The organism is Mesorhizobium sp. BH1-1-4 (genome assembly GCF_020165665.1).
Lineage (GTDB): Bacteria > Pseudomonadota > Alphaproteobacteria > Rhizobiales > Rhizobiaceae > Mesorhizobium.
On the sequence record NZ_JAIUIN010000001.1, the window covers coordinates 1 to 228,825 of the forward strand.

The following is a 228,825-nucleotide window of genomic DNA, read 5'->3' on the forward strand; positions in this document are numbered from 1 at the left end:
CTCCCCTACTCCCCTACTCCCCTACTAACCGACCTTGACCGGAATCCGCGCCTCGATCCGGCTGAAGGCGAAAACCAGAATGCCGGTGATCGCCATATAGATCAACGCCAAGAGCAGCAGGGGCTCGTAGGTGAGGTAGGTGTCCTGCCGCACCTTGGACGAGACCGCGAAGATGTCGATCACGCTGATGGTCGCCACCAGCGGCGTCGATTTCAGCTGCAGCACGGTTTCGCCGGTCAGCGTCGGCAGCGCCCGGAAGAAGGCCTGCGGCAGCCAGATGCGCCGGAAGATCTTCCAGCGGCTCATGCCGAAGGCGCGGGCGGCTTCCAGCTGCCCCTTGGGCACGCCGGCGAAGGCGCCGCGCATCACCTCGCCCTCGTAGCCGGCGAAAGACAGGGTCAGCGCCAGCACGCCATACGGCCAGGCCTGCCTGAGATAGGGCCACATCCAGGATTCGCGGATCCATGGATATTGCGGAAACAGCGAGCCCAGCCCGTAATAGAGCAGCCATAGTTGCAGAAGCAGCGGCGTGCCGCGAATGATGGTGCAGAAGACTTTCGCCGGTGCGGCGACCCAGATCGAGCCGGCCGCCTGCGCCAGCCCGACCGGCACGGCGATCGCGAAGCCGAGCGCGCAGGTGACGGCCAGGATCCACAGGGCACGCCAAATGCCCATCAGCCCCATTTCCCAATATTGCGGCAGCCAGTCCCAGCGCATGAAGAAGGCGGCAGACGCCACCAGGCCCAGCGCGATCAGCATCAGCACGATGCGATGCGGCTGCAGCCACAGCGATGCACGCGCCACCGTGTCGATGATGGCTGTTTCGCTGGCCATCAGCGTGCCTCCTTGAGCGAAGGCATGCCGCGCCGCGCCCATTTCTCGGCGCGGCCGAGCAGGAAGTTCGAAACCAGCGTCACGCAGAGATAGAGCACGCCGGCGGCGAGGAAGAAAACCAGATAGGCCTTGGTGACGCCCGCCGCCTGTCGTGTCGCCAGCGTCAGTTCGAAGAAACCGACGACGGCCAGCAGCGCGGTGTCCTTGGTGGCGATCAGCCACAGATTGGCGAGGCCCGGAATGGCGAAAGGCAGCATCGCCGGCAGTGTGATGCGCCGCAGTAGAAGACCGGGAGACATGCCGAAGGCGCGGGCGGCTTCGATCTGGCCCTGCGGAATGGCGAGGATCGCGCCGCGGATGACTTCCGTCGAATAGGCGCCCTGGACGAAGCCGAGCACGGCGATGCCGGCCACCAGCCCGCTTATGTCGACACGCTGGTAACCCATCGCGGTCAGCACCTGGTTTATCAGGTCGGTGCCGGCATAATAGAGCAGCAGGATCAGCACCAGTTCCGGCACGGCGCGCACCACGGTGGTGTAGACCGCGAACAGGTCGCGCACCACGGGTCCGCCGTAAAGCTTGCCATACGCGCCCCATGTTCCAATCAGCAGGCCGACGATGGTGGCGCCGACGGCGATCTCGAGCGAGTGCAGGAGCCCGACCAGGAGCGTCCCGCCCCAACCGACGGGCGCGGGCGAGAGAAGTTCGATGATGCCGGCCGCCGAGGCCGGAAGAAAGGATTCGATCAGCGTCGCCCCCGGATTGCTGGCTCGGTCCGCCGGTCCCTCACGGCCGGCGGCAAGCATGCGTGGACAGGCCGGCCGAAGAACAGGGCGTCAACGCCCTGTCCTCCAGCCATGCGAGGGTCGTCAGTTCGACTGCGTGGCGCCGCCGTAAATGTCGAAATCGAAGTATTTCTTCGAGATCTCGTCATATTTGCCGTTGGCGCGGATCGCCTTGATGCCGGCGTTGATCTTCTCTTTCAGATCGGTGTCTTCCTTGCGCACGCCGGCGCCGACGCCCGGTCCGAGCACCTCGTCGTCAGGGGCCACCATGCCCTTGAGATCGCAGCAGGCCTTGCCCTGGTCGGTCTTGAGGAACTCCTTGAGCGCGATGGAATCGGCCTGCACCGCGTCGAGGCGGCCGGCGGCAAGGTCGTTGTTGGCTTCGTCCTGCGTCTGGTATTCCTTGATCTCGGATGCGGTCGGGCCGAAGTGCTTCTTGGCGTAGACGGCATGCACCGTCGACACCTGGACGCCGAGGACCTTGCCCTTGAGATCATCGGGCGTGGCGCCGAACTTCTGGTCCTTGGGGCCGATGATCGCGGTCGGCGTGTTGTAGTACTTGTCGGAGAAGTCGATGGTCTTCTTGCGTTCGTCGGTGATCGACATGGACGAGACGATGAGGTCGATCTTCTTGGTGGTCAGCGCCGGGATGATGCCGTCCCAGGCGACAGGGGTGATGACGCAGTCGAGCTTCTCCTCGGCGCACACGGCGTCGATGAATTCGATCTCCCATCCGACCCATTTGCCCGAAGCGTCGGGCGAGGTGAAGGGCGCGTAGGGTTCGGCGGCGACGCCGATCTTGACCGGATCGGCGTTGGCCACGCCCATGGCGGCGACGCCGAGCAGCAGTGCCGCGGCGAATGTCTTCAGAACAGTCTTCATTTTCAGAACTCCCAGTTTGTTGTTGGTTCCCGGTTTTCTTCCGTCCCGGCTTGTTCCCTAGCCGATGTTGCGGATGAACTGTTTGAGCCTTTCGGACTTGGGCGCGCCGAAGATCTGCTCCGGCGGGCCTTCCTCCTCGACCAGCCCGTTGTAGAGGTAGACGACGTGGGTCGCGACCTCGCGGGCAAATTTCATTTCGTGGGTGACCAGCACCATGGTGCGGCCTTCGCGCGCCAGGTCGCCGATCACCTTCAGCACTTCCCCGACCAGTTCGGGATCGAGCGCCGAGGTCGGTTCGTCGAACAGCATGACGCGCGGATTGATGGCGAGCGCGCGGGCGATCGCGGCGCGCTGCTGCTGGCCGCCAGAGAGATAGGCCGGATAGACATCGCGCTTCTCGGCGAGCCCGACGCGCGCCAGCAGCTTTTCGGCCTGGGCGATAGCTTCGTCGCGCTTCACGCCCAGCACGTGCACGGGAACCTCGATGACGTTTTCGATCAGCGTCATATGGCTCCACAGATTGAAGTTCTGGAACACCATGCCGAGCTTGGAGCGGATTCGTTCGATCTGCCTGCGGTCGGCCGGAATGGTGTGGCCGTGGCTGTCCGCCTTGAGCTTGATCTCCTCGCCATTGACCCGGATGATGCCGCTGGTCGGGTTTTCCAGGCAGTTGATGCAGCGCAGCAGCGTCGATTTGCCGGAGCCCGAGCCGCCGATGATGGCGATGACCTCGCCGTCGCGCGCCGACAACGACACGCCCTTCAGCACATGCAGCTGACCGAATTTCTTGTGCAGGTTCTCGACATGGATGGCTTCTGCGGCGCCGTCCCGCGCCTCGCCGGATGGGACTTTGGCAGCTGCCACAGCGCTCACCAAATGACCTCCACATGACCGCCGGCGGTTCGTCGAACGTCTATCCGGCTAATCAACATACGCTGTACTGCCCCGCTCCAGACCTCAAGCATGGACCCAACAGAGCGAGCCCGTCAATCCCGCTCATTACGGCACTTGCGGGCTTGTTGTGCAAGTGTATAAATAGCCTCCCATGAAATTTTTTCGGTTTTTTTCAGCTAAAAAAGGGCATCGATGAGCGCTTTCGGGTCACAGTCCATGGCAGCGCCGCTGCGGCGCGTGCTGATGCGGTCGGCGGCCAACGCCATGCGCGGCGCCGACAGGGCTCAATGGCATTATGGCCCTGGGTTCGATCCGGCGAAAGCGGCCTCCCAGCACGCGGCCCTTGCTGAACTGGTGGCGGCTTCCGGCGCGGAAATCGAATGGATCGAGGACAAGGCCGACGGACTTTCGGATTCTGTGTTCACCCACGACCCCTCGTTGATGACCGACCGCGGCGCGCTGATCCTGTCCATGGGCAAGCCGTTGCGCGCCAGGGAGCCCTCGTTGCATGAGGAAACATATAAAAGACTGGGCATCCCGATCCTTGGCCGCGTCGAGGCCCCCGGCCAGGTCGAGGGCGGGGATTGCGTATGGATCGATGGCCGCACGCTGGCGATCGGGCGGGGCGTCCGCTCCAACCAGGAAGGCATCCAGCAGGTTTCCAACCTGCTGACGCCGCTGGGCATTTCCGTCTACGGCTTTGATCTGCCGCTGTGGCAGGGCGAAGAAGCGTGCCTGCATCTGATGTCGGTGATCAGCCCGCTGGCCGACGACCTCGCCCTGGTCTATTCGCCGCTCTTGCCGGCCCCGTTTTACCAGACGCTGAAGGCGCGCGGCATCCGGTTGGTCGAAGGCGACGCCGAGGAGTTCGCCGCGTCCAACGGCCTCAGCCTGAACGTACTGCCGACCAGCCCGCTCGAGGTCATTGCCGTTGCGGGCTTTCCCAAGACCAGGGCCGCGATGGAAGCTGCCGGCTGCACGGTTGAAATCTTCGAGGCGGATGCGCTCTGCATCGCCTGCGAAGGCGGGCCGACATGCCTGACGCGGCCGATCCTGCGCCGATGAATGCGCGCCGCAAGTTCCGTCGCGAGGGCGAGGGGCGGCGGCGGCAGGACCTGATTGAGGCTACTCTCGACAGCGTGGCGGAATATGGCCTGCAGGGCGCTAGCCTGCGCACCATCGCATTGCGTGCCGGTGTCACCGCCGGGCTGATCCGGCACTATTTTCCTAGCAAGGAAGAATTGCTGCAGGAAGCCTATATGGCGCTGGTCGGCCGCATGACCGAGCAGGCAAAAGCGGCATTGGTCATGGATGATGCCTCGCCGCGCCAACGCCTCGCGGCTTTCGTCACCGCCAATCTCAACGCGCCGATCATCGACGCCCGGGTGTTTTCGCTCTGGGCAACCTTCATCGGCCGCGCCAGTGCCGACCCTGCCTTGGCCCGTGCCCACCGCGACGGCTACCTTGGCTTTCGCAACGAGGTGGAAGCAGTCGTGGCCGAAGTGCTCGCCGCCGAACGGCACCAGCCGGACGCGAGCGAGCTGCGCCACCATGCCATCGCGATCAACGCGATCATCGACGGGCTCTGGATCGAAGGCTGCCTGGCCGGCGAGATGTTCTCGCCCGGCGAATTGGCGGCGATTGGCATCAAGGCTGTCGAAGCCGAGCTCGGCCTCGTGCCGCTGAAGCATGATGCCGAAAAATAGGAAGGGGAGAAACCAATGACCACCATCGGGGAAGCGTTGATTTCGCTGCTCGAAGCCCATGGCGTCGACACTGTGTTCGGCATTCCGGGCGTTCACACGGTCGAGCTCTATCGCGGCCTGGCGCGCTCGAAGATCCGCCATGTTACGCCGCGGCATGAACAGGGCGCCGGCTTCATGGCCGATGGTTATGCGCGCGCCAGCGGCAGACCGGGCGTCGCCTTCGTTATCACCGGGCCGGGGCTGACCAACACCATCACAGCCATGGGCCAGGCGCGCGCCGATTCGGTGCCGATGCTGGTAATCTCCGGCGTCAATGCCACCGACACGCTCGGCAAGGGGCTCGGCTTCCTGCATGAGCTTCCCGACCAGCATGGCATGATGGAGAAGGTGGCGCTGTCGTCGCAGCGCGTGACCGAGGCCAGCGAATTGCCGGGTGCGCTGGCGCGGGCTTTCGCGTTGTTTTCGTCCGCGCGTCCAGGACCGGTGCACATCGAAATTCCGACCGACGTCATGGTCAAGCCAGCCGACGGTCTTGCGGCCGCGCTGAGCAATGCCGCCCCGCCCGCACCGGATGCCAGGGCAATTACCGACGCGGCAAAGCTAATCAAGCTAGCGCGCCGACCTTTGATCCTTGCCGGCGGCGGCGCCAGGAAAGCCGAATCCCCGCTGCGGCGCCTTGCCGAAAGGCTGGGCGCACCGGTTGTCCAAACCACCAACGCACGCGGCCTCATGCATGGTCATCCGCTCTGTGTGCCGGCGAGTCCCAGCCTGAAGGCGGTTCGCGCGCTGATGGCCGAGGCCGACCTTGTTATCGCCGCCGGCACGGAATTCGGCCCGACCGACTATGATGGCTACGGCGATGGCGGTTTCGTGCTGCCTTCGAACCTGATCCGCATCGACATCGGTGCCGACCAGCTTGCGCGGCGCCCGGTGACGGTAGCCATCCAGGCCGATTGCGCCGAGGCGATCGAGGCCCTGCTTGCGGCGATCGGGCCAGCCCACGGCGCCGTCGAAGACGGTCATGGCCGGGCCGCGGCCGGGCGAAAGGCCGCCTTTGCCGAGCTGAGCCCGGCCTATGCGGCGCAGGTGCATGCCGTGGAAATGATCCGTGATACCTTGCCTGGTGCCATCATCGTCGGCGACTCGACCCAGCCTATCTACGCCGCCAATCTCTATTACGACCATGACCGGCCGGGCGGCTGGTTCAATGCCGCGACCGGGTTCGGCGCGCTGGGGTACGGCCCGCCGGCGGCGATCGGCGCCGCCCTTGCCATGCCGGGCACGCCGGTCGTCTGTGTCACCGGCGATGGCGGGTTGCAGTTCACGCTGCCGGAACTGGGCGTGGCGCTCGATTCCGATGCGCCGGTCATCTTCGTCGTCTGGAACAACAGGGGCTATCGCGAGATCGAAACCTCGATGCTAGACGTCGGCGTTGAACCTGTCGGCGTGTCGCCGGCGCCGCCGGATTTCTGCAAGCTCGCCGAAGCCTATGGCATATCAGCCGAAAGGCTGGCCGACATCGATGCCTTGCCACGGGCGTTGAAACAAGCCCGGGCGACGGGACTGCCGCGCATCATCGAAATCACGGTCGTTTGAATCATTTAGGTCGGCCTTGGTTCCTCAAGCGGAAGCGACCATTCGCCGGCTTATTCTTGCAAGGCGCGAGCCGCGTCTACGCGGCTTTGCTATTCGACGGCGTCATGACGCATGCAAAGACGTGACGGCTGCCATGTCGAGATATCAGTTGAGTGATCGCTCAAAAGGGGCGACGCTTCGCGTCGGCGCGGCAACCAACGACAAAAATCATAAAAATGACAGGAGCGGTCCAGGATGACGGAAACACTTGAAGGCAGGCATATCGTTGTGACCGGCGGCACCGGCGCGCTCGGTGGGGCGGTGGTCGGCAGGCTGCTGGAGCAGGGCGCGATCTGCCACGTGCCGAACGCGCACGCCGCGGCGCCTCAGCACTTTCCCTTCACCACGCATGACAATGTGAAGCTGGCGCACAATGTCGACCTGTCGGACTCCGCCAAGGTCGAAGCGTTCTACAGCCAGGTTCCTGGCTTGTGGGGATCGATCCATCTGGCCGGCGGCTTTGCCATGGCGCCGGTGGAAAAGATCGAATCGGCATCCTTTGCCGAGATGATGGACACCAACGCCCGCACCACCTTCTTGTGCAGCCGCGCCGCTATCCGTTCGATGCTGGCGTCGGACACATCAGGCCGCATCGTCAATGTCACGGCACGCGCCGGGCTCGACCCCAGGCGCGGCGCCGGCATGGTCGCCTACACCGCCAGCAAGGCGGCGGTGGCGGCGATGACGGTAGCGATGGCCGAAGAGCTCAAGGCGAGTGGCATCCTGGTCAATGCCGTGGCTCCGTCGACGCTCGACACGCCGGCGAACCGCGCCGACATGCCGGATGCCGATTTCACCAAATGGGTCAGCCTTGAAGCCGCGGCCGAGGCAATCGCATATCTCGCCTCGCCGGCCAACCAGGCGATGAGCGGAACGCTGGTGCCGCTCTACGGCCGGGCTTGAGCGGCGGGCGTCGAAGTCGGGCACGCCGCGTCCGATCCATCGGCGTTGCGATAGCTGTAGATTCGCAGCGACGATGAAGCGTCCGTGGGGCACTCCCGCAACCATGTCGGCGGCCGGCCTTCAATCAGCCCCGCCGTGAATGGATAGGCGGCTTCCAGCCCCGGCAATGGCGGGCCTCGCCAGGCGCAAATCGCGACATGCGTTGCCTTGGAGGCATCGAGTATCGCGCGTGGGTCGGCGGTCGCCGGATCCAGAAAGCGATAGCTGCGCTCGATTCCCTTGGCTGACGGGTGATTGGGGATCGTCACCACCTTGGGCCCTTCGGCGAGCGCCACGAAACGCGCGCCGATCAGCGGGGGAGAAAGAACGACGGCGCCAGACGGCCAGTTCTGCTTCGGTTCAAAACGGCTCGAAAAGCAGCTATCGGCGAACTCGGCGGCGGGAACCACCGCTTCGGACGGCTTTACCGACAGGTGATACAGCAGCATCGCCCCGGACAAAACGAGACCGGGCAGGATCAATGCGTATCTGTTCGATGCCGCCGGCACCGGAGATTTCAAATAGCGACCCAACCTCGTATTCGGCAGGAGGCTCGCCAGCGCGAAAATGAGGCCGATGCCTGAGAAGATCGGAAGGTAGGGGTAGTAGCGGACATAACCGATCGCAAGTGCGAGCGAGAGCAGCGAAAACAGCGCCAAAATGACGATGGGCCGGCTTCGACCTTGCGGCTTGGCGCAGATGACGGCTGGCGCAAGCGCGCCGATAAACAGCAGCGCCATGCTGAAAAAATCTGTCGACAGGACGACATCAGGGCGCCGGAACAGGCTCAACTCCTGAAGAATCCTGTTGATCATGTTGTCACGAACATAGGCATCGAGCGGGGCATAGGGGCTGGCCAGGCATTGCGGGTACAACTTCGCGAGCGCCACCGCGCTGGCCGCCGCGAACGCCAGCAGAATGGCGGTGCGCATCGGCCATCCTCCACGCCGGCCCGCAAGCAAGGGCACGATGGCGAATGAGAGCCCGGCCGCGGCCAGTGCCGTCACATGCGGCGTCGAATAGGTGTCGCATCTGACCGCGTCATAGGCGGAGGGGGGCACGATTGCCGCGAACAGGCCGATTGCGCCGGCGGTCAAGGCCAATCCGAAACCGGCGATCCTGTTTTCACCGCCCTCGCGGTCGAAGATCCAGTCAAAGGCATAGACCGCCATCACCAGGGCATAGAACGGCGCGAACTCGCTGCTGATGGCGATTGCCAGTGCCGTCAGCACCCCGTTGACGAAGGCGGAGAGGCGGCTCCGCGACAGCATCAACACCAGGGCCGCCAGCAGAAGCAGGATTTGCAGATTGTGGTAGTCGATCCGCCCGGGGGCGAATTCGAAAAAAGTGCGCGCGGCAAACATCAAAGCCAACGGGAATGCAACGGCCGGATAGGCAAAGCCGATAGCGGTCATCAGCCGGTTGTAGAAATAAAGCGCGGGTGCGAGCAGCAGCAGCGGGACGGCGAAGCATGCCAGCATCAAAGCCGGCTCTGAGCCGGCAAATGGGGCGAACAGGCGCGAGAAGGACGCGTAGGGCAGGTCGACGATCCACGGCCAATGTGAGACATAGGGTTCGGGCTGGACGATACCGGGCAGCGTCCGGTCGAAGATGTTGCCCGTTTCAAGCAAGGTACGGATTTCGTGCAGCTTGAGGAGATCGTCGGCGTCATTGTTGAGCCGGAAGCCCAGGGACCACAGAGCGGTCATCAGGATCGCCATTCCGAAAAAGCAGAACAGCACCGGCGAGCTGGTATAAAGGCCTGGCAACCACGAAGGTCGCGCAGCGGCGTTGGCGTCGCCATTGCTCATGGAAGTATTCCGTTGGACCGCCAGCAAATACGCGAGGAAGTTTATGTTCCCGTAAAGAAAAAGACCCGCCGGATCGCTCCGGCGGGTCTTTTTTGTAAGGCGGCACGCGAGGCGTGCCGCCGATGGCTGGCGCCTTAGCTGCCCTGCTTCTTCAGCGCGGCACCCAGGATGTCGCCCAGCGAAGCGCCGGAGTCGGTCGAGCCGTACTGTGCGACCGCTTCCTTCTCTTCGGCGATTTCCAGCGCCTTGATCGAGACCTGCAGCTTGCGGGTCTTCTTGTCGAAGGCGATGACACGGGCGTCGACCTTCTGGCCGACGGTGAAGCGCTCGGGGCGCTGCTCGTCGCGGTCACGGCTGAGGTCCGAACGCTTGATGAAGGTCTCGATGCCGCTGTCGACCAGCCGCACTTCCAGACCGCCATCCTTGACGCCGATGACTTCGCAGGTGACGACCGCGTTCTTGCGCAGTTCGCCTGACGTCGCCGCCTCGCCGACCGTATCCTTGGCCAGCTGCTTGATGCCGAGCGAGATGCGCTCCTTGTCGATGTCGACGTCGAGCACCTGCGCCTTGACCATGTCGCCGCGATTGTACTCTTCGATGACCTGCTCGCCCGGACGGGTCCAGTCGAGGTCGGAGAGGTGGACCATGCCGTCCACGTCGCCTTCGAGGCCGATGAACAGGCCGAACTCGGTCTTGTTCTTGACCTCGCCCTCGACCTGGCTGCCGACCGGATGGCTCGAGGCGAAAGCCTGCCACGGATTCTCCAGCGTCTGCTTGAGGCCGAGCGAGATGCGGCGCTTGGCCGGATCGACCTCGAGCACCACCACGTCGACTTCCTGCGTCGTCGACAGGATCTTGCCGGGGTGCACGTTCTTCTTCGTCCACGACATTTCCGAAACGTGGATGAGGCCTTCGATGCCCGGCTCCAGCTCGACGAACGCGCCGTAGTCGGTGATGTTGGTGACGGTACCCTTGATCTTCTTGCCGATCGGGAACTTGGTGCCGATCTCGGACCACGGATCGCTCTCGAGCTGCTTCATGCCGAGCGAGATACGGTGGGTTTCCTGGTTGATGCGGATGATCTGCACCTTGACCGTCTGGCCGATGTTGAGGATTTCGGTCGGATGGTTGACGCGGCGCCATGCCATGTCGGTGACGTGCAGCAGGCCGTCGATGCCGCCGAGGTCGACGAACGCACCGTAGTCGGTGATGTTCTTGACGACGCCTTCGACCACCTGGCCTTCTTCGAGGTTCTGCACGATTTCCGAACGCTGTTCGGCGCGGCTCTCCTCGAGCACGGTGCGGCGCGACACCACGATGTTGCCGCGGCGGCGATCCATCTTGAGGATCTCGAAGGGCTGCGGGTTGTGCATCAGCGGGGAAACGTCGCGGATCGGGCGGATATCGACCTGGCTGCGCGGCAGGAAGGCCACGGCGCCGTCGAGGTCGACGGTGAAGCCGCCCTTGACCTGGTTGAAGATGACGCCCTCGACGCGCTCACCCTTGGTGAACTTCTCTTCGAGACGGACCCAGCTCTCTTCGCGGCGAGCCTTCTCGCGCGACAGCATGGCTTCGCCCAGCGCGTTCTCGATGCGCTCGACATAGACTTCGACGGTGTCACCGACCTTGAGGGTGGTGTCCTTGCCCTTGACGCCGAATTCCTTCAGCGGCACGCGGCCTTCGACCTTGAGGCCGACGTCGATGATGGCCATGTCCTTTTCGATCGCGGTGATCGTGCCCTTGACGACCTGGCCTTCGCCGGAGTGGCCGGCGGTGAATGATTCTTCGAGCAGGCTCGCGAAATCATCGCGAGTGGGATTTGCAGCTGACATTGTTTCTCCTGGAGTGCCCCGCGTTTCGAGCGGGACGGGCGCCGTGGGTTAGCGTTGCGTTGGCCTGCCGGCGTTCCGGGCTAAAAAGCCCTGGGCCGCTTTTCGAGCGGCAATTCCGGCGCATGAAGAATGCTGGCAGGCTGGTTCGTGCCCGATATGGGTATTTTCTTCGCTTCCGACAATCGGAAGCATCATGAAAACCCGGATCAGGCCTTGCTTCTCTTGGCCAGCACGTCGTCGATGACAGCCATGGCCGCGAGAAACGCGGCTTCTATAGCCATTTCGCTGGTATCAAGCAAGTGCGCGTCGGCGGCCGGCTTCAGCGGCGAGTCGGTACGGCCCATGTCGCGCTCGTCGCGGCGCACGATATCGGCGAGGATTTCGGCGAAATTGGCCGTGCCGCCGATGCTCTCGATCTCGGCCAGCCGGCGCTTCGCGCGCACTTCGGCGCTGGCCGTCACATAGAGTTTTATGTCGGCGTCGGGGCAAACGACAGTGCCGATGTCGCGCCCGTCAAGCACCGCGCCCGGCGGTGCCTTGGCGAAGTCGCGCTGCTTATCGACCAGGATGCGCCGCACGGTGGGGAAAACTGCGACCTTCGAGGCAGCCTCGCCGACCGCATGCGCCGACAGCACCGCGCGGTCGAGCTTGGCCAGGTCGACCTGGCGGGCGGCGGTTTCGGCGGCCGAGACGTTGTCGAGCGGCAGGCCGAGCCGCAGCAGTGCATGCGCAACCGCGCGGTAGGTGAGGCCAGTGTCGAGGAGGTTCAGGCGATAGTGATCGGCCAGTCGCCGGGCAAGGGTGCCTTTGCCAGCGCCGGCGGGGCCGTCGATGGCGATGGTGAAGACGTGGGTCATTGGCGGGCCGTCGATCCCAACGCGTTCGTCATCCCAGGGCGGAGCAGGAGCGAAGCTCCGTCAAGGAGACCCTGGGATCCATGCCGTGTCGTCAGCCGAAGGATGCGGCGGAGCAGAATATTGAACCGTTGCGGAGCGTTTGTGTCACGGCATGGATCCTGGGGTCTGCGCCGCGTCGCTCCGCTCCTTGCTTCGCCCCAGGATGACGAAGGGAGGGATGTAGGCGTCCAATCTCCGAGGTTTGCGATTGCCATCCGTCACTCGATCTCCGCGCCCAGCCCCTTCATCAGCCCCATGAACTCAGGAAAGCTCGTCGCGATCATATTGGCGTCGTCGATGGTGACCGGCTTTTCCGTCGCCAGCCCCATCACCAGAAAGCTCATGGCGATGCGGTGGTCGAGATGGGTCTGCACGGTCGTATCCAGGCCGTTGGGATGGCCGCCCAACCCCTTGCCGCCGGGCTTGCCGCGCACGGCGAGTGAAGCTTCGCCCTCGGTGCAGTCGACGCCGTTGAGCTTCAGTCCGTTGGCCACCGCCGACAGCCGGTCGGATTCCTTCACCCGCAGCTCTTCCAGTCCCTGCATCAGCGTCTCGCCCTCGGCGAAACTCGCGGCAACCGCCAGCACCGGATATTCGTCGATCATCGACGGCGCCCGCTCCGGCGGGACGGTAACGCCTTTCAGCTCGGAGTAACGCACGCGCAGGTCGGCGACATCCTCGCCGCCGGCATTGCGCGGGTTCAAAATGTCGATCTGGCCGCCCATCTCCTGCAGCGTCAGAAGCAGCCCGGTGCGGGTCGGGTTCATCAACACGTTCTCGATCACGATGTCGGAACCCGGCACGATCAGCGCTGCCACCAGCGGGAAGCCGGCCGAGGATGGGTCGCCGGGCACGGCGATCGTCTGGCCGGTCAGCTTGCCCTGGCCTTCGATGAAGATATGGCGCACGCCGCGCTCGTCGGTCTCGACCGACAGATTGGCGCCGAATCCCTTGAGCATCTTTTCTGTGTGGTCGCGCGTCATCACCGGTTCGATGACGGTGGTGATTCCAGGCGTGTTGAGACCGGCCAGCAGCACCGCCGACTTCACCTGCGCCGAAGCCATCGGCACGCGATAGGTGATCGGAGCGGCGTGCTTGGGACCATGCAGCGTGATCGGCATGCGGTCGCCGGGCGTCGCCTTCAGCACCTGCACGCCCATCTGGCGCAAGGGTTCGAGCACCCGGCCCATCGGCCGGCCGGACAGCGAGGCGTCGCCGATAAAGGTCGTCTCCATGTCGTAGGTGCCAACCAGGCCCATGGTCAGCCGCGAGCCGGTGCCGGCATTGCCGAAGTCGAGCGGGCCTTCCGGCTGCAGCAGGGCGCCGTTCCCGGTGCCGCGGATCACCCATTCGGCGCCGTGCTTCTCTATATGCGCGCCCATCGCCTTCATCGCCGCGCCCGTGCGCATCACGTCCTCGCCCTCGAGCAGGCCGGTGATGCGTGTTTCGCCGGAGGCAAGCCCGCCGAACATGAAGGAGCGGTGCGAGATCGACTTGTCGCCCGGCACCCGTGCCGTGCCGGAAAGGGCGGATGATTTGCGGGCGGTGGCCGGCTTGGCAGCGGCGGCGTGAGACATGGAATTTCCCTGGACGGAATGCCGGCGCGCCGGCGCTTTTTCATTTGTTGCGGCGGTCTCGTATCACGGCGGGGCGAAATGGTCATCCCCATGCTCGTCACTTGGCGCGAGGCCTTTCAATGCATGGTTTTGTGACGCCGGCTTTTGGCTTTGACAGAGCCGCAAACAGTGGTTAAGGGGACCACTCTTTTATTGACGAGGCTTGCCGTGGCAAAAACCGAACTTGGCACAAAGCGTGTCGACCCTGAAACGGGTCGAAAATTCTACGACCTGAACAAGGACCCGATCGTCTCGCCCTATACCGGCAAGACCTATCCGCGTTCCTATTTCGAGGATGGCAAGGTCGCCGCCCTCGAGGAGGACGAGGAAGTGGCCGAGAAGGAAGTGGATAGCGAGGAAGAAGAGGGCGCCGAAGTCGTTTCGCTCGAAGAGGCCGATGACGAGGCCAAGGGCGGCGACGATATTCCCGATCTGGGCGACGACGAGGACGATGTCGATCTTGGCGACGACGAGGATGACACGTTCCTCGCCGACGAAGAAGAAGAAGACGACGACGTTTCCGACATGATCGGCGTCGGCGACGACGACGACGAGGTCTGACAAGGCCGCGAAAAGCGGGCATTTGCCCGCTTTCGCAACATCGGAATAAAAAGCCGGTATTCAGGCTTGATATCTGGGAAGGGCGGGGTTAGAAGCCGCCTGCACTAACGGCGCGGTCTTCCAACCCGCGCCGATCTCTCGCCGGAAACGGCGCCGGCTGACTGCCGGAAGTGGGGCCATAGCTCAGTTGGGAGAGCGCTTGAATGGCATTCAAGAGGTCGTCGGTTCGATTCCGATTGGCTCCACCAAGTCCTCTAGAGTTTCAGCTTTTTGTCAGTGCATGCTGACTGGTCCGTCTCCGCCTCGGCGGGGTGGCACAGGTCAATGCGACACGGCGGTCGGATTACACTCGCTCTTGCTGGGTTGGTTCTGGCGAACGGCGTCGGTGACGCGCCCGTAGATCATTGCTCGACAATGCTGAGAAGACCTGTCACATCACCACTCGGCGAAGGAGCCGTCCTTGTGGCGCCAGATCGGGTTGTGCCAATTGTGGCCTTCCCTGGCCCGCTCCTTGACATACTCCTCGTTGATCTCGACGCCGAGGCCCGGGCCGTCGGGGATGGCGACATAGCCATCCTCGTAGCGGAAGACATCCTTGTTGGCGGCGTAGTCGAGCAAATCGTTGGCGGCGTTGTAGTGAATGCCCAGACTCTGTTCCTGGATGAAACAGTTGTAGCTCACGGCATCGAGTTGCAGGCAGGCGGCGAGCGCGATCGGCCCCAGCGGGCAGTGCGGCGCCACCGCCACGTCATAAGCCTCCGCCATCGCCGCGATCTTGCGGCACTCGGTGATGCCGCCGGCATGCGACAGATCGGGTTGGATGATGTCGACGACGCCTTCCTCGAACACGGATTTGAAGTCCCAGCGGCTGTAGAGCCGCTCTCCCAGCGCGATCGGCGTCGAGCCAAGAGCGGCGATCTCCTTCAGTGCCTCGCGGTTTTCGCTGAGCACCGGCTCCTCGATGAACATCAGCCGGTAGGGCTCCAATTCCCTGACGAGGATGCGGGCCATCGGCCGGTGGACGCGGCCATGGAAATCGACGGCGATGCCGATATTGGGCCCGACCGCCTCGCGCACCATCGCGACGCGCTCGATGGCCGCATCGATTCTGTCGTGGCTGTCGACGATCTGCAGTTCCTCCGTGCCATTCATCTTGAGCGCCAGGAAACCGCGCGAGACCACTTCCTTTGCGCCCGCCGCCACCTCCGCCGGCCGGTCGCCGCCGATCCAGGAATAGACCTTGATGGTGTCGCGCAGCCTGCCGCCGAGCAGTTCATGCACGGGCACGCCAAGCGCCTTGCCCTTGATGTCCCACAGCGCCTGGTCGATGCCGGCGATGGCGCTCATCAGGATCGGCCCGCCACGGTAGAAGCCGCCGCGATGCATCACCGTCCAGTGATCCTCGATCAGGCGAGGATCCTTGCCGATGAGATAGTCGCCAAGCTCCTTGACCGCCGCTTCGACGGTCAACGCGCGACCCTCGACCACCGGCTCGCCCCAGCCGGTGACGCCGGCGTCGGTCTCGATCTTCAGGAACAGCCAGCGTGGCGGAACGATGTAGGTGGTGAGCGAGATGATTTTCATGCGCGGTCTCAGTTGTTCTTGAGTTTCTTGGCGCTGACGAGGTCGCGCGCCGCGAGGTCGAGGATCCGGTTGGCGGCACCGCGCGCCGCCTCGGCATCGCGCATGCGCAGTGCCTCGACCACTTCGCGGTGCGCCGCCACGGCTTCCATGCGGCGGTCGAGCGAGATGGTCGCCGTCGCTTCCAGCGAGAATTTCAGCCCCGTGTCGATCAGATTGCCGATCTGGCGAAAGATCGGATTGTGGCTCGCGGCATAGACGATCTGGTGGAAGGCAATGTCGCTGCGCGAGAAAGCGGCGAGGTCCTCGCCGGCATTGGCCATGCCACGCCACGCGGCTTCCAGGTCGGCGATCTCCTGCAGTGTCGCGCGCGTGGCGGCGAGCTCCGCGACCAGCGGCTCGATCGCCCGGCGTGTCTCCAGTATGGCATCGAACAGCTTGTCGTCCAATGCGTGCGGCGCATGCCAGGCCAGCACCTGCGGGTCGATGATGTTCCAGTCGTCCTCGTTGCACACGACGGTACCGACGCGCGGGCGCGACAGCACCAGCCCCTTGGCGGCGAGAACCTTCAAGGCCTCGCGAATGACGGTGCGGCTGACGCCATACTCGATGCCGAGTTCGTTTTCGGTGGGCAGGGAGGAGCCGGCCGGATAGCGTCCGGAAAAGATGTCGGAGGCCATGGCCTTCGTCACATCGGGCATGACGCGCGGGCGGCGCGTGTCGGCGGAAGCCTTCTTAGACTTAGACGTTTCGGTCACCTCAGCCCCTCCTCCAAGGCGGCGAACCCACTGATTTCGCACAGCCGGCCCGGCCTTACCGGATGCGGATGATTTGCGCCAGCGATCCTTGGTCAGAGCATGTAGCTCAATTATCATACCAGATCAATTGACGAGTATGATAAAAGCGAATACAGACTCCGGCATCCGGGCCGAGCGTCCGGCCTATCGCTGGGAGGTAATCATGCGACTTTTGAAGACCGCGCTCGTCGCGGGCGCGCTTGCCGTGCTGTCCGTCACGACCATCGCTGCATATGCTCAGGACACCAAGATCGGCTTCATCGTCAAACAACCCGAGGAGCCATGGTTCCAGGACGAATGGAAGTTCGCCGACCAGGCCGCCAAGGAAAAGGGTTTTACCCTGGTCAAGATCGGTGCCGAGGACGGTGAGAAGCTGATGTCGGCGATCGACAATCTCGGCGCCCAGGGCGCGCAGGGCTTCATCGTCTGCACCCCGGACGTGAAGCTCGGCCCCGGCATTGTTGCCAAGGCAGCCGCCAACAACCTCAAGCTGATGACCGTCGACGACCGTCTGGTCGGCGCCGACGGCAAGGCGCTGGAAGACGTTCCGCATATGGGCATCTCGGCCACCAAGATCGGTGAGGCTGTCGGCCAGGCGATCGTCGACGAGATGAAGGCACGCGGCTGGAAGGCCGACGAAGTCGGCGCGATCCGCGTTTCCTATGACCAGTTGCCGACCGCCGTCGACCGTGTCGAAGGCGCCATCTCGGTGCTGAAGGCCAACGGCTTCAAGGCCGAGAACATTTTCGACGCTCCCCAGGCCAAGACCGACACCGAAGCGGCCCTCAATGCCGCGACCGTGGTGCTCAACGCCCATGCCGACATCAAGAAATGGGTGTCCTTCGGCCTCAATGACGAAGCGGTGCTCGGCGCCGTGCGCGCATCCGAAAGCGTCGGCATTCCTGCTGACGGCATGATCGGCGTCGGCATCGGCGGCGCGGATTCGGCGATCAACGAATTCAAGAAGCCGACCGCCACCGGCTTTGTCGGCACGGTGATCATCTCGCCGAAGCGCCATGGCTACGAGACGGCGCTCAACATGTTTGACTGGGTCGCCAACAACAAGGAGCCGGAGAAGCTGATCCTGACCTCCGGCGCGCTGGCCAAGCGCGACGACTACCAGAAGGTCCGCCAGGGCCTCGGCATCGAATAACCCTCCCTGTACAAACAGGCGGCGGCTCATGCCGCCGTCTGTTTGCCGTGGCATAAGAAGGATCGACGCCCGTGTCCTTTCTCGACTTCTCGCGCATCACCAAGACCTATCCGGGCGTCAAGGCGCTGTCGGATGTCTCGTTCGGCGTCGACAAGGGCGCCGTGCATGGCCTGATGGGCGAGAATGGGGCCGGTAAATCCACCCTCATAAAAATCCTGTCCGGCGATCAGCATGCCGACGAGGGCGAGATCCGCATCGACGGCAAGGTCCAGGCCTATGCCTCTACAAGGGATGCCTTCGACAATGGTGTCATCGTCATCCATCAGGAATTGCAGCTCGTGCCGGAACTCACCGTCGCCGAAAACTTGAGCCTCGGCCGCTTTCCCGCCAGCGCCGGCGTCATCGCGCGCGGCAAGATGCTGGAGGATGTCGGCGCCAAGCTGAAATCGGCCGGCATCGAGATCGATATCAGCCGCAAGGTCAAGACGCTGTCCATCGGCGAACGCCAGATGGTCGAGATCGCCAAGGCGATCATGCTCGATGCGCGTGTCATCGCGCTGGACGAGCCGACCTCTTCGCTGTCTTCTCGCGAGAGTGAAATCCTGTTTGCCCTGATCGATCGCCTGCGCGGCGAGGGCAAGGTCATCATCTATGTCTCGCATCGGCTCGACGAGGTGTTCCGTCTCTGCGATAGCCTGACCGTGCTGCGCGACGGCAAGCTCGCGGCGCACCACGCATCACTGAAAGGCGTCACCCGCGACCAGGTCGTCGCCGAAATGGTCGGCCGCGAAATCTCCGACATCTGGGGTTTTCGGCCACGCAAGGCCGGCGATGTCAGGCTGAAGGTCGAAGCGATCTCCGGAGAAAAACTGAAGGCGCCGGCCAGCTTCGAGGCCCGCGCTGGCGAAATCGTCGGCTTCTTCGGCCTCATCGGCGCAGGCCGCTCGGAACTGATGCGGCTGGTCTTCGGCGCCGACCCGCGCTGGAGCGGCACCATCATTGTCGATGGCAAGGCGATCCATGCCGCTGACCCGCATGGCGCGATCCGCGCCGGCATCGTGCTGTGTTCGGAAGACCGCAAGCATGACGGCATCATCCAGGGCCGTTCGATCGAGGAGAACATCAACATCTCCTCGCGGCGCCATCACGCGCGCTTCGGCATCCTGAACCGCGCCAGCGAGATCGCCACGGCCGAAACCTTCATCAAGAAGCTCAAGGTGCGCACGCCATCGCGCAGGCAGGACATCATCAACCTTTCCGGCGGCAACCAGCAGAAGGTCATCCTTGGCCGCTGGCTGTCGGAGCAGGGCGTGCGGGTTCTGATCGTCGACGAGCCGACACGCGGCATCGACGTCGGCGCCAAATCGGAAATCTACGAACTGCTCTACCAACTGGCCGAGGACGGCATGGCGATCATCGTCGTCTCGTCCGAACTGCCTGAGGTGATGGGTATTTGCGACCGCATCCTGGTGATGTGCGGCGGGCGCGTCAGCGCTGAACTTTCCCGCGACCAGTTCGACGAGAAGGCGATCCTGGCCGCGGCACTTCCCGACACCAAAACCCCCGACGCCATCGCATCCTGAGGACCTGACATGACCGATCAGCTGAAGAAGATCCTGCTCGGCGAACAGGGCCTCGTCGTCATTTTCGTCGTTGCCTTCGCGCTGGTCTCGCTGCTGGTTCCCAATTTCCTCACAGACCGCAACATGCTTGGCCTGCTCCAGTCGGTGGTCACCGTCGGCATCGTTGCCTGCACCATGATGTTCTGTCTCGCGGCGCGCGACTTCGACCTGTCGGTCGGCTCCATCGTTGCCTTCGCCGGCATGGTCGCGGTGATGGCGTCGAACTACACAGGTTCGATCCTGCTCGGGCTGCTGGCGGCGATCGCCTGCGGTGCCTTTGTCGGCTTCATCAACGGTGTCGTCATCGCCAAATTCCGCATCAACGCGCTGATCACGACGCTGGCGACCATGCAGATCGTGCGTGGCCTTGCGCTGATCGCGTCCGATGGCCGCGCCGTCGGCATCAACAGCCCGGATTTCTATCAGCTTGCGCTGTCCAAGCTGCTTGGCATCCCAACGCCTGTCTGGGTGCTGGCACTTCTGTTCTGCATCTTCGGCTTCGTGCTCAACCGCACCGTCTTTGGCAAGAACACGCTGGCCATTGGCGGCAATCCTGAAGCCTCGCGCCTTGCCGGCGTCAACGTCGACAGAACCCGCATCTGGATCTTCGCCCTGCAAGGCGTCGTCTGCGGTATCGCCGGCATCCTGCTGGCGTCACGCATCACCTCCGGACAGCCCAACGCGGCGGTCGGGCTCGAACTCTCGGTCATCTCGGCCTGCGTGCTCGGCGGCGTCTCGCTTGCCGGCGGCCGCGCCACCATGTCGGGCGTCATCGTCGGCGTGCTGATCATGGGCATTGCCGAAAACGCCATGAACCTGCTCAACATCCCGGCCTTTTACCAGTATATCGTGCGCGGCGTGATCCTGCTGCTCGCCGTGCTGCTCGACAATCTGCGTTCGTCGGCCCTGGGTCGGCGTTGATCCGTCTTCCAGGGGAGTGACAGCGATGGCTGAGCGCCTGTCCGGCAAACGCATCTTCCTGACGGGCGCCGCGCAGGGCATCGGTCTTGCCATCGCCGAGGCCTGTCTAGCCGAGGGTGCGAAATTGTTCCTCGTCGACCAGGACGGTACGTTGCTGGACAAGACCATCGCGGGCCTCGCGGCACCCGAGGGGCATGTCGGGCATGTGACAGCCGACATCAGGGACGAGGCCGCGATAAAAGCAGCCGTTGCCCGCGCGAACGCCGAGATAGGTCCGGTCAACGCATTGATCAACAATGCCGGAATGAATGTCTTCTCGACGCCGCTCGAGGCCACCGAAGAAGATTGGAACCGCAATTTCGACGTCAACGTCAAGGGCGCCTGGAATTGCAGCAAGGCGGTGCTGCCGGGCATGCTCGCGAATGGCGGCGGGGCGATCCTCAACATCGCCTCGACCCATGGCTTCACCGTCATTCCGCACACTTTTCCCTATCCCGTGGCCAAGCACGCCCTGCTTGGGCTGACCAAGTCGCTGGCGCTCGAATATGCCGGGCAGGGCGTGCGCGTGAACGCGCTGGCGCCCGGCTATGTCGAGACGCGGAAGGCCGTCGACTACTGGAACAGTTTTCCTGATCCGGCGGCAGCGCGCGCCAGCACCATGGCACTGCATCCCGGCGGTCGCATTGCCTCGGTGCGCGAGATCGCCCTTGCCGCCGTGTTCATGATTTCCGACGAGTGCCCGTTCATGAACGCGGCGACCCTCGTCATCGATGGCGGGCTGAGCCAGCTTCAGCATCCCGCCTGAATGCGGGAAAGACCATGACCAAGAGACGATCGCAGCATTGGTTCGGCGGCCAAGGCAAGGATGCCTTCATCCATCGCAGCTGGATGAAGAACAACGGCCTGCCCGACGATGCTTTCGACGGCCGCCCGGTGATCGGCATCTGCAACACATTCTCCGAATTCACCCCGTGTCATGTACATTTTCGCGGCCTGGTCGAGCACATCAAGGCCGGCGTGCTGGAGGCCGGCGGCCTGCCTCTGGAATTCCCCGTGTTCTCCTGCGGCGAATCCAATCTGCGGCCGACGGCGATGCTGTTCCGCAACCTCGCCTCGATGGATGTCGAGGAGGCGATCCGCGGTAATCCGATGGATGGCGTCGTGCTGATGGCCGGATGCGACAAGACCACGCCGTCGCTGGTCATGGGGGCCGCCTCCTGCGACCTGCCGTCGATCGTCATCTCCGGCGGGCCGATGCTCAATGGCCGCTTCCAGGGGCGCGCCATCGGGTCCGGCACCGATGTGTGGAAATTCTCCGAGGACGTGCGCGCCGGCATAATGAGCGAGCAGGATTTCGCCCATGCCGAGAGCGCCATGTCGCGCTCGCCTGGGCACTGCACGACCATGGGCACGGCTTCGACCATGGCCTCGATGGTCGAGGCGCTTGGGCTGGCGTTGCCCGGCAACGCCGCCTACCCCGCCGTCGACGCGCGCCGCAATCGCATCGCCCGCATGACCGGGCGGCGTATCGTCGAGATGGTCACTGACGATCTGCGCCCGTCGGCCATCCTGACCAGGCAGGCCTTCGCCAACGCCATCCGCGTCAACGGCGCCATAGGTGGCTCGACCAATGCGGTCGTGCATCTGCTGGCGATTGCCGGCCGCGTCGGCACCAAACTTGGCCTCGATGATTGGGATGCCTTCGGCCGCGACGTGCCGACCATCCTCGACCTGATGCCGTCAGGTCGTTTCCTGATGGAGGATTTCTGCTACGCCGGCGGCATTCCGGCTGTCATGAAAGAGATCGCCGACATGCTCGATCTCGACGCGTTGACGGTCACCGGCAAGAGCGTACGCGACAACATCGCCGACGCTCGGAATGACAATCCCGAGGTCATCCGTCCGCGCGACAGGGCGCTGACGCCGCATGGCGGCATCGGGGTGCTGCGCGGCAATCTGGCACCCGATGGCGCCATCATCAAACCGTCGGCCGCCTCACCATCGCTGATGAAGCATCGTGGCCGCGCCGTCGTCTTCGAAGACATCGACGACTACAAGGCGCGCATCGACGATCCCGCGCTCGACATCGACGAGACCTCGATCATGGTGCTCAGGAATTGCGGCCCGAAAGGCTATCCGGGCATGGCCGAGGTCGGCAACATGGCGCTGCCGCAAAAGCTCCTGAGAAAGGGCGTCCGCGACATGATCCGCATTTCCGACGCCCGCATGTCCGGCACCGCCTTCGGCACGGTCGTGCTGCATGCCGCGCCCGAAGCCGCCGTCGGTGGTCCGCTGGCGCTGGTCAGGAGCGGCGACATGATCGAACTCGATGTCGAGGCGCGGAAGCTGCATCTCGACGTGTCGGAACAGGAGCTGGCGCGGCGGCGTCAATCCTGGCTGCCGCCCGAGCCGGCGATGCGCGGCGGTTATCAGGGCCTCTATGTCGACCATGTCCTGCAGGCCGACCGTGGCGCCGATCTCGACTTTCTAGTCGGCAACCGTGGCCACGCCATTCCGCGCGAAAGCCATTGAGGGTGCGTGGGATGCCAAAATTCCAAGCCGATGATTTCCACGGCATTCACGCCATCCTCTACGCCCTGTTCGACACCCAGGAAAAACTCGACCGCGCGGCGATGCGCAGGCAGGTCGATATCTGCCTGGCGAGCGGCGTGCATGGCATGGCGGCGCTTGGCCTCGCGACAGAAGTTGCCAAGCTGACTGAAGCCGAGCGCCGCACAATCATGGACTGGACGGCGCAGGATACCGCCGGCAAGGTGCCGCTCGCCTTCACCATCTTCGGGTCATCGGTTGCCGAACAGGTCGCGCAAATACGGCACGCGGAAAGCGTCGGCGCCGATTGGGTGATCCTGCAGCCGCCGCCAGTTGGATCCTATGGAGCGCCCGAATACATCCGCTTTTTCGGCCGCGTCGCCGAGGCGACGGACCTGCCGGTGGCGATCCAGAATGCGCCGGCCTTTTTCGGCCGTGGCCTGACATCGGATGAGATTCGCGAACTGGTCACGCTCCACCCCAACATAAGGCTGATCAAGGGCGAAGGCCCGGTCACCGACATTGCCGGCCTGATCGAGCGCACCGAAGGCCGAATCCCCATCTTCAACGGGCGTGGCGGGCTGGAATTGATCGACAATTTCCGCATCGGCTGTCGCGGCATGATCCTGGCGCCGGATTGCATCGACCACGCCGTACGCGCCTATCAGGCGTTCCGCGCCGAAGACGAAGCAATGGCCGAGGCGGCGTACGAAAGAATGCTGCCGGCGGCTGTCTTCGTCATGCAAGGCATCGAGAACCTGATCTGCTACGGCAAGCGGCTGTTCGGCGCCCGCGCCGGTATCCAGATCCACGATCGTGCACCAGCGATGCGGCCAAACGAGAGCGGGTTGGCAATGGTGCAGCACTTCGCCGCCAGCCTTGGCCGGCTGCCCGCCTGAACAGCGTCAGTAGGTCGTTCGCCCGCCGGAGAGATCGAAGGTGGAAGCAGTTGTGAAACTGTTCTCCTTCGAGACCAGCCAGGCGACCATGGCGGCGGCCTCGTCGACCTCCAGCAGGCGGCCGCGTGGGATACGCGAGCGCATGTATTCTATGTGCTCGGCCGTCAATTGTTCGAGGATGCGCGTCTGCGCCGTGGCTGGCGAGATGCAGTTGACCGCGATGTCGTATTGCGCCAGCTCCTTGCCGAGCGATTTGGTCATGCCGATGACGGCGGCCTTCGAGGCTGAGTAGGCGGCGGCGTTGGGGTTGCCCTCCTTGCCGGCGACCGAGGCGATGTTGACGATGCGCCCGTAATTGCGCTCCTTCATCCCCGGCACCACGGCGCGGTTGACGTAGAAGGTGCCGTTGACGTTGACGTCGATGATTTTCTTCCACACATCGACATCGTAGGTGTCGAGCGGGGCGGTGGGGCCGGCAATGCCCGCCGAATTGACGAGGATGGAGATCGTGTTCGCGATCTCCTCCGTCCTGGCACGCGCGGCGTCCACAGAATCCCAGTCGGCTATGTCCACGACCAGCGTCGTGGCCGCCTTGCCGAGTTCCCGCTTGGCCGTATCGAGGCGCGCCTCGTCGAGGTCCCACAAGGTGACCGTCGCACCCGAGGCGACAAAACGCTTCGCCATCGCGAAGCCGAGGCCTTGCGCGCCTCCGGTAACCACGGCGTGTTGGCCGTCGAGATCGATCCTGTTCATGCCGGGGGTTCTTTCCGTCTGAGATATGGGAGGGGTGCGTGTTGAAAGCGGGCGGTGCTGCTACATCGTCGCGCCGAGGCTCCAGGGCACGAATTCGTTGTCGCCATAGCCGAGCGCTTCCGATTTTGTGCGTCCGCCCGATGCCACGCGCAGGATCTCGGCGAAGATCTCCTCGCCCTTGTCCGCCAGCGTCACGCCGTCGAGGATGTCGCCGCAATTGATGTCCATGTCGTCGCGCATCTGCTCGAAGACGAAGGAGTTGGAGGCGAGCTTGATCGAGGGGGTCGGCTTGCAGCCGAAGGCCGAACCGCGCCCGGTGGTGAAGCACAATATGTTGGCGCCGCCGGCCACCTGTCCGGTCGCCGAGACCGGGTCGTAGCCGGGCGTGTCCATGAAGACGAGGCCGCGCTCGTTGATTGGCTCGGCATATTCCAGCACCGCGCGCAGATTGGTCGTCCCGCCCTTGGCAGAGGCGCCCAGCGACTTCTCCAGGATGGTCGTCAGCCCGCCGAGCTTGTTGCCGGGGGATGGGTTGTTGTTCATCTCCATCTCGTGCCTGGCGGTATAGTCCTCCCACCAGCGAATGCGCTCGATCAGCTTTTCGCCGACGGCCCGGCTTTCGGCGCGACGCGTCAAGAGATGTTCCGCGCCGTAAATTTCGGGTGTTTCCGAAAGGACGGCTGTCCCTCCTTGCGAGACCAGCAGGTCCACCGCCGCCCCGAGCGCGGGATTGGCGCTGATGCCGGAATAACCGTCCGAGCCGCCGCATTGCAGCGCCAGCACCAACTCGGAAGCCGGCTGCGGCGTCCTTTCTGCTGCATTGACGACCGGCAGCATCTCGACGATGGCCTTCACCCCGGCATCGACCGTCTTGCGCGTGCCGCCGGTCTCCTGGATGGTCATCGTGCGGAAAATGGTGCTTTCCTCGATGTTGTAGGATTGCATCCAGCGCGGGATCTGGAAGGCTTCGCAGCCGAGCCCGACCATCAGCACGCCGCCGACATTGGGATTGGTGGCAAAACCCCACTGCGTGCGCTTCAGGAGATCGTAGGCCGGGCCCTTGGTGTCGATGCCGCATCCGGTGCCGTGCACGAGCGAGATGACGCCGTCGACATTGGGATAGTCGCGCAGCATGCCTGAGCGGTTGACCTCTTCCACGATGAAGCGGGCGACGCTGGCCGAGCAGTTCACCGACGTCAGGACGGCGATGAAATTGCGCGTGCCGACTTTGCCGTTCGGCCTGCGGTAGCCCATGAAGGTCGCCCGTTCGGCATCGGGAAGGACCGGCGTTTCCCTGGCGTCTGTGCCATGCCCGTAGTCGCGCTCGAAATCGCGCAGGTAGACATTGTGCTCGTGCACCCAGTCTCCGGCCGCGATCGGCCCACGCGCGAAGCCGATGGTCTGGCCATACTTCACGATCGGTTCATCCGCCCCGATGTCGAGCATGGCCATCTTGTGGCCGCGCGGGATGCGGGCCCTGGCGGCCACGTCGCCGGCCCTTTCGCCGGCCGCCAACGGATCGACAGCAAGCAGGATGTTGTCGGCGTGCGATAGCTTGATGAAGCGCGTCATTACCCCAACTCTGAAAAGCTCTGCCTGGAGGAGGAATCGAGAGCTGAAAGACAATAAGAATACTAATATAATAGACAGCGGCTGGTCAAGCCGTGGCGCTGCCCGCCGCTTCAGCCGAGAAGGTCGGCGGCGACTTCGAGCGTGTTGCGGAAGGAGGTTTCGAGATGGTGCTCCATCGCCTGTGCGGCGCCCTCGGCATCGTGTCGTTTCAGAGCGTCGAGAATGGCTTCGTGCTGCTCGATCGTCTGTTCGCCATAGCCGGGCTTCGGAATGGCGAGGTAGCGGCCGCGGTCCATCTGCGCCTTCGAGATGTCGACGGCCCGCCAGATCATCGGCAGGCCGCAGATTTCGGCGATGGTGCGATGGAAGACATCGTCGAGCTGGATCGCGGTGGCATATCGGCCGCGCGATATGGCAAGCCGATGCGCCGCCATATTGTCCTCCAGCAGTTCTGCCGATGCCGGTGTGAGCTTGACGGCCGCGCGCCGCGCGCTCTCCATCTCCAGCGCCCGGCGGATGACATAGGCCTCCTCGAGGTCGGCGCGGCTGATCGGCGCGACATAGGTGCCGGTCTGTGCCAGGATTTTCACCAGGCCTTCGTCGCTGATGCGCTTGACCGCTTCGCGCACCGGAGTACGCGAAACGCCGAGCGCCTCGGCGATCGCCACCTCGTTGATCACTTCCCCCGGCTTCATCTGTCCCACGACGATCAGGTTGCGGATCTTCTGATAGATCTGATCGCGCAGCGGCAGAGCCCGATTGAGGGTCGAAGGGTCCAGGTCCATGGCAAATCCGTAGCTCGTTCACTGGAAATGATCAGATTATATTAGAATGTAAATCGGAATGCACTCGACGCGAGGGGTGACGTCCGTCGAGAACGGAGTGGTCGCATAAGTTCATGAAATCCAGCTTGTCAGAACTGTTATATTAGTGCAATAGTCGATCTGCCAATCGGAATTTGACCGGCAAAATGAGGTCCTGAACCAAGCCGCATGCCACGAGGCGAGCGTTCCGGGCCACCGTTGGTTCGCGTTTCAATGAGGAAGAATACTAAAATAACAATGCTGCCCAATGCCGAGACAACGGGCCGTCCTGCCAGGGAGGAACCTAGCCAGACATGACTGCCGCCGCCGATTGCGCCTTGGACATGAGAGGCATCAGCAAGATCTTTCCGGGCGTGAAGGCCCTGTCCAACGTCAACTTCGCCGTCAGGTTCGGCACCGTGCACGCGGTCGTGGGCGAGAACGGCGCCGGCAAATCGACGCTGATGAAGGTGCTCAACGGTTCCTATGCACCGACCAGCGGCACCATCAAGGTCGGCGGCGCCGAGGTGCGCATGCGACGTCCCGCCGATGCACAGGCGCTCGGCATCCGCATGGTGCACCAGGAAATCAACCTGGTTCCGGACCTGACTGTGGCGGAGAACGTCTATCTCGGCCGCATGCCCGGCAAATGGAGCTGGCTGCGCAAGGGCGAGATGGTCAGGAAGGCCGCCGCCGTCCTTGCCGAACTGGGCGCCGCCATCAATCCGCGCGAGCGGCTCGGCAATCTGTCGATCAGCCAGCAGCAGCTCGTGGAAATCGCCAAGGCCTATGCGGCGCAGCCCCGGATCATCGTCCTCGACGAGCCGACATCGAGCCTCAGCGAGCATGAAACGGCGGCGTTGTTTCGCATCCTGCGCAAGATGCGCGATGACGGCATCGCCATCATTTACATCAGCCATCGGCTGAAGGAAGTTCTCGAGATCGCCGACGAGGTGACCGTGCTGCGCGACGGCTCCATGATCGAGACTCGTCCGATCGAAGGCATTACCGCCGCCCAGATGATCAGGTTGATGGTCGGCCGCGAGGTCTCGAATGTCTTCCCCAAAAGCCCGGCAGCGATCGGAAAGTCGGTGTTGCGCGTCGAACGCATCGGCGACGGCACGCGCTTCCGCGATGTCAGCTTCGATGTGCGGGCCGGTGAAATACTGGGCTTGACCGGCCTCGTCGGCGCCGGCCGCACCGAGGTGGCGCGCGCCATCTTCGGCCTGTCGCGGCTGGTCGAGGGCACGGTCAGCGTCAACGGACGCAAGGTCTCGATCAACTCTCCGTCGCAGGCGCTCAAGGCGGGGATCGCCTATGTTCCCGAAGACCGCAAGGGCGACGGTATCGTGCCCGGCATGTCGATCCGGGAAAACATCAGCCTGCCCATCCTGCGTCGCCTCAGCCGTTTCGGGCGCATCAAGCGCGGCGCCGACCGGGCACTGGCGGCGGACTATGTGAAGCAGTTTTCCATTTCGCCGCCCGACGGCGAGCGGCGCATCAACCTCCTGTCCGGCGGCAACCAGCAGAAGGCGGTGATCGCCAAATGGCTTGCCGCCAAGCCGTCGGCGCTGATCCTCGACGAGCCGACGCGCGGCGTCGATGTCGGCGCCAAGGCCGAAATCCACAACATCATCGGCCAGCTCGTCGCTGGCGGCATGGCGGTGGTGATGATCTCCTCGGAACTGCCGGAAATCCTGGGTGTCTGCGACCGTGTCGTGGTCATGCGCGACGGACATGCCTGCGAGCCGCTGGAGCGCGCCGAACTCAGCGAAGAGCGCATCATGGCTCTGGCGACCGGCGAGGAAATCGCGTGACCGACGCGGCCATGGAGATCAGCGGCGTCACCCCCGACCGTTTTACGCGCGGCAGCAGGCTTGTCGACACCCTGTCGAAAGCGGGACTCGCTTTCGCCATCCTGGCCGTGATGCTCTACGGCTCACTTGTCAGCCCGGCTTTCTTCACCTCAGGCAATTTGCTCAATGTCCTGACCTCGATGTCCATCGTCGGCATCGTCGTCGTCGGCATGACCTTTGTGCTGGTGGTGGGCGGCCTGGCCGACCTGTCGGTACCGGCCACCATTGCCTGCGGCGCCATCCTGTCACTCGGGCTGCAGCCGATGATCGGGCCGCTGCCGGCCTTCGTCCTGGCGGTGGGCCTCGCCGGCCTGATCGGCCTGCTCAACGGCGTGCTGGTCGGCTATGTCGGCATCAACCCCATTATCGCCACGCTCGGCATCGGCACCATCGGACTGGGCATCGTGCAGGCCGCCGTCGGTGGCGTCATCGTCTATGGCAGCAATCCGGCCTCCGCCGAATTCGCCAAGGGCCGCCTGTTCGGCATCCCGGTCGTGGTGCTGATCTTCCTGCTCATTGCCCTCATCGGCCATTTCGTCCTGTCGCGCTCCTTCTGGGGCAGATGGACGCTCGCCACCGGCGGCAATTACGCCGCCGCCGAGGCAAGCGCGGTGCCGGTGCAGGCCGTCAAGGCCGGCGCCTTCGTCATCACGGCGCTCGCCTCCGGCATTTCAGGCGGCCTGCTCGGCCTGACTTTGCAGAGCGCACGGCCGCTCATCGGCGCCGGCTATGAATTCAGCGCCATCACCGCGGTGGTGGTGGGCGGCGTGTCGATCATCGGCGGCTTTGGCTCCGTGCCGCGGGCGATCGCCGGCCTGATCTTCGTGCAGCTTCTGACCAACGTCATGGTGCTCGGCGGCGTGCGCACGCCGATCCAGGGTTTTGTCCTCGGCATCCTGATTGTCGGGGCCGTCGGCATGGATGCGGCATTGCGCAAGCGAGGGGTGGCGTGATGCGGTTTCTGGCGCTTGCCTCGCGGCACAGGGTCGTGATCATCCTCGGCCTGACCCTCATCATTTCCGCACTGGTGGTTCCAGGCTATTTCTCCGCATCGACCCTTGGCCTCGGCCTCGACCGCGCGGCGACGATCGGCCTGATCGCCATCGGCCTGACCGTGCTTTTGATCGCGGGCCAGATCGATCTTTCAGGCGGCGCCGTGTTTGCCCTGGCCGGCATCGTATCCGTCATCCTGCAGCGCGAGATCGGCATCCTGCCCGCCGCGATCGTCGGCATCCTGGTCGGCATGCTGGCAGGCGCCATCAACGGCGCGCTGGTCGTCGGGCTGAAGGTGAATTCCCTCGTCCTGACATTGGCGACGATGCTGATCTTCCGTTCGCTGGCGCACTGGATCACCAACAGCCAGCCGGTTTCGGGCGCCGACATCATGCTGTCGCTGGCGCTGGCCAAGATCTATCTCGATGTCTTCACCATCCGCAGCGCGCTGTTCATCATCCTGATCGTGCTGTTGCATGTCTGGCTGACACGCACCATCCCAGGCCGCAACGTCTTTGCCGTCGGCTCCAATCCGGCGGCCGCCAAGGAGAGCGGCATCGCCTCGGACCGCATCGCCTTTCTCGGCTTTGTCTTTGCCGGCACGCTTGCCGGCCTGGCCGGGGTTCTCCAGAGCCTCGTCACCAACACCGGTTCGCCCGTCTTCGGCTCGGAACTGACGGTCGCCGTCATTGCCGCGGTCGTCGTCGGCGGAACCCGCCTCGAAGGCGGCAGGGGATCCGCGCTCGGCACGCTAGGCGGCGTGCTGACCATCGGCTCGCTGACCATCGCGATGGAGTTCCAGTCCGTTCCCGCATACGTCCAGCAGGTCGTATCGGGGCTCATCCTGATCCTGCTCGTCGTGCTCGATCGGGCCGTTACTACCAAGGGGAGGGCTCCGGGCACGCGCCCCGCGCTCATCAGCGACAATCCAATCACTCAAGGAGGAAACACATGATTGGGAGGAAAAGCATGATTGGGAGGAAACACATGATTGGCAAGAGAAGAATGCTGCAGATCGCCGCCGTGGCGTTGCTGGCGTCGACAGGCTGGGCCAGTGCCAAGACGGTCTGCTACGTGACGGCGGCGGATTCGCATGCCTATGCGACGCCGGCCAACAAGGCGCTCGAGGCCCGTGCCAAGGAACTCGGCGTCGATATCCTCAGCCTCAGCCAGGATTTCGATGTCCAGAAGGGCACCGAGCAGCTCAACACCTGCGTGGCGCGCAAGGTCGACGGCATCATCCTGTGGCCGCTCGACCCGCAGGCCTACATTCCGGGCCTGGCACGCGCGCAGCAGGCCAATATCCCGGCCATCCTCATCAATTCGCCGATGAGCGACGACGCCAAGCCGTTCATCAAGTCCTTCACCGGACCTGACGTCTACGAGGAAGGCAAGCTGGCGGCGGATTCGCTGAGCAAGGCGCTTGGCGGCAAGGGCTCCGTCGTCATAATCGCCGGCCAGGCCGGCAACGGCACGACGATCGGCCGCGTCACCGGCTTCACCGACCGCCTCAAGGAAACCAACGCCGACATCAAGGTGCTCGATACCGTCAACGCCGACTTCGACCAGCAGAAGGCGCTGGTCGTGAGCCGCGACCTGATCACCCGCTTCGGTGATCAGATATCAGGCGTCTACGCCAATGACGACACCATGGCGCGGGGCTTCATCGATGCCTGGAAGGAGGCCAACCCGTCCAAGGCGGCGCCGCCGATCGTCGGCATCAACGGCCAGAAGGACGCGTTCGAATCGATCCGCACCAACGAGATGTATTCGACCATCGTCCAATCGCCGGTCGAGGACGGCCGCCTGGCGATAAACACCATGGCCGAGATCATCGACGGCAAGGAGGTCAAGGACCGGCTGCCGATCCCGCTGACCGTCGTCACCAAGGACAACGTCAACGCGGTCGAGCCGGCGTTCTGACGTGGCAAAAGGTCGGCCCGGCATGACGGGCCGACCCTGCCGTCGAGGAAGAATTTTCCAGTTTGGGTGGCATGTTTGGAATAACCTAACTCTACAGAATTTATAGAATAAGCAATCTGCATCGGAGATCTGTTTCCGGACCGGACTCCGCCATGCCCAACCTTCTACGCCTGCCTGAAATCGCACCGGACATAGCCGGTCACCGCCGCCTGACAGCGGGAGCCGGGTCATGAGCAGCGATATCCCTGACCGGATCAAGGTTCTCTGGTTCCTGCCGACGCATGGCGACAGCCGCTATCTCGGCACGACGGAAGGCGGCCGGGCCGTCGATCTGCCTTATCTGACACAGGTCGCAAAGGCCGCCGACACGTTGGGCTATTACGGCGTGCTGCTGCCGACCGGCCGGGCCTGCGAGGATTCGTGGGTGATTGCCTCGGCACTGGCGCCGCTGACCGAGCGCCTGCGCTTCCTCGTCGCCGTGCGGCCCGGCCTGCAGTCCCCAACGCTTGCCGCGCGCATGACCGCCACACTCGACCGCATCTCCAACGGCCGCCTGCTGATCAACGTCGTCACCGGCGGCGATCCGCTGGAGAACAAGGGCGACGGCATTTTTCTCTCGCATGCCGAGCGCTATGAGGTGACGCAGGAATTCCTCCAGATCTACAAGCGTGTGCTGAGCGGCGAAGCGGTCGAGCACCATGGCAAGCATTTCCGCATCGAGGACGGTCGCCTGCTGTTCCCGCCCGTGCAGACGCCCTATCCGCCGCTCTATTTCGGTGGCTCGTCGGACGCCGGATCGCAAGTGGCGGCGCAGGAAATCGATAAATACCTGACCTGGGGCGAACCGCCCGCCGACGTCGAACGCAAGCTCGACGCCGTGCGCGAATTGGCCGAGAAGGCCGGCCGCAAGCTTTCCTTCGGCATCCGCCTGCATATCATCGCCCGCGAGACGACCGAACAGGCCTGGGCCGCCGCCGACGGCCTGATCAGCCGGCTCGACGACGCGACCATCGCTTCGGCCCAAAAAGTCTTTGCCCGTATGGATTCGGTCGGCCAGGCGCGCATGAGCGCTCTGCATGGCGGAAGCCGCGACAAGCTCGAGATCGCGCCCAATCTGTGGGCCGGCGTTGGCCTGGTCCGCGGCGGCGCTGGTACCGCACTGGTCGGCGACCCGGACACGGTCGCCGAGCGCATCGACGAATACCGGCGGCTCGGCATCGACACCTTCATCCTGTCCGGCTACCCGCATCTGGAGGAAGCCTATCGCTTCGGCGAACTGGTGCTGCCGAGACTGCCGACCGATCATCCGGTCAAGTCGGCCAGCTCGTCGGTCAACACCGGACCGTTCGGCGAGACCATCGCCGGCGACCACCGGCCCAAATCACTGGGGCCGAAGTCGCTCGCCAGCGCCTCGTGAACGCGCTGCCCCCGGCCCGCCGATTGCGCGTCGCCATCATCGGCGGCGGTTTTTCCGGTGCCGCAGTGGCCTGGCACCTTGCGCGGGCAAATCGGCCGGAGGGCCTGACGATCTCGGTCATCGAGCCGCGCCCCGCGCTCGGCGGCGGTCTTGCCTATTCCAGCGAAGAGCCGTCGCACCGGGTCAACGTCCCGGCCATCAGAATGAGCATGGCTCCCGAAGACCCGCAGCATTTTGCGCGCTGGTTGGCCGGCAGTGGTGAAATCGAACGGGACCCGGATGCCCTGTGGAAAAACGGCGATGTGTTTCCACGCCGGCGCGTGTTCGGCCGCTATGTCGCCGCCCACCTTGCACCTTGGCTCGACTCCGGCGCTGTCCGCCATGTCGAAGCTCAGGCCACGCGGGTAATACGAGAGACCGATGGCGCGGGCTGGACCGTGCAGACCTCGGCCGGACCTGTCGCGGCCGACATCGTCGTGCTCGCCGCGACGCATCCTCTGCCGGCGATTCCATCTCCACTTGCCTCCCTGGTTGAAGCACCCGGCTTCATCGCCGATCCCTACGCTCCGTCGGCACTTGCCGGGATCGAGCCGGAGGCGTCTGTCTTGATCGTCGGCTCCGGGCTGACATCGGCCGACATGGTGGCGGAGCTTGACCGACGTGGCCATCGCGGCCGTATCCTGGTCCTGTCCCGCCGCGGGCTGCGCTCGCGCGGCCATCCGGATATCAGGGGCGAGCCCTTCGGTGACTTTGCGTCAGTGCCGGCCACGACGGCGCTTGCGCTGCTGAAGACCATTCGTGCGACGCTCGCGGTGGCGCGGGATGCCGGTGTCAACTGGCAGTCGGTCTTCGACCAGCTGCGCCTGCAGGGACCGGTGCTGTGGGCGGCCCTTTCTCCGCCGGAGCGGGCAAGGCTGGTCCGCCAGTTACGCGTATTCTGGGACGTGCATCGCTTCAGGATCGCACCGCAGGTAGCCGCCGTGCTCGACCGCCGCCAGACGGACGGCACGTTCGACACCATCGCCGCCAGGCTTGTCGCGTCGAACGACGAGGGCGAGAGCCTCGCGGTCAGCTTCCAACGGCGCGGACAGGCGCGGATCGAAACGGCACGCTTCGACGCTGTCATCAACACGACGGGTCCAGCCCATGGGCAGGCCCTCCAGTCCAATCCGGCTTTGCAGTCGCTGGCCGAAGCCGGGCTGATCAAGGTCGATGCCTACGGGCTGGGTATCGAGACCAGTTTGGAAAGCCGCGCCGTTGGCCGGGACGGCAGGGCTGCTGCCGGGCTCTTCGTTGCCGGCCCTCTGGCGCGCGGCACATTCGGCGAATTGATGGGCCTGCCCGAAGTCGCCCGTCACGCCGAGTCGGTCGCCGCTGAAGTCGCCAAGCTGCTCGATGCGGTTCCCTTGGACAAGGCAACCAACGTCAACCCCGCATCGCACTGACAACCGAAAGCCGGTGCGGCTGTAAAAAATTGGAATTTCCGTCCTGCAAGCGGCCTAAAAACGGAAAAACCACCTTTGTATATAAATTCCATAAACATGATATATATGGGCCACATCCGGTCGAGGCCGGGTCAATCAACGGCCTGAATGGGAGACAGTTCATGGCACATGCAGGAACCGACGCGGTCAAATTCGCCTATTGGGTGCCCAATGTTTCGGGCGGCCTGGTGATTTCCAACATCGAGCAGCGCACCAACCATTCGGCCGAGTACAACCGCAAGCTTGCCCAGATCGCCGAAAAGGCCGGCTTCGACTACGCGCTGAGCCAGATCCGTTTCACCGCCGGCTACGGTGCCGACGAGCAGCATGAATCGGTGGCGTTCAGCCACGACCTGCTGGCGGCGACCACGACGCTGAAGGTGATCGCGGCGATCCTGCCCGGTCCGTGGAATCCGGCGCTGGCGGCCAAGCAGCTCGCCACCATCAGCTACCTCACCAATGGCCGCGTCGCGGTCAATCTCGTCTCCGGCTGGTTCCGTGGCGAGTTCCATGCCATCGGCGAGCACTGGCTCGATCATGACGAGCGCTATCGCCGTTCGGAGGAATTCATCCGCGCGCTGCGCGGAATATGGACTGAAGACAGCTTCACCTTCCGTGGTGATTTCTATCGCTTCAACGAATACTCGCTGAAGCCGAAGCCGCCGCAGCCGCTGCCCGAAATCTTCCAGGGCGGCTCCTCGCGCGCCGCGCGCGACATGGCATCGCGGGTCTCCGACTGGTACTTCACCAATGGCAACACACCGGTCGAGATCGCCAAGCAGGTAGACGACATCAGGGGCAAGGCCAAGGCCAACAGCCATTCCGTCAAGGTCGGCGTCAACGCCTTCGCCATCGTGCGTGAGACCGAGGAAGAGGCCAAGGCGGTGCTTGCCGAAATCATCACCAAGGCCAATCCTGAAGCGGTCAACGCTTTCGGCCACGAGGTCAAGAATGCCGGCAAGTCCTCGCCGGAAGGCGAGGGCAATTGGGCGAAATCCTCCTTCGACGACCTCGTCCAGTACAATGACGGCTTTCGGTCGAACCTCATCGGCACGCCGAAACAGGTGGCCGAACGCATCGTCGGCCTGAAGCGCGCCGGCGCCGATCTCATCCTGCTCGGCTTCCTGCACTTCCAGGAAGAGGTCGAGTATTTCGGCAAGCATGTCATCCCGCTCGTTCGCGAGCTGGAAAACGCCGAGCAGGCGGCGTCGCTGGCCGCCGAATAACCATCTGCCCCAAGGCTGGTCGGGTTGCCCGGCCAGCACAGGTTTTCAAGCGCGCTCGATCTTTTCGGGCGGCATCGAGAATTCGTGCGCCTGCGGGCGAAATCGAGGACGATTGGAATGCCGTTGCCCAGCTATGCCATAGGAGCGATGGAAGCCTCGGTCTACGCGCCGGAAGTCTTTGCGCGCGGCCTGCCCTCCGTGCTCCAGCCTGCACACTTGTCCGAAGGCGACGCTGGGGCGGCCGGATCTACCGCCATTGCAACTGCTCCGCTGCTGTCGCTTCACGGCATCGGCCTGGCATTCGGCGGTGTCGTCGCGCTGGCCGACATCGACCTGTCGGTCCGGTCAGGCGAGATTCGTGCCATCATCGGGCCAAACGGTGCCGGCAAGAGCTCCCTGATCAACGTCATCAGCGGCGTCTACCGCCCTGACCGCGGCCAGGTCCGGCTCGCCGGCGTCGGCTATACCCAGGTGCCGACGCAGCGGCTGGCGCATCTCGGCGTCGCCCGGACCTTCCAGAACCTTGCCTTGTTCAAGGGCCTCAGCGTCCTCGACAATGTCGCCTCCGGCCTCGCCTACAAGGTCCGTTCCAACTTCGCCGGCCAGGTGCTCGGCATTGGCCGATCGCGCGGCGAACGATACGACTTCTTGAGCCGCACCGACCAGATCCTCGAATTCCTCGACCTCACCGCCGTTCGCGGTCGTCTTGCCGGCACGCTGCCCTATGGACTGCAGAAGCGGGTCGAACTCGCCCGCGCGCTGGTCGCGGAGCCGCGCCTGCTACTGCTCGACGAACCGATGGCCGGCATGACATCAGGTGAGAAAAGCGAAATGGCTGATTTCGTGCGCGCCGCGCGCGACCGTTTTTCCACTACCGTCGTGCTGATCGAGCATGATGTCGGCGTCGTCATGGGCCTGTCCGACCGCATCGCTGTCCTCGACTACGGCCGCAAGATCGCCGACGGCACGCCTGACGAGGTCCGCAACGACCAGCGTGTCATCGACGCCTATCTCGGCGTCGCCTCCGACAATGAGGCCCTCTCCCGTGATGAAGGAAGGGCGGGCATATGATCGCCGACTTCGACTACCAGTTCTTCATCGAGGTGCTCGTCGGCGGGCTACTGTCCGGGGTCATGTATTCGCTTGTCGCGATAGGCTTCGTGCTGATCTACAAAACCTCGGGCGTGCTGAATTTCGCGCAAGGCGCGATGCTGCTGTTCGCCGCGCTCACCTTCGTCAGCCTCGTCGAACGCGGCGTGCCGTTCGCGCTGGCGCTGGCGGCCACCTTCGCCATCATGGTGGTCATCGGCATCGTCATCGAGCGCACGGTGCTCAGGCCGCTCACCAACAAGCCGCCGATTACCCTGTTCATGGCGACGCTCGGCCTCTCCTACATCATCGAGGGCGCTGCCCAATTGATCTGGGGCACGCAGGTCCACGGCCTCGACCTCGGCATCGAGGACGTGCCGCTGGAAGTCGGCGGCGTGCTGATCAGCCAGTTCGACATCTTTGCCGCCGTGGTTGCCGCCGGCATGGTTCTCCTTCTGTCGCTCTTCTTCCGCTACACCCGCATCGGCCTCGCCTTCCGCGCCGTCGCCGACGACCAGTTCGCAGCACTTGCGGTCGGCCTCAGGCTGCCATTGATCTGGGCGACCGTCTGGGCGGCGGCTGGTCTTGTCGCGCTGGTCGCGGGGCTGCTCTGGGGCGCCCGCCTCGGTGTGCAGTTCTCGCTGTCCCTGGTGGTGCTCAAGGCGCTGCCGGTGCTGGTGCTGGGCGGCTTCGACTCCATCCTTGGCGCCATTGTCGGCGGGCTTCTGATCGGCGCCAGCGAGAAGCTCGCCGAGGTCTATATCGGCGACTATTTCGGCGGCGGCATCGAGAGCTGGTTCGCCTATGTCGTAGCGCTGGTCTTCCTCTTGATCCGTCCCTCCGGCCTGTTCGGCCAGAAGCTCGTGGAAAGGGTCTGAGCCATGGCCGCCGTTACAGCCGACTTCTCCACCGCATCGGTGCTGCCGAAATGGATCGCGCCCGTGCTGCTGCTCGCCGTCGCCTATGGCGTCGTGCCGCTCATCGGATCGAGTTACCTGTTCGAGGCCATCCTGCTGCCCTTCCTGGCGCTCGGGCTCGCCGGTGTCGGCCTCAACATCCTCACCGGCTATGCCGGCCAGGTCTCGCTGGGCAGCGCCGCCTTTATGGCCGCCGGTGCCTTCGCCGCCTATAATTTCAACCTGCGGGTCGAAAGCCTGCCGCTGATCGGCAGCATCCTTCTGGCCGGGATCGTCGCCGCCGCGATCGGCACCGTCTTCGGCCTGCCGAGCCTGCGGCTGAAGGGTTTCTATCTCGCGGTTTCGACGCTAGCCGCGCAGTTCTTCGTGCAGTGGGCGCTGACCAAGTTCAGCTGGTTCTCCAACAACTCGGCGTCTGGCGTCATAGACGCACCAAAATTGTCGATCGGTGGCCTTGCGCTGGACGGCGCCGTCGGCCGCTATCTCTTCGCGCTGACCATCGTCAGCATCCTTACCTTCCTCGCCTACCGGCTAGTGTCCTCGCAGACCGGCCGCAACTTCATCGCCATCCGCGACAATGAAACCGCGGCCCGCATCATTGGCATCCCGGTGCTGAAGACCAAGCTGCTTGCCTTCGCCATCTCTTCCTTCATCATCGGCGTCGCCGGCGTCATCTGGGCCTTCGCCTATCTCAGGACAGTCGAGCCTGACGGGTTCGACCTCGACCGCTCGTTCCAGATCCTGTTCATCATCATCATCGGCGGCCTCGCTTCTATCCGTGGTGCCTTCTTTGGCGCCGCCCTGATCGTCGTGTTCCCGCTTGGCTTATCGCGCCTTAGTGGCTTCCTGCTTGGCGATGTCTTTGACTCGGGCGTGCTCGACATGAGCCAGCGCATCGTGCTGGGCGCTCTCATCATCCTGTTTCTGATCCTGGAACCCGATGGGCTGGTGGCGCTGTGGGACAGGGCCCGAAGACGGCTCCTGTTCGCCTGGCAATCGACCTGAGCCGCCGCATTCACGTCTGAAAATGAACCAGAGGCCGAACCCAAGACGGCCCATACCGGGAGTACCCTAGCCATGACGTTCCTCAGCACCATCAAGGCGGCGGCTTTGTCCGCGGCGATGATCGTGTCGGTGGCCTTGCCATCAGCCCACGCCGACGAACAGTATTTTCCGCTGCAGAGCTATCGCGTCGGGCCCTATGCGGCCGGCGGCACCGGCTTCTTCGGCGGCTTCATCGACTATCTCAACCTCATCAACATCCGCGACGGCGGCGTCAACGGCGTTAAGCTGACCTGGGACGAGTGCGAGACCCAGTACGAGGTCGAGCGCGGCGTCGAATGCTATGAGCGCCAGAAGAGCCATGCTGGTGCCGCCGCCTGGAACCCGCTCTCGGTCGGCATCGCCTACGCCATGATCGACCGCATCACCGCCGACAAGGTGCCGCTGATCACGGTCAACCATGGCCGCACCGATTCCACCGACGGGCGCGTCTTCCCCTATGTCTTCCCGCTGCTGCTCAACCCCTACAGCGAGACTTCCGGCATCGTGAACTACATCGCCTCCAAGGAAGGCGGCATCGACAAGCTCAAGGGCAAGAAGATCGTCGTGCTCTATCACGGTTCGCCCTACGGCAAGGAAACCATCCCGATCTATGAATTGCTGGCGCAGAAATACGGCTTCACCGTGCAGCAGATCGAGGTGCCGCATCCCGGCAACGAACAGCAGTCGCAGTGGCTGACCATCCGCCGCGCCAAGCCTGATTTCGTCGTCCTGCGCGGCTGGGGCGTGATGAACCCGGTGGCGCTGAAGACGGCCGTCAAGGTCGGCTATCCTGTCGACCACATCGTCGGCAATGTCTGGTCGAACTCGGAAGAAGACGTCATCCCGGCCGGTGACGCCGCCAAGGGCTACACCGCCATCACCACGCAGGCTTCCGGCAACAGCTACCCGGTGGTGCAGGAGATCGTGAAGACGGTCTACGGCGCGGGCAAGGGCAACCTCGAAGACAAGTCGCGCATCGGCTCGGTCTACCACAATCTCGGCATCGTCAACGGCATCCTGAATGTCGAGGCGATCCGCGTCGCGCAGGAGAAATTCGGCCATCGCACGCTGACCGGCGACGAAGTCCGCTGGGGCTTCGAACACCTCAAGCTCGACCCGGCCAAGGTCGAGGCGCTCGGGGCCAAGGACCTGTTCCACTCGATCAATGTCAGCTGGGACAACCACGAGGGCGAGGGCTACGTGACCTTCCAGCAGTGGGACGGCAAGAAGTGGAATGTCGTCTCCGACTGGATCGCGCCGGACTGGGCGCTGCTGCGGCCGATCATCGAGAAGTCGGCGGAGGCCTATGCCAAGGAGAAGGGCATCAAGCTGCGCACCGCCGATGACGCCAACGCAGCGACCACCAACTGATCATCAGGTCGGGCGCTGTGGATGCCTTCCGCGGCGCCCGGACTGTTCGGTTCCGACAAGTACGGAAAACAGCTCATGCCGAACGACGACATCATCCTGGCCGTGGACGCCGTTCATGCCACCTATATCAACGCCATCACGGCGCTGCATGGCGTCAGCTTCGAGATCAGGCGGGGCGGGATCCTGGCGCTGCTCGGCGCCAATGGCGCCGGCAAGACCACCACAATGAAAGCCGTCTCCAACCTGCTGCCGGCCGAGCGCGGCCAGATCAACGCCGGCACCATCCGCTATGATGGCTCGGATGTCGCGCGCCGCAAGCCCGGCGATCTGGTGCGCGCCGGCCTGGTGCCGGTGCTGGAAGGCCGTCACTGCTTCAAGAGCCTCACCGTCGAGGAAAACCTGGTCGCCGGTGGCATCGGCCGCAGCGGTCGCCGCGCCGAGATCAACGCGGACCTCGAACGGGTTTATTCCTATTTTCCGCGCCTCAGGGAAAAGCGTTGGACATTGTCCGGCCTCACCTCCGGTGGCGAGCAGCAGATGACTGCCATCGGCCGCGCGCTGATGTCGCGGCCGCGCCTCCTGGTTCTCGACGAGCCCTCGATGGGGCTTGCCCCGCTCATCGTGCAGGACATTTTTCAGACGCTGAAAAAACTCAACCGCGAGACCGGCCTGTCGATCCTGGTCGCCGAGCAGAACGCGGCGGTGGCGCTTCGCTATGCCGACCACGCCACTGTGCTCGAAAACGGCGTCTCGGTCCTCTCCGGCACAGCCGCCGATCTTCGCCAGCGCGAGGATATCAGGGCGCTCTATCTCGGCCAGCAGCCGTCGCCCGCCGCCAAGCCATCGCATCTCCATGCCGTTGCCTGAACCGAAATTTGAAGGAGCAGTGAAATGACCGTCTCGACCGTCAAGACCGACCATGCTTCCGCCGCCGTCCCGCCTGCCGCAAGGCCATCGGCGCCGGCGCATATCATCAAGAACGATGCCGAAGCGATCGCCGTCGCCCATGCGCTTGCCGCCGAATTCGTCAAGGAATCGTCCAAGCGCGACCGCGAGCGCATCTGGCCGGTTGCCGAGCTCGATGCCTTTTCACAGAGCGGCCTGTGGTCGATCAACGTGCCCAAGGCATTCGGCGGGCCGGAAGTTTCCTATGCGACGCTGGCCAAGGTGATCGAGATCATCTCCGCGGCCGATTCCTCGATCGGCCAGGTCGCGCAGAACCATCTCGGCGTCGTCGCCGCCATCCGCACCGTCTCCGACATCGAGCAGCAGAGGCTGCTGTTTGCCGAAGCGCTGAAGGGCACCCGGTTCGGCAACGCCTTTTCCGAATTCGGCTCCAAGCGCGCCGCCGATTTCGAGACCCGCTTCACCGACGCCGGCGACCATGTCGTCGTCAACGGCCGCAAATTCTATTCCTCAGGCGCGCTGCTCGCCCATCTGGTGCCGATCGTCGCGCTCGATGACGAGGGGCGAGCCTGGTACGCCATTGCCGACCGTGGCGCGCCGGGCCTGACCGTCATCGACGACTGGTCGAGCTTCGGCCAGCGCACCACGCTGTCGGGCACCGTGATCATCGACAACGTCAAGGTGCCGAAGACCCATCTGGTGCCCGGCTACAAGGGCTATGACCGACCGACCGCGGACGGCGCCATCTTCCAGATCATCCAGGTGGCGGTGGACACCGGCATTGCCCAGGCCGCGATCGACGAGACGGTTCACTTCGTCAGGACGAAGAGCCGCGCCTGGATCGACAGCGGCGTCGACAATGCCTGGGACGATCCCTACACCATCCAGGCGGTCGGCGACCTGACGCTGCGCCTTCACGCGGCGCGGGCGCTGCTCGAAAAGGCCGGCCATGCCATCGACCGCGCGGTCGCCGAGCCGACCGCCGAGACCGTCGCGCACGCCCAGATCGTCACCGCGGAAGCAAAAATCCTGTCGACCGAGGTCGCCATCGCCGCGACGAACAAGCTGTTCGAACTGGCCGGCACGCGCTCGACATTGGCCGAGCACAATCTCGACCGCCATTGGCGCAACGCCCGCACACACACGCTGCACGATCCGGTGCGCTGGAAATATTCGATCCTCGGCAAATATTTCCTCAACGGCGAAAATCCGCCGCTGCACGCCTGGAGCTGATTTGTCCAACGGCGGTCGGCGCCGCCGCCGATCCAGTCGCTGAGTGCTTCCCCGCCGCCCGCTATCCCTTTCGGGATGCCGGCGGCGGGGAAGCTTACCTGCAATTTACGACCATCGGTTACACCGGTTCCTGTCTGATTCGCCCGGGACAGGAACGTCATGAGCAAAGCCCTCACATCCTTCGCACTCGTCGCCGTGCTGACCGGCTTGCTCATGGCGTTGAGCCTGGCGGTGGCAAGGCACGGCTATCCCTATGGCGCGATCGGTGTAAGGCGCCTGGACGGCATTGCCGATGCCGCGACCTTCATCCCGCTGGCGGCGGTCTATTTCTTCAGCGCGATGCTGATGATGATCCTGCCGATCAGGGCCGCCAGCATCGTGCTCACCCATGCCGCCGATGCGATCTTCTGGACGGTGATCGTGCTGTTCGCGACCATTGTCGGCGGCCTTCTGGCAAGATGGGCCTTCGGCCAGAGCGGAGTTTTGGGAGCGCTGCTCAACTGGCGCTTCTTGTTTGCCGTGGCCATCATCGGCTGCCATTTCGTCATGAACGAGCTGCGCCGCAACGTGCTGCTGCGCAGCCTGTTCTTCGTGGTTTTCGCCGCCGCGACGCTCGCCTGCCTGTTCTGGTCGTTCACGCTCTGAGCGTGATCATCGCCAGCTAATCGTCGGCGGCAATATGGCCGGCGGCCTGCTCCATCCATGTCCAGAGATAGGCTGCAAGGCCGCGATCGACATGGATGCGCAGTTTGCTTTCATGGCGATAGACGATGGCGCTGATGCCGGCGAAGGACAGTGCGGCGCTCGCGCTTGACTGCCTGGGATCGAGCGTCGTTCCGCGCGCAATGAACGCGTCGAGCGCCGCGCCTTCGGCCTCGAACACCTGCAGCCCGGCGCTGATCGCCGTCACCGCGAAGCCTTCCGCGTACCAACCGGCGGCAATGGCGAGCGGCGCGTTCGACACGACGAGCAGCCGGTCGCGCGCCAGCCGCGCGGCATAGCGGTCACCCTGAGCCGCGCCAAAGGCACCCACGCCAGTTCCGTCCATGCCGGACAGGCGCGCCCAGGCGTCGAGGTCGCCACTGACCAGCAGCTGGTCGAGCCCGAGGACAGCGCTCATCACGAAGCCGGGTGCATTGATGGTCGCCGACTGCCAGTCGGGCGCGGCAGACCATTTTTCCGCGAGATCACGCATTGAGCCGGTCTCCCGCCGGGTCGTAGGCGCAAGGGGCGGCGATCGTCGCCGACCTGTGCTTGCCGAGATGTTGGACTTCGATCGTTTCGCCGTGCCGCGCCGCACCCCGTTCGATCAGGCCAAGCGCGATCGGCTGGCCAAGGGTGGGGCTCTGGTAGCTGGAGGTGACAAAGCCCTGGCTGTGCAGCCTGCCATCGCGCCGCTTGATACCATGCGCGCCGGTTGGCAGCGGCGCTTCGCCTTGCGGCACCGTCAGGCCGACAAGCTGCAGCCGGTCGCCGCGCGACGCCTCCTCGGTGAACAGCGAACGGCGGCCGACATATTCGGTCTGGCGTTTGGCGCGAGGCCCTTCGCTGCCGAGATCGTGCGGCAGCGTGGTGCCGTCAGTGTCCTTGCCGATGACGATGAACCCTTTCTCCGCACGCAGGATCATCAGTGCTTCCAGCCCGATGAGAACGGCATCGAACTTGAGGCCAGCCTGGCGCAGATGCGCCCATAGCGGCTCGGCGCGATCGGCGCGGATCGAAATCTCGTAACTCCTGTCGCCGGTGAAGCTGACGCGGGCGATGCGGACCTCGTCGCCGGCATAGACGCCGCGGCCGATCGCCATATGCGGCAGGCTGGAATCGTCGAGCGAAAGCCCAAGTCCCACGGTTTCGAGCAGCTTGCGGGCGTTCGGCCCGGACACGGTCAGCGTCGCCATCTCCGATGTGGCGTTATGGATGTAGATGGCTTTACGCCCGAACCGGTCCTGGCGCCATTCCTCCAGCCGGGCATGCACGGCGGCGACATGCGAGGACGAGCACGAAACGACGAAGCGATGCTCGTCCAGCCGCACCAGCACGCCGTCATCGAAGACCACGCCGTTCTCCGATAGCATGAAGCCGTAGCGGCAGCGGCCCGGCTTCAGCGTCGACATGCTGTTGTAATAGAGGAAATCGACGAATTCGGCCGCCTTCGGCCCGATCACCTCGATCTTGCCGAGCGTCGAACCGTCGAACAGCGCGACAGACTGGCGCGCGCGCAACGCCTCGTCCTGGATGGCGCGGTCCGCATCGGCGCCACGACCGCCATAATGAGCAGGCCGCAGCCAGCCGCCATATTCCTGGAACACGGCGCCGCTGGCGCGGTGCACATTCTCCAGCGGCAGCCGCCGCACCGGCGCTATCAACTCGCCAACGCGCGCGCCGGCAACGCTCGCCAACGGCACCGGCGTGAAGGGCGGGCGATAGGTGGTGGTACCGACCTCCGGCACCGTGCGGCCAGTGATGCCGGCCATCAGCGCCAGGCCAGGCAGATTGGAGGTCTTGCCCTGGTCGGTCGCCATGCCGAGCGTGGTGTAGCGCTTCAGGTGCTCGACCGAGACGAAGTTTTCGCGGGCCGCCAGTTCCACGTCCTTCACCGTGACGTCGTTCTGGAAGTCGATCCAGACGCGCCCTTTTGAGCCTGGCACCGGCCAGGCGGCTACGATGCCAGCTGCTGCCTCCGGTCCGGTGCTGCGCGGCGCAGCTGCCACCTGTTGGCCGGGTGCGGCAACGGCTTTCTCTGAGCTGGCGAACACGTCGGACAGGGAGACCGCGCCGGCGGCGGCGCCTGCCACCGAAATGCCCTCGACCTGGTCGCCCGGCAGGAAGGCGGCGCGCGCCTCGCTCCAGGCGAGCTTGCCCCTGGCCTGGCCGAAGAGATGGATGGTCGGCGTCCAGCCGCCGGAGACCAGCACGCAATCGGCATCGAGCCTGGTGCCGTCGTCCAGCGTCACGCCCTCGACGCGCAGCTTGCCGGCGGCGGAGGCCAGCGCACGCCCTTTGATCGTCCGCACCTTGGCGTCTGGCGTGTCGTCGCGCCTGATGTCGACAAGTGTGACCTCGGCGCCCGCGTCGGCGACCGCCTCCGCCACTTCATAGGCGCTGTCATTGTTGGTGGCGACGACGATGCGGCGGCCGGCCAGCACCGCATGCCGCGTGAGATAGGCGAGCGCCGCATCAGCCGACAGGATGCCGGGAAGATCATTGTTGGCGAAAGGCAGCGGCCGCTCGATGGCGCCGGTGGCCAGCACGATCCGGCGTGGCCTGACCCGCCACAGCCTATCGGGCCGGCCATCGAAATGACGCTGGTTCAGCCCGACCAGATTATGGTCGTAGATGCCGAAGGCGGTGGTCGAAGGCAGGATCAGATGGCCGCCGCCGGCAAGCGCCGCAAGCGTCTCCTCGATCCACACGGCAGCCGGCCTGCCGTCGATCTCGCTGGCCCGGTGGCCGAGCGACCCGCCCGGCTTCCGCTGGTCGTCGACCAGCGTGACGGAGAGACCCGCGCCGGCCGCAAGCCTTGCCGCCGCCAGTCCGGCAGGCCCGGCGCCCACCACCAGCACGTCGCAATGATGATTGATCTGGTCTGATGTGCCTTGCGAGGTCCAGTCCGTGTCTACCCTGCCCAGTCCGGCCATGGCACGGATGCGCGGCTCGAACATGTGCCAGTCCGGCCACATGAAGGTCTTGTAGTAGAAGGCCGCCGGAATGAACCGCGAGAAGCGGTCTAGGAAGGCGTTGCGGTCGCTCAATGCATTGGGCGTCGCGTTGACGCTTTTCGCCACCAGCCCCTCGCGTGCCGGCTCCGTCGTGGCGCGTGTGTTCGGTGACGCTCCGCCGATATCGACGAGCGCGTTGGGCTCCTCGACGCCGGCACCCCAGATGCCGCGCGGCCGGTGGTATTTGAAGCTGCGGCCGACGACCGCGACATCGCCGGCGAGCAGTGCCGAGGCAATGGTGTCGCCGGCAAAGCCGTCCACGCTTGTGCCGTCGAAGCTGAAGCGCAGCGGGCGCGAGCGGTCGATGGCGCTGCCGCCCGTGGAGAGACGCGATGCGGTCATGCCGCGTGCTCCTCGCCCAGCGCGGACGAGGACAGCACCTCGTGCGTGAGCGTGTCGCGCTCCATGACGAAGAACTCGCCGCAGTTCATATGCACCCAGATTTCGCGCGCCGCGCCTTTCGGATTGGAGCGCAGGTAGAGATATCCGGCCCAGCGATCGATCGGCACATCGCCGCCATCCGGCCTGGCATTGCCGGCATCGCCGCCATAATGGAATTCGGTTTCGTCGCGCGGGCCGCAGAACGGGCAAGGAAAGAGCTGCATGACGGCTAGTCCTAGTCTTTGTGCATGTCAGTGCGCGATGCCGGAGCCGGCCGCTTCGTCGATCAGCCGGCCACTGGCGAAACGATCGAGGTCAAAGGGCCGGCTGATGTCGTTGTGCTTGCCGCTCGCCAGCAGGTTCGCCAGCAATGTGCCGCCGGCGGGGATAGCCTTAAACCCGCCGGTACCCCAGCCGCAATTGAGGAACAGATTGGGCAGCGGCGATTCCCCGATGATCGGCGAGGAATCCGGCACGACGTCGACAATGCCCGCCCATTGCCGCATCAGCTTCAATTGGCCGAAGATCGGGAACATTTCCAACAGGCCTGATATGACGGTCGCCAGCGTCGGCAAATTGCCGCGCTGTGCGTAGGAAGGGATGCGGTCGAGCCCGCCGCCGATGACGATCTCGCCCTTGTCCGACTGGCTGACATAGACGCCGGCGCCGGGCGACAGGACCACCGTGTCGAGGACCGGCTTGACCGGCTCGGACACGCAGGCCTGCAGCGCGTAGGAATTGATCGGCAGCCGGAAGCCGGCCTTTGCAGCCAGCACCGAGGAATGCCCGGCGATAGCCATGCCGATGCGCTCGGCACGGATCGCGCCACGCGTCGTCTGGACGCCGCGGCAGCGGCCACCCTCGATGATGAAATCGGTGATCTCGCAATTCTGGATGATGTCGACGCCGAGTTGGCTCGCCGCCCGCGCATAACCCCAGGCAACGGCGTCATGGCGCGCGGTGCCGGCGCGGCCCTGCCAGATGCCGCCGAACACCGGGAAACGCGCATCCGGGGAGAAATTGTAGATCGGCGCCACCCGGCGCACATCCTCGGGCGAAAACAGCTCCGCATCGATGCCGTTGATCTGCATGGCGTTGACGGTGCGCGCGCCGATCTCCATCTCGGCGGTCGAGTGGCACAGATTGACCATGCCGCGCTGCGACAGCATGACATTGTAGTTCAGGTCCTTCGACAGGCCCTCGTAGAGCCGGTGCGCCAGACCGTAGAGTTCGACGCTTTCGGGATAATAATAGTTGGAGCGCACCACGGTGGTGTTGCGGCCGGTGTTGCCGCCGCCGATCCATCCCTTCTCCAGAACCGCCACCCGGGCGATGCCGTGATTCCTGGCCAGATAATAGGCCGTCGCCAGCCCATGACCGCCGCCGCCGATGATGATGGCGTCGTAGGATGCTTTCGGCTCGGGCGAGCGCCAGGCTTGCTTCCAGCCGGTCTGGCCGGTGAGGCCCTCCTTGAACAGCGACAAAGCGGAATAGATTCGGGTCATGGCGCGCGCGAAAGGCCTGGTTGGTCAGGGGTAGCGTAATGGCAATGTACACATATGTCTAGTTGTCGCGCGGGGCCGCGGCTGCCCTCCCTAACGGTTGCGCGAAATCGTTTCCTCGACATAGCGCGAAAAGTCCTCGACATCCCCAGCCGAAGGCTCCTGACCGGTGAAGCTGCGCAGATACGCGGCGACATGCGGCAGGCGGCTGCTCATCGGCTCGTCGAGTTCGAGCGAGTAATAGCCGATCTGCATGAAATAGAGCACGCGGGCGCGCACGAACGCGTCTTCCTCCTCATAGCCATGGCGCATGAACATGCCGCGGATGGCATTGACGCGTTCTTCGTCGGCCTCGTCGAGCGCGCGCCGGATGGCGGGGGAGCGGCGAGCCCAGGCCCGGATCGCGAAATCAAGCCGGGGATCGAACAGCCTTTCGTCCACCCAGCACTCGAAAATGCTCATCACCCCGCGTATGACCGTCGCGGAGGGGCGCTCGGCGCGTTCGACGATGAAGCGGGTATTGGTCTGCCGCCAGTGGTCCAGCAACTGGTCGAGCAGGTCTTGGCGGCTCTTGAAATACCAGTAGAAGCTCGAGCGCGACACGTCGAGCTGCTGGCCAAGCGTCAGCACACGGACGCGTTCGACGCCGTCCGAAATCAGCGTTTCAAGCGCGAGCTTCAGCCAGTCTTCGCGCGTGGCCTTGATATTGCCGGTGGCGCCGGCGCGCTGGGGTGTCGTGTCGGTGACTGCCATTGCACGACGCATGACACGCTGTCCCGGGCAAATCAAGGCCATGTACATATGTGTACATGGAGCCATGCAACCGAACTGGACGATATCGGTTGAACTGAGCCGGATCAGCAGTCGATGTGTCACGATACCGGTCGTCATCCTCCGCGTGGAAGCGGGGGAGGATTTTGTCGCGGCGAGCGAGCCCAGACTTTGCTTCCCCGCAAGGCATTTGTCTGGCAAATACCAATCCGACCGAATGCCGCCGCGCGGCCAAGCAGCAAGAAAGAGACCGACATGACCCTGTTTCGAAAGAACCTCATCGATGGCGAATGGACCGGGGATGCCGGCTCCCGCAACATCAACCCTTCCGATACGGGCGACGTTGTCGGCGAGTACGCCTCGGCCGATGTGGAGCAAACCAGGCAGGCGATCGCCGCGGCCAAGGCAGCGTTCCCCGCATGGTCCCGTTCGGGGCCGCTGGCGCGCCATGCGGTGCTGAAGAAGGCCTCGGACGAGATCCTGGCGCGCAAGGACGAGATTGGCCGCAATCTGGCGCGCGAGGAAGGCAAGACTCTGGCCGAAGGTATTGGCGAGACCATTCGCGCCGCGCAGATCTTCGACTTTTTCGCCGGTGAGACCTTGCGCCTCTCGGGCGAGGTCGTGCCGAGCGTGCGGCCGGGCGTCGGCGTCGAGATGACCCGCGAAGCGGTTGGCGTGGTCGGCATCATCACGCCGTGGAATTTCCCGATCGCCATCCCCGCCTGGAAGATCGCTCCGGCGTTGGCCCATGGCAACACCGTCGTCTTCAAGCCGGCCGAGCTCGTTCCCGAAAGCGCCTGGTCCATCGTCGACATCCTGCATCGCGCCGGCCTGCCCAAGGGCGTGCTCAACCTCGTCATGGGCAAGGGCTCGGTGGTCGGCCAGGCAATGCTCGACAGCCCCGAGGTCAACGCCATCTCCTTCACCGGCTCGGTCGGCACCGGCAAGCGCGTCGCCGCAGCAAGTGTGGAGCACATGCGCAAGTTCCAGCTCGAAATGGGCGGCAAGAATCCGCTGGTCGTGCTCGACGATGCCGATCTCGCTGTCGCTGTCGATTGCGCGCTGAACGGCGCCTTCTTCTCGACCGGCCAGCGCTGCACGGCCTCGTCGCGTTTGATCGTCACCAGCGGCATCCACGACCGTTTCGTCGGCGCGCTCAAGGAACGCATGGATAAGCTGGTGATCGGCGACGCGCTCGACGCACAGACCCAGATCGGGCCCGTGGTCGACGCGACCCAGCTCAAGCAGGACGAAGACTATATTGCCATCGGTGTCCGCGAAGGCGCCACGCTCGCCTTCGGCGGCGAACGGCTCGACTGCAAGGCGCCGGGTTTCTATCTGAAGCCGGCGCTGCTGACCGAGGCCACCAACGACATGCGCAGTTCGCGCGAGGAGATTTTCGGGCCCGTCGCCAGCGTCATCCGCGTCAAGGACTTTGACGAGGCGCTTGCCGTCGCCAACGATACGCCGTTCGGCCTGACGTCGGGCATCTGCACCACGAGCCTCAAGCACGCCACGCATTTCAAGCGCAACTCCGAAGCCGGCATGGTGATGGTCAATTTGCCGACGGCGGGCGTCGACTTCCACGTTCCCTTTGGCGGCCGCAAGGGGTCGAGCTATGGTCCGCGCGAACAGGGCCGCTATGCCATGGAATTCTACACCACGGTAAAGACCGCCTATACGTTCGCGGGATGACCAGGCGCCGGCTGACGGGCCGGCGAACTGTCACCTCTCCGAAATCGACCGGTGCAAATGATGACATTGCAGGATCTGACCTGGCTCAACCCGCCACCGCATCACGCCATCGACGGTGATGTCGTGCGCGTGCGCACCGGCAAGGAGACCGATTTCTGGCGCGAGACCTTCTACGGGTTCTGGCGCGACAACGGTCATTTCCTGTATCGGCCGGTCGAGGGCGATTTCACCGCCGAGGCCACCGTCAAGGGCGACTACAAGGTGCTTTACGATCAGGCCGGGCTGATGGTGCGGCTGAGCGAAACCCACTGGATCAAGGCCGGTATCGAATACACCGACGGCCTTGCCTATGTCTCCGTCGTCGTCACCAACGACACCTCGGACTGGTCGCTGGTGGCCATAGCGGCCGGCCCGGATGGCGTCAGCATCCGCCTGACCCGCCACGGCGAGGCGATCCGCGTCCAGTATCTCGACGCTTCCGATGGTCGTTGGAAGCCGGTGCGGCTCGCCTATTTCCCGGTCTCGAAGGCGGTCGATGTGGGCATGATGTGCTGTTCGCCGCAGCGTGAGGGTTTCGAGGTCGCATTCACCGGCTTTTCCGTCGGTCCGCCGATCGCGCGCGACCTGCACGACTGAGGCCATGAGCCCGTATGGCCTGTGCGAACAGGCCCGCAGGACGTTGCGACCCTGACGGCGTCTGGGCTAAGCGTTGTCCATGGGCATGTCGCGTTGGCGGGCAACACTGAAAAAAACCGTCCGTTCCAGGGCGCTGCGGTTTCTCAGCGTCCCGTCGGTGCTTTGGTCGCAAGGGATCGGGCGGTTCTGCGATTTCGCCGGGCCCGGCTGGTATCGCTGGGCGCCCACCGAATCCACGCAAAGCGAGGCTTTTTTCCGCGACCACTACAGCGGCGCGCATGGCATCGTCTGGGTGCGCTTGAGCACCTTGGCCAGGATCCCCAGAAATTGCGATCTCGATACATTCGCCAGGGTAGCCTTGCCGACCATCAAGGCTCCTTTCGTCCTGATCACGACCGACGGTGATTCCTCGGTGCCTTCGGATCTGGCCAGGGACACTGTCGAGCGGCTTCTCGCCAACCCCTATCTGGTCTCCTGGTACAGCCAGAATTGCGATGGCGGTCATCCCAGGATCAAGCCGTTCCCGATCGGGCTGGATCTCCACACGCCACGTTCCCTGGCGACGCCTGCCGGGTTGGTGCGACAGCTGAAAACACTACGCGGCCGGCAGGGGAACGCGGATCGGCGTCCGGCCAGGATATTCTGCGACTTCAGCATCAGCAATGGCTCCAGCCAGCGTCGGGAGTTGCTCGATGCCCTGGACGGATGCCCGCATGTCGACTTCTTGAAGAAACGCGTGTCGCAGCGCGCGATATGGGAGCTGTATTCGCAATACCCGCTTGTGCTGTCGACCGTCGGAAACGGCCTCGACTGCCACCGGACATGGGAGCTGCTTTATCTCGGCTGCATCGTGGTGACCAAGACCTCGCCGCTCGATCCGCTCTACGAAGGCCTGCCCGTCATCATCGTCGAGGATTGGCGCGAGGTGCGGGATCCCAATGCACCGGAACGCTGGATCAGACAGGCCGCGCATTTGACGGATCGCAATTACGTGTGGGAGCGTCTGCGCCCGCAAACCTATCTGAAACCTCTGCGCGAGGAGCTTCGGCAGGCAGCCGCCTCACCACGGGACGTGTAGAATTTCCAGCTTGGGCAAGCCGACAGGCTGGATGCCGAGGTCGTTGGCAAGAAGGCCAAAGGCTTCCGTCTCGATCAGATCGCGGTAGGGGATTTCGGGAAAGTGAAGGCCGCCTCGATGCAGGGCGGCATCGACCAGGAGCATGGTTCCGCCCACCGCATCGAGGCCGATCATGTCGAGATGCCTGACATCGCTCAGATGATACCGGCTTGGCGTTTGCACAGGTGGCTGGTGAAGGCCGCCGCGTATCTCGCGGTAATAGCGATAGTCCTTGGTCTGCCGTCTGATGACAAAGCTGTTGAGGTCGAAACTGGCGCCACCGGCGATCTTCACACAGTTGGGCACCGCGATGCGATGCCCCGTGGCGATCAGGCGGTTCAGCGCATCACCGGGAAAGCGCCAGACGTCGATGTCGATCCACAGTGCCCAGTCGTCGTCCCTGTCCAGCCCGTGATCGATCAGGTAGTTGCGAACCTTGGCGATCGCGCCGCGCCTGACGCGCTGCATCCTGGGCTTCGCCCGTTTTGCCCTGTCGAGGCGGGTGCCGACCTGTCTCTGCAAGAGGACGATGTCACGATATTTGCCGGCCAACCCTGCGGTTGCGGCCTGCAGTCGCTCCCAGCTTCCGTCGAGGCTGTCGCCTTCGCAGAAGACCAGCTTGATCCTGTCCTTGGGGTAGTCGAGTCCGTCCAGCGCATCGAGGAACGGCTGGATGAGGTCGGCGGCATCGCGAAGCGGCACCAGGACGGCGACGTTTCGGCCCGACGGTGGCGGCGCTGACAGCACCGCCCTGTCGACGCCGGCTTTCGCCTCCGCTTCATCCAGATACGTGCCGCGCGACAAGTGATATCGGAGCCGGTAGGCCCAGTTGCGAAGCCTGGTGCCCCATTTTGGCGGCGGTTCCGGGGTCCACCATGTGCCGGCCCAGTGATGGATCGAAAGCGACGCCGTGTCGTCGCCGGCGTCGCGCTCCGTGGTCCCGGCCGACGTCACCGGCACGAACAGGCCGGAAGGATGAATGGCGAAGGCCGTCTGATCGCCATAACTGCGTTGCGCCGAGGTGAGCAGGCAAGGGCCGGTCGCGTCGAGCACGTCCTTGGCGGCGGCGAGCCCGGGCATCATCGACAGGAGATGGATCCAGAAGGGATGACGGGGCGGGCTTCCTATCGTTCCATTGAACAGGAGGTAGGGCAGGCCCCGGAAATCCGCCTGGACGGCCGCATGCGAAGCCGGCTCCTTGCACATCACGACCCGGGTCTCGTTCATGATCGCGTCGAAGGGCGCGACGCATTCGCAGTCTATGTCGGCATAGACCCCGCCAAAGTGATGTAAAAGCATGTAGCGAGCCGCATCCGACCGCTGCACGCCATTGGTGTAACCACAGAACATCGGCAAGAAATCGGGATGGTGCTCGGCGACGAATTCGAGCAGCATCCGGTCGCTCCAGAACATGACCGTCCAGTGTGGATTGTGCCGTTTCCAGCTCTCGGCATACGCCTGGAAGCGTACGGGAACGCTGTCGGTCTTCCATGTCTGGTGCAGGATCGGCGGGATCATTGGCGGCTCATGGGGTGACGGGAGATGGCTGGTCGTCATTGCCGTCATTGTCCAGTGCAAGCCCGGCGCGGACGGCATCGCGGATCGCTTGCGGGCCAAACCTTGCCCATACGGCCTGATGCGCACGCAGGCGCTGCCGTATCCGGCGCTCGGCGTCGAGACAAAGGTCGACGGCCATGTCGGCCAGTCTCTCGTCGCTGGCCGACAGCAGCACCTGGTCATTCTCGATCAGGCCCAGGCCCTCGGCCGCGAGCGGTGTCGCGATCACCGGCACTCCCCAGGCCATCGCCTCCAGAATCTTGATGCGCGTGCCCCCGCCCGCCCGGAGCGGGATGATGCTGAGATGCGCGCCGCACAGGAGCGGCGCCACGCTTTCGGGATTCTCGACGAGTTCCACATCGGGCAACCCAGCCAGGGCCTGCACGGCCGGGTTCGGACCGCGTCCGGCGAGAACGAGTTTCGCGCCGGGCAAAGCCTGGCCGATACGGGGCAATATGGCCCGGGCCAATCGCCCGGCGGCATCGACATTCGGAGGATAGCCGAGATGGCCGATGAAAAGAATCACCGGAAAGCCGCTGTCGGTCGGCGGTTCCGCGGGCAGCACGGCGGGAATGGCCTCGACGTTGGGAATCCCATTGGGAACGACGTCGATTGGCATCTTCCGTCCGGCAAGCGCCATCAACCTCTCGCGGTCCTCGTTCGAGCAGACCCAGACTCTGTCGACAAGGGCGAGCGCCTTTCGTTCGAGATGCCTGATGCCGGGCGCGGATACGACGGTGGACAGGCGCGATGCGGTCGTGACCGCGCGTTTCATCTGCGCGGACAGGTCGGACTCGACATTGTGCATGTCGAGGATGAGCTGCCTGGCCAGCGGTCGCAAGGGCCGCAGCAGCTTGAACAGGCCGATGCTCTCGACCACGACGGTGTCCGGGCGGAATTCTAGGATCAGTGCTTCCAGCCGCGCCAGGGCCGCGCGCGAAATGCGATGCTCCGCCCTCATGCGCCACCATCCGATCGAGGCCGTCCGCGGCTCACCCTCGATTGACAGCGCCTCGGCGCGGATCCGTGGATCGGGCGCGGCCGCCGCGATCGCCTTGGGCAGCACCGAGGCCAGACAGACCGGTCCGAACGCGGCCGCCGCCACGGCGTTGCGATAATTGCGAAGATCCGCGCCGGAGGTCGGCGGAAACGCCGGCTCGTGGGACACGATCAGCACGCGTCGCCCGGTGCCGCGCGCCGGCATGTCGACACCGGCCCGCGTGCTCAAAGCGGACACCCGACGCTTCGCGCCAGGAGAGACGGCGCAAGCTCTGTGGCAGACGACATTCACGAGGCCCCCGAAGCCGCAGAAATCAGCCTCGACTTGTTCAGCCGAACCGGGCTTTCGTCAAGCACTGGATCGCATTCCAACGCGGGTCCGGCCCGAACCGGACGCAAGGCTTATCGTCTGGACCACGCCAGCCAGTGCGCCGCCAGGCGCCTGCGCAACGAGGTGAGGCGTGTCCGCCTGTAGGCGTCGCCCGCCATCTTGATGCCTTGCGCCTGTGTCGGGAAGGGATGGATGACGTCGGCCAACGCATGCAGTCCCATGCCCGATCTGATGGCCAGCGTCACCGCGTTGATCATCTCCCCGGCATGGCTGGCGACGACCGTCGCTCCAAGGATGCGGTCGGACCCTTCCCTGACATGGACCTTGACGAACCCTTCCTCCTCGCCATCCATCACGGCGCGGGCGACATCGTGCATCAGCACCGTATAGGTCTTGACCGGAATGCCGTTGCGCCGCGCCTCCAGGGGATAGAGGCCGACATGGGCGATCTCCGGATCGGTATAGGTGCACCAGGGAACGACGAGTTCGCTGAGCCTTTCGCGGCCGCGAAACAGGGCATTGCGCACAACAATGCGCGCCGTTGCCTCGGCGGTATGGGTGAACTTGTATTCGAGGCAGACGTCGCCCGCCGCGTAGACATGAGGGTTGGTGGTCCGCAGAAAATCGTCGACCTGGATGCCTTTGGCGTCATGGGCAACGCCGGCCTCGTCGAGGCCCAGCCCATCGACATTGGGCGAACGGCCGACGCCGGTGATGATCTCGTCGACGGAGATCGTCGTCGTATCGCCGTCCCGCATCAGGTCGGCGACCTTGGCGGCACCTTCCCTGCGCACCCCCACCACTTCGGTGTTCAGGCGGACCTCGACCCCTTCGCGGGCCAGCGCGTCGGAGAGGATCTGCGCGGCGTCGCGTTCCTCGCCGGGCAGGAACATCGGATCGCTCTGCGCCAGGATGACCTTGGCGCCGAGCATGCAGAAGGCCTGCGCCGTTTCGCAGCCAAGCGGCCCGCCGCCGATGACGAGTAGCCGCGGCGGGCATTGCGTCAGGTCGAACATCGTCTCGTTGCTGAGGTAACCCGCTTCGACCAGCCCCGGAATGGCAGGGAAGGCCGGACGGGCTCCCGTTGCAATCAGCGCCTTCTTGAAATGCAACGTGCTCTGCGCGACCCTGACCGTGTCGGGTCCGGCAAACCGCGCTTCGCCGAAATAGAGGTCGATCCCCTCCGAAACCAGGCTCGCGGCGGAATCGGCTCGGCTGAGCCGCCGCCGGATTTGCCGCATCCGTGTCATTGCCCGTTGAAAGTCGACGCGAAGATGGTTCGGCGGGTCGCCGCCGAAGCTCTCGGCATCGCGCATGTCGGCATAGAGCCTGGCCGTGCGGATGATCGACTTCGACGGAATGCCGCCGACATTGATGCAGGCGCCGCCGAGCAGCCCGCGCTCGATCAGCGCCACCTTCGCGCCAAGGCTCGCGGCGTCGCGCGCGGCGGTCAACCCGGCCGGCCCGGCACCGATGACGACGAGATTGTAGGGACCGTTCGGGGTCGGGTTCTTCCAGCGCGGGGGATGCGCGCTCCTGATCAGTTCGACGTCGTTGCGGTCGACCGGGAAGGCGGCGGCTCTCGTCGGCTCAAGCGCCATCGCGCCCTCCTGATGCCGGCCGCGACAGCCATCCGCCGGTGAAGCCGGCCTTGTCCAGGCCGCGGCGGATATGGGGGTTGGAACGCATCAGCTCCCAGATCAGGCCGGAACGGTGGTTCTCGATCATCATCACCGCTATGCCCTGGTCCAGACCGTAATGGCCTTCCGACACCCAGCCATCGCGGCCGAATTTCCGCCGGTTGGCCAATGTCGGATTGAACCCGCTCGGCAGCCGGAAATTGTCCATCACCTCCGGGTAACGATCGACGAGGTGGCGCATCGCCGCCAGGCAGATGTCGGGCGCGAAAGGCAATGACGCCGGATAGGACCATGGCGCGATCGTCCCGTCATCCGGTCCAAAAGGCGCGCCGCGCGCGGCATAGCCGGAAAAGCGGTGGGTCCGCCGCTCAACGCTGGCGCGGAAGCCGCCCGGTCCGTCCCCGGCCGAAAGGCCCCACAGGTTCTCGCCATAGCCGTCAAACCCGTAAGGATTGTGCCTTGCGTAATCCCGGTGAAGGTATGTCGCGCGGCGGCTGTTTTCGAAATAGTCCGAATTCTTCTCGCGCATGAAAGCGTCGCGGATGCCGGCGAAATCGATCCAGGCATGCGAGAACTGGTGCATGAACAGCGGCCCGCCATAGAGCACGTCGTGGCCGTAGATGTTTTCCCACTGGTAGGTCGCCGTCCAGGCCTCGTAGCTGTCGTCCGACGTTGGGCGGTCCGGTGAGGCCATCGACAGCACATAGAGGATCGTCGCCTCGTTGTAGCCTTCCCAGCCATAATGCAGAAAGCCGCTCCTGGGCTTCCAGCCCTGGCGGAGCGTCGGGCTGCTGCCTTGCGCCCATCGCCAGTCGACGCGCCTGTAGAGCGCCTCGACCAACTGGCGGATTTCGGCCTCGTCGGCATTGTCGCCGGAAAAATAGGCGCCCGCCACCAGCATGCCGGCGATCAGCAGGGCGGTATCGACCATCGACAGTTCGCAGCGCCAGACCCGCAAACCGGTCCGCATGTCGAGGAAGTGGTAGTAGAAACCCTTGTGGCCGGTGACCTCGTGGCCGCTGCCTTGCGTGCTGGCCTGGAAAAAACGTAGCGCCGCAAGGGTCAGCCGGGCAGCCGCGTCGCGTGCCATCCAGCCACGTTCGACGCCGATCGGATAGCAGGACAGGGCGAAACCGACGACGGCGATGCTGCACGGTGAATTCGGTCGCGACGTGTCGGCGACCAGCCCGTTGTCGGGGTTCACATTTTCCAGGAAATAGCCGAAGGCGGCGCGTTGATAGCGGTCCAGCAATTCGTCATCGGCCAGCGCGGCGGGATCTGCTCTAAGCAAACGATAAACACTCCAGCCTGATGGCAGCAACGCCCTGCGCAGGTACGGTGACATCGAACAGAACGGTATGATCGCTAAAGGCGATCGCTTGCGCCTGTTCCGGCATCGCAGAGGCCGCATGCAAATGCTCTACCATTGCTGGGCTCAGGTAATCTGGACTTCCCATTGTCAACCATAGCGCCTTGGGGTTGGCATTTGCTGCATCGACGCGTCGGATGGTCGCCGTGCCGGGCTGCCGTGCATTCTCAAGATGAATATGCACGGTCTCGTTCGCGATCGGATGCCGCGGCAAGGCGAAGTTGGAAATCAGCACGGTCAACGAACTTCCGTCGCGCACACACCAACTGTCGACGGTGGGGTGATTGCCTTGCGTGGACAGGATTTCGGTTCCAAGGCCATGCAGCATTTCGAAGGCACGGTAAGCCGGTTTGGCGACGCCGTGAAGGTTCATCAGGCCGAAACCGCCATGAAAGGGCCGGGATGGAAAATAATTCTCTTCGAAAATATCCGAAAACGTCCAGTAGCTGTAGCCCTGAACCAGCCCTTTCGCCTCCATGACCGTCTTGATGATGAACGCGGCGGCATAAGGCTCGTCGTGCATGTGGTCGCGCGGGTTCGACGATGTGCACCATTCGGTGTAGTAGAGCGGGCGGTCGCCTGCCTGCCGTCGCGCGGTGCGCGCTTCCTCGCGCAGGACGCTTCGCCTGCTTTTCGAGAGCTGGGCTTCGGTGTCGTCGCCAGGCTGGCCGAAGGCATCGGTTGGATAATGGTGGGTGCTGACGAAGTCCGCTGGAAGGCTGTTCTGGCCACAGTAAGCGATGAACTCATCGATCCAGGCATTGTCGGCCGTGGCTGGTCCGCCGACCTTCAACTGCGTGTCAACGGATTTGATAGCTCTTGCCGTGTAAGCGTATAGCTTGAAATAGTCATCCTGTTTGCCGCTGCCGAACGCCTTGAGATTGGGCTCATTCCAGACCTCAAAGAACCATTGCCGCACCTCGTCGAGGCCGTAGCGATCAACCCAGTGAGCGACGAGCTTCGAAATCAGCGTCGACCACTGATCGTAGTCCTTCGGTGCGCTGACATTGGCGCGATAGCGGAAGGCTATCTTTCCGGACGACGACAGCATTGTCGGCATGAAGCTCAGTTCGACGAAGGGGCGCATGCCGATCGACAGCAGGAAATCGAAGATTTGATCGGCATTGAAGAACGAATAGAGCGGCTGGTCGTCCTGGTCGATGAGCGTGCCCATGTCGTCGTCGAGCAACCCGTGAAAACGGACGTGGCGAAAGCCGAGCTCGTCGTGCGCCCGGCGCATCTGCGCCTGCCAATCCGCGCGCAGGGCGAGCGTCGCGTGGCCGCTACCGATCGTATGTTCCCAGAAGTGGGGGAATTCCTCGCCCTGGACGCCGAGATCGCAGCGAAAAGTTGCCCGTGGAACTGTCTGAAATGGCTGCTCTAAACATTCCATCGCTGACTATACGCCGGCCTGACATATTCGTTGCCTGCTCACGCGGATTTGTAGTTGCCGTCAGTAAGTGGCGCGGCCGCCGGACACGTCGAACACCGCACCCGTGGTGAACGAGCATTCCTCGGAGGCGATCCATGCGATCAGCGCCGCCACTTCCTCGACCTCGCCGAAGCGCGCCATCGGTATCTTGGACAGCATGAAGTCGATGTGCTCCTGGCTCATCTGCTTGAAGATGGCGGTGCGCACGGCCGCCGGCGTCACGCAATTGACCGTCACCTTGGTCTTGGCCAGTTCCTTGCCGAGCGACTTGGTCAGGCCGATCACCGCCGCCTTCGAGGTGCTGTAGGCGGAGGCGTTGGGGTTGCCTTCCTTGCCGGCGATCGACGCGATGTTGACGATGCGGCCATAGTTGCGCTCGAGCATGTGCAGCACCAGCGCCTTGTTGCAGTAGAAGACGCCGTTGATGTTGATGTCGATGACCCCACGCCAATCCTCGGCCGAATAGGCCCAGGTCGTCATGTTCGGCCCGGTGATGGCTGCGCTGGTGACAAGGATGTCGACGCCGCCAAGGGCTGCGATCGTCGATTGTGCGGCAGCCTCCACGCTTGCCGCGTCGGCCACGTCCAACGTCACTCCATGCAGGGCGGGAATGACGGCTTTCGCCTGTTCGATTTGCGCGGGATCGCGATCCCAGACGCTGACGCGCCCGCCTTCGTCGACGATCCTCTGGGCGACCGCGAGCCCGATGCCCGAGGCGCCGCCGGTAATCACCGCCGACCGGCCGGCGAAGCGTCCCGCGAAATTCATCGGCATGTTGTTCTCCCGTCCATGTTGGCTGAAGCCTGCACGCGTGATGGCCCGTCATCGGGACTGTGAGGTGACCGCCGGCCGACTTCAAGCCGGCATGCGGCCGGATCGTCTGGGCCAACCGGCCCGATTACGGCGTGCTTCCCTCGAGCTGGTCGCGCAGTGCTTCCACCATCGCCACCAGCGCCGGGCCGATTTCGGCATGCGCGCGGGTCTCGGTGATGATTTCGCCGATGCCGCCGCAGGTGATGGCGACCAGCGGCGAGCCGTCACGCGGACGGAACGGCACGCCGACCGCGTGGATATAGCTGTGCCAAGCCCCGAACGAGGTCACGTAGCCGAGCCGCGCATGCTGGGCGATGGCGTCCTCGATCGCCATCGCTATCATCGCGGCCTTGTCCGGCTCCGCCTCCTGCAGCGCCCGCACGAGACTGGCTCGCTCGTCGGGCAAAAGTCCTGCCGCGTAGGCCAGTCCCATAGAGGTCTTCCAGATCGGCAGGTACGAGCCTGGATTGAGCCGCAGCGTCACCAGGCTCTCCGACCGGCAATTGGCGAGGTAGACCATGTTGAGGCTGTCGCGCGTGCCGATCGCCACTGCCGCGCCGGTCAGGTCAGCCAGGGGCTGCATCAGCGGCCGCGCGATGTGGACGACGGCACTGGAGCTCAGCGCCGAATAGCCGAGCGCCACGGTCGCCGGCCCAAGGCTGTAGCGGCCGAGCTCCTTGTCGTAGAGGAGATAGCCGAGTGCGCTCAGCGTATAAGAGATGCGCGACACCGTGGCCTTCGGCAGACCGGTGCGCGCGATGATGTCCTGGTTTCCGAGCGAGGTGTCGCCCGGCCGGAAGGCGCGCAATATGCCGAGGCCGCGCACCAGCGACGAGGAAAGCTGCGCGCCTTCACCGTCAAGTTCGGCCTCATCCCGGGTCGCTCGCTTGCGCACGCTGGTGGTCTTTCTGGCGGAGTGTCCACCTGTCAGGCCGGTGCCTCCGGCGCGGTACAGTCAAAAATGAAATTAAATTCCATTTATATTGACAGCGGCTTTTGCAGCCTGTCAATATGTCCCCTCGATGGCATCTTCCAGCGCCTTGTGCCATCTTACGAAGCCCGTCCTTGTGAAGGTAGCCACGTGTCCCGCTATATTTTGCGCCGGCTTATCGCGATGCCGTTCCTGGTGCTCGGCATCGTCACCATCGCTTTCCTGATCACCACGGTGACCAAGGGCGATCCGCTGACCGCGATCGTCGCCGAACAGCAGATGAACAATCCCGAAGTGGTCGCCGCCGCCAAGGCGCGCTGGGGTTTGGATCGGTCCTTGCCGGAACGCTATATGATATATCTTGGCAATTTGATGAGCGGCGACCTCGGTACGTCCTTCATCACCAAGCGCAATGTCGGCACCGATATTCTCTACCGCTTGCCGGCAACGCTCGAACTGGTTTTCGCCGCCATGATCTTCGGCACCACGCTCGGCATTGTGCTCGGCGTGCTCGCCGCTTATTTCCGCAACAGCCTGATCGACCACGGCGCGCGGCTGTTCGCCTTGTTCGGCTCGTCGCTGCCGGTGTTCTGGTCGGGTCTCGGCCTGCTCTTCATCTTCTCGGTCATGTTGAACTGGCTGCCGGGGCCGGGCAGGCTGGATGCCCGCCTGCCGCTGCCGCCCGGCATCACCGGTTTCCTCACCATTGATTCGTTACTGGCCGGCAACCTCACTGTCTTCAAGGATGCGCTGTGGCATCTGCTTTTGCCGGCCTTCGTGCTCGGCTGGACGGTGTCGGGAACCATATCGCGGCTGGTGCGCGCCAACATGCTGGACGTGATGAGCCGCGAATTCGTGCTCACCGCGCGCGCCAAGGGAGCGAGCGAATTCCGCGTCGTCATCGTGCACGCGCTGCGCAACACAATGGTGCCGACCCTGACCGTCATCGGCTATTCCTTCGCCTATCTGATTACTGGCGCGGTGCTGACCGAGACCATCTTTTCCTGGCCGGGCATGGGTTCCTATGCCGTCGAGGCGGCGCGCGCGCTCGATTTTCCGGCCATCATCGGCGTCACCATCGTCGGCGGCCTCGCCTTCCTGGTCACCAACCTCGTCACCGACATCCTCTACGTCGTGGCCAACCCGCGCGTCAGGCTGAGCTAGCGCCATGACGGCAGTCGTCACGAAATCCCGTTCCGCCGCCATTCCCGAGTGGCTGACCGCGCCCTTGGTCATCGGCACGGTCGTCATCCTGTTCTGGCTGTTCATGACCGTGTTCGCCAATCTGGTCGTGCAGTTCGATCCGCTCGAAATGGTGGCGCGCCGCCTGCAGCCGCCGAGTTGGGCGCATTGGCTGGGTACCGACGCGCTGGGCCGAGATGTGCTCGCCCGCACTCTTCACGGTGCGGCGCATTCGCTGCCGATCGCGGTCCTGGTCGTTGTCTCGGCCGTCGTCATCGGCTCGCTGCTAGGCGCGATTTCCGGTTTCGTCGGCGGCCTGACCGGCGCGGCGATCATGCGTCTCGTCGACGTCACCCTGTCCTTCCCGCCGATGCTTTTGGCCATGGCCGTCGCCGCCTCGCTGGGGCCGGGCCTTGGCAATGCGGCCATCGCCATGGTGCTGGTCTGGTGGCCGGTCTATGCCCGGCTGATGCGGGCGCAGGTGCTGGAGGTGAAGGAGCGCGAACATGTCGAGGCGGCGATCGCCGCCGGTGCCAGGCCGAGCCGCGTCCTGTTCAAGCATATTCTGCCGCTCTGCTGGACCCCGGTGCTGATCAGCGCCACCATGGATCTCGGCCAGGTCGTGCTGCTCGCCGCATCGCTCAGCTTCATCGGCCTTGGCGCGACGCCACCGACGCCCGAATGGGGCTCGATGATCTCCGACGGCGCCGTGCATTTCTATCAATGGTGGATCGCTTTCGGCCCCGGCGTCGCCATCCTCACCATCGTGCTCGGCTTCAATTTCATAGGCGACGGTCTGCGCGACATTCTCGATCCAAGGTCGGACTAGGCGATGAGCGCACAGCTATCCTCCGTGCGCTCCGGCGCGGCCGAAATGCCAGGCGAACCGCTGCTGTCCATACGCGGATTGCGGGTCGGGTTCCGCAAGGCCGGCAGCCAGTTCGAGGCCGTGCGCGGCATCGATCTCGACGTCGCCAAGGGCGAGGTCCTCGGCATTGTCGGCGAGTCCGGCTCGGGCAAATCGGTCGGCATGCTCGCTGCCCTTGGCCTGACGTCGAAGAACGCGGTCGTCACCGGTTCCGTCCGCTTCAAGGGCGACGAACTGGTCGGCAAACCGGCGCGCGAAATGCGCAAGATCAGGGGCGCGCGCATCGCCATGATTTTTCAGGATCCGCTGTCGTCGCTGAATCCTGTGATGACCGTCGGCGCCCAGATTGCCGAAGCTGTCAGGCTGCATCAGCGCGTGACCCGCAAGCAGGCCATGGCGCGCGCGGTCGACCTGCTCAACCTGGTGTCGATCCCGCAGCCGGAACGCCGGGCCAGCCAGTATCCACACGAATTCTCCGGCGGCATGCGCCAGCGCGCGGTGATCGCCATGGCCGTCGCAAACGATCCCGACCTCCTGATCGCGGACGAGCCGACCACCGCGCTCGACGTCACCGTGCAGGCGCAGATCCTGGCCGTGCTGCGTTCATTGCAGGAGCGGCTCGGTCTCGGCCTGGTGCTGATCACCCATGACCTCGGCGTCGTCGCCGGCCATGCAGACCGTGTCGCGGTCGTCTATTCCGGCCGTGTCGTCGAGCAGGCAACGGTCTCCGAACTCTTCGCCGATCCCCGCCATCCCTATACGCGCGGCCTCATCGCCTCGATCCCCAATTTGGAGGAAAGCCGTGAGCGGCTGTTCTCGATCGATGGCGCGCCGCCGGCCCTTGGCAGCTTGCCCGGCGGCTGCGCCTTCCATCCGCGCTGCATCCATGCCGAGGCACGCTGCCGGGAGCAGGACCCGCCATTGCTCGACCTGGGCGGCCGGTTCTCGGCCTGCCATTTCGCCACGACCTTGCCGCCCTTCCATGGCGCCTCGCTGGCGGCGGCAAGCCTGGAGACGGGAAGCCTGACCCCATGAGCGCAGCGGCCGAACACAAGACCGAAGCACAATTGGCCCGGGCGCCCGCGCTGTCGGTCCGCCATCTCGTCAAGGATTTTCCGGTTCGCGGCGGGCTTGTCTTCGACCGCGCGGTCGCGCATGTGCGGGCGGTCGCCGATGTCTCCTTCGACCTGGCTCCCGGCGAGACGCTCGGCCTTGTTGGCGAATCCGGTTGCGGCAAGTCGACCCTCGGACGCTGCCTGATGCGGCTGATCGAGCCGACCAGCGGCGAAAGCTGGTTTCGCGGCCAGAACCTTCTGGCGCTGAACCACGAGGACATGCGCCGGATGCGGCGTTACATCCAGCTCGTCTTCCAGGATCCATATGGGTCGCTGCATCCGCGCATGCGCATCGCCGACAACATCGCCGAGCCGCTGCGCATGAGCGACATGTCCAAGGCGGACCGCCGCGCCCGCGTCGCCGAGCTGCTCGAACTGGTCCGGCTCAATCCGGAGCACGGCAAGCGCTACCCGCACGAACTCTCCGGCGGCCAGCGCCAGCGTGTCGTCATTGCCCGCGCGCTCGCGCTCAACCCGCAAGTGGTAATCCTCGACGAGCCGGTCTCGGCGCTCGACGTGTCGGTACAGGCCGGCGTGCTCAACCTGCTCAAGGATATCCAGCAATCCTTCGGCACCTCCTATCTGTTCATCGCCCATGACCTGTCGGTCGTGCGACATATCTCGCACCATGTCGCGGTGATGTATCTCGGCAAGATCGTCGAGATCGCGCCGGCCGCCGAGCTTTATTCCAGGTCGCTGCATCCTTATACACAGGCGCTCTTGTCGGCGGTGCCGCTCGCCGATCCCGAAAAGGAACGCAAGCGCGAACGCATCGTGCTCACTGGCGACGTGCCGAGCCCGCTCAACCCGCCGTCGGGCTGCCGCTTCCGCACACGCTGCTTCAAGGCGCAGGCGATCTGCGCCTCGGTGGAGCCGCCACTTGGGCCATCCGGCGAAAAGCACCGGGTCGCCTGCCACTTTCCGGAACCCGTCAACGCCTTCAAGGCTGCCTGACGAGCCTGCGAGGGCCGTCGCCACAATTACCCCGTGAAGGAATCTCGATCGTGACTGAAGACCAGCCCAACGACGTCGGCACGGCAAGCCGCAAGCGCCTGCCGCTGGAAGACATCAAGGTGCTCGACCTCTCGCGCGTGCTCGCTGGCCCGTGGGCGACGATGAGCCTTGCCGATCTCGGCGCCGAGGTGTGGAAGATCGAGAACATCGATGGCGGCGACGACACCCGCGCCTGGTCGGTTCCGAGCTACAAGGGCGTCTCGACCTACTACCTCTCCGCCAATCGCGGCAAGCAGAGCATCGCGCTCGACATCAAGAGCCCGCAAGGCCTGGCGATCGTGCGCGAGCTGGCGGTCAAGGCCGATATAGTCGTCGAGAATTTCCGCGCCGGCACCGCCGACCGCCTCGGCGTTGGCTTCAAGGAACTCAGCGCCTCAAATCCGCGCCTGATCTACTGCTCGATCTCCGGCTATGGTCAGACCGGGCCCGATGCCAACCGTCCCGGGTACGATTTTGTCATGCAGGCCGAAAGCGGCCTGATGGCCATCACCGGCGAGAGCGACGGCGAGCCGATGCGTGTCGGCGTCGCCATCACCGACGTGGTCTGCGGCATGGTCGCCGCCCAGTCGATCCTGGCCGCGCTTTTCGAACGCGCCACGACAGGCAAGGGCCAGTTCCTCGACCTGGCGCTGATCGATTGCGCGCTCTCGCTGCTCATCAATGTCGGCAGCGGCTATCTCAACACCGGCCGCGAGGTCGCCCGCTACGGCAACGCGCATCCGACGGTGGTGCCCTATCAGATATTCGAGGCTGCCGACGGCGGCTTCGCGCTCGCCGTGGGCAATGATCGTCAATTCGCCGCGCTCTGCGAGAAGGTGGTCGGCCTGCCGCATCTGGCGAAGGACCCGCGTTTTATCAGGGCAGGGGCGCGCGCCACCAACCGCGAAGCGCTGATCCCTGAACTGGCTGAAGCCTTCGTGACCCAAACGCGAGATTACTGGATGACGGCCTGTGCCGCGGCGAGCGTGCCGGCTGGAACCGTGAAGTCGATCCCGGAAGTCTTCGACAGCCCCAACGTCCGCGAGCGCGGTCTCGTCCACACCTTGCCGCATCCGCATTTGGGTTCCGTCGCGATGGTGCGCCCGGCGCAGGGGCTGGCCGCGCAGCTGACCGCCGATTTCACCGCGCCGCCGATGCTCGGCCAGGACACGGCGGCCGTGTTGACCGATGTCCTCGGCTACAGCGCTCAAACCATCGAGCAACTGATCGGCGCTGGCGCCATCGGCGTTTACACGCCTGCCGCCGAGTCCGTTTCCGCCTGACCTTAACGGAGCCTGCCATGTACCCCGACGTCCATCTCCACATTGACGGCTCATGGCGGCCGGCGCGCGATGGCCGCACCATGCCCATCGTCAATCCGGCGACGGAAAGCCAGCTCGGTTCGCTCGCCCATGCCGGCATCGACGATCTTGACGAAGTGCTCGCCGCCGCCGCCAAAGGGTTCGAGACCTGGCGGCGCGTCTCGCCTTTCGATCGCTCCAAAGTGATGCGCAAGGCCGCCGACATCCTGCGTGGGCGCAACGAGCACGTCGCCACGCTGATGACGCTGGAGCAGGGGAAACCGATCGCGGAATCGCGCATGGAAGCTTTCGCCGCCGCCGACATCATCGACTGGTTCGCCGAGGAAGCACGCCGCGCCTATGGCCGCATCGTGCCCGCGCGGCTCGAGGGTGTCAGCCAGACGTTGGTCAAGGAGCCTGTCGGCCCGGTGGCGGCCTTCACGCCGTGGAATTTCCCGCTCAACCAGGCGGTGCGCAAACTTTCCGCCGCACTTGCCGCCGGCTGCTCGATCATCGTCAAGGGTCCGGAGGAAACGCCGGCTTCCCCCGCCGAACTGGTGCGCGCCTTCGTCGATGCCGGCCTGCCCGATGGGGCCGTCCAACTCGTCTATGGCACGCCGGCCGAAATCTCGGCCTATCTCATTCCCAATCCGGTGATCCGCAAGATCTCCTTCACCGGCTCCACCCCTGTCGGCAAGCAGCTGGCATCGCTTGCCGGTCTGCACATGAAGCGAGCGACGATGGAGCTTGGCGGTCACGCGCCGGTCATCGTCCTGCCCGACGCCGATCTCGACCGCGCGGCCCGTTCCATGGTGGCGGCGAAATTCCGCAATGCCGGCCAGATCTGCGTGGCGCCGACGCGCTTCCTCGTCGACCATACCGTCTATGACGAATTCGTCGGCCGCTTTGCCGAGGCGACCGGCAAGATCAAGGTCGGTGATGGCCTGGCCGAAGGGACGACCATGGGGCCGCTCGCCAATCCGCGCCGCGTGCAGGCGATGGAGGAACTGGTCCATGACGCCGTGCAGAAAGGCGCCGAGCTCGTCACCGGCGGCAAGCGCATCGGCAATTCGGGCTATTTCTTCGAACCGACAATCCTGTCTGGTGTCGGCACCGATGCCCGCGCCATGAATGAGGAACCGTTCGGGCCGCTGGCGCTGATGACACCGGTGAGCGGACTGGACGAGGCGCTCGCCGAAGCCAACCGGCTGAACTACGGTCTCGCCGCCTATGGCTTCACGCGGTCATCGGCAAGTGCCGCGAAAATGTCGTCGGGCATCGCCAGCGGCATGGTCTCGATCAATCACTATGGCCTGGCGCTACCGGAAGTGCCGTTCGGCGGTATCAACGATTCCGGCAATGGCACCGAGGGGGGCGCCGATGCGCTGGAGAGCTATCTCAACGCGAAGTTCGTCTCACACCTGCAAGTGGAATGAGGCGAAGCGTGTCCGGGGGCCGGCTTACTTCTGCTGGCCGTAGGTCTTGTAGCGGCCGCGAATGGCGGCAAGCTCGCTGCCTTTGATCAGCACCGGCGTGCCGGCACTGCGCGCCAGCAGATATTGCCGTGCCAGGGTTTCGAGCTTGATGGTGCGGATGAGCGCCGCGCCGAGGTCGCCGCCGAAAGCGATCATGCCGTGATTGGCGAGCAGGCAGGCATTGCGGTCCTTGAGCGCGACGACAGCCGCCTTGGCCAGCTCGCTTGACGCGAACAGCGCGTAATCCGAACAGCGCACATCGTCACCGCCGAAGCCCGCCACCATGTAGTGGAACAGCGGCAGCCCTTCGCGCAGGCAGGACAGCGCCACGCAATGGTCGGGATGTGCATGCACCACGGCGCCCGCATCGGGGAAAGCCTTGTAGATTTCGGCGTGCATCTCCCACTCGCTCGATGGTCTGAATGGGGCGTCCCAGGACCCGTCGAGCCGCATCGGCACCATCTGCTCGGGCCGGAGCGCGCTCGTGGCGATTCCTGTCGGCGTGATCAGCATGCCGTCCGCCGTGCGCACGCTGATATTGCCTGTCGTGCCGACATTCATGCCGCTGGCGTCCAGCGTCTCGGTCGCCGCTATCAGCGCCGCGCGCGCGGTCTTGATGTCCATCACGATGCTTTCCCTGTGGTGGCCTTGACTGGCGGCCATGTGCCGATGGCCGGCGCGATGGCGCTCGACCGTGTCATGTCTTGCAGAACGTCAGCGAAAATGTCGGGACCGCCGAGCTTTCCCGATTTCAGCATCAGCGCCAGCGGATCCCCGGGCAAACCGGGGAGGTCGGCGATGGCGCGCGACAGACCGGGACATTCATAGGCGCCCATGGCGATGCGGTCGATGCCGAGCGCCTTGACCACCGAGCCGGCGGTCTCGCCGCCGGCGACGACCAGCCGCCTCACGCCGAGGTCGCGCGCCAGAATTCGTGCGATATCCGCCAGGATCTCTTCTGCTTTCGCGGCCACCGCCTCGCGGCCATGCGCCCGCTGCAGCGCCTCGACACTTGCCTGCGGTGCGGTCGTGGCGATCGCGATCATCGCATTGGGCAGATGCCGTTCGGCAAAGGTCCGTGCCTGCGCCACGACATCGGCGCCGGCGAAGGCGCTGGCAAGGTCGATCGTCAGCACGGGATTGCCCTGCGCGAAGCGGTCGAGTTGTTCGATGGTGCGGTCGGCAACGCTGCCGGCAAGCACTGCCGCCGGACCGTCCACGGCTGGCAGACCGGCTGGGACGAGGTCTTTCCTGTCGAGCAATCCGTGCGCCAGCCAGGCCGGCGGCAGATGCGCCGCGACCGAGGAATTGCCGGTCATCAGCGGCAGATCGAAGGCCGCTTGCGCGATTGCCGCCAGGTCGCGCTCGCGGATCGTGTCGGTGACCAGCAGCGTCTCGCCGCGCGCGCTTTTCTCCCGCATGGCAGCCCGGATCGCTTCCGGGCCGGCATCGACGGTGAGGTAAGGCACCAGCCCGGCCTTGCCCCTGCTTTGCACCTGCAGGACACGCACCAGATTGGAATCGGTCATCGGCGTCAGCGGATCGAAGCGCTTGGGCGATTCGGCCAGCAATTGCGCGCCGCCGAACATATGGCCCTGATAGACCGTGCGGCCGGTTTCGCACAGCGCCGGCGTGAAAAGGGTCACGCTGCCGCCGAGCCGCTCCAGCAGCGCCTCCGCGCACGGACCGATATTGCCGGCGGGCGTCGAATCGAAGGTTGCGCAATATTTGAAGAAGATCTGCCGCGCGCCCGCTTCGACCAGGCGGTCGGCGGCCTCGATCACCTGGCGCACGGCGTCGGCGGCGGCGATGACGCGGGTCTTGAGCAGGATCACATGCGCTGTCTTGCCGGGCAGGATCGGTGCTTCCAGCCCGACCGTGCATCCGGTCGCAACGCCGCGCGCCACCAGCATGGAGGCGAGTTCCGTGCCGCCGGTCAGGTCGTCGGCGATGGCGCCGAACAGAAGGGAGGGCTTCGACGCGGTCATGCGGCTCGTTTCCTTGCCTCATTGATGTCGACGGCCTCTCTGATGTCGTTGGCCTGTCTGATGTCGGTGGTCAGGCCGCACGTGATATCATATACACAGCCCGCTCGACGCGGGTGATGCCTGCGCCCCGGCAAGGACGGAGACTGGATGTGACTGCTTCCATCGCGCCGATCGCGCGCGACAATCTGACGACCCGCGTTTACGAAGAGCTTCGTCGCGCCATGATGGAAGGCCGTTTCTGGCCGGGCCATCGCTTCAAGATCCGCGACCTCGCCGCCAGCCTTCAGGTGTCCGAGACGCCGGTGCGCGAGGCGCTGATGCAGCTGGTGCGCGAGAAGGGCCTTGAGATGGAGGCCGGCCGCTCGATCAACGTCGCCCAGTTGTCGCTCGCCCAGTATCTGGAGCTGCGCAGCATCCGCCTGCACCTCGAAGGCATGGCCGGTGCCGCGGCCACCACGCGTATCGAGCCGCGCGAAATCGACCGTCTGACGGTGGTGCATGAGAAGCTGATTGCCAACGAGGACAATGGCCGCTGGTTCGAGGCCGTCCGCGACAATTGGGAATTCCACCATTCGATCTACCAGGCGGCCGGCATGCCGGAACTGCTCGCCATCATAGAGGGCATCTGGCTGCGCAACGGGCCGCTGGTCAACTATCAATACCCGCATGCCAGGCCGACCTATGACGGCCGCCACCGCCATCTCGACATCTTGGATGCGTTGCGCGCCCGCGACGAGAACGGCGTGCGCAAAGGTATCCAGCAGGACATGCTCGAAGGCGGCCGCCTGCTGGTCAAGGTGCTGGAACGGCTGAATGACGGCTCGGTGACGCCCGAAGAGCTGCGCGCGGCGGCCCAGAACGGCCGCCTGGTTTCGGCGGCCGGCTGAGCCTTTTCCACGCACGCGCGGCACGTGGCCGCTCACGCCGCGTTCGCGGCGGCGGCCATGCCGGCGTCGGCGGCCTGCAGCACGAGGTCGATATCCCTGTCGGTATGCGCGGCGCTGAGGAACATGTTGTGCCGGGGGTGGAAATAAGCGCCCTCACGCAAGGCCGCCGAGCAGAAGGCGTTGGCCAGTTTGAATTCGGCATCGCCATCGAAGAGCACCATCGGCATCGAGGAGGGGCCGGTCTGGCGAAGCAGCAAGCCGTGCTTTTTCGCTGCCACGTCGAGGCCTGAACGCAGCCTGTCGCCGGCCTGCGTCATGCGGGTTACCGCGCCCGTGTCGCGAAGCGTGTTGATCGTGGCGATGGCCGCCGCCATGGCGACGGCGCCATACCAGAACGAGCCCGTTACATAGACCTTTGTCGCGGCTTCGCGGAAACGGTCGGTGCCGGTGATGGCGGCAAGCGGATAGCCATTGGCGATCGCCTTCGAGAAGGCCGACAGATCCGGCCGCACGCCGAGCGGTTCCCAGCTACCGCCGAGATCGATGCGGAAGCCTGCCCGGACATCGTCGACGATCAGCGCCGCGTCGGCCGTAGTGGTGAGTTCCCGTGCCCGTTTGGCGAAATCGGCCGTCGGCAGCTCCTGGTCTCGGGCGATGTCATGCCGGAACGCGGTGACGACGACGGCGGCAAGGTCGTTGCCGGCCTGCTCGACGGCTGATTCCAGGCTGGCAACGTCATTGTAGTCGAAATGGATGAGATGGGCGCGGTCCTCTGCGGTGACGCCGGCGAGCGAGGGCGTGCACCATGGCACCGCACCATGATAGGAGCCACGCGCGACCAGCACCTTGCGTCGTCCGGTGCCGGCGCGCGCGATGGTTACGCAGGCCGTGGTGGCGTCCGTGCCGTTCTTCTGCAGCATCGCCCAGTCAGCATGGGCGACGGTCTTGACCAGCAGTTCGGCGAGTTCAACCAGCACTTCACCGGGGCCGTTCATCGCGTCACCGAGGCTGCGCTGCCGTGCGGCCGCTTCCTCGACTGCCTGATGGTGGTGGCCGAGAATGTTCGGCCCCCAGCTGCACATCAGGTCGATGTATTCGCGTCCGTCGACGTCCCAGACCCGGCAGCCGTCGGCGCGCTCGAAAAACTGCGGATACGCGGAGCCGAGATAGCGCGTGGCCATGTGCCCCCACATGCCGCCCGGAATGACCGAGGCGGCACGCTCGCGCAGCATCTGGTCCTTGGAGTTGATCAGGGAAGGCATCGGGAGATCTCCGCTCGTTGATATATCATATAATAAAGCTGAATGCTGGAAGCCCACGATTTCCGGCATTCCAGGGTGGAGAAAAGGGGAGGCGTATGGCCTCCCCGCCATCTCGTCGTTCAGTGGCTGAGTTCGGCCAGCGGCAGGTTGCAGCAGGCGCTGTAGCGCACGCCCTTGACGTCGGACTTGTAGGCCAGGATCAGGTTCGGACTGACCAGCGGCAGGATCACCCTGTCCTTGATCATCTCCTCGCCGGCCTGGTGCCAGAGCTTGGCGGCCTCGTCGCCGCTCGCCGCGAGTGCCGCCTTGTAGAGTTCGGACTCCTTCGGGTTGAGCACCGACGGCTCGCGCTCCGCGCCGGCGCGGCGTGCCCACGGGCTGCCCTTGGTCATGGCGAAATACTCGATGTACTGCGAGGTGCCGTAATAGTCCGGCGCGTAGAACACGGCCGTCATCGGGATGCCGTCGCCATTGATGCGCTCGCGCCAGTTGGCGAAGGGGATAGGCTGCAGGTCGAGCTTGATGTTGACCTTGGCCAGATCCTGCTGGACCTTTTGCATCAACAGCGACAGGTCGACGCCGTACACGTTCATGCCCGGGAAGGCCGCTTCCATCTCGAAGCCGTCGGCGTGGCCGGCCTTGGCCAAAAGGTCCTTTGCCTTGGCGAGGTCATAGGGCTGCGCCTCAAAGCCCGAGCCGCCGGGGAAACCGAGCGGGATCGGCGCGCTGATCAGTTGGCCCTCGGAGCCGATGGTGAAGTCGAGGATGCTGGGGCGGTCCAGCGCCAGCGAGATCGCCTCGCGCACCTCGGGCGTCAGTGGCACCTTGTTGGCCTTGGCGCCCGGCGACAATGCCACGTAGATGAAGTTGTAGGAGGGCACCGTCTCGATCTTGACGTCGCTGCCCGTCATCGTCTTGGCTGTGTCGGGATCGATTTGCATGGCGATGTCGGCGGTGCCGCTCTGCAGCATCTGCGCCTGCGCCACGGCGTCCTTGGTCTGGCGGATGACGACTTCGCTCAGCGCCGGTGCCTTGCGCCAGTATTTGTCGTTGCGCACCAGGCGCACTTCCGAATTGGGCTCGTAGGATTTCAGCACGAACGGCGCGCTGCCGGCCGAATGGGCCAGGAACCAGGCTTCGGCATTGTCGGTGGTCGAAGCGTCCGCGCCGGCCTTGGCGCCGGCTTCGGAAGCGATCTTGCTGTTGACGACGGCCGTGTAGGGCGCGGCGGCGATATTGAGGAATTCCGAACTCGGCGCCACCATCTTGACCACGACCGTATGCGCGTCAGGCGTCTCGATCGAGGCGACATTGTCCATCAGGAACGAGGCGCTGCCCTTGAGGTTCTTCAGCCGCTCCCATGACCATTTCACGTCCTTGGCCTCGACCGGCGAGCCGTCGGCGAATTTGGCGGCCGGATCGAGCGTGAAGGTGAAGCTGGTCTGGTCGGCATTGCCTTCCCACTTGGAAGCCAGCAGCGGGATCAGCTTGTTGTCCTTGTCCAGCGTCAGCAGCGATTCATAGACGCTCGAATTGTAGATCTGGCAGGTGTCGCAAAAGGCGCGGTGCGGATCGAGCGAGTTGAGGTCGAAGTTGCGCGCGATGACCAGAGGCTTCTCGCTCTGCGCGAAGGTCGCGGGTGCCCAGAAGGCACTGGTGGCCAGAAGCACGGCCGCCAGCATGGTTGCCCTGGTCTTGTGTCTCGGTAGCATCGTCATGTTCATTCTCCCATTTTCTTGTCGAATCGATGTGGCAATGCGTTCGCTCTACCCGCCCACGCCAGTGAGGGATCGAAGCGCGGCCTTGAGCTTGTCGGCGCCGCCCAATGCGGCCCGGTTCAGCGGGGCCGATACGACAGGAGCCGAGAGGCTTCCCGTCACATGCAGGATCTCGTGGTCGAGATAGTCGAACACGCGGTCCTGAATCTCCTGCGTCAATCGCCCGCCGAGCGACAGCCCGCGCTGCACCTGTTCGACGATGGCGACCCGGTTTGTCTTGCGGATAGAAGCTTCCACCAGCGGCCAGTCGAGCCCGGTCGGGTCGAGGCTGCGCAGGTCGATGATCTCGGCATCGACGCCGCTTTCCTCGGCCACCTGCCTGGCCAGCGAAACCATGCTGGCGCTGGTGAGCAAGGTGCAGGCACTGCCCGGCCTGACGATCTTGCCCTTGCCCAATCGCACGCAATAGTCGCGGTCGTCGGTTGGTAAGGGACCTTCGCTCGCAAACAGTTCGACATGTTCGATGACGACGACCGGATCGTCGCATCTCAACGCCGAATTCATCAGGCCGACATAGTCGAAGGGCGTCGTCGGCGCGACGATGCGCCAGCCTGGATAGAGCGCGAACAGGCCGGACGGATCGCCCGAATGCTGCGAGCCGTAGCCGGTGTGCGGCGACACCCGCACTCGCACCACGATCGGTACCGGAAAGCCGCCGCCGAACATGTGGCGCACTTTGCTCACCGCATTGAACAACTGATCGGCCGCGACCAGGCAGAAGTCGCCAAACATGATCTCGACGATCGGACGAAGGCCGCAGAGTGCCGCGCCAAGCGCCACGCCGACAAAACCGTTCTCCGCGATCGGCATGGCCAGCACGCGTTCGGGCCAGCGCTCCAGCGCGCCCTTGGTGGCGCCAGACACGCCGCCGCGCAGCCGGTGCACGTCCTCGCCCATGATGATGATGCGCGGATCCTGTTCCATGGCGCGTGCGATGACTTCCGATGCGGCTGCCATGAACTTGACTGGCCTGGTCTCGGCCGGCGGCAGATCCTCGATTTCCAGGAAATGCTCATCCTTCAGTTCCGACAAATCGCCGCGGATCTGGTTGTCGACCTCTTCGGCGCTTGGCCACAAATGATCGGGAATGCGCAACGCATTGCCGCTGGTTTCGGTCAGTGTGTCCGCCGCGGTGTTGACCACCTCCATGACGCGCTGCTCGAGGGTCGCGAGATCGGACCCATTGAGCACGCCCATCGTCTTCAGGCGCGCCGCCATGGTGACAAGCGGGTCGCGTGCCTTCCAGGCATCCTCCTCGGCGCGCGTGCGATAGCCGAACTCGCTGCCCGGCCTTGCGCCGCTCTGATGCAGGAAGCGGTAGCAGAGCGCCTCGACCAGCACCGGGCCGCCTTCCTCCTCGATCGTGCGCCGCGCCTCGCGCATGGCGTGGTGCACCGCCAACACATCCATGCCGTCGCATTCGATGCCGCGAAAACCCAGCATCGGACCGCGTGAGGCGAGTCGCGACTCGCGCGTCTGCTCGTTGACATGGGTGGAGACGGCATAAAGATTGTTTTCGGCGAAGAAGATGACCGGCAGCCTGTAGAGTGCGGCTATGTTCATCGCCTCATAGGCCGGGCCCGCCATCATCGTGCCGTCGCCGAAAAAGGCGACCGAGATGTTGCCGGTGCCGAGCAGTTTGTCGGCCAGCGCATAGCCGGCCGCATGCGGCAGGTTGCCGCCGATGATGGCACTGGTGCCGGGAATGCCGGAGGCGTCATCACGCATGTGCATCGAGCCGCCGCGCCCGCCGCAATAGCCCGCATTGAGGCCCATGATCTCGGCCATCAGGCCGCGCACCGAGCCTTGCATGTCCGGATTGAAATCGTCGCGTAGCGGATCGAATTGCGGCGGCGTCCGCGCGTTGACCAGCTTTGCCAGCACCTGATGGTGGGCGCGGTGGGTGCCGTTGATGCGATCGCCGGTGCGCAGCATGGACATCGCGCCAACCGCCGTGGCCTCCTGCCCGATGCTGGCATGCGCTGGCCCATGCACCAACCCGGCATTGGCCAGGTCGAGCACCTTTTCCTCGAACCGGCGGATCAGCAGCATCTGGTGGTACCAGCGCACCAGGCTCGGTACCTCGGCGCTGGCCCAGTCGGACTCCCCGACCTCGAGCCGCGACCAGGGCGCCGATGGCTGGATCGCTGTCTGCTGGACCATTTACGCTAGTTCCATTCTGGTAGATGATATATCAAATATTTTCTCAGTCGTTGCGGCAGGTATTTTCTGGGCACCGGCATCGCTTTGCGGATCTGCCCGAACAAATGGAATTAAATTTCATTTTTCGTGCGAAGCCGAGACTAAGCCGGGACGGCGCTGTTTCGCAAGAGGGAATTTTCGGACATCCGATCCCGTCGGCACACCGTTTGGTGTCGTCTTCGGTACGGCCGACGCTGCTTGTCCGATTGCTGTCCGGCTTGCCGATGGTCGTCCGATGGGCCAGGCGATCTCTCGGCGATCGCCCGGCTGTAAGACAAGGTGACCGGATTTGCCATTGAGCATGGGGTGCGATAGGTTATATTGCACTGCACAATGGAGACGCCGTTTCTTGTACGCCCCTGTTTGTGGATATGCCGGCTGGTTTGCGGCCTGCCGGTTCCGGGTCGTGTCGACGGGACCCTTTAGATGAAAATTCCCAAATCCCTGCTCGTCGATCCCGAGAAGAATTCGGTCTATGGCAGCTTTGCCGTTGCCGTCTCGATCTGGGCGTTCTCCTATTCGGTCATTTTCGGCCAGGTGCTGATCCTGGCTTATTATCTCGTCTGGCTTCCGCTCATCCTGGTCGACTACCGGCGCTTCCTCAGGCAATTGTCCAGTGCCTGGCTGCCGCTGCTGTTCGCGGCCTATGTCTGCTTCTCCGTGTTCTGGTCGCAGGCCCCCGGCATCACCGCCAGGACGGCGATCCAGTACTGTTCCCATATCGCCTGCGCCTATGTCGCGGCGCGCGCCATCAGCGTGCGTACCCTGACGATAGGCGCCCTGGTCGGCATATTCTTCGTCCTGCTCTATTCGCTGAAGGTCGGCGCCTATTCCGAGGATGTGCTTGACGGCACCTATAATTTCGTCGGCGCCTTTGCCTCGAAGAACCAGATCGGCTTCGTCGGCTCGCTCGGCATCTATTTCTCCGTAGTGTTCCTAGCATTTCTGCGGCGTGGTCGGCTGAGCTTCATGCTGACCGTGCCCGTCGTGCTGTTATCGGCCTATGTTCTGGTCGTTTCGCATTCCGCCACCTCGATGGCCTCGATACCGGCGGTTCTGGCGCTGGTGGCGCTGCTTGCGATGAGCAAGCTTTTGTCGCGGCGCTATCGCCGGGTGATCTTCCTGGTCGGCGCCGGCATGATCGTCGTTGTGGCCATCGTCGCCCTCAATCTGGGGCTCATGGACTTCGTGCTTGGCATCTTCGGCAAGGATTCGACGCTCACCGGGCGGACCTATCTGTGGGAGCAGGGCTGGAACGCCGCGATGCGGTCGCCGATTCTCGGCGTCGGCTACGCCGCCTATTGGGTGCAGGGCTTCGCCGAGGCCGAGCGGCTGTGGAACGAATTCTACATCAGCACCCGCACCGGCTTCCATTTCCACAACACCTATGTCGAAGCCCTTGTCGAACTCGGCTTCACCGGGGCGGTGCTGATATCGCTGATCATGCTGCGCACGCTCTTCGGCCATATCGCGGCGGTGGTCTTCAAGACATGGCAGGCCGAGTCGGTGGTTCTCATCGGCGTGATGGTGCTGCTGCTCATCCGCTCCTTCGTCGAGGTCGAGATCCTCAACCCCTACATCATGGGTTCCTTCCTGATGTATTTCAGCTTCTTCAAGCTGGCGCGGCTGCCGGTCACCCGCACGCGATGGTCCCCGTCTTTCGAGCCGGCGGATGCGAAGGGCACAGAGGCGGCCTGGCCTCACCGTACGGCGGCGGCCGAGTAAATGCCGGCCGTCCGCTAAAGCAATTCCAGGAAATGTGTAGACCGGGTTTCCATCCGGAACCGGGTCGACAGCTCTGGGTTTCGCGGCTTGCAATCCCACCAGCAAAAACTCCGCCGGGCAGGCCTGGCGGAGTTTGAAGTCTTGCGTTCTGGATCGAAAGCGCCAGGTCGCGCTAGGATTTCCGCGCCCTACTGGCTGGCGAGCGGCGCCAGCTTGATCTTGATGACATCGCCAGGCAGCACCAGCGTGTCTTCCTTGGCTGCGATTTCGCTGGTCTTGCCATCGACATTGCGAACCAGCGAATAGAGCAAGGTAGGCTGCTGGTCGTTGGTGATGGCGGCCGTCGTCGCGGGATCGCTGGCCTGGGCGATCAGGCCTTTCTGCATATTCGCCTTCAGCGCGGCCTCGTTCAGGTCGGCTTCGGTCTGCTGCCGGTCGGCGGCGAGGCTCGAGCTCAACGTGTTCTGGGCATCGATGGCGTCCTGCGTCGCCTTGCTGATCGCCTGCTTGGCGGTGAGGATGGCCGTCTCATAGTCCAGGATCTTGCCCTGCAGGTCGGTGACGGACTGCTGCGAATCCAGCAGCCGCGCATTGGCGACCAGGCCCTTCTGCGCCAGCGGACCGATGCTGGCGAGCTGCTGTTGTGCCAGGTCGACCTGCTTCTGCTGGTTGACGATCTTCTTCTGCAGCGATTCGATTTCGGCCTGCAGCACACCCTTGAGATCGTCGAGCGCCTCGAGCTTCAGCTTCAGTGCCTTCTGGTCGGCGGTCAGGATCGTCATCTCGTCGGCGATGATGGCCGGCAGCCGTGGATCGCCCTCGACCTCTTGCGGCGCTTCAAAACTCGCCTTGCCGGCCAGATCGGCATCGATACGGGCGCGTCTGACGATCAGCCGGACGCGTTGATCGTCGGAGATATCGAAATTGCCCTTGGCGGTCACCAGGTCCTTGCCGAGCTGGGGGCCGTAGTCGGTGTTGCGCCTGATGCCGCCTGCGACGCTGATCGCTTTCAGCACCGTCAGATCGGGCACAAAGGGAAACTGGCCGGGATTCTGCACTTCGCCCGAAATATAGAACGGCCGGAACTGCGCCATTTCGACCGAGGCTTCGGGCTTGTCCGACAAAGCAAGCTTGTGCTGCAACGCCTCGCCGATCGCCGTGGCGACCTCCGCCGTCGTCTTGCCGGCCGCCGGCAATTCGCCGACGAAGGGCACCGACAGCGTGCCGGCCGGGCCGACCGTGTATTGGCCGTTGACCGACGACCAGTCGCGGAAGGTGCTTTCGACGGTCTGCCATTCGGCGATGCGGATGGTGAGCTTGTCCTGGGAGCCCAGACGGTAATCGTCTGCCGAGGCGAACTGGGGAAAAGCGAGCGACATCGCAAGGCACGTGGCCACGAGCCGCGAGCGGCCGGAAAACGGGCCGCTGCCAAAGGCTTCGAACATGTCTATCTTCAACTGAACGTTCCGATCCGTTTTAGCCCCATCGCCCGATGAGCTTGCCGCCGGATGTCTGCTTACACAAGCCGCCGATCAGTAAGAGCCGCGGGACATCCAGACGGCCGGCACGGTCCGGATGATGATGCGAACGTCCTCGAACAACGACCAGTTCTCGACATAGTGGCGGTCGAACGCGACACGGCTGTCATAGGAGACGTCGTTGCGGCCGCTGACCTGCCACAGGCCGGTCAGGCCGGGCCGCGACTTCAGATAGTAGACCGCCGCGGAGCCGTAGATTTCCAGTTCGTCGCGGACCACCGGGCGAGGTCCCACCAGGCTCATGTCGCCCTGGAGGATGTTGATGATCTGCGGCAATTCATCGAGGCTGAGCTTCCGCAGGACCGCACCGACGCGGGTAACACGCGGGTCGTTCTTCAGCTTGCGGGTCGCTATCCATTCCGCATTGGCGTCTGGATTGGTCGCAAGATAGGCGGCTAGCACCTTGTCCCCGTCCGGAACCATGGTGCGGAATTTGAGGCAGGAGAACAGCCGTCCGCCACGCCCGATTCGCCGGTGCCCGTAGAAAATCGATCCGCCATCGGAGAATTTGACGAGCAGCGCTATCATGATGAACAGCGGGCTGAGCGCGATCAGCCCGGCCAGCGACCCGGCGATGTCGAAACTCCGCTTGATGAGGCCGCCGATCGGCGGCGGAAAGTCGGTGTCAGCCTGCGAAAAGCCCGCCGTGGCCGACTTGGCAATATCCCTCATACGGAAACTCCATGCGGTGAACGAATGGTTGACCGCACGATACCAAAAAAATGCTGCAGCGCAACACACAATTTCCCATCGAATTGAAATAGTCGCGTCATGAATTGACTAAATAATAAGCTCGGTCTGCACAAATTTCGAAATCTTTAGCACATTTGTGACAATAATTGGGCAAGGATAAAAAAATCGAGACCTTTTTGAGGCGTTTCCTAGGCGGCGCGTTCTAGGCTCCTGTGGTTGGGGCTATAGGGTGCTTTAGCCAGATGCCATACTCGAAACTATTCAGCTAAAATACTACCTAATATTATAGATTGTACTCACGGTTTCTGACGGCTGCAGGTTGAGTGGAGTGCGGTCGCGTGCGTTGCAGCATGGCAGAGTCGAACGCGTAAGCTCAATCAAAAATATGTGCGGTTGCCCTTGCCGCCTTCTGCTCGCCTTAATAGAATTGCAAATTATACCTGTCACGGTGGCGACAGGTTGAAAGGCCGGAAGCAACCGGTCGAGAGCGGGTGGTTAACAAGCCCGCATCACAAGGGACGGCGCTCGGGTGGGGCTATCGTTGGATATACCCGAGCCGGTTTATGGGCTGTTGGGTATGTCGCTTCCAAAATTCATCGTTGGGATGCTTTTCGCGCTCGCGATCGTCGTCGCGTGGTCCTGGCTGGGTGGGGCTTCGCTTGGCACGACGCTGTTGCGCGTCGTCATCTGCGCCGTGGTCATCCAGGCCGGCTACTTCGCGGTTGTCTACGCCATGATTGCCAGGAGCGAGCCGACGCCGGCCGACAGGCTGCGCGAAGCCGAGAGAAAGCAGAACGCCCCCGAAGTGTCCGAGGGCGAGAAGCTGGGCAGCGCTCGCCGTAGCTTGCATTAAGCCCAAGGGGCCGCCCTCAGGCCACATCGGCGGGCTCGGCCTCCGACTGTTCTCCCGACAGCATTTTGGACAACCGGCTCCCCGGCTTCGCCTTGAGGCGCTGATACTGCCCGACCTCCACGACGCGGCCGTCCTCCATCGCCACCACCCAGTCGGCGAAAGCGATCATCGATGGCCGGTGCGCGATGGTCAGGATCGTCATTGCGCCGCGCAGGCCATCGATCGACCTGGCGATCAGCGACTGGTTCTGCCAGTCGAGCGCGCTGGTGGCCTCGTCCAGGATGAGCAGCGAGGGCTTGCGCAGCAGCGCGCGCGCCAGCGCGATGCGCTGCCGCTCGCCGCCGGACAGCCGCACGCCGCGGTCGCCGACCACCGTCTTCAGCCGCAGATCCAGCCGTTCGACGAACTCGCCGGCATGGGCGGCACGCAACGCGATCCACAACTCCTCGTCGCTGGCCTGGGGCGCGGCAAGACGCAGGTTCGCCGCGATCGTGTCATGCAGCAGGAACACGTCCTGCGGCACATAGGCCACTTGATCGCGCCAGCGCCGGCGATTGCCGGCATCGATCTCGACGCCATCGACGAGGATCTTGCCGGCGGTCGGCTCGAGCAGGCCGAGCAGCATGTCGGCGATCGTGCTCTTGCCTGATCCGGACGGGCCGATCAGCGCCGTGACCTTGCCGGCCGGAAGGCCGAAGGTGATATCGCTCACCACCGGCTTGCCGGCATCGTCGTAGGTGAAGGAGACATCGCGAATGTTCAGCCCCGTATCGAGGGCCAACTTGCGCGTGTCCTCCAACCCGGCATGGCCTGGCTCCCGCTCGGCGTCGAAACGGGCCTGCAGGCTACGCATTGCCGTATAGGCGGGCAGGTTGATCAGCACCTGCTGAGCCTGCGTCTGCATGTCCATGAAGCGCGGCGCGATGCGCATGAAAACCAGCAGCAGCACGACGATCTCGGCCAGCGACAGATTGAAACGGACCAGCGCCACATAGATGAAGACGCTCAAGCCCACCACGCTCGCCACCTGGAACACGGCCGTGCCGATCGAGGAGTTGCGGACATAGGCGATGTTGTCGGCCTTCATTCTTTCGAGCGTTGCCTGCAATTGCGCGAAATAGCTGGCCTCGACATTCAGGCTCTTGGCCACCTTGATGCCGCCGAGAAATTCCGAGACCGTCCGGTACTGGTCCTGGCGATTGCTTGTCAGGACCCGGCCAAAAGCGGTGGCCCGTGCGCGAAACGGCTGCAGCGCGACAAACATCAGCATGCCGATGACCACCGCGAACAGCGTCATCACGGGCGAGATGAACATGGAAATGATGAGATAGCCCGCCAGCAGCACCGCGATCTGCACCAGCATCAGCAGCGAGAAGGCCGCCCCCTGGACGCGGTCGATGTCGCCGGTCAGGGCATGGTCGAGGTCGGAACCGCGCATGCGCGTGAACACCCCCCAACGCGCCTTGCCGATGCTTTCGAACAGGTTCATGCGCAAGCGGTTGATGAAATCGAAGAGCAGCCTCGCCATGTAGACCGACTTGAAGCGATTGAAGGCTGCCTGAACGGCAACAAGCCCGACCAGCGCACAGAGCACCGTGGTCAGCTGCAGCGTTCCTCCGGGCACCAGCCAGCGCACGAAATCGATGTTCGGCAGCCTGACCGCGAAATCCTGGTCGGCGCGGCCGACCAGATGCAGCAGCGGCACCAGCAGCAGGATGGAAATGCCTTCCGTCAGGCTGCCGAGGATCAGGAACAGCAGCGCCGTCCAGGTTCGCCGCCCGCCGATCTGGGCAATGACGGCGCCGAACGCCGCGACGTCGCGAAACAGCGACAGGCTGAAGACCGATGACCTAGGCATCTCCAGCCAGTTCCTTTTCGATCAGCGCCACAGCCTCGCCGATCCTGTCGATGCCGGTCGGAACGTCCAGCCGGCACACGCCGACATGGTTAGCGATTGCTGAACAGTGGCGAAGATGCACCGCCGCGAAATCGCCGGAGAGCGCCGCCCGGCCGAAACGCGTCACGTAGGAGAATCTGATGATGGCCGGCAAGGCCGCGATGTGAGGCAGGGGAGTAATCCCGGCGCTTTGGCCGCGCTCGAGAATATAAATCCTGGCCGCCGGCACTCTGTTGCCGGAGAAGGCGCCGTGCAGGCGATGTTGCATCTTCTCGATCGCCGGATGCACTTGCGGCCGCACCTGCGCCTGATCGAGCGGAATCGCCGCCGCGGCATCGGCGGCAAGCTTGATCTGCGGAAAACCCGGAACGATCATCGGCTGGCTCGGTTCCGCCAGATCGAGCGCCACGACGTCGTCGGTAAGCAGATCATGTCCGGCCCGGATCAGCGCGCTTGCCGTCGTCGACTTGCCGGCGCCCTTGTCGCCCATGAAGATGGCACCCTTGCCGGCCACCGCAATGGCGCTGGCATGCAGAACCAGCAGGCCGCGCTGGTGCAGGAGCAGCGCCAGCACCGGCCCCAGCAACGGGAAGGCAAGCAGGGCGTCGTCGACGCCGGGCGCCGGCTCGACATCGATGCGTCTGGCATCGCTGATCAGGAAGGCGCCGACAGCCTCCCAGGCCAGATATTGCCGATTGGGTTCGAAGCGGAAGATAGTCGCTGTATCGGGCGCCGGCTTCGGCATGTCGATAGTGCCGAGGGCAATCAGGATATCCGCCGCCGCCGGCTCCGCGGGCTCCAGCTCGGGCAATGATACGTCGGACGCAATGGTCAGGCCGTAGGCGCGGTAATAGCGTCGTTGTCCCGCGATCCTGCCGTGCCGGGAAAGATGATCGAGATCGCCGGCGAACGGCTCATGGCGAGACATCATGCGGGGCTCCCGCCATGCTGGACCTGCCGCAGCCACAGCGACAGGGACACCGAGCGCCAGACATACTGGACATCGAGCGGCGCCGCCTGCTCCGGCTGGCGCAGCAGCCGTGCATAGGCTGCGCTCACCTGAGGCAGGTTGACATAGGGCGCGATGCGGCCGGTGTCCGAAACGAGAAGCTGTTCCAGGAGGTCGCGATGGTTGCGCACCATGCCGTTGACCAGGTTGGCGGTGAAATCGATCTTGTCGCGCCGCCACTGGACCGCCGCCGGCAGGATGCCCTCCATGGCCCGGCGCAGCACATAGCGGCCAAAGCCGTGACTGAGCTTCTCCTCGCCCGGCAGCCCCAGGCAGAATTCGACCAGCGGCTTGTCCCAGAACGGATAACGCGGCTCGACGCCGAAATTGGCGGCCGCCTTGTCCAGAACCTCGAAGGAGTGCGGGACATAGCCGTTGGACAGGATCCAGCGATGGCTGAGCGCGTCGCTGGCCTGGACGCCGGGTGGCATATAGCCAGCCCGGTGGAACCGGTCGATGAGTTCGGTTCGCCTGGCAAGGTCCGGATTGATCAGGTCGCGCCAGCTCCGGCCCCGCCGCGATTGGGCAGGTTTGCGTATTCTGTTGAGGGCTCGGTTCCCCAACTGCCTCAGCTTGGCGATGCGCCAGGCCGGCCCGTAAATAGTGAGGAACTGGAAATAGAGGCCGAGCGTGCTGTCGCCATAGGTGTTGGAAGCGCTGCGGACCTCGCGCCACAGATCCAGCCATCTGCCGCCATTGGCAAGCTCGTGCAGATGGCCATGCCCCTGCGAGACGACCTCGTCGCCGCCGTGGCCGTCGAGGAGCACCTTGATGCCCTTGGCGCCCGCCGTCCGGTAGATACCGCGGGTCAGCGTCAGGCCCGGCGCCAGGAAGGTGCCTTCCTGCTCCTCCAGCACCCGGTCGAATTCAGCGAAAGGCGCATAATTGCCGACAGGGATCAGCGTCGGGTCGGTGTTCCGCTGATCGAGCACGGCATCGATGAAGAAGCGCTCGTCCATCGACGAACCCTTCTCGAAAATCAACGAAAAGGTCGGCAGTTTCGGTTTCCGCTCGGCGGCGTTCCGCAGGCCGGCCACGCACGCGATCGAGGAAGAATCGAGGCCTCCGCTCAGCATCGCGCCGACCGACGGACTTCCACGCATGCGATTGCGGACCGATTGCGAGAACAGATGGGCGAATTCCTCCGCGGCATCGGACCGCGACGCTCGCTGCGATGGCTCGATCTGCCAGTATCGGCGCAGCACCACGCGTTGCGCGGTGACGGTGAGGCTGTGACGCGCTGGCAGAGCGAAGACGTCGCTATAGGGCGTGGATTGCGGGTCGTCGGGCAGCCCGGCCAGGAATCCCGAAATCCGGTGTTCGCTGATGCGCGCGCCGACCCCCTCGGCGCCGAGGATCGGGCCGATCTCGGAAGCAAAGGTAAAGCGCTGCTCGGCCGCGTGGTAGTAGAACGGCTTGACCCCGAAATGGTCTCGCGCGCAGAACAAAAGCCGCCGCTCCCCATCCCAGATGGCAAAAGCGAAATCGCCTTGCAGATGCATGGGGCAGTCTTCACCCCAGCGCAGATAGGCCCGCATCAGCAATGTCGCATCGGCGACTGAGCTGTCCCTGATGCCGAGCCTGGCGAGCAGTTCGTCGCGGTTGTCGAGCCGGCAGTCGGCGGTGATGGCGAGCTTGCCGCCAGCCATGGTCAGCGGCCCGGGGCCGGCTCCCTCGGTCGTGTTGAGCCAGGCGTGGCCAAGCGCGATGCCGCTGTCCAGCCACCATGAGCTTCCGTCGGGGCCGCGATGGCGCATGCGCGCCAGCATCTGTTGGATGCCGCTCGCCGCTTCAGCCGGCGCGGGGCCCTCTCGCAGCAGGATTCCGGCCACGCCACTCATCGGCTGCCGTGGTCGACCAGATGCGCGAAACCATCGACGGATCCGCCAAGCACGATGTGGTCGTCGCTGACCAGCCAGGCATGTGCTTTCAATTGTTCGCCCGTGCCGCGCTCGATGCCGATGCGGATATTCGAGGCGTTGCCTTGGCGCGCGAGCAGGTATTGGCCCGAAAGCGCCTGGGTCAGGCATGTGGCGCCCGGCACGAACCGTGCGGCCGCCGCAACCCCCCAGGCGACAAGCCGCAACTCGCCCATGCTGGCGCATTGGCGCGCGTTGAGCCGTGTCACCATCGCGCGGACGCGGTTGTAGGAGAACAATGTCAACCCAAGCCGGACGGTCGCGACCACCAGCAGGCAGCGGCACAGGAAAAATGCTTCCGAGCCGCTCAAGGACAAAATCCTGGCCAGGCTCCGCCGCCCAGGCCGCTGCTTCATCGGCGTCGGGGTTCTCTGCGTCACAGGTCTTTGCCGCGCAACCATGGCCTTTTGCGACACCTGCCTAGACGAGTGCCTCATGCTCCAGCCTCGCAAGCCCATTTTCCGCCAGGCCCTTCAGCAGGGCGTCGACATCGGCCTTGCAGCGGTCGGGATCGACATTGTAGCGCGCAAGGACGGCGCCGCGGATATCGGCGATCGGCCTGGGTTCCTGGATGAGTTCCCAAATAAAAGCGCCGACGCCGTTGAGGCTGTAATAAATATTGGATTTCAGGTTGAGAAGCGCGAGGCCGCCGCCGAATTCGCAAGCAACGGCGTCCTTGGTGGCCTTTACGCAATCGTGCTCGGATGGGTTCCAGTTCATCCTAAAACCTCGTTTAACACACGGTTTACGCGTCATCGTTTCAATGGAAAGTCGGGGATTTTCATCCCCGGCTCCATTTTATTTATCTTCGATCCTGGAGGCCCAACGTCATTCCTCCAGAATCAGGATAGTCTCAAGAGAACGTGAGGTCGCCAATTGGCGTATGCGCGGGGAACGACGCATCGATCGCCGTGTTGCCGCCGCCGCCCTGTGTGATGGTCTCGATCGAACCATGCACGGTCAGGTTTGGCGTTTCGTACTCCTGCCTTTCAACATTCTGTTCCATTTTACTCTCCTATCGGGGACTGGAAACGGCCTGTCGATTGCCGTCAGCACTTTCATGCTGCACCGCAATAGCTGCATGGCAGCATTTATGAGTCAAGCCTGATTTACCTCTGGTTAATCAATTCCGGGTTGCGAGTGTCACCATGTGTGTGGAGGATGCTCAAAATTCGGCCGTTTTTACGTTGAAAACGACGTAACTGAGCATTGTTGTGGCACTTTTACTAAAGTGTTGAATTTGCTTGCATAAAAAAATTGCAAAGCTGGTGCTTTTTTAGACGGGCCTGAAAAAAGACCAAATTTCCTTGGCTTTCTCAGTCGGTCGCCGGCCGACCGGCTCAACGGAGCCAGAATTTTTGCTCGGTCGGCGCCGCTCTTCGGGATTGGCCAGGCAAACGCTGTGGTTGCAAAACTCCGTGGTGCGAAAGGAAAGGCTTTACGGCGCCGCGGTTTTTGAGGATGCTTTGCTTCGCACTTGCAGCATACGCGTCGCGCAAACCGCTTTTTGGAGACTGTGCGCTCAATGGCCTTGCCGGAAAGCTCCTATGAAAGACTCCGCGCCGCCGACTGCGCCGACGAGATCGCCTATGTGCAAGCGTGCTTACGGGTGTATTTCGGGGGGGCGGCGGCGACGGCCGGCGACGTCTCGACGCCGGGCCTATCCGACGCTGCCGTCGCTGATATCGCCAGGCTGAACAAGGTCGCCACCTTCGTCCTGAAGGCACTCTCGCGCGCGCCGGCGCATGAGAGGCCGGCAGAACTCTTCCAGTGGCTCGAAACGTATCGCAGGAGGACAGTCTCGATGAACGCCGCCTGCCTCATGGATTCGATAGCCATCCACGAGGCGCTGCACGACAGGCGGATCGATTTTGTCTTTCTGAAGGGGCCGTTCCAGCAGCATTTGCTCTACGACGATCACTTCATGAAGCCTTCGGGCGATGTCGACATACTGGTTTCGCCTGCCGGCTTCTTGAAGGCGCGCGAAGCGCTGCGCGCGATCGGCTATGAGGTCTCGGGCAAGTCACGCTCGGTCTGGTGGGTCCGCTTCCTTGGCGAACAGCACATGATCCGCGGCAATGGGCCGAAATCATCCACGGTCGACCTGCATTACCGGCTCCAGCAGCCCGGCTCGCCGAGCCCGCGCGATTCCGACGGGTTCCTGCGGCGAAAACGGTTGGTCGAAATCGCCGGCGCCGAAGTCCCCTTCACCTCGGCCGCCGACACGCTGATGCTGTCCTGCATCAGCGTCGCCAAGGCGCTGTTCAACCGCGAACCTTGCGCCGGCTATGTCTGTGATATCAGGGCCAGCGCCAGCCGCCTTGGCGAGGCCGATCAGCAGCGTGTGCTCGATGCCGCGGTGACCCAGGGACTGGACGACACCTTGTTGCTCGGCCTGCGCGCCGCCGATGTGCTGCTGGGCGGCACCGGCACGCTTCTGTCGGAGCGGGCAAAGCCCATCCTGTCGCGCATCGGCAATGAGGACCTGCTCAGCATGGTCATCGCGCCATGGCTGTCGTCGTTGCGCTGGCCGCAGCGGCGGACGGTGTTGTGGGAATTGTGCGGCCGGGCACCGGTCCGCTACCTTTCCGAGGCCGGCTGGGCGGCGTCGGCCGACATCAGCCGCCGGATCTTCGAACGGCCGGCCAGTCCTTGATGGCGGTGGATATCGGACGCGTACAGGGCGAGGGCAAAACGGAACCTGTGCAAGAGGCAAATTCCATGTCGACGACGAAATCCGAGGTCTGTGTGATCATCGCGGCCAAGAACGCGGCGCGCACCATCGCGGTTGCCATCGCATCCGCGCTGCAGGAACCGGAAGTGGCGGAGGTCGTCGTCGTCGACGACGGCTCGACCGACAATACGGCCGAGGTCGCCCGCTCGGCTGACGACGGCAGCGGCCGGCTTGCGGTCATGCGTCTCGACGTCAATCGCGGCCCGTCCTTTGCCCGCAATGCCGCGATCGCCGGTTCGCGAGCCCCGTTCATCAGCATTCTGGATGCCGACGATTTTTTCCTCGAGGGCCGGTTTCGGACCCTGTTTGCCGGCGCCGATTGGGATTTCGCCGCCGACAACATCATGCTCATCAGGGATGATGCGACCGGGGACGCGACCAAAATCGTCGCCCCGGATTTTGCCGCCGAGCCGGAATTCCTCGATTTCGAACGTTTTGTAGAAGGCAACATCTCCAGGCGCCGCGTGCAAAGAGGCGAACTGGGCTTCTTGAAGCCCGTCATCAGCCGTGCCTTTCTGGACCGCCACGGGTTGCGTTACGACGAGAGCCTGCGACTGGGCGAGGACTACGAACTCTACGCGCGCGCGGTCGCCCATGGGGCGCGGTTCAAGGTCATCCGCTCCTGCGGCTACGGCGCCATCGTGCGCGCCGATTCGCTCAGCGGCCGCCACAAGACGCAGGACCTGAAGCGGCTCGCCGATGCGGATCTGGCGCTACTGGCCATTGACAGCCTGCCGGAAGGGTCCAAGGCGGTCCTGAGGCGGCACGAGCGGCATGTGCGCGACAAATACCGGCTGCGCAATTTTCTCGACGTGAAGGCCGAGCGGGGCCTGGCGTCGGCCGCGGCCTATGCATTCGCAAGCCAATCCAACCTCGTCCCCATCGTCCAGGGCGTGGCATCCGACAAGATCGAGGCGCTGTTGCGAAGTGTTGGCCTCGTGTCCAGGAACAAGCACGTGCCGCCGCTGCGTTTCCTGATGGCCGGAACCAGCACGGGCAAGGGATCCTGAGGCGCCGGGAGCATTCGGGTTGCCTGCCGGCCACGAGCCCACCTCGCAATCATTTCGATCGGATTTATGAGTTTACGAATTGGGTGGTTGCCTCGCGGCTCCGGGGATGGCAGTCTATGCTGCGGTGCAGCAAATTGAACGACCAGCCGAACTGGCCCCCGATCGGACTGGTCCGAAGTCTCTCTTCGTCAGAGGAGACGGACGGCGCGGTACGAGTTTTTCAGCCCCCGTTGCGGGGATTGGCCAGAAGCCGGCCCAGAAAGCCGGCGATGACGGGAATTTAAGTTCATGGCCTCGATATTCGGCTTCAGATCAAGGGATCCGGCCCGCGACAGGCACACCGACGTCGCGCGCCTGGACCGGTTGGCGAAGCTGTTCGAGCAGATCGCGGCCGAAATCGATGCCGAGAAAACCGGTCTGGAGGTCCGCTACCGCAAGGAGGCGACCAACGCGGCCTTCCTCGTCGAAGCGATGGAAAACGGCTCCGCCTCCGACCGCCGATCGTCCGAAGTCGGTGCCTTGACGCAGTCGATCTTGAACAGCGAGCGCCGCATCGCGGCATTGGCGCGCCAGGGCGGCGCAATGCGCGAGCTCCGTCATTCGCTGGATATGGTCTTCGACGACCATGCGGCGGACGATTCGACGACGGTCGGCCAGATCAGGCAGCAGGGAGCCGGCCGAGGGTGAAAGTGGCTGCGCGGGACTGTTACGATAGAGTTGATGCGGGGCTGGAAGTCGGGAGGGGGATTGAAGAGGTCAAGGTTGGCCCGTTTGGAAGCGGTTCAAACGTCGAATTTGGGTTGGGGACACAGCGCAAAGGTGAGTTTGTCATGAGTTCGGAACCAAAAACCATGTCCACGACAGCAATCCAGCCCCCTTCAAGCCCGCATTTCGGCCGGCGGTCCGGTCTGGCGGTTGCTTTGCTGCTCGCCGTGCTTGGCAGCCTGTCGGCAAGTCCGTCTCATGCGCAGGACATCCAGTCCGCGCCCTCTTTCGTCGACGACTTCAAGAGCCTGGATCGTGGGCGCTGGTACGTTTCAGACGGCTGGACGAACGGCAGCCATCAGAATTGCACATGGTCGAAAGGTCTGGTCGAGCTTTCCGATGGCGTTCTTTCGCTCGGTTTCGCGAAGCAGAAGACCAAGGATCGCGAGTTCGCCTGCGGCGAGATCCAGACCAAGCAGCGTTTCGGCTACGGCACCTATGAGGCGCGGATGAAGACCGGCTCCGGCTCCGGCCTCAACGCGGCTTTCTTCACCTATATCGGTCCGTCCGACAAGCAGCCCTGGGACGAGATCGACTTCGAGGTCCTGACCAAGGATACGTCGAAGGTGCAGGTCAACGCCTATATCGGCGGCAAGGGCAAGAACGAGAAGCTGGTCGACGTGCCCGGCGGTACCGACAGCGCCTTCAACGACTACGCCTTCGTCTGGGAGAAAGACAGCCTGCGCTGGTACGTGAACGGCCAGCTGGTGAACACCATCACGGATCCGGCGAAGCTGCCAAGCCATGCCCAGAAGATCTTCTTCAGTCTTTGGGGCAGCGACACGATGAAGGGATGGATGGGGACGTTCGCCGAGCCGGACGGCAAGGTGTCGCTCCAGGTCGAGCGCGTCGCCTTCACCGCGCTCGGGGAGCCCTGCCAGTTTCCGGAATCGCTGGTATGCAGCGTAAAAGAGTTAGGAAAGACGAATTGAACCGGCCGGACCGGAAACGGCTCCACGCCCTGGACAGGAATGAAACCGAATGAACTTGACGGTGTTTGGAATTGGCTATGTCGGCCTGGTGCAGGCGGCGGTGCTTGCCGAGGTTGGCCACCAGGTTGTCTGCGTCGACGTCGACGCAAGCAAGGTGGAGCGGCTCAACCAGGGCTTTGTCCCGATCTTCGAGCCAGGCCTTGAAAGCATCGTCAGGGAGAACCACGCCGCCGGCCGCATCAAATTCACCACCGATGCGGCGGCCGGCGTCAGGCATGGCGAAATCCAGATGATCGCGGTCGGCACGCCGCCCGGCGAGGACGGCTCGGCCGACCTCAAATATGTGCTGGCGGTCGCCGAAACCATCGGCCGCGAGATGGATACCGCCAAGATCGTCGTCGGCAAGTCGACCGTGCCGGTCGGCACCTGCGAAAAGGTAAAGGCCAGGATCGCCGAGACGCTGAAGAAAAGAGGCCGCGAGGATTTGAGCTTCGATGTCGCCTCCAATCCCGAATTCCTCAAGGAGGGCTCCGCGGTCGCCGATTGCATGAAGCCGGACCGCATCATCGTCGGCACCGACAGCGAGGACACCGAGGCGGTGATGCGCGAACTCTACGCGCCCTTCAACCGCAACCACGAGAAGATGATCGTGATGGACGTGCGCAGCGCCGAATTCACGAAATACGCCGCCAATTGCATGCTGGCGACCAAGATCAGCTTCATGAACGAGATGGCGAACCTCGCCGAGCAGCTTGGCGCCGACATCGAGGAGGTGCGCAAGGGCATCGGCAGCGATCCGCGCATCGGCTATCACTTCATCTATCCGGGTCTCGGCTATGGCGGCTCGTGTTTCCCCAAGGACGTCCGCGCCCTGATCAAGACCGCCGAGGGCGTCAAATTCGACGCCAAGCTGCTGCGCGCCGTCGAGGAGCGCAACAACGACCAGAAATCCGTCCTGTTCGACAAGGTGCACCGCTATTTCAAGGGCAACCTCAAGGGCAAGACCTTCGCGCTCTGGGGCCTGGCCTTCAAGCCCAACACCGACGACATGCGCGAGGCGCCCGCGCGCGTGCTGATGGAAGCGCTCTGGAACGCCGGAGCGACCGTCCAGGCCTACGACCCCGAGGCCATGCAGGAATGCCAGGCCATCTACGGACTGCGCGACGACCTGATGCTGTGCGGCACCAAGGAAGCGGCGCTGCGCGGCGCCGACGCGCTGCTGATCGCCACCGAATGGAAGAGCTTTCGCGCACCGTCCTTCGATGCGCTGAAGGATGCATTGACCACGCCGGTCATCTTCGACGGCCGCAACCTCTATGATCCCAAGGTCGTGGCGCGGCACGGCATCGAATATCACTCGATCGGCAGAATGGCGGCATGAGGCCCGAGACGGAAAAGTCCGAAACAGGATCGGATGGGACAGTCATGACGAACGCGCCCGGCGTGGAAAGGAGTCGCAACTGATGGTGCTGGACGTAAAGCCCGAGCAAGTCACCAAGGATCATTTCGATGTTGTCGCGATCGGTTCCGGCTTCGGTTCGGCTTTCTTCCTGCATGAGTTCGCCAGGCGGCGTAAGGCGCGCATCCTGATCCTGGAATGGGGACGCCACAACACGCATGAATGGCAGCTCGACCAGAACGCCAACACCGACATAGACGACGAGACGACCTACAAGACCAATTCCGACAAGCCGTGGAATTACACGATCGGGCTGGGCGGCGGGACCAATTGCTGGTTCGCGCAGACGCCGCGGTTCCACCCCAATGATTTCAGGCTGAAGAGCACCTATGGCATCGGCAATGACTGGCCGATCAGCTACGACGATGTCGAGCCGTTCTATTGCGACGCCGAAGACATCATGTCGATCTCGGGCGATCCCGACATGGCGGCGATGCTGCCGCGCTCGAGGCCGTTTCCGCAGCCGCCGCATCGCATGTCGACGCCGGACAGGATGATGAAGGCGGCCCAGCCCGATCAGCACTTCGTCATGCCGACCGCGCGCGCCCGCGTGCCGACCGCGCAGCGCACCTCCTGTTGCGCCAACCTGCGCTGCTGGCTGTGCCCGGTCGATGCCAAGTTCACCGCCAACAACGGCTTGATGCATGTCTTCGAGCATCCCGACGTTTCGGTCTGCCTCGGAGCCGAAGTGCGGCGGCTCGATCACGCCGGCGGCACGGTCCGTTCGGTTGCCTTCGTGAAGGATGGTAAGGAATATCAGGTCAGCGGCGACCTTTTTGTTCTCGGCGCCAATGCCATCCAGAGCGCGGCGATCATGCTGCGCTCCGGCCTCGGCGATGAATTCGTCGGCCGGGGCCTGCACGAATCCTATGGCTGGAACTTCGAGGTCTATCTCGACGGCGTCGACAATTTCGACGGCAGCACCATCACAACCGGCCTGAATTTCGGCCTCTATGACGGTCCGCACCGGTCCGAGCACGCGGCGGCCCTGGTCTATTTCGAGAACCGCTGGCAGCACGGGATGCGCGCCGAGAAGGGGCGGGTGCGCCAGGCGCTGCCGCTGGTCGTGGTCACCGAAAACCTGCTCGATCCCGAGAATTTTGTCACTCTCGACGAGGATGACAACGCCTTCGTCTCCTTCAAGGCGCCGTCGGATTATGCAGTCAAGGGCATGGCCCGGGCCCTGGACAAATTGCCTGGACTGCTCGCCCCGCTGCCGGTGGAACGTCTCTTCGATCGTGGTATCCGGCCGTCGGAATCGCATGTCCAGGGCACGCTGAGGATGGGCACCGGTCCCGCCGATTCGGTCATCGACAGCGACATGATCCATCACCGCTTGAGAAACCTGGTTGTCGTCGGCACCAGCACCTATCCGAGCTGTTCCTGCGCCAATCCGAGCCTGACCGCCGCTGCCTTGTCCTTGCGGGCGGCGAGCCGGATCGCGTGAGAAGAGGGAGCTAACTGATGATCGAGATCACGCGGCGTTCTGTACTGGCCATCATGGCTGGCGGAGTTGCGTCGACGGGCGTGGCCTACGCGGCCGTGTCCTCGTTTTCGGACGAGGATCTGATTCGCGTCACGCTCGAAAAATATCTCGGCAGGTTGAACATACGCATCGAGCATCTGCAGCAGTTCGTGCTAGAGTTCCGCAACCGCAATCCGTGGATGTTTCCCAGCGAAAAACTAGGCGACGCCGTCACCTTGCTCGAGACGGCGAAGCTCAGTCATGCACGCCAGTTGTTGCCGAAACAGAAGCAGCGCGACCTCCGGCATTTCGACCGCTGGGTCGTCGCCGAATTCCACATGTTGACGGACTACGCCTGGCGCAGTTCACCCAATGATCCCATCCGGTTCACCGGATGGCAGTCATGCACGAATCCGTTCGCGACGCTTGATCCGCCAAAGACTGCCTGAGGCGGTCTTCGACGCGGCCCTTCATCGAGCCGGGGGCAATGAAACGCGAAAAGACAGGAGTGACGACCATGAAAGTTCTTTTTGCAGGCGGCAATGGCTACCCGCCGGAGTTCAGCGGCGGTGTCCAGTCGAGCACCCATCATCTGGCCGAGCAGCTGATCGAGCATGGGCATGAGGCCGCGGTGCTTGCCGCCCTGTTCGGCGACGGTGTCTTCGGCTTCAAGGCGCGCGCCAAGATGAAGCTCTTGCGCCAGCCCGCGGTCGTCGACAGCGTTCCCGGCTATCCGGTGATCCGGGCATGGTTCCCCTGGGAGGCGGCAAGTTTCGCCGTCAACCGGGTGAAGCCTGATGTGGCGGTGGTCCAGTGTCACAAGTCGGTTCCGCTCGGCAAGGCGCTACAGGCCAAGGGCGTGCCGCTGGTCGTTTATCTCCGCAATGTCGAGTTTCACGAGCTGGGCGGCGACCTGCGCGAGTTGGGCTCGGCGCTCTACATCGCCAATTCCGAGTTCACCGCGCGCACCTATGCCAGAGAGTTCGGCATCGAGGCGGCGGTGATCCCGCCGACCATCGATCCGACGCACTACAGCACGCCGACCACGGGCCAGTTCGTCACCCTGATCAACCCCTATGAGGAAAAGGGCTTCGAGCTTGCGGTGCGCCTTGCCGGCGCATGCCCCGAAATCCCGTTCCTCTTCGTCGAAAGCTGGAAGCTGGAGGACGACCACCGGGCGCGCATCGAACAGACGATCGCGCCGCTCGGCAACGTCACCCTGGAAAGCCGCGCCAGCGACATGAAGACGGTCTATGGCCGCACCAGGATCCTGCTGGCCCCCAGCAAGTGGGAAGAGGCCTGGGGCCGGGTGGCGTCGGAAGCCCATTGCAGCGGCATTCCGGTCGTCGGCTCGCGCCGCGGCGGCCTGCCCGAAGCGATCGGCCCTGGCGGCGCGGTGCTCGACTATGATGCTCCGCTCGCCGACTGGGTCGCGGCGGTCAGGCTCCTGTGGAACGACAACAAGGAATATGAGCGCGTCTCGGCTCTCGCGCGCAGCTTCGCCGGCCGGCCGGAACTCGATCCGGACCGCCAGTTCGTCACCTTCTTCTCGATATTGGACAAGGCCGTTCAGCAGCGCGCGCGCCAGGCCGCGTAGCAACCGCGTCAGGCCAGGCGCTTGACCCGGTTCTTCAGCGTTTCATAGCCGCGCGCGCCAAGCAGGGTGCGCGCAATGGTCTTGGCGGCGCTCTTGCGGCCTTCCTGCGAGTTGATCTGCCGCAGCCTTGCCGGCAGGTTTCGCGCGGCCTGGCCAAGTGCCGGCAGCGACAACGCATCGGGAAAACTGACCATGTGCGTTTCGACGCACAGGACCGGTTTGCCCGACAGTTCCGTAATCCTCAACGCCTGGGCATGCTCGCTTTCGATGAACAGGATGGCATCGGATTTGCGGTAGAAATCGGCCTTGAAACTGCCATGCGCGCCAAGCCGCTGGCGCTCCGCCTTGCTCGGCAGATCGAGCATGATGAGCTTGTCGTACCGGATCTCGTGCTTGGCCAGCCACGCCTCGGTCAACGCGCGGTATTTCTCGAGCCGGCTGGTGACCAGCCAGCCGATCTTGTGGGTCGCGGCATGAAGCGGCCGCGCCTCGCTGAGGAACTTTTCATAGGCCGGACCGTCGTCGTTCTCGGCCTCGGTCGGATCGAGGCACAGCACCCCGTCTATGTCGACGCAGCATTGCGCCAGGAATTTGTGATGCATGAAGTTCCACTGGAACATGCGCGGATGCGGCACGACCTCGAAGACAATATCGGTCTCCTGATGCTGCGGCTCGAGGCCGAAGACGGCGGAGAAGATGAAGTCGGCCTCGATGCCGGCGCCCTTGATGCGGGCACGGGCGTCGCGCATTGCATTGCCGCCGGCGACGCTATCGTCGATCACCAGCACCTTGCGCATGTCCGAGACCTTGCGGTCCAGCGCGGCGCGGCGCTTGGTGATGCCGGACGTGTAGACCCGGCCTTCCAGGAAACTGTCCAGATCGGTCATCGGGATGTTGGCCGCGAGGCTGACCAGCGTCGCCGCCAGCACGCCGCTTCTGGGAATGCCGACCACAAGGTCGATATCGCGCGGCAGCCGGTGAAGGTTGCTTACGATGGTGTCGTTCATGTCGGAGATCGATCGGTAGTGCATGGATCGGACCTGATGCTCGGGTGGATATTGGGTAACGGTCGAAAGCGCCGAAATTATCGCGCCTCGCGCGGCGTCGCAGCCGGCGTTCTTGCCGGCAGCATTTTCAAGGCTTCCCACAAGGCTTCGCGGCCGGCCGGGAAGGCCATCGCGATGACGATCGTGATGGCGTAGGCCAGGACGGCGCCGCTGGCCAGGGCGACGACATGCTGCTGCGGCAGCATCGGCTTGACCAGCCAGACCGCGCCCAGCGCCAGATGCGCGCCAAGCACGAACGGCGTTGCCGCGTGCAGCACATGGCTGGCTTGCAGCGGTCCGCTCCTGCCGACATAGAGCCACAGGAAGGGCGTGCGCAGATACTCGCTGACCGCATAGGCGACCGCCACGCCGAGCGCGCCGTAAGGCAGGCCGAGCGCGAAGGCGAGCACCGACGTCACCGCCGTGACGATGCCCCAGCGCATGAAGTCGCCGGAGCGGCCCTGGCTGACGAAAAGCCATCCGGCGGGATTGTTGAGCGGCTGCAGCAGGCCGGCAAAGCCGAGCGCCAGGAAGATCGAGGCGCTGGCGCGCCATTGCTCGCCGAGCACGAAGGGAATGAGCACGTCGGACATGGCGGTGGCGAAGGCGACGCCGGGCAGCGCCACCAAAAGGATCAGCGGCATGACGCGCAGATAGGCGCTGCGATAGCGGTCCGGCTCGTCCTTCAGCCGCGACAGCGCCGGCACCATCACCTTCGACAGCGGATTGGTGATCTGGCTGAGCGGGAACAGGAGCAGCTTGTAGGCGCGGTCGTAGAGGCCGAGCTGCGCCTCGCCCCAATATTTGCCGATCAGGACATTGTCGAGGTTGCGGGCGAAGAAATTGGCGAAATTGAAGCCCGTGATGCCGGCACCGAAATTGATCAGCTCGCTGATGCCGGCGACCTTGCGCGGCATGCCTGGGCGCCAGCGCGAACTTGCCCAGTAGCAGAGCGTCGGCAGCACCGCGCCGGTCAGCGTGCCGGCAAACAGCGCCCAGTAGGAGCGGTCGATGAAGGTCCAGGCGATCGAAACCGCCAGCCCCGCGACGGCGCCGGCGACGTCGATGATCGCCAGGCGGCCGAACTGCATGCGGCGCGTCAGCAGCGCCAGGTGCTGCGCGCCCAGACCGTAAGCCAGGATCTGCAGCCCCAATGCCGCCACCAGGCCCGTGACGCGCGGCTCGCCGTAGAAGGCGGCGACCAGGGGTGCGGCGCCGGCGAGCACGCAGGCCAGCACCGCGCTGACGGCGACGTTGATCCAGAAGAGGTAGTTCACCTCCTCATGCCGGATGCCCGACTTCTGGATCGTCGCCTGGGTCAGGCCGAAATCCTGGAACAGGGCGATTAAGGCGAGCACCGGCGCGCACATGGCCACGACGCCGAAATCCTGCGGCGACAAGAGCCGCGACAAAACGATGACCGATATGATCTGGGTCGCGACCCGCACCGATTGCGACAGAGCGGTCACGACGGCGCCGCGGCCGACCGATTTGCGCAAGGAGCCTTCTGGCGGATCGAATGGATTGGCTTCCAAATTCAGGATTCCTGATCTTTGCGCGGATTCCGGAGCCCGAAATCCACAACCGCCGCCGACCACAAACTACGGCAATAATTTTGCAGTGCAACAGAAAACGTCGATCGTCGCGCCAAAAATGTTGCGATGCAGCAAGAGCTGTACTAGGCTTCCCCTGGGTGGGTCAAACAGCGGTCGAGTTTTCATGCTGCATGTCTTGTACCTGGTGCACGATGTTTCCGATCCGGCGGTTCGCCGGCGGATCACGATGCTCCGGACAGGTGGCGCGCGGGTCACCCTGGCGGGCTTTCGCCGCACCGCCACCCCGATCGCCGATATCGAAGGATTGCGGCCGATAGACCTTGGCGCGACGCGCGATGGCCGATTCGCCCAGCGCCTGGCGGCCGTTGCGAAAGCGGCGGTTTCGATAGGTTCGAAGCTGGGCGGCATGCCGAAGCCCGATCTCATCATAGCACGCAATCTGGAAATGCTGGCGCTGGCCCGCCGCGCCCGGTCGGCCTTCGGCGCCACGGTGCCGATCGTCTATGAATGCCTCGACATTCACCGCCTGGTGCTTCGCGACGATGTCCTGGGCAAGGCGCTACGCGCCAGCGAGCGTCATCTGGCGCGGGACGTGAAATTGCTGGTGACCAGTTCGCCCGCCTTCATCGCCAACTATTTCAAACCCTTCCGCCAGGTCGCGGCACCGGTCGAACTGGTCGAGAACAAATATTTCGAGGCGGCGGCCATTCTGCCTGGCGAGCGTGAGGCGATGGAAGCACCTGTCGCCCCGCCATGGCGGATCGGCTGGTTCGGGGCGTTGCGTTGCCGCCGCTCGCTCGAACTGTTGGCCGGTTTCACGCGCCGCATGGAGGGCCGGTTCGAGATCGTGCTGCGCGGCCGCCCCGCATTGTCCGAATTCCCGGATTTCCATAGCTTCGTCGATGCCGAACCGTATTTGTCGTTTCGCGGGCCCTACCGCAACCCGGAGGACATGGCGGCGATCTACCAGGACGTCCATTTTTCCTGGGCGATCGATTTCTTCGAGGAGGGGCAGAACTCCGAATGGCTGCTGCCCAACCGCCTCTATGAAGGCTGCCGCTTCGGCGCGGTGCCGATCTCGATGGACAACACCGAGACCGGACGGTTCCTGCGGCAGCGCGATATCGGCGTTCTGTTGCCGCAGGCCACGCCCGAGGCGCTCGAAACCGCGCTAGGCGGCATGGAACAGCACCGCTTCGCCAGGCTGAAGGCGCGCGTGCTGGCCCACAATCCGAGGATGTGGAGCTACGATCGCGGGGACTGCAGCGCCCTGGTCGAAAAACTGCGCCACCTGACCACCGTGCGCGAGCCGCTCGTGACCGAGGCCCTGGCATAGGATGAACATCGCCCGATGACGCAAGCGCATGCCTCCAGCCTGATCGTGATCCCCTGTCTCAACGAGGCAACCCATATCGGTGCGCTGCTCGACCAACTCTGCCCGGCGGCGGCACGGCTTGGCGCGCGGATCGTCGTTGCCGATGGCGGCAGCACCGACGGCACGCTGGCCATTGTCGGTGAGCGTCAGAACAACGATCCGCGCATCATCCTGCTTCACAATGAAAAGCGCATCCAGAGCGCGGCGATCAACCTGGCGGTGGCCAGATTTGGCGAGGGCGCCCACTATCTGATCCGTATCGATGCCCATGGCGGCTATCCCGACGACTACTGCGACCGGCTGGTCGAGGAGGCGCAGGCCACCGGCGCCGATTCGGTCGTGGTGTCGATGCTGACCAGCGGCAGCGGCACCGTGCAGAAAGCGGCGGCGGCGGCGCAGAACTCCAAGCTCGGCACCGGCGGCTCCAAGCATCGCCACCTCTCCGCCGGGGAGTGGGTCGACCACGGCCATCACGCGCTGATGCGGATTTCGGCCTTCCAGGCCGTCGGCGGCTACGATGAGACGTTCAGCCACAACGAGGATGCCGAACTCGACTATCGGCTGAGGCAGGCCGGCTACAGGATCTGGATGAGCGGCAGGACGCAGATGGTCTATTATCCGCGCACTTCGCTGCGCGGCCTCTATTTCCAGTATCTCGGCTATGGCCGCGGCCGGGCCAAGAATGTGCTGAAACACCGTGTGATCCCGAAGGTTCGGCAGATGGTGCCGCTGGCCGTCTTCCCCGTGGTTCTTCTGGCGGCTTTCTCCTTCGTGCACTGGATCGCGGCGCTGCCGCTGCTGCTGTGGGCGGCGGTGTGCCTGGGCTACGGCGTGGTAACGGCCATCAGCCAGCGCAATGCCGACATCGCGCTTGCGGGCGTTTCGGCGATGGTCATGCATTTCGGCTGGTCCGTCGGCTTCTGGCTGCAGCTTCTCGGCCTTAACGCGCGGCGGAGGGCGGCGTGATGGCGGTTCAGGCCGGGAATCGCGGCATCGACATCGGCGTGTGCACGTTCCGGCGGCCGGAACTCGCCGACACGCTGCGCTCGCTCGCCGCCATGGAGATGCCCCGAGGATTCGATACCAGCGTCATTGTCGCCGACAATGACGACACGCCAAGCGCGCAGGCATTGGTGATGGCGCTGTCGCAAGAATTGAAGCTGCCGCTCCGGTACCGGCATTGTCCGGCGCGCAACATCTCGATCGCCCGCAACGCTTGCCTCGATGCAAGCGAGGCGGAATTCCTGGCCTTCATCGATGACGACGAGACCGCCACCGCCCGCTGGCTCGCCGAACTGGTGGCGACAGCCGAGGAAAGCGGCGCCGCCGCGGTTCTCGGCCCGGTGCGTGCGCTCTATCGCCCGGATGCGCCGGACTGGATGCGCCGTGGTGATTTCCATTCGACCTTGCCAGTCCGCGTGGGTGGCGAAATCCGCACCGGCTACACCTGCAACGTCCTCTTGCGCATGGGATCGGACAGCCTGCGCGACCGCCGCTTCAGCCTGGCGCGCGGCCAGACCGGCGGCGAGGACACCGAATTCTTCGACCAGATGCACAAGGCAGGCGGCCGGATCGCCTTTGCGCCGGAGGCATGGGTGGACGAGGCCGTACCACGGGCCAGGGCCGCGTTCGACTGGCTCAGCCGCCGTCGCTTCCGGGTCGGCCAGACGCATGGCCGTCTGCTCGGCCAGAACACCGGTGGCATCGGTCTGGTCAAGCAGCTAGGCCTTGCCTCGGCCAAGGCGCTCTACTGCTTTGCCGCCGCCCTTCCTGTTCTTGTCAGCCCCGTGCGCAGGAACCGCTCCGTACTGCGCGGCATCATGCATGTCGGCGTCGTCAGCGGCCTTGTCGGCATCCGCGAACTGCGCCTCTACGGCCAGCCTTCACCAGGGGAAGGAGGCAAGCGTGCGGCCTGATCCCTCCTTTGTCCCCGATGTTTCTTTCGTGATTGCCGCCTACAACGCCGAAGCGACCCTTGATCGGGCGATCGCCAGCGCCATCGCCCAGAAAGATGTCAGCGTCGAGGTCATCGTCGTCGACGACAAGTCGCGCGACGCCACGCTCGACGTGGCGCGGGCCTATCCCGAGCATATCGTGAGTGTCGTGGCCCTGGAAAAAAACAGGGGTCCCGGCGGCGCCAGGAATGCCGGGCTCGACGCCGCCCGTGGCAGATGGATCGCGGTTCTCGATTCCGACGACGCCGTCTTTCCCGGCCGCATCGCCGCCATGATCGATCGCGCCGAGCGGGCGGATGCCCAGATCGCCGTCGACAATCTCCAGGTCGTCCGTGAGGACGGCGTGGTCGAGGACGCGATGTTCCCGCGCCAATATCTGGAAGACCTGCGCGAGATCTCGCTGGCCACCTACATCGCCGGCAACGTCGTCTTCGAATCGAAGTTCAATCTCGGCTACCTCAAGCCGATCTTCCTGCGCCGTTTCCTTGATGAAAACCGGCTGCGCTACGACGAGAAACTGAGGATCGGCGAGGACTACATCTTGTTTGCCGAAGCCTTGGCCATGGGCGGCAGATGCGTGGTCGAGCCTGATGTCGGCTATGCCTATCATATCCGCAGCGGTTCCATCTCGCGCGTGCTCGAGCCTCATCATGTCGAGGCGATGCGCAAGGCGGATGCCGAATTCGCTCAAACCCATCGGATGGACGAGGCCGCCCAGGCAGCCTTCGCCCGGCGCGGCCGCAGCCTGCGCAAGGCGGCGTCGTTCCTGGCGATGGTCCAGCACATCAAGGCGCGGTCCCCGCTCAAGGCGATCCGGACGGCGCTCAGCGACCCTGCGGCGGTCAGGCATATGGGCATGCCGATCGCCGTGCGGTTGCGAAGAGTAGCGGCACAGTTTGCCGTGGGGGTGGGGAGGTGAAGATGCAGGCACATGGAGGGATTTTTCGTGGCTTGTGAATGGACTGTAGTCGATCTCCTCAGAAGGAATTTGCGATGAAGAAAATCAGGAAGGCCGTGATACCGGTGGCGGGGCTTGGAACACGGTTCCTGCCGGCGACCAAGTCGATGCCGAAGGAAATGCTTCCCGTCGTCGACAGGCCCGTCGTGCAATATGCGGTGGACGAGGCCTTCGAGGCCGGCATCGAGCACATCGTCTTCGTCACCGGCCGCAACAAGGCGGTCATCGAGGACTATTTCGACCTGCATCCGGAATTGATCGGAACCCTGGAGCAAACCGGCAAGAAGACCCAGCTGGAGGCGCTCGAAAGCATGCTGCCGGTGGCCGGCGCCACCTCCTTCATCCGCCAGCAGTCGCCGCAAGGCCTCGGCCATGCCGTCTGGTGCGCCCGCGAGGTGATCGGCAACGAGCCCTTCGCCCTGCTTTTGCCTGACATGGTCTCCTTCGGCGGACGCGGATGCCTGGCCGAGATCACCGACCTCTATGCGCAGACCGACGGCAACGTCATCGCCGTCGAGCGCTGCGAGCCGAGCGAGACCAATAAATATGGCATCGTCGGCCGTGGCGCCGACATTGGCGGCGGCTTCGAGGTGACGGCCATGGTCGAAAAGCCGGCACCGGCCAACGCGCCGTCGAACTTCTACATCAACGGCCGCTATATCCTGCAGCCCGAGATATTCCAGCTTCTGGGCAACCAGCAGCGTGGCGCGGGGGGCGAGATCCAACTGACAGACGCCATGGTCCGCCTGTCGAAGGACCAGCCGTTCTTCGCCCAGCCTTTCAAGGGCCGCATGTTCGACTGCGGCTCGAAGGAGGGCTTCATCCAGGCCAACATCGCCTTCGCGCTTGCCCGCGACGACATGAAGGGCCCCGTCTTCGAGATGCTTCAGGAGTTCGTCCAGTCGCATGAACGCCAGGAAGAAGCCGCATAATGCCCATCTTTCGGGAGTATTGCCGGATGGCTGGCGGCGAGGGGCCGACAGGCCCCGCCGTCTGGCACGAAGCTTGCGTTGCCTCGGGGCAATACTCCCGATCTTCGAGGCGCCTGGGAGCCAAGGCATGATCCCGAAACGCGGAATGCGTTTTTAAGAAAAGATCGTGCTCAAACAGTGAGATAGAGCCATACCGACCACCGGAATGGAACCCACTCTAGAATTGGACCGAAGATGAATTACGCCAACTTTCCTCTCGACAAGAGGATGCCATTGCCGAATTCGGACGCAGGAGACGGCGACGACTTCATCGACGTCGAGCGGCTGCTTGGCATGGCCGCGCGGCAAGCCAAGGTCGTTGGCGTGTGCGCCATCATCGGTCTTTTCCTGGGCATGCTCTATCTGCAGACCACGCCGCCCAAATACGTCTCGATCTCCAGCGTGCTGATCGACGAGGGCCTGAACAAGATCGTCGACGACATCTCGGCGGCGTCCACGACCATGCAGACCGATTCGGCGATCCTGAGCCAGATCGAGATCCTGACCTCGACGCGGCTCGCCGCCGTGGTCGTCGACAAACTCAAGCTCGACCAGAACGATACGTTCATGAACCCGCCGCAGTCGGCCCTTGCCCAGGGCGTCGGCATGGTCCGGGGCCTGATCCAGTATGTTCGTCCGAGCAGCCCGGTCATGCCGGGTGTCGGCGACGTCTCCAAGCTCGACCCCGCCGCGCGCGATGCGCTGATCGCCGCGTCGCGCCGCGACTATGCCATCCTCAAGCTGCAGAACGAGATCCGGGCCGACCGCGTCGGGCGAAGCTACGTCATCGCGCTTGGCTACCAGGCGACTGATCCGGCGCTGGCGAAGGCCATCACCAAGGCCTATGCCGACGCCTATCTCGCCGACCAGCTCGATGCCAGCTTCGACGCCACCGAGCGCGCGGCGGTCTGGCTCCAGGGCCGGTTGACGGAGTTGCGTGAGAGTTCGCAGCAGGCATCGCTGGCGGTCGAGAAATTCAGGGCCGAACACGGCCTGTCCGCCAACAGCGACGGACAATTGATGAGCGACAAGCAACTCGCCGACCTGAATGCCCAGCTCATCGTGGCGCAGGCCGATACCGCGCGGGCCAGCGCCCGCTACCAGCAATACAAATCGATCGTCGACAGCGGCTCGGAAAACGCGTTCAAGGATGCCGCCATATCGAGCGACCAGCCAAGCAGCTCGGTCATTGCGGCGCTCAAGACCCGCTACCTTGCGGTTTCCAAACGGCAGCAGGATGTCGAGGCGAATTTCGGCCCCCAGCATCCGCAGGCGGTGGCGCTCGCCAAGGAGAAGGCCGACATATCGGCGCAGATCTTCGGCGAACTGAAGCAGCTGACCGAAAGCTACCGCAACGAGTATGAGGTGGCGCTGGCGCGCGAAACCGCGCTCAGGGCCAATGTCGCCGCCGCGCAGGGCAAGAGCTCCATCGACAACCAGTCACAGGTCCAGTTGCGTGATCTCGATCAGAAGGCGACGGCACTCTCCACGCTCTACCAGACGTTCCTCGGACGTTACGAGGAAGCCGCCCAGCAGCAGTCCTTCCCGGTCGGCAAGATCCGCATCATCTCGGATGCGTCGACGCCGCTCGCCGCCTCGAGCCCGCGCACCATCATCGTGCTCGGTCTTTCGCTGGTGCTCGGCGTGCTGATGGGCGTCGGCTTCGGCGGCCTCAACGAGTTCAACGAGCGGTTCTTCAGGACCGGCGAGGAAGTGCGCGACCGCGTCGGCCTCAAATTCCTCGGCTACCTGCCGACCATCGGCAGCAAACCGACCAAGGACGACAAGCCGTCCGAAGGGCCGGCGGATGCCAAGGTCGCCAAAACGCCCGCCGCCATCGAAAGGCGCGCGCGAATGCGCGTCAGCATCGACGCTCCGGCATCGATGTTCTCCGAAACGTTGCGCAGCGCCAAGATCGCCTTCGACGTCGTGATGGAAGGGCAAGGCAGCCGTGTCATCGGTGTGATCTCGGTTCTGCCCGGCGAGGGCAAGTCGACGGTCGCGGCCAATCTCGCCGGGCTGCTCGCCGCCAATGGCGCCAGGACCCTGCTCATCGACGGCGACATGCGCAACCCGGGCCTCAGCCGCAGCCTTGGCATGGAAGCCGAGCAAGGGTTGATGGAAGCGGTGGTGGGCGGCCAGACCTGGCAGTCCGTCGGCAAGATCGACAGGCAGACCAAGCTCGCCATCATTCCGGCAGTGTCGCGCGGACATTTCTCGCATACCAGCGAGCTTCTCTCCTCGGCCGGCATGCGCCGCTTCATCGAGAACGCCAAGGAGACGTTCGAATACATCGTTGTCGACCTGCCGCCGCTCGGGCCGGTGGTCGACGCCAAGGCCTTCGCGCCGCTCGTCGACGGCTTCGTGCTCGTCACCGAATGGGGCCGCACGCCGCGCGCCATGGTGCGCTCGATGCTGGAATCCGAACCCTATGTCGCCAACAAGATCGTCGGCGCGGTGTTGAACAAGGTCGATCTGAAGAAGCTGGCCAAATACGGATCGTTCGGCGCGTCGGAGAAATTCTTCGACAAGTACTCGAGCTACTATCTCGACAAGTCGGAAGTGCGGGCGAAGACAGGGGTCTGATATCGGACGCTATATCAGGCCAGCCGCGTTTGATCGCGGCTGGAGATTGCGTTGCCTACGCAGTCCTGAGCCGATAACGGAACACCGTATGGTCGAGCAGCCGCCGGATACGCGGCTCGGCCTCGGTCGCCACCAGCCAGCTTGCCGCGATCATGGTCGCGGCGACCATTGCCATCGACAGGAGATATGGCAGCCCGACGCGCACCATGGCGCCCAGCATCGCCGCGCCGATGACATCGTGGATCAAATAGAGCGGGTAGGTCATCAGGCCGATCCGGCGCCAGCCGCTCCAGCTGAGGTCGAGCCTGAGCGACCACGCCATCAGTGCGATGGCCACGAGAAAGATCAGGATCGGCGGGGCGTAGGGCATCACGGCTCCGACCTTGATACCGTGGACGTCGACGGAGCTGGCGATCTGCAGCACGCCGCCGCCGAGGAACAGCAGGCAGAAGCCAAGGCGAGGGGCGGTCACCGACTTGAACCGCATCAGCCAGATGAGTACGCCGACGGCGAAGAATGCGCCGTGATGCACCAGGATGAGCTGCAGCCAGCGCGTCTCGGCGAAATCGGACCAGCCGAGCGGATAATAGAGGCACCAGAACAGCGTGCTGATCAAGCCGATGACGATGGCCACCGTCTCCATCAGATGGAAGCGGCCGAGCCGCAGCAGGACCCAGACGATGGCGTAGAAGGCGATCTCGATGCCGAGCGTCCAGTAGACGCTGTCCACCCACGGACCGTAGGGCGCGAACAGCGCCGTTCGGGCGAGCCTGACCACCGCATCGGTCGGCCAGCTCAGGCCGATCAGCAGCAACAGCGCCGCGGTGATCGGCGCGCAGATCCAGACCGCCGGCGCCAGCCTTTTGACCCTTGCCTCGAAGAAGCGCAGCGGCGTCGAATTCTCGGCGCTGAAGGCAATGACGAAACCGCTGATGACGAAGAAGATCTCGACGCCGACCCAGCCGGACCCGACCCAGGCGCCGATGCCGGGCTGCGCCGGAACGCCGCCCGTGGCCTGCGCCGAGATGCCGTCGGGATAGGCCCACACCCAGAAGCCGTAGTGGTAGATCATGACCAGCACGGCGGCGAGAAACCGCAGGATGTCGATGCCACCGAACGTCGTCTTTTGCTGAGCCATGCGATCCTGTCGAATGGCCCCCCGCGCGAACTGTAAGGCGGAATGCTGCATTGCACAATCAACGATTGTGCCGCGCGGCCATCACAAAGTTCGCCGCGCCGCAACATCCGGGACGGCACGCGTCGCCAGTCGGATCAAATCCCGATCCCGCGCGCTTTCATGGCGGCGGTGATCTCGTCGATGATGGCCGGGTCGTCGATGGTCGCCGGCATCGTCCATTCTTCCTTGTCGGCGATCTTCTGCATGGTGCCGCGCAGGATCTTGCCGGACCGTGTCTTCGGAAGCCGTTTGATCGTCACAACGGTCTTGAAGGCGGCGACCGGACCGATACGTTCCCGCACCAGCGCGACGACCTCCTGCTCGATGGCGCCGCCATCGCGCGCGACACCGGCGTTCAGCACCACGAAGCCGAGCGGTATCTGGCCCTTCATCGCATCGGCGATGCCGACGACGGCGCATTCGGCGACATCGGGATGGGCGGCCAGCACCTCTTCCATGGCGCCGGTCGACAGCCGATGCCCGGCGACGTTGATGATGTCGTCGGTACGGGCCATGACGTAGAGATAGCCGTCCTCGTCGATCATGCCGGCATCGGCCGTCTTGTAGAAGCCGGGGAACTCGTCGAGGTAGGCTTGGCGGAAGCGATCGTCGGCATTCCACAGCGTTGGCAGGCAGCCGGCCGGCAGCGGCAGCTTGACCACGACATTGCCCAGCGTGCCGCGCGGCACCTCGTGGCCGGCATCGTCGAGCACGCGGATGTCGTAGCCCGGCATCGGCACCCCGGGCGAGCCGTATTTCACCGGCAGCAGGCCGAGTCCGGCGGGGTTGATCGTCATCGGCGAGCCGGTCTCGGTCTGCCACCAGTGATCAACCACCGGTACGTCGAGCTTCTGCTCCGCCCATTTGATGGTTTCGGGATCGGCGCGCTCGCCGGCGAGGAACAGCGTGCGGAATTTCGACAAATCGTATTTCGGTACGAATTCGCCCTTGGGGTCCTGCCCTTTGATGGCGCGGAAGGCGGTGGGCGCGGTGAACAACGCGACCACGCCATGCTCCGCGATCACCCGCCAGTAGGTTCCGGCGTCGGGCGTGCCGATCGGCTTGCCTTCGAAGAGCACGCTGGTGCAGCCATGCAGTAGCGGGCCGTAGACGATGTAGGAATGGCCGACCACCCAGCCGACATCGGATGCTGCCCAGAAGACTTCTCCCGGCTTGACGCCGAACTCGTTGTCCATCGTCCATTTCAGCGCGACCATGTGGCCGCCATTGTCGCGCACGATGCCCTTGGGCTGGCCGGTCGTGCCCGAGGTGTAGATGATGTAGAGCGGGTCGGTGGCCAGCACCGGCACGCAGTCGACATTGGCGCCGGCCGCCCGTTCGCGGGCGACGGCGTCGGCATAGTCGATGTCGAAATGGTCCTTCAAATCGCAGCGCAGCTGGTCGCGTTGCAGGATGAGGCAGGCCTCCGGTTTATGGCGGGACATCTCGATCGCTCTGTCGAGCAACGGCTTGTAAGCGACGATCCGCCCTGGTTCCAGGCCGCACGAGGCGGAGATGATCAGCTTGGGCCTGGCGTCGTCGATGCGGGTGGCAAGCTCATGCGAGGCAAAGCCGCCGAACACGACCGAATGCACGGCGCCGAGGCGGGCGCAGGCAAGCATGGCGATGGCCGCTTCCGCCACCATCGGCATGTAGATGATGACGCGGTCGCCCTTGGCGATGCCACGGTTCTTCAGCACCGAGGTCAGCGCCACCACTTCGCGTTTCAACTCGGCATAGGTGAACTTTTTCACGGTGCCGGTGATGGCACTGTCATGGATCAGGGCGATCTGGTCGGCCCGCCCGCCGGCGACATGCCGGTCGAGGGCGTTGTAGCAGGTGTTGCAGGTCGCGCCGGTGAACCAGCGGCCATAGACGCCGGCGGCGGCATCGAACACTTTGTCCCAGGGCGAATACCAGTCGATGGCCTCGGCAGCGTCGGCCCAGAACTTCTCCGGGTCGCGTTTCCAGCCGTCATAGACCTCATGATAGCGTGAAGCCATCCATATCCTCCCCAGGAACCACCTGCCGTCCTCGCCATAGCCTATGTTGTTTCCTCCTGACATGTCTCCCTGCATTTTCGTCTCAGTCGGCCGCGTCTTGTCGCGGAAATGGCTTTCGCCGACCCATGACGAAACGGGCATCTCGACCATCTGTTTCGATCAGGTCCCGGTGGGCCGGCACAGCCGATTGTTCGGCAAGCTTCAAAGACACCGGCAAGGCGTCCAAGCGCTTCAAGGTGACCAAGCGCTTCAAGGCAGGTCAGTTAAGGCTCTTGGCTTCCACCTGATGCTGCAGGGACAGGACTGCAAGCCTGCCGGAAAGCCGGCGTGCTGATGCGGCGCTTCAGCCAGGGCTTTGAAGGGGCGCGATCGCCGTGTCATCGCGGACAATCACGGTGAGCGACCGGCCGATAGCCGTCTAACGAACGGGATTCATTGGGCAAAAATTCGATCGCGCTAGATCGGCAAGGCCACAAGCATGAGGCCGACGCCGCCGAAGATCAAAATGGCCGTAGCCAGAACCTTTCGGTGACGTTCGAAAGTCGTCGGTGCCCGCTCCCAATTGTAACGCATACGCTATCTCCCCAAGACCCGGGGAGTTCTTACCTCACCTTAGGGAAGAAAAGCAACGGTCCTGTCCGTCGACGCGCTTGCCTGGAGCGTCGTTCCGACGACTATTTTCTGGGATGATTTCGGCGGTGGGTGGGTTTCGCGGAGTGATAGGAGTCTGTCGCGGACATGACCTTGCACCAGCCATCCCCCGGCCGGCCGATAGACAGCGCCCCACCGCCGCGCTATCTCATTTCGGGGTTTGCATGGCTTTTTGGGGTTCGTGATGGAAATTGCCTCTGGGACGGTTCTGCGGCTGGCGGACGATGCCTCGGTCCAGCATGTCGGCGACGGTGCGGTCGTGCTTTTGGCGCGCAGCGGCCAACTCTATACCTGCAACGGCACGACCGAAGCTTTTCTCGACAAGGTGGATGGCGCGCGCAGCCTCGGCCAGATCGTCGGCCTGCTTTGCGAGGAGTTCGAGGTCGACAAGGGCACGCTTGACGAGGACATGGCGGCGCTGGCGACCGAACTGGTCTCGGAAGGGATCCTGGCCGCGCCAGGGCTTGATGGCTGATGGTGCGTGCTTGATGGCGGATAGTTCTCTCCTGCGCGCCTTGTTTCGCTGCCATCTCTGGGCAAGCGCGCGGCTGATGCCGGTCCTCATTGCCAACCGCAGCTTCGAGGAGGTGCTGAAATGGGCGCCGCTCGCCTCGCCGACGCCCTATCGCGGCTTGCCAGCCGCCTACATTGTCGCTCGCGTCAACCGCACTGTCCGCCATCCCTGGCTGATGCGCGATCGCAGATGCCTGCGCGAAGGGCTGCTCGGCCACCGTTTCCTGCGCCTCGCCGGCTTCGACCCGGAGTTGCGCTTCGGCGTCGATCCGAAGTCGCTGCAGGCGTCGCGGCTGTCGGCGCATTGCTGGGTTTGCCTCGACGGCAGACCGGTGGTCAGCGACAGCCTTCCCGGCATGGTCGAGATTTATCGCCACCATGACCGTGACACCAAGGTACGCGCCGCTTGACCAGAGCTTGTGCGTTCTACGATCTCAATGGCCAAGTGCTCGGCATATCGGCCGAACGCGCCGAACTGTGGCTGGACTTCGACAGGATGCTCGCCAGCCTGCGCATCGAAGGTTCGCCCGAAGCGGATTTTCATCTCGACATCGCCGAAACCCAAGCGCTGGACGAGACACCAGACGGATCGCTGGTTTTCGAGGGCGAGATACCGGACGACGGCTATTGCCGGATGATCGCCGACGGCGCCAGCGTCCATCTCGTCTTGCCGGGACGCCAGACCGTCGAGATCAACGAGAAGGGGTGGGCGAGGCTTCGCATCGTACCCGACAGCAAGTCCGCCTGGACGCCGTCGATGCTGATGCTGGACGCCGCGCTCGACGCCGGCGGCCAGCACATGCTGCACACGGCGGGCCTGACCTTGCCGGGCCGCGACGCCGTCGTGCTGGTCCATGCCCCGAGCGGCACTGGCAAGACCACGACCTCGCTGGCCCTGGCAACGCAAGGTTTCGGCCTGTGCTCCGACGACGCCATGATCCTGGATGTCGCTGGCATCGCGCCCGTTGCCTGGGGTTTGCCGCGCCACGTCAAGATCCATGAGAAGACCGCGCGGATGATCCCGCAGGTGGCGCCATGTCTCGGGCCGTCCTGGGACCGCAATGGCGAACAGGCGGTTTCGCTGGAAAAGCTGGGCGGGATCGTGAAAATCGAAACCCCGACCGGCCGTCCGGTGGCCGCGCTCCTGCATCTCGCGCGATCCGCCGACGAAGAGACCCGGCTCGTGCCGATGGCCAGGACCGACGCGATGGTGGCGCTGGCGATGGACAATGTCCGAACCGGCGCGACCGGCCTGCTGCCGCTGCAGAAACGCCGGCTGGCGACGATCGGGAAGCTGGTCTCATCGGTGCCGACCTTTACGCTGGAAGTAGGCGCGCGCCCGGCCGATGCGGCGGCCCTGATCAGTGCTGCGTTGACATCACAGGATTGACGGCCCCTTCAAGCGGCGTATGGCCTGGCCTTGGCCAGCCGCTGGATCCAGCGAAAGGCATCGCGGCGCAGGCGCGAGCCGATCTTCTCCCTGGAATTGACCCTGAGCAGCGTGTTCGTCGTGATCAGCTTCTTGGCCAGCCGTATCGACAGGTCGGGCTTGATCCGTCCAGCGAGTTCGAGCGCGTGCGGTTCGTCGAACAGCCGGCCGGTCACGTTGAGCACGACAGCCAGTTCGAGTTCGATGCCGGTCATACGGGCAGCGTCGAGCAGGCGTTCCTCCGCTTTCGGCGACTGTAGCGCCCGCACGCCTTGCAACACGTCGACGCAAAGCTGCAACCGGTGGAATTTATGCCCCCCGGCCGCATGCACGATGGCGATCGTCAAAAGGGCCGCCGGCGTGTCCGTCGCCTCGCCGTCAATGATGCCCAGTTCGCGAAATCCCAGCGACAGGCGCCGCCGCATGCCGGTGTCGTGCACGAGGTCGCCATGCAGTTCGACCATCAGGCTGGAATTCTCCTTTTCCAGCCATTTGAACTCCTGCAGCTGGTAGGATTCGGCCTCGTTGCTGCCAAGCTCGAAGCCTGACGCCGCGATCACCTGGTTCGCCGGCGCGAGGTTGGCCGGCTCGACGAGGATGTCGATGTCGGTGAACGGCCGGTCCGAGACGTTGCGGTAGAGTTTTCGCGCGAAGACCGGGCCCTTGACGATCCGCGCCGGAATGCCTTGCGCCGCCATGCCCTTCATGATGCGGTCGCCATGATACTGCAGCAGCATCGATTGGCCGGTGGCGATCGTCGCCTTCTGGCGCAGGTCTTCGAGTTTGTCCTGCAAGCCGGCGTCCGGCGGCAGGTGCGCGTCGCCGCGCTCCCTGAGCTTGCGCAGCATGATCGGCAGGATGCCGTGGAATTCGGCATTGTCGAGCAGCGCCGACAGTGCCTTCGCAGACAAATTGTGCTCGACCGCCGCAGCCTCCGGATCGGCGTAGCGCAGCAGAAGTCTTTCTTCGGCGGAGGTGAGGGAGGGCAGCATCAATCCGGGCAAATCCATCGCTAAGTGGATTGCCCAGAATGGTTGCAGAAAAGGGCGACAGAAGCCAGTCTTACATGCCCCAGCGTAGCGCCGCCGTGTGGACAGGCGCATCCCACCAGCCCGTCAATTCCTCGTCGAGCAGGGTCAGTGTGATCGAGCAGCCGGCCATGTCGAGCGAGGTGACATAGGGACCGACCAGCGAGCGGGCAATCGTCACGCCATGCTGCTCGAAAATCCGGCGGGCGCTGTTGTACATCAGATAGAGCTCCATCAGCGGCGTGCCGCCGAAGCCGTTGACGAACAGCAGCGCGGGCCCTTTCGCCCTGTCGCCGAAATCGCCCAGGATGGCGGCGCAGATTTCCTGCGCGATCGCATCGGCGCTTTTCAGCCTGTCGCGGCGGCGGCCGGGCTCGCCATGGATGCCGACGCCGAATTCCATCTCGCCATCGCCGATGTCGAAGGTCGGCTTGCCGGCCGCCGGCACGGTGCCGCTGGTCAGCGCCACGCCCATCGAGCGGGTCGCGGCATTGACGCGGTCGCCCAGCGCCTTGAGCGGCTTCAGCGCCATGCCATGTTCAGCCGCCGCGCCGACGATCTTTTCCACCACCAGCGTGCCGGCGACGCCGCGCCGTCCGGTCGTATAGGACGAATTCTCGACGGCGACGTCGTCATTGGTCACCACTTGGAGGACGCCTTCCGACATTTCCGCCGCCATGTCGAAGTTCATCACGTCGCCCTCATAGTTCTTGACGATGAAAAGGCAGCCGGCGCCGGTGTCGACGGCTTGCGCGGCCGCCAGCATCTGGTCCGGCGTCGGCGAGGTGAACACCTGGCCGGGACAGGCGGCGTCCAGCATGCCATGGCCGACGAAGCCGCCATGCAGCGGCTCGTGGCCGGAGCCGCCGCCCGAGATCAGCGCCACCTTGCCCGGCTTGAGGGCCTTTCGGCAGAGGAATTTGTGCTCCTCGCCAAGAACCAGGATGTCGGCATGGGCGGCCACGAAACCGTCGAGGCTCTCGGTCAGCACCGTGTCCACCGAGTTCATGAATTTCTTCACGGCCGTCTCCTCCCGAAATAGCCTGGCATCAAGGGTCGATCAGCCACTCTTGCCGGTGATGCTGGTGACCTTCTGGATGAATTCGTTGATCGCTCGGTCAAGCGCCGCATTCTGCTTGTCATCGCCGAAATCCGGCACGATCAGCGAAACGTGCCTTGTCTTGCGCGCGCCCGCAGTGACCGAGATCTTTCCGGGATGTGCCTGGTGATAGGCGGCGAGAAACTGGTCGCGCTCGGCTGGGCTGAAATGGCAGACGGAAAAGATGGCGGGCAGATGCTTTGACGGGATCGGGATCGAATAGGCGGGGCTCGAAATCTGAGTGACGAAGCTGCGGTGCTTGCCGAGCGCGTCGGCCAGGCGCTGGCGCATGCCCGACGGGCGCTGGTCGATGACCTGCGACAGGATCGTCTTGTAGGCGCGGATCGCCTCGTCGGAGCTGGGCTCGGGTTTGATGTCGACCATGCCAGCCGCCTAGACCGGAACGTCCGCGATGGCCGCCTTGGCCATGGCGAGTTGCGCCGGCGCCACCGAGAGGTCGCGCAGACCGGCCTCGAGCAGCGATGGGATCGAGGCAGGATCGCCGCCGGCGTCGCCGCACAGGCTGACGGGAATCCCGTTCTCCCGTCCGAAGGCCGCGACCGAGCCGATCAACCGCAGGACGGCCGGATGGCGCACGGAGTTGAGATGCGCGACCGCTGCATTGTCGCGGGCCGCCGCCATTACATATTGCGTGAGGTCGTTGGAGCCGATCGACAGGAAGGCGACGCCGGCGAACGCCTCCGGCGCGATGGCCACCGAAGGCACCTCGACCATGATGCCAAGCGGCGGCATTTTGTGCGCGACACCGCGCGCGGCGAGCGCCGCCCGTTCCTCGGCGAACAGGGCGGCGGCGCGGTCATACTCTTCTGATGTGGCGATCATCGGAAACATGACCTTGAGATTGCCGTGTGGCGCGGCGCGCAGCAATGCTCGGATTTGAGTACGAAATATGTCCAGCCTGGCCAGCGACAGCCTGATGCCGCGCAGGCCGAGGAACGGATTGCCTTCCTCGACGGTGAAGCCCGACACCGGCTTGTCGCCGCCGGCATCGACGGTGCGGATCGTCACCGGTTTCTCGCCGGCCCACTCCAGCACCTTGCGATAGGCGCGATACTGCGTCTCCTCATCCGGCAGCGTCTTGCCGAACAGGAATTCGGTGCGCATCAGCCCGACACCGTCGCAGGTCGCAATGTCGATGGCGTCGACATCATGGGGGTCGGCGATGTTGACCTGCACGCGCACCGCGGTGCCGCGCTTCGTCGCCGCCGGCCGTGCCAGAAAGGCCCGCGCCTTGCCCTGTCGAGCCGCGAAGGAAGACGACGCCTGCCGGAACGAGCCGATCTCCACGGGCGAGGGCGCCAGAACGATGGTGCCATGCTCCGCGTCGAGCAGCGCCATGCCGGCACCAGCGGTGAGCGGCTCGCGCAAACCCACGACCATCGGCACCCCACGCGAGCGCGCCAGCATGGCGACATGGCTGGCAGTGCTGCCCGCCTTGAGCGCAATGCCGCCGCCTTGGCTCCAGTCGGTTTCGAGAAAGCGCGTCGGCGCGATGTCCACGCCGTGAAGGATGGCGCCGGCCGGTGGCGTGCTGTCACCGTCCTCGGTCAGGGCACGCAGCACCTGGTCCCTGATATCGCGCAGGTCCGTGGCGCGGGCGCGGAAATAATCCTGGTCCGAGGCCTCGTAGCCGGCGATCTCGGCATCGAGCGCCTGCCGCCAGGCCGCGTCGGCGGGTATTCCGGAAGCGATCGATGCGAAGGCCGGCCCGCTCAGCGCGTCGTCTTCCAGCATGGCGATGTGGAATTCGAGTATGCCGGCGGCATCGCTGTCGGCGGTCTCGACCATGGCCACGAGCCGGTTCACCGCTTTGCCGATCGCGGCCTCCAGCGACGTCTTCTCCTCGGCGGAGCTTGCCTTGCTCGCGTAAATGCCCTCGGGCCGGCCGAGGTCGAACAGAGGCCCTTCGGCATAGCCGGCCGAGGCCGGAACACCTTCAATGCGCATGGCCCGCATTCCTCGCGGGCCGACCAAGGCTTGCGTCGGCCTCAAGCCGAGCGGACATGGCCGGCGTCCTCGTCGAAATCGCGCTGCACCAGTTCGATCAGCGCGCGCACGGCATCGCTGGCGCCATCGCCATTGGCCCTGATGTGCAGCACCGTGCCCTTCGGCGCCTTGGCCGCCATCACCTTGACGATGCTTTTTGCATCGAACCATGGGCCGTTGGCGGCAAGCGCAATCTCCACGTCGGCGGCAAAGCTCTTGGCCAGCTTGGTGAACTTCACCGAAGGACGCGCGTGCAGGCCCACATCGTGGGTGATCAGGACGGTCGCTTCGGCGGTTGCGGACATGTCTCAAAAATCCCGTTCACTCACGATGGCGACAATTCATGCGCCGTCGCCACCACTTCTTTCAGCGAGGCGCCGCCGGATGCCTCGGTCGCCGCCATCACCGCGCCCTCGACGATCGGCGCGTTGCAGACGATGATCTTCTGCGCGCGCGGCTCGCCGATCATTTCCACCGCCATTTCCGAATTGGTCTCGGCGCCGCCGAGATCGACCAGAATGGCGACGCCGGCATCCGACCAGGCTCTGTCTATGGCGCCCATGATCGCCTCGACATTGGTGCCGAGCCCGCCATGGCCGTTTCCGCCGCACCATGCAAGCGGCACTTCGTCGCCCACCATCTGGCGTACCATGTCGGCCGTGCCTTCCGCGACCAGCGGCGAATGCGACACGATCACGATCCCGACATTGCTCATGCCTTGTCTCCGATGGTTTGCGCCAGCGTGCGCACCAGCAGCGCGGTCGAGCGCGCGCCGGCGTCCATATGGCCGATGGAGCGGTCGCCGAGGAACGAGGCACGCCCACGCAGCGCCTTCATCGGCGCGGTCGCTTCGGCGGCGGCATCGGCGATGTCGGCCATTTCCGCCAAGCTGCTGCCCTTGGCCAACGCATCATGCACCGGCTGCAGCACATCGAGCATGGTTTTTTGGCCGACATGGGATTTGCCGCGCGCGGCCACCGCTTCGATCGCCTTGCCAAAGGCAGAAGTAAGATTGGCGCGATCCGGGTCCGCCGAAATCTCCTTGCCGAGCGCCAGGAACAACGTGCCGAACAGCGGGCCGGAGGCGCCGCCCACCGTCATCACCAGCTTGGTGCCGATCGCCTTCAGGGCGTCGGGCAGCGGTTTGGCCGAAAACGCCTCGGCCTCGGCGCGCACAGCCTCGAAGCCTCGCTTCATATTCAATCCGTGGTCGCCATCGCCGATCGCCTGGTCGAGCGCCGTCAATTCCTCGGCGTGTGCGGCAATCGTATCCGCCACGGCCGTGATCAGCCTCGAAAGGTCCAGCGCCGTCATGTCGCCCGAATTCCCGGTTTGCCCCTTGCCGGCAGTAGCGAAAGAACGCTCATTCGACAACTGGAGCATGCTTCAGGCCGTGGCATGCTGGGCGGCGGCCGCCGCGAATACCTCGGCCACGGCATGAGCGCCGGGGTCGACCACACCTTGCAATTTAGCACCGACATAGGCGGACCGCCCGGCCTTGGCCTTCTCCATTGCGGCCGTGGCTTCGGCGCCGCGCCGGGCCGCTGTCGCGGCTTCCTCCAGGCCCTTGGCGTCGAGCGCCTTCAAAGCCGGCTCCAGTGCGTCGACCATGGTGCGATCGCCGGGTTTTGCGCCGCCGTAGAAGGTCATCCGCTCAAGCCCGGCAAGCAGCGCCTTGGTGATGGTTGCGCCGCTGCTAAGCGCTTGTGCCGCCGCCGTGAAGAAGATCGACATCAGCACGCCGCTCGAGCCGCCCATGGAGGCGCTCAGAAGATCGCCGATTGCGCCAAGGGTCGCCGCCGGATCGGCAAGTGGCAACGTATCGAGCCGTTCGAGGATGTTGCGTGCGCCGGTCGCCACCGTCGAGCCGGTGTCGCCGTCGCCCGCCTTGGCGTCGAGCCCGTTCAAAGCCGCTTCCAGTGAAATCAGTTTTTCGCAGACAGTGACGATCAAGCGCCTTGTGCTCGCGTCTTGGCTGGCCTTGCGTGCCGCGCCTTCGTGGGCTGGTTTCGCCATCGGCACGACTGAGGGCGCAACAACCGGCTTGGCCGGCATCCAGGCGTGCGGGCCGACCGGCGCCAGCAGGGCCGCTTCGCGCGCCGCATCGAGCTTGATCAGCGACAGCGAGAACCCGTTCATGTTGAGCGCCGTCATCAGCGGGCCGGGGCCGATCACCAGCTTGACGGTCCTGGCGAGCGGCGAGGCAAGCACCGCATTGGCGACCAGGGACATTTCGAGCGGCGGCACAGAGCCGAGATTGTTGATCAGCAGAGCATGGCTGGCCTTCGGGTCGAGCCGCACTGCTAAGCGCTCCGCCATGATCGCCACCAGCTTGTCCGCGCTTTGCACCGCGATCCGCTCGACGCCGGGCTCGCCATGGATGCCGAGACCAAGCTCTCCATCATCGGCGCCAAACCTGTCTTCATGCGGCTGGCCGGGGATCGAGCAGGAGGACAGCGACATGCCGAGCGAGACGATATCCTTCGCCGCCGCTCGTGCGGCGGCCGCGATCTCGGCCAGGTCGCGGCCGGTTTCAGATAGATGGCCCGCGATCTTGTGCACGAACAGCGTGCCGGCGACACCGCGCGGCTGCGCGATGTCGGGCAGCGCGATGTCGTCGGCGACGATCACCATCTCGACGGCAAAACCCTCGGCGCGCGCCTTCTCGGCGGCGAGGCCGAAATTGAGCCGGTCGCCGGTGTAGTTCTTGACGATCAGCAGGCAGCCGGCTGGTCCGGTGACCGCGCGGATGCCAGCCAGCACCGCCTCGACGCTGGGCGAGGCGAAGATCTCGCCCGAGACCGCGGCAGTCAGCATGCCCTTGCCGACAAAGCCGGCATGCGAGGGCTCGTGCCCGGCGCCGCCGCCGGAGACGACGCTGACTTTCGTCTTGTCCCAATCGGCGCGCAGCACGACCTTGATCTCGGGATAGCCGTCGAGGCGCGCGAGATCGCCCGAGCCAATGGTGCGCAACAGGCCGTCCAGCGCCTCGGTGACGATCGTTTCCCTGCGGTTGAAAAAGTGCTTCATCGAATTCGTCCCGTATTCGCAATCGTCAGTCACAAGCCGGCGTCACCCTTAGCAGCGACGCCGAAAAACCGGTCACATCAGGCGTTGTCCGTCGGCGCCGAAATAGAGCGGCGAGCGGTAGCGGATCACCACTTTGTCGCCTTGCGCCAGATCGGTGTCGGGATCGGTCAGCGTCACCAGTTTCTTCGGCCCCACCGTCACATGCAGGTGGTTCTGGTCGCCGAGATGCTCGACCCAGTCGACGACGCCGTCGGCATGGCCGTTGGTTGCCTTCTCGATCGCCAGATGCTCGGTGCGCGCGCCGATCGTCTTGGTGCCCGCCGGCGCGCCGCCATCGGGCAGCAGGCCGGAGGGTAAAAGATTGATCGCCGGCTGGCCGAGCCGTGCCGCCACATGCAGGTTCGCCGGCTCGGAGTAGATGGTTCGCGGTGAGCCGATCTGCACCAGAACCCCGTCAGCCAGGATGCCGATGCGGTCCGCCATGGTCATCGCCTCGATCTGGTCGTGGGTGACGTAGAGCATGGTGGCGCCGAGTTCGGACTGGATGCGTTTCAGCTCGAGCCTGAGATCCGCGCGCAGCTTGGCGTCGAGCGACGACAGGGGTTCGTCCATCAGATAGATCGCCGGCTTGCGCACCAGCGCCCGGCCGATGGCGACGCGTTGCATCTCACCACCCGACAGCTTGGTCGAGCGGTTGGCGAGCTTGTGGTCGATGCGCACCATCTTCGCCACCTCCTCGACCCGGCGGCGGATCTGGTCTTCCGGTATCTTTCGCGCCGGCGAGCGCAGCGGGAAGGCGAGGTTGTCGAACACCGACAGATGCGGATAGAGCGAATATTGCTGGAAGACGAAAGCGGTGTCGCGCTCGGCTGGCGACAGGTTGGTGGCATTGTGGCCGCCGATCTCGATCGTACCGGTATCCGGCCGCTCCAGCCCGGCGATCAGCCGCAGCGTCGTCGTCTTGCCGGCGCCGGTCGGCCCGAGCAGCACGACGAATTCGCCATCCGATATATGCAGGTCGAGACCGTCGATGGCGACGTGCTCGCCGAAACTCTTGGTCACGTCTTTGATGTGAACATCAGCCATGCTGCACTCTCCCTTGAGAGGCGGTGTCGTGGATCGCCGTCCTCACCGCGCGTCCGGAGCCTTTTTCGAACAGCGACAGCCGCGCGCTGTTCAGCGTCAGGCCGACATGGTCGCCGGCGTTGAGCCGGATTTCGGCTGGAACGCGTGCCTTGATGATACCGTCCGCCGTCTCCACCGCGACGATCTGCGTGGTGCCGAGATATTCGGTGCCGTAGATCGCACCGCGCAGTTTCGAGGCGTCGTCGAAGCGGATGTGCTCCGGCCGGATGCCGAGCGCCATGTCGGCGGGTGCCACATCCTCGCGCACCTCCGGTACGCCCACCGTCGCCCCCTGGACGACCACCTCTTTCGCGCCCTTTGTGACTCCGCCGCCAAATTTCAAAAAATTCATCGGCGGCGAGCCGATGAAGTCGGCGACGAACATGGTCGCCGGGCGGTCGTAGATTTCGCGTGGCGTGCCGAACTGCTCGATGACGCCGTGGTTCATGACAGCGATCTTGTCGGCCATCGACATCGCTTCCATCTGGTCATGCGTGACATAGACCGTCGTGGCATGGATGCGGTTATGCAGCTCACGCAGTTCATGCACCATGAGGTCGCGGAATTCGGTGTCGAGCGTGCCGAGCGGCTCATCCATCAGGAAGCATTTTGGCCGCCGCACGATGGCGCGGCCGAGCGCCACGCGCTGGCGGTCGCCGCCGGCGAGGCCGGAGACGGATTTGTTGAGCAGATGGTCGATGCGCAGAAGCTTCGCGGTTTCCTCGACACGGGTGCGGATTTCGGCCGATGGCATGCCTTGTGCCAGCAGCGGAAAGCCGATGTTCTTGCGCACATTCATATGCGGGTAGAGCGCGAACAGCTGGAACACGAAAGCGATGTCGCGCTCGCGCGCCCTGAGCATGGTGACGTCGTCGCCGCCGAGCAGGATCTGGCCGCCCGTCGGCAGTTCGAGCCCGGCGATCATGCGCAAGGTGGTGGTCTTGCCGCAGCCTGACGGTCCGAGCATGACGAAGAACTCGCCATCCTCGACGACGAAGTTGGAATCCTGCACGGCGACGAAATCGCCGAAGGCCTTTCTCAGATGCTGGACGCGGATTTCGGCCATGATTATTCCGGGAATTTCGAGACGATGATGAACATCACCGTGCCGGCAAGCATGGTGATGAAGGAATAGGTGTAGAGCGACAGCGCGAAGGGCTGGAACAGCATCAGGAAGCCGATGGCGATCAGTGCGGTCGCGATGTTTTCCATCACCCCGCGCCTTGCCCAGCGCGGCCATGACGATTTCCTTAAAATGGCGGGGCGCGTCATGCGTAGCTCCTTTCCTTCTCCCCGTTCACGGGGAGAAGGTGGCCCGAAGGGTCGGATGAGGGGCGGCGCCAACGCCTCGGTTCAAGGCGGATGTCGGCGCTGCCCCTCATCTGCCTGCCGGCATCTTCTCCCCGTGAACGGGGAGAAGGGACGCTGCCGCAGCGCCGGTTCCACACTTGCTGACGATCAATCATTTGCGCACCGCGCCGAAGGTGATGCCGCGCAGCAATTGCTTGCGGAGCAGGATGGTGAAGACCAGGATCGGCACCAGGAAGATCGTCGTGCCGGCCGCCACCGCGGGCCAGTCCTGGCCGCCTTCGCCGATGATGGTCGGGATGAAGGGCGGCGCGGTCTGTGCCGTGCCCGAGGTCAGCAGCGCGGCGAAGGCATATTCGTTCCAGGCGAAGATCAGGCAGAAGATGGCGGTCGCCGCAATGCCGGTGGTCGCTTGCGGCAGCACGGTGCGCCAGAAGGCCTGCAGCCTGGTGTAGCCGTCGATCATCGCCGCTTCCTCATATTCGCGCGGGATCTCGTCGATGAAGCCCTTGAGCAGCCATACCGCCAGCGACACGTTGACCGCCGTGTAGAGCAGGATCATGCCGAGCGCGGTGTCGGACAGGCCGAGCTCCCGGTACATCAGGTAGATGGGGATGGCGACCGCGATCGGCGGCATGAAGCGTGTCGACAGGATGAAGAACAGGAGATCGTCGGCGAGCGGCACCTTGAAGCGCGAGAAGCCATAGGCCGAGAGCGTGCCGAGAAACACCGCGCAGAAGGTCGAGCCGAAGGCGATGATCAGCGAATTGATGAAGCGCGGCAGGAAGTTGGACGGGCCGGCGATCACCATGTTGCGCTTGCGCACCGTCTCGTCGCAGAAGCCGGTCGCTGGTCCGAGCGAATTGATGTATTCCGGCGTCTGTCTCGTGCGCGTCGTGAACAAATTGCAGTAGCCCTCGATGCTCGGCTGGAAGACGATCTTGGGCGGATAGGCGATCGAGTCCGGCGGCGTCTTGAAGCTGGTGGCGAAGATCCACAGCAACGGCACGATCGAGATCAGCGCGTAGGCGATGATGATGGCGCCGGCGATGCGCTTCGAACCTGCCGAAGGGGCGACGACCGAATGGGCTGTGGTCAGGCTCATCTCTGCTTCACCTTGTTGAGCGCCTTGACGTAGATGTTGGCGAGACCGAACACCGCGACGAACAAGATGATGGCGAAGGCCGAGGAATAGCCGGTGCGCCAGCTTTCGAAGGCCTGCCGCTTCAGCGTGATCGAGGCGACCTCGGTGGTCGAGCCCGGCCCGCCGCCGGTCAAGAGATTGACCATGTCGAACATCTTGAAGTTCTCGATGCCGCGAAACAACACCGCCAGCATGATGAAGGGCAGCGCCATCGGCAGCGTGATCGACCAGAACTGCCGCCAGTTGGAGGCGCGGTCGACCTCGGCCGCCTCATAGATGTATTCGGGGATGGAGCGCAGGCCCGCGAGGCAGATCAGCATCACATAGGGCGTCCACATCCAGGTGTCGACGATGATGATCGACCACGGTGCCAGCGAGACGTTGGAGAGCATCTGGATGCTTGTCGGCGGAATGCCCGACACGAACGAGATGACATAGGAAAACAGGCCGATCTGCGGTTCGTAGAGGAAGCGCCAGAAATTGCCGACCACCGCCGGCGACAGCATCATCGGTACCAGGATCAGCGTCGTCCAGAAGGCGTGGCCGCGGAACTTGCGGTCGATCAGCCAGGCCAGAGTGAAGCCGATCAGCGTCTGCAACAGGATGGTCCAGAACACGAAATGCGCTGTCGTCTGCATGGCGATCCAGATGTCCTGGTCGCCGAGAATGCGCTGGTAGTTGGCGAAGCCGAGGTTCTTCACCACCTCGTTCGGGCGGTTGGCGCGAAAATTGGTGAACGACAGATAGATCGCCCAGAACAGCGGGAAGATGTTGATGGCAAGCAGCAACAGGATCGTCGGCGAGATGAACAGCCAGGCGAGGCCCTTGTCGCTGATGCCCCGGACCTTGCGCGCCAACGGTTCCGGGGTCGCCCGGGCAACGTTCTCCGCGGTCCGATTGAGCATGGTAAGTCCTGCTTCGGTCACTTGGGTCGTCTCTATCATGGAATTTATCTGAACTGCGTCCCGTGCCAAGGGCGGCACGGGACGCGTCGGTCGGGCTCGGGAGGAACCTTACCTCTTGCCGGGGTTACATCTTGCCATCGTCCTGGAAGACCTGAGTCCAGTCCTTGACCAGGCCATCGAGCGCGTCCTTGGCCGAACCCTGGCCGGCGACGACATAGTCATGGAAGCGCTTCTGCGAGGCCTGCAGTAACGGTGCGTAGCTGGGCTCGGCCCAGAAGTCCTTCACGATGGCCATCGAGTCGAGGAAGGTCTGCGCATAGGGCTGGCTGGCCGGGAATTTCGGATCCTTGACCACCGCGTTCAGGCAGGAGTAGCCGCCGAGCGACCACCACTTGGCCTGCACGTCCTTGTTGGCGAACCACTTGATGTATTTCAGCGCCGATTCCTGCTTGTCGGAATAGGACACCACGGAAATGCCTTGGCCGCCGAGCTGCGCGAACTGGTCGCCGTCAGGACCCTTCGGGTTGACGAAATAGCCGATCTTGTCGCCGCCGACATTCTCGTCCTTCTGCAGGCCCGGCCATGTGAAGGCGAAGTTCATGTGCATCGCCACCTGTCCCGATTTGAAGGCATCGACGCCTTCACCCATGTAGCTGTTCGAGGCGCCGGGCGGCGTGCAGCAATCATACAGCGCCTTGTAGAACTCCAGCCCCTTCACCGATTTCTCGGAATTGACGAAGCCTTCCATCTCGTAGGGCTTCTTGGGGTTTTCGTACTGGAAGCCGTAGCTGTAGAGCACGTCCATGGCGCCCATGGTGATGCCTTCGGAACCGCGCTCGGTGTAGATCGAGGCGCCGTAGACCGTCTTGCCGTCGATCTGCCGCTTCTGGAAGAATTCGGCGATCTGCTTCAACTGGTCGAAGGTGGCAGGCGGGCCGAGATCCCAGCCATACTTTTCCTTGAACTCCTTCTGCAGTTCGGGCTTGGAGAACCAGTCCTTGCGGTAGGTCCAGCCGACGACATCGCCCATCGCCGGCAGCGCCCAGTAGTTTGGCGTGTTCTTAGGCCATTCCGAATAGCCGACCACGGTCGCCGGGACGAAGTCGTCCATGCTGATCTTCTCCTTGTCGAAGAAGTCGTTCAGCTTGACGTAGTGGCCGTTCTCGGCCGCGCCGCCGATCCACTGGCTGTCGCCGATGATCAGGTCGCACAGCTTGCCGTGCGAGTTCAGCTCATTGAGGAAGCGGTCGGCATAATTGGTCCACGGCACGAACTCGAATTTCATGCCGATGCCGGTTTCCTTGGTGAAGTCCTTGGACAGTTCGACGAGCGCGTTGGCCGGGTCCCAGGCGGCCCAGCACAGCGTCAGGTCTTCGGCGTGCGCGGCGTTCGAGACGGCTGTCGACGCTGCGATGGCCGAGGTCAGTCCCAGAGCCAGTTTAAAACTCGATTTCATGCCTTCCTCCCATTTGTGAAACACGTCCGGATGACGGTCTCAAGAGCACTCAACCTCTCTCCTCAGAGGCCCAAACATGGCGGCATCGTCGCGCCGCGGATGTTTAGTAATTTGTTTAGTGATGCAATTTCTACTAAACAAGGCAAGCGAATTCGTTGCTGCGCCGCAGCATGTTTGCGCCGGTGTCTGAAAAAATTGGGAAAAGCGTCGGGCGCCGGTCGGATGATCGCGGAGTGTGGACGTGGCTCTGATTGGTCAGTCGACCCGCCTGGTGCTCACCATCACCGTCCTGATCGGCGGCGCTGGCGGCAGCAGCGCGCGGATGTCGCCGAAGGGAAACATCGGTTCGAAGCGAAAGGCTTCGGCCTGCGCCCCCGCTGCGCCATTGCATTGGCCCGCGCGAAAAAGGGTCTGGGTCAGCGCGATATCGACGAACCGATCCGGGTCCTGAGACTGGTGCATGCGGATCGCCCTGGCCTTGATCTCGGCATGGGGGGAAATATCGACATAGTGCGTCGGCGAGAATCCGGTGCCGCCCATCGTGTCGGCATGCAGCACGGGGACGCCGAACGACGCCGCGATGCGCACGCCGTCCGACAGCGCGCGGTGGTCGGCGTGGTAGTCGTTGGGTGCGTGGGTGATCACGAGATCGGGCTCGATATCGCGGATCAGCGTTTTCAGCGCGTCGATCAGTGCGGCATCCGCCACCAGCCCGCCATCGGGAAAGTCGAGAAAGCGGGGTGCTGCCCCGAGCAGCGCGGCCGCGGCCGTCGCTTCCGCGCGGCGGACACGAGCCAGGATGGCGGGATCGCTCTTGCCGCCCCTGGCACCATCGGTGGCCACGGCAAAAGTGAGTTCTGCGCCTTGCGCGGCATAGGCGGCCATCGTACCGAACATGAAGATCTCGATGTCGTCCGGATGCGCACCGAGCGCCAGTATTTTCAAGCTTCTCTCCCCGGAAATGGAAAAACGTGCCGAACGGAATCCTGCTCGCCCTGATCGCCTATGCAAGCTATTCGTGCAGCGATGCCGTTATCAAGAGCCTGGGCGGCCAATTCACGGTGTTCGAGATCGGCTTCTTCTCGACATTGTTCGCCGGCTGCTTCCTTTTCTTCAGCCGGCCGGCCAGCGAGCGCTGGCGCGATTTCTGGCGCACCAAACGGCCCTGGGCGGTGCAGGCGCGGGCCTGGGCCGGCATCGCGTCGGGCGTGCTCAGCGTCTATGCTTTCACCACCATTCCGCTGGCCGAGACCTATGCGCTCATCTTTCTGGCGCCGCTTTGCGTCACCATTCTGTCCACCGTGATCCTCAAGGAGAAGGTCGGTCCCTGGCGCTGGCTGGCGGTGGTCGCCGGCTTTGCCGGCGTCATGCTGGTTGTCAGGCCGGGCTTTCGCGAGTTGCACCTCGGCCACCTTGCCGCTTTCATCATCGCTTTCCTCGCCGCCGCCAACGTCATCCTGATGCGTTCGCTGGCGCAGCAGGAAAAACGCACGACCATCCTCGGCGTGCTGATCGGTTATGGGCTGCTGTTCAACGGCATCGGTGCCGCCGCGACCTCCTTCACCGTCCCGGATGGAAAACAGCTGGTATGGCTGGTGATGGCGGGCGCCTTCACCGCCTGCGGACAATTGCTGCAATTGTTGGCCGCCAAATACGCCCCCGCCAACCGGATCGCGCCGACGCATTATTCGCAGATCGTCTGGGCGGTCATCCTCGGCGCCTTGTTTTTCCAGGAATACCCGGACTGGCTGTCGCTTGTCGGCCTCGCGGTCGTCGGCGGATCCGGCCTGCTGACCATGGTGCGCGAGGAAGTGCGGCTGGGCACGGTGCGCTGGAATCCGTTTTCGCGAGCCCGGCTTTAAGCCGGTGCCGGTTGCAGGGTGGCCGTGACCGCTGATATGCGGGCGCGATGACGACAAAACCCTTGCCGGAGCTCCCCGTATCAGCCGTGCTGCCCGCACTGAGCGAAGCGCTCGGCTCCGGCAACAGCGCCGTGCTGGTGGCGCCGCCCGGTGCCGGCAAGACGACGCTGGTGCCGTTGGCGCTGCTCGATGCGCCTTGGCTGGGCACGGGCAAGATCGTGTTGCTCGAACCGCGCCGGCTGGCCGCCCGCGCCGCCGCGCGCCGCATGGCCGAACTGCTCGGCGAGGAACCGGGCGCAACGGTGGGCTATGCCATGCGCATGGAAAACCGCACCTCGGCACGGACGAAAATCCTGGTCGTCACCGAGGGCGTGCTGGCGCGCATGATTCTCGACGACCCTGAACTGCCCGGCGTTTCGGCGGTCATTTTCGACGAATTCCACGAGCGCTCGCTCGACGGCGATTTCGGTCTCGCTCTCGCCCTCGACGTGCAAGGCGCGCTGCGGCCGGATTTGCGGCTGCTGGTGATGTCGGCAACGCTCGACGGCGCGCGGGTCGCGAAACTCCTGTCGGGCGCGCAGGTGATCGAAAGCCAGGGCCGCGCCTTTCCGGTCGATGTCCGCTACGACGAGCGGCCGGCCGGGGTGCCGATCGAGGATGCCATGGCCAAGGCGATCCGCTCCGCCCTTTCCGACGAGAACGGCAGCGTGCTCGCCTTCCTGCCCGGCCAGCGCGAGATCGAGCGTACCGCCGAGCGGCTGGCCGGCAAGGTCGGCGCGGACACCGATATCGTCCCGCTCTACGGCCAGCTCGACGGCAAGGCGCAGGACGCGGCGATCAAGCCTGCACCGGTGGGTCGCCGCAAGGTGGTGCTGGCGACCTCCATTGCCGAGACCTCGATCACCATCGACGGTGTGCGCGTCGTCATCGATTCCGGCCTGTCGCGGCTGCCGCGCTATGAGCCAGCCAGCGGCCTGACACGGCTGGAGACAGTTCGCGTCAGCAAGGCTTCCGCCGACCAGCGCGCCGGCCGCGCCGGGCGCACGCAGGCCGGCGTCGCCATCCGGCTGTGGCGGGCCGAGCAGACGGCGGCACTTCCCGCCTTCACGCCGCCGGAAATCATCGAGGCGGACCTGTCCAGCCTGCTGCTCGACTGCGCCGCCTTCGGCGTCGCCGATCCCGCGACGCTCGCTTTCCTCGATCCTCCACCGGCCCCGGCGCTCAACGAGGCAAGGGGGCTGTTGCGGTCGCTCGATGCCGTCGACGAGGCCGGGCGCCTGACCGAAGCGGGTGCTTCGATGCGCAAGCTCGCTCTGCCGGTACGGCTGGCGCATATGGTGGCCGAGGCGGCCAGCAGCGGCCATGCTGGCGAGGCAGCCATGCTTGCGGTATTGCTCACCGAGCGTGGCCTTGGCGGCGACGGCGCCGATCTCGAACGGCGGCTGATGCAGTTTCGCCAGGAAAAATCGCCGCGTGCCACCGCCGCGCGGCAACTCACCGACCGATTGGCGCGGCAGGTCGGTGGGGCGAAGGGCGGCGAAGCATCTTCGGCCGGTCCTTTGCTTGTTCATGCATGGCCGGACCGCGTCGCCAAGGCGCGCGGCGAGCGCGGCCGTTTCGTGCTGGCCAATGGCTCCGGCGCCATGCTCGATGCCGCCGATCCGCTGGCGGGCGAACCCTTTCTGGTCGTCGCCGACCTGCAGGGCAAGGCGCAGAATGCCCGCATCACGGCGGCGGCGGCAATCAGCGAGGACGACATCCGGTCGGCCCTTGGCGGCAAGATCGAAACGCGCCGGCAGACGAGTTTCGACCGCGACAGGCGCGCCGTGCGGGTGCGTGAAGCCGTGCGCCTTGGCGCCATCACACTCGCCGAACGCATGCTGCCGGCGCCGGCCGGCGCCGATGCCGACCGCGCCATAACAGACGCCTTGCGCGAACATGGGCTTTCCCTTTTGACCTGGAGCAAGGAGGCCCAGACGCTGCGCCAGCGGCTGTCCTGGCTGCACAAAGGCTTGGGCGCGCCCTGGCCCGACATGTCGGATGCTGCACTCATCGAACATCTGAACGACTGGCTGCTGCCATTCCTGTCCGGTGCTGCTTCCTTCGCGGCCATCGATCCCGGCTCCATTTCGGCCGGGCTGGCCTCGCTCGTGCCGCATGACCTGCAGCGCAAGGTCGAGACGCTGGCGCCGACCCATTTCGACGTCCCGTCGGGCAGTCACGTGCCGATCCGCTATGACGGTGAATGGCCGGTTCTGGCGGTCCGCGTCCAGGAACTGTTCGGCCTCGACCGCCATCCCTCCATCGCCAACGGCACGGTGCCGCTGACACTCGAACTGTTGTCGCCGGCGCATCGGCCGATCCAGACCACGCGCGACCTGCCCGGCTTCTGGCGCGGCTCCTGGGCCGATGTGCGCGCCGACATGCGCGGCCGCTATCCCAAGCATGTCTGGCCGGAAAATCCCCTGCTAGCCGCTGCTACCGCCCGCGCCAAGCCGCGTGGGACCTAGCGCTGCCCATCCCGCGGCTGTAATCCATGGCCATGATCAACATCCTGAACACGCCAGATTTCCAGCTGAGCCAGCGGCTGCGCCTCAACACGCTGATCCGGTTGCGCTGGCTGGCCATTGTCGGCCAGAGCGTTACGGTGCTCGTCGTCGCCTATGGCCTGAAGTTCCCGCTGCCGGTCAGCCTGTGCTTCGCGCTGATCGCCTGCTCGGCCTGGATGAACCTGTTCCTCGCCTTCCGGTTTCCGGCCGCGCACCGGCTCACGCCGTTCGCCGCCTTCGGCATCCTGATCTTCGACAGCCTGCAGCTTGCCGGCCTGCTCTACATGACCGGCGGCCTGACCAATCCGTTCTCGCTGCTGATGACCGTGCCCGTCGTCATTTCGGCGACGTCGCTTCCCCTTCGCCTCACCGCCATCCTCGGCGGGCTGGTCATGGCGGCGGCGACCTTGCTGGTTTTCGTCCACCTGCCATTGCCCTGGCATGAAGGCGCGCCGCTGGTGATGCCCTTCATCTACGTCGCCGGCATGTGGATGGCGGTGCTGTCCTCGATCGCCTTCACCGCCATGTATGCCTTCCGGGTGGCCGCCGAAGCGCGGCTTCTGGCCAATGCGCTTGCCGCGACGGAACTGGTGCTGCAGCGCGAGCAGCACCTTTCGGCGCTCGACGGGCTGGCCGCCGCCGCCGCGCACGAACTCGGCACGCCGCTCGCCACCATCACGCTTGTCGCCAAGGAGATGGAAAAGGCGCTCGGCAAGGACCCGAAATATGGCGAGGACGTCACGCTGCTGCGCTCGCAAAGCGAACGCTGTCGCGAAATCCTGAAGCGCCTGACCAGCCTGTCGTCCGAGGGCGAGGCGCATCTATCCCGCCTGCCGCTGACCTCGCTGGTCGAGGAAGTTACCGCACCGCATCGCGACTTCGGCATTTCGATCAAGCTTCGCCCCGGCGACCGGACCGGACCCGAGCCGGTCGGACGCCGCAACCCCGGCGTCATCTACGGTCTCGGCAATCTGGTCGAGAATGCCGTCGATTTCGCCCGCAAGAGCGTTACCCTGCGCTGGAGCTGGGACGAGGCCACCGTCACCTTCTCCATCATCGATGACGGGCCTGGTTTCCCCGCCGAGATCATCGACCGCATCGGCGAGCCCTATATGTCGACGCGCCAGGGAACCGAGGCCGGCGGCGGCCTGGGGCTCGGCCTGTTCATCGCCAAGACGCTGCTCGAACGCTCGGGCGCCACACTCGATTTCCGCAATTCGAGTGGTCTGGGGGAAGGGGCCGTGGTGCAGATATCATGGCCGCGAAGCGTCTTCCTGAACCCGGAATCGGCTTCGGCAACCATGTTTGACACTGCGTAAATTGGACAATGGCCCCGCAAAACTATATCTGCGTAAAAATAAGGCAGCAGGAATTTTTCAAGACGATGACAGGCGACGAAAATAGTGGCGCAATGGTTGAGGGCGAGGACACCTCGCTTCTGATCGTCGACGACGACAAGCCGTTCCTGACCCGTCTGGCCCGTGCCATGGAAACCAGGGGTTTCCTGGTCGACACGGCGGAGAGCGTCGAGGAGGCGGTGGGCAAGGCGCGCGCCAATCCGCCCGCCTACGCGGTGGTCGACATGCGGCTCGGCGACGGCAACGGCCTCGACGTCGTTGCCGCCATCCGTGAGAAGCGCCAGGATTCCCGCACCATCATCCTGACCGGCTACGGCAACATCGCCACCGCGGTGACCGCGGTGAAGCTCGGCGCCGTCGACTATCTGTCGAAGCCGGCCGATGCCGACGACATCTTCGCCGCGCTCACCCGCACCTCGGGCGAGCGCGCCGCCCCGCCGGAAAACCCGATGTCGGCCGACCGCGTGCGCTGGGAACACATCCAGCGCGTCTATGAAATGTGCGAGCGCAACGTCTCCGAGACAGCGCGCCGGCTCAACATGCATCGCCGCACGCTGCAACGGATATTGGCCAAGCGCGCGCCGCGCTGAGGTGCGCCAACCACGCGGGGCATCAGACCAATACCAGTTTACAACGCGCGGCGGAGACCGCCTACTAGATAGGTCAGTGCCGCCCCTCATTGCCCTGCCGCAACGCGGCGCCATCTTGCGACGTTGGCGGTTGGCGAAATCGGCGATAACAGCGACCCTCTCCCCGTCACTATACGGGGAGAGGATGCCGGCAGGCAGGTGAGGGGCAGCGCCGGCGCTTGGATGATGAATCCGCCGAGCAGGCGGCATGACGGAGGCGATATGCAGGATCAGAAGCAGCGGCTGGTTTCCGTCTTCCGCGAATTCCTCGACAGTGAGGCCGCCGGCGGTATCATCCTGATGGCGGCGGCGGCCCTTGCGCTGATCGTCGCCAATTCGCCGCTTGCCGGGACCTATTTCGCCGTTCTCCACGCCTATCTCGGTCCGCTCAGCGTCTCGCACTGGGTCAATGACGGGCTGATGGCGGTGTTCTTCCTGCTCGTCGGGCTGGAGATCAAGCGCGAAATGCTCGACGGCCAGCTTTCGACCTGGCCCAGGCGGGTGCTGCCCGGCATCGCCGCCGCCGGCGGCATGGTGGTGCCGGCGCTGGTCTATGTCGCCATCAACAGCAACAATCCGGCCGCACTGTCCGGCTGGGCGATCCCGACCGCCACCGATATCGCCTTCGCGCTCGGCGTGCTGTCGCTGCTCGGCAGCCGCGTGCCGGCCTCTCTGAAAGTCTTCCTGACCGCGCTTGCCATTATCGACGACCTGGGCGCCGTCATCATCATCGCCATCTTCTACACCAGCGGCTTGTCGCTGGCCTATCTCGGCGCCGCCTTCGCCGTCATTGCCGTGCTCGTCGTGCTCAACCGCATGCGGGTGATGAGCCTGGTGCCCTACCTCGTGCTCGGTGCCATCCTGTGGGTGCTGGTGCTGAAGTCGGGCGTCCATGCCACGCTCGCCGGCGTGGCACTTGCGCTCACCATTCCGCTCGAACGTTCCGCCGGGATCGGCCACGATCTCGACCATTCGCCGCTGCACCGGCTGGAGCACGGCCTGCACAAGCTCGTCGCGTTCATCGTCATCCCCATCTTCGGCTTTGCCAATGCCGGTGTTTCGCTCGCCGGCCTGAGTTTTGGCGCCTTGATCGAGCCGTTGACGCTTGGTGTCGCGGCCGGCCTCGTCGTCGGCAAGCTGGTCGGCGTGTTTGGCTCCTCCGCCCTGGCCATCCGCTTCGGACTTGCCGACCTGCCGGCCCATGCCGGCTGGTCGCACATGATCGGCATCTCGCTGCTGTGCGGCATCGGCTTCACCATGAGCCTGTTCATCGGCCTGCTCGCCTTCGCCGGCGACGTGGCGCTGCAGGACGCGGTCAAGGTCGGCATTCTGGCGGGTTCGCTGGTCGCGGCGCTGCTTGGTGCCGCCGTGCTGCTCATGGCGCCGGCGACTGGTGGCGCGGAAGAGACGGAGTAATAGCGGTTTCAGGGCTGGAGCATCTACCGGCAACGCCGCGCCGCCCCTCATCTGCCTGCCCATCCTTCGCTGCGATGCAGCTACGGAGGGTGAACCGGCATCTTCTCCCCGTAAACGGGGCGAAGGGCGCTTTCATCGCGGATTTCGCCAATCGCCAACGTCGCACAAAAAGCGCCGGCGTCACGGCCAGCTTCTTTCTCCCCGTTACGGGGAGAAATGCCCGGCAGGGCAATGAGGGGCAGCGCAAGCGTTGGAAAATGATCAGTTTTTGATCATGCCTGAACCTACTCGCTCTCCCCCTCCTGCGCCGGCACCGCCACGCCCGCAAGCTCCGCCGCCAGCAGCCGCGAAGCACCCGCCCTTGCGATGCGCAGCATCAGCGCCTTGCGCGTTGCCGCCGCCATGCGGTGTTCGGGCGCGTCGCGCAGAATCTCGGCGCCATAGCCGTCGGAGAGGATGAACCCGCATTCCTCGGGAAAGATGTCGGCCGGCACGGCGGGATGGGTGGCAAAGAAAAAACGGTCGGAATGCAGCTGATAGTCCGGCCATTTGCGGTCGACGCGAAAATCCTCGATCGAGGATTTGATCTCGATGATCCAGATGTCGCCTTGCCGAGTGAGTGCCACGAGGTCGGCGCGGCGGCCGGTGGCCAGCGACAGTTCCGGCAGCACATGCGCGCCCATCTGCATCAGCAGCCGCTGCACGCCACGCCGTACCAGCATGGCGCGCTCGGACTGGCGACCGTCGATGAGCGGGTGGAGGAGAATCGGGGAAATGATCGGCATGGCAGGCACCATGCCAGATTTTGTTCACGGTTTGAACCCGTTTAATGCGGGGCGATTATCCGCCAGGCGCTACAGGGCGGTGGAATGGCTTCACGCCTTCGAGTATTTGCCCGTCTTTATCAGCGGCCAGGCTTTAGCGTAGGGCATGAGACCCTCGTGCTTTGATTTCCAATGGGCATCGATGCCGTCCCAGCCATTTCCTTGGAACACATGCCGACACTCGGGACAGATTTTCGGCTCCCGATCGGCCATCCCACCCACCGTCTGAATCGTGACCGGCACACCTTGGCGCAGCGAGTTGGTGACCGCTGAAATCTGGCCGGCGCGATCGATGACTTCCCGCGGATCGAAACCATCGAGCGTTTCACATGACACCGTCATTGCAGCCGATGTTGCCAGCAGCGGTGTGCCTTCAAGGGTGACCACCACGCTGACGGAGATCTTGCCAAGCTTCGTTCCCAATGCCTCGGCGACATAGCGAAGGTCGTTGCAAAAGCAGCCGCCGATCGCCAACGCGAGCAACTGGCCGCCATTGAAGCCAAGGCCCAGGCCGCCAGCCTTGCCCTCGGGTCGGTCGACGACGATCGTATGCCCACCGGCCCAGCCCATCGCGGCTTCAGTGCCTTCTACATTGCGCAGTTCCACAGTCATCGAGACCATGAAGTCTCCCTCCATTCATAAGCCTACGGATGCAAGGCTTCAGCATCCACCGCACCCGCCATGTCATCCAGGATCGGGCAATCCGGCCGCTCGTCGCCGTGGCAGGCGTGGACCAGCTTCTGCAGCGTCGAGCGCATCGACTGCATCTCGCGCACCTTCTCCTCGATGGCGCTGACATGGGCGGCGGCGATCGCGCGCACGTCGTGGCTGGCGCGGCTGCGATCCCTGTAGAGCGCCATCAACTGGCGGCAATCGTCTATGGAAAAGCCGAGATTGCGCGCGCGGCGCAGGAAGGCCAGCCGGTGGATGTCGTCGCCGGAATAATCGCGGTAGCCGTTGGCGGCGCGCGCGGGCGCGATCAGGCCGATCTCCTCATAGTAGCGGATGGTCTTGGCCGGCAGGCCCGAACGCGTGGCGGCGTCACCGACATTCATGGCGAATTCCTCGATCTTGCGAACCTGCGGTCCGAGCCTCTTTGATTTTCCTTCACAATCCGGTGAGGGCTGTTGCCGAAATGTCATAGTGATACGCTTACCAGCACGTAAGTCCTGGCATATAGGCATCGTGCGCTTGGCAAGCAAAGCAAATGCCAGCATGAATGATGGCGAGAAAGCGGCCGACTCGTGCCGCTGACGTTTTGGGCGGGGCACCGGATCACCACATGCGCATGAAGTCGCTTGCAATAATTGCCGCCCTGGCGCTGTCCACCGCTATTGCCGGTTGCAGCACCATCGGCGGACAGATCTTCTCCAACGACTATGGCGCGGTGACAGATGCCGGTTACCAACTGCCGCGCATCCCGATCGAGAAGGTGCCGAGGCAGTATCACCGGCAGGAAGTGAACTACGACACCAAGGAAAAGCCGGGCACCATCATCGTCGATACGCAGAACAAGTTCCTCTACTTCGTCGAGGGCGACGGCAGGGCGATCCGCTATGGCATCGGCGTTGGCCGCGAGGGCTTCGAGTGGCACGGCACCGCCCATATCGCGCTGAAGCGCGAATGGCCGACCTGGACGCCGCCGCGCGAAATGATCAGGCGCCAGCCGGAACTGACGAAGTTCGCCAATGGCATGGAGCCGGGCCTGAAGAACCCGCTCGGCGCGCGCGCCATGTACCTGTTCAACAAGGGCGGCGACATGGGCTACCGGCTGCATGGCAGCCCGGAATGGAATTCAATCGGCAAGGCGATGTCGTCCGGCTGCATCCGCCTGATGAACCAGGACATTATCGATCTCTATGACCGCGCCTCCGTCGGCGCCAAGGTCATCGTGATGTAGCAATCGCGCCCGTCAGGGTGTGATGGGAAGAGAAGAAAAGTTTCGTACGCGGACCGTCTAGGCAACAACGGACGTCCCAAACAGAAAACCGGGCAATTCGGCCCGGTTTTTTGTTGTTCGCGGATAGGATGCTTCCGGCGCGCGACGAGCGGCGCGGAACGATCAGCTGACCTGCTCGACCTGCTGCACTTCCGGCACGAAATGGCGAAGCAGGTTCTGGATGCCGTGCTTCAGCGTCGCCGTCGACGACGGGCAACCGGCGCAGGCGCCCTTCATGTGCAGGAACACGGTGCCGTTCTCGAAGCCGCGGAAGGTGATGTCGCCGCCGTCCTGGGCCACCGCCGGGCGCACGCGCGTGTCGAGCAGTTCCTTGATGGTGATGACGAGCTCCTCGTCGGCCTTGTCGTAGAACTCGCCCGTCTGGCTGGTCTCGGCGGCCGGGCCGGCCTTGGCCATGACAGGCGCGCCGGACATGAAATGCTCCATGATGGCGCCGAGGATCGCCGGCTTCAGATGCTGCCAGTCCGGACCGTCCTTGGACACGGTGATGAAATCATAGCCGAAGAAGACACCGGTGACGCCGGGGATTTCGAACAGCCGCCCAGCCAGCGGCGAGGCCGTCGCCGCACTGTCGGCATCACGGAAATCGGCGGTGCCTTCGAGCAGCACTTCCTTGCCAGGCAGGAACTTCAACGTCGCCGGATTGGGCGTCGACTCGGTCTGGATGAACATGGCCGTCTCCATGCCCGTTTTGGGCAACTAGTTTGGAATAGTTCTAAATAGGCTCTATCGGCTGGACATTCAAGCGAAACGCATCGCCCAGATGGCTGGCTGGCGGAATGTTTTTGCTGGCCGGGGACCTGAATCCCGGGCGGGCTCAGGCGAGGCTGTCGATTTCCTCATCCGACAGATTCTGCGGTACCACGGTGACGGGAATGGGGAAAGCGGCACCCTTGCCGGCTACGGCGCCAACCAGCGGCCCCGGCCCTTCCTTGCCGGCGCCGGCCGCCAGCACCAGAATGGCGATGTCCTGGTCTTCCTCGATCAGCCTGTGGATCTCTTCCGTCGGCTTGCCTTCGCGCACGACCATCTCCGGTTCGATGCCGAGCTTCTGGCGCACCTTGTTGGCGTAGCCGTCCAGCGCTGCGCGCGCCGTGGCGTTCGCCTCCTCGCGCATGATCTTCTCCACGCCCAGCCAGTGCTGGAAATCGTCGGGTACGATGACATAGAGCAGCACCAGCGTGCCGCTGGTGCTCTGCGCCCGCTTCGAGGCGTAGGCGACGGCGCGTTCGCATTCCGGCGTGTCATCGATGATCGTCAGGAATTTCCTGCGATGACCGGCTTCGCGGCTGAGACGTTTGGAGACCATGTCTATCTACTCGGTATCTTTTCGGCCGCAATCTGCCACCGCGGCGGACCGGCGGCAAGCCGCCGGTCTTGGGCCAGTAAGTCCTTGCCCTATATGGTCCGATGCACCGATGGGCTCAGCCCTGCAGTAGGCCGATAATGTCGCGCACCGTCTTCATCGTTGTTTCGGCAAGCACGCCGGCGCGTTCGCCACCGTCCCGGAGCACGGCGTCGACATAGGCGCGATCGCCCTGGATCCGGCGCATCTCGCTGGCGATCGGCGCCAGCCTCTCCACCGCGAGATCGGCGAGCGCGGGCTTGAACACGGAGAATTGCTGGCCGCCGAACTGCTGCAGCACATCGGCCTTCGACATTTCGGCGAGGCCTGCATAGATGCCGACGAGGTTCTCCGCCTCGGGACGGCTTTCCAGCCCGTCGACCTCGCTTGGCAAGGCCTCCGGGTCGGTCTTGGCCTTGCGGATCTTCTTCGAGATGGTGTCGGCATCGTCGGTCAGGTTGATGCGCGACAGGTCCGATGGATCCGACTTCGACATCTTCTTCGACCCGTCGCGCAGGCTCATGATGCGTGCCGCCGGCCCGCCAATGACCGGCTCGGTGATCGGGAAGAAACCGTTCACCGTCTCCTCGCCGACCTGCATCTCGACGCCGACGCCAAGGCTGGCGATGCGGTTGGAGAAATCGTTGTTGAATTTCTGGGCGATGTCGCGGGTCAATTCCAGGTGCTGCTTCTGGTCCTCGCCCACCGGCACGTGCGTCGCGCGGTAGAGCAGGATGTCGGCGGCCATCAGCGAGGGATAGGCGAGCAGGCCGAGCGAGGCATTCTCGCGATCCTTGCCGGCCTTGTCCTTGAACTGCGTCATCTTGTTCATCCAGCCGATGCGCGCGACGCAATTGAAAATCCACGCGAGCTCGGCGTGCTGCATCACCCGCGACTGGTTGAAGACGATGTGCTTCTTCGGGTCGATGCCGGAGGCCAGGAATGCCGCGGTTATCGAGCGCGTCTGGTCGGCGAGGTCGTCATGGACGAGCTGGGCTGTCAGCGAATGCAGGTCGACGACGCAGTAGATGCAGTCGGACGTATCCTGCAGGGCAACAAATTTCTTGATGGCGCCGAGATAGTTGCCGAGATGCAGATTGCCGGTCGGCTGGACACCGGAGAAGACGAGTGGCTTGAAGGCGGTCATGGGTTCCTCATGGCTTGTGGAGGGCCGTTTCGCGCGCGGCGAAAGTCTTTCGACGGCGCGCTTATGGACGAGAGTGGGGCGAGGATCAAGAGGTGCATGAGAGGCGGCAGAGCCATTGCTCCGGGCTGAATTGTTTGTTCGATGTTGTCCGGCGTCGTGTTTGTTGCGTCTGTCTAGGACTGCCAGGTGGACGGGGAGAAAGACGCCGTCATGGCCGGTTTCGCCAATCGCAGCATTGTAAGGGAGGCGTCATCGTCGCACTCAGCTTCTTTCTCCCCGTTCAAGGGGAGAAATGCCCGGCAGGGCAATGAGGGGCAGCGCCGACATCGACGTGTATGATATTCTGGGACGTGTATTTCGTACGATCCTGATGAGAGATAGGATGCCCGTGACCGTTGAGGAGGAGGAAGCGCCCAAGCGCAGACGCGACCGCGAGACGCCGCTGGAGACAGCGGCGCGGGTTCGGGCCGAATTCGGGATCGAACTTAGCAAACAGGCACAAGCGCCACTTCCGCGGCAAGTCTACGACGAATTGTCCGGCGAAGGCTGATGCTTGTCGGCGGCATCACCACCGTTAGGCTCACGGATCTTGAGACGGCTCCCTGACCGGCGGCGTCTCCTTGCGCCCGACATTGCGCCGGATCATGCCGAAATCGGCGCCGCCGGTGGCGAACGCGGTGACGAAATAGAGCGTTGCCCCGCCGGCCACCAGCGCCAGCACGGTCGTTGCCTTGATCACCAGTGGCGAGCCCGGTCCAAGTCTGGCGGCGAGGTAATGCTCGGCGAAATAAAGGGCGACACCCATCACCACCGCCGACAGTACGAGGCGCGGAATACGCTTGAGGAGCGGCACGTCGCGGCCCCAATGGCCGCGCCGGATCAGCACGGCAAGCAGCATCAGCGCGTTGACCCAGCCGGCGACGGCGGACGCCACCGCGATGCCAGGCGCGCCCATCCTCGGGAACAGCGTCAGCGCGGTGGCGACGTTCACCGCCACGGAGATTGCCGCGAAGATCATCGGCGTGCGCGTGTCCTCGCGGGCGAAATAGCCCGGGGTGAAGGCCTTGATCAGCACGAAGGCCGGCAGGCCGAGACCGAAGATCGCCAGGATCGCCGCCACGACGGGGGTCGAATGGTTGGCGGCGAAGGCGCCACGCTCGTAAACCAGCCGCACGATCGGCTCCGACATCACCCACAGCGCCACCGCCGCCGGCAAGGTCATGAACAGCGTGAACTCGACCGAGCGGTTCTGCAGATTGGCCGCTTCGATCAGATTGCCTGACTTCAGCGCCCGCGACAGCTCGGGCAACAGCACGATCGCCACCGCGACGCCGACGACGCCGAGCGGCAATTGGTAGACGCGGTCGGCATAGGCGAGCGAGGAGACGGCACTGTCCTGCGCCGAGGCGATGGCCGTTCCGATCAGCTGGTTGATCTGGGTGATGCCGCCGGTGATCGCCGCCGGCAGCGCCAGGATGAGCAGCCGCTTCACGTTCGGCGTCATCTTGGGCCGGCGGAAGCCGATCGCGATGCCGGCATTGCGCACCGCCACCCAGACGATGGCGAGTTGCACGACGCCGGCCGCAAGCACGCCCCAGGACAGGGCGAAGCCGACGGCATGCGCATCCAGCCCATGGTACCAGGCGTAGCCAAGCACGCTGATCAGGATGATGTTGAGGAAAGCCGGCGCGATCGCCGCCGCGAAATAGCGGCGCAGCGAGTTCAGCATGCCCGCCATCATGGCGGCGAGCGACATGCAGATCAGATAGGGGAACATGATCGTCGCGAGCGTCACGGTCGTCTCGAACTTGCCCGGCGTGTCGGCAAAGCCTGGCGCCACCAGGTAACGCACGATCAGCGGCATCGCCAGTTCCATCGCGATGGTCAGCACCAGCAGCGCCGAGAACAGCACGCCGAACACTTCTTCGGAAAAACGCTTGGCGCCGTCGGTGCCATGCGTCTCGATCTCCTTGGCGAACAGCGGCACGAAGGCGGCGTTGAAGGCGCCCTCGGCGAACAGCCGGCGAAAGGTGTTGGGAAACTGGAAGGCGGCGTTGAAGGCGTCCGCGACCGGCCCGGTGCCCAGCGCGGCCGCCATCAGCATCTCGCGGCCGAAACCGAGCGCACGGCTCATCAGCGTGCCGGACGCGACGGTGGCGAATTTCTTGACGAGACTCATGCGTTCGCAAACTGCCTGTGGGATTGGGACAAAGGGATGTTGGCCGTCACTCGGCGGCTGCCTTGGCCCTGCCGCCGCGTTCGGCCGCCGCGCCTTCGAGCGCCGCCATCAGCCGGTTGCGGATTGTGGCGATGCGGGCCGGGCTGTCGATCTTCTGGCCGGTGAGGTCGGTGACATAGAAAGTGTCGATGACCTTCTCGCCGAAGGTGGTGATATGCGCCGATGCGATGTCGAGCGAGAGATCGGACAGCGTCCCGGTTATCTCCGACAGCAGGCCTGGGCGATCGAGCCCCTCGACCTCAATGACCGAAACCCGGTTCGACAGCGCGTTGCGGATTTCGGCGCGCGGCGGGATCTTGAACACTTTGGCGCCGCGCCTTGGCTTGGTGCGTTTCTCGATCATCTCCGGCAGCCAGCTCTTGCCCGACAGCACGTCCTCGATCAGCCTGCCGACGCGCTCGGCGCGCCGGCGCTCGTCCTCGTCGCGGTCGAACTCCCTCGATATCAGGATCGTGTCCAGCGCGCGGCCGTCCGACGTGGTGAAGATCTGCGCGTCGACGATGTTGCCGCCGGCGCCGGCGCATGCCCCGGCAATGACCGAGAGAAGACGGGGGTGGTCCTGCGCCAGCACGGTGATTTCGGTCACCGCCTCGAATTGGTGGGTCTTGACCATGGTGGCGAGCTTGTTGCCCGCCGCGTCCGCCTCACGGATGAATTCGGCGTGGCGAAGCTGGTCCGGCAGGTCCACGGTCAGGAGGTAGTTTTCATAATGCAGGCCGACATAGCGCTTGCGCGCCTTGTCGGGCCAGTCGGCGAGCGCCTCGGCCAGGCGTTCGCGCGCCGCCGCCGTGCGTTGGGCACGCGAGACTTCCGAAAAGCCGCCGGTCAGCAGCAGCTCGGTCTCGTAGTAGAGCGTGCGCAGCAACTGGCCCTTCCAGCCGTTCCAGACACCCGGCCCGACGCCCCTGATGTCGCAGACGGTCAGGATCAACAGCATCTTCAGCCGCTCGACCGACTGCACGATCGAGGCGAAATCCTCGATCGTCTTGCGGTCGTTGAGGTCGCGGGTCTGCGCCGTCATCGACATCACGAGGTGGTTCTCGACCAGCCAGGCGACGGTTTCCGTATCGGCCGGCGAAAGCCCCATATGCGGGCAGATCCGTCGTGCGATCCTGGCGCCGGCCTCGGAATGGTCTTCCGGCCTGCCCTTGGCGATGTCGTGCAGCAGCACCGCGACATAGAGCGCCTCGCGGCTCTTCTTCAGGCCCGGCATCAGCGAATGCGACAGCGGATGCACCTTCTCGCCGTCGCCGCGTTCGATTTCGGCCAGCACGCCTATGCAGCGGATCAGGTGCTCGTCCACCGTATAGTGGTGGTACATCGAGAACTGCATCATGGCCACGATCTTGCCGAAGTCCGGGATCAGCCGGCCGAGCAGCCCCGCCTCGTTCATGCGCCGCAAATTGAGCTCTGCATTGCGGTCCGAGGTCAATATGTCGAGGAACAGCCGGTTGGCCTCCTCGTCGCGCCTGAGCGACTTGTTGACCAGGCCGAGCGAACGGGTGAGCAGTTTCAGCGCATCGGGATGGAATTCCAGCCCGTGCTTGTCGGCGAACCAGAACAGCCTGAGAAGATTGACGGGGTCGCGCTCGAACACCTGGTCGTCGGCGATGTTGATGCGGTGGTTGTCGACGATGAAGTCCGACGTCCCGGCGAGCTTGCGCTTGCGGCGCTGGAAGGTGAGGAAGATGCGGTTGAAGCCAGGCACATGCTTGGCCTGCTCCTCCTCCAGCGCGGCGCAGAAGATGCGGGTCAGGTCGCCGACATCCTTGGCGACGAGGAAATAATGCTTCATGAAGCGTTCGACCGCCGACAGGCCGGGATGTGTCGTATAACCGAGCCGTTCGGCGATCTCGCGCTGGATGTCGAAATGCAGCCGTTCCTCGGCCTTCCCCGTGAGGAAATGCATGTGGCAGCGCACCGCCCACAGGAAATCCTCGGCTTTCTGGAACTCGCGGTACTCGGCCTCGGTGAACACGCCTTTCTCGACCAGTTCCTCGCCGGTGCGCACACGATAAAAATATTTGCCGATCCAGAACAGCGTCTGCAGGTCGCGCAGGCCGCCCTTGCCGTCCTTGACATTGGGCTCGACCAGATAGCGGCTCTCGCCGGCCTTGGCATGGCGCTCGTCGCGTTCGGCGAGCTTGGCCTGTACATATTCCGGGCCGGTCGTGCGCACCACCTCATGGTCGAAGCGCAGCATCAGCTCGTCATAGAGCTTGCGTTCGCCCCACAGGAACCGCGCTTCCAGGATCGAGGTGCGGATGGTGATGTCGGTGCGCGACAGTCTGAGGCACTCTTCGATGTTGCGGGTGGCATGGCCGACCTTCAGCCCCAGGTCCCACAGCATGTAGAGCATGTATTCGACCGTCTGTTCGCCCCACGGCGTCTGCTTGTAGGGCAGCAGGAACAGAAGGTCGATGTCGGATCCCGGCGCCAGCGTGCCGCGGCCATAGCCGCCGACGGCAACGACCGCCATGCGTTCGGCCGAGGACCGGTTCTTCACCCGGTAGACATGCGTCGCGGCAAAATCGTAGAGCGCCCGGATCAGCTCGTCCATCAGGTGCGACAGCCGTTCGGCGCAGGCGTTGCCGCCGCCATCCTGCATCAGCATGGCCTCGGCCGTCTTGCGGCCCTCGGCGAGACGCCCCTTGAGAAGCTGAAGAACGGCGGCACGGATGGGCTGGCTGGAACCGTCGCCGGCGCTGGCCGCGGTCAGCGCGGTCATCTCGCGACGCAAAGCGTTGCCGTCGATCAGTTCGTCGAGCTTCAGGGAGATTTTCGCCATGGATACCGGTTGGCCTTGCCTTTTGGGCGGCGTCTATAGCGTGTTTTCACGGCGGTGGGTATGGGCCTGCCGTCAATCCGGCAAACGCCCTAGTCGTTTGCCTCGACTGGAGCGAGCGGAACGACAATCCGCCGCCGCAGCCTGCAGAAATCGCTGATCTGCCGCGTTGCCCGCCGGGCCTCCCTGCGGATCCGTGCGATAGCAGGTATCCTGCGCCCATTGGCGAGCCCGCTTGCCACCCACTCGGCCTCCCGTCCCTGGTCGAGCAGGCTCGGCAAGCCGTTGCCCACGAACTGCTCCTGCGCACAGAGGGCCGGGACAAGCTGGTAGATCGTTTTGCCCGCCGACGTCGCGAGTGCAGGGTCGAAGATGAGATTGTCCACCGCCACGTCGACATCGCAGGTCGCCTCGAGAAGGGCGCGTGCCGCTTGCCTGGAGAGGAGGTAGCCCCCGGCTCCGATATGGTTCTTGCGGAGCCTGAACACCGAAAAACCGTGGCCCACGGGTATTCTCTCGCGCTGGATCACGGTCGTGTGGAAGAATGTCTCGAGCTTGACGATATCGGTGTCGGCCGGAATCCAGTCCGTATCGGCGAGCAGTGCGCCGGCCCTTGCGGAAAACACCATGTCGTCCTCAAAGATGGCGCCAAATGGGGCGTCGTCTTGCGCGATGATCCTCCAGCAGGCGCGATGGCTATGCAGGCAAGCGATCTCGCTGCCGGCGAGGCGCCGCACCGCATGCGGTGAATTCCGACGCTGCGGCACTAGGTCTGGATGATCCCTCGCATCGATTGCGGCAATCCGCTCAAATCCGAGGCCGATGCGCGCAAACTCCGCCGTCATATGGGCAAGCCGGTCCGGGGATCGATCGAGATTTATGACCAGGCGCTTCATTGTCGATCGGGATCTGGCGGGATGAACGTGACGCGGTGAGCAACATTAGAAAGCGCGATTTTAGCACGGCCGGTGCCTTTGTGCAGGGGGCATTCAACTGATTTCACGAGCCCGAAATGCGGAAAATCAAAACTGCCCTTGACCTTCCAGTTACTGGAAGCACTACCTCGGGTTCGAAGCAGTGACATCAAGGCATTTTTCAGAATGACGCATCCAGATCACGATCATCACACGCATGGCTCGCATGGCGACTGTTGCACGCCGAAAGGCGCCGCCGCGAATACGGTTTTGCGCGATCCGGTCTGCGGCATGACCGTGGATCCAGCCGCCGGCAAGCCGACATCCGAGCATGGCGGCCGCCTCTATCATTTCTGCAGCGAGCGCTGCTGTTCGAAGTTCCAGGCCGAGCCGGAAACCTACCTGACGGCCACCGACCCTGTCTGCGGCATGAGCGTCGACCGTTCGACGGCGAAACATTTCGCCCGTCATGAAGGCCAAGGCTTCTATTTCTGTTCCGCCGGCTGCAAGGCGAAGTTCGAGGCTGCGCCGCAAACCTATCTCGGCGACAGGCCGGCTCCGGCGCCGATGCCCAAGGGCACGCAATATACCTGCCCGATGCATCCGCAGATCATCCGCGACAAGCCCGGCTCCTGCCCGATCTGCGGCATGGCCCTCGAGCCGATGGGCGTGCCGACAGGCGATGAAGGGCCAAATCCCGAACTGGTCGATTTCACCAGGCGGCTCTGGGTGAGCGCGGTGCTGTCGGTCCCGCTGCTGATCGTCGCCATGGCGCCTATGGTCGGCCTGTCGCTCGAAGGCCTGGTCGAGGATCGCGCGAAGGTCTGGATCGAACTGGTGCTGGCGAGCCCCGTGGTGCTCTGGGCCGCCTTCCCATTCTTCCATCGCGGCTGGGACTCGATCCTCAACCGCAGCCCCAATATGTGGACGCTGATCTCGCTTGGCGTCGGCGCCGCCTATCTCTACAGCGTCGTCGCCACGCTCTTCCCGGACATGTTTCCGCATCAGTTCCGCGGCCATGGCGGCGCGGTGCCGGTCTATTTCGAGGCCGCCGCCGTCATCGTCGCGCTGGTCTTCCTCGGCCAGGTGCTGGAACTGCGCGCCCGCGAAAAGACCGGATCGGCGATCCGCGCCTTGCTTGACCTCGCGCCGAAGACCGCGCGGCGGATCGCCGAGGACGGCTCCGAGAAGGATGTAGCGCTGGACGAGGTCAAGACCGGCGATCGCCTGCGCATCCGTCCCGGCGACGCTGTCCCGGTCGACGGCATGGTGCTCGAAGGCCGCTCCTCCATCGACGAATCGATGATCACCGGCGAACCCCTGCCGGTCGAGAAGGCCGAGGGCGATGCCTTGACCGGCGGCACGCTCAACAAGAACGGCTCGCTGATCATGCGCGCCGAGCGGATCGGCGCCGACACCACGCTGTCGCGCATCGTCGAACTCGTCGCCAAGGCACAGCGCTCGCGCGCGCCAATCCAGGGCCTGGCCGACCGCGTCTCGTTCTATTTTGTCCCCGCCGTCGTCCTGGTCGCGATCGCCGCGTTCATCGCCTGGGCGGTCTTCGGCCCCGAGCCCAGCCTGATCTTCGCCATCGTCTCGGCGGTTTCGGTGCTGATCATCGCCTGTCCCTGTGCGCTGGGACTCGCCACGCCGATGTCGATCATGACCGCCACCGGGCGCGGCGCCCATGCCGGCGTGCTGATCAAGGAGGCCGCCGCGCTCGAACGCTTCGCCTCCGTCGACACGCTGATCGTCGACAAGACCGGCACGCTGACCGAGGGCCGGCCGAAATTGACCGATGTCGTTGCCACGACGGGCTTTCCCGAGGCCGAATTGCTGGGGCTGGCGGCGAGCCTGGAGAAGGGGTCCGAACACCCGCTGGCCGAGGCCATTGTCGAAGGCGCGGGCCAGCGCGGCGTGAAGATTGCGGAGGCCGGCAGCTTCGAGGCGGTTACCGGCAAGGGCGTTTCCGGCACGGTGTCGGGCAACAAGGTCGCGCTCGGCAATGCCGCGATGATGCACGACCTCAGCATCGACATTTCCGTGGTCCTGCCCAGCGTGGAAACGTTGCAGGGCAATGGCAAGACGGCGATGTTCGTTGCTGTCGACGGCAGACTGGCCGGCATCGTCGCCGTCGCCGACCCCGTCAAGACGACCACGGCCGAGGCGATCAAGGCGCTGCATGACAGCGGGCTGAGGATCATCATGGCGACCGGCGACAATGAGCGCACGGCCAGGGCGATCGCTGGAAGCCTCGGCATCGACGAGGTTCGGGCAGGTCTCTTGCCGGAACAGAAGGCAGCGCTCGTCGAGGAACTGCGCGGCAAGGGTGCCGGCGTCGCCATGGCCGGCGACGGCGTCAACGATGCGCCCGCGCTCGCCGCCGCCGATGTCGGCATCGCCATGGGAACCGGCGCCGACGTCGCGGTCGAAAGCGCCGGCATCACCTTGGTCAAGGGGGACCTGAACGGCATCGTCCGCGCCCGCACCCTGGCCCGGGCGACCATCGGTAACATCCGGCAGAACCTGTTCTTCGCCTTCCTCTACAACGTGCTTGGAGTGCCGGTCGCGGCCGGCGTGCTCTATCCGCTCACCGGCACGCTTCTGTCGCCGATGCTGGCGGCGGCGGCGATGAGCCTGTCCTCGGTCTCGGTCATCGCCAACGCATTGCGGCTGAGAACGTTGAAACTCTGAGTTTAACCCCCAGATACGAAATCCAACCCACAGGAGATCTGAATGACCTTGGCTAAAAAACTCGTGCTGCTGCTGATGGCGGCCGGAATGCTGCTTGCCGTCTTCCTCGAAAGCGTGCCCGCGCGGAGCGAGGAGATGAAGCACGACATGGGCGCCATGGCCATGGGAGCGGAAAGCCCTTCGACAGCGGGCTACAAGGCGGCGATGGACAAAATGCATACCGACATGATGGCCTCGCAATATACCGGCAATGCCGATGTCGATTTCGTCCGTGGCATGATCCCGCACCATCAGGGCGCCATCGACATGGCCAAGGTGGAGCTTGCCAATGGCAAGGATCCCGAGATCCGCAAACTGGCCGAAGGCGTCATCGCCGCGCAGGAAGCCGAAATCAAGCAGATGCAGGATTGGCTTGCCGCCCATCCGGTGAAGTAGGCATCTACGGCCGCAACGGGAGAATCCGGGCTCCATTCTGGATTTCTCCGTGCGCTTGTGATGCCATGCGCCTCGACTGCCTACCCAGGAGCCCCCATGCCCACAACGATAAGAACCACCAAGCTGCCATCGGGAGAAGCCGTCCAGGTGCTCGGACAGGGCACCTGGAAAATGGGCGAGGACGCCCGCCGTCGAGCCGGGGAGGTCAATGCCTTGAAGCTTGGGCTGGACCTTGGCATGACGCTGATCGACACCGCCGAAATGTATGCCAGCGGCGGTGCCGAGGAGGTGGTGGCCGAAGCCATTGCCGGGCGCCGCGACGAACTCTTCCTCGTCTCCAAGGTGCTGCCATCCAATGCCTCGCGAACCGGCGTGCCGGCGGCTTGCGAGAAAAGCCTGAAGCGCCTGCGCACCGATCGCATCGATCTTTATCTGCTGCACTGGCCGGGCAGCGTGCCGTTGGCCGAGACGGTCGAGGCCTTCGAGGGGTTGAAGAAAGCCGGCAAGATCCGCCACTGGGGCGTCAGCAATTTCGACACCGACGAGATGGAGGAGCTGGCCGGCCTCGTCGCTGGCGGCAACGTCCAGACCAATCAAGTGCTCTACAATCTGTCGCGGCGAGGCCCCGAATTCGACCTTGCGCCATGGAGCCGGGAGCATGGCATTCCGCTGATGGCCTATTCGCCGGTCGAGCAGGGGGCGCTGGCGCGCAATGCGAGGCTGGAAGCCATTGCCCTCCGCCATGATGCCACGGCCGCGCAGATCGCGCTTGCCTGGGTGATGGCGCAGCCTGGCGTCATCGCCATTCCGAAAGCCAGCAGCCAGGAGCATGTCCGCCAGAACGTCGCCGCGCTCGACATCAGACTGACGGCTGAAGACGTCGCCGAACTCGATCGCGCTTTTCCACCACCGACCCGCAAGCGCGGGCTTGAGATGATCTAGTCTAGACGAGCGCAGCCCGCGCGCGCCGCAGCGCGCGGGAAAAAACCGCCGTATCGTCGAAGGCACGCGCCAGCACCAGCGCCCCCTGGATGGCGCCGACCGTTTCCTCGGCGAGGTCTTGCGCCTGGGCAGGGCCGCGGCCGCCGCGGGTCAAGGCTTCGGCAAGATGCGCCACCCAGCGGCCGAAATAGCTTTTGATTGCCTTGGCGAAAAGGTCGCGGGATTCATCCAGGGCGAAAGCGCCGATGAGACACACCCGGCGCCCCGAACGGAAATAGGCGTCGGTTGCTTCGAACATGCGGTCGATGCCCGCGCGGGGGTCTTGATTGTCGCGCAGCGGCACGAAGACATTTTCCTCGAACCAGCCATCTATATGGGCAATGACCGCCGCCGCCATCTCTTCCTTGCCGCCGGGAAAGAAGTGATAGAGGCTGCCCTTGCCAAGCCCCGTCGCCGCACCGATCAGCGTCAGGCTGGTCCCCTCGTAGCCATGCTCGCGGAAAATCTCGCCGATGCTGGCGAGCAGGTCGGCGCGATCGGGCGCGATCCTGCGCATGTTACTCTTTCCGCTTGAGCATGATCTTTGCCGAAAACCGCGACACACTTTTCGGGATCATGCTCTACAGGCCGAGTTCCGTCAGGCCAGGATGATCGTCGGGCCGACGGCCGAGCGGCCAGTGATATTTGCGTTCGCTCTCGATGATTGGCACGTCGTTGATGCTTGCGACGCGACGGCGCATCAGTCCGGCCCCGTCGAACTCCCAGTTCTCATTGCCGTAGGAGCGGAACCAATGACCGCTGTCGTCGTGCCATTCATAGGCGAAGCGCACGGCGATGCGATTTTCGTTCCAGGTCCAAACCTCCTTGATCAGGCGGTAGTCGAGCTCGCGTGCCCATTTGCGCTGGAGAAAGCCGACGATCTCGCTTCTGCCGGTGACGAATTCGGCGCGATTGCGCCAAACGCTGTCCTCGGTATAGGCGAGTGACACCCTTTCCGGATCGCGGCTGTTCCAGGCGTCCTCGGCCAGCCGCGCCTTTTGCGCGGCTGTCTCGGCGGTGAACGGCGGCAATGGCGGACGGCTCATCCGAATCTCCCTGTCGGTCACAATCGACAGACATTGTACCGAACGGTACAATGAGTCAACAGCGAGTGGAAGCTTCAAATCCTATGGCTTGGTCGCCAAACCCTTCAGCCGGTAGAGCGCTTCGAGCGCTTCCTTCGGCGTCATATCGTCGGGATTGAGGTCGCCGAGCGCGGCGCCCACCGCATCGCTCTTTACCGGCTTCGGCGCCTCCCGCTTCACGGCCACCGAAAACAGCGGCAGGTCGTCGACCAGCCGGTTGGTCTTGCCGGAAACCTCGCCTTCCTCCAACTGATGCAGCACCGCCTTGGCCCGGTCGACCACCGCTTCCGGCAGGCCGGCGAGCCGCGCCACCTGGACGCCGTAGGAGCGGTCGGCCGCCCCCTTGCCGACCTCGTGCAGGAAGACGACATCGCCTTCCCATTCCTTGACCCGCATTGTGACGTTATGAAGCCGCGCCAATTTGCCGGCGAGTGACGTCATTTCGTGGAAATGGGTGGCGAAGATCGCCCGGCAGCGGTTCTTCTCGTGCAGATACTCGACCGCCGCCCAGGCGATCGACAGGCCGTCGAACGTAGCGGTGCCGCGACCGATCTCGTCGAGGATCACCAACGCCCGTTCGCCGGCCTGGTTCAAGATCGCCGCCGTCTCGACCATCTCGACCATGAAGGTCGAACGGCCGCGCGCCAGATCGTCCGAGGCGCCGACGCGTGAGAACAGCCGGTCGACGACGCCGATATGGGCGCTCCGCGCCGGCACGAAGGAGCCGGTCTGCGCCAGGATCGCGATCAGCGCGTTCTGCCGCAGGAACGTCGACTTACCACCCATGTTCGGCCCGGTCAGCAGCCAGATCGCGCCGTTCTTGGCACTGCCTTCCGGCGACAGGTCGCAATCATTGGCGACGAACGGGCCTTCGCCCGAACGGCGCAGCGCCTGTTCGACCACCGGATGCCGGCCGCCTGATATCTCGAAGGCAAGGCTGGCATCCACGACGGGCCGGCACCAGGCCTCGCTTTCCGACAAAAGCGCAAGTGCGGCCGACACGTCGAACACGGCGAGCGCGTCGGCGCCGGCGCGGATCGCCTCGGCCGCGCCGACCGCTTCCGCCGTCAGCGCGTCGAAGGCGGCAAGCTCGATGCTCAATGCCCGGTCGGCGGCATTGGCGATCTTGGTCTCGAGTTCTGCGAGTTCCGTCGTGGTGAAGCGCATGGCGTTGGCCATGGTCTGGCGGTGAATGAAACGCGCCTTGGCGCCATCGGTGCCGGTCATGATGGCATGATGGTTGGCGGTCACCTCGATGTAGTATCCCAGCACATTGTTGTGCCGGATCTTCAGCGAGCGAATGCCGGTCTCCTCAATCAGCGAGCGCTCCAGCCCGGCGATCACCTTTCGCGACTCGTCGCGCAGCGCCCGCATCTCGTCGAGTTCGGCATGGTAGCCGCCGCGAATGAAGCCGCCGTCGCGTTTGAGCAGCGGCGGTTCCTCGCCGAGCGCCTGGGTGAGATGCTGGGCAAGTGCCTTGGGCAGCGCCTGAATTGCGGCCATCGCATCAGCCAATTCCTGGGGCAGGGTGGTGGCGGCAAAGATCTCGGCGATCGCACCGGCGGCCTCGAAGCCGGCGCGCAGCGCGCCGAGGTCGCGCGGACCGCCGCGGTTGAGCGCCAGCCGGGACAGGGCGCGCGGCATGTCGGCGACGCTCTTCAGGCTCATCCGCACTGACTGGCAAAGCCGCACTTCGGAGCGGAAGAACGACACCGAATCCAGCCGCGCGACAATCGCCGCCGGATCGGTCAGCGGCGCCATCAGCCGGTCGGCGAGCAGCCTTGCGCCGCCACCCGTCACCGTGCGGTCTATGGCCTTGAACAGGGAACCTTCCCTGCTGCCGGACAATGTTCGCAGCAGCTCCAGATTGCCGCGTGTCGCCGGATCGATGAACAGGGTCGAGCCCTGCTCCTCGCGCTCGGGCCGCGACAGCGGCGGCCGCTCGGCCTTTTGCGTCTTCTCGACATAGGCGATGGCGCCCGATATCGCCGACAGTTCGGCGCGCGAAAACGTGCCGAAACTGTCCGGTGTCGCGATATCGAAGAAGCGTGCGATACGCCCCGTGGCCGAGGCCGAATCGAACAGCGATGGCGGCTGCGGGTTGGCGACTCGGCCGAGCACGTCGAACACCGGTTTCAGTTCGGGATCGTGGAACACGGGCTCGGCGACGATCAGTTCGCGCGGATCGACGCGGAAGATGTCGGCCAGCAGCCGGTCGGCGGTGGTTTCGGCGACGCGGAAGGCGCCGGTCGAGATGTCGATCCAGGCAATCGCGAAGCTGTTCTCACTGCCCCCCTTCACTCGCCCCAGCGCCATCAGGAAGCTCGATTCCGACGGCGCCAGCAATTTGTCCTCGGTGATGGTGCCGGGCGTCACCAGCCGCACCACGTCGCGGCGCACCACCGATTTGGAGCCGCGCTTCTTGGCCTCGGCCGGATCCTCGATCTGCTCGCAGACGGCGACGCGGAATCCCTGGCCGATCAGCTTCTGCAGATAGTCGTCGGCCGCGTGCACCGGCACGCCGCACATCGGAATGTCGTGGCCCTGATGCTTGCCGCGTTTGGTCAGCACGATGCCCAGCGCCCGGCTCGCCTTCTCGGCATCGTCGAAAAACAGCTCGTAGAAATCGCCCATGCGGTAGAACAGCAGCGAATCCGGGTTCGCCGCCTTGATCTCGATGAACTGCTCCATCATCGGGGTGACGGCGGCAGCGCCGGGCTGCGGCGGTGTCATCACCTCGGGGGCGTCGGTCTCGGCGGGCGTGTGCATGTTCATGCCGGCACGCTAGCAGATGTGGCCGGACGGTTTAATGCCGGCGGTTCGAAAAACGGGGGACGACGGGAGGTTGCGAGGGATTTGCACGATCACGCCGGGCGCGCTTGCGGCAAGCGGATGCCAGGCCTTATGGTCGTCTCGGGACGGATGGGCGGGATTGCGGTGGATAAGGACAGGCAGGAGACTTTCGACGAGATGGTCGGTCCTGTCGGATCGACGATCGAGCGTCTCTTGCTTTTGGCGACGCGGCGCGCTCATCGGACCGCCAACAAGCTGAGGGTTTCGGCGCGAAAGCGCTTTCCCTTTATCCTTCCGGCCAGCGGCCCCCTGTCCGATCTCGACGGCGGCATCGAGATGTCGGCCCACATATTCAGTCGCGATCCGTTGGTGCTCTATATGCCGGTTGGTGGGCCTCGTCCCCTCCATGCGCTGGCGGCCATAGGCCGGCGCCTGGCGGCGCGTCGCGCCACCTTCCTGCTGATGCCGATGTGGACCATGGAGAGGCCGGCGATCGTCGCCCAGATGGGCCGGGATCTCGCCTGGTACGCCGAGCGTTTCCCACGGCATGAGACGATATTCCTGTGCAATACCGAGGAGGAGCGCCGTCTGATTGCCGCGGTCGGCGGCAACGCCATATTTTCCAATCACAATCTGATGATATCGGAAGATGTCTTTCGTCCGCTGCCGGATGTGCCGGTCGAATTCGATGCCGTCTACAATGGCCGCATCTCGCCGATGAAGCGCCATTACCTTGCTTTCGAAATCGAGCGCCTGGTCCACATCACCTATTCGATCGGCGAATTGACGCCTGCCGGCGCCCGCGCCTTCACCAGGCGTCTCCAGGCACAATCGCCCCTCCACCGTATCGCCAATCCGCTCGTGGACGGTCTCGCCGGAAGATTGACGTCGGCCGAAGTCAACCGCGTCTACAACCAGGCCGCCGTCGGACTCTGCCTGTCGGCCGTCGAAGGGGCGATGTATTCCTCGATGGAATATCTGATGGCCGGCTTGCCGATCGTCAGCACGCCGAGCCTTGGCGGCCGCGACGTGTATTTCGATCCCGATTATTGCATCATCGCCGAACCGGAGCCTGCGGCCATTCGACATGCCGTCGAGACATTGCGCGACCGGGCCATACCGCGCGCGGAAATCCGCCGCCGGACGCTGGCGAAGGTTGACGCCCAGCGCCAGGAACTGATGGTCTTCCTGTCGGAGCTTCTGCGGCGCAAGGGCAGCAGCGCGCCGCCCATCGAGACATGGCCGTTCTCTGGTACCGAAGGCCTGATGCGGTGGGGAACGGTGCGGGAAATTGCCGCCTCGGTCCGCCAGCCGACATCGGACTGATCCCTGGATATTTCGCCCGCCTGCGTGAAGATCGCTTGTCGGTTTACAGCGGCGGCGTGTAGCCTTAATCCGGAACGTCAAAAACACGGCACCCGCCTCAAGGGCGCCACACCGGCGAGGAAATCAATACATCATGGCCAGGAAAACCGAGAACAACGGTCCGTCCGTCAGCGCGCAGGAGGCGCTGGAATTCCACGCCATGGGCCGGCCCGGCAAGCTGGAGATCGTCGCCACCAAGCCGATGACGACGCAGCGCGATCTCAGCCTTGCCTATTCGCCTGGAGTGGCCGTGCCGGTGCGCGCCATCGCAGAGGACCCATCCAGGGCCTTCGACTATACAACCCGCGGCAACATGGTCGCCGTCATCTCGAATGGCACCGCCATCCTGGGGCTGGGCAATCTCGGCGCGCTGGCCTCGAAGCCGGTGATGGAAGGCAAGGCGGTGCTGTTCAAGCGCTTCGCCGATGTCGATTCCATCGACCTCGAGGTCGACACCGAGGATGCCGACGAGTTCATCAACTGCGTGCGCTTCCTCGGTCCCTCCTTCGGCGGCATCAATCTGGAGGACATCAAGGCGCCGGAATGCTTCATCATCGAGCAGCGCCTGCGCGAACTGATGGACATACCGGTCTTCCACGACGACCAGCACGGAACCGCCATCATTTCGGCCGCCGGCCTGATCAACGCGCTGGAGATCACCGGCCGCGACATGAAGACCACGAAGCTGGTCTGCAATGGCGCGGGTGCGGCCGGCATCGCCTGCATCGAGCTGATGAAGGCGATGGGTTTTTCGCCCGAAAACATCACCTTGTGCGACACCAAGGGCGTGGTCTTCCAGGGCCGCACCGAGGGTATGAACCAGTGGAAGTCGGCGCATGCGGTCAAGACCGAGGCGCGTTCCCTGGCCGAAGCGCTCGACGGTGCCGATGTCTTCCTCGGCCTCTCCGCCAAGGGCGCGCTGACCACCGCCATGGTGCAGTCGATGGCCAAGAACCCGATCATCTTCGCCATGGCCAATCCGGATCCAGAGATCACCCCGGAGGAAGTGGCCGAGATCCGCACCGACGCCATCATGGCCACCGGGCGTTCGGACTATGCCAATCAGGTCAACAACGTGCTCGGCTTCCCCTACATCTTCCGCGGCGCGCTGGATGTCAGGGCCACCACCATCAATGACGACATGAAGATCGCCGCCGCCCGCGCGCTCGCCGAACTGGCGCGCCAGGACGTGCCCGACGACGTCGCCGCCGCCTATCAGGGCAACCGGCCGAAATTCGGTCCCAACTACATCATTCCGGTGCCGTTCGACCCGCGTCTGATCTCGGCCATCCCGATTGCCGTGGCCAAGGCGGCCATGGATTCGGGCGTCGCCCGCAAGCCGATCCTCGACCTCGACCGCTACGCGCAGGAGCTTTCCGCCCGCCGCGACCCGATCGCCTCGACCCTGCAGCGCATCTACGACCGCGTGCGCCGCCAGCCCAAGCGCATCGTCTTCGCCGAGGGCGAGGAGGAGCAGGTGATGCGCGCCGCCGTCTCTTATGTGAACCAGCGGCTCGGCACCGCCATCCTGCTCGGCCGCGACGACGTCATCAAGGAGAACGCCAGGCACGCCGGCATCGACTTGAACAAGCAAGGCATCGAGATCATCAATGCGCGCCTGTCGCGCCGCAATTCGATCTACACCGACTATCTCTACGAACGCATGCAGCGCAAAGGCTTCCTGTTCCGCGACTGCCAGCGGCTGATCAACAACGACCGCAACCACTTTGCCGCCTGTATGGTGGCGCTGGGCGACGCCGACGGCATCGTCACCGGCGTGACCCGCAACTACTCAACCGCGCTCGACGATATCAGACGCGTCATCGACGCCAAGCCCGGCCACCGCGTCATCGGCGTCTCGATCGTGCTGGCGCGCGGCAAGACGGTTCTCGTCGCCGACACGGCCGTGCACGACATGCCCAACGCCGAGCAGATCGCCGACATCGCCGAGGAAGCGGCCGGCTTCGCCCGCCGCATGGGCTATGAGCCGAGGCTCGCCATGCTCGCCTACTCCACCTTCGGCCATCCGCAGGGCGAACGTTCCGAGCGCGTCCAGGAAGCGGTACGCATCCTCGACAAGCGCCGCGTCGATTTCGAGTATGACGGCGAAATGGCCGCCGACGTCGCGCTCAACGCCCGTGCCATGGCGCAATATCCGTTCATGAGGCTGACCGGCCCGGCCAACGTGCTGATCATGCCGGCTTTCCACTCCGCCTCGATTTCGACCAAGATGCTGCAGGAACTCGGCGGTTCCACCGTCATCGGCCCGCTGCTGGTCGGGTTGAACAAGCCGGTCCAGATCGTCTCGCTGAACGCCAAGGACAGCGATATCGTGAATATGGCGGCGATCGCCGCTTATACGGCGGGGGCCTGAGGGTTCCCCGTGGCGGACGCCTCACTCCAGCCCCATCACCTGCTTGTGGCTGGCGATTTCCGACAAAAGCCAATCCCGGAACAGCCTGACGCTGGCTGAATTGCGGTTGCCCGGCTTCTGCCGCAGGCAGTAGCTCTGTGGAATTGCGTGGCGGATCGTGAAGGGCGCGACCAGCTGGCCGCTGGCCAACAGGTCCTCGACCATGATGTTGTCGGCCAGGGCCACGCCGCCGCCATTGACGGCCTCACGCACGGCAAGTGTCGGGTCGTGGAAGATCGGGCCGGGCTTCGCGTCCAGTCCGGCGAGCCCCTCCTTCTCGAACCACTCCTCCCACCACACCGTGGTGTTTTCATGCAGCAGCCGGCAGCTTGCGAGATCGGCGGGTTTTCTCGGCGCATTCTTTTTATCGAGGAAGGCAGGCGAGCAGACCGGAAAGATGACCAGCGAGACAAGCGCAATGACCGAAGGGTCGCCGGTATCGACGGCAAACAGCACCCGCAGGTCAGCGCTCGGATTGCCGCCGCGGTTCTCGTCGTCGTGGATCGATATGTCGAGTTCGCAGTCGGGATGTCGGTCGCGAAAGCGCGGCAAACGATCGGCGAGCCAGAGATTCATGAAGGTGGCGTTGATCGACAGCGAGGCGCGCCCGGCCTTGCGGCTTGTCGCCTGCTCGCCGGTTTCCTCGGTCGCATTCTCGATCTCACGAAAAGCCCCCGACAGCCGACGGGCGTAATGTGTCGCCTTCGGCGTCAGCGCCACTTGCCGGAAGCCACGTTCGAACAGGTCTATGCCCAGCGCCTGTTCCAGCAAGCGGATGTGGCGGCTCACCGCCGAAGGAGTGAGCCGGAGCTCGTCCGCCGCTTCCTTGAAGCTGCGCAGCCGGGCCGCCGCTTCGAAAGCCCTGATGGCATTCAGTGAGGGGAGCTTCATGGCTGGATGAGACAGCATCAGGTGAATTTTTGTCAACTGACTCGGGCCGAAAAGCCGTTTGTCCGGAAATGCCGCGTCCGTCAGCTTGTGGCCGTCGCCCTCTGCTGGAAAGCCGCCCATGCGCCTCCTTGCCCTGCTTGCCGCTTCGATGCTTTGCCTCTCCGCCTCCTCGCTTTGCGGCGTGGCCGCCGCCGAGGACAAGACCGTCAACATCTTCTTCTGGTACGACTACGTACCGGCCGACACGATCGCGGAATTCGAAAAACAGACCGGCATCAAGGTGGTCTACGACACCTTCGATTCCGTCGACATGCTGACGACCAAGGCGCTGACCGGAGGCTCGGGCTACGACATCATCATGCCGGGTGCGTCGTTGGTCGGGCAATATGCCAAAGCCGGCGCCATCCAGAAACTCGACAAGGCCAAAATTCCGAATGCCGGGGGCCTCAATCCTGACATCATGGCGTTCCTCGCCCGGCAGGATCCAGGCAATGTCTACGCGATGCCCTATGCCTACGGCACTACGGGGGTCATGTATAACCCGGCCAAGATCGCTGAACGCATGAAGGATGCGCCGGTCGACAGCCTCGACATGATCTTCAAGCCGGAGATCGCGGCCAGGTTCCAGGATTGCGGCATCGCCATGGTCGATTCGCCGGAAGGCGTGATGTCGATCGCGCTGAACTATCTCGGTTTCGATCCGTTCTCCACCGCCGAGGCCGAGCTACGCAAGGCGGGTGCATTGCTGGCCGCCATCAAGCCCTACATCAGGCATTTCAAGTCGGGCTCGATCATGAGCGAACTGGCAGCCGGCGACCTCTGCCTGGCGCTCGGCTGGAGCGGCGACGCAATCGGCGCCAATGCCAGGGCGGCGGAGACCAGGAACGGTGTCGAAGTGCGATATTCCGTGCCCAGGGAAGGCACCGAGATATTCTTCGACGTGATGACGATCCCGGTCGATGCGCCGCATCCCGAAAATGCGCATGCCCTGATGAATTTCCTGATGTCGCCGCAAGCCGGCGCCCGTTTCACCAACGCCACGCTCTATCCCAATGCCGTGCAGGCGGCGACGCCCTTGGTCGATGAAACCGTGCGCGACAATCCGAACATCTATTTCTCGAAAGATATCCTGAAGCGGCTGTTCGCCGCCCAGCCGCGCGACCCGAAATCACTGCGTCTGGTCACCCGCCTCTGGACGAGTTTCGTCACCGGCACGGATTGAGCCGTACCGGCCAACCCCCCTCATTCCCTGAAAATGGACCTCGACAAAATGCTGCAGCCTCTTCCACGCGCCCGCGAAACCGACGATGCCGTCTTCGGCAAGCATATCCATGGCGGTTCGCACGAGCCGGTCTACAGCGGTGTGCTCTCCTTCATGCGCCGCCGGCTGAGCCGCGATCTCTCAGGCGTCGACGTCGCCATCTGGGGCATCCCGTTTGACGCCGCCGTCTCCAACCGCCCGGGCGCCCGTTTCGGGCCGCAAGGCGTGCGGCGTGCCTCGGCCATCCTCGAGGGCGATCCGCAATATCCCTTCCGGACCGATCCGTTCGAAAGGCTGGCGGTCATCGACTATGGCGATTGCGGGCTCGACTTCGGCAGGCATGACGACACGCCGCGGCAGATCGAGGCGCAAGCGAGCGAGGTCGTCGATGCCGGCGTCACGCTGCTTTCCATCGGCGGCGACCATTATGTGACGTGGCCGCTGCTTCGGGCGCACGCGAAAAAATACGGTCCCATGGCGCTGGTCCAGTTCGATGCCCATCAGGACACCTGGTTCGACGAGGACAGGCGCATCGACCATGGTTCGTTTGTCGCCAGGGCTGTTCGCGAAGGCATCGTCAGGCCGGACCGCTCCATCCAGGTCGGCATTCGCACGCACGCGCCCGAAACCTGCGGTCTGGAAATCCTTTACGGGGAAGATGTCGCCGAGCTTGGCGTTGCTGGCGTCGTCGAGCGGATCAAGGCTCGCGTTGGCGACGCCAGGACCTATCTGACCTTCGACATCGACTGCCTCGATCCGGCCCATGCTCCCGGCACGGGCACTCCGGTCGCGGGCGGCCTGTCTTCCCGCGAGGCGCTGATGATCCTGCGCCGGCTCGGTTCGCTCGACATTGTCGGTGCCGACGTCGTCGAGGTGGCGCCGGCCTATGACCACGCCGACGTCACGTCGATTGCCGGAGCGGCGGTGCTGCAGCACTATCTCGGCCTGCTCGCCGAACGAAAGGGCTGACCGCGCGCCGGCTTCAGCCCGGCGCAAACCCCCGCGCGGCCTCGACCACTTCCTCCGCCCGGTCCTGCCGCAGCAGGTCGATCGGAATGCGGCCGTCGAGCTGCGTGGCGGGACGCGTCAGCCACAGCCATGCGAGCCTTGGATTGCCGATGAGCTCCAGCACGTCGCTTATCCCCGCCACCGGCCTGCCGTCGACGAACTGCGCCAGCGGGAAGACGTGCTTGCGGCCGCCCTTGCGCAGCGCGATGACGTCGCCGCGCCTTTGCCAGCGGTGCAGGGTCGAACGGGCGATGCGCAGGTTTTCTTCCAGATAGGTCGAGCCGGCGACGCGGCCGGCCCAGTCCTCGATCAGCATCGATTCGAGATCGTCGGACTGGGGGAGCACGGGCAGTGGTTCGGCCTCCGCCGACAGCGTCGTCGTGCCGGTGGCGCCGGCTTCGCTGCGGCGCGCGGCTTCCGCCGCGAGCGCACGCACGAACTTGGAGGCAAGGCCGGGAAGGTCGGCATGAATGGCGTCGATGGCGCGCTGGTGCTTTGGCGACAGCAAGGTGACGGCGGACGCTATGCCGCCGGCAATCTTGCCGACCGAGACCATGGTGGGACCGTTGATGGCCTCGTCATAGTGGGCAAGCGCGCGCTCGACCTTTTCCGCCACCATGTCGGCGAAATCGTCCTGCGTGATGCCGGTCGTCTTGGTCTGAAATCTGGTCATGCATCTGTCTTTTGGGCCGCGCGCTCTCCTCCCCAGCCGCGGCCGGTTGTTGAACGGCTACGGCTGAAAGTGGAAAGCGCGGCGACGACAGATGCAGCGACCCGACAGGTTGCTGTCCTGCATTGCTACACACCCCGATAAGCGAGCCGAAATGTCAGTCACGGCACGCTCTCATTTTCGTGTAGGAGCGCTATGTGACAACTGCGCGACGGTGAGAAGCGGTCCGCGCTTGCCTTCTCCCAGAACAAGGGGAGATCGGCAGCCTTACCCTACAACAACCCAGCCTGCTCGGCCTCCTTGCGCAGGTTCTGCCGTGGCCTTGGGCCGATCTGCTGGATCACCAATCCGGCCGCCAGCGAGCCAAGATCGCCGCAGGTCTGGAGGTCGCGTCCCTGCGTATAGCCATGCAGGAAGCCGGCTGCGTAGAGGTCGCCGGCGCCCGTCGTGTCGACCAGTTCCTTGATGGCGGTCGCCTTTATGACCACGGTTTCGTCGCCGCGCACGATGACCGAGCCCTTTTCGGAGCGGGTCACCGCCGCGATCTTGCAATCCTTGCGGATCTTCGCGAGCGCCTCGTCGAACGACGACGTCTGGTAAAGCGACTTGATCTCGTGGCTGTTGGCAAAGACGATGTCGACCGTGCCCGAGCGCATCAGCTCGAGGAACTCGTCGCGGTAGCGGTCGACGCAGAAGGAATCCGACAGCGTCATCGACACTTCGCGGCCGGCCGCGTGCGCCAGCCTGGCCGTCTGCCGGATGGCTTCCTTGGCGCGCGGCGGGTCCCACAGATAGCCTTCGAAATAGGTGACCTTGGCGCCCGACGCCTTGTCGGCCTCGACATCCTCCGGCCCGAGTTCGACACAGGCGCCGAGATAGGTGTTCATCGAGCGTTCGCCATCGGGGGTGACGAAGATCATCGAGCGCGCCGTCGGCGGCTCGCCCTCGAGCGGCCTGGTGTCGAAGGCGACGCCTTGCGCATGGATATCGTGCGCGTAGATTTCGCCCAGCGCATCGTTGGAGACCTTGCCGAAGAAGGCGGCGCGTCCGCCGAAGGAGGCGACGCCGGCCGCCGTGTTGCCGGCACTGCCGCCGGAGGCCTCGATCGCCGGGCCCATGCGGCTGTAGAGCAGTTCGGCGCGCTGCGTGTCGATGAGGTTCATCGCGCCCTTGATGATGCCGTTGGTCTCGAGGAATTCCTCCTCGCACTGGGCGATGATGTCGACAATCGCATTGCCGATGCAAAGCACATCATAATCCGGCATCAATGTCTCCACCAAAAACCCCGAGCAATTCCAGGAAAAGTGCTAGCGGTTTTCCCATAGGAATTGCGAATAAAGAGAGAGCCGGCTTCTTGCCATGCCCGCGCGGGTCTACAGCATGAGCCTGAAAACTGGCAACCGATTTTCTGTCCTTGCCGCGCCAGCCAGGCGCTACGACAATTCGACCGTGGCCGAAACATTTCGCCGCCATGTCGCCTACATCTGCGTCTGTTCGATCACGGTCCGAAGGCGCGAGCCCATGCCTGCCAGAAACGACACGACCACCGACCTGGCATTGCTCGGCGTGCTGGCCGTGCTTTGGGGCGCCTCCTATACTTTCATCAAGATCGGCGTCGAGACCATCCCGCCCATCACCTTCATCGCCGCCCGTACCCTGATGGCCGGCGCCATCCTGCTCGCCATCATCCGCTGGCGCGGGCTTGCCATGCCGCGCGATGCGGCCATGTGGCGTCGCTTTGCCTTCCAGGCCTGCCTCAACAGCGTGATACCGTTCACGCTGGTCGCGGCGGCCGAACGCTCGGTCGACGCTGGCCTTGCCACCATCCTCAATGCCACCTCGCCGATCTTCACCTTCCTGCTCACCGCGCTGATCACCCGCCACGAGCCGGTGACGGCGCGCAAACTGGTTGGCGTCGGCGCCGGCATCGCCGGCATCTGCCTGATCATCGGCACGCAGGCGCTGGGTGGTCTCGGTCACCAACTCTGGGCGCAGATCGCGATCGTTGTCGCAACGATCTGCTATGCATGTGCCGCGATCTTCGGCCGTGGCTTCAAGGGCCTCGACCCGATGCTGCCCGCCGCGGGTTCGATGCTGTGCGGCGCCATCATGCTGGTGCCGCTGAGCCTCGCGGTCGACCAGCCGTGGACGCTGGCGCCTTCCATGGCGTCGATCCTGGCCCTGCTCGGCCTGTCGGTGTTTTCGACCGCGCTGGCCTTCGTCATTTATTTCCGCCTGATCCACACGCTGGGCTCGGTCGGCACCACGTCGCAAGCCTATCTGCGGGTGCCGATCGGCGTCGGCATCGGCGCCGTCTTCCTCGGCGAAAGCCTGGGTCCGACGGCATGGCTCGGCATGGGCTTTGTCGTCGCCGGCGTCGCGGCCATGACCATACCGGTCCGCAAGCCGGCCTTCGCCCGATAGGCAAGTTTCGGGAGAGTGCAAAAGCGGTTTTCCTGCGCGATCGGGTGAAGGCCGGAAGCGCCCGCGCTTGTGCAGGCGGCCTGCACTGCCTATCTCGGAAGCTGCCCGCCTTCCGGCGGCATTCGCTACCTGGGGGTTGAAGCACCGTGATTTTCGACGCTGCCCGCACCGCAGCCCTGGAGCTGCTCTCGCCTCCGTTCCGGACCGTGTTCCTCAAGACGCTCGGCCTGACCCTGCTGGCACTGGTCGCCCTGTGGCTCGGACTGACCAGCCTTGTCGAATGGCTGGCCCTGCCATGGCTGCAGACATTGCTGCCCGGCATACCGTCCTGGGCCGGCTGGCTGGGCGGAATCATCGCGGCCATTGCGCTGGCCTTCGGCCTGGCGCTGCTCGTCGCCCCGGTCACAGCCGTCATCGCCGGCCTGTTCCTTGACGATGTCGCTGAAGTGGTCGAGCGCACCGATTATCCCGGCGACCCGGCCGGACGCCCCATGCCGGCATTGCGCTCGATGGTGCTGGCGATAAAATTCTTCGGCGTCGTCATATCAGGCAACATCGTGGCGCTGATGCTTCTACTGGTCCCAGGCATCAACATCGCCGCCTTCTTCATCGTCAACGGCTATTTGCTCGGGCGCGAATTCTTCGAATTCGCCGCCATGCGCTTTCGCCCCGAGGAAGAAGCCAGGGCCTTGCGCAGGCACCATGCCGGCACGGTGTTTCTCGCCGGGCTGGTCATCGCGGCCTTCCTCGCCGTGCCGCTGCTCAACCTTTTGACGCCGCTCTTCGCCGCCGCGATGATGGTGCATCTGCACAAGGCGGTCTCGGCGCGGGAAGTCGCACGCGCCCCGCGGCGCTAAATCTCTTCAGCGCAGGAGAAATCCGCGTCCCAGCTCGTCGTCCGGTTCGACAATGAATTCGGCTCGTCCGCAATAATAGGCGCGGCCGCCGACGCGGGCGACGATCGCTTCATGCGGGCCAGCCTTCGCCGTCCGCACCACCGCCCCGGAAAAGCGCGAGCCCGCGATGCTCTCGAAAATGCGCGTCTGCCCAATGGCGATCTCGCCCTTGGCATGCATGGCCGCCAGCCGGGCAGTGACACCGGAACCGGTCGGCGAACGGTCGACCTCCGCCTCGGCGAAAACGCAGACATTCCTGGTGACTTCCCCGGAAAAGGCGTCCTTTCCGTCGGTCAGGATGGTGCCGTAGAGGAAGGCGAGGTCGTCATGATCGGGATGCGACAGCGGGAATTCGGCCTTGAGCTTGTCCGTCAGCGCGGTGGCCGCATCGACGAAGTCGCGCACCCGGTCGCGGCCGAATTCCAGCCCGAACTGATGGCAGTCGGCCAGCGCGTAGAACGCGCCGCCATAAGCGATATCAAACCCGATCCTGCCGTAGCCGGACAGGTCGATCTGTTGGTCGCGGGCGAACAGGAAGGCCGGCACGCTTTCGAACGATACCGCACCCGCTCTGCCGTCCCTGACCTCGACCGAGGCGACCACCAGGCCGCACGGCGCCTCGATGTTGACGGTGGTGAACGGCTCCTGCTTGGCCACCAGCCCTTCGTCGACGGCATAGCGGCCGAGCGCGACGATGGCGTGGCCGCACATGGTGGAGTAGCCCTCATTGTGCATGAACAGCACGGCGAGGTCGGCGCCCGGCAAATCGGGCTCGACCAGCAGCGCGCCATACATGTCGTAATGGCCGCGCGGCTCGAAGATCAGCAGCTTGCGAAAATGATCGAGATTGTCCCGCACATAGGCGCGCTTCTCCAGGATGGTACCCTTGGGGATAGCGCGATAACCGCCAGTAACGATCCGCAGCGGCTCGCCACCCGTATGCATGTCGACGACGGTAAGGGTCATCCGGCCGGACCCATCCTAGCCCTGGGATTTGCCATAGAGCGCCTGCAGCTTGCCGAACGGCATGGCCGCACGGGTGAAGCCGAACGTGCCGTCCTGCTGGATCTCGCGCGCCGCCGTCTCCAGCATGCCGTAGGCGAAATTCGTCAGCCACGGCCCCAGCGAAATGCGCTTCACGCCGGCCATGGAGAGGTCGGCGATGGTGAAGCCGGGCCTCGCCATGATATTGACCGGCTTGGTCACCGCCGAGCAGAGCGTGCGCACCATTTCGACGTCGCCGATCCCAGGCGCATAGAGCACGTCGGCGCCGGCCTTTTCGAAAGCCTGCAGCCGCTTGATGGTGTCGTCGAGGTCGGACTTCCCCCACAGGAAATTCTCGGCCCGCGCCGTGAAGACGAAATCCCGCTTCAGCGCCCGCGCGGCTTCGGCCGCTGCCGCGACACGCTCGACCGCGTGCGAAAACTCATAGATGGGCTTCTCCGGATCGCCGGTGTGATCCTCTATCGAGCAGCCGGCAAGCCCGGCGGCTTCCGCCGCGAAAATGGTCTCGGCGGCCTGCTCTGCGCTGTCGCCCTTGCCCTTCTCGAGATCGGCCGAAACCGGCAGTTCGGTCGCTGCCGTCACGTCCCGGCAATGATGGATCATCTGGTCGAAGGTGACCGCACCATCCGGCAGGCCGCGCGAAAAGGCAAAGCCGGCGCTGGTCGTGGCCAGTGCCTTGAAGCCGAACGAGCCAAGCAGCTTCGTCGTGCCCGGATCCCAGGGATTGGGCATGACGAAGGTCGAGGCATGCAGGTCGCGAAAGATCTTGCCCTTGTCCATGAATGCTCCCCATGACGAGTGTCTGGCGGATGCTAGCGCGCTGTTTCCAGCCGGGCAAACGAATGCGGTTGGTTCAGAAGCGTTTCTCGTTCTCTGCTGACAATTCTCGAAAGCGTCGGAATCGGGCGCACGAAGGAAGCACAGCGCCTTGCTGCGTCCAGTGCGGCGGGTCAGTGGATCGGCACCAGCCCGGCGAGCTCGCGCATGTCATCGAACAGGATGCCGCCGGCCTGAATCAGGCCGTCACGGTCTGAATAGGGGTCGCCATGATAGGAAAACACCCGCATACCGGCGGCGATGCCGGCCTGCGTGCCGGCGACGCTGTCCTCGACGACGATGCAGTCGGCGGGCGCGAAGCCCATGGTCCTGGCCGCATGCAGGAACAGGTCGGGGAACGGCTTGCCGCGCGACACCATGGTGGCGGAAAACATCGCATGCTCGAACAGCGGCAACAGCCCGGTCTGGCCAAGCGTGATGTGCATCTTCGAGATCCTGGCCGAAGTGGCCACGCAATAAGCGATGCCGGCCGCACGGACTACCTCGATGAACTCCAGGACATAAGGGATCGCCTCGACGCCGTGGGCGAAGAGATCCGGCAGGCCGGCATTCCAGCGATCGACGAAATCGACGCCGAGCCTGACCTCGGTCTTCTCTTCGATCTCCTTCTGCACCGAAACCATGCTGCGGCCGGAGAAATTCTTGCGGCAATATTCGAAGGTCGCTGGATACCCGGCGTCGGTCAGCCATTCGGCGAGGCGCCGGTTGGCCAGATTCTCAGTGTCGACGAGAATGCCGTCGCAGTCGAAGATGACCAGCTTTGGAATTTGCATCAGGCGGTGCCGGTCGATCCGAACCCGCCAGCGCCGCGCGCCGTGCCGCCGGCCAGCGACCGCTCTTCCACCGCCACCTGCGTCACGGCGGCGAAAACGATCTGGGCAATGCGCATGCCGCGCGTCACGGCAAAATCCTCGTCACCGAGATTGATCAGCAGCACTTTCACCTCGCCGCGATAGTCGCTGTCGACCGTACCGGGTGAATTGAGGACGGTAAGGCCATGTTTGAAGGCAAGACCCGAGCGTGGCCGCACCTGGCCTTCCATGCCTTCGGGGATTTCCAGGATCAGCCCCGTCGGCACCAGGGCGCGTTTGCCCGGCAGGATCAGAAGCGGCCGGTCGTCGGGCACCGCCGCGCGCAAATCCATGCCGGCGGCGCCGGCGCTCTCATAAGCGGGAAGCGGAAGATCCTCACCGTGCGGCAACCTGACGAAGCCGACGGTCGGACCGATGACGGAGGGAGTTTGGAGGGCTGCGCGCATAAAATCGATCCTATCGGCGCGATTGGCGATTCGGTCAATTCGCCCGCAAGGCTATCAACGGCTTTCTTTCGGCATCACTATGGCCCGAGGACGGCTCAACGCACTTCCATCGGAACCACCGTCGTCTCCTTGATCTCCTCCATGACGAAGGAGGCGGAAACATCGGACAGCGCCACCTTGGCGATGAGGCGCTGATAGAGGCGGTCATAGGCCTTCACATCGGCGACGCGCGCGCGCAAGACATAATCGAGATCGCCTGACATGCGGTAGACGCCGGTGATCTCGGGCAAGGCGGCAACAGCAGCGCGGAATTTCTGCAGCCAGTCCGGATCGTGGTTGGAGGTACGGATCAGGATGAACACCGAAAGGCCAAGCCCGAGCTTTTCGGCATCGACCAGCGCCACCCGTCCCGTGATGACGCCATCTTCCTCGAGCCGCTTGACCCGGCGCCAGCAGGCATTGCGGGACAACGAGACCCGTTCCGACAGCTGGTCGACGGACAATGTGCCATCGCGTTGCAGCTCGGCCAGCAATCTTCGGTCGATTTCATCGATTTCGGCCATCTTGTGGGATGTTTGTCCCAAAATTTAGCAGAATACAAGGACAGATTGAGACAAGTGAACCAACAGACCATGTCAGGATACTCATATCAGGAAGCTCCAGCGCTGAAGGACCAGCATGCCGCTCGCAAGCATTTTCACCTCGCATCCGGCCAAGGTCGGCGAGACCTATTTCGGCCATATGGCCTTCGCCGCCTGGTTCTCGTCGCGCCTATCCATGGCGGCGGGGGCGGCACTCGTTCACGCTTTCTTGCCATTTCTCTTCGAGACTACCGCCAGCCGAATCATCCGCGAGCTTTACGAGCGGACGCACAACAGAGGCACACACGCGACCAAGGAGCCCGCGGCTCTTCCGGATCGCGCCTAGGGGACAACGGAAGCGATGTGCCGGTGGGCAGCCTATCTCGGTGAAGCGGTCTTTCTCGAAGACATTCTCACGGCGCCCTGCCACTCGCTGATCGCCCAGAGCCACTGTGCCCAGGAAGCCAAGTCGCCGACCAATGGCGACGGTTTCGGCCTTGCCTGGTACGGCGAGAGACCCGAACCCGGCCTCTACCGCGACATCCTGCCGGCCTGGTCCGACCCTAATCTGAAGAGCCTGTGCCGGCAGATCAAATCCGGCCTGTTCCTTGCCCATGTCAGGGCTTCGACCGGTGGCGCCACCAGCCGCATGAACTGCCATCCGTTCATTTCCGGCCGCTGGTCGTTCATGCACAACGGCCAGATCGGCGGTTTCGAGAAGATCCGCCGCACGCTCGAAAATTCGCTGTCCGACGCCGTCTTCGACCAGCGCGAGGGCACCACCGATTCCGAACTCTTTTTTCTCCTGATGATCGACGCGGGCCTTTCGTCCGACCCGCAAGGCGCCGTCTCGCGTGCCACCAGCCGCGTGCTGGCAGCCTCGCGTCGTGCAGGTATCGAGCCGGCGCTGAAACTGACCGCCGCTTTCTCGGACGGACAGTCCCTTCATGCCGTGCGCTATGCCAGCGACGCGCAGGCGCCGACGCTCTACACCTCCCTATTCCGCAAGGGGGCTGGCCGCTGCATCGTCTCCGAGCCCTTCGACCGCGAGGGCGGCGACTGGCAGGCGATCCCGCCGTCGAGCTTCGTCACGATGACCAGGGAAGGGATCGCCATCCGGCCATTTGCGCCGACGGCTGAGAAGCTCGCACTGGCCGGCTAGCCCTTCGGTCGGAAAATTGCGGCTACGTCGCGGGACGGATGGGGGCGCCGTAGAGTGCCGCCCCTCCAAAGCAGCCCCCGCTATTGCGCAAACCGACTCAGCCCGTAAGGCGCCAGCAGTGCATCGCGCTCACCACCAAGGATTTCCCGCGTGGCGAACAGGCCGACGGCCGGCGCCAGGGTGATGCCGGAATGCATCACCGCGACATAGACGCCGTCCATGCCTTCCGCGCGGCCGATGATCGGAAAGCCGTCGATCGGCGTCGGCCGGTAGCCGACCGTGTGGAAATCGAGCTCCAGCCCGTCGCTGTCGCGCAACATGGCTCTCGTGGCCGCGAACAGGTCGCGGGCCGTGGCTTCGGCGTCCATCCCCGGATCGGCGCCGCCGAAATCCGAGCCGGCGATGATGCGGCCCTGCGCCGTCTGGCGCATGTGCAGACGCTCGGCCAGCACCAGCCCGTTGAGCAGCTTCTTGTATGGCCGCGAATGGACGATCAGGCCGGGCGGCGTCTCGATCGGCAGGTTGATGCCGGCCGTCGCCGCGATCTCGGGCGAGCCGACGCCTGCCGCGATCACCACCTCGTCGGCGGCGATCAGCCCGTGCGATGTGTCCACGCCGGTTATTCTGCCGTCGGTTTGGGCGAGTGCCGTCACCGTGCTGGAGATGATGCGCGCCTCGTGCTGTTCGGCATCCGCCAACATGGCCTTGGCGGCCGCGACCGGCTCGGCGACACCCTCTTCGGCCACATACAAGGCGACATCCGGCAGCGCGGCGAGATTAGGCTCAATGCGCGCCGCGCCGGCACGGTCGACGCGCTCGATGCCATAACCCCAGGCAGAATGCTCCGCTGCATAGGTTTCCATATCGGCCGCCGGCAGATCCCAGCACAGGCCGCCGCACCAATTGAGCGGCAGGCTGGGCAGATCCCGCGCCAGGCGCGCCCACTCAGCCATGGCGCGAGTGCGCAGCCGGAAATACGGCTCCGGGTTACCCCAGCTGGCATTGATCCAGCCAAAGGAGTTCGGCGTCGCGACGCCGCCGGGCTCGCTGTCGGCAATCACCGTCACCCGCGCCCCGGCTCTGGTCAGATGCCAGGCAATGGAGGCGCCGATAATGCCGGCGCCGATGACGATGACTTGCTTGGCGCTGCTCATGCGGGTCTCCATAAAAACAGGTCTTCTGATGCCATCGCGTCGCTCCTATCTCAAGAGCCGGCGGGCCAATCCGGGCAAATCTGTTCGACAGGCAGGGAAAGCGCTGCTAGAAGCCCGCGCCACAGACAGGATTCCGAAAAATTGGCTGAAGACATCGAACAGGCGGTATCGCGCCGCCGCACCTTCGCGATCATTGCCCACCCGGACGCCGGCAAGACGACGCTGACCGAAAAGCTGCTTCTGTTCGGCGGCGCCATCCAGCTTGCCGGGGAGGTCAAGGCCAAGAAGGACCGCATCCAGACGCGGTCCGACTGGATGAAGATCGAGCGCGAGCGCGGCATTTCGGTCGTCACCTCGGTGATGACGTTCGAGTACGAGGACAATGTCTTCAACCTGCTCGATACGCCCGGCCACGAGGATTTCGCCGACGACACCTATCGCACGCTGTCGGCGGTCGACTCGGCCGTCATGGTCATCGACGCCGCCAAGGGCATCGAGCCGCGCACGCTGAAGCTGTTCGAGGTCTGCCGGCTGCGCGACATCCCGATCATCACCTTCGTCAACAAGATGGATCGCGAGAGCCGCGACCCGTTCGAGATTCTGGACGAGATCGAGCAGAAGCTGGCGCTGGACACCGCTCCCATCACCTGGCCGATCGGCCGTGGCAAGACCTTCTCCGGCACCTATCACCTGGCGCTGAACGCTGTGCGCAGGGGCGACGACGAAAAGGAACGCACGCCGGTCAACGGACCCGATTCCAACCGCGTTGCCGGCCTGTTGCCGGACAATGAGCGCGAGGCCTTCATCGAGGAACTGGAGCTTGCACGCGAGGCCTGCCGACCGCTCGACATCGAAGCCTTCCGCGAAGGCCATCTCACGCCGGTCTATTTCGGCTCGGCGTTGCGCAATTACGGCGTGCGCGACCTGATCGAGGCGCTTGGCGCCTTTGGCCCGCCGCCGCGCGCGCAGGAGGCCGACACCCGCACGATCGAGGCCACGGAGGAGAAGATGACCTCCTTCGTTTTCAAGATCCAGGCCAACATGGACCCCAACCACCGTGACCGCATCGCTTTCGTGCGCGTCTGCTCGGGCAAGCTGGAGCGCGGCATGAAGGCCAAGCTGGTGCGCACTGGAAAGCCGATGAGCCTGTCGGCGCCGCAGTTCTTCTTCGCCCGCACGCGCGTCACCGCCGACGAGGCCTTTGCCGGCGATGTCGTCGGCATCCCCAACCATGGCACGCTGCGCATCGGCGACACGCTGACCGAGGGCGAGGAGATCCTGTTCCGCGGCGTGCCGAATTTCGCCCCGGAAATCCTGCGCCGCGTCCGCCTTGGCGACGCCATGAAGGCCAAGAAGTTGAAGGAGGCGCTGCACCAGATGGCCGAGGAAGGCGTCGTGCAGCTGTTTTCGCCCGAAGATGGCTCACCGGCCATCGTCGGTGTCGTCGGCGCCCTGCAGCTCGATGTTTTGAAAGAGCGGCTGAATTTCGAATACACGCTGCCCGTCGAATTCGAGATGTCGCGCTTTTCGGTCTGCCGCTGGATCTCGGCGGACGACAAGGCCGAGGTCAGCCGCTTCATCGAGGCGCATCGCGGCGACATCGCCCGCGACCTCGACAACGACCCGGTGTTCCTCGCCCAGCATGCCTTCTCGCTGAACTACGAAGCCGAACGCTGGAAAGCGATCCGCTTCGCCACGATCAAGGACTATCAGGTGAGAGACAAAGCGGCGTGACCTCTTCCTTCTCCCCGTTCTACAGGGAGAAGGTGCCCGAAGGGCGGATGAGGGGCAGCGCGAAGGTTGAAAACTTCGCTCAGCCCTTCGCCGCTTCCTCGATCTTGGCGATGTCGATCTTGCTCATCTGCATCATCGCCGACATCACGCGGCCGGCCTTGGCCCTGTCCGGATCCTGAAGCAGTCGCGGCAACTGCTCCGGCACCACCTGCCAGGAGACGCCGAACTTGTCTTTCAGCCAGCTGCATTGCGACGGTTCGCCGCCACCTTCGATGAGCTTGTCCCAGAAATAGTCCACCTCTTCCTGCGTCTTGCAGTCGATCGACTGTGACATCGCCTCGTTGAACTTGAATTGCGGTCCGCCGTTGAGCGCTTGAAACTGCACGCCGTCGAGTTCGAACGTGGTCACCAGCGCTTTGCCCGCATTGGCGTGACCCTCAGGCCAGCGCAGCACGCTCAGCACCTTCGAATTCTTGAAGATGGAGACGTAGAAATTCATCGCTTCTTCGGCCTGGTCGTCGAACCACAGGCAGGTGGTGATCTTTTGCATGTCGTGCTCCTCGGTGCCTTTTGCTGCTACAGTGGAACGGCTGATTGAGAAATGGTCCCATTCCTTGCCGTTGATCCAAGGACGGGCGTCCGGCCGGCGATCCGACAGGGGCCGCGATCTTTTTTCCGCAAACCCTGATTTTCCGGGAGAATCTGGCGCATTGCAAAAATGTGGCCAGACCATACTTGCCGGTCTATAAACCCTGCGATCAAAGTTCAGTGCCGCCGCGCCACTCGTCGGCTACGGCCAGCCACCAAGGAAAAAATATGCCTGCCTATCGCTCCCGCACCACCACCCATGGCCGCAACATGGCCGGCGCCCGCGGCCTGTGGCGTGCCACGGGCATGAAAGACAGTGATTTCGGTAAGCCGATCATCGCCGTGGTCAACTCCTTCACCCAGTTCGTGCCCGGCCATGTCCATCTGAAGGATCTCGGCCAGCTCGTCGCGCGCGAGATCGAGAAGGCCGGCGGCGTCGCCAAGGAATTCAACACCATCGCTGTCGATGACGGCATCGCCATGGGCCATGACGGCATGCTCTATTCGCTGCCGTCGCGCGAGCTGATCGCCGATTCCGTCGAATACATGGTCAATGCGCACTGCGCCGACGCCATGGTCTGCATCTCCAACTGCGACAAGATCACGCCCGGCATGCTGATGGCGTCGCTGCGTCTCAACATCCCGACCGTCTTCGTCTCCGGCGGGCCGATGGAGGCCGGCAAGGTGGTGCTGGCCGGCAAGACGCAGGCGCTCGACCTTGTCGACGCCATGGTCGCGGCCGCCGACGACAAGATCTCCGACGAGGACGTCAAGGTCATCGAGCGCTCGGCCTGCCCGACCTGCGGTTCGTGCTCCGGCATGTTCACCGCCAATTCGATGAATTGTTTGACCGAGGCGCTCGGCCTGTCGCTGCCGGGCAACGGCTCGACATTGGCAACCCATGCCGACCGCAAGCGGCTGTTCGTCGAGGCCGGCCATCTCGTGGTCGATCTCGCCCAGCGCTATTACGAACAGGATGACGAAAACGCGTTGCCGCGCAGCATCGCCTCCAAGGGCGCCTTCGAGAACGCCATGACGCTCGACATCGCCATGGGCGGCTCGACCAATACGGTGCTGCACATCCTGGCCGCCGCGCATGAAGGCGAGGTCGACTTCACCATGGAGGACATCGACCGGCTGTCGCGACGGGTGCCAGTGCTGTGCAAGGTGGCGCCAGCCAAGTCCGACGTGCACATGGAGGATGTCCACCGCGCCGGCGGCATCATGGCCATTCTCGGCCAGCTCGACAATGCTGGCCTGCTCAACCGCGATTTGCCGACGGTGCATACTGCCAGCCTCGGTGAAGCGCTCGACCATTGGGATATTTCGCGCACGACCAGCCAGAATGTGCGCGACTTCTTCCTCGCCGCTCCCGGCGGCGTGCCAACGCAGGTCGCCTTCAGCCAGGACCGCCGCTGGGACGAGCTCGACGTGGATCGCGAAAAGGGCGTCATCCGCTCGGCGAAGACGCCGTTCTCGAAAGACGGCGGTCTCGCCGTGCTGAAGGGCAATCTGGCGCTCGACGGCTGCATCGTGAAGACGGCCGGTGTCGACGAGTCGATCCTGAAATTCACCGGCCCTGCCCGTGTCTTCGAGAGCCAGGACGCCTCGGTCAAGGCGATCCTGGCCAATGAGATCAAGGCCGGCGATGTCGTCGTCATCCGCTACGAAGGCCCGCGCGGCGGCCCCGGCATGCAGGAAATGCTCTATCCGACCAGCTATCTGAAGTCGAAGGGCCTCGGCAAGGCCTGCGCGCTGGTCACCGACGGCCGCTTCTCCGGCGGCACATCAGGCCTGTCGATCGGCCACGCTTCGCCCGAAGCCGCCGAAGGCGGCACGATCGGGCTGGTGCGGGAGGGCGACACGATCGAGATCGATATCCCGAACCGCACCATCCGCCTGGCCGTCAGCGACGCCGAACTCGACGCGCGCCGCGCGGCCATGGAAGCCAAGGGTGCTGACGCCTGGAAGCCGGAGGAAAAGCGCAAGCGCAAGGTGACGACTGCGCTGCGCGCCTACGCCGCCTTCGCCACCAGCGCCGACAAGGGCGCAGTGCGGCACGTGCCGGAGTGAGGTTCGCGCCAAGCCCCCTCATCCGGCCGCTTCGCGGCCACCTTCTCCCCGGTGGGGAGAAGAGAGGCTGGTGCCGGCGTTGATGATCTCTTCTCCCCTCGGGGAGAAGGTGGCCCGAAGGGCCGGATGAGGGGGCTTGGCTCCGACATCCGGAAAACACCGCTCACGGCATCAACTGATATTCATAAAGCTTCTGGTAAAGCCCGCCCTGCCTGAGCAGGGCCTTGTGCGGGCCGCTTTCCACCACCTTGCCGGCTTCGAGCACCACGATCGTGTCTGCCTGGTGGACGGTCGACAGCCGGTGCGCGATGACGATCGTGGTGCGCCCTTCCGTCAGCTGTTGTAGCGCGTCGCGGAACAGCGCCTCCGACTCCGCGTCGAGGGCGCTGGTCGCTTCGTCCAGCAGCAGGATTTCGGCATTGCGCAGCATGGCGCGCGCGATCGAGATGCGCTGGCGCTGGCCGCCCGACAAAAGGCCGCCATTCTCGCCGACATCGGTCTCGTAGCCTTTAGCCTGTGCCATGATGAAGTCATGCGCGTTGGCGGCCCTGGCGGCGGCGATCACCTCGTCGTCGGTTGCGCCCTCGCGCCCAAGCCGGATGTTGTGCATGATGGTGCCGGCAAACAAGAACGTGTCCTGGCTGACATAGGCGATCTTTTCCCTGAGCGACGCCAGCGTCGCATGGGAGATGTCCTGGCCGTCGAGCAGCACCTTGCCGCTCCTGGGGTCATACATGCGCATGATCAGGTTGAGGATCGTCGACTTGCCGCCGCCCGAAGGCCCGACCAGCGCCGTCATCTTGCCGGGCGCCAGGGTCAGGTCGAAGCCGTCCAGCACCGGCGGGCCGTTCTGATAGGCGAAGCTGACGGCATCGAACCTTATCTCGCCCGGCCCGGCCAGAAGCGGCCTTGCATCCGGTTTCTCGGCCAGCGTCAACGGCTCGTCGGCGAGCTGGAACATCATGCGCACGCCGACAATGCCGCTCTCCAGGGAGATACGGACGCGCGCGAGGCGCTTGGCCGGCTCATAGGCAAGCAGCAGCGCGGCGATGAAGGCCATGATGTTGCCAGGCATCTGGCCGCCCTGCAGGACCAGCAAGCCGCTGACCATGACGGCGCCGGCGATCGCCAGCCCGGCCAGCGTCTCCATCACCGGGCTGGTCACCGCCTCCAGCGCGGCGATGTTGTTGGCCCGATCCTCGACGTCCGCCACCGCCCTGTACATGCGTTTGCGCATCAAGCCTTCGAGGTTGAAGGATTTGACCACGCGCACGCCGATCGCGGTTTCCTGCATCACCTGCACGATCTGCCCGACCGAGCGGAACTCCATGGCCGCGAATTTGCGCACGCGCTTCAGGATGCGGTTGACGCCGTAGATGGCTATGGGTCCGACGACAAAGCAGATCAGCGACAGCGCCGGCTGCTGCCAGACCATGATCCCGATCAGGGCAGCCAGGGTCACCAGATCGCGCACATAGGAGGTGACGACGAGGTCGAGTACGTTGCGTGCCGCCTGGGCGTTGTTGGTCATGCGGGTGATCAGGTCGGACGACGAGGTAGAATGGTAGAACTCGATGCCTTGCGCCAGGATGCGGTCATAGATCTTGCGCTGCCGTTCGGCGATGATGGCATTGCCGACCCGGCTCATGAAATAGGCCTGGACGAAGTTGGCGATGCCCTTGACGATGAAGATCCCGGCGACCGCCACGGCGATCATGTTGACGCGGTCGAGCCTTTTGTCGATCACGAATTCATTGGTGATTTCGCGCAGGATCCAGGCGCTGGCGGCCGTCATGCCGGCCACCACCAGCATCGACAGAATGGCGGCGCCGTAGCCAAACTTGTGCTGGTGAAAGGATTCCCTGAGCAGCCTTGCGACGAGGCGCTGGTTCTCCGTCGAGCGGAAGAAACGAAACAACGGCTGATCCTTGATGCCGGGATGACGAAGGCGGCTTATAGAGGGAGTTGCCGCCGGAGGGAACCTTTCCCCGCCAGGGAAAGAAACCGCTGCGGCAAGCTGTCTTTTGAGACACGATGGAACAGTGATTCTTCAAGCGGGATGATGACAGATGGATTTCGACCTTATCGTGCGTAGCGGTACGCTGCCCGATGGCGGTATCGCCGACATCGGCATCAGCGGTGAGACGATCGCGGCGATCGAGCCGAGGCTCGAGGGTTCCGCGCGGAGCGAGGTCGACGCCCGCGGCAATCTCGTGTCGCCGCCCTTCGTCGATCCGCACTTCCATATGGACGCCACGCTGTCCTACGGCATACCGCGCATCAACGCGTCGGGCACGCTGCTCGAAGGCATTGCGCTGTGGGGCGAATTGAAGCCGCTCTTGACGCACGAGGCGGTGCGCGACCGCGCGCTGGCCTATTGCGACTGGGCGGTGTCGATGGGGCTGCTCGCCATCCGCACCCATGTCGATGTCTGCGATGACCGGCTGCTGGCGGTCGCGGCGCTGCTCGAGGTCAAGAAGACCGTCGCTCCCTATATCGATCTTCAACTCGTGGCCTTCCCGCAGGACGGCTTCTATCGCTCGCCGACGGCGCGCCAGAACACCATCCGCGCGCTGGATATGGGTGTCGATATCGTCGGCGGCATTCCGCATTTCGAGCGCACCATGGCCGATGGCACGCGTTCGGTGACCGAACTGTGCGAAATCGCGGCAAAACGCGGCCTGATGGTCGACCTGCATTGCGACGAGACCGACGATCCCCTGTCGCGCCACATCGAGCAACTGGCTTATGAAACGCAGCGCCTCGGCCTGCAGGGCAGGGTGGCCGGTTCGCACCTCACTTCGATGCATTCGATGGACAATTACTATGTCTCGAAGCTTCTGCCGCTGATCGCTGAAGCCGGCGTTTCCGCGATCCCCAATCCCCTGATCAACATCATGCTGCAGGGCCGCCATGACACCTTCCCGAAGCGCCGCGGTCTGACCCGGGTCAAGGAGATGCTGGCGCTCGGCATCCGCGTCGGCTGGGGTCAGGATTGTGTGCTCGATCCCTGGTATTCGCTCGGCACCGCCGACATGCTCGACGTCGCCTTCATGGGCCTGCATGTCGCCCAGATGTCGAGCCCGGCCGACATGGCGCGCTGCTTCGACATGGTCACCAACGTCAACGCCGCGATCATGGGCCTCGATCATCTGGGTCTGGCGGTTGGCAAGCGCGCCAGCCTGGTGATCCTCGATGCCGGCAATCCGATCGAGGCCCTGCGCCTGCGCGCGGAGCGAATCTGCGTCATCGCCAGGGGCAAGGTGGTGGCGGAAAGGACAAGGCAGGATACCAGGCTGTCCGTTCCCGGCAGGCCGGGTCATGTGAACCGCAGACATATACCGACCTAGATACAGCCGATTCCCGACGCTGGTCTTACCCATTTCCTGATTTGTCCTCGTCAAAGCCACCGCTTCCGTCTACGACGCGGCCCAGGCGAGGGAGGAATCGGGGTCGGCATGACGCAACCCGTGGCGCACAATTCCCCAATCAGGAATGTTCTTCTGGCCGGCATCCTGCTGATGCTGGCCGGCGACTTCCTGTTTGCGCTGAACGACGCCATGGGCAAATGGCTGGTCGCCAGCTTTTCCGTCGGCCAGGTGGTGCTGATCCGTTCGATCGGCGCCTTTATCGTGCTCGGCCCGATGATCGCCAATCAGGGTGCTGGCAGACTGTTCCAGATGGAGCGGCCCGGGCTGCAGATCCTGCGCGTGGTGGCGACGACGCTGGATACCGCCTTGTTCTACGCCGCCGTCGTCTATCTGCCGCTTGCCGATGTGATGAGCTTCTACATGGCAGGGCCGATCTATGTAGCGGCGCTATCGCATTTCCTGCTTGGCGAAAAGGTCGGCTGGCGCCGCTGGGTGGCGATCCTGCTCGGCTTCTGCGGCGTGGTCATCATGCTGAAACCATCCTCCGCCGCGTTCTCCTTGTCGTCGAGCTTCGCGCTTGTCGGCAGCCTCGCCTTCGCCTTCGCCATCATCCTCAACCGGCGCCTGCGCGGCACCAGCGACACCAATCTGGTGACGTGGCAGACGATCGGCACGCTGGCGGTTGGCGGTGTGCTGACCATCGGCGCCTGGAAGACGCCGTCGGCGCTCGATCTCGGCGCCATGCTGCTGCTCGGCATCGTTTCCTGCGGCGCGCATCTGATGATCACGCGGGCGCTGAAGCTGGCGCCGGCCTCGACGCTGGCGCCGCTGCACTACACGCTGCTCCTGTGGGCCGTGGTGTTCGGGCTGGTGTTCTTCGGCGACGTCCCCAGCCCGCGCATCCTGATCGGCTCCGGCATCATCGTTCTCGCCGGACTGTTCATTTTCCACCGCCAGAAGGTGGTAGACACCACGGTGCCCCCGGAGAACGTACCGAAGGGTGTGAATTAAAGGCCGGCGGATGGCAGCCTGGTTGCTTCACGTGGCATCGCGCTGATGGTGTTTGATCGCGTCGACCGCCGCCTGGATATCGCCGGCTAGAGTCCCGGGGCCTAGCCTTCTCTCACCGCAGCAAGGTGCCTGGAAAACTCTGGTGTCTCCATCAGCGCCTTGCAGCGCGCGAACCGCCCGTCGGCATAGGCGCGGAAATCGTCCACCGGATTGTTGTTGGCGAGCTGGATCAGCCCCCACAGCGTCCACAACAGGTCGCACATCGCCTTGTAGACGACGACGCGTCCCCGTTCCGCCGGCCTCGCCTCCCCGCCGAAATAGGCGCGCATCAACTCCTCGTCCTGGGCGGCGTCAAACTTGCCTTCCACGCTGAGATCGCCGAGGTCCCAGAGCGGGTCGTTCATCCCGGAATACTCCCAGTCGACAATCCACATCCGCTCGCCCGTATCGAGGAAATTCTCGCACAGCGGATCGCAATGGCAGGCGACGAGAGGCAAGGGGCGGACGGCCAAGGCCGAGCGCACGCTTTCTGCCTCGCGCACCACGTCGTGATAGCCGGCGGGCAGGGCGACATCCCTGGTCGATAGCACCTTGAGATAGTCGTCGATCATCGAAAACAGCTCGAAGCGGAAGGGAAACACCGCGCCGGACGCGTGCAGCTTGCGGAAGGCCTTGGCCGCCCGCGCCGGACTGCCCTGCCGGTCCCTGAATTTCTCTGGCGACATCGTCTCGGCACCGGCGATATAGCGCGTCACCATCACCCCGGTGGCAGCGTCGGCATGCAGCACCTCCGGACTGACGCCGGCTCTTGCCGCCTCGCGCGCGGCAATCGCCTCGTTGGCGCGGTTGATGTATTCCTCGGTGCCTTTGCCTGGAATGCGCAGGCAGTAATCGCCGGCCCTGAAGACGAGGTTGGTCAGGCCGCCGAGCCGGTCCAGTGGCCCGGTGTAGCCGGCCAGCACCGGAATGGCGGCAAGTTTTGCCCGCGGCTCGTCTGTCTCCATGCCTGCGTCCCCACGCCGTTATTTCTTCGCTGCAACGGTTCCACAATTTTCGCTGTTTGGCTATCATCCCGGCAAGACGAAGGAGTTGGCGGGCACGTGGCGGATAGCAAGCATCATGGCGCACTCGGCGAAGTCTACGCGGCCAAGCGCCCGGAAGAAGTGGCGGCACTTTACGACCGCTGGTCGCAGACCTACGACGCCGACATGTCAGCCGCCGGTTACCGTCACCCGACGATCTGCCTTGCACTGCTCGCCCGCCATCTGCCGCCGGGGTCAGCCCCCCTGCTCGACGCCGGCGCGGGTACGGGGCTGATCGGTGAATGGCTCGATATAACAGGCTATCCCGAGGTCGAGGCACTGGACATCTCGCAAGGCATGCTGGATCAGGCCGCGCGCAAGGGCGTCTATTCGGCGCTCCATTGCCTGGCGCTCGGTGGCGCCTTGCCTTTTGCCGACGACACCTATGCCGGCATCGTCTCGGCCGGCGTCTTCACTTCGGGCCATGTCGGCGCCGACGGGTTGGACGAACTGATCCGTATCTGCCGGGCGGGCGGGGTAATCGTCCTGACGGTCAAGAACACGCTGTGGGATCAGGGCTTTGCCGCGCGCATCGCCGAACTCGAAGCGCAAGGCCTGATCACCCGCGTCGAGGAAACACGCCCCTACGTCTCTATGCCTGGCGAGGCCGATACGGTACCGAGCCGTGGCCTCGCCCTGCGCGTGTGCTGATTCTCAATGCAGTTCGGTAAGGAGTAACCCGCGGCGATCACCAAGGGCACATTGATCGGATTGCCTCCTTTGCTTTATCAAAGTTGGTCATCTTGTATTTCGATACCCGCACCCATTTCTTATCGGTATCTTCATATCGGATTGAAAGGTCTCCCACTTCGGAAAGTGAATCCAGGAAGATTCCAGCTTCTTTGGTATCCCAAATACCGGGAAGCAGCTTGCTGACCACCCACCGCTCTTTCTTTTCGGGCTCGTCGTTCCGTCGGATGAAAATGTCGTGGTGCTGCCCATCGACGCCAATGTCGGATATGAGGGCGACCGACAAGCTTCCTTCGGTGCAACTAGCCAAAAGCATGGCCGAGACTGGGTGCGTGACAGTGCTGGGATCGTCAACCCAAGGGTTTAACATCGCGGTTATTCTGGAGGCCCCAGACTCGTCCTTGCCTCGTGCAACCGTCCAGACGCTCAATTTGCTGGGGTCATCTTTGGCGATTGCTGTGGAGACGCTTAGGTCAAGGACTGCATAGATAAACAAGCACAACGCCTTAGCCGGTCGAATAGTCTCTGTGCGTAGCGTCATCGAGGGCAGAATGAGAGATTTTGTCATGGCAGTTACCCGCTACGGACCTTGAAATGACTTCCCTGTAATCGCAGATGGGGGCTCAACCGGTCAATACGTCGCGCCTTCCTGCCTAGAATGCCTTAAGCCCTGGCTTTCTCGCCATCCGGGTCATACATTGGCTCGAGGTGGAGTTTAGCCGGCGTCCGCTGCATCGCGACCACCAGTTCATATCGGCCTGACGCAAGGAAATCATCGCTCACCCCGTCGGCGTTGCGCACATAGCCGTAGCCGATGTTCTTGCCCAGGGTGTAGCCGTAGCCGCCGCTGGCCAGATAGCCGACCGGCGCGCCATTGCGCAGGATGGTTTCGCGGCCGACGAGCACGATCTCCGGATCGTCGACCGTGAAGCCGGCAAAGCGCTTCTTCAAATACGCACCGTCAACCTTCTCGAGCTCGCGCCGTCCGACGAAGTCGGTGTTCTTCCTGAGCTTGACGGCCCAGCCGAGGCCAGCCTCCTGCGGCGTATCGTTGGGGGTTATGTCGGAGCCCCAGGCGCGATAGCCCTTTTCCAGCCGCAGCGATTCGAGCGCGCGGTAGCCGACCGGCCGTATGTCATGCTTCTTGCCGGCCGCAATCAGCGCGTCGAAGACTTCGCCGGTGGCCGCGATCGGCACATGCAGCTCCCAGCCCAGTTCGCCGACATAGGTGACGCGCAGCGCCCGCACCGTGTGACCGGCGATGACGATCTCCCTGACATGGCCGAACGGGAAGCTGGCATTCGACACATCGCTCCCGGTCACATCAGAAAGCACGTCGCGGGCACGCGGTCCCATCAGCGACAGCGTGCCGAAATCCTCGGTGACGTCGATCAGCCTGGCATCGAGGCCCTCGCCAATATGGTCGCTGATCCACGAGGCGTCGTGAGTGCGGAAACCGGTGCCGGTGACGATGTAGAACTTCTCCTCGGCAAGCCGCGACACCGTCAGGTCGGCCTCGATGCCGCCGCGCGTGTTGAGGAGTTGCGTATAGGTCAGCCGGCCGACCGGCTTGCTGACATCGTTGGCGCAGATCCAGTCGAGCGCCTTGGCCGCGTCAGGCCCGGTCAATTCGTATTTGGCGAACGACGACTGGTCGAAGATGCCGACATGCTCGCGTACATGCCGGTGCTCGTCGCCGACGGCGGCAAACCAGTTCTGCCGGCCCATCGAATAGATGTCGCGCGGTTCGACGCCCTCCGGCGCGAACCAGTTCGGCCGTTCCCAGCCGAGCTTGGATCCAAAGACGGCGCGATGGTTTTTCAGCCTGTCATAGAGCGGCGAGACGATGCGCGGCCGGCCGCTGGTGTATTCCTCATGCGGGAAGCCGATCGTATAATGCTTGCCATAGGCCTCCAGCGTGCGCTCGCACACCCATTGCCGGTCGCGGTGCAGGTTGGAAAAGCGCCTGATGTCGACCACCCACAGGTCGAGCGGCGCCTCGCCATCGACCACCCATTGCGCCAGCACCCAGCCGGCCCCGCCGCCGGAGGCGATGCCGAAGGCGTTGAAGCCGGCGCCGACAAACATGTTGGCGCATTCGGGCGCCACGCCGAGGATGAAATTGCCATCCGGCGTGAAGCTTTCCGGCCCGTTGATCATCTGCTTGACGCCAACGGTTTCCAGCGCCGGCACCCGCGCGATCGCCTGAACCATGTGCTGCTCGAAATGGTCGTAATCGTCATCGAACAGCCGGAATTCCCAATCGTTGGGCACGTCCCCTGTCGTCCAGGCTTGCGGGTTCGGCTCGTAGCCGCCCATCACCAGGCCGCCGACCTCCTCCTTGAAATAGGTGCGCCGGTCGGGGTCGCGCAACGTCGGCGCGTCGGTCGCCAGCCCATCGATCTTTTCGGTGATGATGTACTGGTGCTTGACCGGCTGCAGCGGCACGTTGATGCCGGCCATGGCGCCGACCTGCCGTGCCCATTGGCCGGCGCAATTCACTACCTTTTCGCAGGCAATGTCGCCTTGATTGGTCTTCACCGCCGTGATGCGGTCGCCCTTCATTTCGAAGCCGGTGACGCGCACGTCCTCATAGAGCTTGGCGCCATGCATGCGCGCGCCCTTGGCCAGCGACTGGGTGATGTCGGACGGGCTCGCCTGGCCGTCGGTCGGCAGCCAGGAGGCACCGACCAGATCGCCGGTTTCCATCAGCGGCCACATCGCCTTGACCTCCGCCGGAGACAGCAGATGCATGTCCATGCCGAAGCTCTTCGCCGTCGTCGCCAGCCTCTTGTACTCGGTCCAGCGGTCGGCATTGGTGGCGAGCCTGAGACACCCGGTCATCTTCCAGCCGGTGGCGAGCCCGGTCTCGGCCTCCAGCCCCTTGTAGAGGTCGACGGAATATTTCAGCACTCGCGTGATCGAGGCCGAAGAGCGCAATTGCCCGACAAGGCCGGCAGCGTGCCAGGTCGAGCCCGAAGTCAGCTTGCCCTGTTCGAGCAGCACCACGTCGGCTTTGTGGTCGCGCGCCAGATGATAGGCCGTCGAACAGCCGATAATGCCGCCGCCGATGACGACGACCGCGGCCTGGCTAGGCAAGGTCATGATTTCAGGATCCCGTATTTTGTCCGGTAATTGTCCAGCGCCGCGTCGAGCCGCACCAGGTTTTCCTCGGTGTAGGCGACGTAGTCGATGCCGGGCGCGTCGAGATAGAGCTCCGATACCATGCTCCACATCGCCTCGCGCAGCAGCGAGGCGCATTGCATGGCGGCGTGCGAGCGGCGGATCGCCTCGTCCGGTTCCTTCATGAAATAGGCGGTCAGGAAGGCGAAGGACTCTTCGTCGCTCATGCCGGCGTTCGAAGCGACGCCGGCAAGGTCGAACATGGCTGTGTTGAATCCGGCATATTCGAAATCGATCAGCCACAACCTGCTGCCGTCATCCAGAATATTGGCCGGCAAAAGATCATTGTGGCCAAAGACGATCGGCAGCAATTTCTGCGCGCGCTCCAGTTCGTCGGCCAGTCCCAGGAAGTGCTGCAGGTTACCGCGCTTGCGGCTGCCGCCCTCGTCGAGCGTGCGCGCATAGTCGCGAATGACGTGGAACACCCAGAACATGAAGCCGGCGCCGGAAATATGGTTGGGCATCTCCCGGTGAAAGCCGCGCATCAGCGCGGCGACACGGCCGAGATTGACGCACACGTCCTCAGCCAGATAGGTCTTGGCGCCGAGAAACGCCGTCACCAGGATTCCCGGTTCGGCATAGTGGACCGCCGGCGCGAAGCCGGCCGCGTGCGCCGCCCGCGCGGTCATCACCTCCCGTTCGCGGAAGACATGGTGGAACGGATAGTCCTGGCCGAAGCGCACGACATGTTTGCCGGCCGCGTCGGTCACAACATAATTGGCGTTGCTCAAGCCGCCGGGCAGCGGCGCGATCTCGATGGCCCCCGTCCAGCAGGGCAGGGCGCGGATGCGGTCTTCGGCAATCACGAAATCATCCCTGGTTTGCTGGTCTGGTTCGCGGGGCTTCGACAAGGCGCCACGGGCAACGCAACGACGGCGGAGGGAAGTGCAAACAATCTCGTCGGTGCGGGACGCCAGGATCGGTATCCCGCACCGCACCGACGAGCCCCTTGGCCAGGTTTTTGAACCCGGCATCCGCCCCCGCGGATCTGAAAATCTTTCGCGCCAGGCACGTTACAGCCTGCCTGGTCAGTGAGTTGCGGCCCTGCCAATTATCCTCCCGCTGCAGCTCCGAACCCCTGTTGGGGTTGGATTTCACGCCAGGGTTGCCCTTCTGTCAATAAAAAGATGTGACTTTTTTTGGGTATTTTGCCCGAAAGCATGGGCAATTCCTTTAAAAGCGCTAGAAATGCCCTAGAATCGGGCAATTTCCGGGACGCGTACAGATGATCCACTCGAAACGGCATGGCGAGATCCTGCGGCTGCTGCAGGAAGAGGGAACCGTCACCATCGCCAGCCTGGCCGACCGGTTGGGCGTGTCGCTCGAAACCGTGCGCCGTGACGTCAAGCCGCTCACCAGCGACGGCTCGATCCTGAAGATGCATGGCGCCATCGGCTTGCCGTCGATGATCGGCGAAGCGCCGTTCGAACGGCGCATGCGCGAGCATGCCGACGCCAAGCGCAGCATTGCCCGCACGGTCGCGGCCACCATCCGCGACGGCGAATCGATCATGCTCGACACCGGGACGACGACCTCGTTCCTGGCCCGCGAACTGCTCGGCCACCGGCGCCTGACGGTCGTGACCAATTCGTCCGACATCGCCCGCACGCTGGCCACCATCAACGGCAACAAGGTCTATATGGCCGGCGGCGAGTTGCGCAGCGATTCAGGCGCTGCGTTCGGGACATCGGCCATCGAGTTCGTCAGCCGCTTCTCGGTCAGCCACGCCGTCATTTCCACCGGCGCCGTCGATGCGGTGACGGGCGTCATGGACTACGATCTGGAAGAGTCGGAATTCGCCCGCATGGTGCTGTCGCGCGGCCAGCGTTCCCTCGTCATCACCGATCACACGAAGTTCGGCCGCCAGGGACTGGTTCAGGTCTGCGGCTTCGGTGGCTTTTCCGAACTCGCCACCGACCGCGCGCCGCCGCACGATATAGCCGCCGCATTGGCGCAGGCCGGCGCACGGCTCAGCATCGCCGGCGGGGGTTCCGGGATTTAGCAGAACACAATTTTAGCCGAACACCAGGGATTGATGAGCGCACACGCCCGCGAAGGTGCCGCCCGACACCGCGAAGGCGATGTTGTGCATCGCCCGTGCCGCATCGCCGGCGGCGTAGACCCCGGGAACCGTCGTCTGCTGCCTGTCATCGACCGAGATCACCGGGCCGAGCAGGCCGTCCTTGAAGTCGCAACCGAGCTGTTCCGCCAGCGGGCTCGCCATCGTGTTGCGCGGCGCGGTGAAGATCGCCTTGACGCCGGCATTCCGGCCGCCATCGAGGTGGACAACCAATCCGCCGGAACCGTCTTCCTCGAGCGCTTGGACGGTCGCGGGCTCAAAGCGGATATTCTTGCCATCAAGGGCGGCGAGCTCCTCGGCGTCGGGCTCGAGCAGGCCGTTGCCGAACAACGTGACGTCGCCCCAGTCGGAAATCAGCTGCGCCTGATGCACGGACATCGGGCCGGTGGCGAGCACGCCAAGCGGCCCGCCGGAAACCTCGTAGCCATGGCAATAGGGGCAGTGCAGCACGGTCCTGCCCCATTGCCCGGCAAGCCCGGGAACCTCCGGCAGGATGTCGCGCACGCCGGTGGCCAGCACCAGACGTGCCGCGCCGAATGTCTCGCCGCCATCGGTTGCGATTTCGAAATCGCTGCCGCTGTTGGCAACCGCCCTGTCGGCGCGCGCGGTGACAAGCCTGGCTGTCGGATAGGCAAGGAATTGCCGCCTTGCATCGTCGAGGATCGCTCGGGGTGTACGGCCGTCCTGACCGAGAAAGCCGTGCGAATACGCGGCGAAGCGGTTGCGCGGCTGGCCGGCATCGATCACCAGCACCTTGCGCCGCGCCCGCGCCGCCTGGATTGCGGCGGACAGGCCGGCAAAGCTGCCGCCAAGGACGGCAAGATCATACTGCATGGCTGGAAACTCCAATGAGGTCATAACGGCGGCGGAAATCGGCTGTGAGGTCGGCCAGGGTGATGTGGCTGAGTTTCTCCTGCAGCAATCTTTCGGCCGCGATGCGAAAATCGTCGAGCACGGCGATCACAGCTTGCTCGACGAGGCAGCCGGGGCTTTCCGGCTCGGTGCTGAACGGCAACAGCGTCTCGCCAAGGGCGGCGCTGATTTCGGCCAGAGAGATGTCTTCGGGCGCGCGCCCGAGCAGCCAGCCGCCGCCATGGCCGCGTGAGGAGGTGACGATGCCGGCATCGCGCAGGCCCGCGATGGTCCGGCGCACCACCACCGGATTGGTGTGGATGAAGGTGGCAAGCTGCTCGGAGGTCAGCGCTTGCGCTGGCTTCTCGGCCATGTGGACGAGAATGTGCAAGGTAGAGGACAGTCGACTGTTGCGTTTCATGTAACTTAACTAGTTACGATAAATCGCGATGTCAAATACCGCGTGGTCGATTTGCAATGCCGGTGCTATGCCGGCAAGGCGCGAAAACTCATCCTGAAGCAGGCGCCGCTCGGTTTGCCGTCGAGAATCTCGATGCGGCCGCCATGGAGATGCATGATTTCCTGCACGAGGTTGAGGCCGAGGCCGGCGCCGTGATCCCGCGGACGCAGCCGGTAGAAGGGCTCGAAAATGCGCTCCCGCTCGCCCGGCGGCACGCCGTCGCCCTCGTCTCGGACCTCTATGGTGGCGGGCGCCGTGACGCTGACGGTGATCTTGCCGGCGCGGCCGCCATGCTCGATGGCGTTCTGCACGATGTTAGTCACCGCGCGTTCGATCGCGGTGCGGTCGCCGGTGGCGAGAACCGTGTCCAGTTCCGGCTCGAACGACATTTCGTAGCCGGCCGAGAATGCCATCGGTGCGAGGTCGAAGATGACGCCGCGCGCGATCGCCACGAGGTCTACCCTTTCGAAGGCCGTTGTCTGCCGGTCGAGGCGCTGCAGGTCGAGCAACTGGTCGGTCAGCGTCGAAAGCCGCGCCGCATCCTGCAGCAGCCGTGCCCGCTCCGGTGTCGCCGGCAGCGAGGCAAGGCGCGTGTTGAGGATGGCGACCGGTGTTCGAAGTTCATGGGCGGCATCGGTCAGGAAACGCTTGTGGCGCTCATAGCCCTTGTCGAGCCGCGCAAGGGCTGCGTTCACTGCTTTCACCAGCGGCGTCACTTCCTTCGGCACATCCTTCAGCGGCAACTGCACGCCGCGCTGGTCGATGTCGATGCGCTCGGCCTCGGCCGCCGCATGGCCAAGGCCCGACAGCGCGCCGCGCACCACCCATGGCGTCGCGAACAGCGTGGCCAGCGACATCAGCCCGGCGAGCGGCAATATGCCTTGCAGGAAGAATTGCGGCGCCTGGCCGAGCAGGCGCGGCAGCGAAAGCCCGCCCTTGGTGCCGCTGAAGATCTGGACATTGCCGGCCGCCGTATCGGTCCAGCGGATCTTTCCCTCCGGCGGCGCGGCCTGTCCGATTGCGTGGTCGATACGGGCGTCGCTGATAGTGTCCAGCAGTCCGACAAAGGGCTGGAAAATGGCCGGTACCGCGCCTTCTTCCAGTCGCTGCCCTTGCTTGTCGCGGATGATGAACCAGAGGTCCGGAACGTTCGAGCGCAGCTTTGCCATATCCGGCGTCTCGGTGATGACGAGCTTGCCGCCTGCATCGCGTGTCACCGCATCCGCTAGCACGTCCATTGTGCCGTCCTCGTAGTCGTGCGGGATAAGGCCGGTGGCCAGCATGGCGCCGAGAATGCCGACGATGATCAGCGTCAGCAACGCGCATTGCAGCAGGGCGATGCGCAGCACCAGGCTCCATTTGAGCGAACGCGGGCGCTTGATACTCATAGCTCGGCGCTCACGTCGTTTCGCGCAGGAGATAGCCGACGCCGCGAATGCCGTTGATCGTCACCCCGGCATCGGCGTCGGCGAGCTTGCGGCGCAGGCGCGAGACATGGGTGTCGAGTGCGTTGGACTGGATCTCGTCGTCGAGGCCGAACACCGCCTCCATCAGCGCCTCGCGCTGCACCATGCGGCCGGTGCGCCGCATCAGCGCCTCCAGCACCAGGAGTTCGCGGCGTGGCAGGCTGAGCGGTTCGGCACGGATCGATGCTTCGCGATGCCCGACATCGAGCACCAGATGGCCGGCGCGGATGAACTGCGACTGCAGCGGTGCCGGGCGCCTGAGCAGCGCGCGCAGGCGGGCAAGCAACTCCTCGAAGGCGAATGGTTTTGCCAGATAGTCGTCCGCGCCCATGTCCAGCCCGTCGACCTTCTCCGCTGTGTCGCCTTTCGCCGTCAGCACCAGAACGGGCGTGGTGTTCCTGGCCGAACGCAATCTCGGCACCAGCGACAGCCCGTCGCCATCCGGCAACTGACGGTCGAGCAGGATGGCGTCATAGCTGTCGACGGCAACCAAGCCTTCGGCTTCGATGAGCGAGCCGGCATGATCGACCACCATGTCGTGCCGCTTCAGCGCGGCACGCAAGGCAGAGACCATTTCGGGTTCGTCCTCGACCAGTAATATACGCATCCTCGTTCCCTTTGGCGGCCATCTATCCGGCGGCGCTACACCGCCAACATTGCGCAAGCATGGCAAATCCGATGGCCCGGGATCGACAGGCGCTTTCTTTGACTCTCCGAGATTGCGCAATGTCTATGCAATCCAGTCGCGGCAAACAGCGCCGGTCGGCACACCCCCTATGCCGGCATCAGGCGTCGGGCCCGATTATGCAACAGGGTCAGGCCCGGCGCCCACGTGAAATCAAATGGCCACGCCAAACGGGCTGGCGTGATGTTGTCCGGGATTGAGGCTACAATGTCTGCAAATGATGCTGTGTCTTTTCTCATGGCGTGGACGGTGGCGCCGTTCAGGGTCGGCTCCGTCACGCCGTCCAGTTCCAGCCTGGCGGCGTTGATGACGCGCGACATCGGTCCGGAGACAGGCCCTGTGCTGGAGCTTGGCCCGGGAACCGGCCCCTTCACCCGCGCGCTGTTGTGGCGCGGCGTGAGGGAGGAGGATTTGACACTGATTGAATCCGATCCGGATTTCGCCGCGTTGCTGAAGCGGCGATTTCCGTTGGCGCGGATATTCGAGATGGATGCGGTCGGCCTGCGCCATCTGTCGTCGCTGTTCCCCGGCCTGCTGGCTGGCGCGGCGGTCAGCGGTTTGCCCTTCCGCCTGATTTCGCCGCGCAAGACGCTCGCCATTCTTGAAGGCGTCTTCGCGAACCTTCGCCCGGGCGGAGTGCTCCATCAGTTCACGCTCGGCCGGCGCTGCCCGTTCGACCAGTCGTTGCTCGACAGGCTCGACCTGGAGGTCACGCGGGTCGGCCATACCTTTCGCAATTTTCCGCCGGCGACGGTCTATCGCGTATCGAGGATCAAGACCGCCAGTACCTACGATTGGCGCTTCGCATGAGCGGTCCGCTGTCGGCCATTCTTGGCCTCGGCCTGCTTGGCGTCTTCTGCATCGCCTTCACCGAGAAGATTCTGCCGGTCCCGCCGTCGCATGTGTTCTTGTTGTTCCTTGGCATGACGGCTGCGCCGGATGGCGCGTCGCTGGCAATTCTGCTGGGCGTGACCACGCTGGCCTCCGCCAGCGGCTGCCTTGTCTGGTACACTGTCGGCCGCCGCATCGGAATTGATCGCGCCGACAGGCTGGTCGAGCGGTTCGGCCGATATGTCTTCCTGCGTCCGGCGACCTACCACAGGCTCGGCCAGGCCTATCGCCGCTATCATGTCAGGGTTTCCCTGCTGGCGCAGTTCATCCCGACGGTGCGCAATTACTTGCCTATCGCGGCCGGCGCGCTCTGCCTGCCAGCCCTGCCGTTTGTGGTCGCGACGCTGATTGGAGCCACGCTCTGGAATGCCGGTTTTCTGCTTACAGGGTATGCGCTGCATGGCAGCAGCCAGAGCCCGCTCACAGTCGGCTTCCGCATCATCGTCATCGTGCTGGCGCTGGAAACGGCATTCATGCTTGCCTTGCGCTATGGCCCGGCATGCTGGCGGCGCATCCGGCCGATGCTGGGCTGAGCCGCGGCCAGGCATCCAGCCATGGGATAAGCTTTGGCCATCGGCTTTCCTTCGCTTGCCTGCCGGTGTTTAGTCCGGCCATGGCCTTCACCATCCGCCAGTTGCAATTCTTCGTCGCCGTCGCCGAGCAAGGCACGGTGTCGCGCGCCGCGCAAAACCTCTCCATCTCGCAATCGTCGGTCACCGAAGCGATCAAGGAGCTTGAAAGCGATCTTGGCGTCGAACTGTTCGAGCGCCATTCGCGCGGCCTCAACATCACCCACAAGGGCCACCAGTTCCTGCGTCACGCGACAAAGATTCTCGCCGACGTGTCCGACGCCCGCCGCTCTTTTTCGGGTGAACAGGCGGTGGTGGGCGGCCGGCTGCAGCTCGGCGTCACCTCGCTTGTCGCCGGCTATGTGCTGTCGGATCTGCTTTCCCGCTACCGCCGCGCCTATCCCGGCGTCGAGGTCTCGGCCATAGAGGACAATGGCGACTACCTCGAACACTTACTGATCGGCGGCAAGCTCGACATTGCCGTCATGGTCACCTCCAATCTGCGCGACCGCACTGCCCTGCAATCGGAAATCCTCGAAGTCTCGGCCTATCGGCTGTGGCTGCCGCTCGGCCACCCCTTGGCTGGCGCCGACATCATCGGCATCGGCGATATCGCCTCCGAACCGCTGATCATGCTGACCGTCGACGAGATCGAGGAGAACACCGGCAAGCTGCTGACGGCGATCGGCGCCAGGCCGCACGTCGCCTTCCGCACGCGTTCGGTGGAAGCCGTGCGCAGCCTCGTCGCCACCGGCGCCGGCGTGGCGCTGCTGCCGGATCTCGTCTACCGGCCCTGGTCGCTGGAAGGTGACCGCATCGAATCGCGTGACATTTCGGGCTCCTTGCCGGTGGTGCAGGTCGGCATGGTCTGGCGGCGAGGCTCCGGCCTGCCGCCGGCGGCGCGCGACTTCATCGGCCTCGCCCAGTCGCAGCGAACGGTTCGCCAGCGTTTGTGATAGAGGTATCGGAAAAGCCGATATCGGCCTTCTGATAAATGAATTTGCGAAACCGGAATTTTCAAAGCACCTTCCGGTACGGGACCAAAGCTGCCATCAGAGTATCGTCAAGTCCAACGGACGAGCTGACACGTTTTTCAGTCCGCGCGTGATCTGGCGAACCGGAGCGGTTTCAGGATCCCGCGCCAAAATGGGAGATCGATGATGAATTCATTCCTGAGGTCATGCACTGCGCTGACGGTCGCGCTGACCTTCTCCGGTCAGGCCGTTGCCCAGGTCAAGGAACTCGGCAAGGGCGAAGGCGAGGTCAACATCGTTGCCTGGCCGGGCTATATCGAGCGCGGCGAGACCGACAAGGGCTATGACTGGGTCACCGCCTTCGAGAAGGAGAGCGGCTGCAAGGTCAACGTCAAGACCGCCAACACGTCGGACGAGATGGTCTCGCTGATGAACGAGGGCGGCTTCGACCTTGTCACGGCTTCGGGCGATGCCTCGCTGCGCCTTGTCGCCGGCAAGCGCGTGCAGCCGATCAACACCGATCTCATCCCGAGCTGGAAGGCGGTGGACGATCGGCTGAAGGACGCGCCTTGGTTCACCGTCGACAAGGTGCACTATGGCGTTCCCTATCAGTGGGGTCCGAACATCCTGATGTACAACACCGAGGTGTTCAAGGAAGCGCCGAAGAGCTGGAACGTCGTCTTCGAGGAAATGAAGCTGCCGGACGGCAAGTCCAACAAGGGCCGGGTCCAGGCCTATGACGGACCGATCCACATCGCCGACGCCGCCAACTACCTGATGTTCCACAAGCCGGAACTCGGCATCAAGGATCCCTACGAACTGAACGAGGACCAGTACAAGGCCGCGCTCGAATTGCTGCGCGTCCAGCGCACGCTGGTCGGCCGCTACTGGCATGACGCCGCCATCCAGGTCGACGATTTCCAGAACGAAGGCGTGGTCGCGTCCGGTTCGTGGCCCTATCAGGTCAACACGCTGGTCGCCGCCAAGAAGCCGGTCGCCTCGACCGTGCCGGAAGAAGGCGTCACCGGCTGGGCCGATACAACCATGATGGAGGCCGACGCGGCGCACCCGAACTGCGCCTATATGTGGCTTGAGCATTCACTCTCGCCCAAAGTGCAGGGCGATGTCTCGGCCTGGTTCGGCTCGCTGCCGGTCGTGCCCGCCGCCTGCAAGGGCAACGAGTTGCTCGGCGAGGAAGGCTGCAAGACCAACGGCTACGACAATTTCGACAAGATCAAGTTCTGGAAGACGCCGGTCTCGAAATGCGCCACCCAGAATAACCAGTGCGTTCCCTACTATCGCTGGGTGTCGGATTATATCGGCGTCATCGGCGGACGATGATTTTCGCCACGCATCACTTGATAAGTTGACGCTGCCCCTCACCCTTACCCTCTCCCCGTGAAGAACGGGGAGAGGGGGTCGTCAGCGTTGGAGCGCTTCCCTTCTCCCCGTCACTATACGGGGAGAAGGTGCCGGTTCACCCTCCGTAGCTGCATCGCAGCGAAGGATGGGCAGGCGGAGAAGGGGCAGCGCTGACGCCCGAGATTTGACGAGCCTGACAGATCAGGACACCCAATGACATCAGCCGTTTCCTTTCAAAAAGTATCGCGCCATTTCGGCAGCGTTCGCGCCGTCGACGCGGTCGATCTCGACATCGCGCCGGGCGAATTCTTCGCCATGCTCGGTCCTTCGGGTTCGGGCAAGACGACGTGCTTGCGGCTGATCGCCGGCTTCGAGCAGCCGACATCAGGGTCGATCTCGATCTTCGGCGAACGCGCCGAGGGCGTGCCGCCCTATCGCCGCAACGTCAACACAGTGTTCCAGGACTATGCGCTGTTCCCGCACCTCAACGTGCTCGACAATGTCGCCTACGGGCTGATGGTCAAGCGCGTCGGCAAGGCCGAGCGGCACAAGGCGGCGGAAGAAGCGCTGTCGCTGGTGCGGCTGCCCGGCTATGGCGCGCGCCGGCCGGGCCAGCTTTCCGGCGGCCAGCGCCAGCGTGTTGCGCTCGCCCGTGCGCTGGTCAACCAGCCCAAGGTGCTGTTGCTCGACGAACCGCTCGGCGCGCTCGACCTCAAGCTGCGCGAAAACATGCAGGAAGAGCTGAAGTCGCTGCAGAAGGCGCTCGGCATAACCTTTGTCTTCGTCACCCATGACCAGGGCGAGGCGCTGTCGATGGCCGACCGCGTCGCCGTCTTCAACGACGGCAGGATCATGCAGATCGGCACGCCGGAGGATATCTATCAGCGCCCAAGCACGCGCTTCGTCGCCGATTTCGTCGGCTCGTCCAACGTGCTGCCGCCGGACTTCGTCCAGCGTTATTCCGGCCAGCGGCGCTGGGGCAGCCTGCGGCCTGAATCCATTCGCGTCGGTCGCGCCGCAAGCGGCGAAGGCGTCGCCGCGCGTCTCGTCTCGACCAATTATCTCGGCGCCACGACAAGGCTGGCGCTCGACGCCGACGGGTTGAAGCTGCATGCCGTGGTGCCGGCGGGCACGGCCCTGCCGGCCGATGGCGAGGCGGTGATGCTGACCTTCAATCGCGAGAGCTTGCATCTGATGAATGAGCCGACATGAGAACGGTTGGCGCGAAGCCCCCCTCTCTGTCCTGCCGGACATCTCCCCCTCAAGGGGGGAGATTGGCTGTCCCTTCGGGTTTCGCCAATCTCCAATGTGGCAGAATTGGCGAGGCCGAGAAACTGCTGATCTCCCCCCTTGAGGGGGAGATGTCCGGCAGGACAGAGAGGGGGGCGAAGGATCGCGGCCTCGGTCTGTACACGGTCGCCCCATGACCATCGCCGCGCTCAATCCTGCCCCCGCCATACTCCCCGGCAGCGGCGGCATGCGTGGTGCGCTGTCCGACCTCTTCTGGCGCCGGCCGCAACTGCTTCTGCTCCTCATGCTGCTGCCGCCGGTCCTGTGGCTCGGCATCGTCTATATCGGCTCGCTCTTCGCGCTCTTGGCGCAGAGCTTCTTCTCCATCGACGAGTTCTCCGGCCTCATCAACCGACAGTTCACGCTGAAGACCTATGGCGACCTGTTGCAGGCCGCCAATCTCGACATCATCCTGCGCACGGTGACGATGGCGGCACTGGTCACGCTGGCTTCGGCCGTCGTCGCCTTCCCCATCGCCTACTACGCGGCGCGTTATGCGCGGGGGCGCTGGAAGGCGCTGTTCTATCTCGGCGTCATGCTGCCGCTATGGTCGAGCTACCTGGTCAAGATCTATGCCTGGAAGCTGATCCTGGCCAAGGAAGGTATTTTGACCTGGCTGCTCGCCAAGCTGCATTTGTTGTGGCTGCTCGACGCTTGGCTGTCGCTGCCGGTCGTCGGCGGCAACTCGCTGTCGGTGTCCTTTACCGGCACCTTCATCGTCTTCGTCTATGTCTGGCTGCCCTTCATGATTCTGCCGGTGCAGGCGGCGCTGGAGCGCGTGCCCGGAAATCTGGTCGAGGCCTCGTCCGATCTCGGCGCCTCGCCCGGCCAGACTTTCCGCAACGTGCTGTTTCCGCTGGCGCTGCCCGGCATTGTCGCCGGCTCGATCTTCACCTTCTCGCTGACGCTGGGCGACTACATCATCCCGCAGATCATCGGTACCTCGCGCCTGTTCATCGGGCAGGCCGTCTACTCGCAGCAGGGCACCGCCGGCAACATCCCGCTCGCCGCCGCCTTCACCGTGGTGCCGATCGTCATCATGGGCTTCTACCTCTGGGGCGCCAAGCGCATGGGGGCCTTCGATGCGCTCTGATCGTGGTCAATCCGCCCCGCTCGGCCTGAAGATCGCGGCCGCCTGCGGCCTGCTGTTCCTGCATCTGCCGATCCTGCTGATCTTCGTCTATGCCTTTACCACCGAGGAGAAGAGCTTCGTGTGGCCGCCGCCCGGGCTGACCACGCAATGGTTCGCCGTCACCTGGAACCGGCCCGACGTCTGGGAAGCGCTGTCGCTGTCGGTGCGCGTCGCCGCCATCTCGACGGCGATCGCGCTGGTGCTGGGAACGCTCTGCGCCGCCGCCGTGTCGCGGACCAAATTCTTCGGCCGCGAGGCGATCTCGCTGCTGGTCATCCTGCCGATCGCGCTGCCCGGTATCATCACCGGCATCGCGCTGCGTTCGGCCTTTTCGCTGGCCGACATTCCGTTCTCGTTCTGGACGATCGTGCTCGGCCACGCCACCTTCTGCGTGGTCGTCGTCTACAACAATGCGGTCGCCCGTTTTCGCCGCACCTCGGGCTCGATGATCGAGGCCTCGATGGATCTCGGCGCCGACGGTTTCCAGACTTTTCGGCATGTCGTACTGCCCAATATTGCCACGGCGCTTCTTGCCGGCGGCATGCTTGCCTTCGCGCTGTCCTTCGACGAGGTCATCGTCACCACCTTCACCGCTGGCCAGCAGCAGACCGTGCCGATCTGGATGCTGGAGGAACTGATCCGCCCGCGCCAGCGCCCGGTCACCAATGTCGTGGCCATGGTCGTCGTGCTGGTGACGCTGCTACCGATCCTGTTTGCCTATTACCTGACCCGTGACGGCGACCAGATCGCCGGTTCGGGCAAATGAGAACAGTGAGTAGTGAGTAGGAATTGGCGACTAGGGAAACCCACAGACGAAGCCTGATCATCACTTACTACCAACTACTCACTATTCACTTCTGTTCAAGGAGGACCCAATGGACACCCAGATGCTGATCGGCTCGAAATTCGAGAAGGGCACGGAGACCGAGGAGCCGATCCTCAATCCCAAAACCGGGGTGACCATTCTCAACCTGCCCGAGGCCAGCCAGGCGCAAATCGAGGCGGCTGTCGTTGCCGCCGAAAAAGCCTTCGTCTCGTGGTCGCGCACCACGCCGGCGCAACGCTCGGGCTATCTGCTGAAGATCGCCGACCGCATCGAGGCTGAGGCCCACGAGTTCGCGACGCTCGAGGCGCTGAACTGCGGCAAGCCGATCAATGCCGTGCTCAACGACGAGATCCCGGCCATCGTTGACTGCTATCGTTTCTTCGCCGGCGCGGTACGCTCCATGCCCGGCGTCGTCGCCGGCGAATACCTGCCCGGCCACACCTCGATGGTGCGGCGCGACGCGATCGGCATCGTCGCTTCGATCGCGCCCTGGAACTATCCGCTGATGATGATGGCCTGGAAGCTGGCGCCGGCGATTGCCGGCGGCAACACCGTCGTCTTCAAGCCGTCGGAGCAGACGCCGCTGACGGCGCTGAAGCTGGCCCGGATCCTGGCCGAAATCCTGCCGGAAGGCGTGGTCAATGTCGTGCTTGGCCGCGGCGACAGCGTTGGCAACACGCTGATCAACCATCCCAAGGTCAACATGATCTCGATCACCGGCGACGTAGCCACCGGCAAGAAGGTGCTGCAGGCCGCCGCCAAATCGGTCAAGCGCACGCATCTGGAACTCGGCGGCAAGGCGCCGGTTATCGTCTTCGACGACGCTGACCTCGGCGCCGTCGTCAACGGCCTGCGCGCCTTCGGCTATTACAATGCCGGCCAGGACTGCACCGCCGCCTGCCGCATCTATGCCGGCAAGAAGATCTTCGACAAACTCGTCGCCGACCTTTCCTCCGCCGTCTCGATGATCAAATACAACCAGCCGGACGACACCGAGAACGAGATCGGGCCGCTGATCTCGCGCCGTCAGCGCGACCGTGTGTCGAGCTTCGTCGAGCGTGCTTCGGAACTGAAGCACATCGAGATCACCACCGGCGGCAAGCCGGGCGAGGGCACCGGCTTCTACTACCAGCCGACGGTCGTCGCCGGCGCGCTGCAGGAGGACGAGATCGTACGCCGCGAAGTCTTCGGCCCGGTCGTCTCGCTCACCCGCTTCACGGAAGTCGACGAGGCGGTCAACTGGGCCAATGACAGCGACTACGGCCTGGCGTCATCGGTATGGACCAAGGATGTTTCGCGCGCCATGGCCACCGCCGCCCGCCTGCAATATGGCTGCACCTGGATCAACACGCACTTCATGCTGACCAACGAGATGCCGCATGGCGGATTGAAGCAATCCGGCTATGGCAAGGACATGTCGCTCTACGCGCTGGAGGATTATACCGCCGTGCGCCATGTGATGGTGGCGCATGGGTAGAAAATCCCTTCTCCCGTTTACGGGGAGAAGGTGCCCGAAGGGCGGACGAGGGGCGGCGCAAACCTCGGACGTTCAGGGTGGGTTACCCGTCCGAAATCACGTCAAAACAAATAGATAGCAGAGGTCAGCGCCGCCCCTCATCTGCCTGCCGGCATCTTCTCCCCGTAAACGGGGAGAAGAACGAAAGCCACTACTCCACAACCCTGAAAATCTGCCACAGGCTGGTGCCCGATACGACATAGGGTTCGATCTCCTTGCCCCATTTGGCATGCGCGTCGATCTTGCCGATCTTGGCGAAGAACTCTTCCAGCTGGGCCAGGCTCTCGACCTGGTGGTGGGTTTCGATCGTCGCTTCCCGCGCACCGATCGATCCGGTCATGATCTGGAAGTTGAGATCGGCGATACCGACCTGCGAGCCGATCTCGCGTTCCCATTTTCGCATCAGTTCGAGCACGGTCTGCTTGTGCCCGAACTTGGCGTCGATCTGCCATCTGGCGCTGAACATAATGGTTTCCTCCCTGTTTTGCCTGCTGCCGTTGTCGATCTATTCGTCCCAGGCCTGCACGACGGTCTGCCGTGCGATCCGCCCGTTCTTCAGTTCCAGCATCGCCGCGCAGAACACCTTGGTGCCGTCCGGGTAGGCGCAGGCTTGCGTGAAGGCGAGGTTGTCGCCGTCGGCGATGGTGGTGTCGACCTTGTGGGTCATCGCCCGGCTGCAGATATCGTCCCAGAAGGTGCCGATGGCCGCGCGGCCGCGGATTTCGCGCGGCTTGCTCGGCGGATTGTTGCGGTCGATCACCCGCACCAGCGCATCGTCGGCATAGAAGCTCGACAGCATCTTGCCGTCACGGCCCTCGATCGCCTTCTTGATCGCCGCGCCGTCCACATTTTGTGTCTTGGTCAGCATTTCATCCTCCATTGGCCCGTTCGATGCCGGGCGTTCGACTGATCATGCGCTGCCCGACACCAGCGTCGGACAGCGATTGGTCACCGTGCATTCACTGCGACTTGGCCTTGACGGCCGCGAACACGTCGTCGGTCTGCTTCTTGAAAGTGGCGAAATCGACCTGGCTGCCATTGAGGATCGTCGACCAGTGGCGCACGATTCCGGCCATCGCGATGGTCTCCTTGATTTCCTCGTCCGATGCGCCGTTGAGCCTGGCCGCCTCGGTGTGGAAATAGATGCAGTACTGGCAGGGGATCTGCGCGGCGACCGCAAGCCCCATCAACTCCTTGGTCTTGCCGTCGAGCGCGGTCTTGGGGTTGAGCTGCACCCCTTTGATTTCCGCCCAGGCGCCGGCGATGGCCACGTCAGGCAATGCCTTGAACATGTCCGGCACCGAGCCGAGCGTCGCCTCGATGTCCTTGTAGGCGGCGGTGGCCGAGGCATCCTCTGCCTTGGCCGGAACGATGGCGAACAGTGCGCCGATGCTTGCGGCTATCAGCAGTGACTTCAGGATCCGGTTCGACTTCTCCATCTCATCCTCCATTCGCAGTGCCGTCACGGCGATATCGCCTGGCCTGCATGGGAAGAATTGGTAGCGCTTCTGGCGCTGGGGCCGCTTCGCTCGAAAGCGCCATGGCTCTCATGGCCCGTCCGGGCCAGCATGTCTGGCCGAAAAGGCCGCCGCCGCCGCCCGCGACGGCAAATCGAGCTTGAGCAGTATGTTGGCGACGTGGCGCTTGACCGTATGCTCGCTGAGCCTGAGCTCCGCCGCGATCGCCGCATTGCTCTTGCCGTCCGCGATCAGGCTCACCACCTCGCTTTCCCGCGCCGTCAAGGACGCCGGCTCCGACGGCTTGGATTTGGGGCGGCAGGCAGGCTCCAAATGCTGTTCCGACGTTGCCTGGACCACCGGCAGCGGTTCCCCCAGTTCGTCGAGGCTGATGCGGCCGGCATCGACGAAATGCAGGCCGGAGCCCGCCGCAAGGTCGGCGACCAGCCGCGAAGCAAGGATGTCGCCGCGCCCGGCATGGGTTGCGAGCTGCATCGTTACCCGCGCCGTCAGACCGACCGGGGCGCCGCGCAATTCGATCTCGCCGACATGCACGCCCTGCGCGCTCGCTATGCCGATCTGCTGCGCCGCGTCGCGCAACGCCGCCGCGCAGCGGATCGCGCGCGCCGGCCCGTCGAAGCGCGAGATCATCAGCTCGCCATGCGTGCCGGCAATGCGGCCGCCATGGCGGCCCACCAGCAGCCGCCATGTCTCCTGGAAGCGCTGGCTGCGCTCGCTCCACATGCGGTCGCCGAGCTTGGCGGTGTCGGAAGTGTGCGTCACCAACAGCGCGGCAAGCACGCGCTCCGGATCGGCAACCGCTGGCTGGCCAGTCAGAAACTCTTCGATCAGGTCGGCAACCCTGTCGACGTCCCCGGTCCAGATCGGATGATCGCGCCCGGGGATTTCGACCAGCCGGGCGCCATGGATCTTCCTGGCAAGAAAGCGGCTGGCCTCGGGGTCGACGCGCACATCGTTGCGGCGGTGGACAAGCAGCGTCGGCGCGCTGATCGCCGGCAATATGCCGCGCACATCGATCCCGGCATTCATCCGGGCAAGGACAGCCGCGGCGGTCGGGCTGGCCGACAGCCGCTCGAACCGTCCCCACCACTGGGCAAAATGCGCGTCATCGACCCTGCCCGGCGCGAAACTGGGCAAGGTGGCACCGGTGCCCCAGGCCGTCTCGGCGGTTGTGATGAAGGCTTCCAGACGCTCCGGCGGCATCACCCATTTGTGGAAATGCGCGTAGCCGCCATAGAGCGCCAGGGCCCGCGTCCTCTCCGGATAGGTGGCGGCGAACAGCATCGCCAGCGGCGCCCCTTCCGAGGCGCCGAGAATCGCCGCGCGGCCGCTGCCGGCCGCATCCATCACCGCGCGCACATCGTCCATGCGGGTCTCCAGGCTGGGCAGGTGACGGACATCGACGCGGTCGGAAAGACCGGTGCCGCGCTTGTCGAACAGGATCAGCCGCGAGAAGGCGCAGAGCCGCCGCAAGAGCCTGGTATAGCCCTCGTCTTCCCAATGCAGGTCGAGATTGGAAATGAAGCCGGGCACGAAGACGAGGTCGAACGAGCCCTGGCCGACCACCTGATAGGCGATCCGCACCTCGCCGCTAAGGGCGTATCGGGTCTCGATCGGCCTCACGAGGGTGCCCGCCCGGACTGACGACTTCTGGTCGCCAACCATAGCAGAGCTGCCTTGGTTACGGCAGCTTAAACTTTAGCAAACTGAAATATAAGCCGGCGCGGCTGCTGGCCTATCCCTGCGACGCGGCGACGTCACCGGGCGAAGCCTCGAGGCCGAGCTTGCGATCGGCCTCTGCCGGCGTGATCGGACGCTTGATCCTTGCCGAAGCGACCACGACCAGTTCGTCGAAGCCCTCGCCGCCGCTGTCCAGCATCTCGAAGAACTGGCGCCGCATCCTTGGCTCCCAGAACTTGTTGATGTGCTCGGCGACGCCGGCAACGCCTTCCTCGCGTGGCCTGGAGTGGAAGAAGGCCGCGATCTGGTTGGCCATGCGCACCAGCTTTTCCTTGGTGCTCATGATGTGCTCTTCGTCATGCGACATGCTGGGCAACTCCGGATGCCACCCGGTCAGGGTGGGTGAAAATGTCGAAATCATCGCCGCGCACCAGCGCCACCAGCGTCATGCCGGCCTCTTGAGCGGTGCGGATGGCAAGCGCGGTGGGAGCGGAGACGGCGATGATGAAGGCGGAACCGATCGCCGCCGTCTTCTGCACCATCTCCACCGAAACACGGCTGGTCACCACGACGGCGCCCGAAGCGCCATCGATATTGGCCTTGGCCAGCGCGCCCGCCAGCTTGTCGAGCGCGTTGTGGCGGCCGACATCCTCGCGCGCCATGACGACACCCTTGCCGGGCACGTAGAAACCGGCGGCGTGCACGGCCCCCGTCTCGGTATGCAGCGGCTGCACCTTCGACAACAGCTTGACCGAACGGGTGATGTCGTCGGCGTCAAGCGTAAGCTTTGACGCACTGACCGCATCGACCGAGCGCATCGCTTCCTCGATGGATTCGATGCCGCAGAGCCCGCAGCCGACCGGTCCGGCAAGCCGTCGCCGCCGCGCCTCGAAGCGCGTATTGGCCTGGTCCTTCAGCATGATCTGGATGTCGATGCCGGCACCATGATCTTCCACTTCGATGGCTTCGATCTCGTCAGGCTCGGCGATGATGCCCTCGGTCAGCGAAAAGCCGAGCGCGAAATCCTCGAAATCGGCCGGGCTCGCCATCATCACCGCATGCGTGGTGCCGGCAAAGGAGAACGCCACCGGCGTCTCCTCGGGCACCATGCGGTTGGCCGCGGCCGTGCCGCTGGCGCGATGCGCCAGCCGCGATATTTGCGTCGTCGCTTTACGGCGCGCGGCCAAGACTACTCCGCCGCCTGCAGCGGAGCGATGCGGCGGCTCTGCTTGGCCTGTTCGTCATAGTCGCGCTGCCATTCCGACGGGCCGTTGGAGGCGCCGACCTGCACCGCCGTCACCTTGTACTCCGGGCAGTTGGTTGCCCAGTCGGAGAAGTCGGTGGTGATGACGTTGGCCTGCGTGTCGGGATGGTGGAAGGTGGTGTAGACCACGCCCGGCGACACCCGGTCGGTGATCAGCGCGCGCAGCGTCGTCTCGCCCGAACGGCTGGTCAGCCGCACCCAGTCGCCGTCGCGCAGGCCGCGATTCTCCGCGTCGTGCGGGTGGATTTCGAGCCGATCCTCGGAGTGCCACATGACGTTTTCGGTACGCCGTGTCTGCGCGCCGACATTGTACTGGCTGAGGATACGGCCGGTGGTCAGGAGCAGCGGGAAGCGCGGTCCGGTTCTTTCGTCCGTCGCCACATATTCGGTACGGATGAACTTGCCCTTGCCGCGCACGAAGCCGTCGACATGCATGATCGGCGTGCCGAGCGGGGCCTTGTCGTTGCAGGGCCATTGCACGGAACCGACGCGGTCGAGCAGGTCGAAGGAGACATTGGCGAAGCTTGGCGTCGTCTTGGCGATCTCGTCCATGATCTCGGACGGATGCGTATAGTTCCAGTCGAGGCCGATGGCGCGGGCGAGTTCCTGCGTCGCCTCCCAGTCGGCATAGCGCGCCTTCGGCGCCAGCACCTTGCGCACCATGTTGATGCGGCGCTCGGCATTGGTGAAGGTGCCGTCCTTCTCGAGGAAGGTCGAGCCGGGCAGGAAGACATGCGCGTAGTTCGCCGTCTCGTTGAGGAAGAGGTCGTGCACAACCACGCATTCCATCGCGGCAAGGCCGGCGGCGACATGCTTGGTGTCGGGATCGGACTGCAGGATGTCCTCGCCCTGGATGTAGATGCCCTTGAACGAGCCGTCGACGGCGGCATCCAGCATGTTGGGGATGCGCAGGCCGGGTTCGTCGTCCAGCTTCACGCCCCACAGGCTCTCATAGATGTCGCGCACCGCGTCGCCCGAAATGTGCCGATAGCCCGGCAGTTCATGCGGGAACGAGCCCATGTCGCACGAGCCTTGCACATTGTTCTGGCCGCGCAACGGGTTCACGCCGACGCCCGGCCGGCCGATATTGCCGGTAGCCATTGCGAGGTTGGCAATGGCCATCACCGTGGTCGAGCCCTGGCTGTGCTCGGTCACGCCGAGGCCGTAGTAGATCGCGCCATTGCCGCCCTTGGCGTACATGCGCGCGGCACCACGGATCAGTTCGGGATCGACGCCGGACAGCTTGCCGACGGTTTCGGGGCTGTTTTCAGGCAGGGCGACGAAGGACGCCCAGTCCTGGAACTCGGCCCAGTCGCAGCGCTCGCGGATGAAGGCTTCGTCGAACAGGCCCTCGGTGACGATGACATGGGCCAGCGACGTCAGCACGGCGACATTGGTGCCTGGCTTCAGCGGCAGGTGGTAGTCGGCCTCGATATGCGCCGACTTGACCATCTCGGTGCGACGCGGATCGAGCACGATCAGCTTGGCGCCCTGGCGCAGCCGCTTCTTCAGCCGCGAGGCGAACACCGGGTGCGCGGACGCCGGATTGGCGCCGATGATGACGGCGACGTCGGTGAATTCGACGGAATCGAAGTCCTGCGTGCCGGCCGATGTGCCGTAGGTCTGGCCGAGGCCGTAACCGGTCGGCGAATGGCAGACGCGCGCGCAGGTGTCGACATTGTTGTTGCGGAAGCCTTGCCGTACCAGTTTCTGGACGAGATAGGTCTCCTCATTCGTGCAGCGCGAGGACGTGATGCCGCCGATGGCGGTGCGGCCGTACTGGTACTGGATGCGGCGGAATTCCTTGGCCGTATGGGCGATCGCCTCTTCCCAGCTCACTTCGCGCCAGGGATCGCTGACCTTTTCGCGGATCATCGGCGACAGGATGCGGTCCTTGTGGGTGGCGTAGCCATAGGCGAAGCGGCCCTTCACGCAGGAATGGCCGTGGTTGGCCATGCCCTCCTTGTAGGGCATCATGCGGATGACCTCGTCGCCCTTCACTTCGGCCTTGAACGAGCAGCCGACGCCGCAATAGGCACAGGTGGTGACGGCCGAATGCTCCGGCATGCCTTTTTCGAGCACGGTCTTCTCGCGCAGCGCGTCGGTCGGGCAGGCCTGCACGCAGGCGCCGCAGGACACGCATTCGGAAGCGATGAAATCCTCGTGCATGCCGGCGACCATGCGCGACTCGAAGCCGCGGCCCTCGATGGTCAGCGCGAAAGTGCCTTGCACCTCCTCGCAGGCGCGCACGCAGCGCGAACAGACGATGCACTGCGCCGGATCGTAGGTGAAATAGGGGTTGGACTCATCGCGGGCGATGTAGTCGACCGCCAGCGAGCCATGGCCCGGCGCGACGCCGCCTTCTTCCTTGACGTGGTTACGGCCCTCGACGCCATAGCGGTTTTCGCTCAGGCCAACGGACTTCGCCACCACATCGAACTCGCTGGCGCCGGTTCCGGCCTTCTCGTTCCAGCCGGTCGGGTGGTCGGAGACGTAGAGTTCCATGACGCCGCGACGGATGGCGTCAAGCCGATCCGACTGCGTGCGCACCACCATGCCTTCGCCGACGGGTGTCGTGCACGAGGCCGGCGTGCCGCCGCGGCCTTCGATCTCGACTAGGCAGACGCGGCAGGAGCCGAAGGAGTCCAGCATGTCGGTGGCGCAGAGTTTCGGGATTTCGACCCCGCCCTCCATCGCCGCGCGCATGATCGACGTGCCTTCCGGCACGCTGATCGAGCGGCCATCGACGGTCAGCGTCACCTGCTTCTCAGCCTTCGATTGCGGCGTTCCGTAATCGAGTTCTTCGATGAGCGTCGGGAAGTCGGCCTTGATGTTCATCTGCCAGCTCCTATTCGGCAGCCACGCGCGCTGGCGCGGGCTTGAAATCCTCGGGGAAATGCGTGATCGAGCTCATCACCGGGTAGGGCGTGAAGCCGCCCAAGGCGCAGAGCGAACCGAACTTCATCGTGTTGCAGAGGTCGGTGACCAGAGCGAGGTTCTTTTCCGGCTCGATGCCGGCGGCGAGCCTGTCGATGGTCTCCACCCCGCGCGTCGAGCCGATGCGGCAAGGCGTGCACTTGCCGCAGCTTTCGATGGCGCAGAATTCCATGGCGAAGCGTGCCTGTTTCAGCATGTCGGCGGTATCGTCGAAAACCGTGATGCCGGCGTGGCCGATCAGTCCATCGCGCTTGGCGAATTCTTCATAGTCGAACGGCGTGTCGAACAGCGCGCGCGGGAAGTAGGCGCCGAGCGGCCCGCCGACCTGCACCGCCTTGACCGGACGGCCTGTCGCCGTACCGGCGCCGATCTCGTCGACGATCTCGCCCAGCGTCAGGCCGAAAGCGGTTTCGAACAGGCCGCCTTGCTTGACGTTGCCGGCGATCTGGATCGGGATCGTGCCGCGCGAGCGGCCCATGCCGAAATCCTTGTAGAAGGCGGCACCCTTGTCCATGATGATGGGCACGGAAGCGAGCGAGATGACGTTGTTGATCACCGTCGGCTTGCCGAACAGGCCCTGGATCGCGGGCAGCGGCGGCTTGGCGCGCACCACGCCACGCTTGCCTTCCAGGCTGTTCAAGAGCGAGGTTTCCTCGCCGCAGACATAGGCGCCGGCGCCGACACGGATTTCCATGTCGAAAGCATTGGGCGAGCCGAGCACATTGACGCCGAGTACGCCGGCCTTGCGGGCGATCTCGACGGCCTTGTTCATGACCGCCACCGCATGCGGATATTCCGAGCGGATATAGACGAAACCCTTGGTCGCGCCGGTGGCGATGCCGGCGATGGTCATGCCTTCGATGAGCACGAAGGGGTCGCCCTCCATGATCATGCGGTCGGCGAAGGTGGCGCTGTCGCCCTCATCGGCGTTGCAGACGATGTATTTGCGTTCCGATGTCGTATCGAGCACCGTCTTCCATTTGATGCCGGTCGGGAAGCCGGCGCCGCCACGGCCGCGCAGACCGGACTCCGTCACCTGTTTGACGATGTCGGCGGGCGCCATGGCCACCGCGTTCCGCAGGCCATTCAATCCGCCGAGCGATTTGTAGGCATCGAGCGACAGCGGGTCGTTGATGCCGCAGCGCGCGAAGGTCAGGCGTGTCTGCTTGGCGAGGAACGGGATCTTGTCGGGCGCGCCGAGCCAGCGCTTGTGATGCCCGCCCTTGAGGAAGCCGCTGTCGAACAGGCTTTTCACGTCCGACGGCTTCACCGGCCCGTAGGCGACACGGCCATTGGCTGTCGCCACTTCGACCATCGGTTCGAGGAAATAGGCGCCGCGCGAGCCGTTGCGCACGATCTTGGCTTCGATGCCGCGCTCGGCAAGCTCGTTTGCGATCGCTTTGGCGACCTTTTCCGCGCCCAGCGCCAGCGCGCCGGAATCGCCGGGAATGTAGATGCGGGGGGTCATGCGCGCACCTCGGCGACGATCTCGTCGATCTTTTCGTCATCGAGCCGCCCGATCACCTCGCCGTCCAGCATCGCCGACGGCGAACAGGCGCACAGCCCGAGGCAATAGACCGGCTCGAGCGTAACCGATCCGTCACGCGTGGTCTCGTGGAAATCGATGCCGAGCAACTGCTTGATCCTGGCGGCGACGGCGTCCGAACCCATCGACTGGCAGGCTTCCGCCTGGCAGAGCTTCAGCACGTGCCGGCCAGCCGGGCGGGCACGGAAATCGTGATAGAAGGTGACGACGCCGTGCACTTCGGCCCTGGAGAGATTCAGCCCATCGGCGATGACGGGAACTGCCGCCTGCGGCACATGGCCGAACTCCTCCTGGATGCCATGGAGGATCGGGAGCAGCGGACCTTCGAGGTCCTTCAGGTCTTGAACAATCGCCGCCGTGCGCGATGCGATCTCGGTACTTGCAGGCTGCATCGTCATGCAGCGCCCTCCCTGGTCGATAGCGTTCTAGCGCTAAGTCGTTACAAAAACAGAGGAAACCGGTGAAATCAATAAAGCTGATCCGTCGCTTGATAGAAATCTTCTATCAATCGCGCCCAGCCGCCATTCTCTAGCCTAGCGGTGCGCGCGGAAATCGTCTGCCAGCGCCATCGCCTCGTCCAGCAGCGCCTGCACCAGCGGCGTGTGCGGTTCCCGTGGCGCGGCCACCAGGCCGACCGTGTGGCTGGCATCGGGCTCGACGATCGGGATAGCCCGGATCGGTTCGGAAAAACCGAATGTTTCCGCAAGGTTGAGCGGCATGATCGATGACCATTTGCCAGTCCGGATGTGCGAGAACAGCACGATCATCGAATTGGATTCGAGCGTCGGCCGCACCTGCACGCCGGCTTCCGCCAGATGCTGGTCGATGATGCGGCGGTTCTGCATGTCCGGCGTCAACAGGCAGAGCGGCAACTGGCTGATCTCCGCCCATGTCACTTTGTCGCGGTCGGAATAGGGATTTCCGATGGCGGTGATCAATTGATAGCGCTCGTCATAGAGCGGCACGCTGGTCACCCGTCCGAGCGGCTCGTTGTCGAGATAGGTGATGCCGGCATCGACGTCGAAATTGCCGAGCAGCGACAGCACTTCGATCGAGGTGCGCGACAGGATCGAGAAGGTGACGCCCGGGTGCTTGTCGCGGAATGGCGTCGTCAGCCGCGCCACCATGGCGAGCGCGGTAGGAATGGCGGCAATGCGGATTCGGCCTGAAAGGCCGTGGCGGGCGGCGCGCATCTCCTCGCGCATGGTCCTGGAGTCGCCGACAATGCGGCGTGCCCAGACCAGCACCTGCTTGCCCTCCGGCGTCAGCCCCTGGAATCGCGACCCGCGATTGACCAGCATGACGCCGAGCTGGCCTTCGAGCTGCTTGATGCCGGCCGACAGCGTCGGCTGGGTGACGCCGCACACTTCCGCCGCGCGGCCGAAATGCTCTTCCCTGGCCAGAGCGATGAAGAATTCGAGTTTGTCGATCATTGGCGGAAGCTATCCGGCGCGCCGGCGCCGCGCCAGATGATGTTGTACTCGATCATCCAGATCTCGCGCCGCGCTGCCCGATGGCCGAGATTTACCGATCCACGAGATTGAGGATATTGCCGTCCGGGTCCTTGAACCATGCGACTTTCATGCCGCCGCCGACATGGAGGTCCCCCTCCATCGTCAGGCCAGGCATCTCGTAATGCTCGAAGGCGACGCCCTTCGACTTGAGGCCATTGACGACATCGGCGATTTTGTCGCCGACCATCCAGGTCACCGCAGTCGCCTTGTTGGTCCCGGAGAATTGGGAACGATAGACATTGATGGTGGTGTCGCCGCTTTTATACACGATCAGTTCGCCGCCCTCGTCGTGCACCTGTTCCAGGCCGAGTGTTCCCTCATAGAAGGCCTTGGCCTTCGCCAGGTCCTTCACGGCGAGGTTTGCTGTGGCATTGCTGTTTGCAAGCATGATCGTCTCCTTCCCTGGTTGTCATTCCTTCTGGTCATGGAAATAGGTCACCCAGGCCGCTTGACGACCGCCACCTTGCCTGGCGCTTGGAGCCGCCCGCGTTCTGCACTATGTGAGCTGCAGCCGAAAGCCAGGGAACAGCAACCATGTCCGTCACCAAGGAAATCGTCACCGAGCGTCTGAAGACGGTCAATGGACCTGACTTCACCGGCAACATCGTCGATCTCGGCATGGTCTCGGAGATTTTCATCGCCGATTCGAAAGTGTTCTTCTCAATCACCGTTCCCGCCGCGCGCGCCCAGGAGATGGAACCGCTGCGCGCCGCCGCCGAACGCGTCGTCAAGGCCATTCCCGGTGTCGCCGGCGCCGTGGTGGCGCTGACGGCCGAAAAGAAGGGCGGCGGCATGGAGGCGCCGGTTCCCGCACGTCCGGCACCGAGGCACGTACCTCCGGCGCCGCCGCAGCGCCCCGCGCCACAGGCTCCCGCCTCGCACGGCTCAGGCAAGCGCGGCGTGCCCGGCATCGAGGCGATCATCGCGGTTGCCTCCGGCAAGGGCGGCGTCGGCAAGTCAACCACCGCCGTCAACATCGCCCTCGGCCTGGCAGCCAATGGCCTGCGGGTCGGCGTGCTCGATGCCGACATCTACGGCCCGTCGATGCCGAGGCTCCTCAACATCCACGGCCGGCCGCAGACGGTCGACGGCAAGATTCTGAAGCCGATGGAGAATTACGGCCTCAAGGTGATGTCGATGGGCTTCCTCGTTGATGAGGAGACGCCGATGATCTGGCGCGGGCCGATGGTGATGTCGGCGCTGACGCAGATGCTTCGCGAGGTCGAATGGGGGCGGCTCGACGTGCTCGTCGTCGACATGCCGCCCGGCACCGGCGACGCCCAGCTCACCATGGCCCAGCAGGTGCCGCTGGCCGGCGCCGTCATCGTCTCGACGCCACAGGACCTGGCGCTGATCGATGCCCGCAAGGGCCTCAATATGTTCAAGAAAGTCGACGTGCCGCTGCTCGGCATCGTCGAGAACATGAGCTATTTCCTCGCCCCGGATACCGGCAAGCGCTACGATATTTTCGGCCATGGCGGCGCGCGCCGCGAGGCCGAACGCCTGGGCGTCACCTTCCTCGGCGAGGTGCCGCTCGAAATGGGCATTCGCGAAAGCTCGGACGCCGGCACGCCGGTCGTCGTCTCGAAACCGGATGGCGCCGAGGCGAAAATCTACCGCGATATCGCTTCCAAGGTCTGGGACAGGGTCAATGAGGAACGCGGCGCGGCGGAAGCGGCGGTGCCGAACATCGTGTTTGAGTGACCCCTCAAGGGGGGGATCAGCCGCCGACCTTTTCGCCAAACGTCGAAAAGAACTGTCCGGCCAGTTTCTTCGAGGTCGATTCGATCAGCCGGCTGCCGAGCTGCGCGATCTTGCCGCCGACTTCCGCCTTGGCCGCATATTTGAGGACCGTCGCGTCCGGCCCGTCGGCGGTCAGCGTGACGTCGGCGCCACCCTTGGCGAAGCCGGCAATGCCGCCCTTGCCTTCGCCCTGGATGGTGTAGGCATGCGGCGGCTTGAGGTTCTTCAACGTCACTTCGCCGTTGAACGTCGCCTTGATCGGCCCGATCTTCAGTACCACCGTCGCCGCCATCTCGGTCGGCGATTTCATTTCCAGGCTCTGGCAGCCCGGAATGGCGTCCTTCAGGACGGCCGGGTCATTCAGCGCTTCCCACACTTTCTGCACGGGTGCGGCGATACGTTCCTCGCCTTCGATCACCAAAGCCATCAAAACCTCCCCGATCGCCGATGTCGGATTGGTCGTAGCGCGCGGCTCGATAGCTGTCTATCGCACCAAAGTCCGGATTCAGATCACGCGTGCCCCTTGCCTGCATCGGCGCGTTGTCATATCGATTTGTCATACAAATACGGAGACCATGATGGCCGGCGCCCCCACGAAAAAGAAAAAATTCCGCTCGCAGGAGTGGTTCGACAATCCCGACAATCCGGGGATGACGGCTCTCTATCTCGAGCGCTATTTGAATTACGGGCTGACGCGCGCCGAACTGATGTCGGGCAAGCCGCTGATCGGCATCGCCCAGACAGGCTCCGATCTTTCGCCTTGCAACCGGCACCACATCGAGCTCGCCAAGCGCGTGCGCGAAGGCATCGTCTCGATGGGCGGCATTCCCTTCGAGTTCCCCTGCCACCCGATCCAGGAGACCGGCAAGCGCCCGACCGCCGCGCTCGACCGCAACCTCGCCTATCTCAGCCTTGTCGAAGTGCTCTATGGCTATCCGCTGGACGGCGTCGTGCTGACCATCGGCTGCGACAAGACCACGCCTGCCTTGCTGATGGCGGCGGCCACCGTCAACATTCCGGCCATCGCGCTGTCGGTCGGCCCGATGCTCAATGGCTGGCACAAGGGCAAGCGCACCGGCTCGGGCACCATCGTCTGGGAATCGCGCCAGCGCCTGTCGGCCGGCGAGATCGACTATGACGAGTTCATGGATATCGTCGCGTCCTCGGCGCCGTCCACGGGCTACTGCAACACGATGGGCACCGCCACCACAATGAATTCGCTGGCCGAGGCGCTCGGCATGCAATTGCCGGGTTCGGCCGCCATCCCCGCACCGTACCGCGAGCGCGGCCAGATCGCCTATGAGACCGGCAAACGCATCGTCGACATGGTGCATGAGGATCTCAAACCGTCCGACATCATGACCCGCGCGGCCTTCGAAAACGCCATCGTCGTCAATTCCGCGATCGGCGGCTCCACCAACGCGCCGATCCATCTCAACGCGATTGCCCGCCATCTCGGCGTGCCGCTCGACAATGACGACTGGCAGAAGGTCGGCCTCAACGTGCCGCTCATCGTCAATTTGCAGCCGTCGGGCGAATATCTTGGCGAAGACTATCACCATGCCGGTGGCGTGCCTGCCGTGGTGGCCGAGCTGATGAAGGCTGGAATGCTGCCGCATCCCGATGCCCTGACCGTCAACGGCAAGTCGATCGGCGACAACTGCAAGGGGGTCGCCAACGAGAACACCGACGTCATCCGCACCGTGGCCGAGCCGCTGAAGGCCAATGCCGGCTTCATCAACTTCAAGGGCAATCTGTTCGATTCGGCGATCATGAAGATGAGCGGCATCTCGCCCGAATTCCGCGAGCGCTATCTCTCGAACCCGAACGATCCGGAAGCCTTTGAGGGCAACGCCATGGTCTTTGATGGGCCGGAGGATTACCACGCCCGCATCGACGACCCGGCGCAAGGCATCGACGAGCACACCATCCTGTTCATGCGCGGCGCCGGCCCGGTCGGCTATCCCGGCGGCGCCGAGGTCGTCAACATGCAACCGCCGGCCTACCTCATCAAGAAGGGTATCCACGCGCTGGCCTGCATCGGCGACGGCCGCCAGTCCGGCACGTCGGGCTCGCCGTCGATCCTGAATGCCTCGCCGGAAGCCGCGGTCGGCGGCGGACTGGCGTTGCTCAAGTCCGGCGACCGCGTCCGCATCGACCTGAGGAAAGGCACCGCAAACATCCTCGTCAGCGATGACGAGATCACGCGGCGGCGTGCCGAGTTGCAGAAAGATGGCGGCTACCATTATCCCAAGCACCAGACGCCCTGGCAGGAGATTCAACGCGGCATGGTCGACCAGTTCTCGGCCGGCATGGTGCTGAAGCCGGCGGTGAAATACCAGGATGTCGCCCACACCATGGGCGTGCCTCGCGACAATCACTGATTATTCCTCGGAATAGTCATCGATTGTTCCTGGCTGGTCCCGGATGATGGATGGACGAGGAGCGGCGGCCGGATCGATCCGGCCGCCATTCTGGCGGCGCAGCCGCGAATGCTCCGTCCTTGACAAGACTGCCCGACAATTCCAACATCATCGCAAGGGGTGCATCGCGACCACCCCGTGAGGCGTCAGCCCAATGTTCGCGTCCAGGCTTCTCTTTTCAGGAGGTGGACGCCATGCCGTCAACAACCGAAATTACCGTACAGCAACTATCCCGTCTGGTTGGTCTGCCGGGCGCGCCGGCAATTGTCGATGTCCGCATCGATGAGGATTTCGACGCCGATCCGCGCCTGCTGCCGGCCTCGCGCCGGCGCGACTTCAAGACCGTCTCGGCCTGGGCAAACGACTTTGCCGGCGGCCAGGTGGCCGTGGTCTGCCAGAGGGGGCAAAAGCTTTCGCAAGGCGTGGCCGCCTGGCTGCGGCACCAGGGCGTTGCCGCCGAATCCCTCGAAGGCGGTTTCGAGGCCTGGCGCGATGCCAAGGGCCTCCTGGTCCATGCCGCCAAGATCCCGTCGCGCGATGAAAAGGGCCGCACCGTCTGGGTTACGCGGGCTCGTCCCAAGGTCGATCGCGTCGCTTGCCCCTGGCTGATCCGGCGCTTCGTCGATCCGCATGCGGTCTTCCTCTTTGTCGAGGCGGCCGAAGTGCTGGCTGTCGCCGACCGCTTCCAGGCCGTGCCGTTCGACATCGACAATGTGTTCTGGAGCCATCGCGGCGAACGCTGCACCTTCGACACGATGATCGAGGAGTTCGGGCTGGAATCCCAGGCACTCGATCGCCTTGCCACGATCGTGCGCGCGGCCGACACCGCCAGGCTCGATCTCGTTCCCCAAGCCGCCGGATTCCTTGCCGCCTCGCTTGGCCTGTCACGCATGTTCCGCGACGATCTGGAGCAGCTGGACGCCGGCATGCTTCTCTATGACGCGTTCTTTCGCTGGTGCCGCGACGCCACCGAGGAGACGCACAACTGGCCGAGCGGGGCGAAGCCATCATGAGCAGCCTCATTTCGGGGAAAAATGCCGACATCGTCGACGCGCCGGCGGTTCCGAGCTTCCGCGAAGCCACGAAACTCTGGGCGAAGATCGGCTTGCTGAGCTTCGGCGGGCCGGCAGGCCAGATCGCGCTCATGCACAAGGAACTGGTCGAGGAGCGGCGCTGGATCGGCGAGCAGCGTTTCCTGCATGCCTTGAACTACTGCATGCTGCTGCCCGGTCCCGAGGCCCAGCAGCTCGCCATCTATATCGGCTGGCTGCTGCACAAGACGATCGGCGGCCTTGTCGCCGGTATCCTGTTCGTGGTGCCCGGTGCGCTTGTCATGCTCACCTTGAGCATCCTCTATGCGCTCTACGGCGATGTGCCGCTGGTCGAGTCGCTGTTCTTCGGGGTGAAGGCCGCCGTGCTCGCGGTGGTGGTCGAGGCGGTGATCCGCATCGGCCGCCGCGCCTTGAAGAACCGGGCGATGGTGGCGATCGCGCTTTGCGCCTTTCTCGGCACCTATGTGCTCAGCGTCCCGTTCCCGCTCATCGTCCTGGTTGCGGGTCTGGTGGGATGGATGGGAATCCGTGTCGCGCCGGCCCTGTTTTCCGGCGCGGCGCACGGCAAGAACGATGCTCCCGACATCACAGGAGCGGTCGACCTGATGTTCGAGCGTGGCGAACTGGCCCACACCAGGCCAACACGATGGCATGCGCCGCGCACCATCGCGATCTGGCTGCCGATCTGGCTCGGGCCGGTCCTGCTGATCTCCGCACTCACCGGGACAAGCAGCGTATGGACGCAGATCGGCGGCTTCTTCAGCCTCATGGCGGTGGTCACCTTCGGTGGTGCCTACGCGGTTCTTGCCTATGTCGCACAGGCCGCCGTCGAGTCCTTCGGCTGGCTGGCACCCGGCGAGATGGTCGATGGCCTCGGGCTTGCCGAAACCACGCCGGGGCCGCTCATTCTGGTGTTGCAGTTTGTCGGCTTCCTTGCCGCGTTTCGCCATGCCGGCTCGCTGGATCCGTTGCTTGACGGATCGCTTGGAGCGCTGCTGACCTTGTGGGTTACGTTTACCCCGTGCTTCTTCTGGATATTCCTCGGTGCGCCCTACATCGAGGCCCTGCGCGGCAACAAGGCGCTGTCGGCCGCGCTCGGCGCCATCACCGCCGCCGTCGTCGGCGTCATTCTGAACCTCGCTCTATGGTTTGCCTTGCACGTCATCTTTCACGACGTGCGCAGACTGGGCTTCGGCATGAATGTGCCGGTGCCGTCGTCGATCGACTGGCGCGCCGCGCTGCTGTCCTGTGCCGCCATGATCGCCATCCTCAAGCTGAGGATCGGCATGCTGCCGACACTTGCCGGGTCGGCCCTGGCCGGTGTCCTGCTGCTGGTGGTGGGTGGATAGACGCCGGTCAGCGCCTTTGTATTCCGCCGGCCAATCACCTAATTGGTTGTAAACGGATTGGACTATCAATGGCGGGACGACGCTCTTCCCTTGGCTTTCTCGGCATGTTCGGCCGCTCGGGTGATCTGCGGCAGCTCGATGCCGCCTTGCGCGGCGCCGACCTGCACCCGGCCCTGGTCCCGGAGGGCGTAAAACTCACCATCGTCAATCTGATGAAGGACCACTGGCCGGATGAACCGCCGCCGCAGGCCTATCCTCGGGTGGCGACCCTGTTCGGCTACTGCATCGCCGGACCCGAAACCTTCGAGCGTGCGCAAGGTCCCCAACAGCGGCTCGACGCCGAGCGCCGGATCGAGGCGGCTCTCGAAACCGGCGACGGCCTCGATGCCCAGATCGTGCTGATGGCGCTGCACGCCAAGCTGATCAACGCCGAAGTCGTCGAACGCTACGGGCTGGCTGCGGAATAGAGCAATTCCAGGAAAAGTTTGAAGCGTTTTTCCGCCCGGAATTGCGAAAAAATCTAGAAGCTGCGCTCAGCCGCCCATGTTGGCGCGCGGCAGCTTGATCATCTCGCCAAAGCGGGCGCGCAATTTGTCGTCGAGCAGCTTTGGCACATGGCGCGGAAAGCGCTCGGCGAGGATGCGTTTCTTTTCGATGATCGCGCGCTGCAATATGTCGGGCCGGCCCTTCTCGTTCCATTCCTTCGGCGAAAAACGGTCGCCCACGGCCGGGTAGAAATATTCCGTCTGCATCAGCCGCAGCGTCTGCTCGTTGCCGAGATAGTGCCCCGGGCCGTTCAGGCAGACCTCGGCGATGGTGTCGATCGACAGCGCTTCGTCGGTCACTTCTATGCCGCGCACGCAGCGCAGGCAGTGTCCCAACATGTCGTTGTCGATGATCAGGCTTTCCAGACAGAAGCCGAGCAGCGAGGCGTGCATGCCGGCCGATTCATAGACGAGGTTGAGCCCGGCAAGGCCGGCCATCACGTCGGTGATGCCCTTCTCATAGCCTGACTGGATGTCGGGTAGTTTCGAATCCGTCATGCCTGCGGCCGAACCGCCCGGCAGGTCGTAATATTGTGCCATCTGGGCGCAGGCCGCTGTAAGTACGGCTTGCTCGGCCGAGCCACCGGACATTGCCCCTGTGCGCAGGTCGGACACGAACGGCCAGGTGCCGAAGATCGCCGGATGCCCCGGCTTGATGGCGTTGACATAGACGAGACCAGCCAGCACTTCGGCCACCGCTTGCACCACCGCGCCGGCGATCGCCGCAGGCGCCGTGGCGCCGGCCTGTCCGGCCGACAAGAGCAGGATCGGAATACCGCCCTCGACGCAGGCTTCGAGCACGCCGCAGGCGTCCTCGGCGAATTTCATCGGCGGCACGACGAAGCAGTTCGAGTTCGACACGAATGGCCTGGCGCGGAAATTCTCCTCGCCGCCGGCAATCGCATAGAGCATTTCCAGCGCCGGCTGCACGTTCTCGCGCACCGTGAACGAGGTGCCGACATGCTTGGACGTGCCCATCACGCAGGCATAGAGCGTGTTGAAGTCCATTTCGAGGGGATCGGGAATGTCGCGCGGCACCATCGGCCGCTGGAAGAAATGAATGTTGTCGAGCCCTTCGACGATGCGGGCCGCGTCATAGATGTCCTGCAGCAGCGACTCACGGTATTCGCGCTTCTCGACATCGACCAGATGCACGGCGGCGCCGGCCGTGCCGTAATGCACGCGCTTGCCCTGGATTACCATGTCGTGTTTGGGATCCTGGCCGTGCAGGGTGAAATTCCGTGCCGCTCGTCTGATCGTGTCGAGCACCAGCGCGCGCGGGAAACGGATGCGTCCGTCGTCGCCATAGGTGGCGCCGGCCTTGGTCAGCGCCTCGATGCAGGAGGGGATGGCGTTGGCGAAGCCGACGGTCTCCAGCAGCGTCAGCACCGCCTCATGGATGCGCTCCTGATCATTGCCCTTGAGCGGTCCGTAGCTGCCGCCCTCGAGGCCGGCGCGCACCGGCTTGATATCGTCGGCGAGCGGCGCCGCCCGCATGGCGCGGCGCGCTTCGCGTCCGCCGGAGCGGCGTGAACGTTGGTCCGCCGCGTCCTGCTTTTCAAGAACCACTGACATGGAAAACACTCCACCTTTTTCGAGAGGCAGAGCGCGGCGGTTGGTCCACCATCGGCCTGCTTCTTCCCCTTTGTGCCACGACTATGCCGCCGACATTGGCACAGCCTATGAGCCAGTGGGTCCAGTCGAGTATGCCAGGAAAAGGGGAATGGGAGCCACTTAAGGGCGGCTCCCATCAGAAAATTGGAGAAGGGATCAGGCGGCGGCGGGCCTGCGGCCAGCGGCGGTTGCGAGTTCGCGGATACCCGGTTCGATATGCTGCAGCGCGATCGAGGAAATGCCCAACCGCATGAAACGCGAAGGCTTTTCGGTGCGGTCGAAGAAGCGGTCGCCCGGCTCGATGATGACGCTGCGCGAGGCGGCGGCCTCGGCCAAACCGCGGGAATCGGTACCCCGTGGCCCTTCCAGCCAAAGCGAGGTGCCGCCGGCCGAATCGGTCGAACGCCATTCCGGCAGGAAAGCCGAAATCGCATGGACCAGACGCTTGCGCCGCTCGTCGAAGGCACTCGACAGCCGCCGCACCAGCGCCTCGTGATGGCCGAGCGACAGAAAGAGCGCCACGGCGCGCTGGTTGTTGGCCGGCGGATGGCGCAGCATGAAGCGGCGCAGTGCCCTGAGCTCGGCGATTAGTCCAGCGGAAGCCACGATGTAGCCAAGCCGCAGGCCGGGAGCCAGCGTCTTCGACATCGAGCCGACATAGACGACGCGGCCGGAGCGATCGAGGCTCTTCAGCGCCTGCTGCGGCGCCTCGTCGAGAAGCTGGCTGTCATAGCCGTCCTCGATGATGATCTGGTTGTGCCGGTTGGCGCGCGCCAGAAGATCCTGCCGCCGCTCCGCAGACAGCGGCACCATGGTTGGGCAATGATGGCTGGGCGTGACGAATACGAAGCCGGAATCACTGGGAATTGAGGACGTTACGATGCCGGACTGGTCGACCGGCACCGGCTGGATGTCGGCGCCAGCGAGCCGGAAGATCGAGCGTGCGTCTGGGTAGCCCGGATCCTCCATCGCCACTTTCGAGCCCTTGGTCATCAAGAGCGAGGCGAGCATATAGAGCGCGTTCTGGGCGCCCAGCGTGACGATGATTTCGTCGGGATTGGCGAAAATACCGCGCCGGGGCAGCAGCCGAGCCTGGATCTGCTCGATCAGCAGCGGATCGTCGCGGTCGACCATGTCGGAGGCCCAGTTGCGGATCTCCAGCACGGCCAGCGCCATGCGGTTGCACTCGCGCCATTCGGCGGTCGGGAACAGCGCCGGGTCGAACTGGCCGTAGACGAAGGGGTAAGACGACTTGATCCAGTTGTCATGCTTCGCCGGCGGCGGCATGTCGCTCGCGGCGATCTGCCGGCGCGCCTTCCAGTCGATCTCGTTGGCCTGGTCGGGCGCCTTCTGGTGCGGCTTGGCGGGTGTCGCCAGCACGTCGGGATTGACGAAATGACCGCGCCGCTCGCGCGCCACCAGGAATCCCTGGTCGACGAGTTGCTGGAAGGCCAGCACCACCGTTCCGCGCGCCACGCCGAGTTTTTCGGCCAGGATCCGGCAGGAGGGGAGCGGCATCGAAGCGGCGATCTGGCGGTCGAGAATGGCGGCCACGATGGCTTGGCGGATCTGCGCCTGCAGGGTCTGGCCGGATTCGGCCGAAATCCGGAACAGGCCGGACCATATCGCCGTGTCGTTTCTCTGTGGCATGGAAGATGTTCCTCGATGGCCAGCTTTTTTTGCTTGGCTGGACCAGCCGAACGTAACCGTGGCACAAGGGGTTGCGCCAATCAATTTTTCTGATCTTTGGGATTTATGCCAGTGATCCTTCAGCTCGAAAAGTGATCCTTCAAGCTCGAACCAAGGCGCGGCCACCTCGCTGTCCGACACATTGTGTCATCGCATCGTGATGCGCTGCGTCATCGCCGCGTATTGACCGGATGGAATTCGGCTCAATAGTTGTGGCGCGACGACACGCGCCGGAAACATCCGGTCTGATATGGTGCGTCCAAAACGCCAGGAGTCCCCGCCAGTGGATCAGTCAGCCTTCCAGAAACAGCTTGCCGCCCTGCGCGATCATCGCGCCGCGGCCCCTGGCGACATGCGCCAGGCCTTCGCCGCCGATCCGCAGCGGTTCAAGACATTTTCCGTCACCGACGACGACATGCTGCTCGACTGGTCGAAATGCGCCGTCGACGCGGTGACCATGGATCTCCTGGAGAAGCTCGCCGCCGCCGCCGATCTCGAAGGCCGCCGCGCCGCCCTGTTCGCCGGCAAGAAGATCAACATCACCGAGGACCGTGCCGTTCTGCACACGGCGCTGCGCAACCTCAGCGGCAAGGGTGTCACGGTCGACGGCCAGGACGTCAAGGCGGATGTCATTGCCGTGCTCGATGCCATGGGCGCCTTCGCCGATGCCATCCGCTCGGGCAAGGCGACTGGCGCCACCGGCAAGAAGATCACCGACATCGTCAACATCGGCATTGGCGGTTCGGACCTTGGTCCGGCCATGGCGACGCTCGCGCTCGCTCCCTATCATGACGGTCCGCGCGCGCACTACGTCTCCAACATCGACGGCGCCCATATCCACGACACGCTGAAGGGGCTGTCGGCCGAGACCACGCTGTTCATCATCGCGTCCAAGACCTTCACCACGGTCGAGACGATGACCAATGCCCAGACGGCGCGCGACTGGGTACAGAAGGCGCTCGGTGTGGAGGCCGTGGGCAAGCATTTCGCCGCCGTCTCGACCGCGCTCGACCTGGTGGCGAAATTCGGCATCGAGCAGGACCGCGTCTTCGGCTTCTGGGACTGGGTCGGCGGCCGCTATTCGCTGTGGGGCGCGATCGGCCTGCCGGTCATGATCGCCATCGGCCCGCGCAACTTCCGCGCTTTCCTCGACGGCGCGCATGAGATGGACGAACATTTCCGCACCGCGCCGCTCCGCAAGAACCTGCCGGCGCTTCTGGGCCTGGTTGGCTGGTGGCACCGGGTGATCCGCGGCTATCCAGCCCGCGCCGTCATCCCTTACGACCAGCGCCTGTCCAGGCTGCCGGCCTATCTGCAGCAGCTCGACATGGAATCGAACGGCAAGGGCGTCACCCTCGACGGCACGCCGGTGACGACGCCGACCGGGCCGCTGGTCTGGGGCGAGCCGGGCACCAACGGCCAGCACGCCTTCTTCCAGTTGCTGCACCAGGGCACCGATCTGATCCCGGTCGAGTTCCTTGTCGCCGCTGTCGGCCACGAGCCTGACCTCAAGCACCAGCATGACCTGCTGCTCGCCAACTGCCTGGCGCAATCGGAAGCCTTGATGAAGGGCCGCACGCTGGATGAAGCGCGCGCGCAGATGCTGGCCAAGGGCATGAAGCCGGCCGATGTCGACAAAATAGCGCCGCATCGTGTCTTCTCCGGCAATAGGCCTTCGGTGACCATCCTCTACCGCAAGCTCGACCCGCGCACCTTCGGCCGGCTGATCGCGCTCTACGAGCACCGGGTCTTCGTCGAGGGCACGCTGTTCAACATCAATTCCTTCGACCAATGGGGCGTCGAACTCGGCAAGGAACTGGCCACCGGCCTGCTGCCTGTCGTGGAAGGCAAGGAAAGCGCCGCCAAGCGGGATGCATCGACCGCCGGCCTGGTGGGATACATCCACCAATTGCGTGGTTCGGAGTGAAGCGCTTGGGAGACATCAAGGGAATATTGTTCGACAAGGACGGAACACTTGTCGACTTCAACGCGACCTGGCTCGGCGTCGCCGATTTCATGGCCATGGACGCGGCCGATGGCGATCGCTGGAAGGCCGACAGGTTGCTGGCGGCCGCCGGCTTCGACTTCGCCAACCGGCGCTTCAAGCCCGACTCCATCTTTGCCTCAGGCACCAATCTCGACGTCGTCGAACTGTGGTTCCCGCGCCTCTCCAACGAGGACCAGATGCTGGCCGTCGCCCGCTTCAACGAGATCACCTCGGTGCAGGGCTCGGCGATGGCGGTGGCGCTGCCCGATATCGTCGACACGCTGGCCCTGCTGCACAAGCGATCCTACCGGCTTGGCGTCGCCACCAACGATTCGACCAGCGGCGCGGAGAAGACCTTGGCCACGCTCGGCGTCGCGCAACTGTTCGACGCCGCCTACGGCTACGACGCGGTGGCGAACCCCAAGCCCGCGCCCGACACCATCCAGGCCTTTTGCGACCTCACCGGCCTGAAGCCAAGCGAGATCGCCATGGTCGGCGACAACCGCCACGATCTCGAAATGGCACGCGCCGGCGGCTGCGGCCTGGCGGTGGGGGTGCTCTCCGGCACCGGTACGCGTGAGTCCCTGGCTGAGATCGCCGACGTCATCCTGGATTCGGTTGCTGATTTGCCGGATTTCCTTTCTGCGCGGGTCAAGGAGACGGTCTGATCGGCAGGGCGAGGGACAGTTCGGTCTCAAGGCGAAAGACAGCGCTCGGCTTCAGCGAGGCGTCTTTCGCCTCGCCGAAATCCGGCACCTTGTATTCGGCAACCAGCCGCAGCCGCGAGCGGGGCAGATAGGCCCGGCCCGGATCGCCGACCAGCACCTCGATGCCGGCGGCGAGGCAGCGGTCGAGGAAAGGCATCATCTCCAGGGCGACACCTTGCCCGTAGAACACGTCGCCGGCGAGCACCAGATCCACGGCGGGCGGCGGCCCGGAGGTGATGTCGTTCCCCATTATCGTGATCGTGACGCCATTGGCTGCCGCATTCAGCGCCAGCGCGGCAACGCCGTTCCGATCAACCTCGGCGGCCATAACCTCACACGCGCCGGCCTTTGCGGCGGCAATGCCGACGATGCCGGAGCCTGCTCCTAGGTCGAGCACGCGGCGGCTCGCCACGATCTCCGGATGCTCCAGCACATAACGCGCCAGCACGGCGCCGCCTGCCCACGCATAGGCCCAATAGGGCGGTTGCGGCTCCTGAGAAACGGCATCATCGTCTTCGACAAGGCGCCTCAGCCCGCTGCTCGGGTGGGCGGTGTAGAGCCGGATTTCGTGAAGCGCTGGCACTGGTACAAGGCGCATGTTCGCCTTGATGAACGCCGTCGGATCGAGGCGCATGCGCCGGTCCGGCACATCGTCGTTGGCGAGATCCACTATTCGCGCAGCGCCCGGCGCAGGATCTTGCCGACCGGCGTCTTGGGCAATTCGGTCCTGAACTCTATGTATTTCGGCCGCTTGTAGCCAGTCAGGTTCTCCCGGCAAAAAGCGGTGATGGCCTCGGCGGTCAGGGCCGGGTCCTTCTTGACGATGAACAGTTTCGGCACTTCGCCCGAATGCTCGTCCGGCACGCCGATCGCCGCCACTTCGAGCACGCCTGGATGCGCCGCCACGACCTCCTCGAGTTCGGTCGGATAGACGTTGAAGCCGGAGACGAGGATCATGTCCTTCTTGCGGTCGACAATCTTGGTGTAGCCGCGATCGTCCATGAAGCCCATGTCGCCCGACTTGAAGAAGCCGTCCTTGGTCATCACCTTGGCGGTCTCGTCAGGCCGGTTCCAGTAGCCGGTCATCACCTGCGGTCCCCTGATGCAGATCTCGCCGACCTCGCCGAGTGGCACGTTGTTGCCGTCGTCGTCCCTGATGACGATCTCGGTCGAGGGCAACGGCAAGCCAATCGTGCCGGTGAACTCGCCGGAGCTGAACTTGTTGGCCGTCGCCACCGGCGAGGTCTCCGAAAGGCCATAGCCTTCGCTGACCGGGCAGCCGGTCAGCGCCTTCCAGCGCTCGGCGACGCCCTTTTGCACCGCCATGCCGCCGCCCAGCGTCAGGAGCAGCGGCTTGAAGTCGAGCTTGCGAAAATCCTCATTGTTGAGCAGCGCGTTGAACAGCGTGTTGAGGCCCGGGAAGATATGGATCGGATATTTGCCCATTTCCTTGACGAAGCCGGGAATGTCGCGCGGATTGGGGATCAGTATGTTCTGGCCGCCCATCTGCATGCCCATCAGCGCGTTCACCGTCAGCGCGAAGATATGGTAGAGCGGCAGGGCGCAGATCAGGTTGAGATGCGCCGGCTTCGGCTTGACGGTGTAGGCATCCTGCAGCCACAGCGAATTCTGCGCGACATTGGCCAGCACATTGCTGTGCAACAGCGTCGCGCCTTTCGAGATGCCCGTGGTGCCGCCGGTATATTGCAGGAAGGCAACATCGTTGGCTGTCACCGTGGCCGGCTTGAAAGTCATGCCGCGGCCGGCCTTCAGGGCGGCGTTGAACTTGACATGGCCGGGCAAAGACCAGGCCGGGACCATTTTCTTGACGCGCCGCACGACCAGATTGACGATCGTGCCCTTGAGGCCGCCGAGCATGTCGCCCATCGCCGCGATGACGACATGCTTGACCGAGGTCCTGGCGACCACGGCCTGCAAGGTGTTGGCGAAGTTTTCCAGGATGACGATGGCCTGCGCCCCCGAATCCTTGAGCTGATGCTCCAGTTCGCGCGGCGTGTAGAGCGGATTGATGTTGACCACGACGTAGCCGGCGCGCGCCACCGCCATCATCGCCACCGGGTACTGCAGCACATTCGGCATCATCAGGGCGACGCGCGCGCCTTTCTGCAATCCGGTGGACTGCAGGTAGGCACCGAAGTCAGCCGAAAGCTGTTCGAGTTCAGCGTAGGTGATGGATTTGCCCATGCAAGTGAAAGCCGGCTGGCCGGCGAACTGCTTGCAGGCGCCAACCAGGAAGTCGCCGATGGAACTGTAGGGAAGGGCGCCGATCTCGGCCGGCATGTTCTTGGGATAGCTGTTGAGCCATGGCTTTTGCGGCAGGCCGGCGGCGAGTTCGGTCAGTGCCTTCGGCAGCCGCCGATGGGCGGCCGGTGCCTTCGCTGGCGATACAGCCTTCGGCGCCCCGGCTTTTGCTGGGGAAGTCTTTGCCGCAGACGGCCTTGCCGGCGCGGCCTTCGCCGCCGGCTTAGCGATGGGCTTGGCTTTCGCCGGCGCTTTCGCCGCCGGCGCCTTCTTGGCGGCTTTTGCTTCCGTCCTGGCGGGCGTGGCTTTGGTGGCGGCTTTGCCCTGGCCTTCGGCCGGTTTCGAGACTGCCCTTGCCGACGCTTTCACCGGCACCTTCGATGCTTTTGCCACCCGTTCCTCCCTAGCAATTCTTGTTCGCCGTCTCTTGTCGGCCTGCGCCGCGCTCATCTCCGAATTGACAGAGACGTCCTCCGCTGCCGCCAGCATCCATCTATGTATTGCCTCTATCGGCGGCGGTGCAAGTCTTGCCCTAGCGGCAGGAGGCCGAAAGATTTGCCGCCGAAAATCTTTCCCGCCGGCGACAGCTGGAACCGGCATCTTTGCGCATCGATGGCCCGGGGGAAGAGGAGGGGCGGCCCTTTGTCGGCGGATGCAAGATCAATAAAAAAATGCGGTCGTTAATAATATTGTGAATAGAAAAAACTGCTAATTTTTTCTGCTATTTAGCAAAATAGCGGATTTTTTTCCTGCTTCCCGAGGGGTAAGCAAACGGGGTGTTCCAAAGCCGGAAGAACGGTGCTTATATGCGCGCTTCGCGAGCCTGATAGAGGGGCTTGGAAGAACATCAGGGAGTGCTCAATGAAGAAGAAATTGACTTTTGCAGCCGCGTTGCTGGCTGCAAGCGTCCTGGGAGGCGTGGCAAACGCGAAAACTCTGGTCTATTGCGCGGAAGCGTCGCCTGAAGGTTTCGACCCGGCGCCATACACCGCGGGCCAGACATTCGACGCGTCCTCGCGTACCGTCTTCAACCGCCTTGTCGAATTCGATCACGGCAAGACCTCCGTCTCACCCGGCCTGGCTGACAGCTGGACCATCTCCGACGACGGCAAGGAATATACTTTCAAGCTTCGCAAGGGCGTCAAGTTCGCGCCCACCGACTACTTCACCCCGACGCGCGATCTGAACGCCGACGACGTGGTGTTCTCCTTCGAGCGCCAGGTCGACAAGAACGGCCCCTGGTTCCAGTACATACCGGGCATCGCCTACCAGTATTACAATGACCAGTTCGGCGACAACATCACCAAGGTCGAGAAGGTCGACGACCTGACCGTGAAGTTCACGCTGAAGGAGCCGGCGATCACCTTCATCCCGACGCTGGGCATGGATTTCGCCTCGATCGTCTCCAAGGAATATGCCGACAAGCTGCAGGCCGACAAGACGCCTGAACTGTTCAACCAGAAGCCGGTCGGCACCGGCCCGTTCATCTTCGTCGACTACCAGACCGACGCCGCCATCCGCTACAAGGCCAACCCGGACTATTGGGGCGGCAAGCAGAAGATCGACGATCTGGTCTTCGCCATCACCACCGATCCGGCGGTGCGCGCGCAGAAGCTGAAGGCTGGCGAATGCAACATCATGTCCTACCCGGCACCGGCCGACATCGCCGGCCTGCAGGCTGATGCGAACCTGACGGTCGCGGAGCAGGAAGGCCTCAACGTCGGCGCGCTGATGTACAACACCCAGCAGAAGCCGTTCGACGATGTGCGCGTGCGCAAGGCGCTCAACATGGCCATCAACAAGAAGGCCATCATCGACGCCGTGTTCCAGGGCGCCGGCCAGGTGGCGATCAACCCGATCCCGCCGACCATGTGGTCCTACAACAAGGAAGTGAAGGACGATCCGTACGATCCGGACGCGGCCAAGAAGCTGCTCGAAGAGGCCGGCGTCAAGGACCTCAAGATGAACGTCTGGGCCATGCCCGTCTCGCGCCCGTACATGCCGAACGCGCGCCGCACCGCCGAGCTGATCCAGGCCGACTTCGCCAAGGTCGGCGTCACCGTCAACATCGTCAGCTATGACTGGGGTGAATATCTCAAGCGCGCTTCGGCGGTCGATCACGACGGCGCCGTCATCGTCGGCTGGACCGGCGACAATGGCGATCCGGACAACTTCCTCGGCGTGCTCCTGAGCTGCGCTTCCGTCGGTTCGAACAACCGCGCGGAATGGTGCAACAAGGACTTCGATGCGCTCATCAACAAGGCCAAGACGGTTTCCGACCAGGCCGAGCGTACCAAGCTCTACGAACAGGCACAGGTCATCTTCAAGGAGCAGGCACCGTGGGCGACGCTCGCCCATTCCAAGGTGTTCATGCCGATGCAGAAGACCGTCACCGGCTTTGCGATGGATCCGCTCGGGATTCACCGCTTTGACGGCGTCGACATCGCCGAATAAGGTTCGCGAAACGGGGCGGCGCCACAAGGTGCCGCCCCACCTCGCCCGCCATGCTGCGTTATATCCTCGGCAAGCTCGCCCTCATCATCCCGACCTTTATCGGGATAACCATCCTCGCCTTTGGCTTCGTGCGCATCCTGCCCGGTGATCCGGTGCTGGTGCTTGCGGGCGAACGTGGCCTGTCGCCCGAACGCCACACGGCGCTGATGCATCAGTTCGGTTTCGACCTGCCGATCTGGCAACAGTATCTTACCTATCTGACCAACATCCTCAGTGGCGATTTCGGCACTTCGTTTTCCACCAAGACGCCGGTGCTCAAGGATTTCCTGGTGCGGTTCCCGGCAACGGTCGAACTCGCCATCTTCGCCATGATCTTCGCCGTCGTCTTCGGTGTCGCCTTCGGCATCTTCGCCGCCATCCGCCGTGGCTCATGGTTCGACCAGCTGACCATGGGCACCGCGCTCGCCGGCTATTCCATGCCCATCTTCTGGTGGGGACTGTTGCTGATCATCGTGTTCTCCGGCACGCTGCACTGGACGCCGGTTTCCGGCCGCATAGACCTTCTCTATTTCTTCAAGCCGGTGACCGGCTTCATGACCATCGATTCCCTCATCTCGGGCCAGAAGGGCGCCTTCCGCTCGGCGGTGTCGCACCTCATTCTGCCCACCATCGTGCTCGGCACCATTCCGCTGGCGGTCATCGCCAGGCAGACGCGGTCGGCCATGCTCGAAGTGCTGGGCGAGGATTATGTGCGCACCGCGCGCGCCAAGGGCCTGGCGCCACGCCGCGTCATCGGCCTGCATGCCTTCCGCAACGCGCTGATCCCGGTCGTCACCACCATCGGCCTGCAGGTCGGCACGTTGCTCACCGGCGCCATCCTGACCGAAAGCATCTTTTCGTGGCCCGGCATCGGCAAATGGATGATCGACGCCATTTCCAAGCGCGACTATTTCACCGTGCAGGGCGGGTTGCTTTTGATCGCGCTGATCGTCATGTCGGTGAACCTGATCGTCGACGTGCTCTACGCCGTCATCAACCCGCGCATCCGGGCGAATTGACATGACCAATGAAGGCCCAGCCACCATCGAAGCCGCCACCGTCGTCAAGCCGCAGGACGCGCGGCTGCAGATGTTCGCCGAGTTCTGGCATTATTTCTCGATCAACAAGGGCGCGGTGATCGGGCTCTTCGTCTTCGCCCTGCTGATCCTGGTCGCCATCTTCGCGCCGCTGCTCGCCCCGCATTCGCCTGACGATCAGTTCCGTGACTTCTTCCTGACGCCGCCGGCCTGGCAGGAAGGCGGTAACGCGCAATTCCTGCTCGGCACCGACGCCGTCGGCCGCGATATGCTGTCGCGCCTGATCTACGGTTCGCGCTTCTCGCTCGCCATCGGCTTCGTCGTCGTCACGACGGCGCTGATCTCGGGCGTCATCCTCGGCCTGCTCGCCGGCTACTGCCGTGGCTGGGTCGACACGCTGATCATGCGCATCATGGACATTATCCTGGCCTTCCCGTCGCTGCTCTTGGCGCTGGTGCTGGTCGCGGTGCTCGGCCCCGGCCTCGTCAACGCCATGATCGCCATCGCCTTCGTGCTGCAGCCGCATTTTGCCCGGCTCACCCGCGCCGCGGTGATGGCGGAGAAGACCCGCGAATATGTCGTCTCGGCCAAGGTTGCCGGCGCCAGTCATCTCAGGCTGATGCTGGTCACCATCCTTCCCAACTGCATCGCCCCGCTGATCGTGCAGGCGACGCTGTCCTTCTCCAACGCCATCCTCGAGGCCGCCGCCCTTGGCTTCCTCGGCATGGGCGCGCAGCCGCCGACGCCCGAATGGGGCACCATGCTTGCCGAAGCGCGCGAATTCATCCTGCGCGCCTGGTGGGTGGTGACCTTCCCAGGCCTCGCCATCCTGATCACCGTCTTTGCCATCAACCTGATCGGCGACGGCCTGCGCGACGCCCTCGACCCCAAGCTGAAGAGGTCGTGAGCATGCCGCTGCTCGAGATCAAGAACCTTACCGTTTCCTTCGACACCGCCGCCGGCCCGTTCATGGCCGTGCAAGGCATCGACCTTTCGATCGAGCCGCGCGAGGTGCTGGCGATCGTCGGCGAATCCGGTTCCGGCAAGTCGGTGTCGATGCTGGCGGTGATGGGGCTGTTGCCCAACACCGCCACCGTCAAGGCCGACCGCATGGCCTTCGACGGCGTCGATCTGTTGAAGCTCAGCCCGTCCGAGCGCCGCAAGATCGTCGGCAAGGACATTTCGATGATCTTCCAGGAGCCGATCGCCAGCCTCAACCCGTGCTTCACCGTCGGCTTCCAGATCGAGGAGGTGCTGCGCTTCCATATGGGCATGGACCGTGCCCAGCGCCGGGCGCGCGCCATCGAACTGATGACGCTGGTCGGCATCGCCGATCCCGAGGATCGGCTGAGCTCGTTTCCGCACCAGATGTCGGGCGGCCAGTGCCAGCGCGTCATGATCGCCATCGCCATTGCCTGCAATCCGAAGCTCTTGATCGCCGATGAGCCGACGACGGCGCTCGACGTCACCATCCAGAAGCAGATCCTCGATCTGCTCGTCTCGCTGCAGGCCAAATACGGCATGGGCCTGATCATGATCACCCACAATATGGGCGTCGTGGCCGAGACCGCCGACCGCGTCATCGTCCAGTACAAGGGCCGCAAGATGGAAGAGGCCGACGTGCTGTCGCTGTTTGAATCGCCGAAGAGCAATTACACGCGCGCGCTGCTGTCGGCTTTACCGGAAAACGCCGTCGGCGACCGGCTGCCGACCGTTTCCGACATGCTGTTCGAGCCGGCGCCCTCGGCAGCGGGAGCCTCGGCATGAGCACCACGGTCCTCGAAGGCAAGAACATCGTTCGCGACTACCACATCGGCGGCGGACTGTTCACCGGGCCGCGCACGGTGCATGCGGTCAAGGGCGTCTCCTTCACCGTGGACAAGGGCAAGACGCTGGCCATCGTCGGCGAAAGCGGTTGCGGTAAGTCCACGCTCGCCCGCATCATCACCTTGATCGATCCCGCGACGTCGGGCGAGCTGTTCATCGACGGCAACAAGGTCGATATCGCCAAAGGCGGATTGACCAAGGAGATGCGCCGCAAGGTGCAGATCGTCTTCCAGAACCCCTACGGGTCGCTCAATCCGCGCCAGAAGATCGGCGACGTGCTGGGCGAGCCGCTGCTCATCAACACCGACAAGCCGGCGGCCGAGCGGCGTGACCTCGCCATGAAGATGCTGAAGAAGGTCGGCCTCGGCCACGAACACTACAACCGCTATCCGCACATGTTCTCGGGCGGCCAGCGCCAACGCATCGCCATCGCCCGCGCGCTGATGCTGAACCCGAGCCTGCTGGTGCTCGACGAGCCGGTTTCCGCACTCGATCTGTCGGTGCAGGCGCAGGTGCTCAACCTGCTCGCCGACCTG

204 protein-coding genes and 1 tRNA gene (1 of these 205 only partly in view) are annotated in these 228,825 nt (G+C 64.2%); 100 read left to right on the forward strand and 105 right to left on the reverse strand.

Features of this window, described 5'->3' with window-relative positions:
* Positions 1–24: 24 nt before the first annotated feature.
* The 4 genes from LB569_RS00005 to LB569_RS00020 form a co-directional block, all read right to left on the reverse strand.
* On the reverse strand, positions 25–834 hold the full coding sequence (locus LB569_RS00005; RefSeq protein WP_224690591.1) for an ABC transporter permease: 810 nt from the start codon (positions 832–834) through the stop codon (positions 25–27).
* A complete protein-coding gene (locus LB569_RS00010; protein WP_224536721.1) occupies positions 834–1,499 on the reverse strand; it encodes an ABC transporter permease in 666 nt (221 codons plus the stop codon). The genes LB569_RS00005 and LB569_RS00010 overlap by 1 nt, the downstream gene beginning before the upstream one ends.
* A gap of 204 nt (positions 1,500–1,703) precedes the next feature.
* Positions 1,704–2,501, reverse strand: coding sequence for a transporter substrate-binding domain-containing protein (locus LB569_RS00015; RefSeq protein WP_224536617.1), 798 nt, complete (start codon positions 2,499–2,501; stop codon positions 1,704–1,706).
* Between the two features lie 57 nt (positions 2,502–2,558).
* A complete protein-coding gene (locus tag LB569_RS00020) occupies positions 2,559–3,374 on the reverse strand; it encodes an ABC transporter ATP-binding protein (protein WP_140709361.1) in 816 nt (271 codons plus the stop codon).
* A gap of 213 nt (positions 3,375–3,587) precedes the next feature.
* On the opposite strand from LB569_RS00020, the gene LB569_RS00025 reads away from it, so the two are divergent.
* The 4 genes from LB569_RS00025 (at position 3,588) to LB569_RS00040 (ending at position 7,639) form a co-directional block, all read left to right on the forward strand.
* Positions 3,588–4,460 (forward strand): dimethylarginine dimethylaminohydrolase family protein, encoded by an 873-nt coding sequence (locus tag LB569_RS00025; RefSeq protein WP_224536616.1) that lies wholly within the window; start codon positions 3,588–3,590, stop codon positions 4,458–4,460.
* Positions 4,430–5,101 (forward strand): TetR family transcriptional regulator C-terminal domain-containing protein, encoded by a 672-nt coding sequence (locus tag LB569_RS00030; RefSeq protein WP_224690592.1) that lies wholly within the window; start codon positions 4,430–4,432, stop codon positions 5,099–5,101. Before LB569_RS00025 ends, LB569_RS00030 begins: the two co-directional genes overlap by 31 nt.
* Positions 5,102–5,116: 15 nt before the next feature.
* Entirely contained in the window at positions 5,117–6,697 is a 1,581-nt protein-coding gene (locus LB569_RS00035; protein WP_224690593.1) for a 5-guanidino-2-oxopentanoate decarboxylase, read from the forward strand.
* Positions 6,698–6,931: 234 nt separating this feature from the next.
* Positions 6,932–7,639 (forward strand): SDR family NAD(P)-dependent oxidoreductase, encoded by a 708-nt coding sequence (locus tag LB569_RS00040; protein WP_224690594.1) that lies wholly within the window; start codon positions 6,932–6,934, stop codon positions 7,637–7,639.
* Here LB569_RS00040 and LB569_RS00045 read toward each other — a convergent pair.
* The 4 genes from LB569_RS00045 to aroA form a co-directional block, all read right to left on the reverse strand.
* On the reverse strand, positions 7,624–9,516 hold the full coding sequence (locus tag LB569_RS00045; protein WP_224690595.1) for a hypothetical protein: 1,893 nt from the start codon (positions 9,514–9,516) through the stop codon (positions 7,624–7,626). The genes LB569_RS00040 and LB569_RS00045 overlap by 16 nt on opposite strands.
* Positions 9,517–9,623: 107 nt before the next feature.
* Complete coding sequence (rpsA, locus tag LB569_RS00050; RefSeq protein ID WP_008872513.1) at positions 9,624–11,321, reverse strand: 30S ribosomal protein S1; 1,698 nt, start codon at positions 11,319–11,321, stop codon at positions 9,624–9,626.
* Positions 11,322–11,527: 206 nt separating this feature from the next.
* Complete coding sequence (gene cmk / locus LB569_RS00055; RefSeq protein ID WP_224690596.1) at positions 11,528–12,178, reverse strand: (d)CMP kinase; 651 nt, start codon at positions 12,176–12,178, stop codon at positions 11,528–11,530.
* 257 nt (positions 12,179–12,435) lie between these two features.
* A complete protein-coding gene (gene aroA, locus LB569_RS00060) occupies positions 12,436–13,794 on the reverse strand; it encodes a 3-phosphoshikimate 1-carboxyvinyltransferase (protein WP_224690597.1) in 1,359 nt (452 codons plus the stop codon).
* Positions 13,795–14,001: 207 nt separating this feature from the next.
* Here aroA and LB569_RS00065 point away from each other — a divergent pair, with 207 nt between their 5' ends.
* Positions 14,002–14,394, forward strand: a complete 393-nt coding sequence (locus tag LB569_RS00065; protein ID WP_140709370.1) for a TIGR02300 family protein — start codon at positions 14,002–14,004, stop codon at positions 14,392–14,394.
* 172 nt (positions 14,395–14,566) lie between these two features.
* A tRNA-Ala gene (locus tag LB569_RS00070) sits at positions 14,567–14,642 on the forward strand.
* A gap of 187 nt (positions 14,643–14,829) precedes the next feature.
* Here the strand turns inward: LB569_RS00070 and dgoD are convergent.
* Together dgoD and LB569_RS00080 are read right to left on the reverse strand one after the other, a co-directional pair.
* Positions 14,830–15,978, reverse strand: a complete 1,149-nt coding sequence (dgoD, locus tag LB569_RS00075; protein ID WP_224536605.1) for a galactonate dehydratase — start codon at positions 15,976–15,978, stop codon at positions 14,830–14,832.
* 8 nt (positions 15,979–15,986) lie between these two features.
* Complete coding sequence (locus LB569_RS00080; protein ID WP_224691103.1) at positions 15,987–16,676, reverse strand: FadR/GntR family transcriptional regulator; 690 nt, start codon at positions 16,674–16,676, stop codon at positions 15,987–15,989.
* Between the two features lie 259 nt (positions 16,677–16,935).
* Between LB569_RS00080 and LB569_RS00085 the strand changes: the two genes are divergently transcribed.
* The 6 genes from LB569_RS00085 (at position 16,936) to LB569_RS00110 (ending at position 23,917) form a co-directional block, all read left to right on the forward strand.
* Positions 16,936–17,925: an arabinose ABC transporter substrate-binding protein gene (locus LB569_RS00085; protein ID WP_224690598.1), complete on the forward strand. Its 990-nt coding sequence runs from the start codon at positions 16,936–16,938 to the stop codon at positions 17,923–17,925.
* A gap of 71 nt (positions 17,926–17,996) precedes the next feature.
* Positions 17,997–19,508, forward strand: coding sequence for an L-arabinose ABC transporter ATP-binding protein AraG (gene araG, locus LB569_RS00090; protein ID WP_224690599.1), 1,512 nt, complete (start codon positions 17,997–17,999; stop codon positions 19,506–19,508).
* A 9-nt stretch (positions 19,509–19,517) separates the two neighbouring features.
* Positions 19,518–20,468 (forward strand): L-arabinose ABC transporter permease AraH, encoded by a 951-nt coding sequence (araH, locus tag LB569_RS00095; RefSeq protein WP_224690600.1) that lies wholly within the window; start codon positions 19,518–19,520, stop codon positions 20,466–20,468.
* Between the two features lie 25 nt (positions 20,469–20,493).
* Entirely contained in the window at positions 20,494–21,273 is a 780-nt protein-coding gene (locus LB569_RS00100) for an SDR family oxidoreductase (RefSeq protein ID WP_224690601.1), read from the forward strand.
* Between the two features lie 14 nt (positions 21,274–21,287).
* Entirely contained in the window at positions 21,288–23,000 is a 1,713-nt protein-coding gene (locus tag LB569_RS00105) for an IlvD/Edd family dehydratase (protein WP_224690602.1), read from the forward strand.
* Between the two features lie 11 nt (positions 23,001–23,011).
* Complete coding sequence (locus LB569_RS00110) at positions 23,012–23,917, forward strand: dihydrodipicolinate synthase family protein (RefSeq protein WP_140709378.1); 906 nt, start codon at positions 23,012–23,014, stop codon at positions 23,915–23,917.
* 6 nt (positions 23,918–23,923) lie between these two features.
* Here the strand turns inward: LB569_RS00110 and LB569_RS00115 are convergent, their stop codons facing one another.
* From LB569_RS00115 to LB569_RS00125, 3 genes are all read right to left on the reverse strand, one after another.
* Positions 23,924–24,670 carry an SDR family NAD(P)-dependent oxidoreductase gene (locus tag LB569_RS00115; protein ID WP_224690603.1) on the reverse strand — a complete coding sequence of 249 codons (747 nt, stop codon included), beginning with the start codon at positions 24,668–24,670 and terminating at the stop codon, positions 23,924–23,926.
* 60 nt (positions 24,671–24,730) lie between these two features.
* A complete protein-coding gene (locus LB569_RS00120) occupies positions 24,731–26,242 on the reverse strand; it encodes a UxaA family hydrolase (RefSeq protein ID WP_224536590.1) in 1,512 nt (503 codons plus the stop codon).
* Between the two features lie 110 nt (positions 26,243–26,352).
* Positions 26,353–27,027: a GntR family transcriptional regulator gene (locus LB569_RS00125; RefSeq protein ID WP_140709382.1), complete on the reverse strand. Its 675-nt coding sequence runs from the start codon at positions 27,025–27,027 to the stop codon at positions 26,353–26,355.
* 332 nt (positions 27,028–27,359) lie between these two features.
* Here LB569_RS00125 and LB569_RS00130 point away from each other — a divergent pair, with 332 nt between their 5' ends.
* The 14 genes from LB569_RS00130 to LB569_RS00195 all read left to right on the forward strand — a co-directional run bounded on the left by LB569_RS00130 (position 27,360) and on the right by LB569_RS00195 (position 43,149).
* Positions 27,360–28,862: a sugar ABC transporter ATP-binding protein gene (locus tag LB569_RS00130; RefSeq protein ID WP_224690604.1), complete on the forward strand. Its 1,503-nt coding sequence runs from the start codon at positions 27,360–27,362 to the stop codon at positions 28,860–28,862.
* The gene (locus LB569_RS00135; protein WP_224690605.1) at positions 28,859–29,854 is read left to right on the forward strand and encodes an ABC transporter permease; all 996 of its coding nucleotides are present in this window, start codon (positions 28,859–28,861) and stop codon (positions 29,852–29,854) included. The genes LB569_RS00130 and LB569_RS00135 overlap by 4 nt, the downstream gene beginning before the upstream one ends.
* Complete coding sequence (locus LB569_RS00140) at positions 29,854–30,849, forward strand: ABC transporter permease (RefSeq protein ID WP_224690606.1); 996 nt, start codon at positions 29,854–29,856, stop codon at positions 30,847–30,849. Before LB569_RS00135 ends, LB569_RS00140 begins: the two co-directional genes overlap by 1 nt.
* Before the next feature lie 32 nt (positions 30,850–30,881).
* Complete coding sequence (locus LB569_RS00145; RefSeq protein ID WP_224690607.1) at positions 30,882–31,817, forward strand: sugar ABC transporter substrate-binding protein; 936 nt, start codon at positions 30,882–30,884, stop codon at positions 31,815–31,817.
* 229 nt (positions 31,818–32,046) lie between these two features.
* Positions 32,047–33,234, forward strand: coding sequence for an FMNH2-dependent alkanesulfonate monooxygenase (gene ssuD / locus LB569_RS00150; RefSeq protein WP_224690608.1), 1,188 nt, complete (start codon positions 32,047–32,049; stop codon positions 33,232–33,234).
* The gene (locus LB569_RS00155; RefSeq protein WP_224690609.1) at positions 33,231–34,679 is read left to right on the forward strand and encodes an FAD/NAD(P)-binding protein; all 1,449 of its coding nucleotides are present in this window, start codon (positions 33,231–33,233) and stop codon (positions 34,677–34,679) included. The genes ssuD and LB569_RS00155 overlap by 4 nt, the downstream gene beginning before the upstream one ends.
* A 161-nt stretch (positions 34,680–34,840) precedes the next feature.
* Positions 34,841–35,944 (forward strand): dimethylsulfone monooxygenase SfnG, encoded by a 1,104-nt coding sequence (gene sfnG, locus LB569_RS00160; RefSeq protein WP_224690610.1) that lies wholly within the window; start codon positions 34,841–34,843, stop codon positions 35,942–35,944.
* A gap of 117 nt (positions 35,945–36,061) precedes the next feature.
* A complete protein-coding gene (locus LB569_RS00165) occupies positions 36,062–37,015 on the forward strand; it encodes an ABC transporter ATP-binding protein (protein WP_224690611.1) in 954 nt (317 codons plus the stop codon).
* Positions 37,012–37,911: a branched-chain amino acid ABC transporter permease gene (locus tag LB569_RS00170; protein ID WP_224690612.1), complete on the forward strand. Its 900-nt coding sequence runs from the start codon at positions 37,012–37,014 to the stop codon at positions 37,909–37,911. The genes LB569_RS00165 and LB569_RS00170 overlap by 4 nt, the downstream gene beginning before the upstream one ends.
* A 3-nt stretch (positions 37,912–37,914) precedes the next feature.
* Positions 37,915–38,955 carry a branched-chain amino acid ABC transporter permease gene (locus tag LB569_RS00175; RefSeq protein ID WP_224690613.1) on the forward strand — a complete coding sequence of 347 codons (1,041 nt, stop codon included), beginning with the start codon at positions 37,915–37,917 and terminating at the stop codon, positions 38,953–38,955.
* Positions 38,956–39,027: 72 nt separating this feature from the next.
* Entirely contained in the window at positions 39,028–40,365 is a 1,338-nt protein-coding gene (locus LB569_RS00180; RefSeq protein WP_224690614.1) for an ABC transporter substrate-binding protein, read from the forward strand.
* A gap of 75 nt (positions 40,366–40,440) precedes the next feature.
* Positions 40,441–41,232: an ABC transporter ATP-binding protein gene (locus tag LB569_RS00185; RefSeq protein WP_224690615.1), complete on the forward strand. Its 792-nt coding sequence runs from the start codon at positions 40,441–40,443 to the stop codon at positions 41,230–41,232.
* A 24-nt stretch (positions 41,233–41,256) separates the two neighbouring features.
* The gene (locus tag LB569_RS00190; protein WP_224690616.1) at positions 41,257–42,504 is read left to right on the forward strand and encodes an SfnB family sulfur acquisition oxidoreductase; all 1,248 of its coding nucleotides are present in this window, start codon (positions 41,257–41,259) and stop codon (positions 42,502–42,504) included.
* A gap of 159 nt (positions 42,505–42,663) precedes the next feature.
* The gene (locus LB569_RS00195) at positions 42,664–43,149 is read left to right on the forward strand and encodes a hypothetical protein (RefSeq protein WP_224536561.1); all 486 of its coding nucleotides are present in this window, start codon (positions 42,664–42,666) and stop codon (positions 43,147–43,149) included.
* A 16-nt stretch (positions 43,150–43,165) separates the two neighbouring features.
* Here the strand turns inward: LB569_RS00195 and LB569_RS00200 are convergent, their stop codons facing one another.
* From LB569_RS00200 to LB569_RS00220, 5 genes are all read right to left on the reverse strand, one after another.
* Positions 43,166–43,699: a hypothetical protein gene (locus tag LB569_RS00200; protein WP_224690617.1), complete on the reverse strand. Its 534-nt coding sequence runs from the start codon at positions 43,697–43,699 to the stop codon at positions 43,166–43,168.
* Complete coding sequence (locus LB569_RS00205) at positions 43,692–46,565, reverse strand: sarcosine oxidase subunit alpha family protein (protein ID WP_224690618.1); 2,874 nt, start codon at positions 46,563–46,565, stop codon at positions 43,692–43,694. The genes LB569_RS00200 and LB569_RS00205 overlap by 8 nt, the downstream gene beginning before the upstream one ends.
* Positions 46,562–46,828: a sarcosine oxidase subunit delta gene (locus tag LB569_RS00210; protein WP_224690619.1), complete on the reverse strand. Its 267-nt coding sequence runs from the start codon at positions 46,826–46,828 to the stop codon at positions 46,562–46,564. Before LB569_RS00210 ends, LB569_RS00205 begins: the two co-directional genes overlap by 4 nt.
* A gap of 27 nt (positions 46,829–46,855) precedes the next feature.
* Positions 46,856–48,109: a sarcosine oxidase subunit beta family protein gene (locus LB569_RS00215; protein ID WP_224690620.1), complete on the reverse strand. Its 1,254-nt coding sequence runs from the start codon at positions 48,107–48,109 to the stop codon at positions 46,856–46,858.
* A gap of 90 nt (positions 48,110–48,199) precedes the next feature.
* Positions 48,200–48,859 carry a TetR/AcrR family transcriptional regulator gene (locus LB569_RS00220; protein ID WP_224691104.1) on the reverse strand — a complete coding sequence of 220 codons (660 nt, stop codon included), beginning with the start codon at positions 48,857–48,859 and terminating at the stop codon, positions 48,200–48,202.
* 273 nt (positions 48,860–49,132) lie between these two features.
* Here LB569_RS00220 and LB569_RS00225 point away from each other — a divergent pair, with 273 nt between their 5' ends.
* The 3 genes from LB569_RS00225 (at position 49,133) to LB569_RS00235 (ending at position 52,286) form a co-directional block, all read left to right on the forward strand.
* Positions 49,133–50,572, forward strand: a complete 1,440-nt coding sequence (locus tag LB569_RS00225) for an aldehyde dehydrogenase family protein (RefSeq protein ID WP_224690621.1) — start codon at positions 49,133–49,135, stop codon at positions 50,570–50,572.
* Between the two features lie 60 nt (positions 50,573–50,632).
* Entirely contained in the window at positions 50,633–51,208 is a 576-nt protein-coding gene (locus LB569_RS00230; protein ID WP_224536718.1) for a DUF1349 domain-containing protein, read from the forward strand.
* Positions 51,209–51,287: 79 nt separating this feature from the next.
* Positions 51,288–52,286: a hypothetical protein gene (locus tag LB569_RS00235; protein ID WP_224690622.1), complete on the forward strand. Its 999-nt coding sequence runs from the start codon at positions 51,288–51,290 to the stop codon at positions 52,284–52,286.
* Here LB569_RS00235 and LB569_RS00240 read toward each other — a convergent pair.
* The 5 genes from LB569_RS00240 to LB569_RS00260 all read right to left on the reverse strand — a co-directional run bounded on the left by LB569_RS00240 (position 52,269) and on the right by LB569_RS00260 (position 59,485).
* Positions 52,269–53,843 carry a glycosyltransferase gene (locus tag LB569_RS00240; protein WP_224690623.1) on the reverse strand — a complete coding sequence of 525 codons (1,575 nt, stop codon included), beginning with the start codon at positions 53,841–53,843 and terminating at the stop codon, positions 52,269–52,271. The two genes, LB569_RS00235 and LB569_RS00240, sit on opposite strands and share 18 nt — an antisense overlap.
* Positions 53,844–53,850: 7 nt before the next feature.
* Positions 53,851–55,119, reverse strand: coding sequence for a glycosyltransferase family 4 protein (locus LB569_RS00245; RefSeq protein ID WP_224690624.1), 1,269 nt, complete (start codon positions 55,117–55,119; stop codon positions 53,851–53,853).
* A gap of 164 nt (positions 55,120–55,283) precedes the next feature.
* Positions 55,284–56,813: a mercuric reductase gene (locus LB569_RS00250; protein ID WP_224690625.1), complete on the reverse strand. Its 1,530-nt coding sequence runs from the start codon at positions 56,811–56,813 to the stop codon at positions 55,284–55,286.
* Entirely contained in the window at positions 56,803–58,143 is a 1,341-nt protein-coding gene (locus tag LB569_RS00255; protein ID WP_224690626.1) for a glucoamylase family protein, read from the reverse strand. The genes LB569_RS00250 and LB569_RS00255 overlap by 11 nt, the downstream gene beginning before the upstream one ends.
* Positions 58,136–59,485 (reverse strand): GH39 family glycosyl hydrolase, encoded by a 1,350-nt coding sequence (locus LB569_RS00260; protein WP_318013096.1) that lies wholly within the window; start codon positions 59,483–59,485, stop codon positions 58,136–58,138. The genes LB569_RS00255 and LB569_RS00260 overlap by 8 nt, the downstream gene beginning before the upstream one ends.
* Here LB569_RS00260 and LB569_RS31895 point away from each other — a divergent pair.
* Positions 59,414–59,605: a hypothetical protein gene (locus LB569_RS31895; RefSeq protein WP_318013098.1), complete on the forward strand. Its 192-nt coding sequence runs from the start codon at positions 59,414–59,416 to the stop codon at positions 59,603–59,605. The two genes, LB569_RS00260 and LB569_RS31895, sit on opposite strands and share 72 nt — an antisense overlap.
* A 69-nt stretch (positions 59,606–59,674) precedes the next feature.
* Here the strand turns inward: LB569_RS31895 and LB569_RS00265 are convergent, their stop codons facing one another.
* Together LB569_RS00265 and LB569_RS00270 are read right to left on the reverse strand one after the other, a co-directional pair.
* The gene (locus LB569_RS00265) at positions 59,675–60,427 is read right to left on the reverse strand and encodes an SDR family NAD(P)-dependent oxidoreductase (protein ID WP_224690628.1); all 753 of its coding nucleotides are present in this window, start codon (positions 60,425–60,427) and stop codon (positions 59,675–59,677) included.
* Between the two features lie 124 nt (positions 60,428–60,551).
* Complete coding sequence (locus LB569_RS00270; protein WP_224690629.1) at positions 60,552–61,361, reverse strand: IclR family transcriptional regulator; 810 nt, start codon at positions 61,359–61,361, stop codon at positions 60,552–60,554.
* A gap of 186 nt (positions 61,362–61,547) precedes the next feature.
* On the opposite strand from LB569_RS00270, the gene LB569_RS00275 reads away from it, so the two are divergent.
* Genes LB569_RS00275 through LB569_RS00300 form a run of 6 tightly spaced genes read left to right on the forward strand, consistent with a single transcriptional unit; the run spans position 61,548 to position 68,292 of the window.
* Positions 61,548–62,561: an ABC transporter permease gene (locus LB569_RS00275; protein ID WP_140709429.1), complete on the forward strand. Its 1,014-nt coding sequence runs from the start codon at positions 61,548–61,550 to the stop codon at positions 62,559–62,561.
* Positions 62,562–62,565: 4 nt separating this feature from the next.
* On the forward strand, positions 62,566–63,408 hold the full coding sequence (locus tag LB569_RS00280) for an ABC transporter permease (protein WP_224690630.1): 843 nt from the start codon (positions 62,566–62,568) through the stop codon (positions 63,406–63,408).
* A 3-nt stretch (positions 63,409–63,411) separates the two neighbouring features.
* Positions 63,412–64,482 (forward strand): ABC transporter ATP-binding protein, encoded by a 1,071-nt coding sequence (locus LB569_RS00285; RefSeq protein WP_140709433.1) that lies wholly within the window; start codon positions 63,412–63,414, stop codon positions 64,480–64,482.
* Positions 64,479–65,516 carry an ABC transporter ATP-binding protein gene (locus LB569_RS00290; RefSeq protein WP_224690631.1) on the forward strand — a complete coding sequence of 346 codons (1,038 nt, stop codon included), beginning with the start codon at positions 64,479–64,481 and terminating at the stop codon, positions 65,514–65,516. Before LB569_RS00285 ends, LB569_RS00290 begins: the two co-directional genes overlap by 4 nt.
* 50 nt (positions 65,517–65,566) lie before the next feature.
* A complete protein-coding gene (locus LB569_RS00295; protein WP_411970176.1) occupies positions 65,567–66,838 on the forward strand; it encodes a CaiB/BaiF CoA transferase family protein in 1,272 nt (423 codons plus the stop codon).
* Positions 66,839–66,855: 17 nt separating this feature from the next.
* Positions 66,856–68,292 carry an NAD-dependent succinate-semialdehyde dehydrogenase gene (locus LB569_RS00300; protein ID WP_224690632.1) on the forward strand — a complete coding sequence of 479 codons (1,437 nt, stop codon included), beginning with the start codon at positions 66,856–66,858 and terminating at the stop codon, positions 68,290–68,292.
* A gap of 24 nt (positions 68,293–68,316) precedes the next feature.
* Here the strand turns inward: LB569_RS00300 and LB569_RS00305 are convergent, their stop codons facing one another.
* Positions 68,317–68,955, reverse strand: coding sequence for a class II aldolase/adducin family protein (locus tag LB569_RS00305; RefSeq protein ID WP_224690633.1), 639 nt, complete (start codon positions 68,953–68,955; stop codon positions 68,317–68,319).
* Positions 68,955–70,319, reverse strand: coding sequence for a 3-oxo-tetronate kinase (gene otnK / locus LB569_RS00310; protein WP_224690634.1), 1,365 nt, complete (start codon positions 70,317–70,319; stop codon positions 68,955–68,957). Before otnK ends, LB569_RS00305 begins: the two co-directional genes overlap by 1 nt.
* 116 nt (positions 70,320–70,435) lie before the next feature.
* Between otnK and LB569_RS00315 the strand changes: the two genes are divergently transcribed.
* Positions 70,436–71,206: a GntR family transcriptional regulator gene (locus LB569_RS00315; protein ID WP_224690635.1), complete on the forward strand. Its 771-nt coding sequence runs from the start codon at positions 70,436–70,438 to the stop codon at positions 71,204–71,206.
* A 32-nt stretch (positions 71,207–71,238) separates the two neighbouring features.
* On the opposite strand, the gene LB569_RS00320 is transcribed toward LB569_RS00315, so the two are convergent.
* From LB569_RS00320 to LB569_RS00330, 3 genes are all read right to left on the reverse strand, one after another.
* Positions 71,239–72,468, reverse strand: a complete 1,230-nt coding sequence (locus tag LB569_RS00320) for an aminotransferase class III-fold pyridoxal phosphate-dependent enzyme (protein WP_224690636.1) — start codon at positions 72,466–72,468, stop codon at positions 71,239–71,241.
* Positions 72,469–72,587: 119 nt separating this feature from the next.
* Positions 72,588–74,150, reverse strand: coding sequence for an ABC transporter substrate-binding protein (locus LB569_RS00325; RefSeq protein ID WP_224691106.1), 1,563 nt, complete (start codon positions 74,148–74,150; stop codon positions 72,588–72,590).
* Positions 74,151–74,234: 84 nt separating this feature from the next.
* Positions 74,235–76,409, reverse strand: coding sequence for a dehydrogenase E1 component subunit alpha/beta (locus LB569_RS00330; RefSeq protein ID WP_224690637.1), 2,175 nt, complete (start codon positions 76,407–76,409; stop codon positions 74,235–74,237).
* A 465-nt stretch (positions 76,410–76,874) separates the two neighbouring features.
* Here LB569_RS00330 and LB569_RS00335 point away from each other — a divergent pair, with 465 nt between their 5' ends.
* The gene (locus LB569_RS00335) at positions 76,875–78,173 is read left to right on the forward strand and encodes an O-antigen ligase family protein (RefSeq protein ID WP_224690638.1); all 1,299 of its coding nucleotides are present in this window, start codon (positions 76,875–76,877) and stop codon (positions 78,171–78,173) included.
* A gap of 188 nt (positions 78,174–78,361) precedes the next feature.
* On the opposite strand, the gene LB569_RS00340 is transcribed toward LB569_RS00335, so the two are convergent.
* Positions 78,362–79,618: a polysaccharide biosynthesis/export family protein gene (locus LB569_RS00340; RefSeq protein ID WP_181173827.1), complete on the reverse strand. Its 1,257-nt coding sequence runs from the start codon at positions 79,616–79,618 to the stop codon at positions 78,362–78,364.
* A gap of 87 nt (positions 79,619–79,705) precedes the next feature.
* Positions 79,706–80,383: a sugar transferase gene (locus LB569_RS00345; protein ID WP_140709456.1), complete on the reverse strand. Its 678-nt coding sequence runs from the start codon at positions 80,381–80,383 to the stop codon at positions 79,706–79,708.
* Positions 80,384–80,981: 598 nt separating this feature from the next.
* Here LB569_RS00345 and LB569_RS00350 point away from each other — a divergent pair.
* On the forward strand, positions 80,982–81,257 hold the full coding sequence (locus LB569_RS00350; RefSeq protein WP_140709458.1) for an exopolysaccharide production repressor exox: 276 nt from the start codon (positions 80,982–80,984) through the stop codon (positions 81,255–81,257).
* A 16-nt stretch (positions 81,258–81,273) separates the two neighbouring features.
* On the opposite strand, the gene LB569_RS00355 is transcribed toward LB569_RS00350, so the two are convergent.
* The 6 genes from LB569_RS00355 to LB569_RS00380 form a co-directional block, all read right to left on the reverse strand.
* Positions 81,274–83,115: an ABC transporter ATP-binding protein gene (locus LB569_RS00355; RefSeq protein ID WP_224690639.1), complete on the reverse strand. Its 1,842-nt coding sequence runs from the start codon at positions 83,113–83,115 to the stop codon at positions 81,274–81,276.
* The gene (locus LB569_RS00360; protein WP_224690640.1) at positions 83,108–84,085 is read right to left on the reverse strand and encodes a serine kinase; all 978 of its coding nucleotides are present in this window, start codon (positions 84,083–84,085) and stop codon (positions 83,108–83,110) included. The genes LB569_RS00355 and LB569_RS00360 overlap by 8 nt, the downstream gene beginning before the upstream one ends.
* Complete coding sequence (locus LB569_RS00365) at positions 84,082–86,004, reverse strand: lasso peptide isopeptide bond-forming cyclase (protein WP_224690641.1); 1,923 nt, start codon at positions 86,002–86,004, stop codon at positions 84,082–84,084. Before LB569_RS00365 ends, LB569_RS00360 begins: the two co-directional genes overlap by 4 nt.
* Positions 86,001–86,393: a lasso peptide biosynthesis B2 protein gene (locus tag LB569_RS00370; protein WP_224690642.1), complete on the reverse strand. Its 393-nt coding sequence runs from the start codon at positions 86,391–86,393 to the stop codon at positions 86,001–86,003. Before LB569_RS00370 ends, LB569_RS00365 begins: the two co-directional genes overlap by 4 nt.
* Before the next feature lie 109 nt (positions 86,394–86,502).
* Complete coding sequence (locus LB569_RS00375; protein WP_140709468.1) at positions 86,503–86,802, reverse strand: PqqD family protein; 300 nt, start codon at positions 86,800–86,802, stop codon at positions 86,503–86,505.
* Positions 86,803–86,935: 133 nt separating this feature from the next.
* Positions 86,936–87,088, reverse strand: a complete 153-nt coding sequence (locus LB569_RS00380; RefSeq protein ID WP_140709470.1) for a lasso peptide — start codon at positions 87,086–87,088, stop codon at positions 86,936–86,938.
* 519 nt (positions 87,089–87,607) lie between these two features.
* Here LB569_RS00380 and LB569_RS00385 point away from each other — a divergent pair.
* From LB569_RS00385 to LB569_RS00420, 8 genes are all read left to right on the forward strand, one after another.
* Complete coding sequence (locus tag LB569_RS00385) at positions 87,608–88,738, forward strand: nucleotidyltransferase family protein (RefSeq protein ID WP_224690643.1); 1,131 nt, start codon at positions 87,608–87,610, stop codon at positions 88,736–88,738.
* Positions 88,739–88,803: 65 nt separating this feature from the next.
* Positions 88,804–89,826 (forward strand): glycosyltransferase family 2 protein, encoded by a 1,023-nt coding sequence (locus LB569_RS00390; RefSeq protein WP_140709474.1) that lies wholly within the window; start codon positions 88,804–88,806, stop codon positions 89,824–89,826.
* A gap of 288 nt (positions 89,827–90,114) precedes the next feature.
* The gene (locus LB569_RS00395; protein WP_224690644.1) at positions 90,115–90,513 is read left to right on the forward strand and encodes a hypothetical protein; all 399 of its coding nucleotides are present in this window, start codon (positions 90,115–90,117) and stop codon (positions 90,511–90,513) included.
* A 143-nt stretch (positions 90,514–90,656) separates the two neighbouring features.
* A complete protein-coding gene (locus tag LB569_RS00400; protein ID WP_224690645.1) occupies positions 90,657–91,523 on the forward strand; it encodes a glycoside hydrolase family 16 protein in 867 nt (288 codons plus the stop codon).
* A gap of 49 nt (positions 91,524–91,572) precedes the next feature.
* A complete protein-coding gene (locus LB569_RS00405; RefSeq protein WP_140709479.1) occupies positions 91,573–92,904 on the forward strand; it encodes a UDP-glucose dehydrogenase family protein in 1,332 nt (443 codons plus the stop codon).
* Positions 92,905–92,986: 82 nt separating this feature from the next.
* Positions 92,987–94,429: a GMC oxidoreductase gene (locus tag LB569_RS00410; RefSeq protein ID WP_224690646.1), complete on the forward strand. Its 1,443-nt coding sequence runs from the start codon at positions 92,987–92,989 to the stop codon at positions 94,427–94,429.
* Positions 94,430–94,446: 17 nt separating this feature from the next.
* A complete protein-coding gene (locus LB569_RS00415) occupies positions 94,447–94,896 on the forward strand; it encodes a hypothetical protein (RefSeq protein WP_140709483.1) in 450 nt (149 codons plus the stop codon).
* A 68-nt stretch (positions 94,897–94,964) separates the two neighbouring features.
* Positions 94,965–96,044, forward strand: coding sequence for a glycosyltransferase (locus tag LB569_RS00420; protein WP_224690647.1), 1,080 nt, complete (start codon positions 94,965–94,967; stop codon positions 96,042–96,044).
* An 8-nt stretch (positions 96,045–96,052) separates the two neighbouring features.
* Here LB569_RS00420 and LB569_RS00425 read toward each other — a convergent pair whose 3' ends face one another.
* Both LB569_RS00425 and LB569_RS00430 read right to left on the reverse strand, forming a co-directional pair.
* Positions 96,053–97,075, reverse strand: coding sequence for a phosphoribosyltransferase family protein (locus LB569_RS00425; RefSeq protein ID WP_224536488.1), 1,023 nt, complete (start codon positions 97,073–97,075; stop codon positions 96,053–96,055).
* 53 nt (positions 97,076–97,128) lie between these two features.
* Positions 97,129–98,625, reverse strand: coding sequence for a lipopolysaccharide biosynthesis protein (locus tag LB569_RS00430; protein WP_224690649.1), 1,497 nt, complete (start codon positions 98,623–98,625; stop codon positions 97,129–97,131).
* A 184-nt stretch (positions 98,626–98,809) separates the two neighbouring features.
* Between LB569_RS00430 and LB569_RS00435 the strand changes: the two genes are divergently transcribed.
* The 6 genes from LB569_RS00435 (at position 98,810) to LB569_RS00460 (ending at position 106,491) form a co-directional block, all read left to right on the forward strand.
* A complete protein-coding gene (locus tag LB569_RS00435) occupies positions 98,810–99,982 on the forward strand; it encodes a glycosyl transferase family 1 (protein WP_224690650.1) in 1,173 nt (390 codons plus the stop codon).
* Between the two features lie 15 nt (positions 99,983–99,997).
* Positions 99,998–100,987, forward strand: a complete 990-nt coding sequence (locus LB569_RS00440; protein ID WP_224690651.1) for a glycosyltransferase family 2 protein — start codon at positions 99,998–100,000, stop codon at positions 100,985–100,987.
* Positions 100,987–101,937 carry a glycosyltransferase gene (locus tag LB569_RS00445; RefSeq protein ID WP_224690652.1) on the forward strand — a complete coding sequence of 317 codons (951 nt, stop codon included), beginning with the start codon at positions 100,987–100,989 and terminating at the stop codon, positions 101,935–101,937. Before LB569_RS00440 ends, LB569_RS00445 begins: the two co-directional genes overlap by 1 nt.
* Positions 101,927–102,895 (forward strand): glycosyltransferase family 2 protein, encoded by a 969-nt coding sequence (locus LB569_RS00450; protein ID WP_224690653.1) that lies wholly within the window; start codon positions 101,927–101,929, stop codon positions 102,893–102,895. Before LB569_RS00445 ends, LB569_RS00450 begins: the two co-directional genes overlap by 11 nt.
* A 74-nt stretch (positions 102,896–102,969) precedes the next feature.
* Positions 102,970–103,866 carry a UTP--glucose-1-phosphate uridylyltransferase gene (locus tag LB569_RS00455; RefSeq protein ID WP_224690654.1) on the forward strand — a complete coding sequence of 299 codons (897 nt, stop codon included), beginning with the start codon at positions 102,970–102,972 and terminating at the stop codon, positions 103,864–103,866.
* A 234-nt stretch (positions 103,867–104,100) separates the two neighbouring features.
* Positions 104,101–106,491, forward strand: coding sequence for a polysaccharide biosynthesis tyrosine autokinase (locus LB569_RS00460; protein WP_224690655.1), 2,391 nt, complete (start codon positions 104,101–104,103; stop codon positions 106,489–106,491).
* A gap of 55 nt (positions 106,492–106,546) precedes the next feature.
* Here the strand turns inward: LB569_RS00460 and LB569_RS00465 are convergent, their stop codons facing one another.
* Positions 106,547–107,629 (reverse strand): acyltransferase family protein, encoded by a 1,083-nt coding sequence (locus LB569_RS00465; RefSeq protein ID WP_224690656.1) that lies wholly within the window; start codon positions 107,627–107,629, stop codon positions 106,547–106,549.
* Between the two features lie 134 nt (positions 107,630–107,763).
* Positions 107,764–109,671: a propionyl-CoA synthetase gene (locus LB569_RS00470; protein ID WP_224690657.1), complete on the reverse strand. Its 1,908-nt coding sequence runs from the start codon at positions 109,669–109,671 to the stop codon at positions 107,764–107,766.
* Positions 109,672–110,506: 835 nt separating this feature from the next.
* On the opposite strand from LB569_RS00470, the gene LB569_RS00475 reads away from it, so the two are divergent.
* Genes LB569_RS00475 through LB569_RS00485 form a run of 3 tightly spaced genes read left to right on the forward strand, consistent with a single transcriptional unit; the run spans position 110,507 to position 112,225 of the window.
* Complete coding sequence (locus LB569_RS00475; RefSeq protein WP_224690658.1) at positions 110,507–110,797, forward strand: PqqD family protein; 291 nt, start codon at positions 110,507–110,509, stop codon at positions 110,795–110,797.
* 13 nt (positions 110,798–110,810) lie between these two features.
* The gene (locus tag LB569_RS00480; RefSeq protein ID WP_224690659.1) at positions 110,811–111,245 is read left to right on the forward strand and encodes a lasso peptide biosynthesis B2 protein; all 435 of its coding nucleotides are present in this window, start codon (positions 110,811–110,813) and stop codon (positions 111,243–111,245) included.
* Entirely contained in the window at positions 111,242–112,225 is a 984-nt protein-coding gene (locus LB569_RS00485; protein ID WP_224690660.1) for a serine kinase, read from the forward strand. The genes LB569_RS00480 and LB569_RS00485 overlap by 4 nt, the downstream gene beginning before the upstream one ends.
* A gap of 8 nt (positions 112,226–112,233) precedes the next feature.
* On the opposite strand, the gene LB569_RS00490 is transcribed toward LB569_RS00485, so the two are convergent.
* The 15 genes from LB569_RS00490 to LB569_RS00560 all read right to left on the reverse strand — a co-directional run bounded on the left by LB569_RS00490 (position 112,234) and on the right by LB569_RS00560 (position 126,311).
* Positions 112,234–113,256 carry a nucleotidyltransferase family protein gene (locus LB569_RS00490; protein ID WP_224691107.1) on the reverse strand — a complete coding sequence of 341 codons (1,023 nt, stop codon included), beginning with the start codon at positions 113,254–113,256 and terminating at the stop codon, positions 112,234–112,236.
* 70 nt (positions 113,257–113,326) lie between these two features.
* Complete coding sequence (gene dhaK / locus LB569_RS00495) at positions 113,327–114,313, reverse strand: dihydroxyacetone kinase subunit DhaK (protein ID WP_224690661.1); 987 nt, start codon at positions 114,311–114,313, stop codon at positions 113,327–113,329.
* Positions 114,314–114,352: 39 nt separating this feature from the next.
* On the reverse strand, positions 114,353–114,775 hold the full coding sequence (locus tag LB569_RS00500) for a hypothetical protein (protein WP_224690662.1): 423 nt from the start codon (positions 114,773–114,775) through the stop codon (positions 114,353–114,355).
* A 9-nt stretch (positions 114,776–114,784) separates the two neighbouring features.
* The gene (ptsP, locus tag LB569_RS00505; RefSeq protein WP_224690663.1) at positions 114,785–116,359 is read right to left on the reverse strand and encodes a phosphoenolpyruvate--protein phosphotransferase; all 1,575 of its coding nucleotides are present in this window, start codon (positions 116,357–116,359) and stop codon (positions 114,785–114,787) included.
* 41 nt (positions 116,360–116,400) lie between these two features.
* Complete coding sequence (locus LB569_RS00510; protein WP_224690664.1) at positions 116,401–116,703, reverse strand: HPr family phosphocarrier protein; 303 nt, start codon at positions 116,701–116,703, stop codon at positions 116,401–116,403.
* A 20-nt stretch (positions 116,704–116,723) separates the two neighbouring features.
* Entirely contained in the window at positions 116,724–117,113 is a 390-nt protein-coding gene (dhaM, locus tag LB569_RS00515; protein ID WP_140709522.1) for a dihydroxyacetone kinase phosphoryl donor subunit DhaM, read from the reverse strand.
* Entirely contained in the window at positions 117,110–117,712 is a 603-nt protein-coding gene (gene dhaL, locus LB569_RS00520; protein ID WP_224690665.1) for a dihydroxyacetone kinase subunit DhaL, read from the reverse strand. The genes dhaM and dhaL overlap by 4 nt, the downstream gene beginning before the upstream one ends.
* Positions 117,713–117,784: 72 nt before the next feature.
* Positions 117,785–119,428, reverse strand: a complete 1,644-nt coding sequence (locus tag LB569_RS00525; RefSeq protein ID WP_224690666.1) for a dihydroxyacetone kinase subunit DhaK — start codon at positions 119,426–119,428, stop codon at positions 117,785–117,787.
* A gap of 72 nt (positions 119,429–119,500) precedes the next feature.
* Entirely contained in the window at positions 119,501–120,514 is a 1,014-nt protein-coding gene (locus LB569_RS00530) for an ABC transporter ATP-binding protein (RefSeq protein ID WP_140709528.1), read from the reverse strand.
* Positions 120,507–121,619: an ABC transporter ATP-binding protein gene (locus LB569_RS00535; protein WP_224690667.1), complete on the reverse strand. Its 1,113-nt coding sequence runs from the start codon at positions 121,617–121,619 to the stop codon at positions 120,507–120,509. The genes LB569_RS00530 and LB569_RS00535 overlap by 8 nt, the downstream gene beginning before the upstream one ends.
* Positions 121,620–121,621: 2 nt before the next feature.
* Positions 121,622–121,825 (reverse strand): hypothetical protein, encoded by a 204-nt coding sequence (locus LB569_RS00540; protein ID WP_224690668.1) that lies wholly within the window; start codon positions 121,823–121,825, stop codon positions 121,622–121,624.
* Positions 121,826–122,015: 190 nt separating this feature from the next.
* A complete protein-coding gene (locus tag LB569_RS00545; protein WP_140709533.1) occupies positions 122,016–122,966 on the reverse strand; it encodes a carbohydrate ABC transporter permease in 951 nt (316 codons plus the stop codon).
* A complete protein-coding gene (locus LB569_RS00550; RefSeq protein WP_095771946.1) occupies positions 122,963–123,910 on the reverse strand; it encodes a carbohydrate ABC transporter permease in 948 nt (315 codons plus the stop codon). Before LB569_RS00550 ends, LB569_RS00545 begins: the two co-directional genes overlap by 4 nt.
* 124 nt (positions 123,911–124,034) lie before the next feature.
* Positions 124,035–125,366: an ABC transporter substrate-binding protein gene (locus LB569_RS00555; protein ID WP_224536452.1), complete on the reverse strand. Its 1,332-nt coding sequence runs from the start codon at positions 125,364–125,366 to the stop codon at positions 124,035–124,037.
* Between the two features lie 255 nt (positions 125,367–125,621).
* Entirely contained in the window at positions 125,622–126,311 is a 690-nt protein-coding gene (locus LB569_RS00560; protein ID WP_224536450.1) for a PIG-L deacetylase family protein, read from the reverse strand.
* 26 nt (positions 126,312–126,337) lie between these two features.
* Between LB569_RS00560 and LB569_RS00565 the strand changes: the two genes are divergently transcribed.
* The 5 genes from LB569_RS00565 (at position 126,338) to nhaA (ending at position 133,180) form a co-directional block, all read left to right on the forward strand.
* The gene (locus LB569_RS00565; RefSeq protein ID WP_140706568.1) at positions 126,338–127,228 is read left to right on the forward strand and encodes a DMT family transporter; all 891 of its coding nucleotides are present in this window, start codon (positions 126,338–126,340) and stop codon (positions 127,226–127,228) included.
* 47 nt (positions 127,229–127,275) lie between these two features.
* Positions 127,276–129,738 carry an ATP-dependent helicase HrpB gene (gene hrpB, locus LB569_RS00570; protein WP_224690669.1) on the forward strand — a complete coding sequence of 821 codons (2,463 nt, stop codon included), beginning with the start codon at positions 127,276–127,278 and terminating at the stop codon, positions 129,736–129,738.
* Positions 129,739–129,764: 26 nt separating this feature from the next.
* Positions 129,765–131,096: an ActS/PrrB/RegB family redox-sensitive histidine kinase gene (locus tag LB569_RS00575; protein ID WP_140706564.1), complete on the forward strand. Its 1,332-nt coding sequence runs from the start codon at positions 129,765–129,767 to the stop codon at positions 131,094–131,096.
* A gap of 65 nt (positions 131,097–131,161) precedes the next feature.
* Complete coding sequence (locus LB569_RS00580) at positions 131,162–131,725, forward strand: ActR/PrrA/RegA family redox response regulator transcription factor (protein WP_140706562.1); 564 nt, start codon at positions 131,162–131,164, stop codon at positions 131,723–131,725.
* Between the two features lie 261 nt (positions 131,726–131,986).
* The gene (nhaA, locus tag LB569_RS00585; RefSeq protein ID WP_224690670.1) at positions 131,987–133,180 is read left to right on the forward strand and encodes a Na+/H+ antiporter NhaA; all 1,194 of its coding nucleotides are present in this window, start codon (positions 131,987–131,989) and stop codon (positions 133,178–133,180) included.
* Between the two features lie 284 nt (positions 133,181–133,464).
* Here nhaA and LB569_RS00590 read toward each other — a convergent pair whose 3' ends face one another.
* The 3 genes from LB569_RS00590 to cueR form a co-directional block, all read right to left on the reverse strand.
* Positions 133,465–133,965: an MmcB family DNA repair protein gene (locus LB569_RS00590; RefSeq protein ID WP_224690671.1), complete on the reverse strand. Its 501-nt coding sequence runs from the start codon at positions 133,963–133,965 to the stop codon at positions 133,465–133,467.
* A 90-nt stretch (positions 133,966–134,055) separates the two neighbouring features.
* Positions 134,056–134,625: an OsmC family protein gene (locus LB569_RS00595; RefSeq protein WP_210242272.1), complete on the reverse strand. Its 570-nt coding sequence runs from the start codon at positions 134,623–134,625 to the stop codon at positions 134,056–134,058.
* Positions 134,626–134,648: 23 nt separating this feature from the next.
* A complete protein-coding gene (cueR, locus tag LB569_RS00600; protein WP_224690672.1) occupies positions 134,649–135,059 on the reverse strand; it encodes a Cu(I)-responsive transcriptional regulator in 411 nt (136 codons plus the stop codon).
* Between the two features lie 227 nt (positions 135,060–135,286).
* Between cueR and LB569_RS00605 the strand changes: the two genes are divergently transcribed.
* Complete coding sequence (locus LB569_RS00605) at positions 135,287–135,904, forward strand: L,D-transpeptidase (protein ID WP_140706554.1); 618 nt, start codon at positions 135,287–135,289, stop codon at positions 135,902–135,904.
* Positions 135,905–136,066: 162 nt separating this feature from the next.
* On the opposite strand, the gene LB569_RS00610 is transcribed toward LB569_RS00605, so the two are convergent.
* The 3 genes from LB569_RS00610 to trpS form a co-directional block, all read right to left on the reverse strand.
* Positions 136,067–136,636, reverse strand: a complete 570-nt coding sequence (locus LB569_RS00610) for a NifU family protein (RefSeq protein WP_027142904.1) — start codon at positions 136,634–136,636, stop codon at positions 136,067–136,069.
* A 145-nt stretch (positions 136,637–136,781) separates the two neighbouring features.
* Positions 136,782–137,273, reverse strand: a complete 492-nt coding sequence (locus LB569_RS00615) for a universal stress protein (protein ID WP_140706552.1) — start codon at positions 137,271–137,273, stop codon at positions 136,782–136,784.
* Positions 137,274–137,388: 115 nt separating this feature from the next.
* Positions 137,389–138,456 carry a tryptophan--tRNA ligase gene (trpS, locus tag LB569_RS00620; RefSeq protein WP_140706550.1) on the reverse strand — a complete coding sequence of 356 codons (1,068 nt, stop codon included), beginning with the start codon at positions 138,454–138,456 and terminating at the stop codon, positions 137,389–137,391.
* A 382-nt stretch (positions 138,457–138,838) separates the two neighbouring features.
* Between trpS and LB569_RS00625 the strand changes: the two genes are divergently transcribed.
* Complete coding sequence (locus LB569_RS00625; protein WP_224690673.1) at positions 138,839–139,006, forward strand: hypothetical protein; 168 nt, start codon at positions 138,839–138,841, stop codon at positions 139,004–139,006.
* A 30-nt stretch (positions 139,007–139,036) separates the two neighbouring features.
* Here the strand turns inward: LB569_RS00625 and murJ are convergent, their stop codons facing one another.
* From murJ to LB569_RS00640, 3 genes are all read right to left on the reverse strand, one after another.
* Entirely contained in the window at positions 139,037–140,635 is a 1,599-nt protein-coding gene (gene murJ / locus LB569_RS00630) for a murein biosynthesis integral membrane protein MurJ (RefSeq protein ID WP_224690674.1), read from the reverse strand.
* 46 nt (positions 140,636–140,681) lie between these two features.
* Entirely contained in the window at positions 140,682–143,483 is a 2,802-nt protein-coding gene (locus LB569_RS00635) for a [protein-PII] uridylyltransferase (RefSeq protein WP_224690675.1), read from the reverse strand.
* 89 nt (positions 143,484–143,572) lie between these two features.
* Complete coding sequence (locus LB569_RS00640) at positions 143,573–144,376, reverse strand: glycosyltransferase family 25 protein (protein WP_224690676.1); 804 nt, start codon at positions 144,374–144,376, stop codon at positions 143,573–143,575.
* A gap of 204 nt (positions 144,377–144,580) precedes the next feature.
* Between LB569_RS00640 and LB569_RS00645 the strand changes: the two genes are divergently transcribed.
* From LB569_RS00645 to LB569_RS00655, 3 genes are all read left to right on the forward strand, one after another.
* On the forward strand, positions 144,581–147,088 hold the full coding sequence (locus LB569_RS00645; protein ID WP_224690677.1) for a heavy metal translocating P-type ATPase: 2,508 nt from the start codon (positions 144,581–144,583) through the stop codon (positions 147,086–147,088).
* A 42-nt stretch (positions 147,089–147,130) separates the two neighbouring features.
* Positions 147,131–147,523, forward strand: coding sequence for a DUF305 domain-containing protein (locus LB569_RS00650; RefSeq protein WP_224690678.1), 393 nt, complete (start codon positions 147,131–147,133; stop codon positions 147,521–147,523).
* Between the two features lie 96 nt (positions 147,524–147,619).
* Positions 147,620–148,465 carry an aldo/keto reductase gene (locus LB569_RS00655; RefSeq protein ID WP_224690679.1) on the forward strand — a complete coding sequence of 282 codons (846 nt, stop codon included), beginning with the start codon at positions 147,620–147,622 and terminating at the stop codon, positions 148,463–148,465.
* A 1-nt stretch (position 148,466) separates the two neighbouring features.
* Here LB569_RS00655 and LB569_RS00660 read toward each other — a convergent pair whose 3' ends face one another.
* From LB569_RS00660 to mutS, 3 genes are all read right to left on the reverse strand, one after another.
* A complete protein-coding gene (locus LB569_RS00660) occupies positions 148,467–149,021 on the reverse strand; it encodes a TetR/AcrR family transcriptional regulator (RefSeq protein WP_224690680.1) in 555 nt (184 codons plus the stop codon).
* A gap of 64 nt (positions 149,022–149,085) precedes the next feature.
* Entirely contained in the window at positions 149,086–149,550 is a 465-nt protein-coding gene (locus LB569_RS00665) for a DUF1348 family protein (protein ID WP_140706535.1), read from the reverse strand.
* 81 nt (positions 149,551–149,631) lie between these two features.
* Positions 149,632–152,364, reverse strand: coding sequence for a DNA mismatch repair protein MutS (gene mutS / locus LB569_RS00670; RefSeq protein ID WP_224690681.1), 2,733 nt, complete (start codon positions 152,362–152,364; stop codon positions 149,632–149,634).
* A 117-nt stretch (positions 152,365–152,481) separates the two neighbouring features.
* Between mutS and LB569_RS00675 the strand changes: the two genes are divergently transcribed.
* Both LB569_RS00675 and LB569_RS00680 read left to right on the forward strand, forming a co-directional pair.
* Entirely contained in the window at positions 152,482–153,708 is a 1,227-nt protein-coding gene (locus LB569_RS00675; protein ID WP_224690682.1) for a glycosyltransferase, read from the forward strand.
* A 133-nt stretch (positions 153,709–153,841) separates the two neighbouring features.
* Positions 153,842–156,121, forward strand: coding sequence for an NADP-dependent malic enzyme (locus LB569_RS00680; protein WP_224690683.1), 2,280 nt, complete (start codon positions 153,842–153,844; stop codon positions 156,119–156,121).
* A 21-nt stretch (positions 156,122–156,142) separates the two neighbouring features.
* Here the strand turns inward: LB569_RS00680 and LB569_RS00685 are convergent, their stop codons facing one another.
* On the reverse strand, positions 156,143–157,171 hold the full coding sequence (locus tag LB569_RS00685) for a LysR substrate-binding domain-containing protein (RefSeq protein ID WP_224690684.1): 1,029 nt from the start codon (positions 157,169–157,171) through the stop codon (positions 156,143–156,145).
* On the opposite strand from LB569_RS00685, the gene LB569_RS00690 reads away from it, so the two are divergent.
* Both LB569_RS00690 and speB read left to right on the forward strand, forming a co-directional pair.
* The gene (locus LB569_RS00690; protein WP_224690685.1) at positions 157,170–158,273 is read left to right on the forward strand and encodes a polyamine ABC transporter substrate-binding protein; all 1,104 of its coding nucleotides are present in this window, start codon (positions 157,170–157,172) and stop codon (positions 158,271–158,273) included. The genes LB569_RS00685 and LB569_RS00690 overlap by 2 nt on opposite strands.
* 48 nt (positions 158,274–158,321) lie before the next feature.
* Positions 158,322–159,281 carry an agmatinase gene (gene speB / locus LB569_RS00695; protein WP_140706528.1) on the forward strand — a complete coding sequence of 320 codons (960 nt, stop codon included), beginning with the start codon at positions 158,322–158,324 and terminating at the stop codon, positions 159,279–159,281.
* Positions 159,282–159,294: 13 nt separating this feature from the next.
* On the opposite strand, the gene LB569_RS00700 is transcribed toward speB, so the two are convergent.
* A complete protein-coding gene (locus LB569_RS00700; RefSeq protein WP_224690686.1) occupies positions 159,295–159,993 on the reverse strand; it encodes an antitoxin Xre/MbcA/ParS toxin-binding domain-containing protein in 699 nt (232 codons plus the stop codon).
* Positions 159,994–160,262: 269 nt separating this feature from the next.
* Positions 160,263–161,255, reverse strand: a complete 993-nt coding sequence (locus LB569_RS00705) for an adenosine kinase (RefSeq protein WP_224690687.1) — start codon at positions 161,253–161,255, stop codon at positions 160,263–160,265.
* 256 nt (positions 161,256–161,511) lie between these two features.
* Here LB569_RS00705 and LB569_RS00710 point away from each other — a divergent pair, with 256 nt between their 5' ends.
* Together LB569_RS00710 and LB569_RS00715 are read left to right on the forward strand one after the other, a co-directional pair.
* Positions 161,512–162,414, forward strand: a complete 903-nt coding sequence (locus tag LB569_RS00710; protein WP_224691108.1) for an EamA family transporter — start codon at positions 161,512–161,514, stop codon at positions 162,412–162,414.
* A 146-nt stretch (positions 162,415–162,560) separates the two neighbouring features.
* Entirely contained in the window at positions 162,561–163,271 is a 711-nt protein-coding gene (locus LB569_RS00715; protein ID WP_224690688.1) for a sulfate transporter family protein, read from the forward strand.
* A gap of 6 nt (positions 163,272–163,277) precedes the next feature.
* On the opposite strand, the gene LB569_RS00720 is transcribed toward LB569_RS00715, so the two are convergent.
* The 5 genes from LB569_RS00720 to LB569_RS00740 all read right to left on the reverse strand — a co-directional run bounded on the left by LB569_RS00720 (position 163,278) and on the right by LB569_RS00740 (position 166,973).
* Entirely contained in the window at positions 163,278–164,276 is a 999-nt protein-coding gene (locus LB569_RS00720; protein ID WP_224690689.1) for a proline racemase family protein, read from the reverse strand.
* A gap of 15 nt (positions 164,277–164,291) precedes the next feature.
* Positions 164,292–165,095, reverse strand: coding sequence for an isocitrate lyase/phosphoenolpyruvate mutase family protein (locus LB569_RS00725; RefSeq protein WP_224690690.1), 804 nt, complete (start codon positions 165,093–165,095; stop codon positions 164,292–164,294).
* A gap of 170 nt (positions 165,096–165,265) precedes the next feature.
* On the reverse strand, positions 165,266–165,925 hold the full coding sequence (locus LB569_RS00730) for an HAD family hydrolase (RefSeq protein WP_224690691.1): 660 nt from the start codon (positions 165,923–165,925) through the stop codon (positions 165,266–165,268).
* Positions 165,925–166,410, reverse strand: a complete 486-nt coding sequence (dut, locus tag LB569_RS00735) for a dUTP diphosphatase (RefSeq protein WP_224536398.1) — start codon at positions 166,408–166,410, stop codon at positions 165,925–165,927. Before dut ends, LB569_RS00730 begins: the two co-directional genes overlap by 1 nt.
* A 95-nt stretch (positions 166,411–166,505) precedes the next feature.
* On the reverse strand, positions 166,506–166,973 hold the full coding sequence (locus LB569_RS00740) for an Lrp/AsnC family transcriptional regulator (protein ID WP_224536395.1): 468 nt from the start codon (positions 166,971–166,973) through the stop codon (positions 166,506–166,508).
* A 115-nt stretch (positions 166,974–167,088) separates the two neighbouring features.
* Here LB569_RS00740 and LB569_RS00745 point away from each other — a divergent pair, with 115 nt between their 5' ends.
* Together LB569_RS00745 and LB569_RS00750 are read left to right on the forward strand one after the other, a co-directional pair.
* A complete protein-coding gene (locus LB569_RS00745; protein WP_140706510.1) occupies positions 167,089–167,337 on the forward strand; it encodes a DUF6356 family protein in 249 nt (82 codons plus the stop codon).
* A 15-nt stretch (positions 167,338–167,352) separates the two neighbouring features.
* On the forward strand, positions 167,353–168,153 hold the full coding sequence (locus LB569_RS00750) for a class II glutamine amidotransferase (protein ID WP_140706508.1): 801 nt from the start codon (positions 167,353–167,355) through the stop codon (positions 168,151–168,153).
* 80 nt (positions 168,154–168,233) lie between these two features.
* Here LB569_RS00750 and LB569_RS00755 read toward each other — a convergent pair whose 3' ends face one another.
* Complete coding sequence (locus tag LB569_RS00755) at positions 168,234–169,307, reverse strand: NAD(P)/FAD-dependent oxidoreductase (RefSeq protein WP_224690692.1); 1,074 nt, start codon at positions 169,305–169,307, stop codon at positions 168,234–168,236.
* Between the two features lie 141 nt (positions 169,308–169,448).
* Here LB569_RS00755 and LB569_RS00760 point away from each other — a divergent pair, with 141 nt between their 5' ends.
* Entirely contained in the window at positions 169,449–171,041 is a 1,593-nt protein-coding gene (locus tag LB569_RS00760; protein WP_224690693.1) for a peptide chain release factor 3, read from the forward strand.
* Positions 171,042–171,120: 79 nt separating this feature from the next.
* Here the strand turns inward: LB569_RS00760 and LB569_RS00765 are convergent, their stop codons facing one another.
* Positions 171,121–171,591 (reverse strand): VOC family protein, encoded by a 471-nt coding sequence (locus tag LB569_RS00765; protein WP_224690694.1) that lies wholly within the window; start codon positions 171,589–171,591, stop codon positions 171,121–171,123.
* Between the two features lie 266 nt (positions 171,592–171,857).
* On the opposite strand from LB569_RS00765, the gene ilvD reads away from it, so the two are divergent.
* The gene (gene ilvD, locus LB569_RS00770) at positions 171,858–173,702 is read left to right on the forward strand and encodes a dihydroxy-acid dehydratase (protein WP_224690695.1); all 1,845 of its coding nucleotides are present in this window, start codon (positions 171,858–171,860) and stop codon (positions 173,700–173,702) included.
* Between the two features lie 163 nt (positions 173,703–173,865).
* Here the strand turns inward: ilvD and LB569_RS00775 are convergent, their stop codons facing one another.
* Entirely contained in the window at positions 173,866–175,620 is a 1,755-nt protein-coding gene (locus tag LB569_RS00775) for an ABC transporter ATP-binding protein (protein WP_224690696.1), read from the reverse strand.
* A gap of 151 nt (positions 175,621–175,771) precedes the next feature.
* Here LB569_RS00775 and LB569_RS00780 point away from each other — a divergent pair, with 151 nt between their 5' ends.
* Positions 175,772–177,052, forward strand: coding sequence for an amidohydrolase family protein (locus tag LB569_RS00780; RefSeq protein ID WP_224690697.1), 1,281 nt, complete (start codon positions 175,772–175,774; stop codon positions 177,050–177,052).
* Positions 177,053–177,160: 108 nt separating this feature from the next.
* A complete protein-coding gene (locus LB569_RS00785) occupies positions 177,161–178,084 on the forward strand; it encodes a DMT family transporter (RefSeq protein WP_224536376.1) in 924 nt (307 codons plus the stop codon).
* 101 nt (positions 178,085–178,185) lie between these two features.
* Here LB569_RS00785 and LB569_RS00790 read toward each other — a convergent pair whose 3' ends face one another.
* Positions 178,186–179,088 (reverse strand): phosphotransferase family protein, encoded by a 903-nt coding sequence (locus LB569_RS00790; protein WP_224690698.1) that lies wholly within the window; start codon positions 179,086–179,088, stop codon positions 178,186–178,188.
* A gap of 96 nt (positions 179,089–179,184) precedes the next feature.
* Here LB569_RS00790 and LB569_RS00795 point away from each other — a divergent pair, with 96 nt between their 5' ends.
* Positions 179,185–179,817, forward strand: coding sequence for a class I SAM-dependent DNA methyltransferase (locus LB569_RS00795; RefSeq protein WP_224690699.1), 633 nt, complete (start codon positions 179,185–179,187; stop codon positions 179,815–179,817).
* A 37-nt stretch (positions 179,818–179,854) separates the two neighbouring features.
* Here the strand turns inward: LB569_RS00795 and LB569_RS00800 are convergent, their stop codons facing one another.
* The 3 genes from LB569_RS00800 to LB569_RS00810 all read right to left on the reverse strand — a co-directional run bounded on the left by LB569_RS00800 (position 179,855) and on the right by LB569_RS00810 (position 183,845).
* Entirely contained in the window at positions 179,855–180,352 is a 498-nt protein-coding gene (locus LB569_RS00800) for a hypothetical protein (protein WP_181173701.1), read from the reverse strand.
* Positions 180,353–180,519: 167 nt separating this feature from the next.
* The gene (locus LB569_RS00805; RefSeq protein WP_224690700.1) at positions 180,520–182,961 is read right to left on the reverse strand and encodes an FAD-dependent oxidoreductase; all 2,442 of its coding nucleotides are present in this window, start codon (positions 182,959–182,961) and stop codon (positions 180,520–180,522) included.
* A complete protein-coding gene (locus tag LB569_RS00810) occupies positions 182,958–183,845 on the reverse strand; it encodes a phosphotransferase (RefSeq protein ID WP_224690701.1) in 888 nt (295 codons plus the stop codon). The genes LB569_RS00805 and LB569_RS00810 overlap by 4 nt, the downstream gene beginning before the upstream one ends.
* Before the next feature lie 419 nt (positions 183,846–184,264).
* Here LB569_RS00810 and LB569_RS00815 point away from each other — a divergent pair, with 419 nt between their 5' ends.
* On the forward strand, positions 184,265–185,041 hold the full coding sequence (locus LB569_RS00815; protein WP_224690702.1) for a DeoR/GlpR family DNA-binding transcription regulator: 777 nt from the start codon (positions 184,265–184,267) through the stop codon (positions 185,039–185,041).
* Positions 185,042–185,053: 12 nt separating this feature from the next.
* Here the strand turns inward: LB569_RS00815 and LB569_RS00820 are convergent, their stop codons facing one another.
* The 5 genes from LB569_RS00820 to LB569_RS00840 form a co-directional block, all read right to left on the reverse strand.
* On the reverse strand, positions 185,054–185,953 hold the full coding sequence (locus tag LB569_RS00820; protein WP_140706480.1) for an NAD(P)/FAD-dependent oxidoreductase: 900 nt from the start codon (positions 185,951–185,953) through the stop codon (positions 185,054–185,056).
* The gene (locus tag LB569_RS00825; RefSeq protein ID WP_140706478.1) at positions 185,943–186,392 is read right to left on the reverse strand and encodes an RrF2 family transcriptional regulator; all 450 of its coding nucleotides are present in this window, start codon (positions 186,390–186,392) and stop codon (positions 185,943–185,945) included. Before LB569_RS00825 ends, LB569_RS00820 begins: the two co-directional genes overlap by 11 nt.
* A 65-nt stretch (positions 186,393–186,457) precedes the next feature.
* Complete coding sequence (locus tag LB569_RS00830; protein WP_224690703.1) at positions 186,458–187,819, reverse strand: sensor histidine kinase; 1,362 nt, start codon at positions 187,817–187,819, stop codon at positions 186,458–186,460.
* Between the two features lie 10 nt (positions 187,820–187,829).
* On the reverse strand, positions 187,830–188,504 hold the full coding sequence (locus LB569_RS00835) for a response regulator transcription factor (RefSeq protein WP_224690704.1): 675 nt from the start codon (positions 188,502–188,504) through the stop codon (positions 187,830–187,832).
* A 167-nt stretch (positions 188,505–188,671) separates the two neighbouring features.
* Positions 188,672–188,902 carry a hypothetical protein gene (locus LB569_RS00840; RefSeq protein ID WP_224690705.1) on the reverse strand — a complete coding sequence of 77 codons (231 nt, stop codon included), beginning with the start codon at positions 188,900–188,902 and terminating at the stop codon, positions 188,672–188,674.
* On the opposite strand from LB569_RS00840, the gene LB569_RS00845 reads away from it, so the two are divergent.
* From LB569_RS00845 to LB569_RS00880, 8 genes are all read left to right on the forward strand, one after another.
* Positions 188,889–189,392: a class I SAM-dependent methyltransferase gene (locus LB569_RS00845; RefSeq protein WP_224690706.1), complete on the forward strand. Its 504-nt coding sequence runs from the start codon at positions 188,889–188,891 to the stop codon at positions 189,390–189,392. The two genes, LB569_RS00840 and LB569_RS00845, sit on opposite strands and share 14 nt — an antisense overlap.
* The gene (locus tag LB569_RS00850; RefSeq protein ID WP_224690707.1) at positions 189,389–190,006 is read left to right on the forward strand and encodes a DedA family protein; all 618 of its coding nucleotides are present in this window, start codon (positions 189,389–189,391) and stop codon (positions 190,004–190,006) included. Before LB569_RS00845 ends, LB569_RS00850 begins: the two co-directional genes overlap by 4 nt.
* Before the next feature lie 80 nt (positions 190,007–190,086).
* A complete protein-coding gene (locus tag LB569_RS00855) occupies positions 190,087–190,998 on the forward strand; it encodes a LysR substrate-binding domain-containing protein (RefSeq protein WP_224690708.1) in 912 nt (303 codons plus the stop codon).
* A gap of 204 nt (positions 190,999–191,202) precedes the next feature.
* Positions 191,203–192,357: an ABC transporter substrate-binding protein gene (locus tag LB569_RS00860; RefSeq protein ID WP_140706613.1), complete on the forward strand. Its 1,155-nt coding sequence runs from the start codon at positions 191,203–191,205 to the stop codon at positions 192,355–192,357.
* 234 nt (positions 192,358–192,591) lie between these two features.
* The gene (locus LB569_RS00865) at positions 192,592–193,590 is read left to right on the forward strand and encodes an ABC transporter ATP-binding protein (RefSeq protein WP_224690709.1); all 999 of its coding nucleotides are present in this window, start codon (positions 192,592–192,594) and stop codon (positions 193,588–193,590) included.
* 211 nt (positions 193,591–193,801) lie between these two features.
* Complete coding sequence (locus LB569_RS00870) at positions 193,802–194,761, forward strand: ABC transporter permease (protein ID WP_224690710.1); 960 nt, start codon at positions 193,802–193,804, stop codon at positions 194,759–194,761.
* A complete protein-coding gene (locus LB569_RS00875) occupies positions 194,751–195,566 on the forward strand; it encodes an ABC transporter permease (RefSeq protein ID WP_224690711.1) in 816 nt (271 codons plus the stop codon). The genes LB569_RS00870 and LB569_RS00875 overlap by 11 nt, the downstream gene beginning before the upstream one ends.
* Before the next feature lie 109 nt (positions 195,567–195,675).
* On the forward strand, positions 195,676–197,103 hold the full coding sequence (locus LB569_RS00880) for a gamma-aminobutyraldehyde dehydrogenase (RefSeq protein ID WP_224690712.1): 1,428 nt from the start codon (positions 195,676–195,678) through the stop codon (positions 197,101–197,103).
* 190 nt (positions 197,104–197,293) lie between these two features.
* On the opposite strand, the gene LB569_RS00885 is transcribed toward LB569_RS00880, so the two are convergent.
* The 11 genes from LB569_RS00885 to LB569_RS00935 all read right to left on the reverse strand — a co-directional run bounded on the left by LB569_RS00885 (position 197,294) and on the right by LB569_RS00935 (position 207,949).
* Complete coding sequence (locus LB569_RS00885) at positions 197,294–197,608, reverse strand: hypothetical protein (protein ID WP_140706458.1); 315 nt, start codon at positions 197,606–197,608, stop codon at positions 197,294–197,296.
* Positions 197,609–197,647: 39 nt separating this feature from the next.
* Positions 197,648–198,010 (reverse strand): nuclear transport factor 2 family protein, encoded by a 363-nt coding sequence (locus LB569_RS00890; RefSeq protein WP_224536344.1) that lies wholly within the window; start codon positions 198,008–198,010, stop codon positions 197,648–197,650.
* 91 nt (positions 198,011–198,101) lie between these two features.
* Positions 198,102–198,581, reverse strand: coding sequence for a carboxymuconolactone decarboxylase family protein (locus LB569_RS00895; RefSeq protein ID WP_224691109.1), 480 nt, complete (start codon positions 198,579–198,581; stop codon positions 198,102–198,104).
* A 108-nt stretch (positions 198,582–198,689) separates the two neighbouring features.
* Positions 198,690–200,243: an alpha/beta fold hydrolase gene (locus LB569_RS00900; protein ID WP_224690713.1), complete on the reverse strand. Its 1,554-nt coding sequence runs from the start codon at positions 200,241–200,243 to the stop codon at positions 198,690–198,692.
* Between the two features lie 112 nt (positions 200,244–200,355).
* Positions 200,356–200,667, reverse strand: a complete 312-nt coding sequence (locus LB569_RS00905) for a formate dehydrogenase subunit delta (RefSeq protein ID WP_140706452.1) — start codon at positions 200,665–200,667, stop codon at positions 200,356–200,358.
* Entirely contained in the window at positions 200,657–201,487 is an 831-nt protein-coding gene (fdhD, locus tag LB569_RS00910; protein ID WP_140706450.1) for a formate dehydrogenase accessory sulfurtransferase FdhD, read from the reverse strand. The genes LB569_RS00905 and fdhD overlap by 11 nt, the downstream gene beginning before the upstream one ends.
* A 2-nt stretch (positions 201,488–201,489) precedes the next feature.
* On the reverse strand, positions 201,490–204,402 hold the full coding sequence (fdhF, locus tag LB569_RS00915) for a formate dehydrogenase subunit alpha (RefSeq protein ID WP_224690714.1): 2,913 nt from the start codon (positions 204,400–204,402) through the stop codon (positions 201,490–201,492).
* A 10-nt stretch (positions 204,403–204,412) separates the two neighbouring features.
* Complete coding sequence (locus LB569_RS00920) at positions 204,413–205,969, reverse strand: formate dehydrogenase beta subunit (RefSeq protein WP_140706446.1); 1,557 nt, start codon at positions 205,967–205,969, stop codon at positions 204,413–204,415.
* Positions 205,966–206,445 carry a formate dehydrogenase subunit gamma gene (locus LB569_RS00925; protein WP_140706444.1) on the reverse strand — a complete coding sequence of 160 codons (480 nt, stop codon included), beginning with the start codon at positions 206,443–206,445 and terminating at the stop codon, positions 205,966–205,968. Before LB569_RS00925 ends, LB569_RS00920 begins: the two co-directional genes overlap by 4 nt.
* A 135-nt stretch (positions 206,446–206,580) precedes the next feature.
* Entirely contained in the window at positions 206,581–207,480 is a 900-nt protein-coding gene (locus LB569_RS00930) for a LysR family transcriptional regulator (RefSeq protein ID WP_140706442.1), read from the reverse strand.
* A 91-nt stretch (positions 207,481–207,571) separates the two neighbouring features.
* Entirely contained in the window at positions 207,572–207,949 is a 378-nt protein-coding gene (locus LB569_RS00935) for a VOC family protein (RefSeq protein WP_224690715.1), read from the reverse strand.
* Positions 207,950–208,095: 146 nt separating this feature from the next.
* Between LB569_RS00935 and LB569_RS00940 the strand changes: the two genes are divergently transcribed.
* Positions 208,096–209,265 (forward strand): Mrp/NBP35 family ATP-binding protein, encoded by a 1,170-nt coding sequence (locus LB569_RS00940; protein WP_224690716.1) that lies wholly within the window; start codon positions 208,096–208,098, stop codon positions 209,263–209,265.
* 16 nt (positions 209,266–209,281) lie between these two features.
* On the opposite strand, the gene LB569_RS00945 is transcribed toward LB569_RS00940, so the two are convergent.
* Entirely contained in the window at positions 209,282–209,731 is a 450-nt protein-coding gene (locus LB569_RS00945; RefSeq protein ID WP_224690717.1) for an SRPBCC family protein, read from the reverse strand.
* A gap of 151 nt (positions 209,732–209,882) precedes the next feature.
* Here LB569_RS00945 and LB569_RS00950 point away from each other — a divergent pair, with 151 nt between their 5' ends.
* From LB569_RS00950 to LB569_RS00965, 4 genes are all read left to right on the forward strand, one after another.
* A complete protein-coding gene (locus LB569_RS00950) occupies positions 209,883–211,688 on the forward strand; it encodes an IlvD/Edd family dehydratase (protein WP_224690718.1) in 1,806 nt (601 codons plus the stop codon).
* 233 nt (positions 211,689–211,921) lie between these two features.
* Positions 211,922–212,740, forward strand: a complete 819-nt coding sequence (locus tag LB569_RS00955; RefSeq protein WP_224690719.1) for a chromate resistance protein ChrB domain-containing protein — start codon at positions 211,922–211,924, stop codon at positions 212,738–212,740.
* On the forward strand, positions 212,737–214,128 hold the full coding sequence (gene chrA, locus LB569_RS00960; RefSeq protein ID WP_224690720.1) for a chromate efflux transporter: 1,392 nt from the start codon (positions 212,737–212,739) through the stop codon (positions 214,126–214,128). The genes LB569_RS00955 and chrA overlap by 4 nt, the downstream gene beginning before the upstream one ends.
* A 68-nt stretch (positions 214,129–214,196) precedes the next feature.
* Positions 214,197–214,595 carry a hypothetical protein gene (locus tag LB569_RS00965; protein WP_224690721.1) on the forward strand — a complete coding sequence of 133 codons (399 nt, stop codon included), beginning with the start codon at positions 214,197–214,199 and terminating at the stop codon, positions 214,593–214,595.
* 66 nt (positions 214,596–214,661) lie between these two features.
* On the opposite strand, the gene LB569_RS00970 is transcribed toward LB569_RS00965, so the two are convergent.
* Both LB569_RS00970 and LB569_RS00975 read right to left on the reverse strand, forming a co-directional pair.
* Positions 214,662–216,248: a trimethylamine methyltransferase family protein gene (locus LB569_RS00970; RefSeq protein ID WP_224690722.1), complete on the reverse strand. Its 1,587-nt coding sequence runs from the start codon at positions 216,246–216,248 to the stop codon at positions 214,662–214,664.
* A gap of 195 nt (positions 216,249–216,443) precedes the next feature.
* A complete protein-coding gene (locus LB569_RS00975; RefSeq protein WP_006202854.1) occupies positions 216,444–217,937 on the reverse strand; it encodes a PLP-dependent aminotransferase family protein in 1,494 nt (497 codons plus the stop codon).
* 322 nt (positions 217,938–218,259) lie between these two features.
* Here LB569_RS00975 and pgi point away from each other — a divergent pair, with 322 nt between their 5' ends.
* Both pgi and LB569_RS00985 read left to right on the forward strand, forming a co-directional pair.
* On the forward strand, positions 218,260–219,903 hold the full coding sequence (gene pgi / locus LB569_RS00980; RefSeq protein WP_411970177.1) for a glucose-6-phosphate isomerase: 1,644 nt from the start codon (positions 218,260–218,262) through the stop codon (positions 219,901–219,903).
* A 5-nt stretch (positions 219,904–219,908) separates the two neighbouring features.
* Positions 219,909–220,631, forward strand: coding sequence for an HAD family hydrolase (locus tag LB569_RS00985; RefSeq protein WP_224690724.1), 723 nt, complete (start codon positions 219,909–219,911; stop codon positions 220,629–220,631).
* Here LB569_RS00985 and LB569_RS00990 read toward each other — a convergent pair.
* Entirely contained in the window at positions 220,615–221,304 is a 690-nt protein-coding gene (locus LB569_RS00990; protein ID WP_224691110.1) for a class I SAM-dependent methyltransferase, read from the reverse strand. The genes LB569_RS00985 and LB569_RS00990 overlap by 17 nt on opposite strands.
* 35 nt (positions 221,305–221,339) lie before the next feature.
* Entirely contained in the window at positions 221,340–223,325 is a 1,986-nt protein-coding gene (locus tag LB569_RS00995; protein WP_224536305.1) for a long-chain fatty acid--CoA ligase, read from the reverse strand.
* 468 nt (positions 223,326–223,793) lie between these two features.
* Here LB569_RS00995 and LB569_RS01000 point away from each other — a divergent pair, with 468 nt between their 5' ends.
* The 5 genes from LB569_RS01000 to LB569_RS01020 form a co-directional block, all read left to right on the forward strand.
* Positions 223,794–225,386, forward strand: coding sequence for an ABC transporter substrate-binding protein (locus tag LB569_RS01000; protein WP_224690725.1), 1,593 nt, complete (start codon positions 223,794–223,796; stop codon positions 225,384–225,386).
* Positions 225,387–225,436: 50 nt separating this feature from the next.
* A complete protein-coding gene (locus LB569_RS01005) occupies positions 225,437–226,444 on the forward strand; it encodes an ABC transporter permease subunit (RefSeq protein WP_056569725.1) in 1,008 nt (335 codons plus the stop codon).
* 70 nt (positions 226,445–226,514) lie between these two features.
* Complete coding sequence (locus tag LB569_RS01010; protein ID WP_181173705.1) at positions 226,515–227,369, forward strand: ABC transporter permease subunit; 855 nt, start codon at positions 226,515–226,517, stop codon at positions 227,367–227,369.
* Positions 227,370–227,371: 2 nt separating this feature from the next.
* The gene (locus LB569_RS01015) at positions 227,372–228,229 is read left to right on the forward strand and encodes an ABC transporter ATP-binding protein (RefSeq protein ID WP_224691111.1); all 858 of its coding nucleotides are present in this window, start codon (positions 227,372–227,374) and stop codon (positions 228,227–228,229) included.
* Positions 228,226–228,825: the 5' portion of a dipeptide ABC transporter ATP-binding protein gene (locus tag LB569_RS01020; protein ID WP_127278113.1), read on the forward strand. Its footprint extends 231 nt past the window's final position; only the first 600 of its 831 coding nucleotides appear in the window; the start codon lies at positions 228,226–228,228; its stop codon lies beyond the right edge, outside the window. Before LB569_RS01015 ends, LB569_RS01020 begins: the two co-directional genes overlap by 4 nt.

Excerpts from the sequence above, each read along its gene's own strand:
- aroA (WP_224690597.1), bottom strand. The coding sequence starts at position 13,794 with ATGTCTCACGCCGCCGCTGCCAAGCCGGCCACCGCCCGCAAATCATCC.
- LB569_RS00180 (WP_224690614.1), top strand. The coding sequence starts at position 39,028 with ATGACGTTCCTCAGCACCATCAAGGCGGCGGCTTTGTCCGCGGCGATG.
- LB569_RS00185 (WP_224690615.1), top strand. The coding sequence starts at position 40,441 with ATGCCGAACGACGACATCATCCTGGCCGTGGACGCCGTTCATGCCACC.
- LB569_RS00990 (WP_224691110.1), bottom strand. The coding sequence starts at position 221,304 with ATGCGCCTCGATCCGACGGCGTTCATCAAGGCGAACATGCGCCTTGTA.
- LB569_RS00580 (WP_140706562.1), top strand. The coding sequence starts at position 131,162 with ATGACAGGCGACGAAAATAGTGGCGCAATGGTTGAGGGCGAGGACACC.
- LB569_RS00875 (WP_224690711.1), top strand. The coding sequence starts at position 194,751 with ATGCGCTCTGATCGTGGTCAATCCGCCCCGCTCGGCCTGAAGATCGCG.
- LB569_RS00690 (WP_224690685.1), top strand. The coding sequence starts at position 157,170 with ATGCGCCTCCTTGCCCTGCTTGCCGCTTCGATGCTTTGCCTCTCCGCC.
- cmk (WP_224690596.1), bottom strand. The coding sequence starts at position 12,178 with ATGACCCACGTCTTCACCATCGCCATCGACGGCCCCGCCGGCGCTGGC.
- LB569_RS00395 (WP_224690644.1), top strand. The coding sequence starts at position 90,115 with ATGGCCTCGATATTCGGCTTCAGATCAAGGGATCCGGCCCGCGACAGG.
- LB569_RS00820 (WP_140706480.1), bottom strand. The coding sequence starts at position 185,953 with ATGCAGTATGATCTTGCCGTCCTTGGCGGCAGCTTTGCCGGCCTGTCC.
- LB569_RS00665 (WP_140706535.1), bottom strand. The coding sequence starts at position 149,550 with ATGAGCCGTCCGCCATTGCCGCCGTTCACCGCCGAGACAGCCGCGCAA.
- LB569_RS00435 (WP_224690650.1), top strand. The coding sequence starts at position 98,810 with ATGCTGCATGTCTTGTACCTGGTGCACGATGTTTCCGATCCGGCGGTT.
- LB569_RS00825 (WP_140706478.1), bottom strand. The coding sequence starts at position 186,392 with ATGAAACGCAACAGTCGACTGTCCTCTACCTTGCACATTCTCGTCCAC.
- LB569_RS00955 (WP_224690719.1), top strand. The coding sequence starts at position 211,922 with ATGCCGTCAACAACCGAAATTACCGTACAGCAACTATCCCGTCTGGTT.
- LB569_RS00635 (WP_224690675.1), bottom strand. The coding sequence starts at position 143,483 with ATGGCGAAAATCTCCCTGAAGCTCGACGAACTGATCGACGGCAACGCT.
- LB569_RS00105 (WP_224690602.1), top strand. The coding sequence starts at position 21,288 with ATGACCAAGAGACGATCGCAGCATTGGTTCGGCGGCCAAGGCAAGGAT.
- LB569_RS00895 (WP_224691109.1), bottom strand. The coding sequence starts at position 198,581 with ATGGAGAAGTCGAACCGGATCCTGAAGTCACTGCTGATAGCCGCAAGC.
- LB569_RS00765 (WP_224690694.1), bottom strand. The coding sequence starts at position 171,591 with ATGCAAAAGATCACCACCTGCCTGTGGTTCGACGACCAGGCCGAAGAA.
- LB569_RS00490 (WP_224691107.1), bottom strand. The coding sequence starts at position 113,256 with ATGCTGCCCTCCCTCACCTCCGCCGAAGAAAGACTTCTGCTGCGCTAC.
- LB569_RS00935 (WP_224690715.1), bottom strand. The coding sequence starts at position 207,949 with ATGCTTGCAAACAGCAATGCCACAGCAAACCTCGCCGTGAAGGACCTG.
- LB569_RS00030 (WP_224690592.1), top strand. The coding sequence starts at position 4,430 with ATGCCTGACGCGGCCGATCCTGCGCCGATGAATGCGCGCCGCAAGTTC.
- LB569_RS00410 (WP_224690646.1), top strand. The coding sequence starts at position 92,987 with ATGGTGCTGGACGTAAAGCCCGAGCAAGTCACCAAGGATCATTTCGAT.
- LB569_RS00360 (WP_224690640.1), bottom strand. The coding sequence starts at position 84,085 with ATGATGTCTCGCCATGAGCCGTTCGCCGGCGATCTCGATCATCTTTCC.
- ilvD (WP_224690695.1), top strand. The coding sequence starts at position 171,858 with ATGCCTGCCTATCGCTCCCGCACCACCACCCATGGCCGCAACATGGCC.
- trpS (WP_140706550.1), bottom strand. The coding sequence starts at position 138,456 with ATGACCGCCTTCAAGCCACTCGTCTTCTCCGGTGTCCAGCCGACCGGC.
- LB569_RS00015 (WP_224536617.1), bottom strand. The coding sequence starts at position 2,501 with ATGAAGACTGTTCTGAAGACATTCGCCGCGGCACTGCTGCTCGGCGTC.
- LB569_RS01015 (WP_224691111.1), top strand. The coding sequence starts at position 227,372 with ATGCCGCTGCTCGAGATCAAGAACCTTACCGTTTCCTTCGACACCGCC.
- LB569_RS00220 (WP_224691104.1), bottom strand. The coding sequence starts at position 48,859 with ATGGCAGTCACCGACACGACACCCCAGCGCGCCGGCGCCACCGGCAAT.
- LB569_RS00645 (WP_224690677.1), top strand. The coding sequence starts at position 144,581 with ATGACGCATCCAGATCACGATCATCACACGCATGGCTCGCATGGCGAC.
- LB569_RS00845 (WP_224690706.1), top strand. The coding sequence starts at position 188,889 with ATGACGCGCGACATCGGTCCGGAGACAGGCCCTGTGCTGGAGCTTGGC.
- LB569_RS00420 (WP_224690647.1), top strand. The coding sequence starts at position 94,965 with ATGAAAGTTCTTTTTGCAGGCGGCAATGGCTACCCGCCGGAGTTCAGC.
- speB (WP_140706528.1), top strand. The coding sequence starts at position 158,322 with ATGCTGCAGCCTCTTCCACGCGCCCGCGAAACCGACGATGCCGTCTTC.
- LB569_RS00385 (WP_224690643.1), top strand. The coding sequence starts at position 87,608 with ATGGCCTTGCCGGAAAGCTCCTATGAAAGACTCCGCGCCGCCGACTGC.
- LB569_RS00805 (WP_224690700.1), bottom strand. The coding sequence starts at position 182,961 with ATGACCTTGCCTAGCCAGGCCGCGGTCGTCGTCATCGGCGGCGGCATT.
- LB569_RS00625 (WP_224690673.1), top strand. The coding sequence starts at position 138,839 with ATGCCCGTGACCGTTGAGGAGGAGGAAGCGCCCAAGCGCAGACGCGAC.
- LB569_RS00975 (WP_006202854.1), bottom strand. The coding sequence starts at position 217,937 with ATGCCACAGAGAAACGACACGGCGATATGGTCCGGCCTGTTCCGGATT.
- sfnG (WP_224690610.1), top strand. The coding sequence starts at position 34,841 with ATGGCACATGCAGGAACCGACGCGGTCAAATTCGCCTATTGGGTGCCC.
- LB569_RS00730 (WP_224690691.1), bottom strand. The coding sequence starts at position 165,925 with ATGCAAATTCCAAAGCTGGTCATCTTCGACTGCGACGGCATTCTCGTC.
- LB569_RS00320 (WP_224690636.1), bottom strand. The coding sequence starts at position 72,468 with ATGCCTTCCCTGATCAACTCCAAGGACCAGATGCTGCGCGAGCGTGCC.
- LB569_RS00885 (WP_140706458.1), bottom strand. The coding sequence starts at position 197,608 with ATGTTCAGCGCCAGATGGCAGATCGACGCCAAGTTCGGGCACAAGCAG.
- LB569_RS00465 (WP_224690656.1), bottom strand. The coding sequence starts at position 107,629 with ATGGCTCAGCAAAAGACGACGTTCGGTGGCATCGACATCCTGCGGTTT.
- LB569_RS00780 (WP_224690697.1), top strand. The coding sequence starts at position 175,772 with ATGGATTTCGACCTTATCGTGCGTAGCGGTACGCTGCCCGATGGCGGT.
- LB569_RS00865 (WP_224690709.1), top strand. The coding sequence starts at position 192,592 with ATGACATCAGCCGTTTCCTTTCAAAAAGTATCGCGCCATTTCGGCAGC.
- LB569_RS00315 (WP_224690635.1), top strand. The coding sequence starts at position 70,436 with ATGCCTGCGCCCCGGCAAGGACGGAGACTGGATGTGACTGCTTCCATC.
- LB569_RS00200 (WP_224690617.1), bottom strand. The coding sequence starts at position 43,699 with ATGCGTGATCTCGCGGAAAAATGGTCTGCCGCGCCCGACTGGCAGTCG.
- LB569_RS00710 (WP_224691108.1), top strand. The coding sequence starts at position 161,512 with ATGCCTGCCAGAAACGACACGACCACCGACCTGGCATTGCTCGGCGTG.
- dhaM (WP_140709522.1), bottom strand. The coding sequence starts at position 117,113 with ATGAGCAATGTCGGGATCGTGATCGTGTCGCATTCGCCGCTGGTCGCG.
- LB569_RS00855 (WP_224690708.1), top strand. The coding sequence starts at position 190,087 with ATGGCCTTCACCATCCGCCAGTTGCAATTCTTCGTCGCCGTCGCCGAG.
- LB569_RS00460 (WP_224690655.1), top strand. The coding sequence starts at position 104,101 with ATGAATTACGCCAACTTTCCTCTCGACAAGAGGATGCCATTGCCGAAT.
- LB569_RS00210 (WP_224690619.1), bottom strand. The coding sequence starts at position 46,828 with ATGCAGCTCTTTCCTTGCCCGTTCTGCGGCCCGCGCGACGAAACCGAA.
- LB569_RS00480 (WP_224690659.1), top strand. The coding sequence starts at position 110,811 with ATGGCGGATAGTTCTCTCCTGCGCGCCTTGTTTCGCTGCCATCTCTGG.
- LB569_RS00240 (WP_224690623.1), bottom strand. The coding sequence starts at position 53,843 with ATGATCCCGCCGATCCTGCACCAGACATGGAAGACCGACAGCGTTCCC.
- cueR (WP_224690672.1), bottom strand. The coding sequence starts at position 135,059 with ATGAATGTCGGTGACGCCGCCACGCGTTCGGGCCTGCCGGCCAAGACC.
- LB569_RS00705 (WP_224690687.1), bottom strand. The coding sequence starts at position 161,255 with ATGCCGGATTATGATGTGCTTTGCATCGGCAATGCGATTGTCGACATC.
- LB569_RS00540 (WP_224690668.1), bottom strand. The coding sequence starts at position 121,825 with ATGACGCGCCCCGCCATTTTAAGGAAATCGTCATGGCCGCGCTGGGCA.
- LB569_RS00115 (WP_224690603.1), bottom strand. The coding sequence starts at position 24,670 with ATGAACAGGATCGATCTCGACGGCCAACACGCCGTGGTTACCGGAGGC.
- LB569_RS00750 (WP_140706508.1), top strand. The coding sequence starts at position 167,353 with ATGTGCCGGTGGGCAGCCTATCTCGGTGAAGCGGTCTTTCTCGAAGAC.
- LB569_RS00550 (WP_095771946.1), bottom strand. The coding sequence starts at position 123,910 with ATGCTCAATCGGACCGCGGAGAACGTTGCCCGGGCGACCCCGGAACCG.
- araH (WP_224690600.1), top strand. The coding sequence starts at position 19,518 with ATGACCGATCAGCTGAAGAAGATCCTGCTCGGCGAACAGGGCCTCGTC.
- LB569_RS00390 (WP_140709474.1), top strand. The coding sequence starts at position 88,804 with ATGTCGACGACGAAATCCGAGGTCTGTGTGATCATCGCGGCCAAGAAC.
- dhaL (WP_224690665.1), bottom strand. The coding sequence starts at position 117,712 with ATGACGGCGCTGGACCTTTCGAGGCTGATCACGGCCGTGGCGGATACG.
- LB569_RS00575 (WP_140706564.1), top strand. The coding sequence starts at position 129,765 with ATGGCCATGATCAACATCCTGAACACGCCAGATTTCCAGCTGAGCCAG.
- murJ (WP_224690674.1), bottom strand. The coding sequence starts at position 140,635 with ATGAGTCTCGTCAAGAAATTCGCCACCGTCGCGTCCGGCACGCTGATG.
- LB569_RS00400 (WP_224690645.1), top strand. The coding sequence starts at position 90,657 with ATGAGTTCGGAACCAAAAACCATGTCCACGACAGCAATCCAGCCCCCT.
- LB569_RS00680 (WP_224690683.1), top strand. The coding sequence starts at position 153,842 with ATGGCCAGGAAAACCGAGAACAACGGTCCGTCCGTCAGCGCGCAGGAG.
- LB569_RS00325 (WP_224691106.1), bottom strand. The coding sequence starts at position 74,150 with ATGCTGGCGGCCGTGCTTCTGGCCACCAGTGCCTTCTGGGCACCCGCG.
- LB569_RS00945 (WP_224690717.1), bottom strand. The coding sequence starts at position 209,731 with ATGGCTTTGGTGATCGAAGGCGAGGAACGTATCGCCGCACCCGTGCAG.
- LB569_RS00940 (WP_224690716.1), top strand. The coding sequence starts at position 208,096 with ATGTCCGTCACCAAGGAAATCGTCACCGAGCGTCTGAAGACGGTCAAT.
- LB569_RS00555 (WP_224536452.1), bottom strand. The coding sequence starts at position 125,366 with ATGAAATCGAGTTTTAAACTGGCTCTGGGACTGACCTCGGCCATCGCA.
- LB569_RS00920 (WP_140706446.1), bottom strand. The coding sequence starts at position 205,969 with ATGACCCCCCGCATCTACATTCCCGGCGATTCCGGCGCGCTGGCGCTG.
- LB569_RS00785 (WP_224536376.1), top strand. The coding sequence starts at position 177,161 with ATGACGCAACCCGTGGCGCACAATTCCCCAATCAGGAATGTTCTTCTG.
- LB569_RS00440 (WP_224690651.1), top strand. The coding sequence starts at position 99,998 with ATGACGCAAGCGCATGCCTCCAGCCTGATCGTGATCCCCTGTCTCAAC.
- LB569_RS00590 (WP_224690671.1), bottom strand. The coding sequence starts at position 133,965 with ATGCCGATCATTTCCCCGATTCTCCTCCACCCGCTCATCGACGGTCGC.
- LB569_RS00425 (WP_224536488.1), bottom strand. The coding sequence starts at position 97,075 with ATGCACTACCGATCGATCTCCGACATGAACGACACCATCGTAAGCAAC.
- LB569_RS00930 (WP_140706442.1), bottom strand. The coding sequence starts at position 207,480 with ATGATCGACAAACTCGAATTCTTCATCGCTCTGGCCAGGGAAGAGCAT.
- LB569_RS00965 (WP_224690721.1), top strand. The coding sequence starts at position 214,197 with ATGGCGGGACGACGCTCTTCCCTTGGCTTTCTCGGCATGTTCGGCCGC.
- LB569_RS00380 (WP_140709470.1), bottom strand. The coding sequence starts at position 87,088 with ATGGAACAGAATGTTGAAAGGCAGGAGTACGAAACGCCAAACCTGACC.
- LB569_RS00640 (WP_224690676.1), bottom strand. The coding sequence starts at position 144,376 with ATGAAGCGCCTGGTCATAAATCTCGATCGATCCCCGGACCGGCTTGCC.
- LB569_RS00190 (WP_224690616.1), top strand. The coding sequence starts at position 41,257 with ATGACCGTCTCGACCGTCAAGACCGACCATGCTTCCGCCGCCGTCCCG.
- LB569_RS00890 (WP_224536344.1), bottom strand. The coding sequence starts at position 198,010 with ATGCTGACCAAGACACAAAATGTGGACGGCGCGGCGATCAAGAAGGCG.
- dut (WP_224536398.1), bottom strand. The coding sequence starts at position 166,410 with ATGCGCGCAGCCCTCCAAACTCCCTCCGTCATCGGTCCGACCGTCGGC.
- LB569_RS00040 (WP_224690594.1), top strand. The coding sequence starts at position 6,932 with ATGACGGAAACACTTGAAGGCAGGCATATCGTTGTGACCGGCGGCACC.
- LB569_RS00080 (WP_224691103.1), bottom strand. The coding sequence starts at position 16,676 with ATGCCCGATGTGACGAAGGCCATGGCCTCCGACATCTTTTCCGGACGC.
- LB569_RS00595 (WP_210242272.1), bottom strand. The coding sequence starts at position 134,625 with ATGGTCTCGATGACTGTGGAACTGCGCAATGTAGAAGGCACTGAAGCC.
- otnK (WP_224690634.1), bottom strand. The coding sequence starts at position 70,319 with ATGACCGCGTCGAAGCCCTCCCTTCTGTTCGGCGCCATCGCCGACGAC.
- LB569_RS00530 (WP_140709528.1), bottom strand. The coding sequence starts at position 120,514 with ATGGCTGATGTTCACATCAAAGACGTGACCAAGAGTTTCGGCGAGCAC.
- LB569_RS00280 (WP_224690630.1), top strand. The coding sequence starts at position 62,566 with ATGACGGCAGTCGTCACGAAATCCCGTTCCGCCGCCATTCCCGAGTGG.
- ptsP (WP_224690663.1), bottom strand. The coding sequence starts at position 116,359 with ATGCGCATTGAAGGTGTTCCGGCCTCGGCCGGCTATGCCGAAGGGCCT.
- LB569_RS00605 (WP_140706554.1), top strand. The coding sequence starts at position 135,287 with ATGCGCATGAAGTCGCTTGCAATAATTGCCGCCCTGGCGCTGTCCACC.
- LB569_RS00195 (WP_224536561.1), top strand. The coding sequence starts at position 42,664 with ATGAGCAAAGCCCTCACATCCTTCGCACTCGTCGCCGTGCTGACCGGC.
- LB569_RS01005 (WP_056569725.1), top strand. The coding sequence starts at position 225,437 with ATGCTGCGTTATATCCTCGGCAAGCTCGCCCTCATCATCCCGACCTTT.
- LB569_RS00870 (WP_224690710.1), top strand. The coding sequence starts at position 193,802 with ATGACCATCGCCGCGCTCAATCCTGCCCCCGCCATACTCCCCGGCAGC.
- mutS (WP_224690681.1), bottom strand. The coding sequence starts at position 152,364 with ATGAACATGCACACGCCCGCCGAGACCGACGCCCCCGAGGTGATGACA.
- LB569_RS00835 (WP_224690704.1), bottom strand. The coding sequence starts at position 188,504 with ATGCGTATATTACTGGTCGAGGACGAACCCGAAATGGTCTCTGCCTTG.
- LB569_RS00615 (WP_140706552.1), bottom strand. The coding sequence starts at position 137,273 with ATGGTCTCCAAACGTCTCAGCCGCGAAGCCGGTCATCGCAGGAAATTC.
- LB569_RS00830 (WP_224690703.1), bottom strand. The coding sequence starts at position 187,819 with ATGAGTATCAAGCGCCCGCGTTCGCTCAAATGGAGCCTGGTGCTGCGC.
- LB569_RS00675 (WP_224690682.1), top strand. The coding sequence starts at position 152,482 with ATGCCAGGCCTTATGGTCGTCTCGGGACGGATGGGCGGGATTGCGGTG.
- LB569_RS00455 (WP_224690654.1), top strand. The coding sequence starts at position 102,970 with ATGAAGAAAATCAGGAAGGCCGTGATACCGGTGGCGGGGCTTGGAACA.
- LB569_RS00510 (WP_224690664.1), bottom strand. The coding sequence starts at position 116,703 with ATGTCCGCAACCGCCGAAGCGACCGTCCTGATCACCCACGATGTGGGC.
- LB569_RS00660 (WP_224690680.1), bottom strand. The coding sequence starts at position 149,021 with ATGCGCAGGATCGCGCCCGATCGCGCCGACCTGCTCGCCAGCATCGGC.
- LB569_RS00175 (WP_224690613.1), top strand. The coding sequence starts at position 37,915 with ATGGCCGCCGTTACAGCCGACTTCTCCACCGCATCGGTGCTGCCGAAA.
- LB569_RS00335 (WP_224690638.1), top strand. The coding sequence starts at position 76,875 with ATGAAAATTCCCAAATCCCTGCTCGTCGATCCCGAGAAGAATTCGGTC.
- dgoD (WP_224536605.1), bottom strand. The coding sequence starts at position 15,978 with ATGAAAATCATCTCGCTCACCACCTACATCGTTCCGCCACGCTGGCTG.
- LB569_RS00100 (WP_224690601.1), top strand. The coding sequence starts at position 20,494 with ATGGCTGAGCGCCTGTCCGGCAAACGCATCTTCCTGACGGGCGCCGCG.
- LB569_RS00250 (WP_224690625.1), bottom strand. The coding sequence starts at position 56,813 with ATGGCGCTTGAGCCGACGAGAGCCGCCGCCTTCCCGGTCGACCGCAAC.
- LB569_RS00365 (WP_224690641.1), bottom strand. The coding sequence starts at position 86,004 with ATGAGTGGCGTGGCCGGAATCCTGCTGCGAGAGGGCCCCGCGCCGGCT.
- LB569_RS00035 (WP_224690593.1), top strand. The coding sequence starts at position 5,117 with ATGACCACCATCGGGGAAGCGTTGATTTCGCTGCTCGAAGCCCATGGC.
- LB569_RS00005 (WP_224690591.1), bottom strand. The coding sequence starts at position 834 with ATGGCCAGCGAAACAGCCATCATCGACACGGTGGCGCGTGCATCGCTG.
- LB569_RS00880 (WP_224690712.1), top strand. The coding sequence starts at position 195,676 with ATGGACACCCAGATGCTGATCGGCTCGAAATTCGAGAAGGGCACGGAG.
- LB569_RS00300 (WP_224690632.1), top strand. The coding sequence starts at position 66,856 with ATGTACCCCGACGTCCATCTCCACATTGACGGCTCATGGCGGCCGGCG.
- LB569_RS00790 (WP_224690698.1), bottom strand. The coding sequence starts at position 179,088 with ATGGAGACAGACGAGCCGCGGGCAAAACTTGCCGCCATTCCGGTGCTG.
- LB569_RS00545 (WP_140709533.1), bottom strand. The coding sequence starts at position 122,966 with ATGAGCCTGACCACAGCCCATTCGGTCGTCGCCCCTTCGGCAGGTTCG.
- LB569_RS00470 (WP_224690657.1), bottom strand. The coding sequence starts at position 109,671 with ATGGCTTCACGCTATCATGAGGTCTATGACGGCTGGAAACGCGACCCG.
- LB569_RS00125 (WP_140709382.1), bottom strand. The coding sequence starts at position 27,027 with ATGGACCTGGACCCTTCGACCCTCAATCGGGCTCTGCCGCTGCGCGAT.
- LB569_RS00025 (WP_224536616.1), top strand. The coding sequence starts at position 3,588 with ATGAGCGCTTTCGGGTCACAGTCCATGGCAGCGCCGCTGCGGCGCGTG.
- LB569_RS00610 (WP_027142904.1), bottom strand. The coding sequence starts at position 136,636 with ATGTTCATCCAGACCGAGTCGACGCCCAATCCGGCGACGTTGAAGTTC.
- LB569_RS00840 (WP_224690705.1), bottom strand. The coding sequence starts at position 188,902 with ATGTCGCGCGTCATCAACGCCGCCAGGCTGGAACTGGACGGCGTGACG.
- LB569_RS00905 (WP_140706452.1), bottom strand. The coding sequence starts at position 200,667 with ATGTCGCATGACGAAGAGCACATCATGAGCACCAAGGAAAAGCTGGTG.
- ssuD (WP_224690608.1), top strand. The coding sequence starts at position 32,047 with ATGAGCAGCGATATCCCTGACCGGATCAAGGTTCTCTGGTTCCTGCCG.
- LB569_RS00340 (WP_181173827.1), bottom strand. The coding sequence starts at position 79,618 with ATGTTCGAAGCCTTTGGCAGCGGCCCGTTTTCCGGCCGCTCGCGGCTC.
- LB569_RS00415 (WP_140709483.1), top strand. The coding sequence starts at position 94,447 with ATGATCGAGATCACGCGGCGTTCTGTACTGGCCATCATGGCTGGCGGA.
- LB569_RS00170 (WP_224690612.1), top strand. The coding sequence starts at position 37,012 with ATGATCGCCGACTTCGACTACCAGTTCTTCATCGAGGTGCTCGTCGGC.
- LB569_RS00345 (WP_140709456.1), bottom strand. The coding sequence starts at position 80,383 with ATGAGGGATATTGCCAAGTCGGCCACGGCGGGCTTTTCGCAGGCTGAC.
- LB569_RS01000 (WP_224690725.1), top strand. The coding sequence starts at position 223,794 with ATGAAGAAGAAATTGACTTTTGCAGCCGCGTTGCTGGCTGCAAGCGTC.
- LB569_RS00140 (WP_224690606.1), top strand. The coding sequence starts at position 29,854 with ATGCGGTTTCTGGCGCTTGCCTCGCGGCACAGGGTCGTGATCATCCTC.
- LB569_RS00755 (WP_224690692.1), bottom strand. The coding sequence starts at position 169,307 with ATGAGCAGCGCCAAGCAAGTCATCGTCATCGGCGCCGGCATTATCGGC.
- LB569_RS00655 (WP_224690679.1), top strand. The coding sequence starts at position 147,620 with ATGCCCACAACGATAAGAACCACCAAGCTGCCATCGGGAGAAGCCGTC.
- LB569_RS00165 (WP_224690611.1), top strand. The coding sequence starts at position 36,062 with ATGCCGTTGCCCAGCTATGCCATAGGAGCGATGGAAGCCTCGGTCTAC.
- LB569_RS00085 (WP_224690598.1), top strand. The coding sequence starts at position 16,936 with ATGCGACTTTTGAAGACCGCGCTCGTCGCGGGCGCGCTTGCCGTGCTG.
- LB569_RS00535 (WP_224690667.1), bottom strand. The coding sequence starts at position 121,619 with ATGGCCGAAATCCGCGTCCAGCATCTGAGAAAGGCCTTCGGCGATTTC.
- LB569_RS00215 (WP_224690620.1), bottom strand. The coding sequence starts at position 48,109 with ATGACCCGAATCTATTCCGCTTTGTCGCTGTTCAAGGAGGGCCTCACC.
- hrpB (WP_224690669.1), top strand. The coding sequence starts at position 127,276 with ATGACGACAAAACCCTTGCCGGAGCTCCCCGTATCAGCCGTGCTGCCC.
- LB569_RS00950 (WP_224690718.1), top strand. The coding sequence starts at position 209,883 with ATGGCCGGCGCCCCCACGAAAAAGAAAAAATTCCGCTCGCAGGAGTGG.
- LB569_RS00375 (WP_140709468.1), bottom strand. The coding sequence starts at position 86,802 with ATGAACTGGAACCCATCCGAGCACGATTGCGTAAAGGCCACCAAGGAC.
- LB569_RS00350 (WP_140709458.1), top strand. The coding sequence starts at position 80,982 with ATGTCGCTTCCAAAATTCATCGTTGGGATGCTTTTCGCGCTCGCGATC.
- LB569_RS00235 (WP_224690622.1), top strand. The coding sequence starts at position 51,288 with ATGGGCATGTCGCGTTGGCGGGCAACACTGAAAAAAACCGTCCGTTCC.
- LB569_RS00120 (WP_224536590.1), bottom strand. The coding sequence starts at position 26,242 with ATGACGCGCTTCATCAAGCTATCGCACGCCGACAACATCCTGCTTGCT.
- LB569_RS00685 (WP_224690684.1), bottom strand. The coding sequence starts at position 157,171 with ATGGGCGGCTTTCCAGCAGAGGGCGACGGCCACAAGCTGACGGACGCG.
- LB569_RS00445 (WP_224690652.1), top strand. The coding sequence starts at position 100,987 with ATGGCGGTTCAGGCCGGGAATCGCGGCATCGACATCGGCGTGTGCACG.
- LB569_RS00225 (WP_224690621.1), top strand. The coding sequence starts at position 49,133 with ATGACCCTGTTTCGAAAGAACCTCATCGATGGCGAATGGACCGGGGAT.
- LB569_RS00205 (WP_224690618.1), bottom strand. The coding sequence starts at position 46,565 with ATGACCGCATCGCGTCTCTCCACGGGCGGCAGCGCCATCGACCGCTCG.
- LB569_RS00330 (WP_224690637.1), bottom strand. The coding sequence starts at position 76,409 with ATGGTCCAGCAGACAGCGATCCAGCCATCGGCGCCCTGGTCGCGGCTC.
- LB569_RS00850 (WP_224690707.1), top strand. The coding sequence starts at position 189,389 with ATGAGCGGTCCGCTGTCGGCCATTCTTGGCCTCGGCCTGCTTGGCGTC.
- LB569_RS00745 (WP_140706510.1), top strand. The coding sequence starts at position 167,089 with ATGCCGCTCGCAAGCATTTTCACCTCGCATCCGGCCAAGGTCGGCGAG.
- LB569_RS00720 (WP_224690689.1), bottom strand. The coding sequence starts at position 164,276 with ATGACCCTTACCGTCGTCGACATGCATACGGGTGGCGAGCCGCTGCGG.
- fdhF (WP_224690714.1), bottom strand. The coding sequence starts at position 204,402 with ATGAACATCAAGGCCGACTTCCCGACGCTCATCGAAGAACTCGATTAC.
- LB569_RS00130 (WP_224690604.1), top strand. The coding sequence starts at position 27,360 with ATGACTGCCGCCGCCGATTGCGCCTTGGACATGAGAGGCATCAGCAAG.
- LB569_RS00305 (WP_224690633.1), bottom strand. The coding sequence starts at position 68,955 with ATGGACATCAAGACCGCGCGCGCGGCGCTGATAGCGGCGACCGAGACG.
- LB569_RS00925 (WP_140706444.1), bottom strand. The coding sequence starts at position 206,445 with ATGACGATGCAGCCTGCAAGTACCGAGATCGCATCGCGCACGGCGGCG.
- LB569_RS00405 (WP_140709479.1), top strand. The coding sequence starts at position 91,573 with ATGAACTTGACGGTGTTTGGAATTGGCTATGTCGGCCTGGTGCAGGCG.
- LB569_RS01010 (WP_181173705.1), top strand. The coding sequence starts at position 226,515 with ATGTTCGCCGAGTTCTGGCATTATTTCTCGATCAACAAGGGCGCGGTG.
- LB569_RS00285 (WP_140709433.1), top strand. The coding sequence starts at position 63,412 with ATGAGCGCACAGCTATCCTCCGTGCGCTCCGGCGCGGCCGAAATGCCA.
- LB569_RS00970 (WP_224690722.1), bottom strand. The coding sequence starts at position 216,248 with ATGTCAGTGGTTCTTGAAAAGCAGGACGCGGCGGACCAACGTTCACGC.
- LB569_RS00290 (WP_224690631.1), top strand. The coding sequence starts at position 64,479 with ATGAGCGCAGCGGCCGAACACAAGACCGAAGCACAATTGGCCCGGGCG.
- LB569_RS00725 (WP_224690690.1), bottom strand. The coding sequence starts at position 165,095 with ATGGACAAGGGCAAGATCTTTCGCGACCTGCATGCCTCGACCTTCGTC.
- LB569_RS00740 (WP_224536395.1), bottom strand. The coding sequence starts at position 166,973 with ATGGCCGAAATCGATGAAATCGACCGAAGATTGCTGGCCGAGCTGCAA.
- LB569_RS00230 (WP_224536718.1), top strand. The coding sequence starts at position 50,633 with ATGACATTGCAGGATCTGACCTGGCTCAACCCGCCACCGCATCACGCC.
- LB569_RS00500 (WP_224690662.1), bottom strand. The coding sequence starts at position 114,775 with ATGGTCGACATCAAACCCGAGCCCAGCTCCGACGAGGCGATCCGCGCC.
- LB569_RS00860 (WP_140706613.1), top strand. The coding sequence starts at position 191,203 with ATGAATTCATTCCTGAGGTCATGCACTGCGCTGACGGTCGCGCTGACC.
- LB569_RS00525 (WP_224690666.1), bottom strand. The coding sequence starts at position 119,428 with ATGAAGCACTTTTTCAACCGCAGGGAAACGATCGTCACCGAGGCGCTG.
- LB569_RS00110 (WP_140709378.1), top strand. The coding sequence starts at position 23,012 with ATGCCAAAATTCCAAGCCGATGATTTCCACGGCATTCACGCCATCCTC.
- LB569_RS00145 (WP_224690607.1), top strand. The coding sequence starts at position 30,882 with ATGATTGGCAAGAGAAGAATGCTGCAGATCGCCGCCGTGGCGTTGCTG.
- LB569_RS00815 (WP_224690702.1), top strand. The coding sequence starts at position 184,265 with ATGATCCACTCGAAACGGCATGGCGAGATCCTGCGGCTGCTGCAGGAA.
- LB569_RS00650 (WP_224690678.1), top strand. The coding sequence starts at position 147,131 with ATGACCTTGGCTAAAAAACTCGTGCTGCTGCTGATGGCGGCCGGAATG.
- chrA (WP_224690720.1), top strand. The coding sequence starts at position 212,737 with ATGAGCAGCCTCATTTCGGGGAAAAATGCCGACATCGTCGACGCGCCG.
- LB569_RS00355 (WP_224690639.1), bottom strand. The coding sequence starts at position 83,115 with ATGCCTAGGTCATCGGTCTTCAGCCTGTCGCTGTTTCGCGACGTCGCG.
- LB569_RS00475 (WP_224690658.1), top strand. The coding sequence starts at position 110,507 with ATGGAAATTGCCTCTGGGACGGTTCTGCGGCTGGCGGACGATGCCTCG.
- LB569_RS00700 (WP_224690686.1), bottom strand. The coding sequence starts at position 159,993 with ATGACCAGATTTCAGACCAAGACGACCGGCATCACGCAGGACGATTTC.
- LB569_RS00265 (WP_224690628.1), bottom strand. The coding sequence starts at position 60,427 with ATGCCGATGAATTTCGCGGGACGCTTCGCCGGCCGGTCGGCGGTGATT.
- rpsA (WP_008872513.1), bottom strand. The coding sequence starts at position 11,321 with ATGTCAGCTGCAAATCCCACTCGCGATGATTTCGCGAGCCTGCTCGAA.
- nhaA (WP_224690670.1), top strand. The coding sequence starts at position 131,987 with ATGCAGGATCAGAAGCAGCGGCTGGTTTCCGTCTTCCGCGAATTCCTC.